This is a genomic window from Microbacterium kyungheense (genome assembly GCF_006783905.1).
GTDB lineage: Bacteria > Actinomycetota > Actinomycetes > Actinomycetales > Microbacteriaceae > Microbacterium > Microbacterium kyungheense.
Genome location: NZ_VFPE01000001.1, coordinates 515066 through 745751, shown reverse-complemented (window position 1 = coordinate 745751; position 230686 = coordinate 515066). Strand labels below are relative to the sequence as shown.

The window sequence follows — 230686 nt, the reverse complement described above, 5'->3', positions numbered from 1 at the left end:
CGAGCGTCGCGCACCGTGGCACCCGCGTCTGCGCCAGGCGCTGTGGGTACTTCGGGCGCGGCGGGGACGGACGCGCCCGGACCGGACGCGCCCGGACCGGGCGCGGTGGCGCGGGACGCCGCGACGCCGGAGGATGCGGCATCCCCCGGCGTCGGCGTCTCTGACGGCTGTGTCATGCCGTCAGCATAGGACTCAGATCCCCTGCCAGTCAGGCTTGTTCGCGTAGGCGTAGCGGTAGTAGTCCGCGCGCGCGAGCTGCGACGCGGCCGCCTCGTCGACCACCACGGTGGCGCGCTCGTGCAGCTGGATCGCAGAGCCGGGAAGGGACGCGGTCACCGGCCCTTCCACCGCTCCTGCGACGGCGGCCGCCTTGCCCTCTCCGAAGGCCAGCAGCACGAGGTGCCGGGCGCGCAGGATCGTGCCGAGCCCCTGCGTGATGCAGTGCATCGGCACATCGTCGATCGAGTCGAAGAAGCGCGCGTTGTCTTTGCGCGTCTGCTCGGTGAGCGTCTTGACCCGCGTGATCGAGGCGAACGACGACCCCGGCTCGTTGAAGCCGATGTGACCGTCGGTGCCGATGCCGAGGATCTGCAGGTCGATGCCGCCCGCCTCGCGGATGGCCTCGTCGTACTCCTCGCCGTGGTGCTCGATGCCCTCAGGCGTGCCGTCCGGCGTGCGGATGAGCGCCGGGTTGAGGCCGAGCGGCTCCACGACCTCACGCGTGATGACCGATCGGTAGCTCTCGGGGTGGGCGGGGTCGATCCCGACGTACTCGTCGAGCGCGAATCCGCGCACGCGCGACACGTCCACGCCCTCCAGGCGCGTGCGCAGGGCCTCGTACACGGGCAGCGGCGTCGAGCCGGTCGCGAGACCGAGCACGGTCTCGGGGTTGTCGCGGATGAGCGACGCGATGTGCTCGGCGACCAGCGCCCCTGCCGCTGCCTTGTCGCGGACGATGACGATCTCAGCCATGGACCAGAGCCTCCTCGGTGTCGTGTGTGGCGTCGCCCTGCGCGCCGACGATCGCGGCCCCGAGCGCCGCAGCCGGCGAACCCGGCGGCAGCAGCTCGACCCGCTCCTGCAGACGCAGCGAGCGCATGAACGGGGACGCTTCGGCACTGGCCGACAGTTCGGCTGCGACATCCGTCATCAGTCGATCGCCCAACGCCGTCACACCCCCTCCGAGCACCACGATATCGACGTCGGCCGTCAGCACCAGTACCCGGATGGCGGCGGCCACGCCGCGGGCGAGACCCGCGCGCAGCTCCCGCGCTTCGGCGTCGCCGGCATCCGCGGCATCGAACACGTCGCGCACGGGCAGCGCAGCACGCCGCCCCCAGCGCTCGGCGACCGCTCCGCCGCCGGCGAACGACTCGATGCACCCGCGCTGGCCGCAGCGGCACAGCGGCCCGTTCGGGTCGACCGAGATGTGGCCGACCTCGCCCGCAGTGCCGCGGGCGCCGCGCCACAGCACGCCGTCCGAGACGATCCCCGCCGCGATGCCGGTGCCGAGGTTGAGGTACGCCATCGATCCGGGGGTCGGCGAGCCGCCGCTGTGCAGCGCGTGCGCGCCGAGGGCGGCCGCCTTCACGTCGTTCTCCACCTGCACCGGCACGCCCAGCTGCGGGGCGACGACGGCCGCGAGGTCCAGCGACTCGACCCCGAGGTTCACCGCGTGCACGACGCGGCCCGTCCCCGGCTCGATCTGACCCGGGATGCCGATGCCCACCGAAAGGACGGCGGCGAGATCGACCCCCGCCTCGGCCCCGAGCGCGCGCACGGCGTCCACGACCGTCTGGCCGACGGCATCCGGACCCCATCCGGTCGGCACGCGAAGCCTGCCGACGATCACGCCGGCGTCGTCCACGGCGACCGCGTCGGTCTTGGTGCCCCCGACGTCGAGTCCGACCCTCATCCGCCGACCTCCGCACGGGAGGCGGCGACTCGGTGCGCGCCCATCAGCCCTTGACCGCGCCCGCGACGAGACCGCTGGTCATGCGGCCCTGGACGATCACGAAGAAGATAATGACGGGGATCGCCACGATGGTCGATGCGGCCATCACCTCGCCCCAGTCGATCGCCCGGCTGGTGCTCTGCTGCACGAACCCGCGCAGCCACAGCGGCAGGGTCTGGTTCTCGGCGTTCATGATCACCAGGGCGACGGTGAACTCGTTCCAGCACTGCAGGAACGCGAAGACACCGGATGCCACGAGCCCCGGCGCCAGCAGCGGCAGCGTGATCCGCATGAAAGCCTGGGTGCGGCTGAGCCCGTCGACCATCGCGGCCTCCTCCAGTTCGGCCGGGACACCGGCGACGAAGCCGCGCAGCATCCACACGGTGAAGGGCACGACCGCGGCGATGTACAGAAGGCTCAGACCCAGCACGTTCGACAGCAGACCGAGCTCGCTCATCATCTTGTACTGCGCGATGAACAGGCCCTCGGCCGGCAGCATCTGCACGATGAGGATCGCGAGGACGAACGTCGTGCGCCCGCGGAAGCGGAAGCGGCTGATCGCCACCGAGGCGAGGAACGCGAACAGAAGACAGCAGAACACCGCGATGATCGTCACCGCGAGGCTGATGCCCAGCGCGCTGAAGAACCTGTCGTTGATGACCGCCCCGAAGTTGTCGAAGTTGCCGCCGAGGGGCAGGAAGGTCGGGGTGAACGACTCGAGCGTCGCCGACGAGAGCATCGACGAGTTGACCATCCAGTAGACCGGGAACACCCAGATGAAGGCCAGCACGATCGCGAGGATGCTCCACCCCCACTTGGCTCCGCGGCCACGGGGGCGGCGCTTGGCGGCCGGCGCGGCCGGCTGGGACGAACGCGGCGCGCGGGTGGGCGTCGGCGCGAGCTGTGCAGAGGCGGACATCAGGCCTGGTCCTCCTTCAGGAGACTGCGGATGTAGAACCAGCTGAGCACGATCGTCAGCGCGAGCACGAAGATCGCCATCGCGGCGCCCTGGCCGAAGTTCAGGCCCGCGACGCCCATCTTGTAGATGTAGGTGCCGAGCAGGTCGTAGCTGGTGGTCTTGGAACCGGCATCCTGCAGCATCGTGATCTGCGTGAAGACGCGCAGGTCCCAGATGAGGTTCAGCAGCAGGACGATCATGATCACCGGACGGATGATCGGCAGCACGATGTAGCGCATCCGCTGCCAGCCGGTCGCGCCGTCGAGCTGGCTCGCCTCGACCATCTCGGTCGAGACCTGCGTGAGACCGGCGTAGGCCGAGAAGGCCACGAAGGGCACGGACATCCACGTGACGATGATCGACGCGACCAGGAAGAAGACGAACGGGTCGCCGCCGATCCAGTTGTACTGGTTCATGTCGACGCCGGGGATGAGGTCGAGCAGGTAGTTGACGACGCCGCGTCGGCGGTCGAACAGCCAGATCCACACCGTCATGGCGGCGACGACGGGCATCGCCCAGGCCAGCAGCAGGGCGATCTGCAGCGTGATGCGCACCCACCCGAAGACGCGGGTCATGAGCAGCGCCAGCGCCATGCCGATGACGACGGTGATGAACGCGGTGACGATGCAGAAGATCACCGAGCGCAGCGCCACTTCCCAGAACGTGGGGCTCGTCGCGACCGCGATGTAGTTGTCGAGTCCGACGAAGTCGGGGGCCTTGCCGCCGAGCTGCTGCAGGGCGCCGTACTTCTGGAAAGACGTGATGACCTGCCACACGACGGGATAGCCCATGCCGAACAGCAGGATGGCGATCGCGGGGATCAGCAGGAGGTAGGGAACGGGCGAGCGGCGACGGGTGCCGACGGACTCGTCGGCACGCTGGTCGTGCTCAATGGTGGTGGGGGCAGGAACAGCCATGCCCGCCTCCTTCGGGGGGTCTCGCAGGGGACCGGGGTCGCGGGCGCTGCCCGCGACCCCGGCAGGTCAAGAAGGGTCTCAGCCGTTGATGATGGCGTCGATCTTCTCGTCGTACTCCTTGGCCAGCGCCTCGATGTCGCCACCGGCGGCCACCTTGCCGAAGAACTCCTCGAGGATCTTCTGACCCTCGACGGCGGCCCAGCCCGGCGCGGCCGGGGTGAGCTTCGAGTTCAGCGCCGACTCGATGAGAGCCGAGGCGAAGATGTCGTCACCCAGCGAGTCGACGAACTGCGTGTTCGCCGGGCCGAGGCCGTTCTTGCCGAGCATCTGCTGGTACTCGTCCGAGAAGATGATGCGCAGCAGCTCCTTGGCGCCGGCCTGGTTCTTGCTCTTGGCCGAGATGCCGATGTTCGAGCCGCCGGCGAAGACCGGAGCGGCCTCGCCCGCGGTGGTGCCGGGCAGCGGGAAGACGCCGAACGTGTCGTCGTTCCATTCGCGGACCTCGGTCACCTTGCCGTCGTCGCCGGTCTTCTCCTCGACGAAGTCACCGATCGACCAGTGCGCCCAGCCGGGTGCGATGATCGTGGCGGCGGTCGGCGGGTTGCCGTTCTTGTCGTTGTTGATGTTGACCCACGGGGTGCTGTCGTCCTCGGTGGCCGGAGCGTTCGAGGCGTTCTGGAACAGGTCCTGGAACTGCTCGAGGCCCGTGATCGTCTTGGCGTCGCTGAGGGTCGAGACCCACTTGTCGCCGTCCTTCTTGGCCAGATCGCCGCCGTTCGCGAAGATCCACGAGACGCCGTTGCGCCAGTCCTCGCCGCCGATGTAGAAGCCCGACTGGCTGTCGGTGCGGAGCGTCTTGACGTCCTCGTTGAACTCCTCGAGCGTCTTGGGCACCTCGAGGCCCGCGGCGTCCCAGATGTCCTTGCGGTACGTGATGTAGCGCGAGCCGAAGTAGTACGGCAGCGCGTACTGCTTGCCGTCGACCGTGCCCACGTCCACGAACGACTGCAGCAGGTCGTCGCCGCCGAGCTCGTCGTAGATGCCGCTCAGGTCGCTGAACGAGCCCGCCGTCGTGAAGGTCGGCGACCAGGTGTTGCCGATCTCGGTGACGTCGGGGGTGTTGTTGGCGTCGGGGAGCTGGTTCGCGAGCTTGGTGACCGCGTCGGTCCAGTCCTGCTGCTCGATGGTCAGCGTGCCGCCGGTGGCCGCCTTGTACTCGTCCTTCAGGTACTGGCGCAGCTCGTCCGGGGTGTCGCCACCCATGACCCAGAACGTGATGTTCTGGCCCTTGGCGCCTTCGGGGTCGAACCCGGAAGCGTCGTCGGCCGAACCGCCGCCCGCGTTGCCGCTGCCGGCGCAGCCGGCGAGCACCAGTGCCGAGGCGCCGATGAGCGCCACGGCTCCAAGCGTCTTCTTCATGGTGTGTTCCTTCATGTTCTCTTGGTGTTCGGGTGGGCCGGGTGGCCCATCCAGGGGGATCCGGCGGTTCGGGGGGAAGCCGCCGGAGTGATTGCGGTGTCTAGGCCGAGGTCTAGGACACCCCCAGTTGTCCGGACAGGACCATGACGGCCGCGCCGCGCAGGACGATGTCCTGGCCTTGCTCCGTCATCCGCACCCGCACGCCTTCGTCGTCGTGTGACGGCGCGAGCGTGCGCGCGCGGAGGGCTTCGACGGCCTGATCCGCAAGGGGACCGCCGAGAAGATCAGCAGGGCCTGAGAGTACGATCTCCGAGACATCGAGGGTGCCGACCACGGGTGCGAGGGCGATGCCCAGCCGCTCCCCCGCGTCGCGCAGGATGCCCTCGTGGGCGTCGGGATCGGATGCCTCGGCCAGGCGTGAGGTGAGCGAGGGCACGGACAGCCAGGCCTCGAGGCATCCCACCTTCCCGCAGGCGCACTGGGGGCCGCCGTCGGTGCCGACGGTGACGTGGCCGATCTCACCCGCGGCGAAGCGGCTGCCGCGCATCGGCTGGCCCGCCAGCAGCAGGCCCGAGCCCACGCCTCGCCCGACCTTGACGAGCAGCACGTCGTCGGGCGCACCGCCGAACGTGTACTCGGCGAGGACGGCGGCGTTGGCATCGTTGGCGACGAGCACGGGGAGCCCGAGAGCGCTCCGCAGCGCGCCCTCGAGGTCGAATCCTGCCCAGCCGAAGTTGGGGGCCGTGAGGATGACGCCGCGGTCGTCGATCACACCGGGCGTGCCGACGCCCACGCCGAGGACCGGCGCGTGCGCTTCCGCGACGAGGGCGCGCGCGAGCTCGATCACCGTCGAGACGACGTCCGCGTCCGCGGGGAGCGGCACTTCGCGGCGCGCCACGATGCTGCCGTCGAGCGTGAGCACGGCGCCGATGAACGTGTCGCTGCCCGACAGGTCGAGCCCGACGATCCGGTGGCCCGCGTGATCGAGGTCGACGAGGATGGCCGGCTTCCCAGGACCGGATGCCTCGCGCACGCCGATCTCGGCGACGAACCCGTCGGCGATCAGCTCGGCGACGAGATCCGAGATCGTGACGCGCGTCAGACCCGTCTCTCGCGACAGATCGGCGCGACTCATCGCCCCCTGGTGGAACAGCGTCTGCAGCACGAGCGAGCGGTTGTGGCCGCGGGCGTGCTCGGGCAGGACCTTGGCCCCCTGTCGCAGGGTGCGACCGGGGGCGAATGCGCGGGCATTCGCGGTGGGACTCTGCGGCGTGTCGATAATGGAAGAGCCGCGTCGCGCTTCCGAAGTTGGCATGTTTGTTAGTAGACCTTACGAACAAACTTTTCGCAAGTCCTCCGACCGTTTTGGCCGGATGCTTTACAAAACTGTGATGCGCGGTCCGGTGCCGCACCGCCGCAGGCTCCCGGCTTTCACGGCGTGACCGGCGATTCGTGCGTGATCAGGACGTGACCCACGCGCGCGCGGGCGTCGCTTACCATTGTCGGAAGCGTGGATCACATTCGGGGGGTGAAGGCGTGACGGATCTGGCGACTCAGCCGCAAGCCGACAAGGCGTCCGCAGGCGACGACGTCGAGGTCGAAGAGACGGTCGACGACGCGACGGACGCGGAGCTCGAGGGCTCCCCCGCCGACCGCGAGGCCGACGACTCCGCCGACGACTCTGCCGACGACGAGGCGGATGACGCCTCCGACGAGTCCGAGCCGGTCGAGGATTCCGAGGACACCGGAGAGACCGAGGCCGAGGACGCGGCGGAACCCGCCGACGACAGTGAGCCGGCGGTCGCAGACACCACCGAGGACGGCGAGGCTGCCGTCGAGGACGCCTCCGAGCCTGCCGTCGAGGACGCCTCCGAGCCTGCCGCCGAGGACGCCGTCGAGCCTGCCGACGAGATGGATGCGGCTCCGGACGGCGAAGCGTCCGATGAAGCCGTCGACACAGACGACGCGGTCGAGGCACACGCCGCTGACGAGGCGGTCGTGACCGCCGACACCGTCGAGCCCGAAGACACCGTCGAGCCCGAAGACACCGTCGAACCCGCCGACGCCGCGACCGTCGCTGTCGTGACAGCCGTCCTGGCCCCCACGACGGACGCTCCAGACGCTCCCGACACCGCCGACGCGACCACCGTCCTCCCCGCCGCACCCGCGACGGCCGATGCCGCTGCGGCGCCGCCTGCCGGCACCGACGGCGCCGTCTACGCGTGGGCAGAGCCGAAGCCGAAGAAGAAGCGCACCGGACTGTGGCTGAGCATCGGCGCGGGTGTCGCCGCCGTCGGCCTCGTCGTGACGTCGCTGCTGCTGATCGCCCCCGGCACGACGGTCGCCGGTGTGCCGGTCGGCTGGATGACGCCCGGGGCGGCCGCCGACGCGATCGAACGGCAGCTCGCGGGTACCACGGTGGTCCTCACCGGCGACGGCGGCGACGCCGAAGTGACCGGTGCCGAGCTGGGCGCCTCGGTCGACGCGAAGGCTCTCGCCGACGCAGCCTTCGCAGAGCACCCCATGTGGAACCCGACGGCATGGTTCGCCGAGACCGGTGCCGAGATCGAGCTCGACCCGACCACCGCGATCGCCGCGCTGCGCGAAGCGGCCCCCGAGCTCTTCACCGAACCCGTCGACGCGACCATCGCCTACGACGGCGCGTCGACCGCCTACGTCGCGGCGCCCGCCGTCCCCGGCACCGGGGTCGACGTCGCCACGGTGCAGCAGGCACTCCAGGCGGCGTTCGAGGCGGGCAAGACGCGGGTGGAACTCGACCCGGTCATCGCCGAGGTCCCCGCCGCGATCTCCACCGAGACCGCGACCGACACCGCGACCACGCTCAACGGCATGATCTCGAACGTCGGCTTCTACGTCGGCGACGAGCGCACCGTGCCGGTGGACCGCGCGGTGGCGGCATCCTGGCTCACCGTCACCCCGAAGGACGGCGCGTTCACGATCACCGCGGATCCGGCTGCCATCCAGCCGGTCGTGGACACGCTGGCGGCCGCCGTCGACCGCGCACCTGAGAACGCCGTCGAGATCACGGACCGCGCCGGAAAGGTGCTCCAGACGATCGCCGCCGGACAGTCCGGTCGTCAGCTCGGCGCCACGGCGGGGATCGCTGCCGCGTTCGCCGCACAGCTGGGCACGGGCGACCCCGTCTACAAGCTGCCCGTCGACGAGGTGCCGGTCAGCACGACCACGCTGGCCCGCAACATCGTCGTCGATCTCAGCGACCAGGCCGCGTACTTCTACGAGAACGGCGTCGTCGTCAGTTCGACGCGCATGTCGTCCGGCCTCCCCGGCCACGACACGCACACCGGCAGCTATCGCATCACGGCCAAGCTGCGCTCACAGAACATGGGCAACCCCGACCTCACGAAGGCGCCGTACTACTACACGAAGAACGTCCCGTGGGTCATGTACTTCAACGGCGACCAGGCGCTGCACGGTGCGTACTGGCACAACAACTTCGGCAACCGGATGAGCCACGGCTGCGTCAATCTGCCCGTCGGCGTCGCCGAGTTCCTGTACCAGTGGGCGCCCATGGGCACCGAGGTCACCGTCCAGAACTGACATCACAGACAAGAGAAGAGTGGATGCCTCGCGTCGAGGCATCCACTCTTCTCGTCGTTCTGCAACCGCGCCCTTGGTCGCTCAGCTCTGCGGAGCGACCAAGCCGTCGATCACCGCGTTGAACGTGGCGGACGGGCGCATGACGCCAGACACGAGCTCGGCGTCGGGGCGGTAGTAGCCGCCGATCTCGACCGGTGACCCCTGGACGGCGACGAGCTCGTCCACGATCTGCTCCTCGTTCGCGGCGAGGGTCTCAGCGACCGGCGCGAAGGCCGCCGCCAACGCGGCGTCGTCCGTCTGCTTCGCGAGCTCCTGCGCCCAGTAGAGGGCCAGGTAGAAGTGGCTGCCGCGGTTGTCGATCGTGCCGAGCGCGCGGCCGGGCGACTTGTCGTTCTCGAGGAACGTGCCGGTGGCCGCATCCAGGGTGTCGGCGAGGATCTTGGCCTTGGCGTTGCCCGTGAAGTCCGCGTAGTGCTCGAACGAGGCCGCGAGTGCGAAGAACTCGCCCAGCGAGTCCCAGCGCAGGTAGTCCTCGGCCAGGAGCTGCTGAACGTGCTTCGGAGCCGAGCCGCCGGCGCCCGTCTCGAACAGCCCGCCACCCGCGAGGAGGGGGACGATCGAGAGCATCTTGGCGCTCGTGCCGACCTCGAGGATGGGGAACAGGTCGGTGAGGTAGTCGCGCAGCACGTTGCCGGTGACCGAGATGGTGTCCTCGCCCTTGCGCAGACGGTCCAGGGAGTACTGGGTCGCCGCTGCCGGAGCGAGGATCTCGATCGTGAGCCCCTCGGTGTCGTGCTCGGCCAGGTACGTCTTGACCTTCGCGATGAGCGCCGCGTCGTGCGAGCGGCTCTCGTCGAGCCAGAACACGGCCGGAGCGCCGGTGGCGCGGGCGCGCGTGACGGCCAGCTTCACCCAGTCGCGGACCGCGACGTCCTTGGTCTGCGTCGCGCGCCACACGTCGCCCGGCTGCACGGCGTGCTCGATCAGCACGTCGCCGGCCTGGTTGATGACCTGGACGGTGCCTGCCGCGGCGATCTCGAACGTCTTGTCGTGGCTGCCGTACTCTTCGGCCGCCTGGGCCATGAGGCCGACGTTCGGGACGGTGCCGATCGTGGCGGGGTCGAGCGGACCGTGCGCGATCACGTCGTCGATCACGGTCTGGTAGACGCCCGCGTACGACGAGTCGGGGATGACGGCCAGCGTGTCGTCCTCGCCGCCGTCGGCGCCCCACAGCTTGCCGCCGTTGCGGATGAGGGCCGGCATCGAGGCGTCGACGATGACGTCGGACGGCACGTGCAGGTTGGTGATGCCCTTGTCGGAGTTGACGTACGACAGGCGGGGCGAGTCGGTGGCCGCGGCGATCGCGGCGGCGATCCGGTCGCCGCCGTCGACGCTCGCGAGACCGGCGAGGATCGCACCCAGGCCGTCGTTGGGGGTGAGGCCCGCCTCGGCGATCTTGTCGCCGTAGGTGTCGAACACGTCGGCGTAGTACGCCTTCACGACGTGCCCGAAGATGATCGGGTCGCTGACCTTCATCATCGTGGCCTTGAGGTGCACGGAGTAGAGGAGGTCCTCGGCCTTCGCCGTCGCGAGGGTCTCTGCCAGGAAGGCGTCCAGGGCGGCGGCCGACAGGAACGTCGCGTCGACGATCTCGCCCGGGAGCACCTTGAGGCCGGTCTTGAGGGCCGTCACGGTGCCGTCGGCGCCGACGTGCTGGATGGTGAGCACATCGTCCGAGGCGATGACGGTCGACTTCTCGTTCGACTTGAAGTCGTCGTGGCCGAGAGTCGCGACACGGGTCTTCGAACCCTCGGCGAACGCCTTGTTGCGGTGCGGGTGCTTGCGCGCGTAGCTCTTCACCGACAGCGGCGCGCGGCGGTCGCTGTTGCCCTCGCGCAGCACCGGGTTGACGGCGGAGCCCTTGATGCGGTCGTAACGCGCGCGCACGTCCTTCTGCTCGAGGGTCTCAGCCTCGTCCGGGTAGTCCGGGATGTCGTAGCCCTGCGACTGCAGCTCCGCGATCGCGGCCTTCAGCTGCGGAATCGACGCCGAGATGTTCGGCAGCTTGATGATGTTGGCCTCGGGCAGCGTGGCCAGGCCGCCGAGCTCGGCGAGCGCGTCGCCCACCTGCTGCTCGGGCGTGAGGTTCTGCGGGAAGGCGGCGAGGATGCGGCCGGCCAGCGAGATGTCGCGCGTCTCGATCTCGACCCCGGCCTGGCCGGCGACGGCCTGGACGATCGGGAGGAAAGACGCGGTGGCGAGGGCGGGAGCCTCATCGGTGTAGGTGTAGATGATGGTGGAGTCGGTCACCTGAATGGGTCCTGTCGGTGCATCGGACGGGTCGCGCACAGCCTATCGCAAGCACCTGGGGAGATATCTCGACGTCAAGATATCTCGGCGCGTGAACATTGTGTTTCCGGATGAAATCCGAAGTGCCGGATGCCGCCATCCGGGCTAGCCTGGGGCGCATGGGTGATCTGCGACTCGTGGAACTGTCCGCCTCGACCATCGTGGCGGTCAACAATATGTCGCTCAAGCCCGGCCAGGAGGAGTTCCTGTCGCCGGTCAGCTACGGCATCGCGGCAACGGTCGTGAACCCCCAGACCACGTGGCAGCGCGTCGTCCTCGACGGCGAGCAGGTGGTCGCCTTCATCAGCGGCAACTTCGATCTCGAAGACCCGCAGGAGCACTTCCGCTCGGTGCTGTGGCGCATCAACGTCGACGCCGACGACCAAGGCAAGGGCATCGGCCGGTTCGCCGTGGAGGGCCTCATCGAAGAGGCGCGCAACCGCGGGATGGACCACGTCAACGTCATCTACGAGGCGGGCGAAGGCGGTCCGCAGGCATTCTTCGAGCGTGTGGGCTTCACTCCGGTCGGTGAGACCGAGTACGGTGAAGTCATCGCCGAGATCAGGCTCTGATCCGGCGGACCCGCGTCCGACCTGGGGAACGGACGATCAGCGCCAAGCCGGCGCTCCTGAGACCGGCGGCGGGGCCTCGAATACCCCTCCCCCATCGAGGCCTCGTCGCCTTCTCACGAAGCGCTTTCGAAGCGCTTCCGCGCACGCGCTAGGGTAGGCGCGTGCCGAGATTCGACCTTTCCCCCGCGGAGCTCGAGGCCTACGCGCCCGACGTCCGCGAACCCTCCGATTTCGACGACTTCTGGGCGACGACGCTCACCGAGTCGCGTCGATGGGATGCCGCACCCGACGTCGTGCGCGCCGACACCCCGTTCACCGCGCTCGACGTGTTCGACGTGACGTTCCCCGGGTTCCAGGGCGATCCCGTGAAGGCATGGCTGACGCTGCCCGCCGGCACGGAGGGCCCCCTTCCAGCCGTGGTCGAGTACCAGGGATACGGCGGCGGGCGCGGCCTCGCCGGCGAGCGCCTCGGCTGGGCGGCATCCGGCTACGCGCACCTGCTCATGGACACGCGCGGTCAGGGGTCGATGTGGGGATCCGGCGGCGACACCCCCGACCCGCACGGCACGGGCCCCTCGTCGTCCGGCTTCATGACGCGCGGGATCGAGCACCCGGCCGATTACTACTACCGCCGCGTGTTCACCGACGCGGTGCGCGCGATCGACGCGGTGCGGACGCTCCGCCAGGTAGACGCAAACCGGGTCGCGGTGTGCGGGGCGAGCCAGGGCGGCGGCATCGCGATCGCCGCCGCGGGCCTGTCGGACGGGCTCGTCGCCGTCATGCCCGATGTGCCGTTCCTCTGCCACTTCGAGCGGGCCGTCGGCCTGACGGGCGACGACCCCTACCAGGAGGTCGTGCGCTACCTGTCGGTGCACCGCGGGCTCGACGACCGCGTGTTCGAGACGCTGTCGTACTTCGACGGCGTGAACATGGCCAAGCGCGCGGATGCCGCCGCCCTGTACTCGGTCGCCCTCATGGACACGATCTGCCCGCCCTCCACGGTGTACGCCGCGTTCAACCGGCAACCCTCCTCGAACAAGCACATCGAGGTGTACACGCACAACGGCCACGAGGGCGGCCAGGCCTTCCAGTTCCCGAAGCAGGCCCGCTTCCTCTCGGCCCTCGTCTGACCCCACCCGAATTCGCGAAAGGACACGTTTCCTCGGCGGAAATGCATCCTTTCGCGGTTTCCGCGAGGGCTACACGGCCTCGACGTGCAGCACGAAGGCCTGCACGGGCCACAGGGTCGGCAGCTGCAGGCCGACGTCGGCGAGCAGGGCGCCGGGCAGGTCGAGCCCGCCGGCGGTGAACCACTCAGGAGCGATCCAGCCGTATCTGGCCGCGCCGATCTCGTCGCGCACGCGGACGCGGTAGCGCCTGTCACGGTCGAGCCCGGGCAGGCGCAGCCGCTCGGCACGGGCATCCTCGAGGCTCGCCACCGTCGCCACCACGAAGACAGCCCCGTCGTCGGCGACATAGCCGGTGACGCGCCACGCGGGGTCGCGCAGCTCCGGGTGCACGACGCGTCCGGTGTGGACGAGCGGACGCAGCTCCTTGTACAGCGCGGCGAACCGGGCGATGGTGCGCGTCTCGTCGTCGTCGCACGACATGATGTCCCACTCGAAGCCCGCCGATCCCATGAGGCTAGTCGCCATCCGGTACGACAGGTCGGTCGTGCGCCCCGACGAGTGGGAGGTCGTGGGGCCCACGTGTGCGCCGACGAGCTCGGGCGGAAGCAGCAGACCGGTCCAGCGCTGGATGTCCTGGCGCTCGACGGGGTCGTTCGAGTCGCTCGCCCATACCCGGTCGGCGACCTCGAGGATCCCGAGATCGGTGCGGGCTCCTCCGCTGGAGCACGACTCGATCTCGAGCGCGGGATGCCGGTGCTTGAGCTCGGCCAACAGTGCGTAGACCGCCGCCATCTGCGCGTGACCCCCGGGGCGGCCGGCGTGCATGCTCTCGACGAGGTCGCGATTGTGGTCCCACTTGATGAAGTCGATGCCGAGTCCGCCTACGAGCGCGTCGATCTGCCCGAGCACGTGCGCGTAGGCATCCGGATTCGCGAGGTCCATGACGTACTGGCCGCGCCACGACAGCCCCGCGTCGTGATCGAGGTGTGCGGGATCGTGCAGCAGCCAGTCGGGGTGGGCGCGGGCGACCTCGGAGTCGAGGCTCACCATCTCGGGCTCGAACCACAGGCCGAACTGCATGCCGAGGTCGTGCACCTGCGCCGCCAGCGGGCCGAGGCCGTCCGGCCAGACGGTGCGGTCGACGATCCAGTCGCCGAGGCTCGTGGTGTCGTCCCGGCGTCCTTGGAACCACCCGTCGTCGAGCACGAAGCGCTCGATCCCCACCTCTGCCGCCCGCTCGGCGAGCGTCGCGAGGCGCGCCGGGTCGTGGTCGAAGTAGACGGCCTCCCACGTGTTCAGCACAAGAGGGCGAGGGGATGCCGGGTGCTGCGGCCGCGCGCGCAGCCAGGTGTGCACGCGGTCGGCGAAGCCGTCCAGTCCGGCGGCGGTGTGCACGAAGGCGGCGCGCGGTGCCGCGTACTCGTCCCCGGGCGCCAGGCGGATCTCGCCGGGCCGCAGCAGCTCCCCCGCACCGATCAGCGTCACGGCGTCGGTGACCCGGTCGACGCGGGTCGTGAGGTCGCTCGACCAGGCCAGATGCACGCCCCACAGCTCACCGGCGCCCCAGCGGGGCACGCCGATCCCCGCGATCGCGGCCACGGGGCTGTCGTGTCCGGGCCGGCCGCGACGAGATTGGCGGACCGTCGCTCCGGCGGGCACCGGGGTGACCACCGGCCGCTTCTCGCGGGTCCATCGCCCGTCGAAGGTGAGCAGCGTGTCGGTCGTCGTCGGCACCGGCATCGAAGCCTCGAGCCAGTCGACGTCGATGGGTGCGGCATCCGCTTCGCCGTCGTGGCGCAGCACGTGGCGCACCCACACGACGCCGCCCGCCTCGATCGCCAGTTCGATCGTCAGCAGCAGTCCGGATGCCTCGTCGCGGGCCCGGAAGACGGCCCGATCGCCGGTGGACTCGACCTCGTCGAGCAGCCACCGAGGGTGGTGCACGATGCCCGCCGCGCGCAGCTGCATGCCGGGACGACCGGTCCAGCCGTCGGCCTCCTGCGGCGAGAGCGACACCTGCCAGGCCGCGTCGAGCGTGCCCGGCGGCGTCTGCCGGCTCACCGCCTGCGCCAGTGCGATGGCATCGGCGTCGGCCAGCGGGCCCGTCGCGGCGCCCCAGTGCAGCACGCAGGGCAGGCCGGACCCGCGTGCGTCGATGACGACGCCGACGCCTTCGCGCTCAAGGTGGACGAAGCCGGAGGTCATGCGGTGGTCCTCTCTGCAGGGGGTCGTTCGCCGGTGCCGCGCTCGACGATCCAGGTGGGCATCTCGAGCTGGCGCGTGAAGCCGGCCGGGTCCTGCATCCGCTCGATGGCGAGGGTGGCCGCCGCCTTGCCGAGCGCGAGCGGGTCGTACGACACGACGGACACGCCCAGCACGTCGGCGGTGTCGAAGTCGTCGAACCCGATGAGCGCGGTGCTGTCATCGTCGCGGTCCCGCAGCACGCGCAAGGCTCCGACGGTGACGCGGTTGTTGCCGGTGATGATCGCCGTCGGGGCGTCGGCCCGGTCGAGCAGGTCGGCGATCAGGCCGTCGGCGGGGCGCGTCAGATCATCGGCGAGGCGTTCCCAGCGGGAGGAATCCGCGATGCCGTAGGCGGCCAGCGCATCGCGATACCCGCGCAGCCGCTCGGCCTGCGTGTAGACCGACGCCGGGTTGCAGATGTAGCCGATGCGGCGGTGCCCGCGTTCGAGCAGCCGCGTGGTCGCCTCGAACACACCGCGGTGGTTCTCGAGCACGATCGAGTCGGCGACGAGATTGCGCGCGGGCCGGTCGATCGCGATGATCGGCGTGCCGAGGTGCCGCTCCCCTTCGAGGTACGACTGATCCTCGGCGACGGGGATCAGCAGCAGCGCGCCGAGGCGCTGGCCGAGCAGCGCGTCGGCGACCCGCTCCTCGCCCTCGGGGGTGTCGTCCGTGGTCGCCACGACGAGCGAGAACCCGTGCGCCGAGAGCTCGCGCTCGATGCCGGCGGCGAGCTTGTAGTAGAACGGGTTGTTCAGCTCGCCCATGATGAACCCGATCGTGTCGGTCGGGCCGCCGCGACGCAGATTCCGCGCGAGCGGATTGGGGCGGAATCGCAGCCGCTTGGCCGCTGTGAGCACGCGCTCGACCGTCTCGGGTGCGACCAGATCGCGGTGCGTGAACACGCGCGACACCGTCTTCGAGCTCACCCCGGCGAGCCGGGCCACGTCCTCGAGGGTGGCGCGCTGCTGAACGTTCATGGGTGGCCTCCTTGCCGGGCGGAGTTCACGCTAGCAGGCGTGGTGGCCAAATGTCTACGTAGGACATTGCGCGGACATTGTCTTGGCGGGGGCGTTGTAAATGACAGCTTTTACCCAGGTCAACCCATCTTTTTAGCAGCCGGGTCTGGATCGGACAGGACAAGACAGCGCTGACATCGGGGACTTGCGGAACCGCTTCGAAGCGCTCTACTCTGACGGCGCGACGAACCACGCGACGGTGCGATGATCCGCACCGGCAGTTCAAGGGCGAACCTGACAAGGAGAATCACATGGCGAAGAAGGCAATCGCGTCCCTCGCGGTGCTGGCGACCGCCGCGGTCGCGATGAGCGGCTGCGCGGGCAGCGGCTCCGACGACGCGGGCAACACCATCGACGGCGACATCAAGGGCGACATCAAGGTCATCACGTGGCGGACCGACCTCGTCGAGGACGGCACCTTCGACAAGTACGCCGAGGAGTTCAACAAGAAGTACCCGGACGTCAAGGTCACGTTCGAGGGCATCACGGACTACGCGGGCGAGATGCTCACCCGGATGTCGACGAGCAACTACGGCGACGTGATCGGCATCCCGGCGATCAAGCCGGAGCAGTACGAGCAGTTCCTGGAGCCGCTGGGCAAGACGTCCGATTTCGAGGACACCTACCGGTTCCTCCCGGCCGCGAGCTACGACGGCACCCAGTACGGCATCGCGTGGGGCGGCAACGCCAACGGCGTCGTCTACAACAAGAAGGTCTTCGAAGAGGCCGGCGTCACCGAGCTGCCGACCACCGAGGACGAGTGGCTGGAGGCGCTCCAGAAGGTCAAGGACAACACCGATGCCATCCCGCTGTACACCAACTACAAGGACGGCTGGCCGCTGACGCAGAGCTTCGGCAACCTCGGTGTGGTCACCAAGGACGCGGACGCGCCCATCACCATGGCCGAGGACCCGGCGCCGTGGACGGAGGGCAGCGACGTCTACGCGATCGATTCGCTGCTGTACGACAGCGTCGCCGCCGGCCTCACCGAGGACGACCCGCTGACCACCAACTGGGAGCAGTCGAAGGTCGACCTCGGCACCGGCAAGATCGCCGCGATGACGCTGGGCTCCTGGGCCATCTCGCAGATGCAGGCGGCCGCGGACGACAACGGCGCGTCGGCCGACGACATCGGCTACATGGCGTTCCCCGCGAACGTCGACGGCACGCAGTACGCGGTCATCGGCGGCGACTACAACCTCGCGGTCAGCAAGCACTCCAAGGCGAAGGCCGCTGCGTGGGCCTGGATCCAGTGGGTCGTGGAGGACTCCGGCTACACCGAGGCGCAGGGCATGATCTCGCCGGTCATCGACAAGCCCCTCCCCGACAACCTGAAGGGCTTCGAGGACGCGGGCGTCGAACTCATGGAGATCAACCCCGCCCCCGCCGGCAAGGAGGGCCTCATCAACAACGTCGCGGACGACTCGAAGATCGACCTGTACGGCCCGATCTACCGTCAGAAGCTCGTCGACATCGCCCGCGGCGCGGCCGACGGCGACAAGGAGAGCTACTTCGCCGAGCTGAACGAGCGCTGGGGCGCCTCGGTCGAGAAGCTCGAGAACTGACGAAGGGGGCGACAGAGACATGGCCATCGCGACTCCAGGTGCGGCTCCGGCGGATGCCCCTGCCGCCCTCTCCGCCCCGGCCCGGGGCCGGCTCGTCGGGATCACCCGGCGAGCCGGCCGCCGCGGCCGCCGCGGCGGACCCGCCGGCCGCGGCGTACTGAAGCACCTCACCCCGTGGTTCTTCCTCGCCGCCGCCGTGGGCCTGCTGCTGCTGTTCACCTACTGGCCGGCGCTGAACCTGTTCTACTTCAGCGTCACCGACTGGGACGGCATCGACCTGCAGAAGAACTTCGTGGGCCTCGACAACTACGTCGAGGTGTTCACCGACCCGCGCATCTTCTCGGTGTTCTTCGTCAGCCTGTACTACTTCTTCGCGTCGTTCGCGCAGATGGCGATCGCCCTGTACTTCGCGACGATCCTCAGCTTCTCGACGAGGTTCTCGAACCTCTTCCGCGGGATCCTGTTCTTCCCCTACCTCATCAACGGCGTCGCGATCGGCTTCGTCTTCCTCTACCTCTTCCAGCCGGGCGGCACCCTCGACACGGTTCTCGGCTGGTTCGGGATGTCCGACCCGCCGCAGTGGCTGGGCAACCCCGACGTCGTGAACTGGTCGCTCGCGGGCACCTCCGTCTGGCGCTACACGGGCATGAACTTCGTGCTGTTCCTCGGAGCGATCCAGTCGATCCCCCACGAGCTGTACGAGGCCGCCGACCTCGACGGGGCCAGCCGCTGGCAGCAGTTCTGGGCGATCATCTTCCCCGGCATCCGGCGCGTCGTCGGACTGTCGTTCATCCTCGCGATCTCGGGCAGCCTGAGCGTCTTCGAGATCCCGTTCATCATGACCGGCGGCGCCAACGGCTCGGCGACGTTCGTGATCCAGACCCTGCAGACCGCGTTCACCTTCCGGCAGGTGGGACTCGCGTCGGCGATGGCGGTGGTGCTGCTCGTCATCGTGCTCGTCGTCACCTGGATCCAGCGCAAGGTGTTCCCCGACGAGAAGGTCGACCTGACATGACCACGACCGAACCGCTCCGCACGATGCCGCTGCGGACCACGCCGCCCCGACCGGCGCGCGGCCGCACGCCGCTGCAGAGACTGCGCGGGGTGAGCGCGACGACCGCGAAGTACCTCAGCCTCATCATCGCGTCGGTCGTGACGCTGCTGCCGCTGTCGGTGCTGCTGTTCGCGAGCCTCAAGACCGCTCCCGAGTACGCGCAGACGGGACCCTTCGATCCGCCGTCCAACTGGCTGAACTTCGACAACTTCGTCACGGCGTTCACGAGCGGCAAGATGCTCGAGGGCTTCGTCAACACGGCGATCGTCCTCGTGGTCTCACTCGCCGGCACCATCTTCATCGGCACGATGGCCGCGTACGCCCTGGACCGCTTCGCGTTCCGCGGCAAGAAGCTCGTGTTCGGGCTGTTTCTCGTCGCGACGCTCATCCCGAGCGTGACGAGCCAGGTCGCGACGTTCCAGCTGATCAACGGCCTCGGCCTGTACGACACCAAGGCCGCGCTGATCCTGCTCTTCATGGGCACCGACATCATCGCGATCTATCTGTTCATCCAGTTCATGCAGTCGATCCCGGTCTCGCTCGACGAGGCCGCGATGATCGACGGCGCGAACCGCTGGACGATCTACTGGCGGATCATCCTGCCCCTCCTCAAGCCCGCCATCGCGACGGTCGTCATCATCAAGGGCATCGCGGTGTACAACGAGTTCTACGCACCATTCCTCTATCTGCCGTCCGAGGGACTCATCTCCACGTCGCTGTTCCGGTTCAAGGGACCGTTCGGCGCACAGTGGGAAGTCATCTCGGCAGGCACCGTCCTCGTCATCATCCCGACCCTCATCGCCTTCCTGCTGCTGCAGCGCTGGATCTACAAGGGCCTGACCTCTGGAGCCGTCAAGTGACCACTCCCCTCACCTTCCACCCCCTCGACTCCGGCTGGTCGCTGCGCGCATCCGCCGGACCCGCGCCGGAGGGCTTCGGCGCCGATGTCGCGGCGACCGTCCCCGGCTGCGTGCACACCGATCTGCTCGCGGCGGGACGCATCCCCGATCCGTTCCTCGACGACAACGAGTCGGCGCTGGCCTGGATCGGCCTCGTCGACTGGACGTACTCGACGACGTTCGAGTGGACCCGGGATGCCGCCGACCGCACGGACCTCGTCTTCGAGGGTCTCGACACCGTGACGACGATCCGCCTCAACGGTCGCGAGATCGGTGCGACGGCCAACCAGCACCGCTCGTACCGATTCGACGTCCGCGATCTGCTGATCGAGGGCGAGAACGAGCTCGTCGTCGCATTCCGATCGCCGATCAAGTACGCCAACGAGCAGAGCGTCGCCCTGGGAGTGCGGCCGCGCGCGTACGCCCTCCCGAACGACGCCATCCGCAAGTCGGCGTGCAGCTACGGCTGGGACTGGGGCATCGCGACCTACACCAGCGGCATCGTGAAGCCCGTGGGCCTGGAGTCCTGGTCGGTCGCGCGCCTCGCCGAGACGCGCGTGGTCGCGACGCCCTCGGGCGACGGGGGCACCGTCACGGTCGACGTCGCGCTCGAGCGGGCGGGAGCGGATGCCGTCACCCTGACGATCCGCGCCGCCGGGGTCGAGGCATCCACGGTCATCACGTCGGGCGATCGCGCCCGTCTCGCCGTCGACCTCGACGAGGTCGAGCGGTGGTGGCCGGCCGGATACGGCGCGCAGCCGCGGTACGACGTCGAGGTGGAGCTCGCGGCATCCGACGGATCCGTGCTCGACCGCACCACGCGCCGAGTCGGCTTCCGCGACGTCCGGTGGGACATGACCCCGGACGAGGCGGGCACACCGTTCACGCTCGTCGTGAACGATCAGCCGATCTTCGTGAAGGGCGTCAACTGGATCCCCGACGACGCGCTCACGGTGCGCGTCACGCGCGACCGCGTCCGCCGGCGGTTCGGGCAGGCCCTCGATGCCAACCTCAACCTCATCCGTGTCTGGGGCGGCGGGCTGTACGAGTCCGACGACTTCTACGAGCTGGCCGACGAGCTCGGGCTGCTGGTGTGGCAGGACTTCCTGTTCGCGTGCGCCGCCTACGCCGAGGAGGACCCGCTGCGCTCGGAGGTCGAGGCGGAGGCGCGCGAGAACATCACGCGGCTCGCCCATCACGCCTCGCTCGTGCTGCTGACCGGCAACAACGAGAACCTCTGGGGCTACGAGGACTGGGGCTGGAAGCTGCGCCTGGACGGCAAGACCTGGGGCGCGTACTACTACTACGAGCTCTTCCCGTCGCTGGTCGACGAACTCGCGCCGCACGTGCCCTACGCACCCGGAAGCCCCTTCAGCCCCGGCCTCGGCTGGGACGGCCGGCAGCAGACCGGGCCGCACCCCAATGACGAGCAGCACGGCAGCGTGCACCTGTGGGAGCAGTGGAACCGGCTGGACTGGACCACCTACCGCACGCACACGCCGCGGTTCGTGGCCGAGTTCGGCTGGCAGGGCCCGCCCACATGGTCCACCCTCACCCGATCGATCGGCGACGACCCGCTCACCCCGGAGTCGCCCGGCATGATCGTGCACCAGAAGGCCGGCGAGGGGAACGTCAAGCTGACCAACGGGCTGCTGCCGCACTTCCGCCTGCCGGAGGCCATGGAGGACTGGCACTGGGCGATGCAGCTCAACCAGGCGATCGCCGTGCGCACCGCGCTCGACCACTTCCGCTCCTGGGCTCCGCACACGCAGGGCGCCATCGTGTGGCAGCTCAACGACTGCTGGCCGGTGACCTCGTGGGCGGCGATCGACGGCGACGAGCGGCCGAAGCCCCTGTTCTACGGCCTCAAGAACGCCTTCGCGCCGCGGGTCGTGACGATCCAGCCGCGCGAGGGCGGACTGGCGGCCGTCGTCTCGAACGACACCGCCGCCGCGTGGTCGGGCGAGCTCGTGGTGCGCCGGCTCGGGTTCGACGGCGAGGAGCACGGCCGGTTCGCGACCGCGGTGTCGCTGGAGCCGCGCGAGACGACGACCGTCGCGCTGCCCGCCGACGTCGCCGAGGCCGCGGACGCCGCCGGCGAGCTGATCGTGGCCGCGGTCGACGAGGTGCGCGGTTTCTGGTTCTTCGCGGAGCCGCGGGACTCGTCGCTCGGCGCGGCGGACGTCGAGGTGGCCGCCGAGGCCGCCGAGGGCGGCACGCGCGTCACCGTGACGGCCCGGAGCCTTGTGCGCGATCTGACGCTGCTCGTCGACAAGGTCGACCCGGACGCTGTCGCCTCGGATGCGCTGCTGACGCTGCTCCCCGGCGAGAGCACGACGTTGCTCGTGCGGCACGAGGGGCCGGCGCTGGCGGCATCCACTCTCTCGGATCCGCGGGTGCTGCGCACCGCCAACGAACTGGTCACCCCGTGACCGCGCCGCTCCCCCAGGCGCTCGAGCCCTACGTGGCCGGAATGACCTGGGGGTGGACCGGCGTGCGCGGAACCTGGGCCACCGAGGATGCCGCCGAGTCGATGCGGCTCATGGCAGATCACGGCGTGAACTGGACGGCACTCGCGTACTCGGCGCTGCAGGACACGGCGCAGTCGACCCAGGTCCGGTTCGGTGACGCGCCGACCGTCACCGACGACGAGATCGTGTGGGCGATCCGCGAGGCGAAGGGGCTGGGGCTGAAGGTGTGCCTGAAGCCCGTCGTCAACGTCGCGGACGGCACGTGGCGCGCCCACATCGGGTTCTTCGACCAGGACGTCCCGGGCGAGCCGAACTGGGGCGAGTGGTTCGCGTCGTACCGCGAGTTCATCCTGCATGCGGCGCGGATCGCCGCGGCCGAGGGCTGCGAGATGCTCTGCATCGGATGCGAGATGGTACGCGCCGACGCCCGAGAGGACGAGTGGCGCGCCCTGATCGCCGACGTCCGCGCCGTGTACGACGGCGTGGTGACGTACAACTGCGACAAGTACCAGGAGGACCGCCTCACGTGGTGGGATGCCGTCGACGTCATCACCTCGAGCGGCTACTACCCGATCGATGCGTGGCAGGAGCAGCTCGACCGCATCGAGCGGGTGGTCGAGGCCTCGGGCAAGCCGTTCTTCTTCATGGAGGCGGGATGCCCGTCCCGCGAGGGCTCCCCGGCACGACCGAACGACTGGGCCCTGCCCGGCGGGCCCTCGGGCGCTGAGCAGCTCCGGTACTACGAGACCATGTTCTCGGCGTGCGACGAGCGGTCGTGGATGCTCGGGCTCATGCTGTGGGACTGGCCGGCCCGGTTGTACTCCGCCGCCGACGCCGCCGTGAACAGCGACTACTGCCCCTACGGCAAGCCGGCCGGGGCGTTCCTGCGGGACGCCTACCGGCAGCGGACGGGCGGTGTGCGGTGAGCACCGTCTCGGCCACAATCGACTCAGCGGACAGAAGGGGTGGCAGCCGCATGAGCACAGTTCTCGCGATCGATGCCGGGCAGACCGGGATCAAGGTGCGCGTCGGCGGGCAGGATCTCGTGTTCCCCGGGATCGACACGCACGAGGAGCTGCTGCCGCAGCTGGCCGCCGTGGTCCGTGCAGCCCTTGACCGGACAGGTGCCGAGACGTCCGTCGTGACGGCCGGCGTGTCGGGGCTGACGACGAGGGAGGCGGATGCCGCCGCCCTGCTCGCCCGCATCGATGACCCGCTCGTGAGCGAGGTCACTCTCGCGCACGACTCGACGACCTCTTTCCTCGGGGCACTGGGCGACACCCGCGGCGCGGTCGTCGCCGCCGGCACCGGCGTCGTCACCTTGGCGGTCGGGGCCACCGCCGTCGCGCGCGTCGACGGCTGGGGCTACCTGATGGGCGACGCCGGCAGCGGGTACTGGATCGGGCGCGAGGCGCTCGACGCGGTCATGCGCGAGTTCGACGGCCGCGGACCGGCCACGGCGCTGACCGGCGTCGCGCTGGAGCGCTGGCCGGACCTCACGCAGGCGTACATAGATCTGCAGGGCGACCACGAGCGGGTCCGGGTCGTGGCGTCGTTCGCGGAGCAGGTCGCCCGCCTCGCGGCCGAGGGCGACGCGGTGTCGCAGCACATCACGGTGCGCGCCGGCGGCGAGCTCGCCCACAGCGTCGAGACCGCGCTGCGGCGCGTGCGCACCGACGACGCCGAGCACTTCTCGGTGTGCGCGATCGGCGGCGTGTTCCGCTCGCCGCAGCTGCGCGAGGCGTTCGCCTCGCACATCGCGGCCAGCGAGTTCGACGTGGCACTCGTCGAGCCCCGCGGGCACGGCATCGACGGCGCGGTGGCCCTCGCCGGCCTCGGGCCGCGGCATCCCCTCGCCCCCGCCGTGTGGAGCGCCCGCCGCTGACGCTCCCCGCCGCGCCCGGCGGAAACGACGGATGCCCCGGCCCTGTGTTGTGGACAGGTGGGCCGGGGCATCCGCGGTCAGGGTGCGCTACACGAGGGACTCGCGCCACGCGGCGTGCAGCTGCGCGAACTTGCCCGTGCCGCTGATGAGCGCGGCGGGGGCGTCGTCCTCGATGATGCGGCCGTGCTCCATCACCAGCACGCGGTCGGCGATCGCCACCGTCGACAGGCGGTGGGCGATGATGATCGCGGTGCGGTCGGCCAGCAGCGTCTGCAGGGCGTCCTGGATCTGCCGCTCGGAGGGCATGTCCAGCGAAGCGGTCGCCTCGTCGAGGATCAGCACCGCCGGGTTCGCCAGGAACGCGCGTGCGAACGAGATCAGCTGACGCTGACCTGCCGACACACGGCCGCCGCGCTTGTTCACGTCGGTGTCGTAGCCGTCCGGAAGATCCTCGATGAAGGCATCGGCTCCGACCGCGCGTGCCGCCGCCTTGATCTCGTCGAGCGTCGCGTCGGGCTTGCCCAGCGCGATGTTGTCGGCGACGGTCCCGCTGAACAGGTACGCCTCCTGCGTGACCATGACGATCGCGCGGCGCAGGTCCTTCGGGTGCAGCGAACGCAGGTCCACGCCGTCGAGCGTCACCGCGCCCTTCGTCGGGTCGTAGAACCGCGACACGAGCTTGGCCAGGGTCGACTTGCCGGCACCCGTGGTGCCGACCAGCGCGATCGTCTGCCCCGCAGGGATGTCGAGCGAGAAGTCCGGCAGGATCACCTTGCCGTTGCCGTACCCGAACTGGACCTCGTCGAAGTTCAGATGCCCCTTCGCCTCCCACAGGTCCACCGGCTGCTGGGGGTCGGGAACCGTCGGCTCCTCTTCCAGCACGCCAGAGACCTTCTCCAGCGCGGCCGTGGCCGACTGGTACGAGTTCAGGAACATCGCGACCTCCTCCAGCGGGCTGAAGAAGTTGCGCACGTACAGCACGGCCGACAGCAGGGTTCCGATGAGCAGCGTCCCGTCGACCACGCGGAAGGCTCCCCACAGCAGCACCACCGACATCGTGATGTTGGCGAGGAGGATCAGGCCCGGGTCGAAGATGCCGTACAGCTTCACGAGCTTCAGGTTGACCTGGCGGTAGTCGGCCGACACCTCGCCGAACTCGACGTCGTTGCGCTTCTCTTTGCGGAACGCCTTGACCGCGCGCACGCCGGTCATCGTCTCGACGAACTGCACGATCAGACGCGCGCTCACGACGCGCGACTCGCGGAAGCCCTTCTGCGACTGCAGGTAGAACCAGCGCATCAGCAGCGACAGCGGGATGCCCATGACGAGGATCACGAAGCCGCTCTGCGGGTCGATGATGAACAGCGTCACCAGCGTGAACAGGCCGAACAGGGCGCCCTGCACGAGCTGGTTGAGGCCGCCGTCCAGCAGCTCGCGGATCGACTCCAGGTCGCTCGTCTGGCGCGAGATGATGCGACCCGACGTGTAGGTCTCGTGGAACTCGAGGCTGAGGCGCTGCGTGTGGCGGAAGATCCGCAGCCGCAGGTCCATCAGCACCGCCTGGGTGAGCTTCGCCGACAGCACGACGAACCAGCCGATGAGGGCCGCGCCCGAGACGCCCGACACGATGTAGATCGCCGTGACGCCGATCGCCGGCATCCAGTCCGCCTCGTTCACCGCGTACGGGAGCGCCACGTTGATGCCGTACCCGATGAGGGCGGGGCCCAGCACGCGCAGGCCCGTCGAGGCGATGATCACCACGGCGGTGAGCACCACGAGCGGCCGCTTCGGCTTCAGCAGCGACCCGAGCAGGCGCAGCGAACGCTGACGGATCGCGCGGCTCTCGGCCTTGGTGTAGTCGTTGCGGTCCTCGCCCTGGGTTCCGGTGACGGTGCTCACAGGTTCACCTCCACTTCTTCTGTCGTGACGCGTTCTCGTGCATCGGTCCGGGCGCGGGCGTCTTCGGCGGCGCGCTCGGCCGCACGCTCCTGCTCCTGTTCGGCGACCGCCTGCTCGGCGGCCTGCTCGGCGTCCTCCTCCGCCGCGGCGGCCTCGAGGCTCGAGATGACGTGACGGTAGTGCTCGCTGTCGCGCAGCAGGTCGGAGTGCGTCCCCACCGCCGTGATGCGGCCGCCCTCGAGCACCGCGACGCGGTCGGCGAGCGCCACCGTCGACGGACGGTGCGCGACGATCAGCGCGGTCGTGGTGGCCAGCACGCGCCTCAGCGCGGCCTCGACGAGCGCCTCGGTGTCGACGTCGAGCGCCGACAGCGGGTCGTCGAGCACGAGCACGGCGGGCTTGGCGGCCACCGCGCGCGCGAGGGCGAGGCGCTGACGCTGCCCGCCCGAGAGCGACAGCCCCTCTTCGCCGACCGTGGTGTCGACGCCGTCCGGCAGCTCGTACGCGAAGTGCGCCTGCGCGATCTGGAGCGCCTCGTCGAGGACCGCCTGCGCCTCGGGGCTGTGCAGATCGAGATCGTCACGGCCGAGCAGCACGTTCTCTCGCACGGACGCCGAGAACAGCGTCGCATCCTCGAAGGCCATCGAGATGTGCGTCCGCAGCTCTTCGAGCTGCAGGTCGCGCACGTCGACGCCGTCGAGCTCGACCGTACCGCCGGTGACGTCGTAGAGGCGTCCGGGCAGCGTGGTGAGCGTCGTCTTGCCCGAGCCGGTCAGGCCCACGAGGGCCATCGTCTCGCCCGGCCGCAGCACGAGGTCGACGCCGTCGAGCAGGTCGCGCTCCGAGGCGGCGGCATCCTGGTACCGGAAGTGCACGCCGCGGAACGCGAGCTCGCCCTTCGGGTCGCGGATCGTCTTCGGCGCGGCCGGGTCGACGATCGTGTTCTCTTCATCGAGCACCTCGAACACGCGGTCGGTCGCGGTGCGGGCGTCGACGAGGAACGAGAACAGGAAGCCGAGCGACTCCAGCGGCCAGCGCATCGCGGTGGCCATCGCGAAGAACGCGAACAGCTCGCCCACGGTCAGCTGGTTCTCGCTGGTGAGCCAGATGCCCAGCAGCAGGCACAGCGCGAAGGCGATCATCGGGATCACCTCGAGCCAGAACCACAGCACGCCGACCTCGCGCGCCTTGCGCAGCTCGGTGCCACGCAGGGTCTCGACCTGGCGCTGGAACTTCTGCAGAGCGTGCTTGCCGCGGCCGAAGGCCTTGAGCACGCGGATGCCGTGCACGCTCTCTTCGACCGAGGTCGCGAGGTCGCCGGCCTGGTCCTGGCTCTGGCGCGCGAGGACGCCGTAGTTGCGCTCGAAGCGGTAGCCGAAGAACCACAGCGGGATCGACACGACGAGGAACGTCACGCCGAGCGACCAGTGCCAGCGGAACAGCAGGACGGACCCGACCAGGATCGTCAGCACGTTGACGATCAGCAGGATCAGACCGAAGACCAGCCACCGGCGGATGAGGTTGATGTCCTGCATCATGCGGCTGAGCAGCTGGCCCGACTGCCACTTGTCGTGGAAGGCGACGGGCAGCCGCTGCAGGCGGCGGTAGAACTGCTGCCGGATCTCGTACTCGACGGCGGTGCCGGGAGTGAGCACGAAGGCGCGACGCAGGAAGATGAACAGCGCTTCGAGCGTGCCCAGCACGAGCACGCCGACGGACGCCCACACGATGACGGTGAGGTTGCCCGACTGGATCGGGCCGTCGACGACGGCCTGCAGCACGAGCGGGATGATGAGGGTCATCACCGCGGCGCCGAGCGCGGCGAAGAATCCGCCGATCATCCGCGGCAGTGCGGGTCTGACGAACGGGTAGAGACGGGCGAGTGCCCGCGGGGTGGAGAGTCTCTCAGCGGAAGACGAGGTCATGATCCTTGTGGGGTGGTGGTGCGAAGGTGCGAGCGGATGCCGCGGGAAGGGCGCGCCGAGAACACATCGGTGGGGGCGCTGATGCGTCGTCCTGGAGGGCCAGAACGCGAGGACGGGCGATCGTATGCCGTCTGCTTGTCGCCAAGCAGCGGAGCCGCGGTGGGCGGCCGATCTGCGGAGGTCGGCTCGGGGAGTTACCCGGCGTAGTCGACGCGCGTCGTCCCGGCGATGGCAGGGAGGAAGACAATCGGCTTCGTGGTGACGATGGCCTGAGACATGGCTTCCTCCTCGGATCGTGGGATAAGGGCTGGGTGCCGTCGAAACGACACGCCAGCCCTCCAGGGTATACCTGAGAAAAGGCTGAGCGCAACAAGCGCTTTCCGCACCCCCGGAAAGTCTTTGCGCTCAACCTCCCCCGCGTCAGACCAGCGCCGGCACCCCCGCCTCGCGGTCGAGCAGGCGCTGCTTGACCGGCAGCCCCCAGGCGAACCCGCCGAGCGAGCCGTCGGTGCGCAGCACCCGATGGCATGGCACGAACAGCGCCGGGGCGTTGCGTGCGCAGATGGATGCCGCGGCCCGCACCGCGCTCGGCGAGCCCAGGAGCACCGCGAACTCGGAGTAGGCCAGCGGGCGCCCGGGCGCGATCGTGCGCAGGGCCCGCCATCCGGCCAGCTGCATGGCGGTGCCGTGCTGCGCGACGGGCACCTCGTCGATGGCCGCGAGATCGCCGGCGTAGTACGCGGCGACGGCGGCGGCGGCATCCGTCTCCTTCTCGCGCACGTCGGTCGGACGCGTCGCGCCGCTCAGCCGCGCCAGGATCGCGTCCCGATCCGCGGTCCAGCCCGACGCGAGCACGTGACCGCGCTCGTCGGCGAGGAGCGTGAACGCGCCGTCGGGGGTGTCGATGGTCTGGATGGTCGCGGTGCTCATGAGAGGCCTCCGGTGGTCGTTTCGAGGATTCGGGTCGAGGATTGCGCTGCCCGGCGTCGCGGGGCCGGCTTCGGCGGCACCGCACGCCACAGATGTGCGGTGAGATAGCTGCGCCATGGCGCCGTGCGCGCGGCCCAGTCGGTGAGCGGACGCGGTTCTGAGGGGAGCCCGGCCGCCGCGGCGCCGGCGCGGACGGCGACATCGCCCGGGAGGAAGACGTCCGGGTCGGCCAGTACGCGCATGCGCACGTAGTCAGCCGTCCACGGACCGATGCCCGGCATCGCGAGCAGGGCCGCGCGCTGCTCGATCGCGTCGTCACCGGCGGTGAGCGTGAGCGTGCCGTCGGCGAGGGCTGCGGCCGTCCCCGTGATCGCCCGGATGCGCGCGGCCGGCCCGCGGAGCACTTCGTGCCCGCGCTCGGCGATCGCCGCCATCGTCGGGAACAGTCGCGGCGCCGGCGCATCCGGCGGCATCATCCCGGCGAATGCCGGCACCTCGTCGCCGAGCACGGCGGTGAGCGCCGTCAGGGCGGTGCGCGCGGCGACCACCGTGATCTGCTGCCCGACCATGGCGCGGATGAGCATCTCGTGCGGATCGGCGGCACCCGGTACGCGGATGCCGGGCAGCGCGGCGACGAGCGGTGCGAGCTCGGCGTGCCGCGACAGCGACTCGTCCACGGCGATCGGGTCGGCGTCGAGGTCGAACAGCCGCCGTGCCCGCGTGACCAGCGTCGACAGGTCGGCGAGGCTCGACAGGGCGGCGCGCAGCCGCACGCGGCCCCCGTCGTCGGCACGCAGCTCGAACCACACCGGCCCGTGCGGCAGTCGGAGCGTACGGGCGAACGACGACGCGGTGGCGACCTCGGCCCCCGGCACCGCGCGCGCGGCCATCCAGGCGAACAGCCCGTCCGCATCGAGCGGCCCCCGGTACGGCAGAGCGAGGTCGATCGTCACACCGGGTGCGGGCGCGGCGAGCCGGCGCGACGCCGGGCGGCGGGCGCGCAGCTCGGTCGGCGGCATCCCGAACACCTCGCGGATCGTGTCGTTGAACTGGCGCACACTCGCAAACCCCGACGAGAACGCGACGTCGGCGGCGGAGAGGTCGGTGCCGACGAGCAGCATGCGTGCGGTCTGGGCGCGGTGCGCACGGCTGAGCGCGAGCGGACCGGCCCCCAGCTCGGCGGTGAGCAGCCGCGTGAGGTGGCGCGGCGAGTACCCGAGGCGGCTCGCGAGGCCGGGCACGCCCTCGCGCTCGACGACGCCATCGGCGATGAGGCGCATCGCGCGGCCGGCGGTGTCGCCGCGGAGATTCCACTGCGGCGATCCGGGCGCCGCCTCGGGAAGGCACCGCTTGCAGGCGCGGTAGCCCGCCTCGTGGGCGGCGGCGCTCGTCGGATAGAACGTGACGTTCGACGGCTTGGGCGTGCGCGCGGGGCAGCTCGGCCGGCAGTAGATCCCGGTGGAGCGCACCGCCGTGACGAACTGGCCGTCGAACCGGGCGTCGCGCGAGTCGATCGCGCGATACCTCTCATCGAACGACATGGATGCGTCTCTCGACGCGTCGGGTGCCACAGCCAGGCTCATGCCCCTAGCCTGACACGCTCCCCCGACATCAGCTCGCGGAAATCGGACACGACGGTGGATGCCGGCGACCAGCCATTCGCGCCGTCATCCGCGAGGGGCCATCTGGTCGACGAGAGAGCGGGTGGTCCCCGCATCCTGGTCCGACAGATGACCCCTCGCGGTGAGAAGGCGACGAGCTCAGTGGAAGAAGTGGCGCTCGCCGGTGAAGAACATCGTCACGCCGGCGGCCTTCGCCGCGGCGATGACCTCGTCGTCGCGGACCGACCCGCCGGGCTGGATGATGGCGGTGATGCCGGCGTCGATCAGCACCTGCGGGCCGTCGGCGAAGGGGAAGAAGGCGTCGGATGCCGCGACCGAGCCCGCGGCCCGGTCACCGGCGCGCTCGACGGCGAGCCGGCACGAGTCCACGCGGTTGACCTGGCCCATGCCGATGCCCACCGTCGCCGATCCCTTGGCCAGCACGATCGCGTTCGACTTCACGGCGCGGCACGACTTCCACGCGAAGATGAGGTTCGTCATCTCGTCGTCGGCCGGGCGCTCGCCCGACACCAGCTGCCAGTCCTTCGCGACCGACTCGATGTCGTCGGGGAACCGGTCCGCGTCCTGCAGCAGCAGTCCGCCCGACACCAGGCGCACGTCCATGCGCTCCTGCTGCCAGTCCTCGGGCAGCTGCAGCAGCCGCAGGTTCTTCTTCGCCTTGAAGACCTCCAGCGCCGCGGGCTCGAACGCGGGCGCCACGATCACCTCGGTGAAGATGTCCTTGAGGTTCTCGGCCATCTTGAGCGTGACGGTGCCGTTCGCCGCGATGACGCCGCCGTACGCCGAGACCGGGTCGCACTCGTGGGCGCGCAGGTGGGCGCTCGCGATGGGGTCCAGCGCGTTCGGCGCGGTGACGGCGATGCCGCACGGGTTGGCGTGCTTGATGATCGCGACGGCCGGCTTGACCATGTCGAACGCGGCGCGCAGCGCGGCATCGGCGTCGACGTAGTTGTTGTACGACATCTCCTTGCCCTGCAGCTGCGTGGCCTGCGCGATGCCGTGGCCGCCGTTGCGGGTGTAGATGGCGGCGCGCTGGTGCGAGTTCTCGCCGTAGCGCAGCGTGGCCAGTCGCTCGGCCTTGATCGTGAGGTGCGCGGGCAGGTCCTCTTCGAGGAGCGTGCCCTCGGAGAACCACGTCGCGACGGCACGGTCGTACTCGGCGGTGTGCGCGAACGCGCGCGCGGCGAGCTCGCGGCGCTGCACCAGGGTGGTGCCGCCCGCGCGGACCGCCTCGATGACGGCCGGGTACGACGACGGCGAGGTGACGATCGCGACGTTGGCGAAGTTCTTCGCCGACGCGCGCACCATGGCGGGGCCGCCGATGTCGATCTGCTCGACGACGTCGTCGCCCTGAGCGCCCGAGCGCACGGTCTCGACGAACGGGTACAGGTTCACCACGACGAGCTCGAACGGCGCGATGCCGAGCTCGGCCAGCTGCCGCTCGTGGTCTTCGAGCCGGAGGTCGGCGAGGAGCCCGGCGTGCACGCCGGGGTGGAGCGTCTTGACGCGGCCGTCGAGCGACTCGGGGAAGCCGGTGACGCTCGACACGTCCGTGACCTCGTGACCCGCTTCGCGAAGGAGCGAGGCCGACCCGCCCGTCGACACGATCTCGACGCCGGCGGCGGCGAGGGCCTCACCGAGCTCCAGCAGATCGGTCTTGTCGCTCACCGACACGAGGGCCCGGCGGACCGGGACGACATCGCGGGGACGGTACAGGGCGGGGTCGTGGCTCGGTCCGGCCATGTCGGTTCTCCTTGTGGGGCGTCAGATCGTGGGGTGGGGGTCAGAGCGGGGCGCTCGCGGACACCGCCGCGAGATCGAGGTCGCCCGTCGCGACGCGGCGCACCACGTCGATGAGCAGGCGGCGTTCGACGGGCTTGATTCGCTCGTGCAGGGCGTGCTCGTCGTCACCCGGCAGCACGGGTACGCGCTCCTGGGCGAGGATCGGCCCCGAGTCGACCCCGTTGTCGACGATGATGACGCTGGCGCCGGTCTGCACGACGCCGGCGGAGAGCGCGTCGCGCACGCCGTGGGCGCCGGGGAACTCGGGCAGGTATGCCGGGTGGGTGTTGATGATGCGCGGCGACCAGGCGTCGACGAGATCGGCCGGCAGCAGGCGCATGAGCCCGCTCAGCACGACGAGGTCGGGCTGCCACACGTCCAGCTGCTCGGCGAGCTCCGAACCCCACTCTTCGCGGGTCGCGAAGCGCGCGAACGGCACCATGAAGGTCGGGATGCCGTAGTCCTCGGCGTGCGCGAAGCCCTCGGCCTCTCGATCGGCGCCGACGACGACGATGCGGGCGGGGAACTCGGGGTCGGCCACCGCGTCGAGCAGAGCGCGCAGATTCGACCCTGTGCCCGAGATGAGGACGGCGACCGTGAGCACGTCCCTAGTCTAGCCGGGGCAGATCGATCGGCTCGGTCACCGCCTCGGGCCCGGGGGCGGGCTGCCGGTCCTTCGTGGAGGCGGCGGGACGGCCCGCGGGCGCCGACGGCGTGCGCAGCCCGCTCCATGCCGCGGTGATCGCCGCCAGGTCGGCCGTGTCGTCCAAGTCGGGGATGTGCGGGGCGTCGGCGGCCGGCGTGGGCTCGTCCGGATGCTGGTCGCGCGTCAGGGACGACACCGACGTGGCGGATGCCGCCTCGTCGCCGCCCTCGTCGTGCCGGCCCCCGCGGGCGCCCTGTCGTCCGAGCGGCGCCAGCAGCAGGATGGCGGCGCCGATCATCACCTCGATGCCGACCGCGAGCGCGACCGGCCCGGGCTGGGGACCGAACTCGGCGAGGCGGCCGGGGCCGAGCGACCCCGAGGCGAGGAACGACAGCAGGCCGGCCGCGGCGGCGCTCACGACCGCGATGCCGAGCGCCATGACGAAGCGCGCGGCCGCGCTCGCCTGCTCGCGGGGCTCGTCGTCAGGAGCGGGTTCGGGTTCGATGACGGGCGCCGACGCGAGCAGCCCTGACAGCGCCGCCGTCTTGTCGGCATCGAACCGCGACGACGCGGGCTCGTCGCGGACCACGGGCTGCGGCATCCTGCCGACGGCACGCTCCACCAGGCGGGACCGGACGATCCAGCCTGCGAGCGCGCCCAGCGCGACCGGCACGAGTGCGAGCAGCATGAGCCAGGTCGTCGTGCTCTCGGGAACGACCCCGAGCACCGGGATGCCGGGCACGACGCCGACCTGTGTCCCGGCGGGCGAGACGGCCGTGCCGGAGCCGACCGCGAAGCCCGGACCGGCGACGAACGACATGCCCCACACGACGAGGGTCGGCAGGTAGGCGAGCTGCGCCATCGTGATGACGGCGGACCCGGCCGGGTCGACGCCGGCGGCCTGGAACAGCGCCACGATCTGGCCTGAGCGGACGAACAGCGCCACGGCGAGCACGAGCGCACCGGCGCCGATGATGCCGGCCACGACGACAGTGCCGCCACGCGCGATGAGGGCGGGCGTGCGGCCCCAGCCGTGCGGCCGCGCTTCGACGGCGTCGCGCACGCGTGCCACCGCCCCCGAGCCCGCCTCGCGCCACTCCGTGACGACGGCGGCGACGAGCGCCGGGATCGCGAACACCAGCACCGGGAAGAGCACCGCCTGCCACAGCGTCACGCCGGCCACCTCGTTCGCACCGGTGAGCGCCGCACCCGCGGTCAGCGCCGCGAAGACCGTGGTCGACGTCGCCACGCCGGTGACCCAGGCGTCGGCGTGCGACGCGCGCGCCCCCGAACGGGCGGCGAACACCGCCGTGAACGTCGCGAACGCGAGCGGAGCGAGAGAGAGGACGAAGGATGCCGCATCCGCGTCGATCCCCGTCGCGGCGAGGTACTCGGGCGGGAGCGTGATGTGAAGGGGCACGAGGTTGCCGAGCTGCCACACCGAGACGCCCGCCGGCCAGAGCACTCCCCAGTCGGCGCCTCCGCCGAACCCGAACACCCACAGCAGCGTGAGCGGGGCGAGGGTCGCGGCAAGGCCGACCGCCGCCGCGATGGCGGCGTCGACGGCGGACAGGAGGGCGACGATGAGGCGGTGCATGCGCACTCGACCCTACTTCGGACCGCTGCGAGCCCCGGGGCGCCCGCGCGGCGGGGTGCGGCATCCATTCAGGCAATACCCAGGTTCGCCCGCGAGCGACTAACGTTTCTGCTCGGAGGTCCCCACACATGAGCACAGACTCGCCCGCGCCCCACAGCGGCACCGCAACCGATCCCACTCCCGCGCCCGACACCGCGACCGCGGAGCCGAAGAACGGCTTCGACCGGTTCTTCGAGATCACCAAGCGGGGCTCGACCATCGGCACCGAGGTGCGCGGCGGTGTCGTCACCTTCATCACGATGGCCTACATCGTGGTGCTGAACCCGATCATCCTGTCGGCCGGCACCGACGTCGCGGGGAACAACCTCGCGTTCCCGGCCGTCGCCGCCGTCACCGCGCTGACCGCCGGTGTCATGACGATCCTCTTCGGACTCGTCGCGCGCCTGCCCTTCGCGTTCGCCGCGGGCCTGGGCATCAACTCGTTCCTGGCGTTCAGCGTCGTCGGGCAGGTCACGTGGCCCGAGGCGATGGGCATGGTGGTCATCAACGGTGTCATCATCGTGCTCCTGGCGGCCACCGGCCTGCGGCGGCTGATCTTCGACGCCGTGCCGTACGAGCTGAAGATCGCGATCACGGTCGGCATCGGCCTGTTCATCGCGTTCATCGGATTCGTCGACGCGGGCTTCGTGACCGCGACCGGCCAGAACTCCCCTCCCGTCGGCCTCGGCATCGCCGGCTCCATCGCCACGATCCCGACGGTCGTCTTCGTCGTCACGCTGCTGCTCACGGGCATCCTCGTCGCGCGCAAGGTCAAGGGTGCACTGCTCATCGGCCTCGTCTCGGGCACGGTCCTGGCCGTCATCATCGAGGCGATCTGGCACCTCGGCTCGTCCGTCGACAACCCCGGCGGCTGGGGCCTGTCGGTTCCGGCGCTGAACGGCAGCCTGTTCGCACTCCCCGACCTGAGCCTCGTCGGCGACGTGAGCTTCGACTTCAGCAAGGTCGGCTTCCTCACGGTCATCATGCTCGTCTTCACCCTCGTGTTCACGAACTTCTTCGACGCCATGGGCACCATGACCGGCCTCTCGAAGGAGGCGGGCCTCGCGGACGCGAAGGGCAACTTCCCCCGTCTGAAGAGCGCGCTCGTCGTGGAAGGTGTCGGCGCGATCGCCGGTGGCCTCACCTCCGGCTCGTCGAACACCGTCTTCATCGAATCGGGCTCCGGCATCGGAGAAGGCGCGCGCACCGGGTTCGCGAACGTGATCACCGGCGTGCTGTTCCTGCTCGCGATGTTCCTCACGCCGCTGGCGCAGATCGTGCCCAGCGAGGTCGCCGCCGCCGCTCTGGTGATCGTCGGCGCGATGATGATGGCGCAGATCCGCGACCTCGACCTGAGCGACTTCTCCATCCTGCTGCCGGTGTTCCTCACCGTCGTGGTCATGCCGCTGACCTACTCGATCGCGAACGGCATCGGCGCGGGCTTCGTCGCCTGGGTCGTCATCCGCTCCCTGAGCGGCAAGGCCCGCGGGATCAGCCCCCTGCTGTGGGTGGTCGCCGCAGGCTTCGCGATCTACTTCGCACGCGGGCCGATCGAGCAGCTCCTGGCGGGCTGATCGGACCGAAGACCAGTGGATGCCGGCGGCCCAGGCCGTCGGCATCCACTTCTCTTTGCGGGGGTCAGCGCAGCGGCGTCCAGCCGAGGGGCAGCGGACCGTCGGGATCGGCGCGCTCGGCGTCGACGCGTGCCGACCACCCCTGGGCGGCGCCCTCGCCGTCGAAGCCGCCTCGCGCGACGCGGAAGCCGACGTCGTCATGGTGCGAGCGGGGCGGGCCGCCGCGACGGGTCGAGGCACGGACGCTCCAGGCGTCGTCGGCGAAGCCCCCGCCGCGGAAGACGCGGTAGTCCGCATAGCGTGCCGGGTCCAGGAGGTCCCAGCACCACTCCCACACGTTGCCGAGCGTGTCGAAGAGCCCGTTAAGGTTGGGCAGGCGACCGCCGACCTCGGCAGGTTCGGTGAGGCCGTCGGTGCTCGTCCACGCGACCTCGGCGAGCGGACCGTAGTGCGGACCCGTCGAACCGGCGCGGCACGCGTGCTCCCACTCCGCCTCGGTGGGCAGTCGGTAGCCGTCGGCGTCGACGTGCCACGTGACGTCCTCGCCGTCGAACGCGTACGCCGGGTCGAGCCCCTCCCACTCCGAGGCGGCGTTGCAGAAGCGGATCGCGCGCTGCCAGCTGACGTCGACGGCGGGACGCCGCGGGCGACGCGCGGCCTCGCCCAGCAGCTCGGCGAGCTGCTCCTGCGTCACCGCGTACACGCCGAGTTCGAAGGGCTCCAGCTCCACGTCCCGGCGCACCTTGCGGCGGGCGTCGTGCAGCGTCACCGTGCCGCCCGGGATGCGGGCGAGCTCGATGTCGGTCACGCGTCCCGCGGCTCGAGCACGAACAGCGCGATCAGGCGGTCGGTCTTGGTCTGGTAGTTCGCGTAGTCCGGCCACACCGCCGTGGCGCGCTCCCACCACTCGGCGCGCTCGTCGCCCGAGACCTCACGGGCGTCGTAGTCGCGCTTGACGTCGCCGTCCTGCAGCTCGACGTGCGCGTGCCGGCGCATGTTCTCGGCCCACTTGGGCTCGTCGGGTGCTCCGCCCTTGGACGCGACGACCGCGTACCGGCCGCCGTGCTCCACGCGCATGAGCGCCGTCTTGCGCAGCGCGCCGGACTTCGCCCCCACGGTCGTCAGCACGATGATGGGCACGCCGCGCAACGTGTTCGCCTCTGCGCCGCCGGACGCCTCGTACTTCTCGGCCTGCGTGCGGGCCCATTCGGACGTGGACGGCTGGTACTCCCCGGTCAACGGCATGCCACCAGCGTAAAGCCGGCGCGACGAGGCCAGGCGCTCGCCTATCGTCGAGCTATGCCGAACATGAGAGTCGAACTCCTGCCCGGGCGCACCGTCGATCAGCGCCGCCGCTTCGCCGAACTGGTCACCGATGCCGCAGTCGAGGCGCTCGGCGCCCGCCGCCAGGACGTGCGCATCATGTTCGAAGAGGTCGCCGCCGACTTCGTCGCGAACGGCGGCGTGCTCGCGAGCGAGGACGCCGACCGCGCCGGTCAGGTCTCGCGCTTCGGCGGTGCGTCCGCCGCGGACTGACCTCCGCCGCCTCGGCTCAGGCCTGACGGCGTCGTCTCAGGCCTGACGGCGTCGGCGCACGACGAGGAGCAGCAGGCCCAGGAGCAGGATGCCGAGCCCGGACAGCAGCCAGCCCTCGATGCCCGCGGTGCCTGTCGCGGCCAGGCCGCCCTCGCTGCCGCCCGCCGCCGCTCCCGGCCCGCCGGCACCGCCCGGCTGTGCGGGCTCCTCCGGCTCGCCGGGGTTCCCGGGCTCGTCCGGCACGTCGGCCGGGGCGTTGATGTAGACGTTCCGCGCGGCAGCTGCGTCGTAGACCGGATCGTCGCTGACGACGGTGTGGCTCACGGTCTCGACCACCATGCCCGGCCCGGGTTCGTTGGTGGGCGCGGCGGTCAGGAGCGACGGGAACGGGTGCGGATCGGTGGTCGGCAGCAGCCGCACGATCACCGTCTTGGGCCCGGTCTCGCCGATCTCGAACACGAGCACGACCTGATCGTGGAAGGTCAGTCCGCCGTCGATCGAGACCTGCGCGTACGGGATGCCGCCGCCATAGGCCGCCGAGATCGTGATGTAGACGCGTGCCGTCGGCGGGCTGGACAGCGCGATCGTGTAGCTGTCGGTCTCTTTGACACCGCTCTGCAGCGTCGTGGTGCCGTCGGACTCGACGATGACGACCTCGCCGGCACCCGGGACCTGCGGCGGCACCGGGATGACCAGCGGCACCGGCGGCACGGCGTCCTCTGCCGGCAGCACCACCGGCACCGCCATCACCACGGGCGCGACCACGTGGGTCGGGAGTGCCACGTGGTACAGCTTCGCCAGCAGGCCGGCACCGACGATGGACTTCAGCGCGACGGCGAGGCCCGGCGCCGCCGCCGTCGCGAGCACCTGCACCGTGGCGGTGCCTGCGCCGCCGTCGAGCGACAGGAACCCGTTCTGGCGATAGCCGCCGGCGAGCAGTCGCACCACGAGCAGGTGGAACGCGTCCGCCCCCGTCGTCCCCTCGACCCTCAGCTCGGCACGGTGGCCGTTGATGACGAACCGGTCGGCGCCCTCGCCGCCGTACAGCACGGTCGGGAACGTGACGCCGGCGCTCGCGTTGCCGAACTCGGTCTCGACCGTCTCGAACGCGCTGCCCGGCTGCACGTCGGGCTCGATGCGCGGCGTCGCGAAGAACTGCCCGACCACGAAGGTGTCGTCGCCGTCGCCGCCGTACACGGTCGTGATGGCGCTGTTGTCGTCGAACACGAAGACGTCGTCGCCGTCGTAGCCGTTCACGGTCAGGCGCGCGTTGATCCCCTCGTCGTAGACCACCGTCTCGGCCGTCGCGGCCGTCAGGTTGAGCTGGGCGACGAACGCCGCACGACGGGTGTCGGGATGCTCGGCGACGCCCGCGAGCGCGCGGAACAGGAACAGGTCCGCGGCATCCGTCCCATCGATCGTGAGGGTGTTGAGGCCCGTGCGGGCGCCGCCGCCGCGCACGATGATGCGGTAGTCGTGACCGAGGGCGTCATCGCCGCCCCAGGTCTGGATGCGGAAGTCGTTGTCGCCGCCGTGGCCCCACAGGACCAGCGCATCGCGCACCGGGGTGCCGGCGAAGTCGTCGCCCGCCGCCGCGACGTGCGTGCCGGTCATGGTCCGCAGCCACCACACCTCGAACGTGTCGTCACCCTGCAGCGCGAGCGGGTCGGCGGGATCGTCGCCGAAGACCTCGGTGTGGCCGCCGAGGAGCGTGTCGAGCAGGAAGAAGTGGTCGTCGCCGGCGGCACCGAAGATCTGCACCGGGCCGTTCATCTCGGCCTCGGTGAAGAAGAACCCGTCGTCGCCGGCGGCGCCGAACAGCCGCGCCGGGCCGTTCACCTGCGCGTGGTCGAAGAAGATGCCGTCGTCGCCCTCGTCGCCGAACACGGACAGGGGCCCGTTCACGATCGTCGCGTCGAAGAGGAAGGTGTCGTCGCCGAGGCCGCCGTACATCCGGATCGGGTCTCCGGTGACCGTGCCGCCGAAGTACAGCAGCGAGCCGCCGTCCAGCGCCGAGGTCTTGCCGAACGAGGCGCGGATGGTCACGGTCGATCCCTCGGTGAGGGTGAGCAGCGGCGCGACGACGTCCTGCCCCACGAGGAGGGTGACGTCGCCGCCGGCGACGATGCGTCCCTCGGTCATCGTCACGAGCTCGTCGATGGTGCGGCCCTCGGTGATGACGAAGAGGCTCTCGTCTTCGCCGCCCGCCACGAACGGCACCGTCAGGCGCACGTCCCCGGTGGCCGCCTCTGCGCGCAGCACGATGAGGGACCCGGTCGCCTCCGTGATGAAGATGCCCGTCGGCGGGACGAAGATGACGGCGTCACCGGGCAGCGACAGCGCGTAGAGCCGTGAGCCGGTCCCCGTGTCGACCACGAGGTCGGCGGAGCGGTCGGCGCTGTCGGCGCCGATGGTTCCGCCGACGGCGATGAGGTCGAGGTCGCGCGCCACGACCCGCACGACGCCGGTCGGGGCATCCGCCTGGATCCCCCCGGCTCGCGTGCGCAGCGCCACGTCCGCCGTGAGCGACTGCACGAGGGCGACGAACAGCGTCCCCGCCACCTGGTCGAGCAGGATGTCGCCGGCGGCGAGCGCGATCACCGATCCGCGCGACGACAGCGACGAGCGGATCTCGAGGAAGTCCGGCGCGGTGTCGGTGGGGTCGGTGCCGGTCGGGTCGACATCGGGTCCGCCGATCCGGCCCGACACGAGTCCCGCGATCATCACGATGCTGCGTCCCGCGACGCGCGGCGTGCCGTCGTCGATGGTGCCTTCGTCGAGGATCGACGCGGTGTCCTGCATGGTGCGGAGGAAGACGTCCTCTGCCGTCGAGGTGATCGTGCCCACGCGCAGGTCCGAGATCGTCTCTTCGTCGCGGATGAAGCCGTTGGTGTGGAGCGTGATCTCGCCGTCGCCGTTCTGCGTCGAATACTGCTGCGCCGGGAACCGCAGGCTGAACAGCGTCGCGTCGACGTCCGAGAACACGACGAACGAGATGTTCGCGGCGGTGGACGGATGCCGCACCACGATGTCGTCGCCGGCGCTCAGGTCGCTGAACGTGTAGTCGCTGTCGGCGAGCTGGTTCACGGTCCCCCACGCGACGAGCACGGGATCGTCGAAACCGCCCCACGGACCCGGGTCGGGGTGGAAGTACGTGTGGTACAGCCCGGTCGGCGGGACCGTCGTGTTCGACGGCGGGTGGGTGACGTCGACCTGCACCCAGTACGACGACATCACCGGGGCGTCCGAGCCGGAGAGCGAGTCGTTCACGAGGAGGTCGATGTCGTCGCCGGCGTGGATGGGGCCGAGCACCGGCGCGAAGGCGGTGCCCGCGTACGGCGACCCGAGCGGCATCCGGGCGACATAGGTGAGGTCCAGCACGACGTCGTCGCGCGCGTCGGCGACGAGCGCGACCGGGCGCGTCGGGTCGACATCGTCGACGAGGTAGTCGCTCTGCACCAGCACGACGGGGATCGGCAGGCGGATCGCGACGCCCAGGAAGGTGAAGCTCGCCCCGATGGTGCCCTGGTTCGCGTGCAGCTGGGCGATGTTGGTGCGGATGCTGCCGCTGCCCTCGGCCCAGATGTCGCCGTGCTCGTCGATCACGCGCGTCGTGCCGATCGGGTTGTCGATGTAGCCGTTCAGGATGATGTCGGGTGTGCCGGGGCCCGCCCAGTTCGCGATGTCGACGAACGTCGGGAGGAAGAGCGGACGCCCGATGTGGAACCGGAAGGCGGACGACTCCTCGGCCTGCACCTCGACCGTGGCGCCGACGTCGTCGAGGTTGACGACGCTGATGGCGCCTACGCGGAGCAGTCGGCTGGAGAAGTTGTGCAGCCGCACGAAGTCGAACGTGTTCTGGACCTGCAGCGTGCCCTGGTCGCCGGTGAGGGTGCCGATCTGCGATCCCGCCGGGTTGTTCACGAAGTACGTCGCCGAGCCGCCGCCGTTGTTCTCGATCGGGTCGACGACGATCTCGCGCCCCTCCGGGATGGTCTGGCCCAGGGCGTACACGGCGCCGAGGTCGTCGCGCACGGTGACGGCGTACTTCTTGACGATCCTGCCGCCGCTGTCGACCACGAGGGTCGGGTTCGGCGCGTGCAGCACCACATCGGCGTTCCAGACGATCCAGCGGTGCCGGTTGTCGTCGGCGCTGTTGTCGTCGCCGCCGAAGTCGATGAAGCCGCCGTCGGTCGAGGCCCGGGGATCGACGACCACCTGCAGGTGCAGCGCCTCGACGCGGAGGGTCGCGGTGCGGATCCGGACTCCCGCCTCGCCGGTCACCGACGACGTCGCGTTGTAGCGGACGACCGCGTCGGCGTCGCTGTCGCCGCCGAAGCAGCCGCACGAGGCACGGGCGTCGGCGACGAGGCGCACGTCGAGATGCTGGGCGCGGATCGTCACCGTCTGGTAGCCGATGATCTTCGCGCCGCTGACCAGCTGGACGTGGGCGTTCGAGGTGAGGGTGACTTCGGAGCGGGCGTCCGAGTCCTCGAACGCGCCGTCGCCGTTGGACCGGTTGTGATCGAGCAGGCTCGTCGTGATCATCTGCGCCTGGAGCGTCACATTGTCGGCTTCGAGGTGCGCGGCGCCGCCGACCGTGAGGGTCGCGTCGTTGTTCGCCACGATGTGGCACGGGTCGCCGCCGCAGTCGCCCGACGTCGAGCTTCCCGCGAACGATCCGCCCGAGGCGCCGGCGCGGAGCTCGGACTGCATCGCGGTCGACGACGACGCCGCGATGTCGTTCCACGCGGTGATGCGGCCGTCGAGGGTCACGTGCGACGTGGTGCCGAGATCCGCGCGCGTCTGCGCCTCGGTGCCGTGGCCGAACCCGCCCGCGTCGGAGTACGCGTACGCGTTGCCGCTGGCGAGGGTGAGCGGGTCAATGGTGACGCTGCCGCCCGTGGTCGAGAGCTCGGTTCCCGGCCGGACCGACACCGTCGTCGTCGCCTTCGCGCTCACGACCGCTCGCGCGTGGGTGATGGAGATGAATCCCAGGCCGCCGGACGTGCCGTCGGCCACGGCGGCGGCGGTGTTGAGTGCGTGGACGCCGATCTCGCCGCCGGCGACGATCTTGGCGCCGTCGCCGATCGTGAGGTCCAGCGCGGCATCGACGACGACGCGCGGGCGCGTCGCGCCGACCTGGATGAAGCCGCCGCCGTCGCCCGCGACCTTCGCCTCGGAGTAGGTGCCCGACGGCAGTGACGGCGCCATCGTGGCGACCTGCAGGTGCTGCGTGCCGCTGCCTGCGGCGGTGAGGTCGACGACGAGCTTTCCGCCGCCGAGCGCCGGGCCGAGATCGACGATCGCCGGGACGAACCTGCTGGTGCCGACACTGCCGTTCGCCGTCAGCGGGCGGTTGATGCACACGCCCAGGAACTCGACGAGCTTCAGGCCGAACGAGGTCGGTGTCGCGTTGCACACCTCGTACACGCCGCCGTTCTGGAGGCCTCCGATGGGCTGCTGGCCCGGTGCGAACAGCTGGTGGATGATGCTCCGGCCGGCCTCGGACACGTCGGGAGCGAGCCCGAGCGCGGTGACCGGGATGAAGCCGCCACCGCCGTCGTCGCAGGTGCCCAGTGCGTGGCACTGGCTGTCGGCGAGCTGGATGCGGTTGCCGTCGATGCGGATGACCCAGTACGTCGTGTCCTGGGCGAGGCCGCCCAGCGCGCCGCCGGTCGAGCGGTAGACGACGGCGTCGCCGGTGTTCAGCCCGTGCTCGCGGACGGCGATGACGTTGTTGTCCTCGGTCTGGAACGTCGGCGGGCTGCCGACCTGGATGGGGCTTCCCTGGGCGTCGACGACGATGTCCACACGGGTGCTGTAGAACGAGGCGCGCGCGGCGGCGGCCAGGTACTGCACCATCTGCCCGTCGCTGTACGAGTTGGGGGCGTTGATCAGACCGGTCGCATCGTCGACGTCCCCGCCGTCGAACTCGACCGGTGCGGACGGGGTGTCGGCGTCGATGAGCTGGACGCGGAAGTCGTCGAGCACGCGGACCCGGTACGCGTGACCGTTGATGAGACCGGCGACGCCGAAGCCCGACGCGGTGTAGAAGACGCGCTGCCCGTCGACGAACCCGTGCTGCCGGATGAAGGTGATGACGTCGTTCGCGGGGTCGATCTGCGCCGCCTCGAACGCCGCCCCCAGCTGGATCTGCGTCGGCGAGACCACGATCACGCCGTACTTGGCGCCGTCGGTCAGACCGCCGACCGCCGTCCCGCCGCTCCGGTCGTACCGCACGGTGGCGGAGTCGTCGAGCGTGTGGGCGCCCGAGAGCGTGATCGTGTTCGTGCCGAGGTCGACGCCCGTCACCGCGTCGAACGCGTAGACCGGCAGCGGCGGCGGGGTCGCCGAGTTCTGGTGCGCCGTCAGCGTCACCGCTCCCCCGGCCCACAGCGTCGTGCCGTTCGCGACCGACAGGCGCACGGTGGGGTACGTCTCGGCGAGCGCGCTGTTCGACGACACGGCGAGGGCGGCCGCCGAGAAGTTCTCGGCGAACGAGCGCGACACCGGCTGGGCCGCCGCGCGGACGTCGATGTCGCCCGAGACCACGATGGGCGTGCCGGCGCCGATGACGGCCTCGGCGACCGGACGTACGCGGGCCCACGCCGCGCCGGAGTCGATGGTGATCGCGCCGACGGCGGTGCTGGCGAGCTTGGCGGTCGCCGTGTCGGAGGTCACGGCGTGCACGCCGAGCGAGGCGGCGCTCGCGACGGTGGCGGCGAAGTGGGCCAGAGTGGACGAGTCGACGAACGCCTTCGGCTCGGCGACGCCGACGGTGATGGCTCCGCCGTTGACCCCGCCGCCGGCCGCGGTGGCCGAGTTCGTCGCGGCCGCGTCGACCGAGATCGCCGCGGCCGGGGCGTGCACCGTCGCGCCGTCATGCACCCGCGCCCGCGTGACGGCCGCGTCCGTGATGAGCGCTTCGGCACTGGAGATGCTCACGGCGATCACGCCGAGCGCGAGGCTGCCGGAGGTGGCCGAGACGGCGCGGTTCGCGGTGGCACGGACGGCGAGCGACGTGCCGCCGACCTGACGCGGCGCAGCATCGGCCACGGCGGCGGCGGCGATCCTGGCCGTCGGCACCGAGACGCCGACGACGAGCAGGCCGCCCGAGACGAGGTCGCTCTGAGCGGTCGCCGTCGCGGTGAGCACCGTCTCGACGAGCACGGCGCCGCTGGTGACGAGCATCCCCGCGCCGTACCGGGACGAGACGGCGGCCGAGCCGTACACCTCGGCGTCGACGACGGAGCCGGTGATGCCGACGAGGGCGATCCCCACGGCCTCGATCGTCGCGTCGGCCTTCGCGTTGCCGACGGCGCGGACCGACACGCCCGTCGATCTGATGATCGTGCCGTCGAACGCGGAGGTGACAGGTGCCGCGATGACGGCCTGCGCCACCACGACTCCGGCCTTGACGGCTCCCCCGCCGGCGCTGTCGATGCCGGCCAGCGCGTGCGTGCCGTCGCGGCTCTCGGCGAGCAGCGAGACGGCGCCCGACGCGGCGAGCATGACGCCCGACGAGACGGACGCGGTCGTGGCCGCCGATTCGGCGATCGTGGCGGCGGCCACCGTGCCGCTCACCCCGATGATCGCGATGGAGGTCAGCTCGGCGGTCGCGTCCACGGCGTTGCGCGACGACGCGGCGACCGCGAACGAGGTCGACGTCGCCGGACCGGCCGCGAACAGCGCGCCGGTGGCGGCGGCGACGGTCGCCCGCGGCAGCAGGCCGTTGATGTCGAGGCCCGCGACGGAGACCTTCTTCATGTCGGTCTTCGCGGTGTTCGCCGACCACGCGGTCACCGCCACGGCTCCGTTGCCGCCCCGCACGTCCGCGCTCCCGGCGGCGACCTCTGCGGTGATGCCCGCGGCGTCGGTGACGATCGCGAGGGCCGACCCGAACCCGCCGTTGTAGAGGCCCGCCTCGATGTACGCGGCCGAGGCTGTCGCGAGATTCGTGCCGCGAGCCTCGACGGTCAGGCCGTTGCCGACGAGTCCCGCGCGGAGCTCGGCACGGGTCGCTGCGGCGATCGTGGCGCTGATGACGCGGACATTGGCGTTGATGAAGCCGATGGTCGCGGCATCCGAATCGACGTCCGCCGTGTTGTCGGCGGTCGCGGCCACGGTCGTCGCGCCGCCGGACCACACGGGCGAGAAGATCGATGCGCGGGTGGCCGCCGAGGCGGCGATCTCGGACTCGGCGTAGGCCACGCTCACCTGGAGGATGCCGCCGAAGCCGGCGGTGAACGTCTCGGCCGCCGCACGGTTGGTCGCGGTGCTGCGCACCTCGACCGACCCCGAGCCGCCGATGACGCCGGAGACCTCGGCTGTCGTCGCGCCGCGCAGGAACGCCGTCGCGACGTAGCCGCCGCCCGACACCAGACCGCCGGATCCGGCGGTGATGCCCGCGCTCGCGACGTTGCCCGAGCCGCCGTCGGTGAGGATGCGGGAGCGTGCCGCCACGAGGCCGTTGCTGAAGACCGTTCCGAGCTCGATGACCGCGCGCACCACGGCCGCCGCGGTCACCTCGGCGCTCGCCTCGACGCCCTGCCCGCTGCCGAGGAGTCCGATGCCGATGACGAACGCTGCCGCGAGCGCCTGGTTCTGTCCCTCGGCGTCGACGGTGAGGGATCCGGATGCCGCGACATCGGCCCGGAAGATCGCCTCGGTGCGCCCGGAGATGAGTGCCTCGGGGTTCATGAAGGTGGCCGAGATGGCCGAGAGGCTGCCTCCGGGCGTGTAGGCGTCCGCGCGGTTGCGGGAGGTGGCGCGCATCGCGATGGCGCCCCCCGCCGAGATCCATGAGCCGTCGACGGCTGTCGCCGTCGTCTCGCGCGTGATGGTGGCGTGCGCGAGCGTGACGCCGATCGCGACCGCGCCGACCTGCACGTTGACCGTGTCGGCATCGATGACGTTGCGGGCGTCGGCGGTGATCGTCGCCCCGCCGCTGAGGTGCGCGACGCCGGCGAACTCGGCCGCGGTGCGCCCGGTGATGTCGGCGATCGCACCGGCGCCGATCCCGCTGCCCGCGAGGCCGACCGACACGGAGAAGGCCGTGACCGGCACGGAGATGTCGGAGACGGCGGTGATCCGCAGCCCGCCGGCGGGGGCGGCGGCGCTGCCGATGAAGACGGAGCCGATGCGTCCGACGGTGTCGCCCCGGACGTCGGCGGTGGCCACCGCCGCACCGGCCGCGGCGAGGGCGATCGCGAGCCCCAGCGACAGCGGGCGCACGTCGCGGTCGGCGGCGGCATCCGCCGAGACGATTCCGCCCGCGACGGGGATCACCACGCCGTCGTCGATGTGCGCGGTCTGGCGGGCGTCGGTGTCGAGCACCAGGATCTGTCCGCCGACCGACACGGCCCCGACCTGGCCGGTGGAGGCGATGCCCTCGGTGTCCTCACCGTAGGTCGCCCGCACCGACACGTCGCCGCCGGCGCGGACCGTGGTGCCCGTCGCGATGCCCGCGTCGACGGTGGAGCGCAGCGTCGCGACCAGGATGGATGCCCCGACCGCGACGATGCCTCCGGTCGCCGACCCCGCCAGCCCGAAGTACGTGTCGCGGGCGTCCGCAGTCACCGCGACCGAGCCGCCGGTGACGATGAGCGCGCCGATGCCGATGCGGCTCGTCGTGCCGCGCAGCGGCGGGGGCGACGAGAAGGCGCTGGAGGCGAGCGTCGTTCCCGGCGCGGCGGCGGCGACGCCCGCGGCTGCGGCGTCGATGCCGGCCTGCTTGCGCTGGGCGGTGTTCGTGCCGGACGAGTCGTTCGCTCCGCCGAGGATCGAGAGGTACCCGTTGGGTCCGGTGCCCGAGGCGTGCTGGTCGGCCTGACTCTGGGGTGTGCCGTCGGAGGAGGACAGCGCGTCCTTCGGGCCGCTGCCGTCGTCGTAGCCGCCGGTGGGCTGGCCGCCGGCCGTCCACACCGAGACGGATGCGGTCACGCCGACCGCGCCGCCGCCGGCACTCACCGCGTACGTCTGGATATGACGCACCGACAGCGCCTGCACCCGCAGGTGCGAGCTGGCCTGGATGGTCGCATAGTCGCCGATGACCGCGTTGGCGGCGACATCCACGACGCCGATGTCGATGCCGCCCGCGACGCCCACGAACCCGCCGGCGACGCCGCCGCCGATCGTGAAGGTGTCGGTGAGGTCGGTGGCGGTGACCGAGACGCTCTGCGCCGCGCCGGCCCCGGCGCGATCGCCGTTCACCGACGTGCGGTCGGCCGACGTGCTCTCGATGGCGGCGACCGTGGTGCCGTGGATCAGGGTGACGTTGACCGCGCCAGAGACGCCGACGAAGCCCGCACCGCCCGAGATCGCCATGCCGAAGACGTGCTGCGACGACGACGCGAGCACGGCGAGGCCCGACTGGCCTGCGGCGGGGAAGGTGTCGCCGCTGATGGTGCCCAGCGGGATGCCGCCCAGCGCCCAGCCGCGCGCGGCGCGTGCGTCGACGGTGCTGCCCACGCCGATGGTGGCGGCGGTGTCCTTCACGGCCGACAGCACGGCGACGCCCGCGCCGACGCCGACGAATCCGACGCCGAGCCCGCCCGAGACGACGGTGAAGCCGGTGCGGTCGTCGGCGGCCACGAGGATGTTGTTGCCGGCATCGAGCGTGACGTGCCGCCCCACCCGTCCGTGCGTGTGCGTGTCGAGCACGACGGTCGCCACTGCCGCGGCGACCCCCGCGACGCCGGCGCCGAGGGCCGCGGCGATCGCCGTGATCTCCTGGCTGCCGACGGCCGAGAGCAGGATGTCGCCGGCGGCGCGCACGACGGCGTCGTCGGCGATGGTGGCGTCGACGTCGAGCGTCACGATGTCGACCGTGGCGTTGGTGGCGACGCCCGCCATGCCGCCGCCGACGGCCGCCGAGACCATGAGCTGGCGGAAGGCGCCACCGGCGGCGACGGTGACCGACTGCCACGGCGCGGCGCCCGTGTCGTCGTCGTTCACGCGCGCCAGACGCCCGATGAAGGCGTCGGTGTCGGCGTTGACGACGTTGACGTTGCCCGCCACTCCCACCCCGGCGGTGGCCGCGACGGCGGCGCTGGCGCCGACGGCGAGGATCTCGTCGCTGTTGTTGGCGACGACGGCGACGCCGTACACGGCACCGGTGCGGGGAGTGAGGATGCGGATGCCGGTGACCTTCGCCGGGTCGCCGGGTGACTGCATCCCCTGCCGTACGAAGCTGTGGGCGCGCCCCGTCGCCGCGCCGGGGTCGAGGTCGATGACCGCGAACGGCGTGCCGCTGCAGCCCGAGGCGGACGGATCGGCCTGGCACTTCGTGCGGGCGAGCTGGAAGCTGTGGGCGCCGGTCACGACGACGTAGTACGTCTCGCCGTCGACGAGACCGCCGATCGGCGCTCCCCCGTTGGCCGTATAGGTCACCGCATCGCCGGTGACCAGCGGCGTCGCGGAGTTGTCGGCCTTGTCCTTGGGCATGTCGTACGGCAGGTTCACCGTGTTCGAGCCGCCGTCGACGTCGATCGCCGGCGTCAGGTACGGCGCGCTGCGCTCGGGCACCGTGGCCTGATCCGTCGGGAAGATGCGGTGCGACTGCCCCGGCCGGGCGGGCGATGCCAGCGCGATCGGCGCGCCACCGGATGTCGCCGTCAGGCGGAGCCGCGTCGGGAACGCCGCGTCGACGATGGCGAAGTATGCGGCACCCGGCGTCAGGCCCACGATGGCCTGGCCTCCACCGGTCTCGTACGAGACGCGCTGCCCGTTCTCGATGCCGTGGACGTAGCCGAGCTCGAGCTGGTCGCCGCCGATGATCGCCGTCTGCGGGTTGAACCGCGTGTCGATGTAGTGGACGTCGTAGCCGCCGAGCGTCCCCATCAGTCCCGAGCCGCCGGCGAGCGCGGTCACGCGGGACAGGTCGCCGATGAAGGCGGTGGTGGTCTTCTTGAGCACCGGCACCGCGGCCGTGAGACCCACCGACGCCGTGCCGCTGACGGCGACGGAACCCGCGACGATGTCCATCGACAGCACCTCGTTCGCCGAGATGCGGGCGCTGCCGCCGGCGACGACGACCGAGCGGGATGCCGCGCACGCAGCTTCGCTCGCGACCGAGGCGCCGCACACCTCGCCGACGAACGCCTTCGTCACGATGGTGTAGACCGAGACCGTGGCATTGGCCGACACGGCGGCCGTTCCGCCGACGCTGCCGCCGGCGGCCACGCTCGTGACCTTCTCGCCCGAGGTCGCATCGACGGTGACGTCGCCGCTCACGGTCACGAGGGTCTGCGGGGCGATCCACGCCTGCGTGGACTTGTTCACGACCTGGACGTCGGCGCCGAGACCGACGCCCGCGGTGCCGCCCACGGCGAGCTGACCGGCGATGCCGCGCAGCGTGGTGTCGTCCGTGGCGGCGAGGCGCACGCCCGCGGAGCCGCCCGCCGTGACGCCGTCGACGGTGACGCTGCGGTCGAGGTGTGCGTGGGTCGTGTTGTTCTGCACACCCACGGTCGCCGCTCCCGCGAGGCCGGCGGTGCCGCCGACACCGCCGCCCACGGCGACGAGCCACAGATCCTCGCTCTGCGTCGCGGTCACCGTGAGGCCGATGCCGCCGCGGGCCCACAGTTCGGCCTCGGGCCCCGCGAACGCGTCCACGATGCCCGTCCGGACGAAGACGATCGACGAGAGGCCGAGACCGGCGGTGCCGGCCGCGCCGATCGCACCCGCGAAGAGGGTCATGGCGACCGGGTCGGCGGCCGAGATCGTCATCGAGCCGAGCGCGCGGACCGCGGTCGGCGTCTCGGCGGTGCTGTCGACGTAGGCGCGTGTGCCCGGGGCGCCCGACCCCTGGTTCACGACCAGGACGACGAACGAGCCCGCGATGCCGGCATCCGAGGCGACGCCGCCGCCGGCGACGATCTGCGTGAACTTCTCGCCGGCAGTCGCCAGCAGCCAGACCGAGCCGCCGAGGTCGGCCGTGACGCCGCGACCCACGGAGGCGCGCACATCCTTGTTCTGCACGCTGACGACGAGGGCGAAGCCGACGCCTGCGCTTCCGGCGCTCGCTCCCAGCGCGCCGGCGACGTCGACGAACTCGGTCTGGTCGGAGGCGGTGAACGACAGGTCCTGGGCGGCGCCCGTGGCGATCCCCTGGTTCACCGATGCGGCGTCACCCAGCCACGCGCGCGTCGCCCGGTTCACGACGTTCACCACAAGCGATCCGCCGACGCCCGCGTCGCCGCCGCCCAGCGCCGCGCCGAGCGCGACACCGGTGAAGGCGGGCAGGTCGATGAGCGGCACGTCCGGCGCCGCGAGCGGGACGAGGGATGCCGCCGCCCGGCCGATGATCGCACCGCCGGCCTGGATGGTGGTCGGGCGGGCGAAGGTCGAGTCGATGTGCGCGAGCGTCGTCGACTCGACGAACTGCACCACGATGCCGGCGCCGACGCCGCTGCCGTTCGTGGTGAGCGCGGCCGATGCGGCGAGGCCCTGCAGGCCCATCGGGGCGGAGGCGTCGAGCGAGATGCCGCCTATGACGACGAGCGTGGAGCCGTCGCCGATGACCGCCTCGTTGACGAGGACGAGCACCTGCACCGCCACGGATCCGGCGACAACCGCATCCCCCTGCCCGGCCGCCGCTGCGATCGCCCACGCCTGGAAGTCGTTGCGCGCGTTCACGGGTGTGAGGCCCGTGACGGCGACCGACCCGGCGGTCACGTCCGCGCCCGCGCCGATCGAGCCCCGGTTGGTGACGGTCGCGACGTTGAGGCCGACGGCGGCGCCGACGGTGTTGGTGTCGTTCTCGATGCTCCACGAGGTGCCGAGGGCCTTGGCCGCGGCATCCGTCTCGTTCGAGGCGAGCACCGCGAAGACGCCGTCGACCACGATCGTGAGTGCGGGGGCGACGGTGGCGAGGCTGTCGACGGTGACCCAGTCCACGGCGACGGCGGCCGCGACGCCCACTCCGTCGCTGGACTGGCCGGACTGGCCGCTCGCCTGGCTGTTGCCCTGCGCGACGCTGTCGCTCGACGACGGCAGGGTGCCGCCGAAGCCGCTGGTGGCGGGGGTGCCGTTCACCTGCTGCTGCGCCTGCTGGTCGGCGTTCTCGGCGTCGCCGCCGCTCTCGGATCCGCCGAGCGTGCCACGCGCGCTCGCCTTGGCCGAGGCGCTCGCGTGCAGCTCGGTCGCGGCGATGAGCCACAGGGCCCCCGCGGTGATGTCGCGGACGACCGTCGCGCGCACGTCGATGTCGGCGACGTTCACGACGATGATCGCGCCGATCGCGACGCTCTCGCCCGCCGCATCCGCGTCGCCCTCGACGGTGACCGAACCGGAGTGGGTCGCCCGCACCATGACGGTGCCGGTCGCGAGGAACGGCCGCGGGCCGGGCGTGCCGATGCGCGCGAGCACCACGGGGAGCACCACGTTGATGCCGACCGCCGGGCTGACCGCCGTCCCGCCCTCGGAGCCGGCGGTGACCTCGTTGAGCACGGCGTCGGTGTGGTCGGCGCGCACCGTGACGTTCGCCCCGCCGGTGACGTCGGCCGCGTCCTCGATCTCGGCGCGGGTCACGTCGTCCGAGATGACGTTGATCGCGACGGATGCCCCGACCCCGGTGCTCGAGCCGCCCGCGGTCGCGTCGGCCCTCGCCTTGGCGGTGTCGGTGCGGCGGTTCTCGGCCGCGATCAGCACGTCGCCGGTGCCGAAGTCGACGCGGGCGCTCGACGGGATCCAGGCCTCGGTGCTGTCGAACACGATGTTCAGGGCGACCGCGCCCGCCACCCCGACGTCGTCGGAACCCGCACCGGCGTCGGCGATCGCCGAGAAGTCGTGCGTGGTGTCGGAGCCGACCGTCGTCATGAGCGCGGCGGCGGTGAAGCCGTTCGCCGCGATGACGGCATCGTCGCGGACCCACGCGTTGTTGACGACGAAGGCGAGGTTGAGGGCGACCGCGGCGCCGACGCCGGCGTCGTCCTGCGCGAGCGCCGTGCCGCTGGCCTCGGCCCTGCCGTCGACCTGGGCCGACGAGGTGAGCCACACGTGGCCTCCGGCAGCGAGCACGAGGGCGGCGGGCAGCCACGCCGTGAAGCTCACGTCGGAGATGGTGAGCGCGACGGCACCGGCGACCGACACACCGCCGTCGCTCGTGGAGGCGGACGGGCTGTCGCTGTTCTGCACGCCCGCGCCGCCCTGTCCGAGGCTCGCGGTGTTCGCGTAGTCGCGCTGCTCCTGCACCTGGCCGTCGACGCCGCCCGAGGGCGCGTCGCCGCTCGACTCGCCGGGCGCACCGCTCGCGGAGGCGCTCGCGGTCGCGCCGTTGAGAGAGGAGCCGGTGGCCGAGAACGCCATCCAGCCGCCCGAGGTGACGCTGCGGCGCGTGGTGGCGAAGACGCTGTCGAACGCGAAGTTCAGGGCGATCGCCACGCCGACCGCGGCATCGCCCGCGTCGGTGGCCACCGCCTTCGCCGTCGTGTGCGCGGCGGTGTGCTGCATGGCCGAGACGAGCACGTTGCCCGTCACGACGATCGGGCCGGATGCGAGGGACCCGATGACCGCACTGGTGCTGACGTCGGACACCGTGATCGCGATCGACGGCGTGACGGTGACGTCGCCGCCCTTCGCGCCCATGCTGGCCTCGGTCGTCGTGCGGCTCACCGACGAGGCGGCGACGGTCAGGTCCTTCGCTCCGGTGAGCGACACCTCGTCGTCCAGGCGCGCGTGCGTGTCGCTGGTCACCAGTGCGAGGGCGAAGGATGCCCCGACGCCGGCGTCGCCCGTGGCGACGACCCCCTCGCCCGCGGCGAGCGCCTTGACCGTGGTGTCGATCTTGCTGCCGGCACCGAGCGTCGCGTCGCCGCCGGAGAGGATCACGGTGCCCGAGACGGCGGCCAGCGTGTCGAACCACACCAGGCCGAGCGCCACGGAACCCGCGACCGAGACCTTGCCGCCGCCGGCGCCCGACGAGGCGACCGCGCGGATCGTGGAGGTGTCGTCGGCCCCGTCGAGGGTGATCGTGGCGAGCACCGCGAGGGAGGTCGCGCGGAGGGTGAGCGTGGCCGGAACCGTCGAGCGGTTCACCACGTCGACGTAGGTGATGGCGACCCCGGCGCCGATGGCGGCGTCGCCGCCGCGCGAGGCGGAGCCGTCGCCGCCGGAGGCCGCGTCGGTGTTCTGCGAGGACGAGAGCGTCGCGGTGCCGCCCGCCGTGAGGTCGGTGACCTGCGGTTCGACGATCGAGCGGGCGCGGATCGTCGCGATGACGATGCCGATCGCCGCGGCGACGTTGACGGGTCCGGAACTGGTCTCTGCGCTGGGCGTCTCGGCGTCGCCGGAGCCGTCGACGCCGTAGCCGCCGGCGACCTGGTCGGCGTAGTCGCGCTGACCGCCCACCTGCTCGTCGACGCCCGTGCCGGCGGCGCCGCCCTCGTTGGCCGGGTCGCCGGTGCCGGCGTCCTCATCGTTCTCGGGGGCGCCGGCCGCGGACGCGGCCGCCAGGGCGCTGGAGCGCGACCAGCTGAAGGCCTGCATCGTGAGATCGCCGCCGGCGGTGGTGTTGCGGCCGAGCATCGCCGTCACCGTGTGGTTGGCGATCGTGAGCGCGAGGCCCACGCCCACGGCCGCGTCGTCGGAGGCGATGGCGGCGGCCGAGGCCGCGTTCTCGGCCGACGCGTGCTGGGTGGCGCGGATCAGAACGTCGCCGGTGGTCACCAGCACTCCGGTGCCGATCCGCGCGAGGGTCGTGACGTTCGACAGCGCGATGGCGACAGCCGGCGCGATCGCGACGCCGCCGCCCTTGGCGCCCATGCGGGCCTCGGTCGTCGTCGCGTCGCGGGCTTCGGCCGTGAGGCTCACGTCGCGGGCGCCCGTGATCGACACGTCGTCGGCGATGAGCGCCGAGGTGCGATGCGTGTCGAGCGTGAGGGCGAAGGATGCTCCGACCCCCGCATCGCCCGTGCCCGAGGCGCCGTCGCCCACGGGGAGCGCGGCCACCGTGCCGGCCACGGCGCTGCGACCCAGGAGCGTGACGTCGCCGCCGGTGAGGACCAGCGTGCCCTCGACGGCCGCGACGGTGTCGGTGGTGACGATCGCGATGGCGACGGACCCCGCGACCGACACGTTGCCGCCGGCGGCGCCCGACGAGGCGGCAGCGCCGAACGTGGAGGTGACGTCCGCGCCCTCGGCGGTCACGGTGGCCGTCAGCGTGACGTCGTGCGCCGTCACCGTGAGGAACGCCGGAACGGTCGCACGGTTGGTCGTGCGCGAGAAGGTGAGCGCGACACCGGCACCGATCGTCGCGTCGCCGTCGCCGGCGGCCGATCCGTCGCCGCCCGAGCGGGCGTCGGTGTTGACGCTCGTGGCGAGCACCACGGCACCGGCTGCGGTGATCGCGTTCACCGTCGGCTCGACGATCGTCTCGGAGCGGACCGTCGCCACGACGATGCCCACGGCGGCGGCGACGCTGACCGGCCCGTCGCTCGTCTCGGCGCTCGGGTTGGCGGTGGTGCCGGAGTCCGCGCCGCCGTTCGCGGTCGAGACGCTGTCGGCGTGGTCGCGCTCGTTCTGCGCGAGCTGGTCGACGCCGCTGCCCGATCCGCCGCCCGGGTTGCCCGGGTCGCCGGAGTCCTCGTTCTCGGGCGCGCCCGCCGCAGACGCCGACGCCAGGGCGCTGGAGACGGAGATGCTGGACGCGCGCAGCACGACGTCGGCGCCCGCGGTGACGTTGCGCGCGAGTGCGCTGGTGGCGCCGTGGTTCGCGATCGTCAGCGCGAGTGCGACGCCGATCGCGGCATCCGCGGCATCCAGCACCGCCGACGACGCCGTCGTGGCCGCCGCGGCCTTCTGGGTGGCGGCCATCGTGAGGCTGCCCCCGAGGCTCAGCGCGCCCGTGCCGATCCGCGTCCGAGTCGTGACGTTCGAGAGCGTCACGGCGACGGCGGGGGCGAGAGCGACATCGCCGCCCTTCGCGCCCATGCGCGCCTCGGTCACCGCGGCGTCGGCGGCCGTCGCGGTGAGGGTGAGGTTGCGGGCGCCGGTGAGGCTCACGTCGTCCGAGACCTCGGCGCTCGTGCGGTCGGTGATGAGGTTCAGCGCGACGGATGCCCCGATCCCCGCGTCACCCGTGGCGATCACGCCGTCGTCGTGCGGCAGGGCCTTGACCGTGCTCGCCACGGAGCTCGTCGCGGTGAGAGCGGCGTCGCCGCCGGTGAGGATCACGGTGCCGTCGACGCCCGCGCGCGTGGTGTGGTTGACGACGGCGAGCGCGAACGAGCCTGCGACCGAGATCTTGCCGCCGCCGGCGCCCGAGACGGCCTGCGCACCCATGGTCGCCGTGGTGTCGGCGCCGTCGGCCGTCACGGTCGCGCTGACGATCAGGTCGTGCGCCCGCAGGGTCAGCGTGGCGGGCACATCGGCCGCGTTCGTGACGTTCGCGAGGGTCAGCGCGACGGCCGCGCCGATCGTCGCGTCCCCGTCGCCGGCCGCCGATCCGTCGGCGGACGATGTCGCATCGGTGTTGGCGCTCGTGGTGAGCGCGACCGTCGCGGCGGCGGTGACCGCCGTGACCGCGGGCTCGACGATCGTGCGAGCCGTGACGGTCGCCACGGTGATGGCGATGGCTGCCGCCACGTTGACCGGGCCCTCGCTCGATTCGGCCTGCGGAGCGGCCTGGTCGCCCGAGTCGTCGCCGCCGTTGGCGGTCGCGACGGAGTCGGCATGCGCCCGCTCGCTCGCGGCGAGCTCGTTGACGCCGGTCCCCGATGCGCCGCCGGGGTTCGCGGGATCGTCCGAGTCCTCGTCGTTCTCGGGCGCACCCGCGGCGGAGGCGGCGGCGGTCGCCGACGACACCGAGACGCTCGACGCCCTCAGCGACACGTCGGCCCCGGCGGTGACGTTCCGGCCGAGGGCAGTCGTCACGACGTGGTTCGCGACAGTGAGCGCGAGCGAGACGCCGATGGCGGCATCCGCTGCTCCCAGCACGGCGGAGGATCCCGTGGTGGCCGCCGACGCTTTCTGCGTCGCCGCCATCGTCAGGCTGCCGCCGAGGGTGAGCGAGCCGGCGCCGATGCGTGTGGACGTCGTGACGTTCGACAGGGTGATCGCGACCGCGGGCGCCAGCGCGACATCGCCCCCGGCAGCGCCCATGCGCGCCTCGGTCACCGCGGCGTCGGCGGCCGTCGCCGTCAGCGTGACGTGCCGTGCCCCGGTCAGGCTGACGCCGTCGGCGATGTCGGCCGTCGTCTTGTCGGTGATGAGGTTGAGTGCGACGGATGCCCCGAACCCGAGATCGCCCGCGCCGGTGACGCCTTCGCCCGCCGGGAGGGCGCGGACGGTGCTCGCCACCGAGCTGACCGCGGTGAGAGCCGCATCGCCGCCGGTGAGGACGACGGTGCCGTCCACGCCCGCGCGCGTGCGGTGGTTGACGACGGCGAGGGCGAACGACCCGGCGACCGACACGTCGCCGCCACCGGCACCCGCGACCGACCGCGCCGAGATGGTCGAGACCTGGTCCGCCCCGTTCGGGGTGACCGTCGCCGAGACGAGCAGGTGGTGCGCCGTGACCGTCATCGTCGCGGGCACGGTCGCGCGGTTCACGACGTCGGCGAGGGTGATCGCCACGGCCGCGCCGATGGTCGCGTCGGATCCCTGAGAGGCCGACCCGTCGGCCGACGACGAGGCGTCCGTGTTGGCAGAGCTCGCGAACGCGGCCGTTCCGGCAGCGGTGATCGTCGAGACGCCGGGTTCGACGATCGTCTCGGCACGCACCGTCGCGAGGGTGATGGCCACTCCCGCGGCGGCGTTCACCTCGCCCTGCGACGACTCGGGGGCAGGCGCGGTGGCCGCGCCGGCGCCCTCGCCGCCGTTCGCGGTCGAGGCCGCCCCGGCGTGCGCACGCTCCGTCTCGACGGCATCCGCGACACCCGAGCCCGCGCTGCCGCCGCCTCCGGCCGATTCCGGCGCTCCGGCGGCCGACGCGGTGGCAGACGAGGCCGACGACGAGATGCCGACCGCCCGGAGCGACACGTCCGCCCCGGCGGTGACGTTGCGGCCGAGGGCGCTCGTGACGGTGTGGTTGGCGATCGTGAGGCCGAGGGCGACGCCGATCGCCGCATCCGCTGCGGCGGACACGGCCGAGGTGGCGGTCGAGGACGCCGCCGCCGTCTGCGTCGCGATCATCGTGAGGCTGCCGGCGATCGTGAGCGAGCCGGCGCCGATGCGCGTCCAGGTGGTGACGTTCGAGAGCGTCACGGCGACGGCAGGAGCCAGGGCGACGTCGCCGCCCTTCGCGCCCATGCGCGCCTCGGTGCTGCCGCTGTCGACCGCCGTCGCCGTGAGCGTCAGGTGGCGCGCTCCGGTGAGCACGCCGCCGTCCGCGACCTCGGCGCTCGTCTTGCCGGTGATGAGGTTCAGCGCGACGGATGCCCCGAACCCCAGGTCGCCCGCGCCGGTCACGCCCTCGCCGGCCGGGAGCGCCGTGACGGTGCTCGAGACGGCGCTCGCGGCGGTGATCGCCGCGTCGCCGCCGGTGAGTGCGACGGTGCCGTCGATGGCGGCGCGCGTGAGGTGGTTCACGACGGCGAGGGCGAACGACCCCGCGACCGACACGTCGCCGCCACCCGCGCCGGCGACCGACCGGGCCGAGATCGTCGACGTCTGGTCGGCGCCGTCGACGGCCACGGTGGACGAGAGGATCAGGTCGTGCGCGCCGACGGTCACATCGCCCGGCACGTCCGCGCGGTTGGTCACGTCTGCGAGGGTGATCGCCACCGCGGCGCCGATGGTCGCGTCGGACCCTTGCGAGGCCGAACCGTCCGCCGAGGACGCGGCATCGGTGTTCGCGGCGCTCGCGAACATGACGGTGCCGGTCGCGGTCACGGCGATCGACGGGCCGACGCGGGTCTCGGCGCGCACCGTGGCGAGCGTGATCGCCACGGCCGCCGCGACGTTCACGCCGCCCTGTGACGATTCGGCCTTGGGGGCGGTCGCCGTCCCTGCACCTTCGCCGCCGTTCGCGGTGGCGGTGGAGTCGGCGTGCGCGCGCTCGGCGGCGATCGCCTGGTCGACGCCGGCGCCCTGGCCTCCGCCTCCGGCGCTGTTCTCGGGCGCTCCCGCGGCCGAGGCGGAAGCCGTCGCGGAGGACGACGACACGCTGGACGACTTCAGGGTCACGTCGGCGCCCGCGGTCAGAGAGCGGCGCAGGTCTGCGAACGCGGAGTGGTTCGCGATCGTCAGCGCGAGCCCGACTCCGACGCCCGCATCTCCGGCGCCGAGCACGGCCGCCGACGCCGTGGTGCCGGCTGCGGCCTTCTGCGTGGCGGCCGAGGTGAGCGACCCGCTCAGCGACAACAGTCCGCCGGTGCCGACCCGGGTCGAGGTCGTGACGTTCGAGAGGGTCACGGCCACCGCCGGCGACAGCGCGACATCTCCGCCGGCGGCGCCCATCCGCGCTTCGGTCACGGCGGTGTCGCTCGCAGTGGCGCTGAGCGTCAGGTGACGCGCACCGGTGAGCGTCGCGCCGTCGGCGAGCTCTGCGAGAGTCCTGTCGGTGATCAGGTTCAGCGCGATGGAGGCCCCGAACCCGAGGTCGCCCGCGTCGGTCACGCCGGCGCCTGCGGGCAGGGCCTTCACAGTGCTCGACACGGCGCTCGCGGCGGTGACGGCCGCGTCGCCGCCCGTGAGGATGACGCTGCCGTCGACGGCCGCGCGGGTGAGGTGGTTGACGACGGCCAGGGCGAAGGAGCCTGCGACGGAGACATCGCCGCCACCCGCCCCCGCGACCGACTGCGCCGAGACCGTCGACGTCTGGTCGGCGCCGTCGGCGGTGACGCCGGCCGACACGATGAGGTCGTGCGCGTTCACGCTGACGTCGGCGGGCACGGCGGCGCGGTTGACCACGTTCGCGAGGGTGATCGCGACCGCGGCCCCGATCGTCGCGTCGGCGCCCTGCGAGGCCGAGCCGTCGGCCGAGGACGCGGCATCCGTGTTCGCACTCGAGGCCAGCATCGCCGTTCCTCCGGCGGTCAGCACGACGCCCGAGGCGACCGCCGCCTCGGCGGTGACCGTCGCGAGGGTCACCGCGACCGCCGCGGCGGCGTTCACGCCGCCCTGCGACGACTCCGCCGCCGGCGCCGAGGAGCCCGCGGCGGCCGCGCCGCCGTTGGCGGCGGAGGTGGCAGAGGCGTGCGAGCGCTCGGCTTCCACCGCCTGGTCGACGCCGCCACCGGCCCCTCCCCCGCCGCCCGCGTTCTCCGGCGCGCCCGCCGCCGAGGCAGAAGCGGTCGCCGACGAGGACGAGACGCCGAAAGCACGGAGGCTCGCATCCATGGCGGCGGTGACGTTGCGGGCGAGCCGCGCCGCGACGGTGTGGTCGCTGATCGTCAGAGCCAGGCCGACGCCGATGCCGGCGTCCCCGGCGCCCAGCACCGCGGCCGATGCGGTGGTCGCCGCGCGCGCCTTCTGCGTGGCGGTGGCCGACAGGCTCCGCGCCAGGCCGATCGACGCGCCGGATCCGAGCACCACCGACGTGGCGACGCTCGACAGGGTCACGGCGACGGCCGGCGAGAGCGCGACGTCGCCGCCCGAGGCGCCCATGCGGGCCTCGGTCGCGGACGCCGAGTCCGCCGTCGCTGCGAGGGTGAGGTCTCGGGCACCGCTGATCGTCGCGCCGGTCGACACCTGCGCCGTGGTGCGGTCGGTGACGAGGTTGAGGGCGACGGATGCTCCGACGCCCAGGTCGCCCGCGGCGGTGACCCCCGCACCGGCGGGCAGCGCCGCGACGGTCGACGACACGGCGCTCGCTGCGGTGACCCTGGCATCGCCGCCGGTGAGGGAGGCGCCGCCGTCGAGGGCCGAGAGGGTGGTGTGGGTGACGACGGCGAGGGCGAACGATCCCGCGACCGACACCTTGCCGCCGCCCGCTCCGGCGACCGATCGTGCGCCGAAGGTCGAGACGGTGTCGGTGCCGGAGGGCTGCACGCCCGTCTGCAGCGTCAGGTCGTGCGCCGCGACCGTCGCTCCGGCCGGGACGAGCGACCTGTTGACCACGTCCGCGAGGGTGAGGGCGACCGCGGCGCCGATGGTCGCGTCCGCGCCCTGCGACGCGGAGCCGTCGGCGATCGACGCGGCATCGACGTTGGCGAGCGAGGCCAGCGAGACGAGACCCGCCGAGGTGACGGTCACTCCGGCCGTGAGCTGCGACTCGGCGCGCGCCGTGGTGAGCGTCACCGCGACGGCGGCGGCGGCGTTCACGCCACCCTGAGACGACTCCGCCTTCGGAGTGGCGGCGGCGCCGCTCGCCGACCCGCCGTTCGCGGTCGCCACGCCGTCCGCGTGCGCGCGCTCGGCGGCCACCGCCTGGTCGACGCCGGTCCCGCCCGCGCCGCCGGGGTTGGCGGCGTCGCCCGAGTCCGCCGGATTCTCGGGCGCCCCGCCCGCGGACGCTGTCGCGGTCGACGTGGCCGTCGACGTGAGGAACGTCGCCAGGGTCACGGCGTCGGCGGTGACGCTGCGGGCGAGCTCTGTCAGCGACGAGTCGTTCGCGATCGCGAGCGCCACCCCGAGCCCCACCGCCGCGTCACCGGCCCCCAGCGCCGACGACGAGGCGGTCCCCAGGGTCGAGGACTCCAGCACCGCATCCACGTCGACGGCGCCGGTCACGGTGAGCAGCGCACCCGTGCCGATGCGCGCGGTCGAGGTCACGGTCGAAAGGGCGACGGCCACGGCCGGCGACAGGGCGACGTCCCCGCCCGAGGCGCCCATGCGCGCCTCCGCCGAGGTGGTGCTGCGGCCCGAGGCGAGCAGCGTCACCGAGCCGGCGCCGGTGACGGTCGCACCGTCGGCGATGTGGGCGAGCGTGCGCGCCGTGACGACGGCGAGGGCGACGGATGCCCCGAAGCCCAGGTCGCCGGCATCCGTCACACCGGCGCCTGCCGGAAGCGCCGCCACGGTGGTCGCCGTGCGGGCGACGGCGTTCGAGGTGAGGGCGCCCCCGGTGAGAGTCGCCGTCCCGTCGATCCCGGCGCTCACGGTGTGATTCACGACCGCGAGCGCGAACGAGCCCGCGACCGACACGCTGCCGCCGCCCGCGCCGGCGACCGACCGTGCGCCGAAGGTCGAGACGTCGTCACCGTCGGCGACGACGGTCGCCGTCGTCGTGAGCGCCTGCGCGGCGACCGTGGCACCCACCGGCACTACCGCGCGGTTCACCACGTCGGCCAACGTGAGTGCCACGGCGGCGCCGATCGTGGCGTCGGAGCCCTGCGACGCCGAGCCGTCCGCCGACGAGGACGCATCGGTGTTCGCGCCGGTGACCAGGCTGACCGTTCCCGCGGAGGCCAGGACGACGCCCGCGGCGAGCGAGGATTCCGCGCGCACGTCGGCGAGGGTCACGGCGACCGCCGCCGCGGCGTTGACGCCGCCCTGGGACGACGCCGCGCTGGGAGCGGCCGTGCTGCCCGCGCCCGCTCCGCCGTTCGCGGTCGACGTGCTGGACGCGTGGGCGCGCTGGCTCTCGACCGCCTGATCGACGCCCGTGCCGGCGGTGCCGCCGCCGGAGTTCTCGGGCGCGCCTGCCGCGGACGCGGATGCGGTCGAGGACGACGTCGACACGCTCGTCGCCTGCAGCTGCGCCGCCACGGCGGCCGAGGCGCTGCGCGAGAGCACCGCGGTCACCGCGTGCTGCGCGATCGTCAGCGCGAGAGACAGCCCGATGCCGGCATCACCCGCCGCGAGCACCTGCGACGATCCGATGGTGGTCGCCGTCGCCCGCTGCGTGGCCGTGGCGATGAGCGAGCCGGCCAGCGTCAGCAGCGCACCGGTGCCGACACGCGCGGTCGTCGACACGGTCGACAGGGTCACCGCGACCGCGGGCGCCAGCGCGATGTCGCCGCCGCGCGCACCCATGCGTGCTTCGGCACCGGCCTCGCCGCGGCCGTCGGCCGAGAGCGTGAGATCGCGTGCGCCGGTCAGCGTGCCGCCGTCCGACAGCTCCGCGGCGGTGGACTGCGTCACCAGGGCCAGCGCCACCGAGGCGCCGACGCCCAGGTCGCCTGCGGCGGTGACGCCTGCACCCGCGGGAAGCGCTGTCGCCGTCGTGGCTGTGCGGCTTCCGGCGACCACCGTCGCGTCGCCCGCGGCCAGCGTCACCGCGCCGGCGAGAGCCGCGCGGGTGGTGTGCGTGACGACCGCGAGGGCGAACGAGCCTGCGACCGACACCTTGCCACCGCCGGCACCCGCCACCGAGCGTGAGCCGAAGGTCGAGACGTCGTCTCCCCCCGGGGCGGAGGCGTCGGCGCGCACCTGCAGGCTCGCGGCCCCGATGGCGGCACCCGCTCCGAGCTCGGAGATGTTGCTAACCGTGGCGAGGGTGATCGCGACCGCGGCGCCGATCGTGGCGTCCGCGCCCTGCGACGCCGAGCCGTCCGCCGACGAGGACGCGTCGGTGTCGGCGCGGGCGAGGAGGATCACCGCTCCGGTCGCGGTGAGGCTCACCCCCGGTGTGAGGTGCACGCGGTTGCCGACGGTCGCCAGCGTGACCGCGACCGCCGCCGCGGCGTTCACTCCGCCGGCCGACGACTCGGCCTTCGGCGTCGTGGCGCTTCCGGTGCCCGCCCCGCCGTGCGCGGTGGAGGTGGCGCCGGCATGCGCGCGCTCTGCGGCGACGGCATCGTCCACGCCCGATCCGGCGGCGCCGCCCGGGTTCGCCGGGTCGGACGAGTCCGCACCGTTCTCGGGCGCGCCACTCGTCGAGGCCGAGGACGTCGAGGTCGTCGTCGACAGCATGCGCGTCTCGAGGGTGGCGCTGGCCGCGACGATGCTGCGGGCGAGCTCGACCCCACCGGCGACGTCGGCGATCGTCAGCGCCAGCGAGACCCCGACCCCGGCGGTGCCGGCGCCGACGACGATCGCTCCGGCGGTGGACGCCGCGACGGCGCGCTGCGACGCGAACAGCGACAGCGCCCCGCTGACGGTGGTCGCGGCCGCAGCGGTGCCGATGCGGGCGCTGGTGGTCGGAGTGGCGAGCGTGACCGCCACTGCCGGTGCCACGGCGACCTTGCCGCCCGCGGCTCCCATGCGGGCTTCGCTGCGCACCTCGAGGTCGCCGGCCGCCATCACGGTGAGGTCCGTCGCGCCGCTGAGGACCGAGCCGTCCGCCAGCTCGGCGAGCGTGCCGGCGGTCACCGCGGCGAGCGCGAACGAGGCGCCGACGCCCAGGTCGCCGGCATCCGTCACGCCCTGCCCGGCCGGCAGCGCCTTGACCGACGCGACCACCGCGCTGGCGGCGCTGATCGCCACGGCGCCTGCGACGGTCGCCGTGCCGGTGAGCGCGGCGCGGACATCGTGGGTCGCGACCAGGATCGCCACGGAACCGGCCACCGACACCTTGCCCCCGCCGGCGCCGGCGACCGACTCCACCGAGAGCCGTGACACCGGATCGCCGGGCTCGGCGAGCGCGCGGGCGGCGATCGTCAGCTGTCCGGCGACGATCGTCACGCCGGCCGGTACGACGGCGGCTGTGTCGACGTCCACGAACGCGAGTGCGACCGCGGCGCCGATCGTGGCTTCGGCGCCCTGCGAGGCCGATCCGTCCGCCCGCACGCCCACATCTGTGTCGGTGGCGGTGTCGAGCCGCACGAGGCCGGTGGCGGTCACCGTGATGCCGGGCGCGAGGTCGACGCCCGCGTCGACGGTGGCGATGACGAGTGCGACGGCCGCAGCGGCGTTCACTCCGCCCTGCGACGTCTCGGCGCTCGGGGCTGCCGCGGTGCCGGTTCCCGCGCCGCCGCTCGCGAGCGAGACCGTGTCAGCGTGATCGCGCTCCGCGGCCACCGCCGCGTCCACCCCGTTGCCGGCCGCGCCGCCCGGGTTCGTGGCGTCGCCGGAGTCGGCGCCGTTCTCGGGGGCGCCGGCGGTCGAGGCGGTGCCGTTCGCGGTCGCATCCGAGGTCGAATGCGCCATCAGGTCGACGCTCGCCGCCGTGACGCCGCGGGCGAGGGCGGCGCGCGTCGAGTGGTCGGCGAAGGTGAGCGCGACCGCGGCGCCGACCCCGGCGTCTGCGGCGCCGACGACGATGGCGCCCGCCGTCGAGCCGGCGGTGGCCGTCTGCACGGCGGCGACCTGCACCGCGGCGCTCGCGGTCAGGAGCGCACCGGTGCCGATCCGGGCGAGCGTCGACACGTTCGACAGCGTCACCGCCACGGCCGGCACGATCGCCACGCCGCCGCCCGAGGCGCCCATGCGCGCCTCGGTGATGGAGGTGCTCGTGCCCTTCGCCAGGACGGTGAGCGAGGCGACGCCCGGCAGCGTGCCGCCGTCACCGACACCGGCGCGGACCTCGATCGTCACGAGGGCCAGCGCGACCGCGGCGCCGAGGCCGAGGTCTCCGGCGTTCGTCACGCCCTGCCCCGCCGGGAGGGCGGCGACGGTCGTGGTGGCATCGGCTTCGGCCGAGATCGTCACCGCTCCACCGCCCGCGGAGCCGTCGACCGAGGCCGAGGTCGTGCGATCCACGATGGCCAGGGCGAGGCTGCCTGCGACCGACACCTTGCCTGCGCCCGCCCCGGCGACCGAGCGCGCGCTGGTGGTGGACGTCGTGTCGGCGCCGTCGGCGACCGTCGTCGCGCGCAGCGTCGTGGTCGGGGCGGTCACGCCGGCGCCGGCTGCGATCGCGGCACGGTGGGTGAGGGTCGCGAAGGTCAGAGCCACCGCGGCGCCGATCGTGGCGTCGGTCCCCTGCGAGGCGGACCCGTTCGCATCGGCGGCGGCATCCGTGTTCTCGCCCGCCGTGATCGCGACGGCACCGCCGGCGACGACGGCGCCGGCGAGGATAGATGCCTCCACCGTGGCCGTCACGACGGTGACGGCGATGGCGGCGGCGGCGTTGATCTGGCCCTGGGACGTCGCGGCACCGGGGGTGGCTGCGGTGCCCGACCCGGAGCCGCCGGCTGCTGTCGCGATGCCGTCCGCGTGATCGCGCGCACCCGCGACGGCGGCGTCCACGCCGCCGCCCGCCGCGCCGCCCGGGTTCGAGGCGTCGCCCGAGTCGGCCGGGTTCTCGGGCGCGCCGGCCGCAGATGCCGATGCGGTCGACGTCGAGGTCGACACCGAGCCCGCGCCGAGTGTGACGGCGCCGCCGACGGTGGCGCTGCGGCCGAGCGTCGCACGCACGGTGTGCGTCGACACCGTGATCGCGAGTCCCAGTCCGACGGCCGTGCCGGCCGACGTGCCGGTGGCGGCGCGCGCCTCGGTCGACGCGCTCGCGCGCTGCGCCGCGCTCACGAGCAGCGCCCCCGTGAGTGCGATCGCGGTGCCGGAGCCGACGCCGGCGGTGGTCGACACCGACGACAGGGTCACCGCGACGAACGGCGCGACGGCTGCGTCGCCGCCGCGAGCCGAGCCCTGTGCGACCGCGGTGGCGGCATCCGCGGTGCTCGCCGTGATGTTCACGTCGTCGGCGCCGGTGACGGTCGCCCCGTCGCCGATGGCGGACCGGGTGTGGTGGTCGACGCTGCTGAGGGCGAAGGCGGCGCCGATGCCGGTGGTGGGCGTCCCCGCGCCGCCGTCGGCGAGCAGCGCGCTCGTCGTGGTCTGCTCGGCCGACGACGCCGAGATCGTCAGCGATCGATCGGCGCCCGTGAGGGTCACGCTCGAACCGGTGGCCAGTCCCGCGGCGGACGTGAGGACGACGACCGAGATGGCGACGGACCCGGCGACCCCGAGGTCGCCCCCGGATCCCTGACCGGCGGTGGCGGTGGTGGTGAAGCGGTGCGAGGCGTCGGATGCGCCTGCCGCGTTCAGCGGGGCGATGCCCGCGATGAGCTGGAGCGTGTCAGCGGTGATGCTCGCGGAGGGGCCGACCTCGGCGCGGACGGTGGCATCCGCCAGGGTGATCGCGACGGCCGCTGCGATCGTGGCGCCGCTCGGGGGGCCGCGCGTCGCCGGAGACCCGGTCGCCGTTGACGCGGCCGACAGGTTCCCGAGTGCCTCGAGCCGCACGGTGGGCGCGACGAGGGCGATGCCCGACACCGAGACGTCGGCGTTCAGGTGATGGATCGTGAGCGCGAACGCGGCCGTCACGGTGACCTCGCCCTGCGGCGTGCTCGGAGTCGGGATCGGTGTCGAACCGCTGCCGCCCGTGCCGTCTCCGGCAGCGCCCGCCGCCGGTGCGACGCCGTCGGCCCAGCTCCGCGCGTCGCCGGCCTGCGCGGCCGGAGTCTGCGCGGCGGGCGAGCCGTCCGCCGGTGCGCCGGTGGCCGATGCCGAGGCCGTCGTCGCGGACGAGGCCATGCCGGTCGCCCTGAGCGTGATCGCCGCAGCGGTGAGGTCGCGCGCGAGCTCGGAGCGCACCGCGTGGTCGGCGAAGGTCAGAGCGATGACCGCCGACACCGCCGCACCGTCTTCGGCGCTGACGTTGCCGGTGGCCGTGGTGACGACGGGCGCGGTCTGCGTCGCGGTCGACGTGTAGCCGCCGGTGAGCGTGAGCGGCGAGCCGGCGCCCAGCCGTGCGAGCGTCGTGACGTTCGAGATGTTGACGGCCATCACCGTCGAGATCGCGGCCGCCGATGCGACCCCGCCCTGCGCCTCGGCGGTGGCCGGCGAGGTCGACGTCGCGGCGAGACTCAGGTCAGAGGCACCGGTGAGGATCGCGCCGTCGCCGATCTCGGCGACCGCGCGGTCGTTCGCGATGTTGAGGGCGATGCTCGCGCCGATCCCCGTCGTCGCGCCCGCGAGGCTGCCCGGCAGCGCGCGGGCGATCGTGTCGTTGTCGCCCGTCGCGGCGAATGTCAGATCGGTGCCCGGTGCGTTCACGGTGACCCCGGCGAGGATCGCCGCCCGGGTGAGGAAGCTCGCGATGTTGACGGCGAGGGCGCCCGCTCCCCCGACCATCGACGCCCCGCCCGCGCCCGACACCGACTGGGCGCGGTACTCGTTCACCTCGGCCGGGGTGCGCGGCGCGGCGGTGGCGGATGCCGTCACGCCCGCGGCGGTGAAGGCGGCGTTGCCGATGCGCGCCTCGGTGCGCGCGTTCGCGAGGTTGACCGAGACGGCGACGCCGACGCCGGCGGCGGATCCGCCGACGGCCGATCCGTCCGCTTCGGTCGCCGCCGAGCCTGACGAGATTGCGGAGACCGTGACACCCGCGCCGCCCGCGGTCACCGCGAGAGGTGAAGCGCCGCCGACGGAGGCGACGGTCTCGTGGTCGAGATCCGAGAAGGCGAGGGCTCCGGCGACCCCGATCGCACCGCCGGGAGCCGAGGCGAACCCACCGGGCTGGGAAGCCGTGGCCGTGGTCGCGCTGGGCGACGTGCCGTTCGCCGTCCCACCGCCGGGGCTCGCGGTCGCCTTCGTGAGCAGGGTGTGGGTCGAGTCGGCGACGACGGTGAGCGGACCGCCCGACACGATGCCGGCCGGGGCGGCGCTGTCGATGACCGCGGTCGTGCGGATCGTGGCATCGGTCGTAGCGATCGCGGCGCCTGCCGTCGCGGCGGTCGCGTCGGCGGTCGTCGTCGCGGTGGTGATGGTGGTGGCCGACAGGCTCACTGCTCCGCCCGCGAGCACCGACGCCGTGTCGGTGATGCGGGTCACTGCCGCGTTGTCGATGGTGGCGTGTGCGACGGCCGCGTCCACCGCGGCATCCGCTCCGGTCCCCGTCGACGTCGTCACGAGAGTGGCGGTCGACGAACTGGCGAGCGTCACCGCACCCTGGGCCTCGATGCGCGAGGTGCCGGCGAGCTGGACGAGCGCGGACGCGACGCTCTCGCCGATGGCGAGCCCGACCGTGGCTCCGGGGTCGGCGGTGTTGACCGCGGTGGCCGTCGCCGTGACATTCCCGCCTCGGATGACGGCGTCGGTGACGATCACCTCGGCGACCGCCGGCGTGTCGTCCGTCGTGGTCGCCGTCGCGATCAGGGTGATGTCCGCGGCGCCGGTGTCGAGCACGGTTCCCGCGCCGACCACCACCCGGGTCGCCTCGAAGCGGAACGTCACGCCGTGGAAGGTGAGGAGGCCGACGATCCGGATCGTCGCGCCCTTGCCCGTGGTCTTCACGAGGAACGAGCCGAGCGGGCGGACCGAGTGGGACTCGAACGCGTTGGCGAGGCTGCGGATCAGGATGTAGCCGATGTTGACGGCGTCAGGCGTCACCTCGATCGTGTCGTCGTCCGTCGCGTCGGCGAAGTCGAAATCGGTGACGTCGGCGGGGCCGACCGGCTCAAGGCCGTCGTAGGCGATGGTGCTGCCGCCGACGACCAGCGTGCCCGACTGCGATCCGGTCGGGCGGGACGTCATGGCACCGTGCGCCCCGGTGAAGCGCAGCACGTCGTAGCCGCCGGCGCCGCCGTCGATCCGGCCGATGCGTCCGGAGGGGGCGATGACGAAGTCGTCGCTGTTGCCCGCGGCGCCCTGGAGCACGTCGAAGCCCGAGAAGCGCTGGCCGGCGACGGTGCCCGTGCGTGCGCCGTCGATCTGCCAGGTCGTGTCGGCCGCGGGGCCGCGCAGCACGTGCCCGCCGCCGACGGCGACCAGCTGGCCGACGCCCGAGAACGCGATCCCTCCGACGGACCCGCCGCCGGCGCCGTCGGAGTTCCACGCGACGCCGGAGCCGCTGACGGCCAGCGCCGATGCCGCGGTGATCGTGACGGCGATGCTCAACGAGGCGGGCAGGCTGACCCGACCGCCGGACGAGATCGTGAGAGCGGTGAGGGATGCCGCAGCCCGACGGGTGGTGACACCGTCGGCGACCACCACGACGTCGTCGCCGTCGATCGTGACCGACACGTCGCCCGTCGCCGACACCTGCCACGGACCCGCCTGCTCAGCCGCGGGCTCCTCCGCTTCGGCGGGGACGGCCGGGTCTGTCGCGGCGGGCGCCGGGTCGGTCGTCGGCTCGTCGCCGGTGGGTGCCGATCCGGGATCCTCGGCCGGCGGAGCGGACTCGTCCTCCGGCGCCACCGGCTCTTCGACCGACTGCGGGTCGGCCGCCTGCGGCGCTGCGGGCTGCGGCTCGACAGGCGCCGGGTGCGGCGCGTCCGCGGCCGGAGCGGCATGGTCGGCGGCGTGCTCGGCGCCGGAGCCGGCGGCGTGCTCGGCGCCCGAGCCCGCGTCGTCGGGCGCCGCCTCGGCGCCCGCACCCGGGTTCGCGTCGAACGGCCGCACGTCCAGCATCGCGGGGGCGCCGTACATCGCACCGCCGGACGCCTCCGGCGCCGGGGTCGGGTCGGGCGTCGGCTCAGGTTCCGGCGTGGGCGTCGGCGTGGGCGTGGGGATCGGCGGGACGGGCGGGTCCGGCGGGTCCGGCGGCTCGGGCGGCGTCGGGAGCCCCGGGATCGTCGGGGTGGGCGGAGTCGCCGGCCCGCTGCCGATCGAGCCGGGGTTCACGGTGCCCGGACCGCAGGTCAGGCTCGTGCTGCTGGTGCTCGTGGTCGACGAGTTCGTCGTGCCGCCACCGGCCGCGGGCGTCGACCCGGTCGACACCTGCTGACAGTTGGGTCCGAACGGCGATACCGGCGCGGGCGGCGCAGCCGGCGGCACGACGACGACGGTGACCGTCGTCCGTGTGCGCGGCGGCGTCACCGTGACCGGCGTGGTGGGCGCCGGCTGCTCGACCGGGACGATCTCGGGCACGGGCGCGGGCGCCTCGCCGAGATCGGCCGGGCTGAACACGAGCGGCGCCGGAGCCGGTGCGACCGGCGGAAGCGCGGGGGCGACTGGGGCGGCAGCCGCCGGAAAAGCCCAGGTCAGCTGCGAGACGACGAGCGAGGTCGCGACAAGGGCCACGACGGCGGTCCTCCGCCGGCCGTGCACCCCGGTCACCGCCGCGTCAACGCCGCGACGGTGCTCCCGCGATACCCCGATAACGGGGGATCTCCGACTCATGGGACCCCTTCTGCCCATTCGTCCTACAGAAATCCCCACCCCCACGCGCACCACCAGACACTCTGGTGCGCATCCGTTTGGGAATGTAACCGCTCAGACGAACATCCACAAGAGAAGAGTCAGATGCTGCATCTGGAATACAGGTGTCGCGAAACAGAGAAGGCCCCGCCGAAGCGGGGCCTTCTCACGTGCGATGCTGCGGGATTCAGAGGCCCGCGATGATCTCGCGCATGAGCGCGGCGGTCTCGGACGGCGTCTTGCCGACCTTGACACCGGCGGCCTCGAGGGCCTCCTTCTTCGCCTGCGCGGTGCCCGCCGAGCCCGAGACGATCGCGCCGGCGTGGCCCATCGTCTTGCCCTCGGGAGCGGTGAAGCCGGCGACGTAGCCGACGACCGGCTTGGTCACGTTCGCCTTGATGAAGTCGGCCGCGCGCTCTTCGGCGTCGCCGCCGATCTCGCCGATCATGACGATCGCCTTGGTCTCGGGGTCGGCCTCGAACGCGGCGAGCGCGTCGATGTGGGTGGTCCCGATGACGGGGTCGCCGCCGATGCCGATCGCCGTCGAGAAGCCGATCTCGCGCAGCTCGTACATCATCTGGTAGGTCAGGGTGCCCGACTTCGACACGAGGCCGATCGGTCCCTTGCCGGTGATGTTGGCGGGCGTGATGCCGACCAGCGACTCGCCGGGCGTGATGATGCCGGGGCAGTTCGGGCCGATGATGCGCGTCTTGTCACCCTTAGCCTGCGCGTACGCCCACGCCTCGGCGGTGTCGCCGACGGGCACGCCCTCGGTGATCACGACGAGCAGCGGGATCTCGGCGTCGATGGCCTCGACCATCGCGTCCTTCGTGAACGCCGGCGGCACGAACGCGATGGAGACGTCCGCGCCGGTCTTCTCGATCGCCTCGGCGACCGATGCGAAGACGGGCAGCTCGACGGGGTTGCCGTCGGCGTCGGTGTGCAGCACGGTGGTGCCGGCCTTGCGGGCGTTCACGCCGCCGACGACCTGCGTGCCGGCCTTGAGCATGAGCGCGGTGTGCTTGGTGCCCTCGCCGCCGGTGATGCCCTGGACGATGACCTTGGAGTCCTTGTTGAGGAAGATCGACATGTCTGTTCTTTCCTAGTTCCGGATGCTGACGGGTCAGGCGTTGGCGAGCTCGGCGGCCTTGTCGGCGCCCTCGTCCATCGTCTCGGCCAGGGTCACGAGCGGGTGGTTCGCGTCGCGGAGGATCGCACGGCCCTCTTCGACCTTGTTGCCGTCGAGGCGCACGACCAGCGGCTTCGAGGCGCTCGAGCCCAGCTCGGCCAGCGCGCCGACGATGCCCTTGGCGACCGCGTCGCACGCGGTGATGCCGCCGAACACGTTGACGAACACGCTCTTGACCTGTGGGTCGCCCAGGATGACGTCCAGGCCGGCGGCCATGACCTCGGCAGACGCGCCGCCGCCGATGTCGAGGAAGTTGGCGGGCTTCACGCCGCCGTGGTTCTCGCCGGCGTACGCGACGACGTCGAGCGTCGACATCACGAGGCCCGCGCCGTTGCCGATGACACCGACCTCGCCGTCGAGCTTGACGTAGTTGAGGTCGTTCGCCTTGGCCTTCGCCTCGAGCGGGTCGGCTGCGGCCTTGTCTTCGAGCAGCTCGTGGCCGGGGTGGCGGAAGTCGGCGTTCTCATCGAGCGACACCTTGCCGTCGAGGGCGATGACGTCGCCCTCTTCGGTCAGCACGAGGGGATTCACCTCGACGAGCGTGGCGTCCTCGCCCTTGTACACGTTGAAGAGCTTGACGAAGACGTCGCTCACCTTGTCGACGAGGTCCTCGCCGAAGCCCGCGGCCTGAGCGATCTCGACAGCCTTCTGCTTGTCGATGCCCTGCAGGGGGTCGACGGCGACCCGGGCGAGCGCCTCGGGGCGCTCGACGGCGAGCTCTTCGATCTCCATGCCGCCCTCGACGCTGCACAGCGACAGGTAGGAGCGGTTGGCGCGGTCCAGCAGCACCGAGAAGTAGTACTCCTTGTCGATGCGGGCGCCCTGGGCGACCATCACGCGCTTGACGACGTGGCCCTTGATGTCGAGGCCGAGGATCGCCTGCGCGGCCTCGTAGGCCTCGTCGGGCGTCTTGGCGACCTTCACGCCGCCGGCCTTGCCACGGCCGCCGGTCTTGACCTGGGCCTTGACGACGACGACACCGCCGATCTTCTCGGCTGCGGCACGCACCTCCTCCGGCGTGTCCGCGACGATGCCGGCGAGCACCGGCACCTCGTACTTCTCGAAAAGGTCTCGTGCCTGGTACTCGTACAGATCCACAGTTGTTTCCTTCGCAGGTGGCGAATGGGGTGGGGATGACGCTCAAAAGCGTCTCGACGTCGAGATATCGACCAGTCCCCCAGCCTACTACCGCTTGCTGTCCGGTTCTGACGGCAGCGACGCGCCAGGGTCGGTCACGCGTCGACGGCGGGTTCGTCGATCTCTTCTCCGGGCACCCGGGGAAGGCGCGTCAGATCGCACAGTGCGGGCCCCTCGATGCGGCATCCTTCCGCGGTGAACCGCGACGCGTGCAACGGGCAGTCCCACGACAGGTCCGCGTCGTTCCACCTCAGCACGCCGCCGAGGTGCGGGCAGATGGCGCTCACCGCGCGCGTGCGCCCGTCGACCGTCGAGATGCCGACCGGGTGACCGCCGCGACTGGCGACGACGCCCTCACCGTCCGCCGGCCGCCGGATGGGCGTGGGCATCGTCTGCGCGCCGATCCATCCGTATGCCGCCTCCCATCCCACGCGCAGGTTCTCCACGCCGCCGCGCGCGAGGTCGGCGGGCACCGTGAAGCGCGTCGCGATGATGTTCATCCAGTCCGGCCGCTCCTTGTGCGGCACCTTGCCGATCTCGGCGGTGATCCGCTGCGCTGCGGCGGGAGCGTTGGACAGCCCCCACTTGGCGTAGCCGGTGGCGAAGCGGATGCGTCCGAGGCCGCGTGGCATCGCGCCCACGAACGGCACGAGGTCGTGCGACTGGTAGTCCTGCGCCGACCACGACGCGACGGGCGTCGCATCCGGGAAGTGCTCCTCGGCCCACGAGATCAGGCCGTCGATCTCGGCGCGGACGGACGACGTCCGGCCCACCGCGAACCCGTCTCCGCCGACGATCAGCTGCGCGATCCCGGCGGGGCCGTCCGCCTCCGTCACCGACCGCACCGACTTCGTCCGTCCGTCGACCGAGATGAACAGCCCCGACGGCACCGGCGCGCTCGTCGCGAACGCCACGCACGACGAGCGCAGCCCCCGCACCTTCGCGAAGTAGAGTCCGCGGTCGACGATCGGCGTCGCCGTCGCGAGGACCACCTGTCCCGCGGCTGCGTAGCCGGCGGTGGTCTCGACGCCCGCCCTCGGCACCGCGTGCACCCGCGTCACCCGCACCCCGGTGTGCAGCACACCGCCGGCGCGCACGAACTCCCGCGCCAGCGCGACCAGCAGCCGCTGCGGGTCGATGGCGACCTGGTCGTCCAGGGCGACGGCATCCACCACCGGGAACGGCACCTGCGTCAGCTCGTCCGCCGAGGCGCGTCGCACCGCAAGGCCGGCCTCCGCCGCTGCCCGCAGCTCGGCCTCGACGCACTCGGCCCCCTCCGGCGTCTGCGCGTAGGAGTACGCGGTGCGCCGCGAATACGGCACCGTCAGCTCGTCCGCGATCTCGGTCACCCAGCGTGCCCCGTCGAGGTTCGCCTCGACGTAGGCGCGGACGAGCCGGGCGGGATGGTGCCGGCGCAGGGCCGACAGGACCGACCCCTGCAGCACCGTCAGCTTGCCCGTGTTCGCCCCGGATGCGAGCTCCCCGACCTCGCCGGCTTCGATGACGGCGACATCCTTGCCCTCACGCAGGAGCATGAGCGCCGTCGCGAGGCCGGTGAGCCCCGCGCCGACGACCAGCACATCGCGGCGGCGGCCGGGCTGGAACGGCGTGCCGGTCACAGGGTCGGTGGTGCGCTTCCAGATCGGCGTCATCACCCAACCTCAGCCGACGGCACGCGCGACGTCGACCCCGTTGACAGCGCGGCCCCACCGGTGGAATGCCGCAGATGCGCATCCCGAGCCCGCGCCCGCGCGGACTAGGCTCTCTTCAAGATGTCCGACACCACTGCCGCCCAGGGCCTCAGCGCCGCACAGGCCGCCTCGCGCGCCGCCGTGGTGGCCGCCGCGCTGGAGCTGTTCGCCGAGCAGGGCTTCGATCAGACCTCGGTCGAGCAGATCGCCCAGGCCGCCGGTGTCTCGCGGTCCACGTTCTTCCGCCAGTTCGGCGGGAAGGACGACGTCGTCTTCACCGACCACGAAGAGCTGCTCGACATGCTGCGCGACTTCCTCGCGCAGCAGCACCGCGACCCGTGGGCAGCCGTGTGCGAGGCATCCGTCCTCGTCTATGCGCACTTCGCCGCCGACCCCGAACTCGCGCGCCGGCGCTACCAGGTGGTGCGGCAGGTCCCCGCGCTGCGCGACCGCGAGATCGTCACGGTGTTCCGCTACGAACGCCTGTTCGACGAGTACCTGCGGGCGTCGCTGCCGGGCCTCGACCCGGTCGACGCGGTCGGCTTCTCGGCGCTCGTGACGGCGATCCACAACCACGTGCTGCGCCGTCTCATCCGCAGCGCGAAGAAGGTGCCGGCATCGGTGCTGCGCACGGCGCTCGACGACGCGCGCCGACGCTTCGGCGTGCTGCCCGGCGACGACGCGGCGCCCACCGCGGACGACGTGGTGGTCGCGGTGTTCCCGCGCGCGACGCCGACGGCCGAGATCGTGCGCCGCCTGCGGGAGCAGCTCGACTCCTGACAGGCGGCGGGTCCGCCGACGGCGTCAGAGGGCGTCGTAGACCGCGCGCAGGTAGGTGCGGCCGCGGTCGGACGCGAGGATGCCGTCGGACATGCGGTTCATCACGTACGCGAAGGTGATGCCACGGTCGGCGTCCGCGGTGACGAGCGAACCGCCCCACCCGCCCCAGAACGCCACGCGCCCCTCGGGGATGTACGCGGTCGAGAGCGGGTGCCGCAGCCCCCACCCGAGGCCCCATCGCAGCGGCAGGCCGAGCACGAGGTCGGTGCCCTCGACGGGCGCGGCGAAGACGCGGTCCACGGTCTCGGCCGCCAGCATCCGCGTGCCGTCGACGACGCCGCGGCCGGCGATCAGCGCGTTCAGCCGCGCGGCCGAGCGCGCGTTCCCCTGTCCGCCCGCACCGCCCACGCCGGCGGCGCGCCACGCGCGCGTCCACGTGATCTCGGCGCCGAGCACGGGCCCCGCGAACGTGCGCGCCGCGGGCGAATCGGGCGGCAGCGCCGACAGGTCGAGCTGCGACGGCGGCGGCGGAACGACAGGCGACACCCGCGCGTCCTCGGATGCGGGCAGACCGAGCCAGAAGTCGGCGCCGAGCGGCCCGGCGAGCTCCTCGGCGACGAACGCGCCGAGCCCCCGCCCGGTCACGGCACGGACGATGCCGTGGACGAGGTGCCCGTAGTCCAGCAGGTGGTACCCCGATGCCGCGCCGGCAGGCCACCACGGCGCCTGGGCAGCCAGCCGGTCGGTCGCGGCATCCACGTCGAGGATGTCGTCCGGCGTGACGGGCTGATCCCAGCCCGAGACCCCCGACGAGTGCGTCATCACGTGCCGCACGAGGACGGATTCCTTGCCGGCCGCGGCGAACTCCGGCCAGTGCGCGGCGACGGGCGCATCGGGGTCGACCGCCCCGCGGTCGATCAGCAGCAGCAGCGCGAGCGACGACACGGTCTTCGAGATCGACCACACGTTCGTCAGGGTGTCACGGCTCCAGGGGATGCTGCGCTGCACGTCGCCCCAGCCGCCCCACACGTCCACGACGGGACGGCCGTCGACGAGCACGCAGAGCGAGCCGCCCAGCTCCTGTCCGTCTGCGAGGTTCGCGCGGAAGGCCTCCCGCAGTCCGGCGAAGCGCTCGTCCGCCTGCCCCTCCACGACCGTCGTCCCTGCGACCTCGATCGACATGCCGTCTCCTTCGACGCTCGGCGGGCCTTCCGTCGCGGGTGCCCGTTTGCAGAAACATACCGCGTGGTCGGTATGCTTGTCACCACCTCGCGCTCCCCGGTCCTCGGACCGCGGAATCGCGAGAGGATGTGTCTCCGCCGCCGTTGCGGTGCATCACGACGAGGAGGTCGGATGAAGATCACCGGAGCCGTGCTCGAGGTCTCGGGTGCGCAGCCGCCGTTCGCAGCCTCGCACCCGTTCACCATCGGCGAGGTCGAGCTCGACCCGCCCGGCCCGGGCGAGATCCTCGTGCGCATCGAGGCCGCCGGCGTGTGCCACTCCGACCTCAGCGTCGTCGACGGCAACCGCGTGCGCCCGGTTCCGATGCTCCTCGGTCACGAGGCCGCCGGCATCGTGGAGCAGCTCGGCGACGGGGTGCCCGACCTGGCCCCCGGCGATCGCGTGGTGATGACGTTCCTCCCCCGCTGCGGAGAGTGCGAGGGATGCCGGTCCCACGGCCGGCTGCCGTGCCTGACGGGCTCTGCGGCCAACAACGCGGGCACGCTGCTGGGCGGCGCCGGACGCCTGCATCGGACCACGCCGGACGGACGCCAGAGCGTTCACCACCACCTCGGCGTCTCGGCGTTCGCGACGCACGCCGTCGTCAGCCGCGCCTCCGTGGCCCGTGTCGACCCGGACGTTCCTGCCGACGTCGCCGCGCTGCTCGGATGCGCCGTCCTCACCGGGGGCGGAGCCGTCGTCAACGCCGGGCGTCCGGAGCCGGGAACGCGGGTCATCGTCGTCGGTCTCGGCGGCGTCGGCATGGCGGCGCTCCTGGTCGCCGTCGCCCTGGGGCACGAGGTCGTCGGGATCGACACCGTCGCCGAAAAGCTCGACTTCGCGCGCGAATGCGGGGCAGCCGCGGCCCTGTCGCCCGCGGAGGCGCTGGACGACGGCATCCGCGCTCCGCTCGTCGTCGAAGCGGCCGGCGCGGCACGCGCGTTCGAGACCGCTGTCGCGCTCACCTCCCCCGGTGGCACGACCGTGACCGTGGGGCTGCCGGCGCCTGACGCGCGCGCGAGCGTGTCGCCGCTGCAGCTGACCGCCGAGGCCCGGACGATCGTCGGCAGCTACCTCGGCTCGGCCGTGCCGAGCCGCGACATCCCCCGCTACGTCGAGCTGTGGCGCGCCGGACGCCTGCCGCTGGAGCGGCTGGTGTCGTCGCGCATCCGGCTCGACGAACTCGACGCCGCCATGGACCGCCTCGCCGCCGGCGGCGAGCTGCGGCAGCTCATCGTCTTCGACCACCCCACCCCCGAGAGGAACCTCGCATGACCAGAACCGCCATCGTCACCGGCGCCGCACGCGGCATCGGCGCCGCCACCGCTCAGCGCCTCGCCGCCGACGGGTTCGCCGTCGCGGTGCTCGACCTCGACGAAGCCGCCTGCGCGGGCACCGTCGGGTCGATCGTGGATGCCGGCGGCCGGGCGATCGCCGTCGGCGCGAACGTCGCCGACGCGGCGTCGGTCGAACGCGCCGTCGCGCGTGTCGTCGACGAGCTCGGCGCGCCCACCGTGCTGGTGAACAACGCCGGGATCATCCGCGACAACCTGCTGTTCAAGATGACGGAGGACGACTGGGATGCCGTGCTCGCGGTGCACCTGCGCGGGGCGTTCCTCATGTCGCGCGCGGTCCAGGAGCACCAGGTCGCCGCGCGCTGGGGGCGGATCGTGAACCTGTCGAGCACCTCCGCGCTCGGCAACCGCGGGCAGGCGAACTACGCCGCCGCCAAGGCGGGCATGCAGGGCTTCACCAAGACGCTCGCCATCGAGCTCGGCCGCTACGGGGTCACCGCGAACGCGATCGCGCCGGGGTTCATCGTCACCGACATGACGCGGTCCACCGCCGAGCGCATGGGCGTGCCCTTCGAGGACTTCGTCGCGCACGCGGCCACCGAGATCCCGGTGCAGCGCGCCGGCACCCCCGACGACATCGCGGCGGCGGCCTCGTTCTTCTGCTCCGACGAGGCGGGGTTCGTGTCGGGCCAGGTGCTGTACGTGGCGGGCGGACCCCGGGCATGAGCATCGCCGTCGCCTCCCCCGACGCGCTGCCGGACGCCGTCGGCGCGTCCGCGACCGGCGACTGGTTCACCATCGACCAGGACCGCATCGCCGCGTTCGCCGACGCCACCGAGGACTGGCAGTGGATCCACCTCGACGCCGAGCGCGCCGCCGCCGGCCCGTTCGGCGCCACGATCGCCCACGGCTATCTGACGCTCTCGCTGCTGCCCCGCCTGACCCAGGGGCTGCTCGAGGTCGGCGGCACCGGGATGGTCGTCAACTACGGTCTCGACAAGGTCCGCTTCCTGCAGCCGGTGACGGCCGGCTCTCGCGTGCGCGCCGTCACCGAGGTCGCCGGGGTCGAGCCGACGCCCCAGGGCTGGCGTGCGGACCTGCGCACGACCGTCGAGCTCGACGGGGCCTCACGGCCGGCGCTCGTCGCCGAGACGGTCGCGCTCTTCGTGCCCACGACGTGAACCCCGGGGATGCCGGCGGCCCGTGCCGCCGGCATCCCCGGTCATCTCACGCGTCGTCGGCCAGCGTGTCCCGGATCGTCGTCGTGAGCTCACGGGCGAGATCGCTGGCGAGGAAGCCGATGCCGACCCGATCGGTCAGGCGGTCGCCCGCCCGCGCGTGCGACCAGGCTCCCCACACCGCGGCGCGCTCGGTGCCCGCTCCCCGTGCGGCGAAGCCGGCGATGGCGCCGGCCAGCACGTCGCCGCTTCCCGAGGTGCCGAGCCCTCCGCCGCCCTCGTCCACCCGCCAGGCGGCGCCGCCGGGGGCGGCCACGACGCCGTAGCAGTTGACGACGGCCGTGAAGCGCTCGGCGATCTCGCGCACGGCGGACTCGTCGCCGGCCTCGACGTCTCGCTCGAGGAGGATCCCCGCCTCGTCCTTGTTGGGGCTCAGGACGACGGCATCCGGCAGCACCCCGCGGTCGATCCGCGGCAGGACCCCCAGCGCGTAGGCATCGAGCACCACGCACTGCGGACGGGCCGCCGCCACGGCGAGCAGGGTGGCGCGCGTCTCGTCGGGATCGTCGAACCCGGGGCCGACGAGCACCGCGTCCGCCCTCGACACACGCTCGGCCAGGCGCACGTCGAAGGGCTGGTCGGCGTCGTCCGGCAACGGGAAGACCCCTGCCTCCGGAAGGGCGACGCCCACCTGCGCGTCGATCGAGCGCGGGACGGCCAGCGCCACCCTGCCGGCGCCGACGCGCAGCGCCGCCTCACCGGCGAGGAGCGCCGCGCCGGGCGAGCTGCGTGATCCGCCGACGACGATGACGTCGCCGCGCGTCTTCTTGGACTCGCCGGGGCTCGGCAGCCCCCATGTCCGCAGCAGCGCGGCCGAGACCGGCTCAGCGGGGCTCGACATCGGGGCTCCCCGGGTGGGCGGTGACATCGGCGCCCTCGCGTCGCAGGTGCTCGACGTCCGAGAAGGCGGTGATCTGCCAGCCGCCTTCGCCGCGGGTGAGATGGGTCACCGAGGCGTTGAGCACCACGTGGTCCTTCGCGAAGTCGAGCAGCTCCTCCTCGCCCATCGGCAGCAGCACGTACAGCACGAGCATCACCACGGCATCGTGGACCACGAGCATCGCCCGCTCCTCGGGCCCGTTCAGCGCGTCGCGCAGGAACGACCTCAGCCGCAGCGCGACGTCCGCCCACGACTCCCCGCCCGGCGGCCGGTGGTAGAACTTGCCGAGGTGCTGCCGGCGCGCGGTCTCTTCGGGGTGCAGACGGGCGACGCCCCGCCGCGTGAGAAGGTCGAGCACGCCGAGCTCGCGATCGCGGATGCGCTCGTCGACGACGATCGTGGCATCCGGGCCGTCGCTGCCGAGGGCGATCGCCAGCGTCTCGCGCGCCCGCACGTACGGCGAGACCCAGTACGCGTCGATCGCCTCGCGGTGCGCCGACACCCATTCGCCGAGCGCCAGCGCCTGCTCCCGTCCCGTGCCCGACAGCGGCACGTCGGCGTCGCGCACGTCGAGCGGGATGACGTCGAGCCCGTCGACCTCCGCCTGCGATGCAGCAACATTCCCGACGCTCTCGCCGTGCCGGGCCAGCCAAAGCTCCTTCACTGCCATGGCGCCAGGCTAGTGACGGAGCCGCTGCGTCCGGGGGCCGTTGACAACGGCCCCCGGACGCCTCCGGCCCTCGCCGGGGCGAGCTACACGCGCTCGAGCACCATCGCCATGCCCTGGCCGCCGCCCACGCACATCGTCTCCAGCCCGTACCGGCCGCCGGTCGTGGCCAGGCCGTTGATCAGCGTCGAGGTGATGCGGGCGCCGGTCATGCCGAAGGGGTGGCCGACCGCGATCGCTCCGCCGTGCACGTTGAGCCGGTCGGGGTCGACGCCGAGCTCGCGGGCGGACGGGACCACCTGCGCGGCGAACGCCTCGTTGATCTCGACGAGGTCCATGTCGTCGATCGACAGTCCGGCGAGCGCGAGCGCGCGACGCGACGCCTCGACGGGCCCGAGGCCCATGATCTCGGGCGACAGTCCCGAGACCCCGGTCGACACGATGCGGGCGAGCGGCTGCAGGCCGAGTTCGTCGACGACGCGGTCCGACACCACGACGACCGCGGCGGCGCCGTCGTTGAGCGGGCAGCAGTTGCCGGCAGTGACCGTGCCGTCCGGCCGGAACACCGGGTCCAGCCCCGCGAGCGCCTCCACCGTCACGCCCGGCCGCGGGCCGTCGTCGGTGGCGACCACCGTCCCGTCGGCGAGGGTCACGGGGGTGATGTCGCGCGCCCAGAACCCCGACGCGATCGCCGCCTCGGCGCGCTGCTGCGAGCGCGCGGCGAACGCGTCCTGCTCGTCGCGTGTGATGCCACGCAGCTGCGCGACGTTCTCGGCCGTCTGCCCCATCGCGATGTACGCGTCGGGCAGTGCGCCGCCCTCACGCGGATCGCTCCACGGCCCCGTGCCCTCGCCGGCACGTGCCGCGGTGCGCCGCAGCGCACCGGCGAAGGCCGGGTTGACGGCATCCGGCAGATCCGACGCGCCCGCGCCGTACCGCGACACGGACTCGACACCGGCCGAGACGAACACGTCGCCCTCGCCGGACTTGATCGCGTGGAAGGCCATGCGCGTCGTCTGCAGCGACGACGAGCAGTACCGGTTGACGGTGGTCCCGGGAACGGCGTCCCAGCCGAGCAGCACCGCGACGATGCGCGCGAGGTTGAAGCCCTGCTCGCCGGCGGGCTGACCGCAGCCGACGAGCAGGTCGTCGATGCGCGCGGGATCCAGCCCGGGCACGCGGTCGAGGGCCGCATGCACCATTCTGGCGGCCAGGTCGTCGGGTCGCACGTCGGCGAGCGATCCCTTGCGCGCGCGCCCGATCGGCGAGCGCGCGGTGGCCACGATGTAGGCCTCGGTCATGGGGTTCCTTTCGTCGGTGCGTCGAGGACGTATGCTCTCGCCGAAACCACACGCCGTCGGCGGCGACGACATGCGTTCTCGGCGAGATCATGTGCTCTCGACGCGGGAGTGGTGGATGCCGCGGCTCAGACGAAGGCGGGGATCCCGGTGATGGCGCGGCCCACGATGAGCGAGTTCATGTCGTACGTGCCCTCGAACGTGTAGACCGCCTCGGCGTCGGCGAAGTAGCGGGCGATCCCGTACCCGGCGGGGATGCCGAGCTGCTCCTGGCCTCCCAGCTGCACGCCGTTGCCACCGCAGATCTCGCGGCACAGCGCCACCGTCTCGCGCACGCGTGCGCTCACGAACGCCTTGGCCATCGCGGAGTGGTGGTCCTGCTGCTCCCCCGCGTCCTGCAGCTGCGACACCCTGACGCACATGCCGATGCACGCGGTGATGTTCGACAGCGCCTCGGCGAGCTTCTGCTGCACGAGCTGGAACGACGCGATCGGCTTGCCGAACTGCACGCGCGCCTTCGCGTAGGCGATCGCGCACTCGTACGCCCCGACGGCGACGCCGAGCGCCTGCCAGGCGACCTGGGCCCGCGTCAGGCGCAGCACCACGGCGAGGTCGCGGAAGCCCTCGATCCGCTGCAGCCGGTCGGCCTCGGGCACGACGACGTCCTGCAGCACGATGTCGGCGTTCTCGACGGTGCGCAGCGACTGCTTGCGCTCGATCTTGGTCGCGGTGAAGCCGGGCGTGGGCGTGCGCACGAGGAAGCCCTTGACCTGCTCGTCGGCGACATCACGCGCCCAGATGACGACGAGGTCGGCGAACGCGCCGTTGCCGATCCAGCGCTTGGCGCCGTTCAGCACCCACTCGTCGGTGCCGTCGGCGCGCGTGCGGCGCTCGGCCGTGGTCTCCAGTCCCTTCGCCGTGTCGGAGCCGTGGCCGGGCTCGGTGAGACCGAAGCACGCGATCTGCTCGCCGCGGGCCAGCACAGGCAGCCATTCGGCGCGCTGCTCGTTCGACCCGCCGACGGCGATCGAGGTCATCGCGAGCCCGGAGTGGACGCCGATGAAGGTCGCGGTGGACGGGTCGGCGCGCGAGATCTCCATCGCCACCCAGCCGCGGAACACGTTGCTGTTCTCGAACGTGCGCGTCTCGTCGAAGGCGTTGCCGTACAGCCCGAGCTCGGCGATGCGGGGCACGAGGTGGCGCGGGCTCTCGGCGCGGTCCCAGTGGTCGTCGGCGAACGGGCGCACCTCGGTCTCGAGGAACTCGCGGATCTCGCTCAGCGCCCGCTGCTCGGCATCCGTCAGCAGCGTCTGGAATCCGTAGAAGTCCGCGTCGAGCACGTCGGCGGGCGGTGCGGGCGTCTCGGTGGCGGCGGTCTGGGTCAAGGTGAACGTCATCGTGTCTCCTCGGTGTCTGCAGGTCGTGCACACGAGTATGCAACACTTTCGAATATGTTGCACGTCGGATGATGATCGCGGGTAGAGTTCTGGCATGACCCGGACGGCGACCTCGACGACCCCCGCCACGATCGCGACGGTGGGGACGGATGCCGCCCCCTCGTGGCTCTCGGAGCGCCTGGCCGACGGCATCCACTCCGACGCGGGGCGCGCGTTCGACGCGGCGCGCGAGACGTTCATCGCCGGCCGCCGCATCGACATGACGGCACTCGCGTCGACGCTCGGCGTGGACCGCACGTCGCTGTTCCGGTGGGTGGGCAACCGCGACGCGCTCCTCGGCGAGGTGCTGTGGTCGCTCGCGATCCCGACGCTCGTGCAGGCCGAGCATGCGGCCGCCGAGGCCAGCGGCGCCGACCGGATCGCCGCGATCCTCACGCACTTCGTCGACGACCTCATCACGGCCGAGTACTTCCGCTCGTTCCTGCGGCGGGAGCCCGCCCGCGCGCTGCGGCTGCTCACCACGAAAGAGAGCCCGATCCAGCGCCGCTACGTGGCGACCGCCGACTGGCTGGTGCGCCGCGACCTCGGCGCCGAGCCGCTCGGCGGCGCGATCGCCCCCGCCGACCTCGGGTACATCCTGGTGCGGCTGTCGGAGTCGTTCACGTACGCCGACCTGATCTCGGGCGACGTGCCCAGCGCCGAGCGCGCCCGGGTCGCGTTCCGCCTGCTGCTGCGGGCGGACGCCTGATGCCGGGCTTCGCCGTGCGCGAGCCGTTCGCGACGCGCTGGAACGACAACGACCAGTACGGCCACCTCAACAACACCGTGTACTACGCCGCGATGGACACCGCCGTGAACGCGTTCATGATCCGGGAGGGCGGCCTGGAGCCCGTGGGGGGTGCCGCCATCGCCCTGTGCGCCGCGTCATCGTGCGAGTTCCGCGCGTCGGCCGGGTTCCCCGAGCCGCTCGAGGTCGGCATCGGCGTCGAACGCCTCGGGACGACGAGCATCACGTGGGCCCTTGCGATCCTGCGCGCCGGCACCGACGACGAGATCGCGACGGGACGGTTCGTGCACGTGTTCGTGGATGCCGCGACCCGCCGCCCGACGCCGGTGCCGGCATCCATCCGCGCGGCGCTCGCAACGCGCGGCATGAGCGCCTGACGCGGCCCCGCCTCTCGATTCCCGGTCGCTGAGCGAGCGCCAGCGAGACGAAGCGCACGCGCGCAGGCGCCGATGTCCGCGACAAACCGACCATCCGGTATGCTGATCCTGCGGCCCACCGATGGGGCGTGGAAAGAGTCGACGATGACCGCAGTTCCGGGAATGGATGCCGGCGGCCTGAGCGCCTGGCTGGCCGAGGCCCACCCCGATCTGGCGCGCGGCGAGCTCACCGCGACCGTCATCGCCGGTGGCCGCAGCAACCTCACCTACGCCGTGGACGGCGCGGCCGTCCCGCTGATCGTGCGACGCCCGCCGCTCGGCCACGTGCTGTCGAGCGCGCACGACATGCGGCGCGAGCATCGCGTCATCTCGGCGCTCGCCGGCACGGCGGTCCCCGTCCCCCGGGCGATCGACGTCGTCGACGACACCGCACAGGGCAGCGTGACGGGCACCGTGTTCTTCGTGATGGAGCGAGCCCCGGGCCGGGTGCTGGCCCACCGTGCGCAGAACGCCGCCTACGGGCCCGAGGCACTCCGGGGGCTGAGCCTCGACCTCGCCCGGCACCTCGCCGATCTGCATGCGGTCGATCCGGCAGCCGCGGGCCTCGGCGACTTCGGCCGACCCGACGGCTACCTGCTGCGCCAGCTCGCCACCTGGCGGCGGCAGCTCGACGCGTCGCGGTCGCGCGAGACGCTGAACCTGGATCGGCTGCAGGAGGGTCTGGCCGCCGGCATCCCGGACTCCGCTCGGTCAGGGATCGTGCACGGCGACTATCGCCTCGACAACGCACTTGTGGTCGACGACGGCGGGGCGCCCCGCGTCTCGGCGATCCTCGACTGGGAGATGGCCACACTCGGCGACCCGCTCGTCGACCTCGGCATCCTGGCGCTGTACTGGAACATCGCCGATCTGCCGGGCGGCGACGGGGCGGTGCCGAGCGCCGTCGACCCCGACGCCGGCTACGCGACCTTCGACGAGGTCGTCGACGCGTATGCCGAGCACGCCGGCATCGCCGTGCCCGACCTGCGGTGGTACCGCGCGTTCGCCGCGTACAAGCTCGCGGTGATCCTCGAGGGCATCCACTACCGGTACCAGGCCGGCGCGACCGTCGGCGAGGGCTTCGAGCGCATGGGCGCGCTCGTGGAGCCGCTCGCCGTGCTCGGCCGCCGCACGCTCGACGCACGCACACGCGACACACCGACTGCCGAGCCCCGCAGAGAGGTGCACTGATGGACTTCGCTCCGGACGCCACGGCCCACGAGTACTCGGAGCGCGCCCGCGCCTTCCTCGACGAGTTCGTCCTGCCCGCCGAGCCCGTGCTCGACGCGCAGCTCGCCGCGACCCCAGATGAGTGGGGCGTGCGCCCGATCGTGCGCGACCTGCAGCGCGAGGCGCGCGCACGGGGCCTGTGGAACCTGTTCCTGCCCGGCGAACGCGGCGCCGGACTGAACAACCTGCAGTACGCACCCGTGGCCGAGGTGACCGGCTGGAGCCCGCGGCTCGCGCCGGCCGCGTTCAACTGCGCCGCGCCCGACACCGGCAACATGGAGGTGCTGAACGAGTTCGGCACGCCCGCCCAGCAGGAGCAGTGGCTCGAGCCGCTGCTGGAGGCGCGCATCCGCTCGGCGTTCTGCATGACCGAGCCCGACGTCGCCTCGTCGGACGCCACGAACATCGGCACGCGCATCCGGCGCGACGGCGACCACTACGTCATCACCGGCCGCAAGTGGTGGTCGACCGGCGCGATGAATCCCGACGCGGCGATCTTCATCGTCATGGGCAAGACCGATCCGGATGCGGCCCGCCACCGCCAGCAGTCGATGATCCTCGTTCCGCGAGACACTCCCGGCGTACGGATCGTCCGACCGCTCACGGTGTTCGGCTACGACGACCGCGACCACGGCGGACACGCCGAGGTCGCGTTCGACGACGTCCGCGTGCCGGCGGCGAACCTCATCGCCGGCGAGGGCGAGGGCTTCGCGATCGCCCAGGCGCGCCTCGGCCCGGGCCGCATCCACCACTGCATGCGCGCGCTCGGCATGGGCGAGCGGGCTCTCGCGCTCATGATCGCGCGCGCCGCGGAACGCCACGCGTTCGGCGGCGCGCTCGCCGAGCAGGGGGTCGTCCGCGAGTGGATCGCCGAGGCGCGCATCCAGCTGGAGTCGCTGCGCCTGCTCGTGCTCAAGACCGCGTGGCTCATGGACACCGTCGGCAACCGCCACGCGATGACCGAGATCCAGGCGATCAAGATCGCCGTGCCGCGCGCCGTGCAGCAGATCATCGACCGGGCGATCCAGCTGCACGGCGGCGCCGGGGTCTCGTCCGACACCCCGCTCGCCGAGCTGTACGCCGGCATCCGGTCGCTGCGCATCGCGGACGGTCCAGACGAAGTGCATCTGGCGAGCCTCGGGCGCGCCCAGCTGCGCTCATGAAGAAGGATGCCGCCGCCCCTGCCCGACGCGCGGCCCGGGGCCGCGGCATCCACCCCCCACGAAGGTCGAAGGAGACCGTGATGAACCACCCCACCGACCCCGCGATCGACGGGCAGGGCTTCGCGACGCTGTCGGTCGCGAGCATCCTGGCCGAGTCGGCCGTCCGCCACGCGGACCGCCCGGCGCTGCACTTCGCCGGCACGACCACGACCTATCGCGAGCTGTGGGACCAGACGCGCGCGTACGCCGGCGCCCTGCGTGCACGGGGTGTCGGACGCGGCGACCGCGTGGCGATGATCGTGCCGAACGTGCCCGATTTCGCTCGCGTGTACTACGCCGTGCTGTCGCTCGGCGCGATCGTGGTGCCGGTGCACCTGCTGCTGAAGGCCGACGAGATCGCGTACGTGCTGCGGGACTCCGGGGCCGACCTGGTCGTGGCCGCCGCGCCGCTGCTCGGTGAGGCGGCACCGGCCGCCGCCACGGCCGGTGTGCCCCTGGTCACGGTGCTGCTGCCCGCTTCGGCGGACCCGGCGCTGCCACGGCTGGAGGCCGAGGCCGCCGCAGCGACGCCGATCGCCCGCCACGAGCCGGCGAACCCGCTCGACGCCGCGACCATCCTCTACACGAGCGGCACGACCGGAACCCCCAAGGGCGCGGTGGGGTCGCACCTGTCCATCGTCGAGCAGGTGCACACCACCCTCATCGACGCGTTCGACCTGCGCGCCGATGACATCGTGTTCGGCGGGCTGCCGCTCTTCCACACCTTCGGCCAGACGGCCGTGATGAACATCGCGCTGCGGGTGGGGGCATCCGTCATCCTGCTCCCCCGCTTCGACCCCGACGAGGCCCTCGCCCTCACCGCGGCGCTCGGCGCGACGGTGTTCACCGCCGTGCCCACGATGTACGTCGGCATGCTCGAGGCCGCGCGCCGCTCCGCGTCCCGCCCGCCGCTGCGGTACGCCGTCTCGGGCGGTGCGGCCCTGCCGGTCGCCGTGCTCGAGGCCTTCCGCGACGCGTTCGGCGCCGACGTCCACGAGGGGTACGGGCTCACCGAGACCGCGCCGACGGTGTCGTCCAATCCGCTCCGGCAGCCGATCCGGCCCGGGACCGTCGGCCGGGCGCTCTGGGGCGTCGACGTCGCGATCGCCGACCCCGACGTGGACCAGGCCGTCGTGCTCCTCGAGCGCCCCGAAGCGCTCGGCGAGATCGTGGTGCGCGGGCACAACCTCTTCAAGGGATACCTCGGGCGAGCGGATGCCTCCGCCGACGCCGTCGTCGACGGCTGGTTCCGCACCGGGGACCTCGGGACGTACGTCGACGGCGTGCTCACGATCGTCGACCGCAAGAAGGACATGATCGTCCGCTCCGGGTACAACGTGTACCCCACCGAGGTCGAGGCCGTGCTCGCGCGGCACCCCGGGATCGCGGTCGCCGCGGTGTTCGGCGTCGCCGACGACGTGCGCGGCCAGGAGGTGCACGCCGCGGTGGTCGCCCACGACGGCGTCGCCCTCGAGCCCGAGGATGTCGTGGCCTTCGCGCGCGAGCGCATCGCCGCGTACAAGTACCCTCGCGTGGTGCACGTCGTGTCGTCGCTGCCCCTCGGCGCCAGCGGCAAGGTGCTCAAGCGCGACCTCGTGGCGCAGTTCACGCCGGTGAGCTAACACCGCGGCGCTGCGGCGCGCTCGGCGCGCAGCATCCACCCTTGTTCAACAGGTCAACCGGGCCTGTGCAGGAGGAATCGGTCGATTTCGTCCTGATGAAGCCCGGTTGACCTGTTGAGCGACGGGTGCGGTTCGGGCATGGTGCAGTGGATGCCGGCAGCCGCGCCCGACCGCGAAGACCCCGCGCCGGGCGACTCGCCTGTCCACCAGGGTCCGCACCGAACGCCGAGTCACGGCATCCACCCCTCCTCAACAGGTCAACCGGGCTTCTACAGGATGAACCAGCCCAATCCGTCCTGATGAGGCCCGGTTGACCTGTTGAGGGATGGGGCGGGAGTGGGACGGAGCGACGAAACGGCCCGGACCCCACGAAGGGGTCCGGGCCGCGTCGCCGGGGGGATCAGCTGCCGGGCACACCCTCGGCCGAGAGTGCGACCGGCGCGGGGTCGACCGAGGTCACGGAGCCGCCGTCGACCGCGTAGGTGGCGCCGACGTAGTCCTGCACGCCCTGGTCGACGGCGGTGATGCCGACGCCGAGGTAGGCCGCGTGGCTGTCTTCGCCGAACGAGAGCGGAAGGATGCCGTTGCCGGCGAGGTCGCCGGACGCGACGGCCTCGACGAGCGACTCGCGGGTCGGGTTCTCACCGGCGGCTTCGAGCGCCTCGGCGAACAGGTAGGCGACGCTCATGCCGTAGATGGTGTTGCCGTCGAACGGGGCACCGTCGTTGTAGTCGTCGTTGATCTGACGGAACAGCGACACCCAGTCCGAGTCGCCGCCGAGCGAGGGCAGGTAGTTCGTGCCGACGAGCCCCTGCAGCAGCTTCGGGCCGACCTCCTCGCCGAGGTAGCCGACCAGCGTGGGGTAGTCCGCGCCGGACGACGACGAGAACCACATCGGGAACCACCCGAGCTGCGCGGCCGTGCCGAGCGCGAGCGCGGTGAAGCCGTTGATCGTGCCGAGGATGTTGATCTCGCACCCGGCGGCCTTGAGGGCGCCGATCTGCGCCGCGACGTCCTGGTTCGACACCGAGTAGCGCTCGACGTGCGCGAGGCCGTCGGCGCCGAGGGCGAGCTCCGCACCCTCGATCATCTCGTCGCCGAAGTCGTCGTCCTGGCCGAGCAGGCACACGACCTTGTCGGGGTACTCGTCGGCCGCGTACTGCGCGAGCGCGGCACCCTCGACGACGTAGTCGGCGTTGAACCCGAACGTGTACGGATACTTCTCGGGCTGGTTCCAGCTCGTCGACCCCGACGCGACGAACAGGTCGGGCACCTCGTTCTGGGTGAGGTAGTCGAGCACAGCCGTGTGCGTCGGGGTTCCGAGGCCGTTGACGATGGCGAACACCTCGTCCTCCTGTACGAGCTCGCGCACCACGGTCTGCGTGGTCGCCGGGTTGTAGCCGTCGTCCTTCACGATGTAGTCGATCGTGCGGCCGTGCACGCCGCCCTTGTCGTTCAGGTACGCGAAGTACGCGGTCGCGGCGGCCGAGATCGACGAGTACCCCGCGGCGGCGGGGCCCGTGAGCGGCGTGTGCGTGCCGATCGTCACGGTGTCGTCGCTGACGCCGGGCACGTCCTCGTCGCCCGCGCTCGGGGCGGCCGGGGTGCTGCACCCCGCGAGCGCGACGACGACGACGGCGGCGCCGACCGTCGCGGCGACGCGGCGGGTGAAGGTGTGCTGTGACATGGTCACCTCTTTCTGTGTGGTGTGGGTGGTGCGGATCGTGCGGGTTCGAGAGCGGGTTCCGGATGCTGCGCCCCGCCACCGCCCGGCTCTCCCCGCTCCCCGGTCTTTCCCGGCTCCGTCGGCTGCGCGACCGGCTCGACGGCCGGTCCCTGGCTCGACCGCGGGGTGCGCGCGCGGGCGGATCCGTGCGGATCCGGCGGGTCGTCGACGCGGCGGGCGTCCGTCGCTGCGCTGTTCCGGCGGGCGCGGTGGGGGCGCAGGCTCGCGAGGCCGCCGGGCCGCAGCAGCGTCACGACGATGAGCAGCAGGCCGAAGACGAGGATCGAGAGGTTGCCCGACAGCCGCTGCTGCACGTCGGCGGGCAGCGGCAGCGCGTCGGCGGCGACGCCGAGCACCCACGGCAGCAGCACGATGAGCGCCGACCCGATCGCGGCGCCGCCGATGCTGCCGAGGCCACCGAGCACGACCGCCACGACGAGCAGCAGCGAGAACGCGAGGGTGTACGCGCCGGGGCTGACGGACTGGCTCACGAAGCACAGCACGGCGCCGCCGGCGCCCGCGGCGACGGAGCTGACGGTGAACGCGCCCACCTTCACGCGTCCGGGCCGCACGCCGTTCAGGCGCGCGGCGGTCTCGTCGTCGCGCACGGCGCGCACGCGCAGGCCGGTGCGCCCGCTCGCGTAGACGGCGAGACCGGTCACGACCACGCCGGCGACGAGGATCGCGACCCACGCCTGCCACTGCTCCACGGCGATGAGCCGTTCGAGCAGGGGCGGCATCCCGTCGTAGGCGATCTGCACGCCCTGGTCGCCGCGGAGCACTCCCGAGAACACGGCGGCGACCGCGGGCACCGCGATGACGAGGGCCAGCGTGACCCCGGCGAGATAGGGTCCGCGCAGCCGGGCGGCGGCGAGGCCCAGCAGCCAGCCGAGCACGCCGGCGGTCGCCATGGCCGCCAGCAGCGACACCAGGAATCGCGGGATGCCGGTCGCCCCGGCATCCGTCATCGCATTCGCCGTCAGCGCGTAGCCGTAGCCGCCGGCGGCCATGAGCGCCGCCTGCCCGAGTGAGAGCTGACCCGAACGGCCGATGAGCACCGTGAGACCGGCCGTGGCGCAGAAGTACGCCGCCACGGTCGCGAGCTGGAAGTTGCGGTACGGGTCGAGCAGGAATGTGCCGCCGATCGCGAGCAGGGTGAGCAGCGCCCCGAGGGCGAGGGTGCGAGGGATGCCACGCCGCAGCGTGGTGCGCGCGGTCATGCGCTGCGCGCCTCTCGCAGCGAGAACATCCCGCCCGGCCGCAGCAGCAGCACCGCGACCAGCAGGACGAGGACGCCGATCGGGGCGACGGTCGCACCGAGGTATCCGGTGACCAGCGTCATCGCGACTCCGACGACCAGGCCGCCCACGAGCGCTCCGACCGGGGAGTCGAGCCCGCCGACGACGGCTACCGCGAACGCGTAGACGAAGAGCATGTCGGTCGCGTGCGGGTTGAGGCCGAGCTCGGTGGGGACGAGCAGCAGCGCTGCGAGCGCGGCGACCGCGGCCGACAGCATCCATCCGATCGTCACCATGCGGTTGACCCGCACGCCGAGCACGCGCGACACCTCCGGCGCGAACGCGGACGCACGCAGCTGCAGGCCGAGCGAGGTGCGCGTGAACAGCAGCGCGAGCCCCGCCATGACGACCAGTGCGACGACGAGCACGAACACGTCGTACGGCGAGAGCAGCGGCACGCCGCCGACGATGATGGGGCTGTCGTCGAACGGCGGGCGCATGGGCCGGTACTGCGCGCCGAAGAGGATGCCGAGCAGCGACTGCAGCACCATGACGAGCCCGATCGCCACGATCACCCCCGCGAGCGGGCTGCTGTGCGGGGCGAAGCGCATGAGGCCGCGCTCGACGCCGAACCCGATCGCGGCGCCGGCGATGAGCCCGGCCGCCAGGCCCGCCCAGTACGAACCGGTGAACCCGGTGACGGCGAAGGCGATGTACGCGGCGACGAGCGCCATGGCGCCCTGCGCGAAGTTGACGATGCGCGCCGCGCGCCAGATGAGCACGAGCGACAGCGCGAACAGCGCGAAGATCGCACCGCGCGCGAGGCCGGTCGCGAAGAGGAACAGCAGTCGGTCCATCAGAATCCCAGGTAGGCGTGTCGGAGGGTCTCATCGGCGGCGAGGGCCGCCGCGGGCGCGTCGGCGACGACGCGGCCGAGGTCGAGCACGACACCCCGGTCGGCGATCGACAGGGCGCTCGTGACGTTCTGCTCGGCGAGCAGCACGGTCAGGCCGCGCTCGGCAGCGGCGGTCCGCAGCGTCGACATCAGGTGGGCGACGACGAGCGGCGCGAGGCCGAGCGAGGGCTCGTCGAGAGCGAGCAGCACCGGGTCGGCGACGAGCGCGCGACCCAGGGCGAGCATCTGCCGTTCGCCGCCCGACAGCTGGTGGCCGGCGCTGGTGCGGCGGCGGGCGAGCGGCTCGAACATCTCGTAGACGCCGGCGACCGCGCGCTCGCGGGCGGCGCCGCGATGGCGCCACAGCGCTCCCAGTCGCAGGTTCTCGTCGACCGTGAGCTCGGCGACGACGCTCTGCCCGTCCGGCACGAGCGCGAGACCGCGCCGGGCGCGGTCCTCGGTGCGGAGCGTCGTGAGATCACGGTCGTCGAGCGCCACGGTCCCCGAGGCGGCGGGCACGAGTCCGGCCAGCGTCCGCAGCAGCGTGGTCTTGCCCGCGCCGTTCGCGCCGAGCAGCGCCACGACCTCGCCCGGCGCGAGGTCGAATCCGACGCGGTGGAGCACGGGGGCGCCGCCGTACCCGACGGTGAGCTCCCGGATCGTGAGGGCGCCGCCGCGCGTGAGGGCGTGTGCCGGGGCGGTCATGCGGTCGCCTTCACGCCGAGGTACGCCTCTTCGACGCGCGGATCGTCGCGCACCTCGTCGGGCGTGCCGCGGGCGATCACGCGACCGAAGTCGAGCACGACGATGCGGTCGGCCAGTCCCATCACGAAGTCGACGTGGTGCTCGACGAGCAGCACGGCGCAGCCGGCGGCGGCCACGTCGCGCACGACGTCGCCGAGGCCCGAGATGTCGTCGGCACCGAGTCCGCCCGCGGGCTCGTCCAGCAGCAGCAGGCGCGGGTCGGTGACGAGGGCGCGGGCGAGCGCGACGCGCTTGCGGTCGGGGTATGAGAGGGCGGCGACCGGTCGCTCGGCCAGCGGCTCGAGGTCGCGCGCCCGCAGCTGCGCGGCGACGCGTTCGCCGGCGTCGCGATGCGCGGCGACCGGGAGCAGGACGTTCTCGCGCACCGTGAGCCCGGCGAACAAGCCGAGGCCCTGGAGCGTGCGCGACACGCCTCGCCCGGTCAGCTCCGACGTGCGCCGCGGCGCGGAGGCTCCGTCGATGCGCACCTCGCCACGGTGGCGCACCAGGCCGCAGACCGTGTTGAAGACGGTCGTCTTGCCTGCGCCGTTCGGCCCGATGAGGGCGACGATCTCGCCCGGGCGGACATCGAACGACACGTCATCGAGCGCGGTCAGGCCGCCGAACGCGACCGTGAGGTCGACGACCTCGAGGCGCGGGACGGCGGAGTCGACCGGGATGGGGTCGGGGAGGGGGTTCATCGGCACCTCTTCGTGTCGGATGCCTCACTGTAGCGCAGAAACCGACCGGGCGGTATGTCCTTGTTGCATAATCGTGACATGCCGCGCTGGGGGCGCCGCTGACACGCTCATCGCGATTCGTCAACCCCCGCCCCGGGGCCCGACGGGCGACATAGCGTCCACGTCATGACTGACCGCGACCAGCACAACACCCAGGGTGTGCCTGACGAGGACGCCGACGCCGACACCGCGTCGGGCGGCGCACCCGAGCCGCCTGACACGACCGACGAGAACGACATGCCCGTCGAAAACCCCTCTGGAGGATGACCATGCCCAAGCCCCTCATCTGGACCGCGCTGCTCGCCGTGGCCGCGGCCGCCGCCGCCTATCTGATCGGAGCGAAGACCGGTGGGAGCCGGTTCCGTGAGCTGAGCGGCATCGCCAAGGGCGTCTGGAACGACCCCGCAGTGGCGAAGGTGCGGGACCGCGCGTTCCGCAAGATCGAGTCGACGGCGACCCGCGTCGCCGCCAAGAGCTGAAACGTCCGAGCGCCGACGGCTACTTGTGCGGGATGCCGGCGATCATGCCGCCGTCGACGACGAACTCAGCGCCGCTGGTGAACGACGAGGCATCCGACGCGAGGAAGACGATGGTGCCGGCGAGGTCGGAGGGCTCTCCGGGACGCCCGAGGGGGATGTCGAGGTGCGCGGGGTCGATGCGCGTCGTCATCGACGTGCGGATGAACCCCGGGTGCACCGAGTTCACGCGGATGCCCGCCGGGCCGAGTTCGACGGCAAGGGACTGCGACAGCCCGCGCACGCCGAACTTGGCCGCGGTGTAGCCGTGCAGACCGGCGCTGCCCCGCATGCCCTCGACCGACGAGATGTTGATGATCGAGCCCCGCCCCTGTTCCTTCATGACCGGCACGACGGCGCGGCACCCGAAGAAGACGCCGGTGAGGTTCACGGCGATGACGGCGTTCCACTTCTCGGTCGTGAGGTGCTCGATCGGGGCGGCGTTGGCGATGCCGGCGTTGTTCACCAGGACGTCGAGCGAGCCGAAGGCGTCGAGGGATGCCTGGACCGCGGCATCCCATTCGCCCTCATCGGTCACATCGAGGTGGACGAACCGGGCGCGGTCACCCAGCGATGCCGAGAGCGCCGCCCCGTCCTCGTCGAGGATGTCGGCGATCACGACGCGGGCGCCGGCGTCGTGCAGCGCCCGCGCGTACGCCTCGCCGATCCCGCGCGCGCCGCCGGTGACGAGGGCGACGCGTCCTTCGAGATCGAACGGGTTCACCCGACGACCTCGATCACGACGCGGCCGACGGTCGCACCCGACGCGAGCGCGGTGAGCGCCTCGGGTGCGCGCTCGAACGGCACGACCCGGTCGACGACCGGACGGATGCCGCCGGCCTCGGCCGACCGGGTCAGCTCGCTGCGGGCGTCGTCGATGAGGTCGGGACGCACTCGCGGGTACAGGCCCCAGTGCAGCCCGAGCACCGAGTAGTTCTTGACGAGCACGTGCCCGGCCGGAAGTGCCTGGATGACGCCGCCGGCGAAGCCGACGACGACGATCCGGCCCTCGAACGCGATGCACTTGGTCGATGCGTCGAACGCCGCGCCGCCCACCGGGTCGAACACGACGTCGGCGCCGTGGCCGCCGGTCGCGGCCTTGACGCCCGCCACGAGGTCGTCGGTCCCGCGGATCAGCACCACCTCGGCACCGGAGGCCCGCGCGACGGCCGCCTTGGCCTCGGAGCCGACGACGCCGATGACGCGCGCTCCGGCGGCGACGCCGAGCTGCACGGCCGCGAGTCCGACTCCTCCTGCAGCGGCGTGCACGAGCAGCCACTCCCCCGCCTGCAGCGCCGCGCGGCGGTGCAGACCGAACCAGGCGGTCTGGTACGCGACGGTGAGGCCCGCGGCCTCGGCGTCGGTCAGCGCGTCGGGTGCCCGCCACACGTCGGAGGCGGGGAGCACCGCGTACTCCGACAGCACGCCGATCTTCGAGCCGACCACGCGATCACCCACGCGAAGCTCAGACGAGCCTGACACTCCGGCGCCCAGCGCCGCGACCGTGCCGACGAGCTCGATGCCGGGCGAGAAGGGCAGCTCGGGCTTGACCTGGTACTCGCCGCGGCACAGCAGGACGTCCGGGAAGTTGGCGGCGACCGCGCTCACGCGCACGAGCACCTCTCCGTCGCCGGGCTGCGGCGTGGCCACGGTGTCGAGCGTCAGCGCCTCGGCGGGCTCACCGAGCGCCGAGACCCGCCAGGCGCGCATCGCTTCGGGCGCGTCGCCCTCGGGGCTCACGACCGCGGGCCGGACGGCCTCGGCGTTCGCGGGGGCGTCAGGGTGCGGCATCCACTCTCCTCAGGCTGGTCAGGAACAGGTCGGTGAGCTGCTCGGCGACGAGCGTCTTGTCTTCGGGACCCTCGGGCGAGTACCAGTGCGACAGGTAGTGGACGTCGCTGAAGAAGTGGGCCACGAGCATCGCGAGCGGGATGTCGTCGCGGTAGATCCCCTCGGCCTGCCCGCGCGAGATGAGCTCGGCGAACTCGTCGTGGTACGCGCGGCGGCGGCGGGTGACCTCCTGCGCGCGCGGCGCCGACAGCATGTTGAGGCTGCGGAAGAACACCGCCCCCTCCTCCATGGAGTCGATGGAGGTCTCCAGCACGTCCACGCACACCGCGCGCAGCACCTCATCGGTCGTGCCGCCGCGGGCGATGATGTCGTCCAGGTGGGCCTTCTGCAGCGTCAGCAGGCGCTCGTAGATGCCGAAGAGCAGGTCGTCCTTCGACTCGAAGTAGTGGTACATCGCGCCCTTGGTGACGCCCGCGGCATCGACGATCTGCTGCACGCTGGTGTTGGCGTACCCCTGCCGGGCGAACAGCTCGACGGCGGCGCGGGTGACGTCGTCTGCGACGTGGGAATCCTTCATACCCTCATCCTGTCGTGAACCGGCATGCTTTCGTGCTCCTGTTCAGACGAGGGGACGGATGCCGGCACCGCCGTCGATCGGCAGCGTCTGGCCGGTGATCCAGCCGGCGTCCTGCGAGAGGAGGAAGGCGACGGGTCCGGCGACATCGTCGGTCTCGCCGAGGCGGTGGAGCGGGTAGGCCGCAGATGCCTCGTCCTCGTGGCCTTCGTAGAGCGCCCGTGCGAAGGCGGTCTTGATGACGGCGGGGGCCACGGCGTTGACGCGGATGCGCGGAGCGAGCTCGTAGGCCAGCTGCGCGGTGAGGTTGATGAGCGCGGCCTTCGAGATGCCGTAGAAGGCGATGCCAGGGCTCGCGCCGAGCCCCGCGACGGAGGCGATGTTCACGACCGACCGCGACAGGCCGGCGGCCACGGCGGCCCGGGTCCAGTCGAGGGTCGCGACGACGTTGACCTCGAGGATCTTGCGCGCGGCCTCGGCGTCGATGTCGACGAGCGGACCGTAGACGGGGTTGATACCGGTGTTGTTGACCAGGTGATCGAGGCGCCCGTGCCGGTCGGCGATGTGCGCGAACACCGCGGCCCGGTGGTCCGGATCGTCGGAGCGGCCGGCGACGGCACTCGCGGCGGAGCCCAGCTCGGCGACGGCGGCGTCGAGTGCGTCCTGCTTGCGCCCGGTGATCACGACCGACCCGCCCTCGTCGACGATGCGCCGGGCGATCGCGAAGCCGATGCCGCGGCTGGCGCCGGTGACGAGCGTTGCGGTGCCCTCGAAGCGGTCGATGGTCATGGCGCCTCCTTGCGACATACCGGCTGGTCGGTTTCATCACCGTACCACGGATCCGGGGTCCTTCCGGTGCCGCTGCACGGGTGCAGCAGCACCCCGTTGGACGCATCCGCCTGAGGCGACGGCATCCGGATCTGAGGCATGCCTGAGGCGGATATAGGGCATCCGCCCGATGGGGAGCACCCCCCTTAGAGACGAGAGTCGTTCCTGTAAGACGGACCGGCCGAAAGGCGGGTCATCCGACAGGAGACGCACATGAACGACATGACCTTCTTCGCTTCGACGCTCCACACCCACCGCACCGCCGAACTGCGCCGCGAGGCCCGGATCCGCGAGCAGCGCGCCGCGCAGGCCGACGACACGGCCCCCGCGACCGCACCCGCGGCCCACGGCTTCGCGCCCCGCCACCACCGCACCCGCCGCTCCGCCGTCGCCGCCGCGCGATGACACGGGCCCGCGGGCACGGCGGCGCCGGCCTGCCGCCGACGGACCGCGCGCACACGGAAGGTGCCACGATATGACCATGCCCGCACTCTCCTCCAGCCCACGGATGGTCGGGCGGCAATCCGAGCTCGCCGCACTGATCGAGGCCTTCGACGACGGCGCGAGCGGAATGCCGCGCACGGTCGTCGTGCGCGGCGAGGCGGGAGTGGGCAAGACGCGCCTCGTGCAGGAGTTCCTCTCGCTGGTCGCCCGCGATCCGCTCGGAGCTGCACCGTCCGACGGCCCCGTGGTCGCGTTCGGGCAGTGCGTCGACCTCGGCCCCATCGGCGCCCCGTTCGGCCCCATCCGCCGCGTCCTGCGCGACCTGCACGCCGTCGTCGGCACCGACGCGCTGCGCGAGGCGGCGGGATCGGCCGCGGCCATCGCGAGCCTCGCCGCCCTCGTCCCGGGGATCTCGGCCGAGCACCCCGACGCCGAGGAGCCCGCCGGCGAATTCGCCGAGGCGATCGAGGTGCTCCTGGAGCAGCTCTCGCAGCGGCGGCACCTCGTCGTCGTGCTCGAAGACCTGCAATGGGCGGATGCCGCCACCATGGCCCTCTTGAAGACCCTCGCCAGCACTCTCCGCGGTCGACGGCTCACGATCGTCGCGACGTACCGCTCCGACGACATCGACCGCTTCCACCCGCTGCGGCCGGTGCTGGCGGAGCTCGACCGCACCCGGTCGGTCGTGCGCGTGGAGGTGCGCCCGCTGACCGGCGACGAGGTCGCCGAACAGGTGGCCCAGCTCGCCGCCGGCCTCGACCCGCGGATGATCGAGTCGCTCACCGAGCGCAGCGGCGGCATCCCGTTCCTCGTCGAGGAGCTCGTCGATGTCGGTGACCGCGCGCTCCCCGACACGCTGCGCGACCTGGTCCTCGCACGGTATGCGCGCCTGGGCGACGACGCGCAGCACGTCGTGCGCACCATGGCGGCCGGCGGCATGCACGTCGAGCACGACGTGCTGGCCGCCGTGGCGCCGCTCGACGACGCCGGGCTCGACTCCGCCGTGCGCGAGGCGATCGACACGCGCGTGATCCTCGCCGACGGCGCCGGCTACACGTTCCGGCACGCGCTCACGCGCGAGGCCGTCGAAGGCGAGATGCTGCCGAGCGAGCGGGTGCGCGTCCACCGCCACTACGCCGAGCACCTGGCCGCCCACCGCGGCGACTCCCCCGAGGACGGGTCGGCGGTCGCCGAGCACTGGCTCGCGGCACGCGATCTGCCGGCCGCGTTCGATGCGACCGTCGAGGCGCTGCGACACTCTCGCACCCGGTTCTCCCCCGCGACGAGGGCGAAGCTGGCCGAGCGGCTGACCGAGCTCTGGGATCAGGTGCCGGATGCCTCGGCCCGCGCCGGCGTGACGCTTCCGGCCCTGCATCTGGACGCCGCGCAGGCCTGGCACGATCTGGGCGATGCCGAGCGCGCGCTGCGCTCGGCCAACGAAGGGCTCGCGGTCTGCCCTGACGACGCTGTCGTCCGCGCCGCGCTCCTCAGGCAGCGGTACGTGGAGTCGTTCAACCTGGAGAACCGCGATCGCACCGAAGACATCGAGCAGGCGGTCGCTCTGCTCGAGGGCGTCGACGAAGTGCCCGCGCGCATCCTGCTCTCGCGGACGCTGACCAATCTTGCGCACGGCGAGCATGGTGAGGCGGCGGCCGCCTATGCGGCGCGCGCCATCGCGCTGGCCGAAGAGGTGGGCGACGCCGAGGCCCTCGCGGTCGCCCTCACGGTCGAGGCGTGGCGCATCGCCGGCGACGAGGACGACGAGCCCGGCGCCGTCGCACCGCTGAAACGCGCGGTGACCCTCCCGGTCGACCCGCCGCTGCGCGCCTACGCGGGCGGTGCGCTGACCGACATGCTCCTGCGCATCGGGCGGTTCCACGAGGCGAGCGTGGTCGGCACCCAGCACTACGACGACGTCGCGCGCGCAGGGATCGAACGCGGATCCGGCGCCTCCATCGCGCATCCGCTGTCGTTCGCGCTGTTCGCCGCAGGCAGGCCGGCCGAAGCCCTGGCCGCGTCGCAGCGCGCCCTGCGGCTGTTCGGCCCTCATGGCAAGGCATCCGTCTATCGCCTGCTCGCCTCGCACTACGACTGGGATGATCGCGCGGACGAGCGCGCCGAGATGCTCGCCGCCGAACGGGCCACCATCGACGAGGCGATGCGCGAGAACCCGGGCAAGTCGCGCTGGTGGACGATCGAACGGGCCGAGGCCCTGCTCGGTCCGCGAGGCCCTCACGATCGGGCGGCGGCGCGCGAGCTGCTGCCCGAGGTCGTCGCCGCAGCCGAGGACGAGGACCGATCGCCCGCCGTGCGCCGCTACGGCATGGCGACGGCGGCGCTGCTCGCGCTCGGAGTGGATGCGGATGCCGCTGTGCACACGCGGATCCGCGCCGCGATCGCGGCCGCGCCCGAGCATGACGCGGCGCAGGCGTACGCGGCGTTCGCCGCGGCAGCCCTGGCCGACGCGGAAGAGGCTCCGGCTGCCGAGCGGGTGGCGCGCTGGCGTGCGGTCGCCGCGGCGATCGAGCACGACCTCATGCCGGTGTGGCACTTCCACCAGGCGCGGTGCCGGCTCGCGACGGCGCTGATCGCCGCCGGCGACCGGGATGAGGCGCTCGAGCTGCTGGCGCGCGTCGCGGCGGAAGCGCCCGGGCAGGGCGCCGCCCGCGTCGGCCGCTGGGCATCGGAGCTCGCCGCGCAGGCCGGCGGTGGAACGGCCGCGGCCGGCGCCGGACCTGCCGCGGCCGGCTCGGGCACCGTGGGCGCTCTCACCCCGCGCGAGCTGCAGGTGCTCGAGCTCATCGCCGAGGGACTCACGAATCCGCAGATCGGGCAGCGCCTGTTCATCAGCCCGAAGACGGCCTCTGTGCACGTCTCCGCGATCCTCGCGAAGATCGGCGCCACGAACCGCGCCGAGGCCGCGGCCTGGTACACGTCCGCCGTCGCGGCCTCGCGCTCCTGAGCGCCCGGCCGCCGGCATCCACTCCCGCCCCCTCGCCTGCGCGGCCGCCTGCCCGCCGGCGCGTGCCCGCGCCTGCTCGCTTGCGCGTGTGCGCGCGTGCGCGCCTGCGCGCCTGCGCACTTGCGCGTCGGGGATGCCGCGATCATGCGCTCTCGCCGAACGCACACGTTGCGCGCACCCACGACGTGTGGTCTCGGCGAGAGCACATGATCGGGAGGGAGGGGTGTGCGGTGTCGGCGGGGCGCGGCAGGATGGGCGCATGCCGTACGAGATCCCTGCGCCGATGCTCGCGAAGTCCGTGCCCGACGTGCCCGACCCCGCGAAGGTGCCGGGCGGGCTGAGCTACGAGCCGAAGTGGGACGGGTTCCGCGCCCTGGTGTCATGGGACGGGTCCGAGGTCGTCATCGGATCTCGCGGCGCCAAGCCGCTGACCCGGTACTTCCCCGAGCTGGTCGAGGCGTTCGGTCGCCTGCTTCCCGGCCCGTGCCTGCTCGACGGCGAGATCGTCGTGCCCGTCGACCGCGATGGCCGACGCCGGCTCGACTGGGAGTCGCTTTCGCAGCGCATCCACCCGGCCGCGTCTCGCGTGAACATGCTGTCGGAGCAGACCCCGGCGATGTTCATCGCGTTCGACGTGCTGGCGGTCGGCGACCGCGACCTGCAGGACGAGCCCTTCTCGACGCGGCGCGAGACTCTGGTCGAACTGCTGCGCGACGTGCCCGACCCGGTGCACGTCACGCGCGCCACCGATGACGCCGACCTCGCGCGTCGCTGGCTCGCCGAGTTCGAGGGCGCGGGGCTCGACGGGGTCGTGGCCAAGCCGCTCGATCAGCCGTACGCGCCGGGCAAGCGCACCATGTTCAAGATCAAGCACGCACGCACCGCCGATGTCGTGGCGCTCGGGTACCGCATCCACAAGTCCGGCGAGGGGGTCGGATCGCTGCTGGTCGGGCTGTACGGCGAGGACGGCACGCTCTACCCCGTCGGGGGCGTCGCCGCATGGAGCAACGAGCGTCGCCTCGAGCTCATCGACGAGCTCGCGCCGCTCGTCGTGCGCGACGCCGACGGCGAGGCGGTGCGGGGTGAGGGCGAGAAGTCGCGGTTCCAGGCGGGGCGCGCCGATTCGTCGTTCGTGAAGCTCCGGCCCGAGCGCGTCCTCGAGGTGCGCTACGACCAGCTCGAAGGGTGGCGATTCCGCCACACGGTGCAGTTCGAGCGGTGGCGCCCCGACCGCGACCCCACGTCGTGCACCTATGAGCAGCTCGAGGTCGTCGCGGCCTACGACCTGGCCGACGTCCTGGTCTGACGCGCGCGTCACGTCGGTCGCGCGTCGACCCACTCCTGAGCATCGTGGATGTCGGAGGCTCGGACTAACGTGACGTACCCGCCCGGCGCGGATCTGTCATGACTCAGACAGGACTCCGCGTGGACGCGTCATCCGACAGGAGTGATCATGTCCTTCTCCATGGCTCAAGTCATCGCCGACGAGCGTGCGGCGACCATCGCTAGAGAGAACGCGCTGTTCCTCGCTCAGAGGGCGCACAGCGGGGACGAGATCTCGCAGGCGCGGCCGCGCTTCTCGCTCGCGCGGCTGTTCCGGCGCGCGGGTCTCGAGCGCGGGGGAATGCCGCGCACGAGCGCCGAGCGCGCGAGCGCCCCGCACGCGAGCGCCGAGCGCACGAGCGCCCGCCCGGCGACCTCGTCGGGCGTCGCCCCGTGTCCGCCTGCGCGTGGCGTGGCGGCATCCGGCTGCTGACGACGAACCGCTCCGCGCTCGACTTCGATGCGGATCAGCGGCCCGAGCGCGGCGGCGGCACGAACTCCACGATGGGGATGTACGCGTCGCCGCCGGCCGCGTCGTCCATCGCAGCCTTCAGGTGCCGCCACGCGCGAGGGTGCCTCGCGGCGTATGCGGCCAGGCGCGCCTCGGACTCGTCACGGTCGAGCAGTCGCACCGCAGCGCGCACGTGACGCGCCCCTCCCGTGCTGAGGTAGGCGACGCCGTTGGCCTGCAGGTTGCGATACCACTGCGCGCGGGTCCCGAACCCGGACGCTACGCGGATCGCGTTGGGCTCCCGGTCCACGACCTCGACGACCACGAACCGTCGGTCGTGCGACACCCGGCCGAGGTGCTCGATCATCACGAGACGATCGCCGAAGATCCATCCGAGCCCGGCACGGTAGAGCGGGATCGGGGCGCGGACCACCCATCGCGTGCGCAGGACCGCCTCGATGAGTCGATCGATGAGCGCGGTCGGCCGGGCCGGCCGCCGGGACGTCGGCGAAACCCGGCGAGGATCCGTCGCCGACTCGGTCATCGCCGCTGCCTCACTCCTCGGCTTTCGGCCAGTTCTCGGGATTGATGCGACTGGGCTGCACGCGGGGCGGCTCGCCGGGCATCTTGGGGAAGTCGGGCGGGAAGTTCAGCTCCCCGAGCCCCGCATCGAGGTCCCGCTGCCACCACTCCAGCAGCGTGTCGATGCGCCCGGGCTGCGCGAGCAGGTCTGCCCACGGATCTCCCACGTCGGCGAGGCGCGCTGGCACGCTCCGCACAGTGAACGCGGCGGGATCGACTCCGGCAGCGAGCTCGTCCCAGGTGACCGGCGTCGAGACGGTCGCGGTGGGCAGCGCGCGCGGGCTGTAGGCGCCGGCCATCGTGCGGTCGCGATTGGCCTGGTTGAAGTCGATGAAGATGCGCTCGCCCCGCTCCTCCTTCCACCAGTTCATCGTCACCTTGTCGGGCAGGCGGCGCTCGAGCTCACGGCCCGCGGCGATGACCGCGTGCCGCACGTCCAGGAACTCCCACTCCGGCTCGATCGGGCAGAAGACGTGGATGCCGCGGTTGCCGCTCGTCTTGAGGAAGGCCGTCAGCCCCGCCTCTGCCAGGACCTCGCGCATCGCGGGGGCGACGGCTGCGGCATCCGCGAAATCCGTCCCCGGCTGCGGATCGAGGTCGATCCGCAGCTCGACCGGGTTGTCGGTCTTCGCGGCGAGCGATGCCCACGGGTGGAAGACGATCGTGTTCATCTGCACGGCCCAGACCGCGGTCGCGATCTCGGTGAGGATGATCTGCGGATGCCGCCGGCCGCTGTTGTACGTGACGGTCTGCGCCTCAACGAACGAGGGCGCGCCCTTCGGCGGGTTCTTGGAATAGAAGCGCTCGCCCTCGACGCCGTCGGGGAAGCGCTCGAGCGACACCGGCCGGTCGCCGTTGGCGGTGATGAACGGCTCCTGCACGGCGATGAAGTACTCGGCGAGCTCGTGCTTGGTGATGCCGAGTTGCGGCCAGAGCACGCGGTTGGGGTTCGACAGGCCGACCTCGCGGTCGCCGTCCGGACCGGGAACGGTGAGGGTGATGCGCTCGGACGCCATGCTCCGACGCTAGCGGGGAGGCGCGACATCCGTCACCCCGCCTCACCGCGCGTGGCCGGCGGTCGCGGGGTCGCCGGTTCTGGCGAGTCGCCAAGACTCGGCACCCGCGGCCGCAGTTCCTGGCGACGCGTCCGGCGGAGGCCCACCGCCCTTGTTGGCGAGTCGCCAGAACGGGCGACGCACCGCCGCGCTTCTTGGCGACTCGCCAGAAGCGCCGGCCCGTCGGAAGAGCCGGCTCGCCAGAAGCGCCGGCCCGTCGGAAGCGCCGGCTCGCCAGAAGCGCCGGCCGTCGGAAGCGCCGGCCCGTCGGGAACGCCGACGGAGCCTACTCGGCGAGGGCGAGCACCGGCGCGAGTTCGTCGCGGGTGAGGCGGATCCAGGGACCGGCCGGGTCGACGACGACCCCGTTGATCTCTTCGTCCGACCGCAGGGCGCGGGCGAGCTGGGCGGCCGTGATGGGCACAGCGTTGTCGCCACGTCCCATGACCGCGACCTCCAGGGGGTGCGAGTACACCTCGAGGAACCGCTCGCCGTCCGCCGTGCGGCCCTCGGCGAGACCGGGGGCCCCGCCCTCGGCGAGCCCGGCGGCCACCCACAGCGGCACGTGCGTGAGTGCCTCCGCGATCTGGCCTGACACCTCAGGGGTGCGCTCGGCGGCGAGCAGCGTCTTGACGGTCAGCTCCGGGTCGGCCTGCTCGACGGCGCGCTTGAGCAGTTCCGCCGGCAGGACGGCGCGCGAGGGCGTCGAGGCCGGGTCGAGCACGATGCCGTCGTGGTTGCTCGCGAAGACGTGCTGCAGCACGGTGAGCACCGGCTGCCCCATCGCCGACGTGTCGGAATCGCCGTCGGCCTTGAGGCTCGCCTGCAGCGCCGCACCGCTCGAGTACGCGAGCGCGAACGTGCGGTCACCGAGGTTGGCGACCCCCAGCGGCAGCGGCTTGCCCTCGGCGAGCAGCGTGCGGGCATCGCCCTTCACGCGAAGGAACACGTGACCCTGCATCAGCTGCCGCGCGACGTCGAGCAGCGCCTGCGAAGCGGGTGCGTCGCCGACACGGCCGAGCGCGTCGCGCAGCAGCACGTTGTCGCGCAGGCCGGGGACCGTCTCGGTCTGCGCCGGTGCTGTGCGCATCCACTCGCGTCCGCCCATCCGCGGAAGCCGGGTCGGCGCCTCGGCCACCGGATCCTCGGCTGCGGCGGGCCGCGGCGCGGCCGGGGCGGAGCCGAGGCCGCCGTACGACGACACCGAGATCGAGACCGCGGGCGAGGCGTCGGCATCCTCCGCGGTCTCTGCGGCCGCCCCGGCGCTCGAAGCGTCGTCGGCCGCATCCTCCACCGCATCCGTCGCAGCGGCGTCGTCGACCACCGACTCGGGAGATGACTCGGCGGGCTTCTTCGATCGGCGCGAGAACAATGCCATTGCTCGAGCCTAACTCCCGCGTCCTGTCGCGCGACCCCGACCGCAGCGCCGCAGACGTTCCGGCTGCAGGCAGAGCGCGCTCCGCTCAACGACAGCCGGCGACCCGGCAGGACTCACAGCGCCGAGACGCCCGCCACGATTACCCCGATCCCGACGGCGAGGAGGGATGCCGCCAGCACGACGACGCCCGTCCACAGCAGCGCGATCGCCCTGCCGGGCCGCTGGGGGTCGCGTCCCAGCACCGACAGGAAGAAGCCGCCGGGGATGAGGAGCGCGCTGGCCAGCACGCCGACCGCCGCCCATTGCCAGGGCGCCGGCACCCCCACGGCCGACACCAGCAGGAGGCTGACGAGCCCCAGCAGCACCAAAACCCCGGCATGCGCGTGCCCGGCGCGGAAGAAGGTCTTCTGCAGTCCGTTGAACGGCAGGCCTCGCGAGGCGATGCGCAGCAGGAACGTGCCGCCCGACATGATGCCGATGACGGTGAGGATCGTCGCTCCGGCGACGATCGTGAGGATGGGGTCCATGGCGCCTCCCGGCTGATCGAGCATTGGATAGTTACGCTCTCCAATATTAGATAGCTATAGTATCCAACACAAGAGCCGGGAGGCGCACATGAAGATGTCCGAGCTGTCCGAGCGCAGCGGCGTGCCCGTGGCGACCGTGAAGTTCTACATCCGCGAGGGCATGCTGCCCCGCGGCGAAGCAGTCTCGGCAACCCGCTCCGAGTACGGGGAGGACCACCTCGCGCGCCTGCGCGTCATCGCGGCTCTCACCGACGTCCGCGGGCTGCCGCTGGCACGGGTGCGCGACATCCTCGCGCTCATCGACGCGCCGGCCGGCGACCCGATCGAGATCCTCGGCCGCGCCGTGGGCGCACTGCCGCCGTATGTCGCGGGCGACCGCGACGACTACCCCCTCGCGCGCGCGGCGATCGCCGAGCTCGGCCTCACCTACGACCCCGACTTCACCGCCGTCGCGCAGCTCGACGAGGCGCTGCGCGCCCTCGAGGCGGCGGGATTGGATGCCACACCGCCCGTGCTCCGTCGCTACGGCGACGCGATGCGACGGGTCGCCGGCGAAGAGCTCGCACCGATGGCGGGCATGCGCCAGGACGAGGCGGTGACGTATGCGGTGCTCGGAACCGCTCTGTACGAACCCGTGATGCTCGCGCTGCGACGTCTCGCCCACCACCACCTGCTCGTCGACAGCACCACCGACCGGTGATCGCACGCCGCTCGGCGGTGCCGCCGGCCGGAGCAGCACGCGCCTGACGCACGGTTGGCCGCAGGACCGGCATCCCTCGCGCTCTCGAAGAAAATCTCCTGGACATGTCCCAAATCCGGGCGTGCCGGACATATCTCTTATGTGAGCATTCCTCCGACCGCATCCGACCGGCGTCGCGCCCACGCCGTTCCAGAGCAGCGGACGGAGCCGCTTATGATGCCCTGGTGCCCGCCCCCTCGGACGGCGACCCCCCGGTCGCCGCGGCTTTCGAGCCGAGCGTCTCGGACGAGATGCTGCTTCGGCGCGCGTCCGAGGGCGACGAGGGCTCGATGCGCGCCCTCCTGCGGCGGCACGAGAAGAAGATGTACGCGCTTGCGCTGTCGATGACGCGCAACACCGCGGATGCCGAGGACGCGGTCGGCATCGCCCAGCTGGCGCTGTGGCGCAAACGCGATGAGGTGCGGGGCGTCGACGGTTCGCTGCTCCCCTGGCTGCTCAAGACCGTCGCCCTCGCGGCGAAGAACCAGTTGCGCGGCCAGCGCCGCTACGAGCGACTGATCGCGAGCGTCCCGGCCGCCGACGAGGTGCCCGACCACGCCGAAGAGGTCGGTCGCCACGTCGACCGCGCATCTCTCTCGCACGATGTCGAGGCGGCGCTGCGCGCAGCGAGCGCCGCTGACGCCCAGGTCATCGTGCTGTGCCTGCTCGAGGGGATGCCGCCCCGCGACGCCGCCGTCGTCATCGGCGCGACCGAGTCCACGGTGCGCAAGCGCCTCACCCGCGCGAAGGAGCGACTGCGCAGGTCGCTCGCCCACCACGCCCCTCACGCCGCGGAGGGGGAATCATGAGCGATCAGCGCCCGATGCCCCGCGGCGACGCGATGGAGAACCTGGTCATCGCGCAGATGCGCGACGATCTGCGGGCCGCGCGCAGACGCCGTCGGCTCGGTGTGCCCGGGTGGTCCATCATCACGACGGCGACGGCCGCGATCGTCGCGGTGGTGGCGATCATGGTGTCGATGCTCGCGGCGCCGACGCCGTCGTATGCCGCGACGCCGCCCATGCTCCAGATCGAGGCCGCGCAGGCGGGCCGCGAAGACGCCGCGCAGCTGCTCGACGACCTCGCCGGACAGCTGCGGGCGTCGAACGAGCCGGATCCCGCGCCGCCCGGGCAGCCGCAGCAGATCGACCTCCAGACCTGGAGCCTCGTGACCACCGTCGGCGCCGAGGGCGAGCACGTTCAGCCCCCGTACGTCGCGCCCGAGAACATGACGCTGACGCGCTATCCCGACGGCGCCTGGTCGCAGGTCGTCGTGGCGGGCAGGCCCTACGACGCCGAAGGCAAGCCGGCCGACGATCCGCACGCGCCGGAGCCCGGCAGCGAGTTGTGGCGCATCGACGAGGCGGCGGGCGAGCACACCTTCCTCTTCCCCGACCCGCTGCCCGACGATCCTTCCGAGCTGCGGCAGCTGATGCTGGATGTCGGCTTCGCGGATGAGTCCTCGCCGAACGAGTGGCTGTCGCTGACCACGGCTCTGCTCATGGAGCGGGTCCTGCGCCCTTCCGAAGAGGCCGCTGTCCTCCAGGTCCTCGCCGACCTCGACCTCGAGCTCGCGGGGACCACGACCGATCGCCTCGGCCGCGAAGCGTACGTCTTCGAGACGCCCCCGAGCGATGTGGATCTGGTCGACCGTCTGCTCGTCAGCCCGAGCGGCCACATCCTCGCGACCGAGACCGTGTGGGTCGGCCATGACCGCACGGACATCCCCTCGCCCTCCGTGGTGTCTTACTACGCGTGGGAAGGTAGAGCATGATCTCCCGAAAGTTCATGTCTCTGCTCGCGCTGCCCCTGGTGGTCGGCGCCGTGGCGCTCAGCGCCTCCCCCGCTGCGGCCTCGACCGATCCGACGCAGGATCAGGTGGATGCCGTCATCGCCGAGTTCGGCGGCACCCAGACCGCCTCGAACGAGGTCACGTGGGACGACGGCGCCGTCGTCCTGACCATCGCCCCCGAGTCCACCGCATCGCGCTTCAGCAGCCCGAGCGGCATCACCGCGTTCTCGGTCGGCTCATGCCCGAGCGGCTACTTCTGCGCCTACTCCGGCACGTCGTACACGGGCAGCCGGCTGACGTTCTCGTCCTGCACGACCGGCAACTCCGTCGCCGCACTGGGCACCGTGCGCTCCCTGGCCAACTCGCGCGGCTACGGCACCGTCCGCGCGTACGCCGGCTGGTCGACCGTCGCGACGCTGGGTCCGAACACCGGCGCCGCCTCCGTCTCCGCCGGGATCGACAAGCTCAACTGCTCCTGATCGGTCGGGTGGATGCCCGCCGCCTGACGGCGCGTCAGAGCTTCTCGATCGGGGCGATCTTGATCAGGAGCTTCTTCGGGCCGGCGGAGTCGAAGCGGACGTGGGCGACGCGCTTGGCTCCCTCGCCGGTGACGGCATCCACCTGACCCTCGCCGAAGTCGTCGTGACGGATGCGGTCGCCCGGGGCCAGGACGAGGTCGCCGTTGTCGCGCACCTTCGCGGGGATCTTGTTCGCGAAGCGCTCGAGGTTGCCGGAGGGCTCGCGACGGGCGAGGGGAACCAGGTCGTCGCCGTAGCGCTTGCCCGAGCCGCCGAAGCCGGAACCGCCCGAACCCGAACCGCGGCGCGCGTTGAGCGCACGCGACTGCGTGCCGCCGCGCGAGTTGACGTCGCCCGGCGACTGGCGCCAGTGCAGCAGCTCGACAGGGATCTCTTGCAGGAAGCGGCTGGGCATCGCCACCGTGACCTCGCCGAACTGGGCGCGGGTCATCGCGAGCGACAGGTACAGCCGCTTGCGAGCGCGGGTGATGCCGACGTAGAACAGGCGCCGCTCCTCTTGCGGGCCGCCGGGCTCCCCCGCCGAGATGCGGTGCGGGATGAGATCCTCTTCGACACCGGTGAGGAACACCGCGTCGTACTCGAGACCCTTGGCGGTGTGCAGCGTCATGAGCGACACCGAGCCCGACGCGTCCTCGAGGTCGTCGGCGTCGGAGACCAGCGCCACCTCGGTGAGGAAGTCGAGGATCGTGCCCTCGGGGTTGTTGCGCGCGAACTCGCGGGCGACCGCCACCATCTCGTCGAGGTTCTCGATGCGCGCCTCGTCCTGCGCATCCTTGCTCGCGCGCAGCGCGTCGTAGTACCCGGACTTGTTCAGCAGCAGGGTGAGGCCCTCGGCGACCGCCGTCGGCGGCGCGAGCTCGCCCGACGACGGCAGCATGAGCTCGGACGCCTCGGCCAGCACCGCGTCGAGGTGCGCGATGGCCGCCTGGATCTTGGGCCCGACGCCGAGCGCCGACGAGTTGGCCAGCGCGTCGCGGAACGTGATCTGCTGGTCGGCGGCGTATCGCGAGATCGTCTCGATCGTGACGTCGCCGATGCCGCGGCGCGGCCGGTTGATGATGCGGCGCATCGCCATCTCGTCGGCCGGGTTGGCGACGGCCACGAGGTAGGCCAGAGCGTCCTTGATCTCGGCGCGCTCGTAGAACTTCGTGCCGCCCATGATCTTGTACGGCAGGGCGGCCCGGATGAAGATCTCTTCCAGCGCACGGGACTGCGAGTTGGTGCGGTAGAACACCGCCATCTGCGAGTAGTCGACGCCGCCGCGGCGCAGCGCCTCGATCTCGTCGGCGACGAACTGGGCCTCGTCGTGCTGCGAGTAGCCGGTGAAGCCGATGATCTTCTCACCGTCGCCGACATCGGTCCACAGCTTCTTGTCTTTGCGGTCGAAGTTGTGGCCGATGACCGCGTTCGCGGCAGAGAGGATGTTCTGCGTCGAGCGGTAGTTCTGCTCGAGGAGCACGACCTTGGCGCCCGGGAAGTCCTTCTCGAACTCGCTGATGTTGCGGATGTCGGCGCCGCGGAACGCGTAGATCGACTGGTCGGAGTCACCCACGACGGTGAGCGACGCCCCCTCTTCGGCGGCCGGCTCGGGCTCGAAGATCATCATGCCGCCGGAGCTCGCCAGGGGTGCGGCATCCGATCCCGGCGGCCTCGTCAGCTCGTGGATCAGCGCGTACTGCGCGTGGTTGGTGTCCTGGTACTCGTCGACCAGGATGTGACGGAACCGGCGCCGGTACACGTCGGCCACCTGCGGGAACGCGCGGAAGAGGTAGACCGTCTGCGCGATGAGGTCGTCGAAGTCGAACGCGTTGGCCCGCTGCAGCTCACGCTGGTACGCGCCGAACACCTCGACGAACACCCGCTCGGCGGGGTCGTTCAGATTGGCCGAACGGGCGTAGGACTCGGCATCCGCCAGCTCGTTCTTCAGCTTCGAGATCTTCGACTGCGTCGCCGCCGGAGTCAGCCCGAACGCGTCGGCCTCGTGCTCTTTGACCAGTCGCTTGATGAGTGCTCGCGAGTCGCCCGAGTCGTAGATGGTGAACGACTTCGTGAAGCCGAACTGCTCGGCCTCGCGCCGAAGGATCCGCACGCACGCCGAGTGGAACGTCGAGATCCACATGCCGCGCGCGGTGTCGCCGACCAGCTGCTCGACGCGCTCGCGCATCTCGCCCGCGGCCTTGTTGGTGAAGGTGATCGCCAGGATCTGGCTCGGCCACGCCTCACGACCCCGCAGCAGCGATGCGATCCGCCGCGTCAGCACGCTCGTCTTGCCCGACCCCGCGCCGGCGACGATCAGCAGCGCCTGCCCTCGGTAGGTGACGGCCTCGCGCTGCTGCGGGTTGAGCCCCTGCAGCAGGTCCTCGTCGGGGCGCGGCCCGGTGTCGCCCGTCACGTGGGCAGCGTCGAGCACGACAGGACGGAGGGATGCCGCGCCCGGCGCGGCCGCATGGGCATCGGTCATAACCCACCCAGTTTAGGTCGCCCCGCCGACACCGGCCCGGGCCTCCGTCGCCGCGTGCTCACAGACTTCGCAGAATCGCTCCGATCTCGCGGTTTCCTGCGCAGCGCGTGCGAGATCCGTGAGGTTCTGCGAAGTCTGGGACAGCGACCCGACGTCAGAGCAGGCGCCGCTCCGACGCCCACGCGGTCAGCTCGTACCGCGACGACAGCTGCAGCTTGCGCAGCACCGCCGACACGTGGGACTCCACCGTCTTCATCGAGATGAACAGCTCGGCCGCGACCTCTTTGTACGCGTAGCCGCGGGCGATGAGCCGCATCACCTCCTGCTCGCGCGCCGACAGGCGGTCGAGCTCGTCGCTGGTCGCTGCGGTCTCGCCGACGGCGGCGCCGAACGCGTCGAGCACGAAGCCCGCGAGCCGCGGTGAGAACACCGCGTCGCCCTCGGCGACGGCGTGCACGGCGCGGCTCACCTCGGCGCCCGAGGACCCTTTCGTGATGTAGCCGCGCGCGCCTGCCCGGATGACCCGCACGACGTCCTCGGCGGCGTCGGACACGCTCAGCGCGAGGAAGCGGGTGGTCGGCACGACGGGCGCCGCACCGCGGATCACGGCCTCGCCGCCTGCCGCGTCGGGAGCGCTGGATGCCGCACCCCGGCCCGCCGGCAGGTGGACGTCCAGCAGCACGACGTCGGGGCGCGTCGCCTCGATGACCTCCACGGCCGAGGCCGCGTCGGCCGCCTCGCCGACGACGTCGATCGAGGCGTCGAGGTCCGCCCGCAGGCCGGACCGGAAGATGGAGTGGTCGTCGACGATCACGACGCGTACGGGGGCATCAGCCACGGCGGACCTCCGTCGAAGGGGATGCCGGGCCGCCTGCATCCACGAATCTCAAATGGACCTCGGTGCCGCCGCCCGCACCGCGGCGCACGGTCGCCGACCCCCCGGCGCGGCGCATGCGGCCGATGATCGACTGGCGGATGCCGAGCCTGTCGTCGGGCACGTCGGCCAGGTCGAACCCGGGGCCGCGGTCGCGCACGTACACGTCGACGGCGTTCGCGTTGCCCTCGATGTACACCGACACGTCTCCGCCGGCGTGACGGGCGGCGTTGAGCATCGCCTCGCGCGACGCCGCCGCGACCTCCCCGCTCGCCCGCTCGGCGGGCAGCCCCGCCGAGACCACGTCGATGCGCACCGGATAGTCGAGCTCGAGTGCGGCGGCGTAGTCGCGCAGGTCGGTGGGCAGATCGCTGTCGGCGGGGGCGTCGCCGTCGTACAGCCACGCGCGCAGCTCGCGCTCCTGTGCGCGGGCCAGGCGCGCGACCTCGGTCGAGGCGCCCGCGCGGTTCTGGATCAGCGCGAGCGTCTGCAGCACGGAGTCGTGCAGGTGAGCGGCCATCTCGGCGCGCTGCTCCTCGCGGATGCGGCGGACCCGCTCGCCCGACAGCTCGCGCCACTTGCCGACCAGGATCGACGAGTACACGAGCACGATGCCGGCGATCGGAACGAGTGCGAACACGAACCCCGCGACGCCGGTCTGGCGCAGCATCGACAACTGACCGATCAGCAGCACGGCGAGCGTCACGGTCAGGACGACGCGCACGATGTTCTCGTGACGCGGGCCGCGGGCGGGGTCGTCGCGGTCGACGAGCGTCGCCCACATCCCGGCCGACACCGCGAGCGCCGTCGCGAGGAACACGCCGCCCACCCATCCGGGCATCGACGTCCAGACCACGCCGTTCGCGCCGAACATCGCGATCGCGATCATCGTGATGAGCGTCACGACGACGGCCGCGCCGGTCAGGATCCACGCCACCGGCACCCGCCGGGTCGGCTCGTCGCGCACGCGGGCGACCTCCGCGGGGTCGATCGGCTCGTCCGCCTCCCCCGACGCCGCGGTGTCCGCCGGCGCTGCCGCCTGCGCCGGCCGTGCCTCGTCCCACGGCACGAACACCCACAGCCACGCGTACAGCAGGACGCCCGCGCCCCACAGCGGCGTCAGCGCGATGAAGAGTGCGCGCACGATCCACAGCGGCCAGCCCAGGTGTCGCGCGAGGCCCACCGAGACTCCCGACACGGCGCAGTCACGCGGTCGCCGCAGCGGCGGGCGGACGGGACCAGAGGATGCCGCATCCGTCCTCCGCCCGCCTGCAGCCGGTCGCCGGCCACGTCGAGGGCGCGCGCGGACCGGGGCCGCGACGGCGGCGGGGACCGTCGCAAGACGCGGATCCTCAGCCGAGGATGCGTCCGTCGACGCAGAAGTGGGCATACCGGCATCCAATCACCCGATCGCGCCCCCGACCCACCCCGGGTGCCGAGGATCAGGGACCAGTCAGGGGATCACCCCATAGCGGCGCTCTCGCCGGGACCGCCAGGGTGGAACCATGACCGACACGACCTCCGCTCCCCCCACAGATCCGGGTCCGCCGCCCCCCGCTCCCCCGGGTACGCCGACGGGCTCGGACCGGTTCTTCTCGTGGGTGCAGGGACTCGGCATCGTGCGCGGCGACGCGTGGCTCGGCGGTGTCTGCGGCGGCATCGCCGCCCGCCTGCGGATCGACCCGCTCATCGTGCGCGGCATCTTCGTGGTCGTGGCGCTGCTGGGCTTTCCGGCGCTCCTCGTCTACGCCATCGGCTGGGCGCTGCTGCCCGACACCGACGGCCGCATCCACTTCCGCGAGCTGATGCACGGTCGTTACGACGCCGCCATGACGGGGGTGTTCATCCTCGCGGTCGTCGGGTTCGTGCCGGTCGTGCCGTGGCTGCGCAACGTCCTGCTGTGGCCGCTGTGGGCGCTCACCGGCTTCGCTCCGTGGGCGTGGAACGACGGCTGGTCGATCTGGGACACCGCCTCGCCCAGCGGCGGCATCGGCGTGATCCTCGTCCTCGCTGTCATCGGCACCGCCACCTACTTCATCGTCCGGTCGGCTCGTTCCGACCGGCCATCGCGGGCGGATGCGCAGACGGCTTCCGCGCAGCCCGCCCCCACGGTCGCGTCCGATTCTCCTGACGACGCGACCGCTCCCCTCGCGGCATCCGCGAGCACCGTGGACTCGGCCGGTCGGGCTCCGGCCGAGTCCACGACGGGAGCTGCGGATGCCGTCCCGCCGACCGCGCCGCCGGCGCCGTCCGCCCCCGGCGCCGGTGCCTCGCCGTACGGCGAGGCACCGGCGCCGTACGGCGATGACGAGCAGGTCGCGGACTGGCGCGCCCGCCAGGAGGCGTGGCGCGTGCAGAACGACGCGTGGCGTCGCAGCCAGCACGATGCCGCACGCACGGCCCGTGACCAGGCGCGGCGCGAGCGCCACGCCCACGGTGCCGCCTTCGCCCTCGAAGCCGAGGAGCGCCGCCGCGTGCGCCGCGCCACCCGTCCCCGCACGAGCTTCGTGTTCGTGCTCACCGCGCTCGGTGCCGCGATCGTCCTCGGCGCCGTCTCGGTGCTGGCCTCGCTCCGGGATGCCGCGACCGCCCCCTTCGCCGGCGCCATCGGCATCTTCACCGCCGCTCTCGTCACGGCGCTCGCCATGGTCGTCGCCGGCGCGATCCGGCGGCGCAGCGGGTTCCTCACGGCAGTGACGATCGTGCTGCTGGTGGTCGGCTGCTCGGTGGCTGTGGCCTCCGGCCCGGACCGATTCGCCGTCGGTGGCACGTACCTCGGGACCTCGACCGACGAGCAGCGGCTCGTGCAGCCCTTCGGCGCCGTCTCGATCTCGGTGTCGTCGCTCTCGGACAGCGAGGATGTGACCGCCGGCGACATCGTCGTGACCAAGGGTGTCGGAGGCTGGACGCAGATCGAGGTCTACCCCGGCGCCGCCCTGGACCTGGACGCGACGCTGGGCGACGGCGAGGTGACGTACACGACCCTGCCGTGGCGTGGCGGCGACCTCATCGAGTCGGGCACCATCAGGCCGGACTCCGACGGTTCGGTGTCCTGGCAGGTCAGCAGTCCCAACACCGGCACCGACGCGATCACCACGCAGCACGTCACGCTGGACCAGACCGCCGGCTCCGTCCAGATCACGATCTACGAGAAATGAGCGCCGACATGAGCACCTTCGAGCATCCGGATGCCGCACCCGGCGCCGACGCGTCGGCTGAGGAACCCACCACGACCGACACGCAGGCAGTCCCGCTCCCGCCGCTTCCCGAGGTGTCCGCGGCCGAAGCCGCCGAGACAGCCGTGATCGCGCCCGCGGACCTCACGCCGCCCGCAGCGGCGGCAGCGCCCTCGAACGATACCGTCACCCCCTCCGACCTCGAGCCGCCCGCACCGGAGGCACCCCCGGCGCCGGCAGCACTGCCGCCGGCGTTCACCGAGTTCGCCTCGGATGCCGCCGCCACGAGCGCGCCGGCCGCGACCGCCGCGGTTCCCGCGGGGGCGGCATCCCCCGCTCCCGCGGCTCCGCGCACCCGCTGGGCGGGCATCGTGTGGGGGCTCGCGTTGGCGGGGATCGCCGCGTTCGCGATGTGGCTCCTCACCGACGCCGACCGGCAGGCCGCGGCGACCGACTGGATCCTGAACCTCAGCCCGGCCGCGGCTGTCGCGTACGCCGTGCTCGTGCTGGGCGGGTTCGCGCTGGTCGCCGGCGTCGTCGGCCTCGTGCGCCGCGCCCAGCGCGCCGGGGAGCGCCGGCGCGCGGCATCCACTCTCTCCGTCTGAGGCGGGAGGGGAGGTGAGGGGCGGAGGACCAGATCCCGCGGCAGCCGTCCTCCGCCCGCCACCTCCCCTTCCGCCCTTCTTTCCGCGTCGCAACAGGTCAACCGGGCTTCCGCAGGAGGTTCCCGCGCGAGATCTCCTGCACAGGGCCGGTTGACCTGTCGACCGAGGCAGGACGCGGTCACAGCACCCTCGCGGCATCCCGCTGAAAGGATCGGAACATGCGCACCGTCCTCAACATCATCTGGCTCGTGCTGTCGGGCTTCTGGATGTTCCTCGGCTACATGCTCGCCGGGGTGCTGCTGTGCATCCCGATCATCACCATCCCGTGGGCGATCGCGTCATTCCGCGTCGGCGTCTACGCCCTGTGGCCGTTCGGGCGCACGATCGTCGACAAGCCGTCGTCCGGCGTCGGCTCGTTCCTCGGCAACGTCATCTGGGTGATCCTCGCCGGCTGGTGGCTCGCGATCGGCCACATCGTCACGGGCGTCGCGATGTGCATCACGATCATCGGCATCCCGCTGGGCATCGCGAGCTTCAGGCTCGTGCCGATCTCGCTCATGCCCCTCGGCAAGGACATCGTCCGCACCGACGCCGTGCGCGCGGCAGTCTGACGCCCGCGCCGCCGAGATCAGGAGATCTGGCGAGCACAGGACGATCCGCGCGACATCGTCCTGCCTTCGCCAGATCTCCTGATCCGGCGCGGGGCACGAGTGCGAAAAGCCGTCGCGCCGGGCACCAGGGGTGCGCGGCGCGACGGCTGTGAACAGTGGATGCCGGCGGCCTCGGCCGCCGGCATCCCTCCCTCTTACTTGGTGAGGGTGCTGCAGCCCTCGTCGCCGTCGCCGACGCAGATCACGAGGGTCGACGGGTCGACGAGCGCCTCGGGGACGGCGTAGCTCCAGACGTAGGTGTACGACGTGTCGGGCTTCATCTCGACGTCCACGTTCTGCTGCGGCACCGCGACGCCCTCGAAGCTGTCGTCGGCGGTCGACCGCAGCACGGGGGCGACATCGGCGCCGGTGAGGCCCTTGTCGCTCACCCACTGCGCGACGTTCGCGGTCACCCACTGGGTGCCCTCGTCCGGGTCGCCGAGCGCGCCGGCGGCCGCCTCGTCGGGGACGATGCCGCTCCACACCTCGAGCTGCAGGCCGTCTGCGCCCACGCGCTCGCCCACGGCCGCCGGGTCGGTGATCGACGAGTCGACGACACTCACAGCGGGGGTGGTCTTCTCGGGCGTCGCGTCGGACGACGGGGTCGACGCGCACCCGGCGAGGAGCAGGCCGGAAACAGCGAGAAGGGACAGGACAGCGGTACTGCGGGAACGCATGGCAAACACCTTTTCGAATCGATTCGGGGGGATGCTTCTACGTTACGCCTCCCATCGGCCTGGTCCGACCAATCCCCCCTCCTTCCGGAGGGACCGGTTCGCCGAGACCGGGGACCGCCGCGTCGAGACCGGGGATTCCCGTCGAGACCTGGGGCAACACCCTGGGTTTCGACGGGTATCCCCGGTCTCGGCGAGCGCCGTGAAGCGACGCCCCGAAGAGGGGATGCCGCGGCTCAGCCGGTCTCGACGGCTCCGGTGTCGGGGCGCCGGGACTGCACGGCGTCGTAGGTGCGGCGCAAACTCTCGGTCATCTGCGGGAAGTCCTGGCGCAGCGCGAGCACGAACAGCATGTCGATGAGCGCGAGCTGCGCGATGCGGCTGGCCATGGCGCCGCTGCGGAAGCGGCTCTCGCGCACGCTCGTGCGCAGCACGATGTCGCAGACGTCGTCGAGCGACGACTCCGCGGCGTTGGTGATGCCGATCGTGAGCGCGCCCGTACGGCCGGCCGTGGTGAGGAAGTCGAGGGTCTCGCGGGTCTCGCCGCGGAACGAGACGCCGATCGCGACCGACGCGTCGTCGAGGAGCGCCGCCTGCACGAGGGCGAGGTGGATGTCGACCGAGACGCCGGCGGGGCGGCCGATGCGGCTGAGCTTCTGGAAGAGGTCCTGCGCGCTCAGCGAGGACGCCCCCGCTCCGTACAGCTCGATGCGCCGCGCCCCGCGGATGGCGGTGACCGCCTGCGCGACGGCCTCGGTGTCGAGCGACTGCGCGGTGTCCTGGATCGCCTGCATCTCTTGGAACGCGATCTTGGCGACCGTGTCGGCGATCGAGTCGTCGGGGCCGATCTCGCCCTCGCCGATGTCGAAGCTGATGCGCTGCGCCTGGTCGCGGCTGAGCGCGCCGATGACGTCGAGGCGGAACTCGCGGTAGCCGGGGTAGCCGAGGCTCTGGCAGAACCGCGCGACGGTGGACTGCGAGGCGCCGCTCACCTCGGCGAGCCGCATGATCGTCGACGTGCGGACGAGCTCCGGATCCGCCAGCACGGCGTCGGCGACGCGACGCTCCGAGGCGCTCAGCCGGTCGAGCGACTGGCGCGCGCGGATCAGGACGTCCATCACACCGCCTCGCGCGTGCGGTCCAGTGCTTCGCGCAGCCGGCCCTGCGCATCGGCGAGCGCACGAGCCGCGGCATCCGCGGTCAGTCCCCTCATGCACATCAGTATCGCGGGCTTCACCTCCCAACCGGTGTCGGCGAGCGCGCGACGCGCCACGGCAGGCTCGACATCGGCGACGCTCATCACCATGCGCACCCCGCGAGCGCGCAGCTTCTCGTTCGTGGCGCGCACGTCGACCATGCGGTTGCCGTACGTCTTGCCGATGCGCACCATCGCGAGGGTCGAGATCGTGTTGAGCACGATCTTCTGCGCCGTGCCGGCCTTCAGCCGCGTGGAGCCGGCGACGAGCTCGGGCCCGACGATGACCTCGACGCCGACGTCGGCGGCGGCGGTGAGCTCGGACCGCGGGTTGCAGCTGACCCCGATGGTCGTCGCTCCCCGCGCACGGGCCTCGGCGATCGCGCCCAGCACGTAGGGCGTGCGGCCCGAGGCGGTGAGCCCCACGACGCAGTCGTCGGGACCGATGCCGGCGCCCGCGATGTCGGCGCGGCCGGCGGCGACGTCGTCCTCGGCGTTCTCGACGGCCGAGCGGATCGCCGTCTCGCCGCCGGCGATGATCCCCACCACACGCTCGGGCGGTTCGCCGAAGGTCGGCGGGATCTCGCTGGCGTCGAGGATGCCGAGCCGCCCGGGAGTTCCTGCGCCCACGTAGAGGAGTCGTCCGCCCCGCTGCATGCGCTCGGCCGCCGCGTCGACGGCGCGCGCGAGATCCGTGGATGCCGCCACCAGCGCCTCGGTGACCTGACGGTTGCTGTCGATCATGGCCGCCACGAGCTGTGGCGTGGTCATCAGGTCGAGCTCGCCGAACTCGGGATCGACGGCCTCGGTCGTGAGCTCGGCCAGCTGACGGCGCAGATCGTCGAGGTCAACCACGGCGCACCACACTTCCTTCGTAGGCGCTGGCCGGGGTGCGGGCGATGTACTCCGCCCCGTCGAGCGCGTCCCCCCGGGGCTCGACGACCGCAAGCCCCCGTTCCCGCAGGCGTGCGCGCAGCGCGTCGCCGAACACGGCCGATCCGGCGACGCCGCCCAGCAGGCAGTACGGTCCGGCGGTCGCCGCGCACGCCTGCACGACCGCGTCGACGGCGCGCTCGACGATGTCGCGTGCGACGGCGTCGCCCGCGGCTGCGGCCGCCAGCACCCGGGGCGCGAAGCGGGCGAGCTGCCGTGCGGGCGCTGCGGTGTCCGCGACCCAGCGCGGCAGCGTGCTGAGCGGTGCGTGCAGCTCGAGCGCCGCCGCCGTCAGGGTCGTCGCGGGGCCTCGCCCGTCGTGCGCGGCGAGGACGGCTCGCAGGCCCTCCTGGCCGATCGCGCGGCCGCTGCCCTCGTCGCCGAGCCACGGACCCCAGCCGTCCACCTGGCTGAGCGTGCCGGCCTCGTCGAGGGTCAGCAGCACGGTGCCGGTGCCGACGATGACCATCGTGCCCGGCATCCCCTCGAACGCCCCCGCGTGCGCGGTGACGGCGTCGGTGGTGACGGCGGTCGGCGCGTCGAGGTGCGCGGCGACGCGTTCGGCCAGAGCGCGTGCGGCCGCCGGCGCCGCCTCGGCGCCGGCCGCGCCGACGCCGATCGAGGCGACCGGCGTCGGCAGGTCGAGCTCGCCGAGCGTCGCCACGATCGCATCGAACGCGCGGACGTCGCCCTCGCTGTCGGCGAGCCCCGGCACCCCGGCGCCGTGTGCCGAGACGGTCTCGGCTCCGGACGTGGCGCGGATGCGGCATCCGGTCTTTCCCAGGTCGACGGCGACGATGCTCACGGCCGTTCCTCTCTCGTGCGCACGCGGAGTCGCTGCGATGCGCCTCCGGTGACGGCGGGCAGGGTGGGCAGCGGCGCGACCGAGAGGTCCCACTGGCCGGCGACGGCGGCACGCCCTTCCGGCGTGCCGGGCAGCTCCAGCGGCACCCGCAGCACCGACAGGTATGCGAGCGCCGCGAACATGACCGCCTCACGCGCGTCGGCGGGGATCCCCCACGCGTCGCTCGCCTCGACGGGCACGCCGGCGAGGGCCGTCAGGCGGTCGAGCAGCACGGGGTTGCGCGCTCCCCCACCCGACACGACGATGCGAGCGGCGTCCGGCGCGGTGCGGTGCAGCGCCTCCGCGACGGACGCCGCCGTCAGTTCGACGAGCGTCGCGCAGACGTCGTCGAGACTCAAGGATGCCGGCGGCAGGGGTCGCTCGTGCGCCTCCGCGAGGGCCGCGTCGACCGTCGCGAGGGTGAAGGTCTCGCGACCCGTCGTCTTGGGTGCGGCGAGGGCGAAGTACGGATGCCCGAGCAGCCGCTGCAGCAGCGCGGCGTCGACGCGTCCGGCCGCGGCGTGACGTCCGTCGCGGTCGAAGGTCTCAGCGCCGTCCGTCGCGCGGGTCACGTACGCGTCGAGCAGCGCGTTCGCGGGACCGGTGTCGAACCCCGCCACGGCGCCGTCGGGCCGCACGACCTGCAGGTTCGCGATGCCGCCGAGGTTGAGCGAGGCGATGGGTGCTCCGGCCTCCTCCGCCGCCGATCGCAGCCAGCGGGCGTCGAACGCGGCGATGAGCGGCGCGCCCTGGCCGCCGGCGGCGACGTCGGCGACGCGGACGTTGAAGAGCACGGGGCAGCCGGTGGCGCGGCCGATCCACGCGGGCTCGCCGATCTGCAGCGTCCCCCACACCGCGCCGGCCTCGACACCGTGGAACACGGTCTGCCCGTGCGCGCACACGAGGTCCGGGCGGGGCCCGCCGTCGATGACCGTCACCGCTGCCCGCGCGAACGCCTGGCCCACGGTGGTCTCGAGCCGGCACCACTCCGGAGGATCCAGCGGCCAGCCGTCCACCGCGCGCATGACGAGCGCGCGCTCCTCGGGCAGCCACGGCTCGGTGCCCCACCGCTCGACGACGAGCTCCAGCGCGTCATCGCCGGCCGTCACCGACACGAGCGCGGCGTCGATGCCGTCCGCGCTCGTGCCGGACTGCAGTGCGAGGATCCTCATCTGCCACCCTTCGCAGCCCACGCCCGCACGATGCCCGCCGAGAACACCGAGTCCGCGCCGAGCTGGACGACGGCCGCGTCGAAGCCTCCGGGGATCGCACCGACGTTCACGACGATGCACTCGCCGGCGGCCTGCACGTCGGCGAGCACGCCGAGCTGCACGGCGCTGGGACGGTCGGCGACGACCGCAGTGACGCCCGAAGCCCCGGCATCCGCTCCCGCCGAGGTCAGCGCGCGCAGGGTGTCGGCCACCGGCACCGCCCGCGTCGCGGCGGCCTGCGTCGCCCCGCCCCGCGCGTCGACGACCCGGGCGATACGCGCGAGGCCGGCCAGAGCGGAGGGATCGGATGCCGCCGCCAGCGCCGCCTCGATCGTCTCGGCATCGCCGTGGTCGAGGTCTACGGGGCTCGTGCGCGTCGCCGTGCCCCGCGCCGAGCTCAGCTCGGACGCCAGGCGCGCGACCCGGCCGTGCGCCTCGCGCAGCCGCTCGGGTGCGAGCTGTCCGTCGTGCACGGCGGCCACGATCGCGTCGACGACCTCAGCGTACTGTGCGGCGGCGTCGAGGCCGCCGAGCTCGGGGTTGCCGAGGCACACCAGGTCCACCCCCGCGGCGAGCGCCCGGGCGGCACCGCCGCCGATGCCGTACGTCGAGGCGATGGCGGCCATGTCGACGGCATCCGTCACCACGACGCCGTCGAAGCCCGCGGCACGCAGCCGGGCGATCGCGTCCGGATTCACGGTCACCGGCTCCGGCCCCCACTCGGACACCACGATGTGCGCCGTCATGACGGCGGGCACGCCGGCCTCGATCGCGGCCTCGAACGGCGCAGCGTGCCGCGCGGCGGTGGCGGCCGGGATCGTCGGGAGCCCCCGGTGGGAGTCGACGTTCGTGTCACCGTGCCCGGGCCAGTGCTTGACGCACGCGGCGACGCCTGGCCGGGTCCGGATGCCGCGCACCGTCGCTGCGACGCGCGACGCGACCTCGTGGGCGTCGGCCCCGAACGAGCGGGCGCCGATCACCGGGTTGTCGGGGTTGTCGTTGACGTCGGCGCTCGGGGCGAGCACGACGTCGATGCCGGCACGGCGCACCCGCTCGGCCAGCACCGCGCCGACCCGCTCGGCGACGTCGGGGGCGACCAGGCCGAGCTGTGCGGGCGAGGGCAGCGTCGATCCGTGCCGACCTTCGAGGCGCGTGACGACGCCGCCCTCCTCGTCGGCGGCCACGAGCGTTCCGGGGCGGACGGCGCGGATCGCCGCGGCCAGCCGCGCTGTTCCGTCCGGATCGTCCGCCGCGACGTTGCCGGCGAACAGGCACACGCCGCCGAGGCCGCGCTCCAGCTCGCCGTGCAGCCACTCCGGCACGACGGTGCCCGCGAACCCGGGCAGCAGCACACCGGGAACGAGCTGTTCGAGATCCATGTCAGCCCTTCACCGCCCCGGCGACGATGCCGCTCGACAGGCGCCGCTGCACGACGATGAAGAAGATCATGACGGGGATCGTGATGATGGTCGAGGCCGCCATCACCGAGCCCCAGTCGTTCGAGTGCAGGCCGAAGAACTGGCGCAGGCCGATCGACACCGTGTAGTTCTCGGTCGCGCCGCCCAGCAGCGTCATCGCGAAGATGAACTCGTTCCATGCCGTGATGAAGGCGAACACGCTCGTCGCGACGAGCCCGGGCGCCACCAGCGGCAGCAGCACAGAGCGGAACATGCGCCACCACGAGGCGCCGTCGATGTAGGCGGCCTCTTCGAGTTCGACGGGCACGGCGGCGACGAATCCGCGCAGCATCCAGATCCCGAACGGCAGCGCGAGCGCCGTGTAGACGATCATGAGGCCGAGGAGGGTCCCGAGCAGCTGCAGGTCGCGCACCTGCACGAAGAGGGGGATGACGAGAGCCTCCAGCGGCACCATCTGCACGACGAGGATCATCATGACGATCTGCGTGCGCAGGGTGAACCTGAAGCGCGCGACCGCCACCGAGGCCAGCAGGCCCAGAAGGCCCGAGGCGACCACGACCACCAGCGCCACGACGAGCGAGTTGCGCAGGTAGGTCGCGAAGCCGCCGTCGGTCAGCACGAACACGAAGTGGTCGAGCGTGAACTGCCGGGGCACGAGCTCCGCGCCGCCCGACGGGTTCTCGTCGAACGCGCTCACGAGCATCCAGTAGGTCGGGAAGAGCGTGAAGACGAGCAGCAGGAAGACGAGGACGCCCTTGACGATGCGTCGTCCGATCGAGGGCCGGGTCACAGCTGGTCCTCCTTGAGCAGGCGTCGCACGTAGACGACGGTGATGGCGAGCAGCAGCAGGGTCAGCAGCACGGCGATCGCCGAGCCGAAGCCGTACCGGTTCTGCCCGAACGATTCGACGTACGACCACACGCCGAGGTTCAGCACGTCACGGTTCGAGCCCGAGCCGCCGGGCATGAGGTACACCTGCGCGAAGACCTTGAAGTCCCAGATGGTCGACAGGATGATGACGACCGCGAACACCTGGTTCAGCTGCGGGAAGGTGATGCTCCAGAAACGCCGCCACCCGCCGGCGCCGTCGAGGGATGCCGCCTCCAGCGTCTCTTTCGGAACGCCGAGCAGCCCCGCGAGGATCGTGACCGCGACGAACGGGAAGCCGTGGTGGATGACGTTCAGCAGCACGATCGCGTAGAACGACCAGCGGTTGGTGAACCAGTTGTAGGGCTCGTCCATGAGCCCGAGCTGCATCATCAGCTGGTTGAAGATGCCGCGGTCGGCGTCGAAGATCCACACCCACACGTACGTGCCGGTGACGGCGGGCATCGCCCAGGCCGCCATGATGGCGCTCGCCACGACGGTGCGCCAGAAGGTGCCGAGCGACTGCAGCAGCAGCGCGACCAGCGTGCCGAACGCCACGGTGCCGACCACCGAGAGGATCGCGAAGCCGACGGTGTTGGGCAGCACGACCGTCCACAACGTGGGGCTCGTGAGGATCTCGACGAAGTTGTCGAAGCCGATGAAGTTCGGCTCCCCCGAGACGATCTCGCGCAGGCCGTAGTCCTGGAACGAGAACAGCACCACCCGGATCAGCGGCCACAGCAGCAGACCCGCGAGCACGACGAGCGCGGGCGCGAGCAGCATCCACGGCCGCAGCCTGTCGATCGGGCGGCGGCGGGATCCGGGGGCGACCGCCGCGCCGGCGGCGGAAGAGACGTGCTCCTCCGCCACCGGCGCCTGGGGCATGAATGCCATGCGGTGCCGCTCAGTTCCCGTTGAGCGTCGCGGTCATCTCGGCCGCGGCATCCTTCGCGGCCGTCTCGACGTCCTTCGTGCCCGACAGGATCGCCTGCATCATGGCACTCGTCGTCTTCTTGGCCTGGACGGCACCGAAGGTGGGGGTCACCGGCACGGACGCGCCGCCGTCGACCATCTGCGTCGCGAACGGCTGCACCAGCGGGTCGGCGTTCTCGATCGACTTCTCCAGCAGCGACTTCTGGCCCGGGAAGTACCCGCTCTGCTCGCCCCACTTCTCGGCGAACTCGCCCGTGGTCATCATCTTGATGAACGCGAACGCGAGGTCCTTGTCCTTGGCCGTCTCGAACATGCTCAGGTGCGAGCCGCCGAGCACCGACGGCGAGATGCCGTCCTCTTCACCGGGGATCGGCACGGCGGCGAACTTGCCCTCCATGTCGGGACCCTTCTCGACGATCGCGGACGGCGTCCACGAGCCCATGATCGCCATGCCGACGGTGCCGGCGGCGAACGCGTCGAGCACGTCCGTCTCCTTCCACGTCGTGGCGCCGGCCGACGACAGGTCGTCCTGCGTGGCGAGACCGGTCCAGAACTCCAGACCCTTCACCGACTCGGGCGAGTCGAGCTCGCTCGTCCAGGTGCCGTCCTTCTCGGTGGCGACCTCGCCGCCGGCGCCCCACACCCACGGGTAGACCGTGAACTCGGCGTCACCGGGAACGGCGACCGCGGTCATGTCGGGGTGAGCGGCCTTGATCGCCAGCGCGGCCTCGCGCAGCTCGTCCCAGTTGGTCGGGGCGTCCAGGCCCAGCTCCTCGAAGATGTCGGAGCGGTAGACGAGCGATCGCACGCCGGCGTACCAGGGCATGCCGTAGAGCTCGTCGTCGTAGGTGCCCGACTTCACGAGGCCTTCCACGAGGTCGTCTTCGAGGCCGTCGTCCTTGACGTAGTCGGTGATGGGCGCGAGCGCGCCGGCGTCGGCGAACTCGGGCGTCCACGTGGTGCCGGTCTCGGCGACGTCGGGGGTCGTGCCGCCGGCGATCGAGGTGACGAACCGGTCGTGGGCGTCGGCCCACTGCACGAACTCGACGTTCAGCTCGGCGCCGGTCTCTTCCTTGAACGCGTCGGCGACCTCGTCGAAGAACGGCTCGGCGTCGGGGTTCGTGCCCTGCATGATCCAGACGTCGAGCGTCTTGCCGTCGCCCGAGGCCGAGTCGTCTCCGCTGTTGCCGCCACCGCCGCCGCTGCAGGCGGTGATGCCGAGAACTGCCACACCCAACACGGCGATGGGCAGGATGCGCTTCCTCATGTGATCTCCCTTGTGCGTCAAACTCTTGAGTCGGCCTTCCGGCCGCGACTCACACTATGGAAGAAACCACCATGTGTCACGCGTGTTTTGGAATTTTCTCCCAACCGTTATCGAGCGGAAACACGCGTTCGCCGGATCCGCCTTCTCCAGAACAGGTGTTTCGGCGGAGACAGGCCGGTTCCCGTCCAAATCCGCCTGCGCTCGCCAGAACACCTGTTTTCAGGAGCGGGAGGCCGACCGGCGCCCGACCGGACTCACGAGCGAGTGGATGCCGCGGCCCGCTGCCGTCCCCACGGCAGCGCCAGCAGCACCCCGGCGATGAGCAGCACGAGCGCGAACGACGCCGCGAACCAGGGCGTCTCGGCCGGGATGTCGAGGTACGTGGTGATGCCCAGGATGCGGGCGAGGCCCCAGGGCAGCAGCCCCATCTCGTCGTTCCAGACGGTGAGGGCGGCCTCCAGGCCGATGGCGCCGACGATCGCCGACGGAACGAGCAGCCCGGCGCCGACGGCTGCGAGCACGTAGCCGGTCGCCCGACGGGCGCCGACCTGGGCCGACAGCGCCCACCCGGCGGCGACGAACACCCACACGAACAGCGCGAAGGCGACCGCGATGTACGCCGTGCGCAGCGCGGGCTCGGTCCAGAACGCGTACCAGTACCCGCCGGGTCCCGTGAACGACAGGGCGAAGAGGGTCAGGATGCAGCGCAGCACGACGACCCCGCCGACCGCGGCGATCACGGGCCACGGCGAGCGGCGCCGCACGAACAGCCGCAGCACGAGGGCGAACACCACCCACGTGCCGATGACGACGGCCACGTGCGTCCACGAGAGGAACGAGGTCTGCACGGCGCGCGTCGCGACCAGCAGGGCTGCGGGGATGATGAGCAGCAGCCATCGGTCGAGCTCGAGCATGCCGAGCGTGGATTCGCGCGCGCGCCACGGCCGGGTCGAGGCGATCCAGGTGGCACGGGCCGCGGCTGCGCCCGGTCGTCGCACGAGGCGCGTGCGCGCGGCGAGCATGCCGATCACGACCCAGGCGAGCGCCAGCACGAGCAGCACGCGCGCGAGCCATGCCATCGTGTCGTCGCGCTCCGACCGCTGGATGCCCAGCTGCGCAGCGGTGAGGTTGAGTGCCGGGTGGTCGATGTCGCCGTCGTAGGCCTCGAGGTGCGCGGCGGCGAGCTTCTCGAAGGTCGCGCGGTCGGCATCCCACTCGGCGCGCGCGTCGGGCGAGAGCGTGTCGTGCCACTCCCCCTGGTGCAGGATCAGCGACCGGTACGACGACAGCAGACGCAGCGTGTCGACCTCGTAGTCGAGAGCCCCGACGAACGCGTCGCGGATCTCGGGAGTGCGCCAGGTGGCGGCATCCGTCCCCGCGACCTCGTCACGCATGGCCTGGGCCGTCCGGACGGCGTCCTCGCCGTCGGCGATCGCCGCGTCGATGCCGCCGTCTGCGTCGCGCACGATCGAGTACATGACGTCGAGCACGGCGGAATCGCCGGTCAGGATGTCCCACTCGAAGATCCACATCATGGGCGGCGGCTCGAGGCCGATGGCGAACACCCGCTGCTGCGCGAACGGCGCGATGTACAGGCCGTGCGCGATCGCGTCGCGGGACCGGCCCATCGCCGAGACGATGGCATCCACCGTCGCCGGGTCGTCCGAGAACCACTCGCGCGCCCAGTCCTCCGTCACCACCGAGACGTCCGCAGCAGGGTCGCGGGCGAGGGATGCCGCGACCTGCGTGTTGAGTTCGTACAGCTGCCAGAACCCGGCCTTGAGGTACAGCGTCATGGGCCCGGCGCGCCACGGCCCGCCGTCCTGGGTCCACACCCAGACGCCCTCGATCCTGTCGTTCGCGGCGAGCAGCTGCTGCAGCGCCCACTGGTACTCGGCGCCGAGGTCGTTCGCGAAGGCGCCGAAGTTCTCGAACTCGCGGCGGCTCTGGAACTCCACGATCCGCCGCTGCGAACCCTGTTCGAGCGTGTCGTTGAGCGGCAGCCACGTGTAGAAGTCGCCGAGCGTGTACTTCGTCGAGACGATGAGCGCGGGCGAATCGATGCCGTTCAGCACCTCGTCGTACGAGTCGGAGCTGGTGTGCATGTCGCCGACGGCGCCGACGCCGACCGACCAGGTGCGGAAGATCACTTCGCGATCGGATGCCTCGGCCTGCGCCGTGAAGGCGTCGAGCATCGCGCGCACGGCGTCGACCGTGGTGACCTTGAGCGCGGAGTAATAGTCCCAGCCGTCGACGTCGTACACCGTCCCGGCTTCGCCGATGCGGATGAGCACGCCGTCGAGCGCCGGCACCGCGTCGTAGAGCTCGTCGAGCCCGGCGGTGTAGACGTCCCACAGTCCGGGGTTCTCAGCGTCGAGCGATCCGAACGTGTCCTGCAGGTGCTGCTCGAGCGGGCCGGTGAGCGCCAGCATGTCGGTGCGCAGGAAGACCTTGACGCCCAGCTCGTCGGCGCGCTCCCAGAACGGCGCGAACGCCTCGCGCAGCGCGAGCGCTTTGGCGCGGTGCGCGTCGCCCTCGGCGTAGACCGGGCCGCCCGGCGCGTCGTCGAACGTCACGAACTCGACAAAGCCCGGGAAGGCGATGGCGTTGAACCCGTTCGCGAGCGAATGGCGCAGGAACACGTCGTAGTCGTCGTAGGCGTCGGCGAGCGCGTCCTCGTCGATGTACGGCGCATCCGCCAGGAACACGTCGGCGAACGCCTTCGACGCATGCGAGTAGTCGGTGCCCGACTCCCACTCGGCCGGGTCGGGCGCGACGCCGACGGCGCCGAGGTCGGTCATCCGCAGCGGGAGCCGGGATGCCTCGTGCGCGCCGAGCAGGTCGGTAAGCGGCTTCGCAGCCCGCACCTGCGCGGCGAGGTCGTAGATCGCCCGGGTCGTGCCGGCTTCGGCGGTCGCCGTGACGGTCAGCGCTTCGGCATCGCCGTCCAGCACGTACGCGTCGTCGTCGCCTTCGGGGGCGTCGACGACGGTGAGGGACAGGCTGGGTCGCGGAGCCTGTCGAAGCTCCTCGGGAGCGCCCGCGATCGCGTCGCGCAGCTCGTCCATCGCCACCCCGGCCCGCTCGGTGTCGGGCACGTCGACCGCGGCGAGCTCGGGCGGGGCGACCGCCGGCGTCGCGATGACCGCGGCGGCGGGTGCGGGCTGCATCTGCTCGGCGGACTCGGTGCGGATGCCGAGCGCGTCGCCGACGGCGAACGCGACCCCGGCGCCGAGCGCGAGCAGGACGATCGCGGTGACGACAGCGAGGATGCCTCGCCCTCGCGCCGTCGTCATCCTCCGATCCTAAGTCGGGCGTTCCCGCACGCCAGACCGTTCCCCCAACCCGTTGCACACCTGTTGTGCAGCACCTGGCTCCGGTCGTTGAGCGAGGGGGACCACCGGCGTCTACGGAAACACGATCTCGGCGTCCGGCTCGCGGATGAGGAACCCCTGGGCCCGGTCGCAGCCCAGCTGCACGGCGATGTCGAGGTGGGTGAGCGTCTCGATCCCCTCGGCCACCACCCGCAGTCCGTCGGCGTGTGCGCGCTCAACCTCGTCGTGCAGCGATGAGCGTGTTCCGGACTCCACCGCGCGTACCCGGTATCCCGGGATCTTCACCTCGGTGAGCGGCAGACGCCCCAGCCGTTCGCGCGTCGGCGCCTCCGCGCCGTAGTCGCCCAGTGAGATCTCGACCCCGCGGTCACGGAGCATGCGCAGCTGCGGCAGCACCGAGCGGTCGTCGATCGAGGGGCTGTCGTGCGAGAGCTCGAACACGAGCGACCCCGGGGGGCACGCGCGCCGCGCGAACTCCGCGGCGACGTGGGCGCAGAAGGAATCGTCCTCGAACTGCACCGGCGAGACGTTGACGGTCACCGCCCAGGTCCGGCCCATCGCGCGCCACTCGTCAAGCGTGTCGAGGCACTCGTCCAGCATCCTCCGCCCCAACTCGTGGATCGTGCCGGTGCGCTCGGCGACGTCGATCATCGTCACGGGATCGATGTCGCCGAGGCGCGGGTGCCGCCATCGACAGAGCGCCTCGGCCGCCACGATCGACCCGCTCTCCAGCGACACCTGCGGCTGGTAGACGGCGAAGATCTCGGGACTGCGGACCGCTGCGGCCAGGTCGTCCGCGAGGTCTTCGGTGAGGGGCATCCCTCAAGTCAGCCTCGCGGGATGCCGCCACGCAAGTCCCGACGTGAGAGGCGACGATCGGCTACAGTCCGCTCCCGGAGAGCGTGGGCGAGGCCCCGAGAACCTCCCCCGAGGCCGCTCTCGAGGATCGGGGAGGCGTCTCCCTATACTTTTGCCATCGCAGAGCTAGCAGGAGGGTGGCGATGGCGTTTCGAAGTCTGGAGACGTTGGAGTCTTGGCTCGCCGAGTACCGCGCGCAGGGAAGCGCGGGAGCCGAGGCCGCACGTGTCATGGTGCAGGACGGCGACGACGGTGCGAACACCGGTCTGGTGACCTTCCGGCTGGATCACGCCTCGACGGTGGTCTTCATCCAGCCCGCCACCCAGGACGCGGGCGGGTGGGTCGCGACGATGGAGCCCCGCGAAGAGAGCGTCGTCCTCGACGCCCCCGGCCTGCTCGAGCTGTCTGCAGAGCTGGCCGCCGTCTCGGAGCTGTGCGCGTTCCTCGAAGAGAAGTCCCGGACTTATGAGGGCACCGACGTCGCCTGAACGACTGTCAGGGCCGCGCGCCCACCGTCGCCGCCGTCAGTGACGCCAGCAGCGCGACCGAGTCGCCGACCCGCGCCTGATCGGCAGCGCCGACCGCGACGTCGAAGTCGTCGTCGAACCGGTTGAGCGCCGACCACGGATCGTCGGCGATGTCGATCGTCGCGGTGATGCGGTTGACCCGCCGGTCGGTGGGATCCACGTCGCGTCGCACGAGCGAGCGACCGACCAGCCGGTCGATGAGGGTGGTCACGCCGGCGGAGGTGATCCCGAGATACTCCCGCAGGGCGGTGGGTCGCGTTCCGGGATTGCCGACGACGAACAGGAGCGCCCGGGCATCGATGTCGCTGATGCCGAGGCTGGCGCGCGCGGTCACCATCGCGGCATTGCGCGCGTCGAGGTACTGGCGCAGCGCCTGCCCGAGTGTCAGCGCCGGTGAGTCGTTCGCCATCCCGTCATTCTTTCCTAGTAGCCCGCCGCCAGAATATCTCAGACTGCGAGTATTTAGTAGATTTATCTAATATTTCTAAATAGTCGGGTAGAGTGGGATCCACTCGCCGACGCGGCACGGTTCGCCGCTCGCCAACCCCCGGGCGTCGGCGAAGAAGCCGGGAGGCAATCGTGACCAACGGAAAGGCTCCGATCGGATGCCGCTTCCTGTCGACCCCGCACACCGCGAGCACCCCATGCTAGGCCTCGCGACCTGCGGGCTGATCAGCATCGACCGCGCGTCGATGATCGTCGACGCCAACGCCCAGGTGCTCACGTGGCTCAACTGCGACCGTGACGAGGTCGTCGGGCGACCGCTGGAGACGTTGCTGACGCTGCGCATGCCGCTCGCTGACAGCGCCGGAGACCGCCCCACCGATGCCACGCTGCACGGCACGTCGGGAGTGGTCCGGCCCGTGGTCGTCGGCTCCTTCGGCGTGGACGACTGCGGAGTGGAGCGCATCGCCGTCTACGACGTGTCGGCGCGGTCCGCCTTCAACCTCGGGTTCCAGGGCGCCGAGGCGAAGACCGAGCGCGGCCGGCAGCGACTGCAGATCCTGCTGAACGCCGCCGTCGGCTTCGGCAACGTCCGATCCGAGCTCGACGCGGCGGAGCTGCTCGTGGATGTCGCCCAGCGGGCGTTCGCCGCCAGCGCGGTGAGCGTGCACCTCGGCGGGCCCGACGGGCTCTCCCAGAGCGCGGGGGTGAACCCGCTCGCCGCGCACTGGCCTGCCACGCTGCCTGCCACCGGCACGGCGACGATGCTCGGCGGCCAGGTCGTGATCATCCGCTCGCCCGACGACGCGGAGTCGTATGTGCCCGGTGTCGGCATGCGCGAGGCCTACCGGGCCGGGGGCGTGCACGCGGCGATCGCCTCGCCGATGAGATCGCACGGCGATGCGGTCGGCTCGATGGTCTGCTACTTCGACCACCCGCGCGAGTTCGACGAAGAGGCCGTCCCGCTCGCCGAAGCCCTGTCCAACCAGGCCGCACAGGCGATCGCGCGCATCAGGCTCGAAGACACGCTGCGCCGCGCGGCCATGCACGACGAGGTGACCGGGCTGCCGAACCGGCGCCTGATCGAAGAGGACGTCACGCGCACCCTGCTGCAGGGGTTCACGGCGCTGAGCGTCATCTTCATCGACCTCGACGGGTTCAAGGCCGTCAACGACCTGCTGGGCCACGCGGCCGGCGACGCGCTGCTGCGCGAGATCGGGCTGCGCCTGCGTCGCACCATCCGCGAGAGCGACGTCCTCGGGCGCTTCGGCGGCGACGAGTTCATCGCGGTCGCCGCTGTCGACAGCATCGATGGCGCCGCGCTGGCGGACCGCATCCGCGCCGCCGTCGCCGAGCCGTACGACGAGCTGCCGCCAGACCTGTCGATCACGGCGAGCGTCGGTCTCATCACCGTCGGCAACGACGGCGCCCCGGTCATGGACCAGCTCATCCGCGCCGCCGATCACGCCATGTACGCGGCGAAGATGGCCGGCGGCGACCGGGTTGTCGCCGTCGCCGGCATGGAGCCGGCCGCCGCCTGAGCCTCAGCTGCTCTTGCGCATCGCGCGGATGCCGACGGCCAGACCCAGCGCCGCCAGCACGACCGCGGCGATCCAGCCCCACAGCACCGTGATGTCGCCGAGGTCACCGGCGAAGAGGGCGCGCTCGGCCTGCACGACCCAGTTCACGGGGTTGACCGTCGAGACCGCGCGCATCCACGCCGGCCCCCCGTCGAGAGGCAGCAGCATGCCCGACAGGATCAGCAGGGGAAAGATCAGCGTCTGCTGCACACCCCAGAACAGCCACTCGCGGTCCTTGGTCTTGAGCGCGAGCGTGTACGACAGCGCGCCGAGCCCGATGCCGAAGACCGCCAGCAGCGCGAGCCCGATGACGAGCCCCGGCACGTTGATCGTGAAGCCGAACGGCCAGGCGATCAGCACGATGACGAGCGCCTGCACCACGATCGGCGCGATCTCTTTCAGCGCGCGGCCGACGAGCAGCGACGAGCGCCCGAGCGGCGCGACGAGCGTGCGCTCGTGCGAGCCGGTCATCATCTCGTACTGCAGGTTCGAGCCGGTCGCACCGGTGCCGAACAGCACGATCATCACGAGCACGCCCGGCACGAACCACTGCAGCGTCTCGCCCACCGGCGCCCCCGACGAGCCGACGAGCAGCGGCGCGAACAGCCCCAGGAAGACGAGCGGCTGCACCAGGCTGAAGATCAGCGTGAAGGGATCGCGCACGACCGGCTTCAGCTCGCGGGTGAGGACGTTCCAGGTGTCGCGCGCGGCGTTGGGGCGCACGGCGGTGTCGGTCTGCACGGTCATCGTTCCACTCCTGTCGTGAGCACTGCTTCGTCGGCGGATGCCGGGCGCCCGGCATCCTCATCTCCTTCTGACTGCCCCTCGCCCGCCTCGCGCAGCGTGCGCCCGGTGAGCGCGAGGAACACATCGTCGAGCGTCGGGGGCACGCCCGTCGCGGTGCGCACCGTGAGCCCTTCGGCGTCGAGCGCGCGCACGGCCGCGGGCAGCAGGGCGTCTCCCTCCGAAGCAGTGACCGCGATGGATGCCGCATCCCGGGCGACCTCGCGCGCCGCCAGCCGCTGCACCACGGGGACGGCGGCGGCGGCCTCCGCCTCGCTCTCGAAGCCGAAGGTCAGGACGTCGCCCGCGAGCTCCGCCTTCAGCCTTGCGGCGGTGTCGTCGGCGATGACCCGGCCGCGGTCCATGACCATGACCCGCTCGGCGTAGCGGTCCGCCTCTTCGAGGTAATGCGTCGTGAGGAACACCGTCGTGCCGTGGCTGCGGCGGAGTTCGAGGATGTGCTGCCACAGATTGGCGCGGCTCTGGGGGTCCAGGCCCGTCGACGGCTCGTCGAGGAACAGCAGCGGCGGCGCATGCATGAGGCCGAGCGCGATGTCGAGCCGCCGCTTCTGCCCGCCCGACAGCTGCTGTACGGAGCGCGTCGCGAAGCCCGACAGATCGAGCGACTCAATGAGCTCGTCCGCCCTCTTCTTCGCGGCGGACTTCGACATGCCGTAGAACGCGCCCTGACTGAGCAGCTCGTCGCGGGCACGCTGCGAGAAGCTGCCGCTCGTGAGCTGCCCGACGTAGCCGATGCGGGCGCGCACGTCGGCGGGTCGGTCCAGGATGTCGAAGCCGACCACGTTCGCGGTGCCCGAGGTCGGCGGGATGAGGGTGGTGAGCATGCGCAGGCTGGTGGATTTGCCCGCACCGTTGGGTCCCAGGAACGCGACGAGCTCGCCGCGCGCCACCTGGAATCTGAGATCGGTGACCGCCTCGACGGTCTTGCCCTTGACGGTGAAGCGCTTGGTGAGCTCCCGCGCCTCGATGATCGGTTGGTTCGCCATGTCGCCACGCTAGGAACCAATGCGGACGGATCCTGTCCTGGATGCATGAGATTCTTTTCGCATGTCCGACACGACGACCCGCGCCCTCTCGCTGCTGAACCTGCTGCAGACCCATCGGCATTGGCCGGGCACCGAGCTCGCCGGGCGGCTGGGAGTGACCGAGCGGACGGTGCGCCGCGACGTCGAGCGGCTGCGCGAACTGGGCTACCGCATCGAGTCGACACCGGGCGCCGCGGGCGGGTACCGGCTGGAGGCCGGGAGCGCCGTGCCGCCCCTGCTGCTCACCGACGACGAGGCGGTCGCGATGGCGATCGGGCTGCGGGTGGCGGCATCCGGGCGACTCCTGAGCGGCGCCGAGACGACGGTGACCGCGCTCGCGAAGCTCGAGCAGGTGCTGCCCGCGGCGCTGCGGCGGCGCGTCAACGCCCTGGCCGAGACGGTGCAGCCGACGGGCATCCGGTCGGGCGCGGCCGTGTCGAGCGAGATGCTCGGCGAGCTCGCGCTCGCGACCCGCGACCACGAGCGCGTGCGCCTCACCTATACGACCGCGTCGGGCGAGGTCATGAAGCGCCGCGTCGAGCCGCACGCACTCGCACCCGCCGAGCGCCACTGGTACCTGCTGTGCTGGGACATCGAGCGCGACGACTGGCGCACCTTCCGTGTCGACCGTCTGTCGGACCTCGAGCACACGCGCGTCCTGTTCACGCCGCGGGACGTGACGCCCGAACAGGTCGACGAGTTCATCGCGGTCGCCCGGTCATGGAGCCCGCAGGCGGTCGCCGGCGCAGCGGTCATGGACCTCGGCCTCGACGACATGCGGGCGTACTTCGGCCCGTGGGGGCAGGGCGCGCAGTCCGTGGAGCCGGGCCGCACCAGCTGGCCGGTGGGCGGCAGCGACTTCCGCGAGGTCATGTACGCCCTCGCGTGGATCCCGGCGGGCGTGCCGTACACGGTGGACCTGCCGGACGAGGCGCGGTCCACCATGCGCGAGGCGCTGGTGAGGATGCTGGCGGCCCTGGAGTAGGCCTGGCCGGCGGCATCCAATCCGATCTCCCGGCCGCGTCGAAGACCTGTCACAGCCGCAGATCGCGGACTGTCGAAAGAGAGGTCTGCCATGCGCTCTTCACCGAACCGCCTCGTCGCCACGATCTTCGGCGCGGTGTATCTGCTCGTCGGCCTGCTGGGCTTCGCGGTGACCGGCGGGGTGGGATTCCTCGCGACCGAGGGCGGTCTACTGCTGGGAGTGTTCGCCGTCAACCCGCTGCACAACATCGCGCACCTGCTGATCGGCGGCGCACTGCTGGCGGCCGGACTGGTCAGCGCCCGGGCGGCCAAGACGGTCAACATCGTCGTGGGTGCGGCCTATCTGCTGCTCGGTATCGTCGGATTCTTCCTGGTGGGAACACCGGCCAACATCCTGGCGCTCAATGTGCCGGACCACTTCCTGCACCTGGCGAGCGCGATCGTGCTGCTGGGCGTGGGACTGGCCGCCGAGCGGTCGCCGCAGACGGCGACCGCGTGACGACGGCCACGGGGGCATCCATGCCGGGGCGCGCGGTTCACCGCACCCCGGCATGGGTGGCGGTCGGCGCGTGGGGAGCCGGCCTCGTGGGTGCGGCGGTCGGCGCGGGGGCGATCGTGGGGGTGCAGGCCGATACGGTCTCGCGCTCGCTCGGCGCCGCCGCCGTGACCCACGGACTGCTCGCCCTCGCGTGGGGCGCCGTGTGCCTCGCGCGAGGGCGCACGGTCGCTCCGCGTGCTGCGGTCGTGGGCGTGTTCGCCGGCATCGCGTCGGTCGTGACGCTGCTGGCGACCACCCCCACGGGCACGAGTGTCGTGGCCGTGGGCGTCTTCATCGGCCTGAGCGCGGCAACGGGCGCGGGCGTCGGCTGGAGTCTGCGGCATCCCTCCCGCCGCGGTGGCGGCGTGACCGGCCTGATCGCGGCCGCGGCGGTGGTCGCGTTGCTGGTGACTCCCGCTCTCGGGTCGGCGCAGGATGCCGCCACCACCGAGCCCGACGGCAGCTTCGTGCCGGTGGTCGGGCACGAAGGACACTGAGCCGCCGGCAGCGCCATCTCTCCTCCGAAATGGTTGATCTCGGTCCACAGTTGACCAAGGTCAACTATCTGGTATATAGTTGACCGTCATCAACTTTCTACTCGGAGGAAAACCATGTCGACACTCTCCGACACGCATCCGCCGGCGACCGCCGAGCGCACCCCGCGCGAGGTGTTCGTCGCGCTCTCGGGACTCATCGTCACGATGTTCGTCGCCGTGCTCTCGGGCACCGTGATCTCGACCTCGATGCCGCTCATCGTCGCCGACCTCGGCGGCGACCAGTCGGCGTACACGTGGGTCATCACGTCGAGCCTGCTGGCCACGGCCGTCACCACCCCCATCTGGGGCAAGCTCGCAGACCTCGTCAACCGCAAGGTGCTGCTGCAGATCTCGATCGTGCTGTTCGTGCTGGGCAGCGCCATCTCAGGCTTCGCGCAGGACGCCGGCACGCTGATCGCCGTCCGCGTCATCCAGGGCATCGGCACGGGCGGCCTGATGTCGCTCGTCATGATCGTCGTCGCCCTCATCATCTCGCCGCGTGAGCGCGGCAAGTACATGGGCGTCGTCGGCGGCATCATGGCGGTCGCCACGATCGGCGGCCCGCTGCTCGGCGGTGTCATCACCGACGCGTGGGGCTGGCGCGCCAACTTCTTCCTGCCGGTGCCGCTCGCCGTCATCGCTCTGGTGCTGCTGCAGTTCACGCTGCACCTGCCCAAGACACCCAAGCGTCCGGTGAAGATCGACTACATCGGTGCCGTGCTCATGGCGCTCGGCGTCGCGCTCACCCTCGTGTGGATCACGCTGGGCGGCAAGCCCGACGCGGGCGGCTTCGAGTGGGACTCCGTCACCAGCTTCGTCATGATCGGCGTGGCCGCGGCATCCCTCATCGCCTTCATCGTCGTCGAGTTCTTCGTGGCCGAGCCCATCGTCCCGATGACGCTGTTCAAGAACCGCACGTTCGCGCTGTCGGTGATCGCATCGCTCGCGATCGGTGTCGCGATGTTCGCGACGAGTGTGTTCCTGGCGCAGTACTTCCAGCTGGCGCGTGGCGCCACACCGACCGAGTCGGGTCTCATGACGATCCCGATGATCATCGGCCAGATGGGCGCCTCGATCACGATCGGCGCGCTGATCAGCAAGTTCGGTCGCTGGAAGGGCTTCATGCTCGTCGGCTCGGTGCTCACCATCGCGGGCACGTACCTGCTCACGACGCTGCACTACGACACCCCGTTCGTCTGGGTGGCGGTGTTCATCTTCGTGCTCGGCGCGGGCCTCGGTATGGTCATGCAGAACCTGACGCTCATCGTGCAGAACGACACCCCCGCTTCGCAGCTGGGCGCCGCGTCGTCGAACGTGAACTTCTTCCGTTCGATCGCCGGCACCATCGGCGTGACGGTCATGGGTTCGCTGCTGGCCACGCAGGTCGCCACGAACATCACCGACGGCTTCAAGGGCTTCGTGCCCACCACGCCCGAAGAGGTCACCGCCCTGCAGGGTCTGTCCGGCGGCACGGTGCCCAAGGTCGACGAGCTGCCCGAGACGATCCGCGTGATCATCGAGGCCTCGTACGCCGACGGCATCGCGCACGTGTTCTGGATCGCCGTGCCGCTCGCGGTGGTCGCGCTCATCGCGATCGCGTTCCTGCCGAACAAGCGGCTGTCGACCAAGTCGGCGTCGCAGGAGCTGCAGGAAGAGGCCGAGAACGTCGCCATCGAGCTCGCCGAGGCCGAGGTCGGCGCCCCGATGCCGACGATGGCCGAGCAGGTCGAAGAGGCCGATCGCGTGCTCACCGGCGCGGTGCCGGTCACACGCGCCGAAGCCCGCCGGAATCGCTCGTAGCATGGCCGTCATGAGCCCGGACTCCGCCGTCGACGAAGCGATCCTCGACGTGGAACAGCAGCTGTCCGTCCTCTTCAACCGGTCGCGTGCCGTCTGGAAGGAGGCGGCCGAGCAGGTCCACCCCGAACTGCAGCCCGCCGGCTACAAGCTCTTCGGCACGATCGTGCGTCTCGGCGAGACGAACGCCCATGTGCTGGCCGAACTGTTCGAGATGGACAAGAGCGCGGTCAGCCGTCAGGTGCGCATGCTCGAGGAGTTCGGGCTCGTCGAGAGCCTTCCGGATGCCACGGACGGCCGGGCCCGCGTGCTCGTGCCGACCGCGGCCGGACTCGAGAAGGCCATGGCCGTGCGAGAGAGCAACAAGTCGCGCTTGCGAGGCGCTCTCTCGACCCGGTCGCCGGAGGATCTGCGGCTGTTCGCCGAGATCCTTTCCGAGATCTCCGCCGCGTAGAGAAGTGGATGCCGAAAGGGCCGCCCGATGCGGCCCTTTCGCGTTGCTGGCCCACCCTCCTACGACGCCCCGGTGGCGGTGCCCACGTGGATGCCGGGCCCCAGTCGCGGCATCCACTCCGATCCGTTCAGGTGACACGAAACGCTGGCTCCCCGGCCGGGATGCCGCGTGTCGCGCCACGTGAACCTCGACCGTCGCAAGCTCGGGTGGCGCCGTCTTAGGGTTACCCGCGCGGGATGCGGCGTGTCGCGCCACCTGAAGGCCGCGGGCCGCGCGACCCCAGGTGATACTTTCGCGGCATGCCACGTGAGAACGCGCTGCCGGGCGACGACCCGGGCCTGGGGCTCACGCTGAGCGGCGGCGGGGCGTTCGGGGCCGCGCACGTGGGAGTGCTGCAGGTGCTCGAAGAGCGCGGCATCCGGCCCGGCATCGTGACGGGCACGAGCTCGGGGGCGCTCGTCGGCAGCGCGTACGCGGCGGGACTCGACGGCGAGGCGATCGAGCAGTTGGCACGGCGGTTCCGATGGACGCGGATCGGCGCCTGGAGCTGGAAGCCGCGCTGGGGGCTGCTCGACACGAACGTGGTGACCGACTCGATCCACCGGCTGCTGGGTGAAGACCCGCGCATCGAGGATCTGCCCCGCCACTTCGGCGCCGTCGCGACCGACCTGCGCACACGCCAGGCCGTGACGATCGACAAGGGTCCGCTGAGCGCGGCCCTGCGGGCGAGCATCGCGGTGCCCGGCATCCTTCCGCCCGTGCGTCTCGGTGGCCGCGTGCTCGCCGACGGCGGGATGGTCGACAACGTCCCGCATGCCGCGGCGCGCGAACTCGGCGCCGAGCGCGTCATCGTCGTGCACCTGCACGCCAAGTGGGAGAACGTGCGGATGATGCGCACGACCACGAAGATCTCGGCGCTGCTGGCCGACCCGAGCGTCGTGCTGATCCAGCCCGAGATGGAGCGCATGGCGCAGTGGACGATGCGCGATGTTCCGCGGCTCATCGCCGAGGGTCGCCGCGCCGCCGAGGCGGCTCTCGACGCGACCCCCGCCCGTTGAGCGAGGTCGTCGATCCCGGCCGCCGTCGACCGTTGAGCGAGCGAGGACGCTTCGTCTCGGTCGCTGCGCTCCCTCGCTCAGTGACCGACTCGGGAGACGGAACGCACCGGCCGACGGTCGGCCCCGGCCGCCGGCATCCACTCTCCGCCACGCGAATCGCCCCCGCGGCGGTTCGGATATCGTGAAGCGTCTGCTGTGGGAGCAGGCACGGGACGCACCCTCCGCGCGCGATGCGGGAGCGAGCACGGAATCATCTGGGGAGATCAATGAGTGAGTCGTCCGTGTGGCGCACGTGGAAGCCGTACGCGGTCATCGCCGCCCTCGCCGTCGGGGGCATCTGGTGGTGGAACAGTCAGTCGTCGCTCGCCGCGCTGAAGGACGGGCCGTACAGCTGCACCGCCGTGTTCGTGAACGCGGACGGAAAGTACTCCGCGCTCACCGATGACGCCGGAAACCGCATGTACGCGGATGCCGTCGTGGACGGCGGCGAGGTCGTCTCGCTCTCGGCGGGCCAGACGATCACGTCGGTGGATCTCGCGTCTCTCATCGTGCGGAGCAAGGGCGATTCGCACTTCCACGTGACAGACGACCCGGCGATGCACTCGTACGACGCGATCGCGTGCGACTATGCGGGGTGAGTTCGGGATGCGGCGGCTCCGCGTCGGAGCGGCGGTCGCGGCCGCCGTACTCGTGGTCCTCGCGCTCACCGGCTGCACTCGGGGCTCTGGTTACGGGTACGGCGACCGAGCCACTCAGCCCGAGGTGAGCTGCGACGACGTCGCCGCATCCGTCGTGCAGCGCGAGCGCACCGGCGACACCGCGGGCGAGATCAACGATGAGCTCCAGTACCTCAGCGACAACTGCGGCGACGCATACGACATCGTCGCCGGCTACCTGTCTGCGCGAGCCACTCCTGCGGAGTTCCGCCTGGAATCGTGTGCCGAATGGGACCAGCGCATCCGCCCCGAGGCCATCGAGCTGCTGCGCCAGGACCAGCTGTGCAGCGACGCCGCGGCGCCAGCCGGCGGTGCGACCGCGGCCCAGCCGGGCAGCATCCCGTGGGACCAGGCGGTGAACCACACCGGCTCGACGCAGTACGTGTGCGGTCCGCTGGTCAACTCCGGGACCGATCAGGACGACGTGTTCCTCAACCTCGGTCGTGGCTACCCCGACGCCGGCCGGTTCACCATCGTGCTGTGGGACGTCGGCGGCATCGAGCCGCTGTCGCCGGGAACGACCCTCTGCGCGACGGGGCCTGTCACGCTGTACGAGGGCGTCGCTGAGATCGAGCTCTACGACGTCGGTCAGGTGGAGGTGTGGGAGTAACCCCTCTCCCCGGCACTCGGTCGTTGAGCGAGCGAGGACGCTTCGTCTCGGTCGCTGCGCTCCCTCGCTCAGCGACCGACTCGCGAGACGAAACGCCCGGGCCGACGGTCGGCCCGGGCGACAGGCACTCAGCCGTTCGCCGCGCCCACCGCCGCCACGGCGCGCCGTTCCAGGTCGTCGGCGGTGTAGCCGGGCCAGCCGTGGATGCGCAGACGCCAGTCGTCCGGGATCCCCGACGCGCCGAACAGCGCACCGGCGAGAGAACCGGCGATGGCCGCGACGGTGTCGGTGTCACCGCCGCCGCGGATCGCGCGGTACATGGCGTCGCGAAAGTCGGTGGCGCCGGCGACCGCGGCGAGCGCCGCCTGCAGGGCGCGCACGACCCACCCGTTCTGCTCCTGGTAGTCGCGCGGGTGTCGGGTGGCGGCCTCGTCGACGATCGCCGCCCACCGCGCGAACCGGGGTGTGGCGTCGCCGAACTCGCCGCGGAACACCCGCAGATCGAGCTGCCCGGTGCGCACCGCGTGCCGGATCATCAGCGTCCAGATGACGACGGCGTCGACGTTGTCCTGCTCCCAGTGGGTCAGCTGCGCGATGCGCCCGGCGGCATCGGCGAGCGCGTGCTCGCGTCCGTCGGCGAGATAGCCGAGCGCGACGGGCCCGGTGCGCATGAGCGATCCGTTGCCGCCGCTGCGGCCGGTGCTCCGATGGTGGGACTCGGATGCCGCCCGCGCCGCTTCCTCCGTGAACACCCCGCGCATCGCGCCCAGCACTGCGCGCGTCTGGGCTCCGACGTCGCGCGAGGTCTGGGCCCAGGCATCCCACTCCCCTGCGATCGTGCCGAGTACGGCCGGGTCGCCGAGCGAGTCGCCGCGCGCGAGCGCATCGAGGATGGGCATGGCCATCGAGGTGTCGTCGGTCCACTCGCCGACGTCGTGACCGAAGTAGCCGACCCCGAACTGTGGAACGAAATCGTCAGGATGCTGCGGCCCGAACTCGTACTGCGACCCGAGTGCGTCGCCGACCGCCATGCCGATGACCGACCCCGCGGAACGGTCGAGTTGTTGCGCGGTCAGCGGCATCGCACCTCCTGGAATTCGGGTCGTCCCAGTATGCCCGGGAGGCGCGACACCGAACTCCGCGGTCTGACCGACGAGACGGCGCCGGTTCCCACGCGCGAGAACCGGCACCGTCCGCCGGTGGGGTCAGGAAGCCGGGACGAGGACCCGGTCGATGGTGTGGATGACGCCGTTGGTGGCCTGGATGTTGATCGCCCAGAGCACGAGCCGCGGATCGCTGAGCGCGGGCGTCTCGTCACGCAGGGTAATGCCGCGCGGTTGAACCGTGCCGCCGTTGGCCATGGTCAGCGAACGCGACGTGAGGACCTTGATCGGGCCGAGCTTCTGGCCTGCGACCACGTGGTACAGCAGGATGTTCGAGATCTGCGCGGCCGTGAACGTCGACGTGATCGCCGCCAGCGCGTCGGCCTCGCTGGCGGGAGCGGTTCCCGTGAGGTCGGTCACGAGCCGCAGGAACGCGCGGTCGTTCGGCGCGAAGACGGTGTACGTCTGGCTCGTGTCGGCGAGCGCGCCGTTCAGCCCGGTGGCGAGCACCGCCTGCACGAGGATGTCGTAGTCCCACGGGTTGCTGTCAGGCGTGCCTCCGCCGGAGGCCGCGACGGCGACGTCCACGATCGTCCCCGCGGGTGCGCTGCCGCCGTGCGCCTGCGCACCGCCGAGGGCCTGCGCGGGTGTGGCGGCGAACACGAGGGCCAGGGCGGCGACCGCCGCGACGGCCAGACGAGACTTCTTCATGATTCCGATCTCCTTCGATGCGATACCCGGCACCTTCCGGACGGAGGTGTCACAGAGGTATTCGCCCGAGGCTCCGCGATCGGATGCAGCGGCGAGAAAGTCCCGTCAGCCGAACGAGAGCTCCCCGCGCACGATCGAGTCGCCGGAGTGGCCGGGATCGCCGTCGAGCGGCTCCTGCGAGATGTCGACCAGCACGTAGTCGCGCAGGTCGATGTCGTCGGGCACGGCGAACGTGCCCTTCCTGCCGTCGAGTTCGCCGAGGCTCACGAGCGCCGAGGCGTCCGCGGTGATGAGCCAGACCTCGCGGAACCCGTCGCCGGCTTCGGAGTCGTCGAGCTTCACCGTGAGCGTGCGCTCCCCGTCCGCGAGCTCGGTCACCCTCGCCGTCCCGGCAGCCCCCGGGTGGTCGGGGAACGCATCCAGCGTCGCTGAGGCGATCTCAACGGGCTGCGACGGTCGCACGATGTTCCAGACCCCCACGACCAGCAGTACCGCGGCGATGCTCGCGGCCAGGGCGAACAGCATCCATCCTCGCCGCTGTGTGCGTGGCGCACCCGGCTGAGCCGCGGCGAGCGGCGCCGATGCCTCCACAGCCGTGGGACTGTCGAGACGGACCTCGGGGGCCGCGGCCTGCTGCGACCGGATCTCGTCGAGGATCCCGTTCCAGACGCGTTCGGGCGGCGTCTCGAGCTCGCCGAGCGTCACGGTGGAGCGGCCGACGGCGACAGCGTGCTCGAGCTCGGCCAGCTCGAGCGAGCAGGCGTCGCAGGTCCGGAGGTGCGCGTGCTCGGCATCCGTCGGCGTCTCTCCGACAGCGATCAGCGCGAGGCGATCGGGGTCAAGATGCGACATCGGGCACCTCCAATCGATCGCGCAGCCGGGTGAGACTTCGGCGGATGTGGCTCTTCACGGTACCGAGCGGCATGTCGAGGCGCGTGGCGATCTGCTGGTGCGTGAGGTCGTCGTAGAACGCCAGGCGCAGCACGCGCTGCGCGTCGGGTTCGAGCCGGTCGATCTCGTCGGCGAGCAGCAGCCGGTCTCCGAGGTCGGCGCCGGACGAGATCGGTTCGTCGGTCGCGGCGAACTGCTGCAGCTTCTCGTGCATCTCGCGCACGCGCCGCCGCGCGTCGAGGGTGTCGGCGATGCGGCGTCGGGCGATCGCCACGAGCCACGTCGAGATCCGCCCTTTGCCCGGATCGTACGAGGCTCGCGAGGTCCACGCCGAGACGAACGTCTTCTGCGTCGCATCCTCGGCGTCCGCCCGGTCGCCGAGCACGCGCAGCGCGAGGGTGAACACGATCGGCGACCACCGGCGGTAGAGCTGTTCGAGGGCACGCTCGTCGCCGGCGGCGAAACGGCCGCACAGCTCGCGCTCGTCCTCGTCGTCCACCTGGGTCCTCGCCCTTCTCCGTCGAAGAGTTCTTCCCGTCGGCAGGCTCGTTTGGATGCAGCCGACTGAATCGTGGTGCGCTCGCTCCCGCGTGGCGGGTCAGTCGTCGAAGATCCCCACCGACTCCGTGAGCCGGGTCACCTCGTCTGCGGTGAGCTCGAGGTCCGCCGCCTGCGCCGAGTCGGTGATGGATGCCGCACGCCGAGCACCCGGGATCGGGATGACGTGCGGGCTCAGCGCCAGCTCCCACGCGAGCACCGCCTGCTGCGGGCTGACGCCGTGCGCCTCGCCGACCTGGCGGAACGCCGAGAACCGGTCACCGACCCGTCGCGCTCCCCCGCCGGTGCCGCCGAGGGGGCTCCACGGCAGGAACGCGATGCCGTGCGCGTCGCAGAACCGCAGTTCGTCGATGCTGCCGGGATGCTTCGGCGAGAACTCGTTCTGCACGCTGGCGAGGTTGCCCTCGCCGAGCACGTCGATGGCGATCTGGATCTCTTCGACGCTCGCGTTCGAGATCCCGATGGCACGGACGAGGCCGTCGTCCTGCAGCGCCTTGAGGCCGGCCATGATGTCACCGTAGACCAGCCAGCGGTCGGGGCGGTGGTACTGGTAGAGCTCGATCTGGTCGATGCCCAGGGCGTCGAGCGACTTCTCGACCGCCGAACGCAGATACGCCTCCGAGCCGTCGCGCCCCTTGGAGCCGTCGGGGAGCTGCTTGATGCCGCCCTTCGTCGCGACGAAGATGCTCGCCGCGTCGCCGTCCCACGTGCGCAGCGCCTCGGCGACGATGCGCTCGTTGTGCCCCATCTCCTCCCCGTCGGGCGCGTAGATGTCGGCGGTGTCGATCAGGGTGACTCCGGCATCGAGTGCCGCGTGCACCGTGGCCACCGCGTCGTCGAGCGACGGATACACCTTGTCGTTGTTCATCGAGAACGGCATCGCGCCGAGCCCGATCGCCGAAACCTGTCGTCCTGCCAGCGTGCGCTGCTTCATCGCATCTCCTTCTCGTCTGGGTGTCAGCCTGCCAGGGATGTGCGCCGTCGGATCAGGCCTGGACAACCGGGGCGTGTGCGCGTAGGCACCCAGCCCGGGTCGCCGCCGGTCGTGCGCGTCCCGGCCGCCGCCGGTCGTTGAGCGAGCGAAGCGAGACGAAACGCCTCGGGCCGCCGTCAGCCTCACCCGAGGGCCGCCATGGCGTCCCGCCACAGCTCCCGCAGCCGCCGGTTCGGTTCGGGTCCGATGCGGTTGCCCGAGCGGAACTGGAACCGCCACGCCACCTCGGGCACGACGACCTCGAGCACGTCCCTCGGCACCCGGTCGGTCTCGACCACGAGCTCGTCGAACGCGACGTCGACGAAGCTCGCCGTGCGCCGGGGATCGGCGAAGTGCACATCCTCATACGGATGCGTCAGCACCGTGCCGTGCCCGATGAGCCCGTACGAGCCGCCCTGCCGCAGCAGCCACGCGTCGGTCCCGGGTTCCACCTCTTTGCGGGAGCCCACCGACCACTGCGTCACATACGGAGTGCCGGCCGCGACGTCCTCTACGACCCCCGCGTAGGTGCCGGGCCATTCGTCCCACAGGCTCGGATTCCAGCCCATGATGATGCCGGCGTCGCGCCAGTGATCGGATGCCTCGGCCATGGTCCCGACCTTAACCCGCTGCCACACCACTCTGGCCGGGCTTGCGTTTCATCTCGTGGCCGCACTCCTCGCACAGAGACCAGGCTCAGAGACCCCAGGAATCGCGCCAGCCGCTCGGGGTGTCGAACCCGGCCAGGGCGGCGTAGACGCTCCATTGCCCGTGGTGGAGCGCTTCGTGCTGCGCGAACTCGCCGCCGAAGAGCCCGAAGGTGAAGGGGTGGCCGTCCCAGTCGAGCACGACGTCGGGATGGATGCCGTCGAGCAGTTCGATCAGGCGCCGTTGCTGCTCGGCGAGCGCGGTGGTGAGCGCATCGCGAGCGAGCGGCCCGTTGTAGTGCTCGTGCTTGCGCGACCAGTCGACGGCACCGGTGCCAAGGGCGGCGTTGTAGACGCCGCGCACGCACACGACATGGCGGAGCTGCTTCGAGAACGGGGCGAAGCTCGCGGCGGGGCGGTGCTCTGTTTGTCGACCGGCGGAGGTTCCGGGCCGGACCGATGTGAAGTCCCACGCGTGGTCAGGCACCGCGCGGGCGATCTCCTGCGTCATCTCGTGCAGCACTTCGCTGTACCGCGCGAAGTCTTCGACAGACATGTCGCCACGGTACGCGGGTCGGTCCAGTGTCACATCGGGACGCATAGCGAAACCACCGTTCACGCTCGGCGTGTGATGGCGCAGGTCGGGTTAGCGTGGGGTCATCGCGGCGATCCGGGCGGTCCCGGGCACCGGTTCATACCCGGATGCGTTGCGGGTTCAACTCCCGCCGTCGCGTCCACCATTCGGACCCAGCGCGCCGGCGCTCGCACTTTCCGTCGCACCTGGGAACGGGTTGGTCAGCGCGCGGCAGTTGGCGATCCCCGTCCGTGCATGGCAGCCCGCGGGCTTTACGGGCGCACTGCGGCTAGGGAGTAACGGCAGGGGCGTGGCGGTCGCCACGTTGACCGCTCAGCCACCGACATACGCGCTTCGACGGCGCTCGCAGCCCGGTCAACATCTCTGCCCGCGGCGACGAGTCCGAGGCCAATGGCGGTGATATCCGCGAACGGGGCAGCCAAGATCGTTCGCTCGCCGGAGCTCCTGGATCGCCTATCGATACGATCTGTGGCATGGACCAGGCGGTGCTGATCGTGTCGATCGGTTCGTTTCTCGCGACGGCAGTTGCGGCAGCGGTCGCGTGGTGGCAGGCGATCGCTTCAGGTCGGCTTCGATCGGAGGCCGAAGCAGCGAGTGCGAGGGCATCTACAGCCCGCGACGAAGCGGTGAGGGCACAACAGGGCGCCGCGATCTCTCTAGCCGAGGCGAACCTGATCGCGCAGGAGGCCCTCGACGCCCAGCGCCTCTCACAGCGTCCACCCTGGGGCAATGTCGAGCGGATCGATGACAGTCGCTACCGGATCCCGAACACGTCCGGTCGGACGCTGGCCGTGACAGAAGTCAACGCCGACACCGGCGGAAACATCCATGTGTTCGAAGCGGTCGGAGTCCCCGCATCCATTCGTCACGGCGACAGCGTTGTCTTCTTTGCGTTGACGGGTGGCCCGACCGTCACCACCGGCAACGCCGTAACGATCGAGTGGCATCCGGAGGGTGAGCCGGAGGTCAGCACGATCGACACACGCCGGTTCTAAGGCCGATGTGGTACCCTAAATCTTCGAGGGCTAGCCCTCTTCTTCGGTGCATAGGTCGACCCGAACACCATTTCCTAGAGCCGCCCTCGTGGCGGCTCTAGTGTTTTCCCTATGAAGTTCTGCTTTGTGGATGAGTCTGGCGGCGGCGAAGCCCCCGATCTCTCCCCATCCTCGACTCCGGTCATGGCGATCGCGGGCCTGATCGTAGACGCCAATGAAGTCAGGTCGCTCACGCGGGACTTCGTGGCGCTGAAGATCCGCCACTTCTCCCCAAAGATGGCTGGCGTTTCTTCGCTCGATTTCATCACTGCCGAAGTGAAGGGAACGCAACTCCTCAGTTTGCACAGGGCCAGCAGCCGAAACCACCGCCGGCAGGCGCGGCGTTTCCTGGATGAGCTGATGACGATCTTGGAGGATCACAGCGTTCAGGTGATCGGGCGCGTCTGGATCAAGCAGGCGGGTACTCCAATCGACGTGCGTACGCGGTACGGGTACGCCGTTCAAGACTTCGCGAAGCAGTTCCAACTGGACCTCGAGCAGTCGGATGCCGAGGGAATCATCGTCGCGGACTCTCGCGAGCACAAACTAAACGTGCAGGTCGCGCACTCGGTCTTCACTCAGAAATGGCGGTCGGGAGGCGACCCCTATCCACGTGTTGGCGAGGTCCCTCTCTTCGCAGCTTCAGACAATCACGCAGGCCTACAGCTCGCAGATCATGTAGTGACAACGTTGCTCTTCACGATCGCCACCGCGGCATACGGGCTCAACTTTCCGAACGCGGTGCACACGCCTGAGGCCTACGCACAGATCCGCGAGAGGTATGCGCCACGGTTGAAGCCACTAGTTCGGTGGGTGAAGGCGACGGACATGATCGCATCTCGACCGAGCTCGCTGCTGCTTGCAACGTAACTGCTCGCACGCTCCGCGAGGCTTGGGCGTCCACACGACGTTCCCAAGCCAGCACGGACCCAGTGTTCGACCTAGAGCGGATGGAGCCTGACCCGGTTCCCAGGCGGTTCTTGTGTGTTGATCATGCCGCGATCTCGGTGGCGGTGTGAAGGGCTTCGTAGTCAGCGGGGCTGAGGTCGCCGAGGCTGGGCTGAACCAAACGGTCCTGCTACCGAGCAGCCGGCATAAGGATCGCGACCGCACGCGTCGGTGCCCGTTGCGCGCAGTGCCCGCTTCGGGATCGAGTTCGTGCTCGCCGGCGCGCGTGCCGCGCTCATCGTTTTGGGCTTCTCGCACTATCTCGTCGGACTCGACACCGCCTCGCCGATGATGTGTCCGCCAACGTCATCGGGCTCACCTCGGCGTAGTCGGACGGCAACAAGTCGGTGATTGCTTCAGCACGCCGCACAGCTCGGACGTCGCCGGCACTGAGAAATCCTTTGCACTTGTGACGACCGTCGCCCCGGGTGTATGAATCTCCCCAACTGCACGAAAGGTCTGGGGGCCATCATGCATATCTCACCGAGTACGTTCCGTTGCGAACGGCACGAGAACGTCGACTATCTCACCAAGGCCGTCAAGGAGGAGGTCGGATCCGGGGAAGTCATCCTCACCGACGGGTTTCATAAGCCCGAGAAGATGAACCTCCTCGGCCGCACAAGCGGAGGTCACTTCACCGTGCTTGTGGACTGCCCAGGCAACGGGGACGACGGCCCGCACCCGCTCGCGTTCACCGGGACGTGGAGTCCGTGAGCGCCCCCGCCTCAGCAACACCCCCGACCGTCGGGACAGGGGCGACGCCCACTGCGAGCCAGCTCGCTCTCCGCGAACTTCAGAAGCGGTTCACGCCTGAGAAGCAGGTCGAGTTCCTTCAGACGACCGCGTCGAGGATCCTTACGCAGACGGGTCTCATAGGGACGGTCCTTGCCGCCGGCGGCCTGGTCGCTGTTTCAACCGTCCTGACGAACCCGGTCTCATTCGGGTGGATGGTCGCGGCCGTCGGGCTGTCGACGCTCGCGGTGCTCCTCGCGCTGCTCACTCAGGTGACCTGGCTGCGAAAGATCCGCATCGGTGACATCACGGAAGTCCAGAAGTGGTTCGAGCGGTACAAGAGTTGGCGAGGCTACTTCCTCGCCGCAGCAACGTGGATCTTGGTCGCCGCGTTCGTCGCCGCCGTCGTCGCTGTCGGCACAGCGCTGTGGGGCAGGACGGTCCAGCCGACGTTCGATGCGACCGTCTCCATCACTCCTGGTGAGGTGCCCTCACCAGACACTTACACGGTCAAGGCCAACTTCACCGTCCCGCCCGCGGGTGGCGGCGACGACCAGTTCACGCTCACCATCGAAACAGGGACGAAAACAGTCGCGTCGACACAGAAGCACGCCGTGGCCGATGCGGCTATCACTGTGACGCTCGAGGCGGCCGGGCTCCCCACCACGACACAGGTCATCGTCACTGGAAAGAGCGACGGCTGGACATGCACCGCAACGATCGGTAGCGCGGAAGTGGACGGCACCAGCTGCGTCCAAGACTGAATGGGGCGTTGTACACAGGACCGATGTATATGCCTGGGCCACACCGATCTCACACTTCGGTGTTCAGGCCACGAGTGCGAACCCTCAGTCGAGGTACCCCGAAGCGGACGAGCTTAATCTGACAGGAAGCGATGCCCTCATCGGTCGGACGGTCGCGCCCACGAGCGCGTACTGCCGAAACTCGTCCGGCGAGTACGTGTCGATTCCTCGTGCGCGCATCGCCCGCACGGGGATCCCCCAAGCGGCCACGCACGATGGAGGGATTGTGGCGTCCCACCAGCGACTGGTAGGACGTCGCAGTGGGCAGAATGTCAGGGTAGAGCGCGAGCATCTGTGGTCGTGCCTCCATCGCAGCTCGGACTCGTCCGGGCCACGGGCCGCCGTGAAGCGCGGCCGAGGCGGCCGTGGAAACGTGCGTTCAGAAGATGTGAGCTTCGCAGGTAGCGAGGAATGCGATACGGCGTCGCCGGAGTTCGCGGTAAACGGTGGCCCGGGAGACGTTGAACAGCTCTGCGATCTCGGTCTGGGTGTACTCGCCACGGTCCTGCACGTCAAACAGAAGCTTCCGCTGCGTGAGAGAAAGCTTCGGTTGCTTGCCCTTCAAGTGACCCTTCGCCCGGGCAACTGCCATGCCTTCCTTCGTGCGCATGCTGATCAGGTCGCGCTCGAACTCGGCGACCAATGCGAGCACGTTGAACAGCAGCCGGCCTACGGGGTCTGTGGGGTCGTATCTGCTGCCGCCAAGACTGAGCGCGACGCCTTTCGTCGTCAACTCGTCGGCGACGTCGCGCGCGCCCCGCACCGACCGGGCAAGCCGGTAGAGCTTGGTCACGACGAGTCGCAGCAGCGCATCGCGCTGCGAGGTGAGGTCTTGATCCGCGGTGGAGACTCGGGCAACCGATCTGTACTCCGTTCATGCGCCGAGCGTCCCACCGACCACCGGCACCCACTGGGGTCGATGCTCTATCGGGGTTGATGAGCTCACCTGATAGCTAGCGACTGTTGCGGAGCATGCAACCGTGCTGCGCTGTCAGCTCTAATCCCTGATGGCGGTGGCTGCGTGCCCTCGCCGAGTCGGGTCAGGCCATGTCCATGACGATGCGGCCGTCGATCGCTCCGTGTTGCATCTCGTCGAAGATCTCGTTGATGTCGCTCATCGGACGCACCGTGTACGTCGGGCCCACCTTGCCACGGGCGAAGAAGTCGATGGCCTCCTGCATGTCTCTGCGCGTGCCGACGATCGAGCCGCGGATGGTGAGGCCGAAGAGGACGGTCGTGAAGATGTCCAAGGGGAATTGATCCGGCGGCAGGCCGACGAGCGAGACCGTGCCGCCGCGCCGCAGCGCACCGACGGCCTGCGGGAACGCGTGCGCGTTGACCGCTGTGACCAGCGCTCCGTGCACGCCACCCCCGGTCTGCGATTGCAGCTCCGCTGCTGGATCGTCCGATGTCACGGCGTTGACGGTGACCTCGGCGCCGTGGCGGCGCGCAAGGTCGAGTTTCGCGTCGTCCACGTCGATGGCCGCGACCCGGCGGCCCATCGCGACGGCATACTGCACGGCGAGGTGGCCCAGACCGCCGATGCCTGAGACCAGCACCCACTCGCCGGGGTCGGTGTCGGTGACTTTCAGTCCCTTGTACACGGTGACCCCGGCGCACAGGATGGGGGCGACGGCCGCCATCTCCACGCCGCTCGGGATGATCGGCGCGTAGCGGGCGTCGACCAGCATGTATTGGCCGAACGAACCATCGACCGAGTATCCGCCGTTCTTCTGGTTCGGGCAGAGCGTCTCCCAGCCCGTCTCGCAGTACTCGCATTCACCGCACGCGCTCCATAGCCACGCGTTGCCGACTCGATCGCCCACCTTGACCCGGGTCACACTGTCGCCGACCGCGACGACCGTGCCCGCACCCTCGTGCCCGGGAATGAAGGGCGGCTGGGGTTTCACGGGCCAGTCGCCGTGCCATGCATGGAAGTCGGTGTGACAGACACCGGAGTACTCGACTTTGACGAGTGCTTCATTCACACCGGGAGTGGGGATCGCGACTTCATCGATAGAGAGCGGCTCGGCGAATGAGTGAACGACGGCGGCCTTCATCGTGGTCATGGTGACTCAGTCCTTTCAGGCGCTTCAGCCTCAGCGGAGACCACCTGCTTGCACGCTACTCCGGCCTCGAGATCGGCGCGACGGTGGAATCAGGATGCCGCGGCGCGAGTCTCTCGCGCCACGTACCGCTTTGCGCGCGTCGCCCGGATCAGGATCGTGATCGGGCCAGCGCTTTGATTGGGTTGGCTCGCCCGACAGCATCTGGACCGCATTGTCTGGGCGTACGGTGACTCCCCCTCTAAGCGACTCTTTCCTCCTCGCGCGTCCGTCCTTCGGTGAGGGAGCCTCGCGGAAGCCCCGCGCCTAATCAAGACGTCGGACGCGTCCGCTACGGTGCTGAGGTGCTTCCCTCAGACACTCCAAGGCTTCGCTTTCGCCAGATGCTGCCGACGGACCTCGACGACATGGCTGCGCTCCTGGGCGATCCTGACGTGATGCGGTTCTACCCCGCACCGAAGACCCACGAGCAAGCCGCGGCGTGGATCGAGTGGAACCAGCGCAACTACGCAGAGCACGGCTACGGGCTCTGGATCATCGAGACGCATGAGGGTGACTTCGTCGGAGACTGCGGACTCACCTGGCAGGCGGTCAACGGAGTCAAGAAGGTCGAGGTGGGCTACCACGTCGCGCCACGGTGGCAGGGTCAGGGCATGGCGTCCGAAGCTGCTGCTGCATGCCGCGACTTCGCACGCGCGCACGTCGAGACACCGGAGCTGGTCGCGATCATCCATCCAGACAATCGCGCCTCCGAGCGAGTGGCAGAGAAGATCGGGATGCAACGCGTTGAAGACGATCAGCGTGCGGACGGTTCGCGGCGGATCGTTCTGAGCATGCAGCTCTAAACCACTCGACGAGCCCGCTGCGTTCGTCAGGTACCTTGTATCCAAATAACTTGTATACAAGAATGATCCGCATGAACTCCACCGCGATGCCCGAGGCCGATCTCGAAGCATCCGTCTGCTTCGCGCTCTACACCTCCATGCAGGCAACGCTCCAGCTCTACCGCGACCTGCTCGCACCGTGGGGGCTCACCTTCCAGCAGGCGCTCGTGCTCGCGGTGCTCTGGGAGCGGGGCGACGTGTCCCCGACCGAGCTCGCAACCGCACTCCAACTCGACTCGAGCAGCATCTCGGGACTCCTCAACCGCATGGAAGCCGCCGGCCTCGTCCGCCGCGAACCGTCGCCGACCGACCGCCGCGCGGTGCGCATCACCCCGACCGAACGCAGCCTCGAGATCCGGTCTGAGCTTGCTCCGGTCGGGCAGTGCATCGTCGAGGCGCTCGATCTGGACCGCGACGACGCGGTCAAGCTCGTCGGCTCGCTGCACGCCCTGCGCGACCGCATCACCGACTACGACACCGCGGCCGCGCTGGCCGCACACCGCTGATCCCCACAAGCGGATCCCCCACCCAAGGAGTGAGCATGACCCTGCAAGACATCCCCGTCACCACCATCCGCGGCGAAGAGACGACGTTCGGCGAACTCGCCGATGGACGCGTCACGCTCGTGGTGAACGTCGCCTCGCGGTGCGGACTCGCCCCGCAGTACGAGCAGCTTGAGGAGCTGCAGCGCGCGTACGGCGAGCGCGGGTTCACCGTCATCGGGTTCCCGAGCAACCAGTTCCTGCAGGAGCTCTCGACCGAAGAGGCCGTGGCCGAGTACTGCTCGACGACGTGGGGCGTGACCTTCCCGATGTCACAGAAGGTGCGCGTGAACGGGCGCCACGCCCATCCGCTCTACAAGGAGCTGACCGGCAACGCCGACGTCGACGGCAAGGCCGGGCGCATCACCTGGAACTTCGAGAAGTTCGTGATCAGCCCCACCGGCGAGGTCAAGCGGTTCGCCCCCAAGGTGCTGCCCACCGATCCCGAGGTCGTGGCATCCATCGAGGAATGGCTGCCCAGCAACTGACACCAGACAGACCCACCAGCCTCACCGGGCGTCGGGCCGCACCAGCGGCAGGAACACCTCGTCCACGATCGCCTCGATCGCCTCGTCCGGCAACGGCGCCGCCGTCATCAGCAGGTCGTGCCGGTACAGGTCCACGGCCACCGACCGCACCCGCGGCGTGAGCTTCGCGGGGTCGGCCTCACCGCGCGCGATCGCGCGCTCCAGGATCACGTCGAGTGACCCCGCCGCCCGCTGCCCCAGTGCCCGCTCGCGCACGTCGGCGAAGGTGCGGCCCGAGTCGGCGTAGTACGCACCCATGAACACGCTCATGAGCGGCGCGATCCCCGCGCGTGAGAGGTTCGAGCGCTTCAGCGACTCGATGATGTCGCCGCGCAGGCTGCCCGTGTCGGGCGGTTCGACGCGGTCCTTGTTCAGGCCGTACGCGAGCGTCGCATCCATCAGCGCGTCCCGGTCCGGCCAGCGCCGGTAGATCACCGACCGGCTCGTCTCTGCCTTCTCGGCGACCGCGTCGATCGTGAACGCGTGGTAGCCGCCCTCCATCAGCTGCGCCCAGCCGGCGGCGAGGATCGCCTCTTCGAGCTCCTGTCCGCGACGTCGCTTGGCCGGCTGCTCAAGATCCATTTGTGTATCTTATCCGACCGGCGTACACTCCACGGCAGAGATACACATCTGTATCTTATTTGGAGGAGCCCGCATGTCCACCAGCACCACCCCCACCGCGCCGGCCGTGCCACGCAGCGCCGTCATCTCGGCACTCGTGCTCGTCGCGGGCGGCCTCGCCGTCATCTTCGACAGCACGATCATGAGCATCGCGCTGGCGACGCTCGCCACCGATCTCGACGTTCCCGTCAGCACGATCCAGTGGGTCACCACGGCGTACCTGCTCGCCCTCGGCGTCGCCATCCCGATCGTCGGCTGGGCGCAGGCGCGCCTGGGCGGCAAGCGGCTCTGGATGATCGCGCTCACGATCTTCCTGCTCGCCTCGATCGCGTGCAGCCTCGCGTGGGACGCGCCGAGCCTCATCACCTTCCGCGTGATCCAGGGCCTCGGCGGCGGCCTCATGATGCCGCTCATGGCGACCCTTGCGATCCAGCAGGTCCCCGCCGGCGCCGGTCTCGGACGCCTCATGGCGATGGTCAGCCTCCCGGCCGCGCTCGGTCCCATCCTCGGCCCGGTCCTCGGCGGCCTCATCCTCAACTGGCTCGACTGGCACTGGATCTTCTGGATCAACGTCCCGTTCTGCCTCGTCGGCCTCGCGCTGGCCTGGCGCTTGCTCCCCAACGACCCGCCGCGCGGCCGCCCCATGCTCGACTGGGTCGGCCTGGTGCTGGTCTCGCCCGCTCTCGTCGGCATCCTCTACGGCCTCTCGAACGTCAGCCAGGACGGCGGCTTCGCCCGCACCGACGTGTGGCTCCCCCTCGTCGCCGGCCTCGTCCTGATGGCGGCGTTCGTCTACTCGCAGGTGCGGCGACCGAAGGCTGCCCTGGTCGACGTCGGACTGCTGCGGCGGCGGCCGGTGGCGGCATCCAGCGCGGTCCTCTTCCTCTCGGGCGCCTCGCTGTACGGATCCATGCTGCTGCTGCCGCTGTACTTCCAGATCGTCCGCGGCACCGACGTGCTCACCGCCGCACTGCTGCTGATCCCCCAGGGCGTGGGCGCGCTGCTCAGCCGCACCCTCGCCGGCCGCCTCACCGACTCGCTCGGCGCGCGCACGGTGGCGATCGCAGGGTTCATCGTCATGGGTCTCGCGACGATCCCCTTCGCACTCTCGGACGGCACCACCAACGAGCTCTGGCTCGCGCTGGTGCTCGTCGTGCGCGGCTTCGGCATGGGCGCCGTCATGATCCCGGTGATGTCGGTAGCTTTCGTGGGCCTCGAACGCGACGAGGTGCCGCACGCCAGCATCATCACGCGCCTTGCTCAGCAGATCGGCGGCGCGTTCGGCACCGCGATCCTCGCGGTCATCCTCGAGGCGACCACGAGCGGCGCGAGCAGCATCAGCGACGTCGCGTCCGGCTTCGACGTGGCGTTCTGGTGGGCCATCGGGTTCACGGTGGTCGCCGTCGGTGTCTGCTTTGCACTGCCCGCGCCGGCGAAGAAGCCCGAGGTGGCGGCATCCATCCCTTCCGGGTCGGACGCCGCCACCGAATAGACGGAAGACTCGTGGATGCCGTCAGCTGTTGACGCCGCTGACGTCGATGAGCACCTTGCCCACGGCGCCCTGCTCGACGGCGTCGTGGGCGGCGGCGGTCGCTTCGAGCGGGAACCAGGTGAGCGGCAGTCCGGCGGCCTCGCCGACGGGGAGCGCGCCGTCGCGGAGTGCCGCCGTGATGTCGTCGACGGCGGCGGACAGCGCGGCCTCGCCCACCGTGTACAGCAGCAGCCCCTGGATGCGGACGTTCTTCGCGAAGGTCGGCCGCACCGGGATGGTCGCCTGGTCGCCGCCGTTGTCGGCGTAGTAGGCGATCGAGCCGTGGTTGGCGATCACCTGGGCGTCCAGCGCAGCGTTCTGCGTGATGGACACCTCGACGATGTGGTCGACCCCGTCGGGGGCGAGCGCCGAGATCTGGTCGGCGGCGTCGCCGTCGCGGTAGTTCACGACGTGGTGCGCGCCGGCGGCTGTCGCGAGTGCGGCCTTCTCGTCACTGGAGATCGTCGCGATGACGGTGGCGCCCGCCCAGACGGCGAGCTGGATGGCGGCGTGCCCGACGGCGCCTGCTCCCCCGGCCACCAGCACGACGCGTCCGCCGAGTGATCCGGGCGAGAGCCGCGCGGGCCCGGACTCGTGCACGGTGAGCGCGCGATGCGCCGTCATCGCCGGCACCCCGAGGCTTGCGGCGACATCGAAGCCGATGCCGTCCGGCAGCTTGACCGCGCGCTCCGCCGGGACGACCGTGTACTCCTGCGCCGTGCCCGTGGGCCGCTGATGCTGCGCGAGGTACAGCCACACGCGGTCGCCGACCGAGAGCTGCTCCACTCCGTCACCCACGGCGTCGATGACGCCGGCGCCGTCCTGGTTGGGCACGATCTCGTCGAACGCCGACCGCGCTCCGCTGCCCGCACGGGACTTCCAGTCGGTCGGGTTCACGCCCGACACGGCGACGCGTACCCGCACCTCCCCCGGACCGGGGGCTGCGGGCTCACGATCCGCAAGCGAGAGGACGGACGACGTACCGGTGCGGGAGTAGACGATCGATCGCATGTGAAGGGGCAACGCCGTGTGCACGCGGAGGCTTCCCTGCCGCGGGATGATGTTGCGGGATGTGCGTGCGGCATCCATCCCTCCTGCGACCTGACCACAACCCCCGAGGAGACCTTCGATGTCGACAACCTTCGCCGTTCCGGGCATCCCTTTCGGCCTGACGCCTTCGCCGGGCTCGGACTGGGTGGTCGCCGGCGACCGCGTGGAAGTGGTCGCGCCGGCACACACGGACCTGTTCATCGACCCGAGCGGCGAGAGCGGAACCGCCGCCGAGTCGATGCTCAACGCGGTCACGCTGCTCGGCGCACCCGGCGCGGGCGACTTCGTGTTCTCGGCTCGCGTCCACGCGGGCTTCGGGGCGATGTTCGACGCGGCCGTCCTGCTCGTGTGGGCCGACGAGCGGCACTGGGCGAAGCTGTGCTTCGAGCAGTCGCCCGCCGGAACGCCGATGGTGGTGTCGGTCGTCACCCGCGGAGTCTCGGACGACGCGAACTCGTTCACCGTCGACGGCGACGCGGTGTGGCTCCGCATCTCGCGGGTCGGGCGGCTGTTCGCGCTGCACGCCTCGACCGACGGAGACTGGTGGCACTTCGTACGCGCGTTCGCGCTGGGCGACGGGATCGACGAGGTGCGGCTCGGGTTCGAAGGGCAGAGCCCGACAGGTGAGGGATGCCGGGTGTCGTTCGAGCGGGTCAGCTTCGCCCGCGAGACCCTCGGCGACCTGCGCGACGGCCGGTAGGCCGGCCCGACCCGGGAACCCGAACGACCGCGTCACCCGAAGGCGACGAAGCGGGCAGTCGCCCCGCGGAAGGTGCTCCACGGCACCTCCGCCTCCTCACCGGGGCCCGCGTTCCAGGCAGGTGACGCCTCCAGCGCGTGATCGACGAGCCGGCGATGCTGGATGCCTCGGTCCCCGCGCGGATGGAAGAGCCGGCCGGCTCGCGCCACCACCACCGACGCCATGGGCGTCCGCCGGCGACGGCCGCGCTCATCGTCGTGAGGTACGGGCGGCACCGAGGGGATCTCGACCGGCTTGCGGCTACGCGGCTTCAGCATGACTGCTCCTTGGATACGAGAAACGCGCCGCAGAGGTGCGACGCGCGAGATGTGTCCGGTTCGACCGGGTCGGGAGGACGACGGTTCACGGGGGCTCGGCGCGGCGGGGAGGCTGAGGGACCAGTCCCGCGGCGAAGATCTGCCGGGGCGGGAGCACCTCGTGGCGCGCGCCGGCGATCTCGACGACGGCCGTCACCACGGAGGCGCCGGACGGACGCTCTGTGCGATGGTGACGGGTGCTCGTGATCATGGCCCTCACCATAGCCGGGTTCCAGAAAAAGGCAAGTCAGCGGGATTTCTGCTCGCATCACAGGCGGAATTGACTTCGCCGGGGAACCGGCTATGGTCGGGGGTTCACCCGCCAGCCGACCAGGGGAAGCGAGTCCTCCATGTCAGACAGATCACCGCGAGCGAAGGGCGCCAAGAAGGTCGCCAAGTCGTCCCTGAAGGAGAAGCGCGCCGAGAAGCGCGCGAGCCAGGAATCCCGAGCGTTCATCAAACCACGCAAGGGTGCGTCCGGTTGACGAACGTCGCCGAAGAGCGCGCTCGGACTGCCCGGGCGCGCTCTTCGCGCGGAGGCGCGTGACCCGCCGGCGCGGGGCAGAACCCGTGCCGCCGGGCGGCGCCGGGTGCGGCATCCACCCGACGCCTCAAGTGCCGAACCACTCGCCCGAGTTCACGCCGGGCCGGTGGTGCGCCCGCCCTCCGTCGATCGGGGCGACCTCGTGGCCGGCGAGCTCCTGCACCCACAGCGGCTGATGCTCGATCGACACCGACCCCACGCCTCTCGCGAAGTAGGCGGCGATCGGCGCGCTCGCGACGAACTCCGCCGCGAGCGCGGTCGCTGCGCCGATGCCGACGAGGGCGGCGCGCGCCCGCAGATCGCGCATGAGCCGGGCGAATACCTCGGGCACCTCCGCCGTGTTCGACGGGACATCCGGCAGCTGTGAGCGCAGCTGATCGACGATCACCTCGCGGTGTGCCAGCGGCAGCCGGGCGAACCCCGCGGCGAACGCCTTGTCGGCGACGCTCGCCGGAACGTTGCCCAGCACGAATGCGTAGCGCGCCCACTGCTCTTCGTCAGTGATGGCGTGCTGAGTCTGTCGTCTCTTCACGATCACCTCCAGGCTGGTGGCGTCAATGTACTCCCCCACGATGCGCGGCGTCGACTGGTGCCGGCCGTCGGTGCGGTGAACAGGAAGCCGTCAGGTCACCGGAGGAGCCCACGCTGGAAGCCGACGGCGACCGCGGCAGCACGGTCCGTCGCACCCAGCTTCGCGTAGATGTGCAGCAGGTGCGTCTTCACCGTGGCTTCGCTGAGGAACAGCGACGACGCGATGTCACGGTTGGTCGTTCCTTCGGCGACGAGCCGGAGGACTTCGAGCTCGCGCTCCGTGAGCACGGGCTCGGGCTCGCGCAGGCGCCCCATGAGCCGGCTGGTCACCGCGGGCGCGAGCACGGCTTCACCGCGAGCGGCGGCCTCGACGGCACCCAGAAGCTGGTCGGTCGCCGCGTCCTTGAGCAGATACCCCGTCGCTCCGGCCTCGATCGCCGGCAGCACCTCGGCCTCGGTGTCGTAGGTCGTCAACACCACGACGCGAGCCCCCACGCCGAGCTCGGTCAGGCGGCGAATCGCCGCGACGCCGTCGAGACGCGGCATCCGCAGATCCATCAGGATGACATCCGGATCCAGCACCAGCGCCAGATCCACGGCGCGGGCTCCGTCGCCCGCATCGCCGACGACCTCGATGCCGTCGGCGCCCTCGAACATCCCGCGAAGACCATCCCGCACGATCGGGTGGTCATCTACGATCATGACGCGGATCGGTGCGCCGCTCATGCGCTGTCTCGCGACAGCGCGGGCAGCGTGGCCGACACCGCCGTGCCGGCGCCCGGAGCGGATTCGATCGCGAGCGACCCGTCGACGCGAGCCGCGCGCTCACGCATGGAGATGAGGCCGAACCCGCCCTGCGTCCTGCCCTCGGCCATGTCGAAGCCCTTTCCGTCGTCGCGGATGTCGATCGAGACGATATCGCCCATGTACGAGAGCGTGACCCCTGCGCGCGTGGCTGCGGCGTGCTTCGCCGCATTGGCGAGCGCCTCCTGCGCCACGCGGAGGAGCGTCGTCTCGACCTCGGGGTGGAGCGGCTCGGGGGTTCCCGTCGTCTGGACGACCGCGCGCACGCCGCTGCGCTCGCTCCATTCGGCCGCCAGCGCGGTGATCGCCTGCGGCAGGACGGCGGCGTCGAGCATCCGCGGGCCGATCGCCCGCACGGAGCGGCGCGCCTCATCGAGTCCGACGCGCGCCAGCGACACGGCGAGCCCGAGGTGGTGTCGCGTGTCGGGATCGTCGGCTCGGTCGGCGGCCGTCTGGGCGGCCTGCACCTGAGTGATGATGCCGGCGAATCCCTGCGCCAGCGTGTCGTGGATGTCCATCGCGATCCGTTCACGCTCCGCTCGCGCACCGCCCTCTCGCGCCTGATCGATGAGTCGTCGGTGCAGCTGCTCGTTCTCGCGCAGCGTGTCTTCGAGCTGCGCGATCATGCTCGTGCGCTCGCGCGTCCGTTCGGATGTGACGTCGCCCAGCAGGCTGAAGAGCACGACCATCATGACGAGAACGGCGAGCACGATCGCCGACACGAGCACGCCGAGGGGAGTGGGCGGGATCACATCGCCGAACAGCGGCGTCAGGGTGACGACGGCGGTGGCCGCGACTCCCGCGATCCGCCAGGCGCCACGAAGATGGTGCCACGACTGAAGGTAGCCGACGAAGCCGAAGAACCCGGCGAACCACGGGTCGCGCACCGAGAGCACCGCGATCAGCGCGATCAGACCCCAGACATAAAGCGGCCCGGGCGGGCGGATGCTCGACATCAGCCACATCCACAGACCCGTGAGGAGCGCGAGCCCCAGAGTGACGAGCCGCTCGTGCCACGACGGCGACCCCGCGATCAGCGACAACGCCGTCGACAGCAGCAGCAGCGCGTACGGCACCACGGCGATCGCCCGCTCGAGCTGCTGCTCGACGACCACGAGTCTCGCGTCCTGCCGGTCCATCCTCACTCCCAGCGGAAGAGCTTGACGGCGACCAGGGTGAGCACCACCGCGTACGCGGCCATGAGCACCAGAGGAGCCGGCTCAAGCGGTTGCGTTGTCCACACGTCGTGCAGAACCGAGCGGAACGCACCCAGCGGGGTGAACTCCCCGATGCGCACCATGGTAGCGGGCATGAGCGGCGTGGGCTGAAGCAGGCCAGCGAGGTACGCGAGGGGGAAGTAGAGCAGCACCCCGATGCCGTTCGCGGCCCTGCCGCTGGGAGCGACCGCGGCGATGACGAGCCCGAGCGAGAACACCGCCAGGGTTCCCAGCGCGTAGACCCCGAGCAACGCCGGCGCATCGGCGGGGATCTGCGCCCCGTACAGCACCATCGCACCCAGGATGAGAAGGATGCCGGCGCCCCATGCCATCGCGACCTGGAGCGCGAGCTGCACGACGAGGATGATCCCCGGCCGGACGGGAGTCGTGGACAGCCGTCTCAGGATCCCCTTCTCCCGGTACGTGGCCAGTGCGGTGGGCATGAGATAGAGCGCGACGAGGGCGACCGAGATCGCCAGCGTCATCGGGAGCAGCGTCACATCGCCGGCGCTGACGGAACTGCCGAACGCGATCAGGATGAAGACGGGGATCACGAGCGTGAAGAACGCACCCGGATCCCGCGAGAGCAGCTTCGTCTCGGTGATGGTGAGCTGCGCCGCGGCGCTGCGCCGCGCGGGCGCCCGATTCATCCGGACCTCAGCCGAGCCCATCATTCCCCGCCACCCCCGGTGAGCTTGTCGAACGCCGTGTCGAGCGTGCGCTCCTCGACGCGCTCGGCGAGCGCCGCAGGCGTGTCGACAGCGAGGACGCGGCCGCGGCTCAACACGGCGACGCGGTCGCACAACGCCTCGATCTCGTCCATGAAGTGACTGATGAGAAGCACGGTCACCCCGTTGTCCCGCACCCGGCGCACGAGCGAGAGCGTCTCTCTGCGCGCGCTCGGATCCAACCCGGTCGTGAGTTCGTCCAGCACCACGAGCAAAGGGTCCCCCACCAGGGCCAGGGCGATGACCAAGCGCTGCTTCTGCCCGCCGGAGAGTCTGCCGACGCGCGCGTCGGAGAATTCCGTCAGCCCCCACGTCGCCATGACCGCCGGCCAGTCCGCAGGAGACCTGTAGAACGACGCGTACAGCTGCAGCGCTTCTCTGACCTTGAGGTTGTCGGGCAGCTCGGTGTTCTGCAGCTGTACGCCCAGGGATTCGTTCAGACGCCGGCGCTCGGTGCGCGGGTCCATCCCGAGCACCCGCACGCGTCCGGAGTCAGCCGCTCGCAGCCCTTCGATGATCTCGACGAGCGTGGTCTTGCCGGCTCCGTTCGGGCCCATGATGCCGAAGATCTCGTCCGCATGCACCGTCAGCGCGACGTCGCTCAGTGCGGCCCTGCCCGCATAGGACTTGCTGACTCCTGAGACCTCGATGATCGCCATGACGTCAGCCTGGCGGCGTCCTCGCGGACACGGATCGACGGAAGGGCTGGACTCGGCCGTTCGAGGATGAGCCGCCGATCCACCGATCGGTTGATTCACAACTCGGACGCGACCGACCGAGATCTGTCGGGTCGAGCGATGCCTCAGGGCCCGGCTGTCGCGAGTCTTGCCGCATGTCCATCCACGAAGCCCTCCGACAGCTGCGCGCGGGCATCCACACCGCCCCGCTGACTCCCGACGAGCACCATCACCGTCGCCTGCTGGAGCTCGCACGCCGCGAGCGCGAGGCCGACCTGCTGAGGCAGGCCGCCGTGAATCCAGGCTTCCCGGCGATCCACTGACCCCGTTGTCGTACATCGGTGTTCATGTTAGCGTGCGAACTCGAACACCACAATCCGACTTAGGAGGATCAATGTCGCAGTACACAGACAGTTCCGCGGATGCCGCAACGGCCGTCTCGCGCCGGTGGCTGCTGCTGGCCCTGCTGGCGACAGCGCAGCTGATGCTGGTCATCGACGTGACCGTGGTGGCGCTCGCCCTCCCCCAGATGCAGGCCGAGCTGGACCTCAGCCGGAGCGCCCTGACCTGGGTCGTCAGCATCTACGCGCTCATGTTCGGCGGCTTCATGCTGCTGGGGGGCAAGGCGGCAGACGTCTTCGGCAGTCGCACCGTCGTCCTGCTCGGGCTGGGAGTCTTCACGGTCGCGTCGGTGGTCACCGGCTTCGCGGCGGATCCGGTCGCCCTGCTGGCGGGGCGGGCGATTCAGGGGCTCGGAGCTGCAGTACTGTCTCCGGCCGCCCTGTCGGTGGTCGCCCGGACGTTCCAGGGCGCCGAACTGGCCAAGGCGCTCGGGGTCTGGTCGGCCGTGGGCGGCATGGGCGCCGCCGTCGGCGTGCTCCTGGGCGGCGCGCTGACCGCCGGACCCGGGTGGTCGTGGGTCTTCTGGATCAACGCCCCGGTCGGCGCGGTCCTGTTCGTGGCGCTGGTGCGCACCCTGCCGGCGCTGCCCGGATGGGGCGGGCGGCTCGACTGGATCGGAGCGGTCGTCGTCACGGCCTCCACGGCAGCGCTGATCCTGGGCTTGGTCAACGCCGGCGACGCGGGATGGACCAGCGCCGCGACGCTCATCCCGGTCGCTGCGGCAGCGCTCGGGTACGCGGCCTTCGTCTGGCGCCAGCGCACGGCGAAGCATCCACTGATCGACCTGAGGATGCTGACGCGGCGTCCCGTGGTCACCGGGTTCGGACTGATCTTCGTCGCCACGGCGCTCATGATCGGCGTGTTCTTCCTGGGGTCGTTCATCTTCCAGCGGGTGCACGGATTCACAGCCCTCGACACGGGACTGGTGTTCCTCCCTGTCGCCCTCGGAGCCATCGCCGGGGCGCAGCTCGGCGGCCGCGCGGTGACTCGACTCGGGGTCCGGGTCGTCGGCACGTCAGGTCTCGCCATCACGGCAGCGGCGTCGGTCCTCGCCGCCACCACCGCCAGCATGACCGTTCTCGTCATCGGGATGAGCGTGGCCGCACTCGGCATCGGGCTGGCATTCGTCGCCTCCGCGACGAGCGTCTTCTCGGCGGTCGCCCCGCAGGAGGCGGGCGTCGGCTCGGGGGCGCTCAGCACCTTCCACGAGTTCGGCGCGGCGACGGGAGTCTCGGCCGTCTCGAGCATCGTGGCCGCCGGAGTCGCGGGCGAGAGCTCCAGCGCCTACGAGGACGGGTTCTGGCTGCTCGCGGCCTTCGCCGCGGTCGCGACGGTCCTGGCTGTCGCGCTGCTTCCCGGCCGGACGCGCTCAGCCGCTGAATCGGAGTGACGTTCTCAGCCCGGAGGCGTGAGCGCGGCGATAACGGTGGCGGATACCAGCGAGGGCGCCTGCTCCGCGGTGATCTCGCCTCGGTGAACGGCGGCGGATGCTGCGTGCAGCACCGCCTGGATGGTGGTGAGCTGCCACTCCACCGGCATCGACGCGGTGAACTCGCCCTGCTCACGGCCGCGTTCGAGCAGCATCCGCACGCGCCGGGCCGGTTCTTCGTGTGCCTGGCGCACGGCGTCCGGCGCCAATGCCTGGTTCGCGGCGACGACGATCCCACCGAACCGGTGCGTCAGCCCCCACGTCGCCACGAGGAGTCGCTCCATCGCCTCTCGCGGATCACCGTCGGTGTCGACGGCGTTCAGCGCGTGGTCGGTGTGGGCGATGGCGCGGGCCGCGACCTCCGCGATCAGGACAGGGCGCGAGGGGAAGTGGCCGTACAGGGTGACCCGGCCCACTCCCGCTTCTTTGGCGATGGCGAGCATGCTCGCGTCGGGGTCGGCGGCGAGCAGTGTCGTCGCGGCCTCCACGATGGCCTCGATGTTGCGTCTCGCGTCAGCGCGCTTGGGCGTGGTGGTGGCGGTGGACATCGGCGCTCTCCTCGAACGAGCTCGTCCTTCACCCTACGACGTCGAGCACCCCGTAGACGATGTCGCCGCCCCGGGGCTACTGTCGCGGTGTCGTCGACATCCCACGGGAAGAGGCGGTGCCGCCATGTCGAGAACCAACGCCGTGCGCTCGTTGCCGACGCCGCGGCGCGTGCAGGGCACCTATTACACGCTCATGCTCGGCAACACGATCGCGGCGTCGTTCATCTGGGGCATCAACACGCTGTTCCTGCTCGACGCCGGGCTGACGAACCTCGAAGCGTTCTCGGCGAACGCGTTCTTCACCGCCGGCATGCTGATCTTCGAGATCCCCACGGGCGTCGTCGCCGACACCGTCGGGCGCCGCGCGTCGTACCTGCTCGGCACCGTCACGCTCGCCACGACGACGGTGCTCTATTGGATGCTGTGGGTCTGGCACTCCCCGTTCTGGGCGTGGGCGGTGGTCTCGGTGCTGCTCGGGCTGGGGTTCACCTTCTTCTCGGGCGCGGTGGACGCGTGGCTCGTCGACGCTCTCAAGGCGACCGGCTACGAGGGCAGCCTCGAGACGGTGTTCGGGCGGGCGCAGATCGTCGGCGGCATCGCGATGCTCTCGGGCTCGGTGCTCGGCGGCATCGTCGCTCAGGCGACGAACCTGGGCGTGCCGTTCCTCATCCGGGGCGGCATCCTCGTCATCATGCTGCTCGTCGCGGCGCTGCTGATGCACGACCTCGGCTTCACACCCGACCGCAGTGAGGGACCGCTGCGGGCGACGCGCACGGTGCTGCGAGCATCCATCCGGTACGGTCTCGGCGATCCGCCCGTCCGGTGGTTCATGCTGACGAGCCCGTTCACCGCGGGCGTCGGCATCTACGTGTTCTACGCGCTGCAGCCGTACCTGCTCGAGCTGTGGGGCGACGAGACGGCGTACACGATCGCCGGGCTCGCCGCCGCGCTGCTCTCGGGCGCCGCCATCGTCGGCGGCGCGCTGGCGCCGAAGGTGCGGGCGCTGTTCCGCCGGCGCACATCGGTCATCCTGCTCGCCACCATCGCGAGCGCCCTCGTGCTGATCGGGCTCGGACTCGTGCGCAACTTCTGGGTCGCCGTGGCGCTGGTGGCGCTCTGGGGCATCGCCTCGGCGCTCGACGACCCGGTGCATCGCGCCTACCTCAACGACATGATCCCGTCCAAGCAGCGGGCGACCGTGCTCTCGTTCGACTCGCTCATGGGCTCGGCCGGCGGCGTCGTGTTCCAGCCGGCGCTCGGCCGCGCCGCCGACGTCGGCGGCTACGGCACGTCGATGATCTGGAGCGGGGTGATCTCGGCCGTCGCGGTGCCGTTCGTGCTCCTGAGCCGGGCGCAGCGGCCGCCGGCCGACACGGCACGGCAAGTCACGGGCGAGGAGGAGTCCGAGCCTCGTTAGGGGTCGGCCGCGCGCGGGCGCCGCCGCGCCGCGGACCCAGCCGATAGCCTGGGAGCACAGACCTCAGGAGGCTCGAGCGATGACGCTACGACCCAGCCCGTTGGTGGCATCCGTCCGCGATCTGGGCGTGCAGTTCGGCGACAACGACGTGGACATCACGGGACAGGATGCCGTCACGTCGGTGCTGCTGCCCGGCGATGAGACCTTCTGGATCTTCGGCGACACCGTCGAGGGCCCGTTCGACACCATCCGCGGGTTCGAGCTGACCGAGGTGCTCTCGAACACGGGCGCGATCGTGCCGCTGCAGGACCTGTCGGACGGGGTCAAGACGTTCCACTACCTGACCGAGCCGAGCGGCGCACGGGCACGGCAGCTGATCGGCTTCGTCGCGCCCGAGCACAAGTCGACGCAGCGGCTGTGGGCGATCCACGGCGTCCACACCGGCGGCAGCCTCTACCTGTACTACCACCGCATCACGATGGACCCGACGCTCGACGTCTTCGAGACGTTCACCCTCGACGGCATGGGCGTCGCCCGCGCGACCGGTCCCGCGTACGAGTTCGAGCGCCTGCCCGCGCCGGACGGCAGCTTCGAATGGTTCAAGGGGAACGAGCCCGGATTCGGCGTGTGGGTGCAGCCGCACGGCGAGTACCTGTACCTGTGGGGATCGATCCAGCCCGAGTCGAAGTCGGCCGGCGACATGTACCTGGCGCGCGTGCGGCCGGGGCAGATCGAAGACCTCTCGGCCTACGAGTACCTCGTGCAGGCGCCGACGCTCGCCGACCCCGACGCACCGGTGCGCTGGTCCGACACCTTCGCCCCGACCGCCTGCCTGTTCTCGGACGTGCCCAACGAGATGTCGTCCTCGTGGAACCCGTACCTCGGCTGCTTCATCTCGCTGACCACATACCAGCGCGACAACATCCTGGTGATCCGGACCGCGCCCGAGCTGACCGGCCCGTGGAGCGAGCCCCAGGTCGTCTTCCGCCCCGAGCGCACCTCTGCCGAGGCGCTCTTCAACGCCGGCAAGGAGCATCCCGAGTTCGCCCGCGACGGCGGCAGGGTGACGTACATGACCTTCATCGACTCCACGGTCTACAAGCCGCACCTCATCGAGATCACCTTCGCGTGACCGGGCTGCGGCCGAGTCAGTCCGGCGGCAGCGGCAGTCGCGTGAGCGACGTCGTCAGGGTGAGCGTCTCGCCCGCCGCGATGAGCGTGCCGTTGCCGCCCCGCAGGTACGGCGGCGCATCGCCGTCGCCGGGCAGCACATTGGCGGGCTCCACCGCGATCGCGTAGAGCCTCCGGAACCACGGCCACCCACTCCCGGCGTGCGCCTCGATCCAGAACCAGGCGTGCGGCAGCGCCTCACCGTCCCAGGCGAGCCGCACCGCGATCCCCGCCGTCGGGCTGCAGAACGTCGCCTCGGGCGTCGCGAACCCGGTGAGCGCGGCGAACAGCGACGCCGTCGACCCGGGCCCGGGAAGGTGGATGCTGTCACGCACGGGCCCCGCCGGCAGCACGTCGCCCGGCCTGCCGACGACATCCCGGGCGGCCAGCGTGCCCGGGGCGGCGGCATCCGTCACGATCGTCTCGGCCGCCGTGACGAGGTAGCTCCGGTCGTCGAGGAACGGCGCTCCGAACGCGGGATGCTGCACGATGCGGGTCTCGACGGGATCGGGTGACAGGTTCTCGATCTCGTCGGTGACGGTCAGCACCTCGCCCTCGACGGACACGCGGCGGCGCAGCCGGAGCGGGGCGGTGAGAAGGTCCGTCTCGAGCGTGCACGAGCTCTCGTCGCGCGTCACGAGGTCCCACGCCGCGAGCGACGCCTCGCCGTGATAGCCCTGCCGCACGCCGTCGTGGTCGCGCTCGGGGCCGGCGTTGGGCACGAGCAGCTGCCACCCGCCGGGGTAGCCGCGCAGCCATGCGGCGGTCGAGTCGGTCGCGGACCCCTCGCTCGTGCCGACGCCTCGCGTGGGAGACTCCGCGAGGAGCGGGGTCGCGGTGGCGCGGTCGATGATCTGGACGATGTCTGCGCCGCGCTCGGGCGTGATGATCGCGGTGAGCGCTGCAGAGGCGATCGAGATCGGCACGTCAGCCTCGGAACGCGGGGGTGGCGAGGCCGACGACGCCGAGCCCCTCGACGCGGAACACCGATCCCGCATCGGGATCGACCGCGGGATCCAGCTGCGCGGCGGCGGAGGTGACCCACAGTTCGTCGAGCCCCGGGCCGACGAAGTTGCACGACGTCGTCTGCCGCGTCGGCACGGGAACCGTCCGCACGAGCATCCCCTCCGGCGAGAACTCGTGGACGGCCGATCCCCCGTACGAGGCGAGCCAGAGGTGCCCGCGCGCGTCCACGGCCAGGCCGTCAGGAAGCCCCTCGGGAAGGTCGGCGGAGTCGACGAGCACGGATGCCGCGGAGATGATCGTGCTCGACTGTGGGTCGAAGCCGAAGCGCAGGATCCGACGGCCCTGCGTCTCAACCAGGTAGAAGACGCTGCCGTCGGGACTCCAGCCCAGGCCGTTCGGCAGCGTCAGGTCCGTCAGCACGAGCCTCGGCTGCCAGTCCTCGTCGAGTCGCCAGAGGCCGCCGCGCCCCGGCGCGAAGCCCAGCTCGCAGCTGCCGGCCCAGTACCGCCCGGCGGGGTCGGTCTTCGCATCGTTCATGCGGATGCCCTCGGGCAGGATGTCGACCCTGCGGTCGACCCGGCCGTCGGCGTCGAACCCGACGAACCCGCTCGCCACCGCAGCGACCATGCCGCCATCGGCCCGAGGCGCCGCCGCCCCCACCATCTCGGCGTAGTCGACGACGTCGGTCGCGCCCGTGGCGACGTCCGTGACGAGCATCTGCTTGCCGACGATGTCGACCCAGTGCACCGCGTTCGTGCGGGGATTCCAGATCGGCCCCTCACCGCACTCCGCGCGCCGCGACACCGCGACGCTCACCTGCACGGTCATCAGTTCTCCTCTCGCACGCAGGACGTCGGCATCCGCTCATCGCCTCGATGCGGGGTGGCCGTACACCGACTGCTCCAGACCGCGGATATAGCCGATCGCGAAGAGCCGGCCGAGCGTCTCGTAACCGGGGCGGGTGTTCGGCTCGCCGGCCAGCGTCGGCACATGGTCGGGACGCATGGGGCCCTCGAACCCGATCTCGTGGTACGCCTCCATGCACGCCGGCATGTCGGTCTGCCCGGCGTCGTGGAACGTCTCGCGGAAGGAATCCGGCGTCCCCTTCACGTCACGGAAGTGCACGAACGGGATGCCGGCGGTGCCGAACTCGCGGATCAGCTCGGGGATCGACGTCGCGCCGTCAAGCACCTCGGGCATCAGCGCGAAGTTGCCCTGGCAGAACGTCATGCCGTTGTTCGGTGAGGGGTGCAGCGACAGCAGCCGCCGGAAGGCGCCCGCCGAACTCATGATGCGGGGCAAGTTGCGATCGATCTGCTGCGGCGGGTCGTCGGGATGCATCGCCAGCCGCACCCCCGCCTCTTCGGCCACCGGCACCACGGCTGCCAGGAAGTACTCCAGCGCCGCCCACATCTGCTCGGGCGTGACCTCGCCCGGCTGGACCAGCGGCGCACGCGACTGCGCGACGGCACGGTCGTAGGCGGTGACGTAGGCGCCGCCGCGATCGGCCACGGCGACGTCGGTGCGTCCCCAGCTCGACAGCGCCATCCAGTTGTAGGCGAGCGTGGGCACCCCGAGCCGGCCCATCGCCCGGATCTGGGTGATCACGTGGTCGATCTGCTCGTCGCGCCCGTCGAGGCCCAGGCGCGCCTTGTCGATCGGAGCGGTGTCTTCGAGCGCGACGAGGGTGAAGCCGTGGTCGTCGTACGTCTCGATGTTGTGCTTCAACGCCGCCTCGCTCCACGGCACCTCGTCGCGATCGTCGGCCCTCCAGCCGCCGGCGCCGACCGAGGCGAACATGCGCTGGTCCTGCTCTGCCCCGTTGAGCACGCCGACGACGTCGTCGACGCCGACCTGGCGGATGAGCTTCCAGGATGCCTCGGGCCGAGGCGGCAGGAACTCGCTGAGCCCGATCATCGAGCTGCGCTCCGTTCTGCCTGGCCGGCCGTGGCCGGGAGCGTGGCGGCGAGCCGCGCCAGCAACCCGCCGTCGACCCGCAGCTCGGATCCGGTGATGAAGCTCGCGGCCTCGCTCGCGAGGAACGACGCCGCCTCGCCGACCTCGTCGGGACGCGCGACCCGGCCGAGCGCGTGCATCGTGCCCCACTCGGCGATCGTCTGCTCGACGCCCTCGTCCGTGCCGTCCGACCACTGCGCGGCCGAGGTGCGCAGCATCGGCGTATCGACCGAGCCCGGCGCGATCGAATTGACCCGCACGCCATGCGCGGCCTCGTCGACGGCCATCGCGCGGCACAGCGCGTTGAGCGCCCCCTTGCTCGCGGTGTACGCCACGACGTTGGTCTGGGTCGCCGTCGCCTGCACCGACGAGATCACCGTCACGGTCCCGCGCGCCCGGCGGATGGGCGGGAGCGCCGCCCGCGCGGCGAGGAACACCCCGCGCACGTTCACGTCGAAGACCTCGTCCCACGTCGCGATGGGCGTGTCGACGGCGTCGCCGTAGCGCTGGATGCCCGCGGCGGTGACCAGGTGGTCGAGGCGTCCGTACTCCGCGATCGCCAGGGCGACGGCATCCACGCTCGTCTGCTCGTGATCGATCGGCCCGTGCGTCCCTGTCGCCGTGCCGCTCGCCTCACGGATCATGGCCACCGTCTCTTCGACGTAGTCCTCGGTGAGTCCGTGCACCACGACCGCGGCGCCGCGCCGGGCCATGGTCAGCGCGACGCCGCGGCCGATGCCCTGCGACCCGCCCGTGACGAGGGCGACCTTGCCCTCGTGCACGCGTTCCGAACCGTCCATCGCTGTCCCTTCCTCGTGAAGCCCCGCGCCGTCACGGCTGTCCGGCATGCCCGTTCCGCATCGGCCGCAGCACCTGCGCGGCGAAGCGATCGCCGATGAGCCGCTGCACGTCGGGTCCCGGGTGCAGATTGTCAGGCAGCGGCATCCGCGCGGCGTCGGCCGCGCCGTACAGGGTCAGACCGTCGAGGTAGCGCAGGTGCGGATCGGCCGCCGAACGGCGCTCGACGATCTCGGCGAGCGCGGCGCGGATCGAGCTCAGCGACAGCTTGCCGAGGGCGACGTCCGCCTCGGTTCCGCCGGCGATCGACCACTCGTACGACCGCGCCGGATCCTGCACGGTCGGACCTGCGGCGGTCTCGACCGGTTCGCAGTGGATCGGCGAGACCAGGACGATCGGGGTCGTCGGATGCCCCTCGCGGATCGTGTCGAGGAAGCCGTCGACCGCCGGACGGAACGCGCGCATGCGCATCGCATCGCCGTTGACGAGATTGATGCCGATCTTGAGGCTGATGAGGTCGGCCGCGGGCTCGTCGCGGATGGTCCGCGCGGTGAAGGGGTCGAGCATCGCGCTGCCCGAGAACGCGAGATTCGTCAGCGCGACGTCGGTGGCCAGCGCCGCGACGACCGGCCACGTCCCCGTGGTCTCGTCGGCGCGATAGCCGTGACTGATCGAGCTGCCGTGGTGGATCCAGCGGAACGCAGCCCGTTCAGCCGGGCGCTGGAGGGGAGCGTCGGCGCGGGCAGCGAGGAGCTCGACGGCGTTGGTGAACGGCATCCACAGTTCGTACTCGGTCTCGACGGCGGGCAGGCCCTCGAAGCGCACCAGCGACGGCGGCCCTTCGACGATGCGGCCGGACGGGTCGTCGAACGAGAAGACGTAGCGCGTGCCCGCCACAGCCTGCGCCTCGGCGACAACTCGGCCGGCCGTCGTGAGCGCGTAGCGGCTCGGCGGGAGGACGGATGCCTCGTCCGGCGCCATCTGTCGCGCCGAGACGTCGAGCTCGATCGTCGTCGCCGCGGTGCGGAACGCGAGCCGCACCCCCGCGCTCTCGGCCGACGTCTGCGCCATGAACGCATCGGGCACCTGGGCTCGAGCCCACGCCGGCAGCCGGTGCGGCCTCAGGCCCCGCGGCGTCCGCTCGACCTCGACGGCGCCCCGCACCACGAGATCGTCGAGATCGATGTCGTGAAGGGGCGTGCCGGTCATGCGCGGTCGACCACCCGGCCGTCGGCGTGCACGTCGACGAGCCGCTCCCCCACGCGCAGTCCGCGCAGCACGGCCGTCGGGTCGAGCTCTGCCACACAGCCCTCGACCGCGCCGAGCCCGTCGAGACCGGGGACGGCGCCGAACAGCGACTCGATGACGAGGGCCACGTACGCCCCCGCCGACGAGCACGCCCAGTCGTTGATGTACGGCAGCTGCGGGGGCGCCTTGCGGGCTCCGCCGTTGACGAGCGGCTGCGCCTCTTCGACGAAGTGCGCCTGCGCGGGCGGACCCTGGTTGGCCGAGCGCGAGAGCCCCGGCAGCCATTCCAGTGCGACTCCCGGTTCGCCCAGCGCCACGAGCGAGCGCGCGGCGTCGGCGGGCCACGCGGTGTAGGCGCCGTTCCACTGGTGGTCAGGCCGCACGCTGTACGAGGCATCCGGATCCCACGGCGAGAGCGCCCGCAGCCATTCGGGCGTCTGCAGCTCGCGCCGGAAGAACGCCACCATCTCGGCGCGCGTGGTGTCGTCGAGATCGCCGGCGATGGTGGTGCCCACGATGTTGAAGTCGTAGCAATGGCGCACCGGCAAACGGGATCCGTCGGGCTGGCGCGCGGCGAAGAAGCCCTCGCCGGGCAGGTAGAGCTTCCGCACCTCGGCGACGAGCTCGTCCGCCTCGGCGCGCAGCTCGGCGGCGCCCACCGCGTCACCGCGGGCATCCAGCACGTCCGCCGTGACCCGCAGGTTCCACACGTTCGCGGCGTTGAAGCTCGCGACCTCGTGCGTGTAGGTGCTGACGCACTCCAGCAGGTTCTCGATCTCGCCGTAGTCCGCGAGGGTCGACGAGCGGCGGAGCCCCTGCCATGCGCGCGCCCAGAAGCGCAGATGGTCCAGCACGCTGCGGCCGTCGGTCTGCTGCTCGTCGAAGAAGCCGGCGTCGCCCGTGAAGCGGACGTAGTCACGCACGAGGCGCGTCATGGCGTAGTCGTTCACCGAATACCACTGGCCCACCGGTCCACCGGTCAGCGACGACGTGCCGAACAGGGTGTGCGTGTCGCTCGCGATCCAATGCGAGAGCTGACGCTTCATCGCCGCCGGGTCCAGCAGCGCGTGCGTCACGGAGCTCAGGCTGAAGTCCCAGATGAACGTCGTCGTGGCCCAGTAGTTCGGCATCAAGGTGTCGTAGCTGCGCCTGAGAACGTTGCCGGCGTAGTCGCGTCGCATGTAGATGACGCCGAGGATGCCCCACCAGTAGAGGCGGTGCAGCGCCTCTGACTCGGTCTCGAGCACCGGCAGATGCCCCGAGAACTCGGTGTTCCCAGGCGTCACGGCGGCTTCCAGCTGCGCATTCCAGTACTGCTCGGATGCCGCGACCGCCCCTTCCACGTCGCCCGCGACCGCCTCGAACACGGCGAGCGCCTGCTCACGGCTCGTGCCGACGGCGTTCACGTAGCCGAAGCGCGCTTCCGCGCCGGCGGCGACCTCGAGCACGACCGTCACATCGCCGCCGCGCCCCATGCCGCCGACCCCGACCGAGAACTGCTCCGAGGTCGGGGCGACGCCGCTGAGTCGCGCGGTGGCGGGCACGTCGACGCCCTGCACGCTCCACGCCGTCGCGGCGGCGTCGACGAACACCAGCCGCTCGCCGTCGACGGATGCCTCGTTCCGGGCATCCGGTGACTCCGCGGCGTTCCACGCCTGGTCGCCGGCGACGACCCGCGCGGCCAGCGAGAGCATGAACTCGACAGAGCGTGCCGTGCCACCGGTGTTGCGCACACGCACATCGATCGCGACGGCCGTCGTGCCCGGCACCGCCACCGTCGTCGTCACCAGCTCGAGACCCGGCAGGACCGCACGGCGCACCACGCGGTCCGGACGCCACTCGTGCGTGACCGCGGCGCCGTAGGACGTGAAGATCCGGCCGTCGACGAACGCCACCGCCGTCGTGGCGAGCGCCTGCGACACCGGCGGGAACTGCACAGCGCTCACCGACGTGAGGTCGTGATCGACCCGGACGGTGCCGAGGTGATTGGTCAGCCCCGACGGCGCGATCATGTCGTCATAGTGGTGGGTGACCGGGTCGGCCGCGAGGTCGGCCACGGTCGGGATGGGGGACGTGCGCGTCAGCAATCGGACTCCTAGTACTGACCGAGGGCCAGGCCGCGGGCGAAGAACTTCTGGGTGAACAGGAACAGGATCACCGTCGGCAACGACACCAGCACGGCCGCCGCGAGGACGGTCGAGATCTGGGCGCCGCCGTACGTGCTCTGCATCCCGGCGAGGGTGGTCACGATCGGCCGCACGTTGTCGGACTGCGACAGGGTGAGACCGAGCAGCAGGTCGTTCCAGATGAACGTCGCCTGCAGGATGAAGATCGCGACGAGCGCGCTGGAGGCGATCGGCAGGTAGACGCGCGCGAAGATCCGCCATGTGGTCGCCCCGTCGAGCACGGCGGCCTCGAAGACGCTGTGCGCGACGCCGGTGAAGAAGTTGCGCATCACGAACGCCGAGAACGGGATCGAGATCGCGGTGTAGACGATGATCATGCCGACGTGGGTGTCGTACAGCCCGACGCGCGAGTACGCGTCGAACAGCGGGAGCAGGATCATCTGCAGCGGGAACACCGTGCCGCCGAAGATCACGACGAACCACAGGAACCCGCGCTTGAGCCGGAGCGCCACGATCGCGTAGCCCGCGGCCGCGCCGACGAGCACCGCGATGATCGGCGAGACGAGCGCGTAGATGAGCGTGGCGACGATGCTGTCGCTGAGCCCCGAGAGCTGCATGGCCTCGGCGATGTTCGAGAACAGCGCGAACTCCCCGGACGGGATCCACGCCTCCTTCGACGTGAACGTCAGCGGCGACTTGCTCGCGTTGATCAGCAGCAGGTAGACCGGCAGCAGCCAGAAGACGCCCAGGATCACGAGCGCGGTGGTGCGGAGGATTCTCGACATGTCACATCTCGTGCTTCTGGGAGAGCTGCTGGCGCAGGTACAGGATCGACGCGATCAGCGTGACGACGGAGAGGAAGACCGCGATCGCCGAGCCGAGCCCGTAGTCGCTGTTGACGAAGGTCTCGCGGTACATGGTGAGCGCGAGCGTCTCGGACGCGCGGCCCGGACCGCCCTTCGTCATCGACAGCACGATGTCGAAGGTCTTCAGGCTGGCGACGATCGAGAGGCCGACGACGACCGCCGTGAGCGGACGCAGCATGGGCCACAGGATGCTGCCGAACAGGCGCAGGCCGGTGGCGCCGTCGACGCGGGCCGCCTCCAGCGGCTCCTTGGGGATCGACTGGAGGCCGATCGTGAACAGCAGCGCGTTCACGCCCACGCCCTGCCACGACGCCGCGAAGATCATCACGACCGTGTTCAGGGGCGCGTCCACCAGCCATCGTGGCGGATCGGTGATGCCGAACACCGCGAGCGCCTGATCCAGCGCGCCGCCCGCCGACAGGATGAACGACCAGATGACGCCGACACCGATGCCCGAGATCGCGTACGGGATGAGGAACGGCAGGCGCAGCCAGATGCCTCCGGGCAGGTTCCAGGTGAGCAGCGCGATCCCGAGGCCGACGCCGACGGGGACCAGCAGGGTGCCGGCCACCCACAGCAGGGTGTTCAGCAGCGACCCGACGAACGCCGGGTCCTCGAACATCTCGACGTAGTTGTCGAAGCCGACCCAGTCCGGGTCGCCCAGGCCGTTGTACTCGGTGAAGCTGAGGAACGTGGTCCACAGCAGGGGGAGGTAGAGGAGGACGGCCACCAGGAACACGCCCGGGGCGATGAAGCCCCGGGCGGAACCCTGGTACGCCGTCTTCCGGCCCCGGCGGGGCGGGCGACGGGAGGTCTCGTCGAGACCGTCCGCCGCCCGCTCCCGTGCGGGCGTCTGAGCGAGCGCCATTCGATCTACTCCTGGTCGGCCCAGTACTTGTCCGCTTCGGCCTGGATGGCCTCGAGGAACGGCATCGGGTCGCCGGGGTTGGCGTTGAAGGCACCGAACTGCTCGAGCGCGACGGTGAGGATCGGCGTGGGCGTCGCCTCGAAGTAGCGGGTGAACAGGGTGTGGCTGTCGTCGGCCACCGTGGTGCCGAGCTCCGAGAGCATCGGGTCGTTGACGGTCGCCTTCGGGTTGAAGGCCACGTCGCCGCGCGCAGCGTTCCACGCGGTCTGCGCGTCAGGCGACATCCACCACTCGGAGTACGCCATGCCCAGGTCCTTCTGCTTCGAGTTCTCGGCGACGCAGATGGGACCCGACTCGACCGCCACCGGCGTGGTGCCGAGGTCGGCGTTGACGGCCGGGATGACGAACATGTCGTAATCCTCGCCCGAGACCATGCCGGCGCCGTCGAGCGAGCCGTTGAAGAACGACCCGAAGTTGATCATCGCGAAGTCGCCCTGCTTCAGGCCGACCGCGGGGTCGACCGTGCTGCCGGCGTCGCTGAACCAGCCCTTCTCCTGCTCGTCGAGCCAGATGTTCATGATGTCGACGATCTCGGGGTCGGTGTACTTGACGTCGCCGGTGGACAGGCCCTTGTAGAGCTCCGGGTCCGTGCCGGCGACCAGCTGCTGGAACCACTGGAAGGTGAACAGCGTGCTGGTCTGGTAGTACGGCGTGATGCCGGCGGCCTTGAGCTTGGTGGCCGCCGCGTCGAGCTCGTCCCAGGTGGTGGGCTCTTCGATGCCCTGCTCTTCGAAGATGTTCTTGTTGTAGTACATGACCCAGTAGGCGATGTTCATGGGCACGCAGTACTGCTTGTCGTCGAAGGTGTACTCGCTGCGGAGGTCCTCCGTCGCCCAGCCCTCGTCGATCGCCTTGGTCCACAGGTCGGTCGTCTCGGCGACCAGGCCCTCGTCGACGAGCTGCTTGAGCGAGTCGCCGGTGTGCCAGGTGAACAGACCCGGGCTCTTCTGCGTGCGGAACGACTGCTTGATGAACGCGTCGTACTGTGCGGCATCCGAGTAACCGGTCGTATTGAGGGTGATGTCGACCGCCTCTTTGCTCGTCTCGTTCAGCTCGTCGAAGTCCGGCTCCCAGGCCGCCTTGTCGGTGTAGAAATCGAGCGTGCCCGTGGTGGCGGCGGCGTCATCGCTGTCGCCTCCGCCTCCCGAGCAGCCGGTCAGCAGCAGCGTGGCGGTGGTAAGTGCGGCGATGCCGGCTCCGACCATGCGTCGTGACTTCACTGGAACTCCTTTGTCCATGGTTTGGTATCGTTACCAACCGCTCCGCCAAAATATCAACTCTGATGGGCCGATGCAAGGCTTCGACGGTCGGATGCGGCGAGGTGCAGCGGGATGATGCTGTTCAGTTGTCGCGCCCGGAGGGCTGCCGCCGGGCGGCGTCGGGACGCCGCCCGGCGTGCTCAGCTGTCGGTGGAGCGCGTTCCCCGCACGTAGGCCTTCACTGTCGCGAAGCGCTCGCTCCGGGAATTCGGCGACCGGCGGACGACGTACGGACCCACGGCCGCCGGGACGATGAACGTCTCGGCGTAGTGGATCGCGTACGGGGCGAAAGCGCCGGTGGGGCTCACGATCTCGACCTCGTCGCCCTCGACCAGGTTGAGCACGTTGACCGTCCCCTCCGTGTCGTGGGCGGCCTCGTCCTCGAACCAGTGACGGCGGACCTCGATGAACTCCAGCTCGTGAAGCCCGGTCCGCTCCTCGACGAGACCGGGCTCGCGACGGAGCTCCTCGACCTGGCCGACGAGGTTGCGCTCCACCCACTCGGTGTCGCGCTCCCACTGGATGTTCTGCTCGCCGTGATCGATGTGAACCGGGCGCGGCACACCGTCCAGGCCCACCCTCCCCCAGTCCCAGAGCTTGAAGGTGAAGATGAACGGCGTCGCCGAGATCTCCAGGACCATGGAGTTCTCACCGGAGCAGTGCACCGTGCCCGCCGGGATCAGGAAGTGGTCGTGCTTCTTGGCGGGGAACACGTTGACGTACTTCTCGGCGTCGAAGGGATGCTCGCCGTCGGTCGCCGCGCGCAGGTCTGCGATCATCTGATCGGGATCGACCCCGGTCTTCACCCCGAGGTAGACGACGGCGTCGTCGGCGGCGTCGAGCATGTAGTAGCTCTCGTCCTGCGTGTACGCCATGCCGAAGGTGTCGCGGATGTACTCCGTGAGCGGATGCACCTGCAGCGAGAGGTTGCCGCCGCCCATCGTGTCGAGGAAGTCGAAGCGGATCGGGAACTCCGCACCGAAGCGGGCGAACGTGCGGGCGCCGAGGAGCTCGCGGGGGCGGCTGAGCACGAGGTCCATCGCGGGGATCTCGACGACGCGTCCATCGGCCTCGAGCAGGAGCGAGTTCTCCTCGGGCACGCAGTCGAAGCACCAGGCGTAGTTGTGCTCGGCCGGATCGAGGTCGAGCGTGTTCTTCATCCACTGCCCGCCCCAGACCCCGGGGTCGAAGAACGGGACCACCCGGAACGGCGTGGCGGTCGCGGCGGCGAGTGCGGCTCGGAGGTCCTCACCGCGCACGGCGCCCGCCTCGTCCTGTGCCGCGTTGCCGTCGACGAGCAGGTCCAGCCGGTCGAGCAGCGTCCGCTTGTGACGGTCGGCCGTGCGCCACTCGACGAAGAAGCCGCGCTTGTACTTGCGCAGCACGTCGAGGTCGCCGTTGTGCGCTCGCCAGTTCGAGGCGCCCGCGCGCATGCGCTGCTGGATCTCCCACCGCGCCATGTCGACGAGCACCAGGGCGTCGGCGCGACGGCGGGCCGCCAGATCGGCGCCCCAGCCGACGAGGACCGTCGCCCGGCTCCGCTCGTCCACGCGCTCCTGCAGGCTGGACAGGCGGGCGGCGTCGTAGAACTCGTCGACCGTGAAGTGGCTCATGACACCGAAGACCCGGTCGTCGGTGAGGTTCCGGGCGATGAGCGCCTCGATGGCCTCAGGGTCGGCCGCCGCCGCCTCTTCGACGTCGATGACCTCCGCCTCGGGCAGCACCTCGCCGATGCGCGCGACGATCGCCGCGACATCCGCGCCCGGGTAGACGTCCACCGCGATGAGCGGGTGACCGGTCGCCGCCGAGGCGATGTCCATCGCAGCCCGCCACGCATCGTCGCCGACGATCACCCGGCTGCCCTGCGGGAGCGGGATCGTCGGCAGCTTCACGTAGCTGCTCCGGTCGTCGAGCATGTAGTCCTCGAGCGGGACACCGCGGGAGTCAACGGTCATGGCCGTCCTTTGCTTGGGGGTCGGAGGCGAGGGCTGCGAGTCCGCGGAGGACCGACGTCGAGGGGTCGTCCGGGATGACGAACCGGGGACGGAAGGACGACGACCACAGGTCGGCGTGCACGCGGTCCCGCAGCGCGGGAAGGATGATCTCGCCGGCGCGCATGACGCCCCCGGTGACGATCACGACGTCAGGGTCGAAGGCGTGGCACTGGGTCACCACGACGGCGGCCCACGTGCGGATGTAATGGTCGAGGACGGCGGCCGACTGCGGCTCGTCGCGCGTCTCGATGAGGTCCCGGATGCCGATGCCGCCGTGTGCGGACCGCCGGGCGGCCAGGCGCGGGCCGAGCGCGAGCTCCCCCGCGGCCGCTGCCGCATCCAAGGCCCACGTGCTGGCCAGCGCCTCGGCGCAGCCGACGTTGCCGCACGGGCACCGGGGGCCGTCGAGGTCGACGGTGACGTGGCCGCCGAGGATGGCGCCGTGACCGTGGCGGCCCCTCACGATGCAGCCGTCCATCACCGCGGCCGTGCCGATCCCCGTGCCGAGCACGATGAGGACGGCATCCCGTTCGCCGCGCGCACTGCCGTCGGAGAGCTCGCCGATCAGCGCGGCCCGCGCGTCGTTCTCGACGACGGCGCGATGGCCGAACCGGGCCGAGGACCACTCCGCCAGGTCGAGGTCGTGCAGCTCGGCGTACTTGCCGTGCGCCGACAGCAGGCTCGACGTGCGCGGATCCACGACGCCGGGGACGGCGATGCCGATCGCCTCGGCGGGCTCGCCCTCGAGCAGCGTCTCGACGCGATCCGCGACCTCGTCGAGGCCGATCTGCCCGTCGACGGTCGCGAGCTCGTCGCCCGCCACGAGGTCGCCGGAGGCGAAGACGCCGAGTTTGACGGCTGTCCCGCCGAGGTCGATGGCCACCGTGCGCACTGCGGTCCTCCTCGACGTTGTGGGATCAGCGGTTGGTATCGTTACCATAACCGGTCGCGCACACTGCTGCAATTCCCCGTCGGGAGAGCGCGCAGTCGGGTCAGGCGGAGGGCACCGCCGGCGCCACGCGCACCGGCATCTCGACCATCCGCGCCGGTCCGCGCTGACGCGCGTCGGCGCCCAGTCGCGACAGCAGCAGACGCGCCGCCTCCCGCCCGAGCTGCCGAGGGTCGTGATCGACGATGGTCACCGGCACCGGCATCAGCTCGGCCAGCTCGAAGTCGTCGAAGCTCACGAGGGCGGGCATCTCCTGCGGGGTCGCGCCGGAACGCAGACGCCGGCCGATCTCTCGGAGCGCGTCGATGCTGTTGCGGTTGTTCGCGCTGAAGATCGCCGTCGGCGGCTCGTCGAGATCGAGTAGCCGCCGGATCGCACCGCCCGCGGCATCCTCCTGCTCGCGGAAGACGAGCGCGGGGTCGGGGTGGAGGCCGCGCTCCTCGAGGGCGCGGACGTACCCCTCGTAGCGGCGGGCCCCCGTGAAGGCGGAGCTGACGTAGCCCAGGTAGCCGATCCGCGTGTGCCCGGCGTCGAGCAGTGCGAGGGTCCCCCGGTACGCGCCGCCGACGTCGTCAAGCAGCACGACGTCGACATCGAGCCCGTAGATCCGGCGGGATGCCAGGACGAGCGGCACGTCTCCGAGCCGGCCGGGCTGCAGGTGATCGGACGGACCGCCGGCGGGCACCAGCACCAGCCCCTCGACCTGGCGGCCGAGGAAGTCCGCGACGAGCTGTCGTTCGCGAGCGGGGTCGCCGCCGGTGTTGCCGAGCACGATCCGTCGCCCGGTCTCGGCAGCCACCTCTTCGACACCGAGCGCGAAGTTGCCGTAGTACGGGTTGCCGAGGTTGGTGATGGCGACGCCGATGAGGCCGCTCGCCTGGCCCGGCCGCAGGATCCGCGCGTTCTCGTTCCGGCGGTAGCCGAGCTCGTGCACGGCCGCGAGCACCCGCTCCTGCAGATCGGGCCGGACGTTGGCCCCGCCCGCGAGCGTGCGCGAGACCGTCATCGGGCTCACACCGGCATGCCGCGCGACCTCTTTGACGGTCGGCGGCTTGCCCTGTGAGCCGACACCGACCATGTGCGTTCCTCTCGCCTTGACGCCGGATTCAACGTATACCGCGCGCTGCGAACCGCGGCGCAGGTATCCGACGGAGGGGCTGGTCCGCAGCGCCGAGCCTTGCTACGCTCCCCTTTGGTAACGTTAACAGGATCGGGATGCCGTCGCATCCCGTTCCTTGACCGGCAGTGCTGCCGGGAAAGGCAGAGCGACATGCTCCAACGAACACACGGCCGATCCGGCCGGATCGCGGTCACGGCCGCACTCGGCGCCGCGGCGCTGCTGGTCGCCTCCGCTCCCCTGTCGGCGGGAGCCGCGCCCACGTGCGTGGATGTCTCGGCCGAGGTCGACACCCAGCTGACGGACCTCTTCGGCGACTACGGCGACACCGCCGGACGGTGGACCGGTGCCGACTCGGCCTACAGCGTCACGTTGCCGGACGGCCGGACCGCGTGGATCTACTCCGACACCTTCCTGGGCGAGGTGGACGACACGCACGGGCGCCCGCTGGACTCGCCGTTCATCCACAACTCGATCAACGTCGACGACGCCGGTGAGATCACCACCTTCACCGGCGGCACGGCGGACGCGCCGGAGTCGCTCGTCAAGGTCGCGGGCGGCGACGAGGCGCGCGACTGGTACTGGTTCGGCGATGCGACCGTCCACGGCGACGAGCTGCAGGTGCTGCTCGTCGAGTTCATCAAGACGGGCGACACCATGTGGGACTTCGCCTTCAAGGGCAACGGCGTGGCGACGTTCGAGGCCTCGACGCTGGAGCTCCTCTCGGTGGACGAGGTGCAGACGGACGGGATCAATTGGGGCTCGGCGATCTACGAGAACCCCGACGACGGCTACACGTACGTATACGGCGTCGAGGATCTCGGCGCCCAGAAGTTCGCGCATCTCGCCCGCGTGGCAGGGGGCGACCTCGCCGATGGGCAGTGGGAGTACCTCGGCGACGGCGGCTGGTCGACGGATCACACCGACACCAAGCGGATCCTCGAGGGCGTCTCGAACGAGTTCAGCGTCAGCAGGTACCAGGGCCGGTACACGCTCGTCACCGGAGACGCCACCGAGATCCTGAGCTCGAAGGTCGTCATGTACCGCAGCAACAGCCTCGAGGGACCCTGGACCGGCAAGACGGTCCTCTACTCGACGCCTGAGACGGGCGGCAACATCTTCACCTACAACGCGAAGGCCCACCCCGAGCTCGGCGACGGTCACACCCTGCTGATCACGTACAACGTGAACAGCTTCGACACCAACGATCTCTACGCCGACGTCGACCACTACCGGCCGCGGTACGTGGCGGTCGACGCGAAGATCAGCAACAGCAGCCAATGTCGCTGATCCGCTGACAGACGGAGCCCCTGCCGCGTGCGGCAGGGGCTCCGTCGCGCGGGCCTCAGCTGTTCACCGCCCCCAGCGCTTCCTCGGTCGCCACCTCGTGCTCGTCCACGGTGCGGGCGTTGGTGAGCGTGAGCGCGCCGGTGCCCGAGATGAGCCCGACGGCCACAGCCAGGACGATGAACACGACCTGCTCGCCGTGGAAGAAGGATGCCGTCAGCGCGGGGCTCCACGCACCCGCCGGCAGCACCGTCGTGACGAGCACGGCGATGAGCGTGCCGACAACGGCGGTGCCGATGCTGGTGCCGACCTCTTGCGCGGTGTCGTTCATCGCGGCGCCCATCGAGGTGCGGTTCTCGGGCATCGCCCCGACGAGCGCGACGGCGCAGATGGTCATGACGGTGCGCAGCCCGGCGGTCATCACGACCATGGCGACGGCGATCGCCAGATAGTGCTGCTCGACGGCCCACGCCATGAGACCGAGTCCCGCGGTCAGCAGGCCCGCGCCGACGAGGCACGCGATCCGGTGGCCGAAGCGCCGCACGAGCCACTCGGTGAGCGGGGTGGCGAGGAGCATCGTGGCGATGAGCGGGAGGTTGGCCAGGCCCGCCTGCAGCGGCGACCAGCCCCACGCGTACTGGAAGTGCAGGATCAGCGCGAACATCACGCCCGCCATCGCGACCGACGTGCCGATCTGCGCGATCGACGCTCCGCGCACGGTGCCCCGGCGGAACAGCGACAGATCGAGCATCGGCGACGCGGCGCGGCGTTCGCGGATGATGAAGAGGACGAGGGATGCCACGGCCCCGACGGCGACGGCGACCGTGGCCGGCGACATCCATCCGTTCTCGATGCCGCTGGTGAGCGTGTAGCAGGCGAGGCCGATGGTGAGGATGCTGAGGGCCGCGCCGGGCAGGTCGAGCCGGTCCTTCGTGAGGCCGTCGGCGGTATCGGGCTGCACGCCGAAGTGGACGCCGAGCGAGGCGATCAGGGCGATCGGGGCGTTCACGAGCAGCAGCCACTGCCACGGCAGGTGCGTGAGGATCGTGCCGCCGAGGAGCGGTCCGAGGACGAACCCCGACATGCCGACGACCATCATGAGGGTGATCGCGCGCATGCGCAGCTTGTCGTCGTCGAACAGCCGGAAGACGAGGGAGTTGGTGATCGGGGCCATCGCGGCCGCGGCGATGCCGAGGGCGGCACGCAGCGCGATGAGCTCCCCGGTGGAGCTCACCAGCAGCACGGCGAGGCTCATGAGGCCGAACAGGCCGAGGCCGATCTGCAGCACGCGGCGCCGGCCGAACCGGTCGGCGATCGAGCCCGCGGTGAGCAGCAGCCCGCCGAACGTGAGCGAGTAGGCGCCGGTGATCCACTGCAGCGACGTCGTGTCGCCGCCGAGTTCGCGGCCGATGGTCGGCAGGGCGATCGAGAGCAGCGTGTTGTCGACCATCTCGACGAAGAACGCGAGGCAGAGCGCGGCGAGCGGGATCCACGCGGCCTTCAGCGATGTGTAGGTGCGGGAGGGAACGGTGACGGATGCGGTGCTCATGGGGCCTCCTCGGGTCGAGCAGTGAATCGAACAGTGTTCGTTGTTCGAACATTGTTCGATAGAATAGAACGATGTTCGATAACGCGCAAGCCGCTCCCGGCACGGCGCGCACGGTGTGGTGGGATGGAGCCATGGCATCGCCCCCGCAGCCGGGTGAGGCGTCGTCGCGGACGCGTGCTCCGCGCACGCGCTCCCGCGCCTCCCACTCCCTCGAGTCCGTCCTGGCCGGCGCTGTCGAGATCCTCGACGAGTCCGGCGCGCAGGGGCTGACCATCCGCGCACTGGCCGCGCGCCTGGGCGGCGGCGTTGCCAGCGTCTACTGGTACGTGTCGGGGCGCGACGAGCTGCTCGATCTCGCCGCGGACTCGGTGCTCGGCGGCGTGCTGGAAGCCACCGCCGACGTCGGCGGCGGCGACCCGATCGAGGACCTGCGCGTCATCGCCCTCGCGATGTTCGACGCGATCGTGGACCGTCCCTGGCTCGGCGCGTACGTGCTGCGCGACACAGCCACGCAGATCCACTCGCTGCAGCTGTACGAGCGGATCGGCGAGCAGGTGATGCGCCTGGAGCTGACGCCGCGCCAGTCCTTCCACGCGACCTCGGCCGTCGTCGGCTATGTGATCGGCACCGCCGCCGACATGGGGCAGCAGCCGCCCGAGGCCGTCGTCTCGGGCGAGCTGAGCAAGGACGAGTACATGGCCGGCGCCGCCGCGCAGTGGCGGGCGCTCGACCCCGCGCAGTTCCCGTACATCCACCACATCATCGACGAGTTCGACGGCCACGACGACCGCGACCAGTTCGTCGGCGGCCTCGACCTGCTGCTGGCGGGCCTGCGGCTGCAGGCCGGCCGCTGACGCGTCGGAGGGAGGCGGTCGCTCAGGAGCGACGGCATCCCCTACTCCTCCCCCGTCCGCTTCTGGCGAGTCGCCAGGTTCTGCGCGCTGCGGCCGTCGTTCGTGGCGACGCGTGGGCTGCGGGGCCAGGGCGCGACCGGCATTCGATGCGAACACATATGGATGCCGTCACGCCGGCGTGACGGCATCCACTATGTCGTTCTGATCTGCGATTCAGCGCGTGCGGATCGACTCCGTCAGCACGCGTCCGTCCGCGCCCGCGGGCCCCTCGAAACCGAGCAGCGCGGCGATGGTCGGCGCGATGTCGATGTGACGCGGGTCGTGCGGCGCGGCGTGCGGACGCACTCCCGCCCCCGCCAGCACGAGCGGCACCTGCATGACCCGCGTCATGCCGTGCACGCCCGCGGGATCGGCCGGCGTCGCGCCGAGGCTCCAGCCCTCGGCCGGCTCGATGATGAGCTCGCCGTAGTTCGGCGACATGTGCATGGCCCGCTGCTCGTCCTTGTCGTAGACCGCCGCCACGTGGGGCAGCGCGGCGACGGCAGCCTCGATCGCCGCCGCGGCCGCGGGATCGCCCGCCGCGTCGCCGACGAGGTGCAGCGAGCCGACGCCGCCGACCACGATCACCGCGTCCGTCCCGGGCTGCGGCGACTGCCCTGCCGAGAGCATCTCGGCGTCATACCCCGCGGCCGAGATCGCCGCGAGGAGGTCGTCCCGCATGCCCTGCGTGAACGTCTCCATGCCGTGGTCACCGGTCACGACGAACGCCGTGCGGCCGTAGATCCCGGCATCCTTCGTCGCCTGCACGATGCGGCCGATCTGCACGTCGATGTCGGCCAGGGCCGCCGGCATCCCCTCCGCCTGATCGCCCTCGGCATGGCCGAGGGCATCGAGGCGGTCGCAGTACACCGCGATCAGGTCGGGCACGCCCGACATCTGCACCGAGGTGCCGGCGCTCAGCACGGGCTGCCCGTTGATGACGGCGACCGCGTCGTCGGTCCGGCGGGCGCAGTCGCCGCCCGGCTGCGTGTACAGGCCCTCGGGATCGCCGAAGGTGACGCCGTAGTTCTGCACGATGAACCACTGGGACGACATCACGGTGCCGCCCTGGTCCCGGATCGCCTGCGCGATCGTGGGCACCGCGAGGTCACGCTGCTGACCGCGCGCCGTACCGGTCGACGCGTCGAACCAGTACGCGGTGTTGCGGTGCGTCTCGGGCCAGGCGCCCGTCGCCACCGACGACCACGACGGGTTCGTGATGGACGACATGACCCCGGTCGACACGCTGAGGCTCCCCCGCTTGGCGAGCGCGGACAGGTTCGGCAGGGCGACGTCGTCGAGGTAGTCGATGTCGAATCCGTCCAGCGCGATGAGCACCACGTGCTCGGCGGGAGTGGATGCCCCGGGCCCACCGCTCATGTCGGTCGTCGCCGACGGCGTCCCGGCAGCGACGGCATCGGCGGCCGCGGGTGCGGCGATGCCGAGGGTCGCGGCGACGAGGCCGGCGGCGGCGAGGGTGGACAGGCGGCGGATTCGCTTCGATGAACGCATCGCTCAGACTCTCTCTCACACGGTTCACACGGATGCCGGATCGGGTCCGGCCCTCCCGACGCTGGCCGTGGCGCCGTCACGTCGGCAACCGTCCGACGAGGTCGTGCAAGGAATCGGCGATCACGGCACGGACGCTGCGCGATTCCGTCAGGCCGGGCTCGCGCCGACCCGGGCACCCGGCGCCCGGCCCGCGGATCGGCGGATTCTTGCGCGACCCCGGCCAGGGATGTCAGAACCTCGCAATTGCGCCGCCTGGACTCGGCGGCGGCTGCCCGCAGCCGGTTGGGTACCGGTCAGGACGACGACGACCGGAGGAACGAGGATGAGCGAAGACAGCAGCACCGAGGCACGCCACAGGACGCCCCTCAGCCGGCGCGGATTCCTCGGGCTGTCGGCACTCGGACTCGGCGTCGGCCTGGGCGGCGCCGCCTGGGGTCCGTGGCCGGGCGCTGCCGTGGGCGCAACGACCGAGACGGACGCAGGAGGACTGCGCTTCGTCGTCGTCACCGACACCCACGCCAACGAAGAGGAAGCGGCGCGGCTCGAGAACCTGCGCCGCGTGTTCGCGGCCGTCGACGCCGAGCAGCCCCAGTTCGTGCTGCACTGCGGCGACATCACGGACTACGGCAGCGACGCCGGGTTCGCGGCTTACCGCGACACCATCCCGCCCGGGCTGTGGGACCGGGTGCGCCACGTGCCGGGCAACCACGAGATCCGCTGGGACACGAGTGCCCGCGAACGCTTCCAGCGCTGGTTCGGCCCGACCAGCTACAGCTTCGATGCCGGCGGCGTGCACTTCATGGCCCTCGACCCGACACAGGCGCTGCAGGAGCCCGGGCTGTTCGGCGACGATCTTGCGACCCTGCGCGACGACCTGGCCGAGGCCGCCGGCATCCCGTCGATCATGTTCCTGCACTACCCGCTGGCCGGCCGCAACTACTTCGTCAACGACACCGACGAGCTGCTGCGCACCATCGAGCCGTTCCCGGTGCGCGGCATCTTCGCCGGGCACATCCACCGGCACGAGGTCGACCGCTTCAACGGGCTCACCCAGGTGGCCTCGACCGCGACCCGCGGCGGCCCGTTCTACCTGCGGGTCACCGAGCGCCGCGGCGACCAGGGCCGGGTGCTCGTCGTCGAGAACGTGACCCTGGGGGCGACGGATGCCGAGGCCGCGACGGCCGTGCTGCTGACAGAGATCCCGCTCGAGGTTCCGCCCGGGGGCACGGTCCCCATCCGCGGCGCGGTGCGGGCACACCCCGGTCGCATCGACCTCACCGCCGTCGCCGGAGCCGCGGCCGTCGCCGTCGAGGCGCGCGTGTACCCGCAGTCCGTCTTCGGCACGATCGACGACGGGACGTGGACGCCGCTGGAACCCCGGGGCTCGTCGTGGCACGGCTCGCTCGACGCGGCGGCGCTCGCACCGGGCGCGCACCGCGTGCAGCTGCGGGCGACCGACGCCCAGGGCGTGCGCCGGCACGAGACCGTGCCGGTCGCGGTCGACGGCTCCCCGCGCACGCGAACCGCCTGGGAGCTCCGTGTCGGCGGCCAGCTGCAGGGCGCGCTGGCGGCGTCCGGCTCGACCGTCGTCGCCGGCTCGACGTCGGGCAGGGTGGTCGCCGTCGACATCACCGGCGCCTCCTCTTACCGGCCGCGCTGGACGGTCGACCTGGGTCCAGTCCACCGCGGTGCCGCGTTCACGACCGACGGCGACCTCGTGGTCGTGCCGAGTGCCGACCACCGCCTCACCGCCCTCGACGCTCGGACCGGCGTGGCGGCGTGGACGAGCGACCTCGGCAAGCCTGTGATGTCGACGCCCCTCGTGGTTCCTGCGGCCGACGGCGACCGCATCCTCGTGGCGGCCGAGGACCGGCTGCGCTGCCTCGACGCGCGCGGGAAGACCCTGTGGGAGGCGGACGTCCCGGTGCGCACGGCAGGTCGCGCCGCCTCGGACGGCGCGCGCGTGTACGTCGGCGCCGGCGACGGCCGCGGGTACGCCTACGACCTGAGCTCTGGCGCGCAGCTGTGGTCGTTCCTCACCAACACACGGCCCGACAAGTACCGCCAGCTCATCTACGGCCCGTGGGACGACTGGGTCGAGGTGCTCTCGTCCGGAGCGGTGCTGTTCAGCACGGTCACCGACGCGATCGCGGTCGACCCCGTGACAGGCGACGAGCTGTGGCGCGTACCGGGCAGCCACATGTTCGCCCCCGCCGTCGCACTCCCGGACGGCGGCCTGCTGCTGACCACGGAGTGGGGCGTCGTGTCGGTGGTCGATCCCGCGACAGGCGCCGTGCGGTGGAGCACCACCGCAGTGCCGCGTGTGGTCAACGCCGGGCCCGTCCTCGATCCCGGCACGGGCGCAGTCTGGCTCGTGTCGGTCGGCGGCCTGCTGGCCGCCATCGATCCCACGGCGGGAACCGTCGCGACGGACAGGCAGCTGTTCACCGCCAACACCTTCTCGACCCCGGTCGTCGTCGGGCGGCAGCTCGTCGTGGCGGCGCAGGACGGCGTGCTGCGCGGCCTGTCGATCTGACCTCGGTCCGCCCGGGCGGGCGGGCCGGCGGCTCACCGCACGGCGGTGAGGTGCCGCGTGCGTCCCGCGCGCTTCAGCGAGTGCAGGGCCACGGCGACGTCGGCGTGCTGCAGCCCCGGCAGCCCGCCGATCGTCTCGGAGATGAACGCGTACAGGGCGGCATCCGAGGCGAGGGCGACCTCGCCGCACAGATTGCGGTCGCCGGTGGTCGCCGAGATCATCAGGACCGACGGATGCCCCGCCAGCAGTTCGCCGGCACGGCTGAGCTGCGTCGGGTTCACGCTCAGGGCGACGAAGGCGTTTACCGGCAGGCCGATGCGCTCGGGCTCGATGACCGTGCGCATGCGCAGCGCGCCCGACGCCATCATCGCCTCGGCCCGGCGCCGGACCGTGACCGGGCTGACGTCGCACAGCTCGCCCAGCCGCTGCCACCCGAGCCGTCCGTCCTCTGCCAGCGCGGCGGCGATGCGCTCGTCGAGCGCATCGGTCCTGACCCGCCGGTCCGGCAGCGGGTCGGCCCACGGGTCGAGGCGCTGTGCGCGCAGCTGCTCGACGATCTCGTCCGGCAGCAGGTCGGGCAGCCAGCTGTGCGGCGTCGCGAAGCGCCGGATCACCTGATTGCTCCACACCGCCAGCACCCCGTCGAGGGCCGGCAGCTGCTCGAGCGTGAGGGCCAGCAGATGGTCGTTCGAGGTGTATCCGATCTCGGCGATGCAGTCGACGCTCCCGGTGACGAGCTTGACCGAGCCGCACGCCGACCACGCCGCGATGCGCTGCGCGGAGCGGTGCGCCTCGCCCGGCCGGCAGCGCAGCCGGACGAACAGCGACCGCGATCGTCCCGTCGCCTCGCCGTCGAGCACCCCGATGACACGCACGTCACCATCACGCACGAGCCGCGCGACGCGCCGCGACGCCGTGGCCTCCGAGGTGAAGACGGCGTCGCTGATCTGCGCATTGCTGGCGCGGGGGTTGGCCAGCAGCGCACCGGTGATCCGGCGGTCGAGATCGTCCACGTGAGGCACCTTACATTCAGGAGTAGCGTCGACAGAGGTGCTTTCTTGCATTCTGTCGCTCGATCTCTACGAGATTGCTCGCCTGGCGGAATGATCGCACCGTCGGCCCAGCATGGACGCTGCGCCGCTTCGCCCCGTTCCCCCGGCGCTCGCGCCACGACAAGAGGAGTGATGCAATGACCCGGACCCCCACACAGCGTCTCGTGGCTCCACTCGCGATGGCGGCGGTGATCGGCCTGCTGGCCGGCTGCTCCGCCGGCACCCCCGACACCGACGACACCGGCACAGGAGAGGCGAGCGGCAGCGTCGTCTTCTGGACGCCGCAGACCACACCCGATCGCCTCGCCGCCCAGGAGGCGGTCGCCGCCGCGTTCACCGAAGAGACCGGCATCGAGGTCGAGGTGGTGCCCATGGCAGGCGCCGATCAGGACCAGGCCCTGGTCACCGGCTCTGCCACCGGCGACGTGCCGGACGTCATCCTGCACTCGTCGAGCCAGACCGGCGCCTGGACGTCGCAGGGCCTCCTCGACGCCGATGCCGCCACCGCGACGGTCGAGACCCTCGGGCTCGACACGTTCAACGAGCACGCCATCGACGCCGTGACGATCGACGATCAGATCTCGGCCGTCCCCAGCGACGGCTGGACGCACCTCATCGCGTATCGCGCCGACCTGCTGGAGCAGGCCGGCGTCGACGTCCCCACCAGCGTCGAAGAGCTCGCCGACGCCGCCACCGAGGTGAAGGAGAAGCTCGGGATCACCGGCCTCGCCTTCGGGACCCAGGCCGGCACCGCGTCCGCGACCGAAGGCATCCAGTCGATCTTCCAGAGCGCCGGGTGCGACCTGGTCGAGGACGGCGAGGTCACGATCGACTCGGACGCCTGCACCGAGGCTGCCGAGCAGTTCCTCCGGCTGCGCGACTCGTCGGTCGCCGGCGACTTCGACGTCACGAGCGCCCGCGCCGCGTATCTGAACGGCGACGCCGCCATGCTGCTGTTCTCGACGCACATCCTGGACGAGCTGGCGGGCCTGGACCCCGCGACGCCGGCCACGTGCCCCGAGTGCGCCGCACAGCCGACCTTCCTGGCCGACAACACCGAGTTCATCACCGTGCTCGACGAGGACGACCCCGCCCAGTACGGCGCCATCCTGAGCTACGGCATCCCCACCGGCGCCAACACGGCAGCCGCACAGAAGTACATCGAGTACGTCATGAGCACGGGCTACGTCGACACTCTCGCGGTGGCGACCGAGGGCCGCATCCCGCTGCGCAACGGCTCGGCCGACAACCCGACCGAGTTCATCGAGGCGTGGGGCGGGCTCGGCATCGGCCCCGACCAGCAGAAGACGTCGGTCGACCTCTACGGCGAGGACTTCGTCGACGGGATGCGCGACGGCATCAACTCGGTCTACCTGTGGGGCATGGGGACGCCTGACGCGACCCTCGCCGGCCTGGTCTCCAGCCAGGGCGTGCTCTCGGGTCAGATCGAGCAGCTCTACAACGGAGTTCCTGCCGACGAGGTGACAGCCGCCATGAAGGCGGCCGTCGAGGAGGTTCAGGCCGGCCTGTGACCACGGGAGTCCTCCGTCACCGCTGGGGGCGGCCGCGCAGCCGCTCCCAGCGGGACAACCGCAACGGTCTGCTGCTGACCGCCCCGACCTTCCTGGTCATCGTCTTCGCCTCTCTCCTCCCGCTGGTGCTGGTGGTGATCTTCGCGTTCAGCGAGATCCGGCTCGTCGACATCCCGAAGCTCGGCACCCAGCCGATCGACTGGTCGCTGGACAACTTCCGGCGCGCGCTCGGCAACCCCGCCTTCTGGCGGGCGTTGGGCACGACGCTCCTCTACGCCACGCTCACGATGGTCGGCTCGGTCGGCCTCGGGCTCGTGCTGGCGCTGGCGCTGCGGCGGCCGTTCCGCGGCCGCGGGATGGTGCGTGCCCTGCTGCTCGTCCCCTACGTGCTGCCGGTCATCGCCGCCGTCACGATCTGGCAGACCATGCTCAACCCGCAGTACGGCGTGATCAACGCGTTCGGCCGCGAGGTGCTGGGGTGGGAGCAGTCGATCGGATTCCTCAACACCACCACGGCGCAGGTGTGGGGCATCCCGATCCCGCTGTCTCTGCTGGTGGTCGTGGCGTTCGAGATCTGGACCTCGGCGCCGCTGTCGTTCCTGTTCATCACGGCACGGCTGCAGGGCGTCTCGCCCAGCATCGAAGAGGCGGCCGCGCTGGACGGCGCGAACGGGATGCAGATCACCGGCCGCATCGTCCTGCCGCAGCTGAAGGGCGTGATCCTCCTGCTGTGCCTGCTGCGGTTCATCTGGACGTTCCAGAGCTTCAGCGAGATCTACCTGCTGACCGAAGGGGCCGGCGGCACCCAGGTCATGGCACTGAAGGTGTACACCGAGCTCGTCACCCGCGCCGACATCGGCAGCGCGGCGGCCTACGGGCTGCTCATGTCGGTCGTGCTCATCTCGCTGCTGGCCGTCTACGTCATCCTCTCGCGTAGAAAGGTGGACCTCGAATGACCCGCCGCCGGTCTCCGCTGCGCCCGCACCCCGCGGCCACCGCAGGGCGCGTGGCGGTCATCGCCCTGGCGCTGATCTTCGCGCTCGGCCCCGTCCTCTACGGCTTCGTGCTCTCGCTGCGCCCGTACACGTCGATCGTGCAGGCGCCGCTCGACCTCATCCCCGCATGGGACGAACTCGACTTCTCGGGCTACACGACGGCGATGCTCGACCCCGCACAGGGCGGCTTCGGCCTGGGGCGGTTCGTCCTCAACTCGCTGCTGGTCGCCGCGTGCACCGTCGTGCTGTCGATCGTGGTCTCGATCCTCGGCGCCTACGCCGCGGCGCGGCTCCGCTACCGCGGGCGCGGCTTCGTGAACGGGATCATCCTCGGCGTCTACCTCTTCCCCGGCATCGTGCTGTCGGTGCCGCTGTTCGTCCTCCTCGCGAAGGCCGGGCTGACGGGGTCGCTCGTCGGACTGTTCCTCGTCTACGTCGCGACCACTGTGCCCGTCGCGATCTACATGCTGCGCAACTACTTCCAGGCGCTGCCCGAGAGCGTCGAGGAGGCGGCGATCGTCGACGGCGCGTCGCTGCCGCAGATGCTGCGCAGCGTGGTGCTGCCCATCGCACTCCCGGGCGTCGTCGCGACTGCCATCTACGTCTTCATGATCGCGTGGAACGAGTACTTCTACGCGCTGCTGTTCCTGGTGCAGGACCGCGAACTGTGGACCGCCCCGCTCGGCATCTCGCAGCTCGCCGACTTCAATGTGCCGGTGACGGTGCTGCTGGCCGGTTCGCTGGCCGTCACGGCGCCGGTCATCGTGCTGTTCTTCATCGCGCAGCGATACCTCGTGGAAGGCCTCACGGCAGGAGCGGAGAAATGACCCGACAGCAGCGTCTCGTCGTGATCGGCGCAGGCGGGCGCGGACGCGACGCCTACGGCCGCTGGGCGATCGAGCACCCCGATCGCGCGCGCATCGTGGCGGTGGCCGACGTCTCGCCGGAGCGGCGCGCGGCGCTGGCCGCCGAAGCCGGGGGCGCCGCGCAGTACGGCGACTGGTGCGACGTCGTGGCCGACCTCGCCGCGCTGCGGGTGGACGGTGTGGTGATCGCCGTGCCCGATGCCCTCCACGTCGACGTCGCGATCGCGGTCGCCGAGGCCGGCGTGCCGTTCCTGCTCGAGAAGCCCGCCGCACCGACCCTCGATGAGCTCACCCGCCTCGCACGGCATGCGGCAACAGGCTCGTCACGACTGGCGGTGGGTCACGTGCTGAGATTCACGCCGTTCTGGCGCTCGGTCAAGCGGATCCTCGAGTCGGGGGCGATCGGACGCCCGATGACCCTGGAGGTGCGGGAGAACATCGGCTTCTGGCACTTCGCGCACTCGTACGTGCGCGGCAACTGGCGCAGCACCGCGCAGGCCGGGCCGATGGTGCTCACCAAGACGTCGCACGACCTCGACCTCATCCGGTGGATCGCCGGTGCCGCACCGGAGTCCGTCTACAGCATCGGCGAGCTGACGTGGTTCCGCCCCGAGAACGCCCCCCCGGGCGCTCCCGACTTCTGCCTCGACGGCTGCCCCGTGGCCGCGAGCTGCCCGTTCTACGCGCCGCGCTATTACATCGACGCGCTGGCGGGGGTGTCGGGCCACCCGGTGCACCTGCTCGGCGCCGACACGTCGCCGGCGGGCCGGCTCGCCGCACTGCGCACGGGCGACTACGGGCGCTGCGTGTACCGCAGCGACAACGACGTGGCCGATCACCAGCAGACCACGATGATGTTCCCGGGCGGGCTGACGGCGACCCTCACCGCCTCGGCGTTCACCGCCGAGAACACCCGCAACGTCGCGATCACCGGCTCGGCCGGGCAGCTCACCGGCCACATGGAGAGCGGCGAGATCGTGGTCGATCTGTTCTCGCCGACGGCGACCCTTCCCGACGATCTGCCGCTGGCCTCGCACACGATGCATGCGAAGCCGCCGATGGGACACGAGCGGCACACCCTTCGGGTCACCATGCCCAACGCGGACCTGGGCGACCACGCAGGGCACGCCGGCGGCGACGCAGCGCTCATGGCCGAGTTCGTCGACGCGCTCGTCGCGGGCACCGTCGGCGAGGGCGAGCTCTCGTTCGCCACCGCGCTCGACAGCCACCTCATCGCCTTCGCGGCCGAGGAGTCGCGACTGTCGGGTGCCCCGGTCGATTTCGCGGCGTGGTCGTCCGGACTCGACATCGCCCGCGAGGCGGAAGGCGCTGTGGAAGCATGAGCGAGCCGCACTTCGCGGGTCCGCTGCGAGCGCTGGTCGAGCGTGTCGGCGGCGACTCGTCGCGCGTGCGGATCGAACGGCAGGAGCCGGATCGGGATGCCGCGGCCTCCGGCTCGTTCCACGCCCGCGGCGGCACGCTCACGCTGCGCGGCACGGACCTTCCCGCGGCCTCGAGCGCGTTCGCCCGATACCTGCAGTCCCACGGCGAGCGCATCACGTGGGAGTCGCCGCGCATCGGGTCGGGCTGGACCTCCTGGCCGGACGCGCCGCAGACGGCGCAGGCGACGCCGTTCGGCATCCGCTACCACCTCAACGTGGTGACGCACGGCTACTCGACGGCGTTCTGGGACTGGCCGCGCTGGGAGCGGGAGCTCGACTGGATGTCGCTGCACGGGGTGACGCATCCGCTCGTGCTCACCGCGTACGAGGTCGTGCTGTCCGAAGCACTGCGGCGATCGGGTGTCGGAGTCGACGAGGCGCACGCCTGGATCGGCGGGGCCGCGACGATCCCGTGGATGTCGATGGGCGGCCTGCACGACTTCGGAGGGCCGCTGCCCGCGACCTGGGCGCAGCGGCGCGTGGAACTGGCCCGACGGATCCTCGCTCGCGCCCGCGAGCTCGGGATGACACCGGTGCTGCCGGTCACAGGCGGGCATGTGCCGGCCTCGCTCGCCGGCGAGGACGCCGCCGAGATCGAATGGCAGGGATGGCGCACGCCCCTGCTCGCCCCCGCCTCCCCCGCGTACGCCCGGTTCGTCCGCAGGTTCCTCGACGCGCAGCGCGAGCTGCTGGGCGACCCCGGCGCGGAGCCCTGGTTCGCCGTGGATCCGTACATCGAGTCGCTGCCGCCCACCGGCGAGCCGGAGGAGCTCGCCCGCGCCGGCGTCGGCGTGCATCGGGCGCTGGCCGCGGTGCACCCGCGCGCGACGTGGCTGCTGCAGGGATGGCCGTTCCACTACCACCGGGACTTCTGGTCGACGGAGCGGATCGCGGCGTACCTGTCGGGCGTCCCCCACGATCGTCTCGTGCTCATCGACCTGTGGGGCGAGCACGCCCCGATGTGGCGCGGCGGCATGCACGGGCGGCGCTGGATCTGGACCGCCGTCCACAACTTCGGCGGGCGGTTCGCGCTGTTCGGCGATCTGCGCGGGCTGGCCGCGGATGTCGCGGAGCTGTCGGCGCTCCGGCCTGAAGGCCTCGAAGGCGTGGGGCTCGCCCCCGAGGCCATCGAGAACAACACCGTGTTCTACGAGGCGGCCGCCGACGCGGTGTGGCGCGACGTCGACGTCGACGCGTGGCTCGACGAGTTCGCAGTGCAGCGCTACGGGGTCGAGGACCCGGCCGCACGCGAGGCGTGGCGACTGCTCGGCGCGACGCTGTACGGGCCGGGCCGCACCCGGTCGATCCCCTCCCCGGTCATCGCGCGCCCGTGGACGGCGTCGGCGCCGTTCGCGACGCAGCGCCTGGCCGGTGAGGCGCTGCCCACTGCGCCCACGCGGATGTCTGCGAACATCGACGCCGAGAACGACCCCGCCGTGCTCGGCGACCTGCCGGTCATCGCGCACGCGGCGCGCCTGCTGATCGGCCTGGGCGATCGTGCCCGGCACCGCGAGGCGCTCGAACACGATGTCGTCGAGCTGACCGGACACGTCATCGCCCAGCGGCTGCGGCCGCACATCCGCGGCGTCCTCGCCGCCGCGGCCGCACACGACGGCGCCGAGCTGCGCGCGCACGCCGCACGGCTGCACGAGGATCTGCGGACCCTCGACGAGCTCGCGGCCACGCGCCCCGAGTCCCGGGTGTCGACGTGGATCGCCGCCGCCCGCTCGTGGGGCGGCGACGTCGCCGAGGCGGACGCCATGGAACGCGACGCCCGCAGTCTGGTGTCGGTCTGGGGTCATCAGACGAGCGGCCTCCACGACTACTCGGGCCGGCACTGGTCGGGCCTCGTCCGCGACCTCTACATCCCGCGCTGGGACGCATGGGCCGCCTGGCTCGCGGACGCCGCCGACGACGTCACCGCACCCGACGAGGCCGTGCTGCAGGCGCGGATCGTGCAGCTGGAGGAGTCGTGGCGCGGCGCGATCGGCAGCGACGACACGTCGTCGGCCCCGCCGCTCGCCGTCGCGGCGGCGGCGCTGGACCGGCTCGGACTCTGAGCGCGGCAAGCGAGGGGATGCATCGTGACCACACCGCCGAACGTGCTGCTGATCGTCACCGACCAGCAGCGCTGGGACTCGCTCTCGTGCGAGGGCGGCTTCGCGCCGACGGCGCACCTCGATCACCTCGCCGCTGCAGGCACCCGCTTCCGCAGCGCGTACTCGTGCACCCCGTCGTGCACAGCCGCCCGGGCGTCGCTGCTCACGGGCCGCGATCCGTGGGGCACCGGCATCCTCGGCATGGGACTCGGTCAGCCGCCGCTGGCGGGACTGACGGGCACCCTTCCCGAGGTGCTCGGAGCGGCCGGCTACCAGACGCACGGCGTGGGCAAGATGCACTTCACGCCGCAGCGGGCGCGCTACGGGTTCGACGAGACGGTGCTCGACGAGTCGCTGCGGGTGCAGGACGAGCGCTTCGTGTCGGACTACACGGCGTGGTTCGAACGCAACGCCCCCGCTGACGTCCGCCAGGGCGACCACGGGGTCGACGTCAACTCGTGGATGGCGCGGCCGTCCCACGTGCCCGAGCACCTGCATCCCTCGACGTGGACCGCGACCGAATCGATCCGGTTCCTCGAGCGCCGCGACCCGACGAGGCCGTTCTTCCTGATGACGTCGTTCGCACGGCCGCATTCGCCGTACGACCCGCCGGCGTTCCACTACGACCACAATCTGGAGCGCGCGCGGGCCGGGATGATCCCCGACGCCGCCGTCGGCGACTGGGCGCGCCTCCACGATGTCGACGGCGTCGAACGGGCCGACGTCAACGCGTGGCGGGGCCGGCGCAGCGACGACGAGATCCGGCGCGCCCGGGCCGGATACGCCGGGCTGATCCACCACATCGACGACCAGATCGGCCGGCTGATGCGGGTGCTGCGCGACCGCCGGCTGGACGACGACACTTTGATCGTCTTCGTCTCGGATCACGGCGACATGCTGGGCGACCACCATCTGTGGCGCAAGACCTATGCCTACGAGGGGTCGGCGCACGTGCCGCTGCTCGTGCGCCTTCCTGCCGCACTGCGCACGCCGGCGGACGCCCGCACCGCGGACGAGCCGGTGTGCCTCCAGGACGTGATGCCGACGGTGCTGGACGTGTGCGGCGTCGACGCTCCGGCAGGCATCGACGGGCGGAGCGTGCTGCCCCTCATCCGCGGCGAGGACATCGCGTGGCGCGAGGTCGTGCACGGCGAGCACGCGACGTGCTACGACCCGTCGCAAGAGATGCAGTACCTCACCGACGGGCGCTGGAAGTTCGTGTGGTTCCCCCGCAATGCGCCCGGCGCGCCGCAGGAGCAGCTGTTCGATCTCGCCGCCGACCCCTACGAGCGGCACGATCTCGCGGTCCGCGCGGAGTACGCGGCCGACGTCCGGCAGTGGCGCGGCCGCCTGGCCGAGATCCTGGCTCCGCGGCAGTCCGGCCTGGTCGAGCGGGGGCGGCTCGTCCCTCAGCACGACCGTCCTCCCCTGGTGTCGCCCGCGGCCGCCCATCGACGCGCGCCCGTCTGACGCGGCCCGTCGCGTCGGGGGGATGCCGTCGCGCCGGGCGACGGCATCCACTCCGTCGTTCGGTCGAGAGCACCGTCCGAGGCGTCAGCCCTCGGGGTTCGCGCCGTACTCGCGGATCTTGTACTCGGTCGTCTCCAGCGCCAGCGTGAGCTCGCGCAGCTGCCGCAGCACGCGCTCCCGCTGCGCGAACATCATGCCCCGACGCTCGGGGATGGTCTCGTCCCCCTGCTCGACGAGCGCCACGTAGCGTGTCAGGTCGCGCATGCTCATGCCCGACACGCGCATGCGCGTCACGAACACCAGCCGGCGCAGATGCTCGGCGGAGTACTCGCGGTATCCGGAGTCGTTGCGCGCAGGATGCACGAGCCCCTGGTCCTCGTAGTAGCGGAGCGTGTGCGTCGACAGGCCGAGCAGGCGCGCGGTGTCGGCGATGCTCGGCGGCGCCAGGTCCGGGTCGAGCACGAGGTCGCTGTGCAGGGCGAGCAGTGCTTGGACGCCGGCGTCCGGCGATCCCGGGTCGGCGTCGAGGATGCGTCCGAGCAGCGCGTCGGTGGCCATGCGTCGATGCTAGAACGCCCGCACAGCGGCTGGCACGCCGGGGAAGTCGGCCGACTCGCTGAGCGGCGCCCACGCCTCGACGTCGTCGAGCGCGCGACGGTAGACCCGCGTGAGATTGCGCACCGCCTCGGCCCCGAGCGGCAGCCGCAGCGGGGCGTCGTCGCGCTCGAGGACGTCGCGGATCACTGCGGCCGCCCGCACCGGATCGCCCTCTTGGATGCCGTCGGCCTCGGCCATGTTGGCCCTCACCGCGCCGGTCACGCCGCCGTAGGATGCGTCCGGTCGGGCCGTCTTCAGTACGTCGGCGGCGTTGAACCCGGTGCGGAACCGGCTGGGCTCGACGATCAGCACGCGCACGCCGAACGGCGCCACCTCGCCCGCGAGCGCCTCGGACCACCCCTCCAGCGCGAACTTCCCGGCGGAGTAGCTGCCGACCGCCGGGAACGACATCCGTCCGCCCTGACTGCTCATCTGCACGATGGCCCCCGTGCCCCGTGCCCGCAGATGCGGCATGACCGCGCGCACGAACGCCGCAGGGCCGAACAGATGCTGGTCGAGCATGTCGCGCAGCGCGGCATCCGCCACCTCCTCTGCCGCGCCGACCTGACCGACGCCGGCGTTGTTGACGAGCACGTCGACACGGCCGAAGACCTCGAGGGCCCGCTGCACCACGGCTGCGGCGCCGTCGGTGTCGCGCACGTCGTGCTCCACCCCCACGAAGCGGTCGCCGTACTGAGCGGCGAGCGCGTCGAACCGTGCCGCGCGCCGCGCCGTGCCGAGCACGCGCTCCCCCGCGTCGAGCGCGGCCCGCGCAAGCGCGAGCCCCAGCCCCGAGCTCGCGCCCGTGATGATCCAGACCTTGGTGCCGGTGTTCGTCGTCATGCACGCGACGCTACGGCTTCGAGTGCGCTCGAAGGCAAGCCGGCGACGGGATCGCGAGCCCGGGGTCCGCTCGGGGTGTCAGCCGATCGAGGCCGCCGCCGCGCGGATGGCCGCGAGGGTCGGCTCCGGCTGCGACACCATCGACACGTGCGACGCGTCGACCTCGGTGACGGTCGCGCCGGCGCGCTCGGCCATGCGGCGCTGCACGTCGATCGGGATCACGAGGTCGTCGGTGCCGAGCACGGCCCAGCTCGGGATCGTCTTCCAGGCCGGCGGGCCGGACGGCGTCACGTTCGCGACGAAGGATGCCGGGCGCTGGGTCGCGACGATCGTCCAGCGGTCGGCCTCGGGCAGGTCCTGCGCGAAGGCGGTGTGCACCGTCTCGGGCTTGAGGAACGCCTCGGCGGCTCCCTCCGGGGCACCCGGGTATCCGGCGACGTCGAGCACCGTCGTCGGGTCGGCGACCGCGAGCGCCGAGCTGGATCCCTCGAGGATGCCGACGACCGTCTCGCCCTCGTCGGGGATGAACGCGTCGACGTAGACGAGCGCCCGCACATCGCCGCCCTGCGCACCGGCGTTCGTGATGACCGCGCCGCCGTACGAATGCCCGACGAGCACGACCGGGCCACTCGTGCGCTGCGCCAGGAACGACGCGATGTACGCCGCGTCGGACTGCAGCCCGCGCAGCTCGTTCGGCGGTGCGAGGACGGTGTAGCCCTCGGCCTGCAGCGGCACGCTCACGGCGTTCCAGCTGGAGGCGTCCGCCCACGCGCCGTGCACGAGGACGATGGTGGGTGTGGTTTCAGACATATGACTTCCCATCGGTGATGTCGCCTTCCGGCGACGGTTGATGAATCAGTCACGTCACGTGCTGCCCCAGACGCGCTAGCCACAACATAGGGGTCGGGCTCGGGCGGGCACCAGTGCCGATATCGAAACGCTTGCCGAACTCGCGCCCGGACCTGCCAGGCTGGCGTGGATGGACATCGATGCCGGCCTCGTCTCCGCGCTCCTCGCAGAGCAGTTCCCCGACCTCGCCGACCTCCCGGTGCGCCCGGTGGCGCGCCAGGGGTGGGACAACCGCACGTTCCGTCTCGGAGACGACCTCTCGGTGCGCCTGCCGAGCGCCGAGGAGTACGCGGCCGCGGTCGAGAAGGAGGAGCGGGCACTCCGCTTCCTCGACGGCCGCCTCCCCGTGGCCGTGCCGGGCGTCGTGGCGATCGGCGCACCGGGGCACGGCTATCCGTTCCCGTGGTCAGTCCGGCGCTGGCTGCCGGGCGACACCGTGGAGGCGGCATCCCCTCTCGACCGGGTCGCCCTCGCGAAGGACGTCGGAGGGATGCTGGCGGCACTGCGCGCCCTGCCCACCGGCGCCGGGACGGCCGCGGGCCGGCACTCGTTCTATCGCGGCAGCCACCCCAGCGCCTACAGCGACGAGGTGCAGACCGCGCTGGAGCGGCTCGATGTCGACGCCCAAGCGTGCGCCGATATCTGGCTGACCGCGACCACGACCGTGTGGACCTCGGCGCCGGTATGGTTCCACGGCGACATCGCGGTCGGCAATCTGCTGGTGCGGGGCGGACGGCTCAGCGCGGTCATCGACTTCGGCACGTGCGGCGTCGGCGACCCCGCGTGCGACCTCGTCCTGGCGTGGACGCACTTCGAAGGCGAGGCGCGCGGGGCGTTCCGCGAGTCCGCGGGCCTCGACGACGCGACGTGGCGGCGGGCGCGCGGGTGGGCGCTGTGGAAGTCGCTGGTCGTGCTGTCGGGGCAGTCGAGCCCCGACGAGGGCGGCGAGCACCGGCGGATCCTCGCCGAGGTGCTCGCCGACCCCCTGGTCTAGCTGGGCAGCACATCTAGCGCAGATCCCTGCGCAGCGGCACGAGCACCGCGACGGCCGCAGCCGCCAGCGCGTAGGCGACGAGCACGGCCGCGCCGGCCGGCGGAGACAGCAGCGGCGCCGAGGCCAGGGACGTCTCGGCGGCGATCGCGTCGGTGAGGAACGTGAACCGCGTGAGCGACGCCGTGGCACCGCCCGGCAGGTACGGGTAGAGCGCGTTGACGCCGGGGATCAGCATGAGCACGTACTCGAGGAAGTAGAAGTACCCGAGCACGATGCCCATCGCGACGATCGTGTTCCGGGCGATCGCCCCGATCGCCGCGCCGATCAGCATGTAGGCCGCGGCGGCGAGCGCGAGCTGTGCGAGGACGGTGACGAGCGCATCCGCGGGGATGCCGAGCCGCACGCCGCGCACGCCGGCGGCGCCGACGAGCACGAGTCCTGCGGTCAGCGACGAGACGATCCCGTACGCCAGGCCGAGGACCGCGTAGGCCACCAGCTTCGCGCCCAGCACGACCCCGCGCCGCGGGACCGCGAGGAGGGTCGTGCCGATCGTGCGGTGCCGGTACTCGCCGGTGACCGCCAGCGTTCCGATCAGCGCGGGTACGAACAGGAGCACGCCGCCCAGTCCGAGCAGCAGGGCCGCACCCTCCGGCGTTTCCAGACCCGGCATCGGCGGGTTGGCGTTCTCAGGCCCGACGATCGCGAGCGCCCCGGGCAGCAGGCCACCGCAGCACACGGCGGCCAGCAGGGTCCAGAGCGGGAGCCGGGTCGCCCGCATCCGGGCGAACTCGCCCCGTACGGCGTTCACGCGGCGACCTCCGAACCCGTCAGGCGCAGGAAGGCGTCCTCGAGCGAGCCGCCGGATGGCACGAGGTTCTCGATGGGCCCGGACCACGCGACCGCCCCGCGATCGATGAGCAAGACGTCGTCCGCACCCTGCTGGACCTCGCCGAGCAGGTGGCTGGACACGAGCACGGTCCCGCCCCGGGCGGCGAAGTGACGGAGGAACCCGCGCATCCATGAGATGCCGGCGGGGTCGAGCCCGTTGGCGGGTTCATCCAGCACCAGCACCTCGGGCTCGCCGAGCAGCGCCGACGCCAGTGCCAGCCGCTGGCGCATGCCCGTCGAGAAGGCGCCGACGCGGCGGTCGGCGTAGTCCTCAGCACCCACCTCTGCCAGCACGACGTCGACGCGATGCCGATCGAGCCCGCTCAGCGCGGCGAGGGTCCGCAGGTGCGCACGAGCCGTCATGCGCGGGTGCGCGCCGGCGAGGTCGAGGACCGCACCGACCGTGCGTGCCGGCGCGGCGAGGTCCCGATAACGGCGACCGCCGATCGTCGCCGACCCGGCGTCGGGGCGCACCAGGCCGAGCAGCATCCGCAGCGTCGTCGACTTCCCTGCGCCGTTCGGGCCGAGGAAGCCGGTGACGCGGCCGGGATGGGCGACGAATCCCACGTCCGACACAGCGACGACCGGACCGTACGCCTTCCGGAGACCGGTGACCTGGATCGCGGCGCTCATCGCAGCACCCCCGCACCCGCGACGGGCCGCGTGCCCGTCACCGAGGAAGCCCCCGCGGTCGAGCGGAGCGGCCCGCCCTCTCCCGTGCACTCCAGCTGAGTCATCGTCCTGTCCTCCTGCGTAGAATCGTTACGACGTCGAGAACATTATCACGTTGATAATAATGAAGGAGCACGGATGGCCGACGAGCCCTCGATCGCGGATGTCGTGCTGCATCCGGTGCGACTGCGGATCGTGCAGCAGCTGGGTGGGCGCAGCCTCACGACGGCGCAGCTGCGCGCCGCGCTGCCGGATGTGACGCAGGCGACGCTGTACCGCCACGTGGCGACGCTCGTGGACGCGGGCATCCTCACCGTCGTCGAGGAGCGCCGCGTCCGCGGCGCGGTCGAGCGCACGCTCGCGCTCGGCGACCGAATGGCCCACGTCGACCGCGAGGAACTGCGGCGCGTCGACGCCTCCCAGCTGCGGACCGCGTTCCTGACGTTCCTCGGCGAGGTGGCGGCCGACTTCGACCGCTTCGTCGCCGGCGACCCCGGCCTGCGGGACTACTCCGGATTCGCCCGGACGGCGCTGTACGTCGACGCGGAAGACCTGGCACGGATCCAGGCCGGGCTCGCCGAGCTGCTGTCGCCGTTCTTCGCGCCCAGGGGCGAACGGCGCCGGGTGATGCTCGCGACTGTGCTCACGCCGGACACCGATCCCGCGGCCGACACCGACCCCGCCGTCGACACGGCAGACCGGCGGACCCCGGACCCCGAGGTCTGACGCCCGCTCCTCCGCTGCTCAGCCGGCGGAGGCCCCGACGACACAGCCGGCGAGCTCGCGTGCCTCGGAGACGGCACCCACGGCGCCGGCCCACTTGCCGAGGATCGCGGGCACGATGGCGGGAACACGGTGGAACGTGGCCCGCTCGGCCACCAGGGCGGCGGCGCGCTCGACGATGCGGTGCGGCGCGCTGGCGAGCCCGCCGCCGATCACGATGACGCCGGGATCGACCAGCGCCAGCAGCGTGAGGATGGCATCGGCAAGGGCGGCGGCGCCCCGCTCGATGATGCGGGCCGCGCGCGCGTCGCCCGCCTCGTACGCGGAGAGGAGGTCCTTGGGTGAGCCGTGGCCGCCGGCCCGGTTCCAGGCCCGGCGCAGCGCCGGAGCGCCGATGACCGTCTCGAGGCAGCCCCGCTGCCCGCACGCGCACCGCGCCCCGGAGGGCTCGACGACCACGTGCCCGAGCTCGCCGGCGATCCCGTGCGCACCGTCCACGACGCGGCCGTCGACGATGTGGGATCCCGCGATGCCGGTGCCGAGGGCCAGCGTGAAGACGTCGCGCTCGCGCGACCCCGCACCCCACCGCGCCTCGGCGACCGCCGCCGCGCGGCCGTCGTTGATGACGCCCACCGGGACCTCCAGCTCGGCCGACAGGGCAGGGCCAAGGGCGAGCCCGTCGAGGGCAGGCAGGTTGGCCGAGCGCAGGACGGTTCCGGATGCCTCGTCGACGAGCCCCGGTATCCCCACCACCACGGCGACCAGCCGGTGCAGTGCGGTGACGTCCCGCGCGATCGCCGCGAGGCCCGCGACGGGATCGTGCTTCGGCGTGCTCACCGTTCCCTGCGCGAGCGCCTCGGGGATCCCCTCGGAAGGGGTCGCCGAGGCAAGCCGGTACTTCACGCTCGAGCCTCCGACATCCAGGCCGAGCACCACAGCGTCAGACATCAGTCGGCACCGCCCCCGAAGGAACGGACCGCCGCGGCGATGCTGTGCGCGAGTACGGCGTCGACGGCGTCGTACGAGCCGACGCCGCCGGTCTCGGCGGAGCCCATGCTCACGCCGGAGTCGTCGCGCACGGTGCGCTTGGCCGAGAAGTGGATCGCGGGCACACCCGTGCACAGGATGGCATCGACAGAATCGGCGGTGACGCCTCCGCCGGCCATCACGTCGATGCGCCCGTCGGCGCGCGCCACCATCGCCGCGAGCGTCGCGGCGCCGGCGAGTGCGGTGGATGCCCCACCCGACGTCAGCACTCGGCCGACGCCCAGCGAGACGAGGTCCTCGATCGCCGCGAGCGGATCCTGCGCCACGTCGACGGCCCGGTGGGCGGCGAACCCGGCCGAGCCGGCGGCATCCTTCAATCGACTCATCTGATCGTGGGCGAACCGGCCGTCCGCGTCGAGGCAGCCGACGACGACGCCCGACGCCCCCGCCGCGACGGCCGCGCGCACGTCGTCGGCCATGACCGAGACCTCGTCATCGTCAAAGCGGAAGCCGCCGGGACGCACGCGGATCAGGGCGTGCACCTCGACGGCACCCCCGGCCGCGGCCACCGCGTGCTCGATCGTCGCGATCGACGGCGTCAGACCGCCCAGCGCGAGCGCCTGGCACAGCTCGACGCGCGCCGCGCCGATCTCGACGGCGACACGCACCGCCGCGGCATCCTGCGCGATCAGCTCCATCGCGGGCACTGCCCTCACGCGGCACTCCGCGTCGTCAGGCGAGCCAGCCGGCGGTCGGCCTGCACCACCGGGTCGGGCACCGGCACGGATGCCAGCAGCCGCTTGCTGTACGGGTGCTGCGGGCGCAGCAGCACGTCGTCCGTGCGCCCCAGCTCGACGATCTGCCCGGCGTACATGACGGCGACGCGATCCGAGAACTCGTGCACGACCGCGAGGTCGTGGCTGATGAACAGGCACGCGAAGCGCATGCGCTCCTGCAGTTCGCGCAGCACCTTGAGCACGGCGGCCTGCACCGACACGTCGAGCGCGCTGGTGGGCTCGTCGGCGATGATCAGCTCGGGCTCGAGGGCGATGGCGCGGGCGAGGCCGATGCGCTGACGCTGACCGCCCGACAGCTCGTGCGGGTAGCGGCTCGCATACGACGCCGGAAGCTCGACGGCCTCAAGCAGCTCACGCACCCGGGCCGCGCGGTCGCGCCCCGAGAGCGGGTGCGACGCGCGGTGCACGATGAGGGGCTCGGCGATGGCGTCGGCCACGGTGGCGCGAGGATCGAGGCTCGAACCCGGGTCCTGGAACACGGTGCCCACGCGGCCGCGCAGGCGTCGCTCGGCACGACCGCGCACGCCGCCGTGGCCGACCTTCTCGCCGAAGAGCCGCAGCTCGCCGCCCGACATCGGGACGAGGCCCAGGGCCACCTTGCCGAGCGTCGACTTGCCCGAACCCGACTCGCCCACCAGGCCCAGGATCTCGCCGGGAGCGATGTCGACCGACACCGCATCCAGCGCCGTGAAGTTCTGGCCGGCTTTGCGGTAGGTGACACTCGCCTCGGTCAGCGACAGCACGGGCGCGGCACCGGCAGCGGTCGGCTCAGCGGCCGGCTGGACCTCGTCGGCCTCGGGCAGGCGCGGTACGGCCGCGAGCAGCCGCTGCGTGTACGCCGCTTCGGGATGCCGCAGCACCTGCGTCGTCGAGCCCACCTCGACCATGTCGCCGCGGTACATCACCGCGACCCGGTCGGCGATGTCGGCGACCACGCCCATGTTGTGCGTCACGAGCAGGAATGCCGTTCCCCGCTCGGTCGCGAGGTCGCGGATGAGGTCGAGGATCTCGGCCTGCACCGTCACGTCGAGGGCCGTCGTCGGCTCGTCGGCGATGATGAGCTTCGGGCCGCACGCGAGCGCGATGGCGATGACGACGCGCTGCCGCTGGCCGCCCGACATCTCGTGCGCGTACCCGGCGGCCCGGCGCTCGGGCTCGGGGATGCCGACGCGGCGCAGCAGCTCGACCGCCTGCGCGTGCGCCTCGGCCCTGGTCATGCTGGCGTGGTTGCGCAGCGCCTCGGCGATCTGATCGCCGATCCGCATCGACGGGTTGAGCGCGGTCATCGGCTCCTGGAAGATCATCGAGATCTCGCGGCCGCGCACGTCGTTCATCTGCGCCTCACTGAGCGCGGTGAGCTCCCGCCCGTCCAGCGAGATCGACCCCGTGCGCGTCGCCGTGGACGGCAGCAGCTGCAGGATCGACATGGCGGTGACCGACTTGCCCGACCCCGATTCGCCCACGAGCGCCAGCACCTCGCCGGCGCGGATGTCGAGGTCGATGCCCTTCACGGCCTCGACCGGGCCGTCGTCGGTGCGGAACGTGACCTGAAGGTCACGGATGCTCAGCAGCGGTGCGTTCGCGCTCAACGGTCGCGTCCCTTCACATCGAAGAAGTCGCGCAGGCCGTCGCCGATCGCGTTGAACGCGACGACGACCAGCACGATGCACAGACCGGCGGGGAAGATCAGCCACCAGGCTCCGGCGTAGGTGTACTGCATGCCGCCGGTGAGCATGGCGCCCCAGTCGGTCGCGGGCTTCTGCAGGCCCATGCCGAGGAACGAGACGTACGCGACCAGCAGGATCGCGTCGGCCACCTGGAACGTCGCGTTCACGACGATGGTGCCCACGGTGTTCGGCACGATGTGCTTCATGACGGCACGACCGTGGGTGCCTCCCATGGCGCGCAGGGCGAGGACGTACTCGCGCGACTTCAGCGAGATCGACTCGGCGCGCACGAGACGCGCGGGCACGAGCCACGACACGAGCCCGATCACCACGATCATCAGCGGCACGGACGGCTTCATGATGGCCGAGAGGATCAGCAGCAGGAAGGTCGCGGGGATCGCGATGCCGGCATCCACGATCCGCATCATCACGGCGTCGACGGCGCCGCCGACGTACCCCGAGATCGCGCCCCACAGCGTGCCGATGACGGTGGCCAGCACCCCGGCCGCGAGGCCGATGATGATCGACACCTGGCCGGCGATCATGAGGCGGCCGAGCACGTCGTAGCCGACGTCGTCGGTGCCCAGCGGGTGTCCGTCGGTGCCCGGCGGGAGCATCGTGCTCGAGAGGTCGGTGTGCACCTGGTCCGTCGGGTAGACGAGCGGTCCGATGAAGCAGAACACCAGGAAGAAGCCGAGAATGATGAGGCCGAAGACGGCCAGGCGGTTGTGCGTGAAGCGGCGCAGTCCGCGGCGGAACGGCGAACCCGAGCCCTTGGCGGTCCTGGCTGCCTTCGCGGCTCCGGCCGGGGTCGTGGCGGCGGTGTCGGCGGCAGGAGTGGTGACGGTCGTCATGACAGCTCCCCTCGGGTACGGGGGTCCAGCAGGGCCTGCACCAGGTCGGCGAGGAGCGAGCCGACGACGGTGGCGATCGCGATGACCATGACGCAGCCGAGCAGGACCGGGTAGTCACCGGTCTGGGCGCTCGTCCAGAAGAGCAGGCCCATGCCGGGGTAGTTGAAGAGCGACTCGACGACGATCATGCCGCCGAACATGACGGGCAGGTAGTAGCCCAGCATGGCGATCACGGGGGTGAGCGAGTTGCGCACGACGTGGCGGCGCACGACGACGGCCTTCGGCGTGCCCTTGGCGCGCGCCGTGCGCACGTAGTCCTCCGACAGGTTGTCGATCGTCGCCGAGCGCATGTAGCGCGAGATGGTGGCGATGATGCCGAGCGCCGCCGTGGCGACGGGCAGCACGAGCCCCGCGGGGTTCGCCAGCACGTCCGCGACGGTGTCGCCCTGCGGCGCGAGGGCCGGGAACCAGCCCAGCCACTGCGAGAAGACGATCACGAGGATCAGCCCGAGGAAGAACGACGGCGTCGAGTAGATGACGAAGTTCCACGTCGTGAAGGCGTAGTCGCCGGCCTTGCCGCGACGCACCGCCTGGTAGATGCCCATCGGGATCGCGACGATCAGCGCCACGATCATCGACAGGGATGCCAGCAGCAGCGTCTTGGGCAGACGCTGGCCGATCGCGTCGGCGACCGGGCGATTCAGTGTGAACGAATCGCCCAGGTCGCCGACGGCGAGGTGCGACAAGAAGGTGAGGTACTGCTGCCACAGCGGCTGGTCATAGCCGTTGGCCGCGTTGAACGCATCGATCTGCTCCTGCGTCGCCTGCATCCCCAGGATGCCGAGGGCCGGGCCCTCGGGCATCGCCAGGTTGAGCAGCGCGAAGACGATGAGCGTCACGATCAGGATGACGATGAGTCCCTGGACGGCGCGCCGCCCCAAGAACATCCAGATGCCGAACCTGTTGCCCGCAGCCTTGGCTGGGGGCCGCACGCTCTGCGCGGTCGCCGTGGTCATGCTTGTTCCTCTGCTTCGTGTCGCCGGTGGTGCTCAGGTCACTCGGACCACGACCACCGCTGCGGGTAGAACGACGCACCCGGGTCCTGGTGCGCGACGTCGAGGCCCTTCTTGATGACCGACACCTGGTACACCGGGTTCGGCATCCACATGACCGGAAGGTCCTCGGCCAGCAGCGCCGAGTAGTCCTGTGAGATCTGCGGATCGGTCGAGGCCGTCATCTGGTTGATGAGCGTCTCGGCCTCAGGGTTGTCGTACTGTCCGGCGTTCCACTTGGTGTCCTTGGCGAACACGCGCTCACCCGTGGGGTAGGCCGGGAAGTACCACGAACCGGCGGTGCCGAAGAAGACGAGCTCCCAGCTGCAGGTGGTCGAGCCCTCGACCTTGCAGGACTGCGCCTCGGTGAGCACCGAGTCCAGCGGCTTGGCGTCGATCGTCATCTTGACGCCGACCTTGGCCAGCGAGGACTGGATCTCGGCCATCATGTTGTCGGTCTCCTGCGAGCCGTTCTGCGTCGTCACGACGATCTCGGCCTTCGTGCCCGCGGCGATGCCCTCACCGCACTGGTCGTCGGCCGTGCCGGGCGCCGTGCACTCGAACACGTCGTCGGAGTTCTTGGTCCAGCCGTGGCTGGTGAAGAGCTCGGCTGAGGCGTCGAGGTCGAACGGGTACGGGTTGTCCTTCTGGACGTCCGAGAGGTAGTCCGAGTCCTGCGTCTGCGGCACCGGGCCGTAGTCCGGGGTCGCGGCGCCGTGCCAGACGACGTCCGAGATCGTCTCCTGGTCGACGGCGTGCTGCAGGGCCTGACGCACGTACAGCTGGTTGTAGAAGGCGCCCTTCTCGGGGTTGGCGAAGTTGTACGGCATGTACGTGATCGACCAGCCGGCCCACGGCTCGACGGTGTAGCCGAGGTCGGTGAACTGCTTCTCGTTGGTCAGCTGCGCACTCGTGACGTAGCCGTAGTCGACGTCGCCCGAGCGCACCGCGTTCATCTCGGCGTCGGCCGAGGTGAAGGGCACGAAGGTGACGTCCTTGATGGCGGGCTTGTCGTCACCGGTGTACTTCTCGTTCGCGGTGAGGACGACCTCGCCCGAGTCCGACCAGCTCTTGACCGTGTAGGGGCCCGAGACGGTCTTCCACAGGTCGTTGGTGGCGTACGTCTTCATGTCCTCGGCCTGCGAGAACAGGAAGTCGAAGACCTGCACGGCGGTCTCGGCGTCCTGGTCGTAGTCGCCGATCTCGCCGTCCGCGCTCGTCTTGTCCCAGGCGTGCTGGGGCATCGGGTAGACGAGGCTCAGCTGGTTGGCGAGCAGGAACTCCTCGTTGTAGACGGCGTCGAACGTCAGCGTGAAGTTCTTGTCGTCGACGATCTCGAAGTTCGTGATGTTGTCGGGGATGCGGCCGGCCGAGTAGCCGCCCGTCTTCTCGGCGTTGTAGCGCACGAGGTTGTACCAGAACTCCACGTCACGCGACGTGACGGGCTCGCCATCGGACCAGTCGAGGTCGTTCAGCGTGATGGTGACCGACAGGTGGTCGTCGCTGAACTCGTACGACTTCGCGGCCGAGCCCTTCTGGTCCCACTCCATCTTTCCGCTGGTGCCGTTGTACTCGAACAGTCGCGGCCACATCGTGGCCTTGATGGCGCTGTTGTGCGTGGCCATCGTGTCCGGGCTCGAGATGGGCAGGATCCAGTTCGGGCCGGTCCCTGCCGGGAGTGCGTAGCTGACCGAGTCGTTGGTGTCGCCCGCCGACTCCGTCCCGGATGTCGCGCACCCGGTCATGATGAGGGCCCCGGCCGCCACGACGCTCAGGGTCGCGACGAGACGTCGCATCACTGGCTTGCGCATCAAACCTCCTTGTTCACGCGGTCGAGATCGGTGGATGTTCGTTGGTTTCTCGACGCACTTTTCATCATTCACGCAGAAAGTACCTGCGCAGTGCCATCCTTATTACGTTCTTGTAACTAACTTGCTCCAGTTTCGGAGCAAGTTAGTTACAAGTGGCCGTTCAGCCGAACAGGCGGGCGGTGAGATCGGGGGCGCCCTCGAAGCGGTCGAAGGGGAACATCGGGCGCTGGATGCGGTGATGTCCGAGCCGCTGCAGGTCCTGGTCGACGCCGCCGGGCGTCAGCGCCAGGGTCCACCCGCGCTGGATCTCGTACAGCGTCGGCTCGAGATAGCCGATCTTCGTCACCACGATCTGCGCGGCGAGCGGGTCGAGCCCGATCGCGGTGAAGTCCTCCACCGCGTGGTACGCCTTGCGGAACTCCGTCACGATGACCCGCAGACCGCCGACGCGGATGACCGCGATGCCGCCGGCGTCCGGATCCCCCTCGTACAGCCCCTCGAGCACGCCGCTGATCGTGACCGGGCCGTGGGGGCCGTGATCGATCCGCGCACCCGCCGTCACGGTGACGGGATCGCCGACGCCGTAGCGGCGCAGCTGGGCGAGGGCGCCGGCGTCGAAGATCGACCCGACGAGGACGGTGGGCGCGTCGGGCGCCGTGAGCCGCTCGTCCGCCAGCAGCTGCGCCAGCGTCCAGGTGACGTCGCCGGTGCCGCCCGCGCCGGGGTTGTCTCCCGAGTCGCTGATGAAGTAGGGGGTGTCGGTCGCGGCGAGGCCGGCGTCCACGCCCTCGGCGAGCGTCCCGGGAGGGCCGACGAACTCGAACTCGTCGCGCACGTCCCAGAAGGCCTGCCCGAGCTCCTCGGCGGCCGCCGAGATCGCGGCGTCGTCGGTGCCCGTCACGACCACGACGCCGTGGCACCGCGGCTCGTCGGCCCACGCGTAGCCGATCCAGACGGCGGCATCGATGATCCCGGGACGCCGCTCGATCTCGTCGATCCGCGCGTACAGGCTCTTCGCCGGCTCCACCCGCGTGGAGGTCTTCTCGCCGGGGAGCAGGATCGGCACCGTCACGTGCGCACGGCGCGGCCTGATGCCCGCCTGCAGCGCGTCCACGAGGTTGCCGATCGCCCGATCACGCGTCTCCCACGTGTCTTCGTGGGGTGCCAGGCGGTAGCACGTGATGATGTCGACCTGCGAGACGAGGGGGTCCGAGACGTTGCCGTGCAGATCCATGGATGCCGACACCAGGACGTCGGCGCCGATCACTTCGCGGATCGCCATGATCAGGTCACCCTCGGCGTCATCGAGGCCGTCGACGCTCATGGCGCCGTGGATGTCGAAGAAGAGGCCGTCCAGCGGCGCCTCGGCCACGAGCGCGCGGAGGCCGTCGAGGATCCGGCCCTTGATCTCGTCGTACACCTCCCGCAGCACCGCGCCGCCGGGGATCGAGCGCGCGTAGTAGACCGGCAGCCACTCGGCGGCGCCGAGGTGCGAGCCGTCGCGCAGAGACGGGTAGCGCTGGATCAGCTCGTCGCCTTCGACGCGCTGGAAGTCGCGCGCGCCGGCGCGGTGGGGAGAGAACGTGCTCGATTCGATCGCCATGCCGGCGATCGCGATACGCGGGAGAGGTCGTTGGGTCACTCCGCCAGTTTAGGCAGACGTCGGAGGATCAACCTTTCCCGAAGGATCAAGTGCGCGATCTTCAATCGATATTGGAGGAAGCAAGACGCAGATCGCGATCGATGCGCTCCGGCTCGAGCAGTTCCGCCAGCAGCGCGTCGCCCACGCCGCGGGCGCCGCCGAGCGGACCGGCCGCCGAGACGCTGATCTCCAGCAGGTCCGTCGACATGGGGAGGCACAGCGTGTAGATCGCCTGTCGCACGCCCGCGATGAACGCGTCCGCCGTCGCGAGGCGACCGCCGATCGCGAGCACCCTCGGGTTGAAGAAGTTGATGATCGTCGCGAGCACCTCGCCCGTGCGCTGACCGGCTTCGCGGAGCAGGCCGGTCGCCCGGGGGTGCGCGTCGGCGGCCAGAGCGAGCACGTCTTCGAGATGATCGACGGCGATCCCCGACTCACGGAGCGCATCCACGATCGCCGCGCCGCTGGCCACGACGTCGAGGCAGCCGACGCGGCCGCACGAGCAGATGACGGGCGGCGCTCCGGCGAGCGCGACATGGCTGATGTCGCCGGCCACACCGCGGTAGCCCCGGTACAGCTCCCCGCCGACGATGACGCCGCAGCCGATGCCGGAGCCGGCTTTCACGAAGACGAGCTCGTTGACGCTCTGCCCGCGCTCGACGAACTCTCCCATGGCCATCGCATTGGCGTCGTTGTCGACGTGGGCGGGCAGGCCGGTGATCTCGCGGAGCAGATCGGCGACGACGACGCCGTTCCAGCCGGGCATCCGCATCGGCGCCAGCAGTCGTCCGTCGCGGGAGTCGACCGGGCCGGGAAGGCTCATCGCGATCCCCTCGATGCGCGTGCCGGGCAGGTCACGGGCGAGCTCCTGCACCTTCTCCCACACATCGGCGAGCACGCGCTGCGGACCGTCGAGCAGCGACAGCGGCTCGTTCGTGTCGGCGAGCACCTCGCCGCGACGGTTCATCAGCACGATGGTCATGTGCCGCTCGCCCAGATCCACCGCGGCGACGATGGTCTCGCCGGCGCTCACCGCCAGCATCCGGGGGCGTCGTCCGCCCTTCGAGACGCCGCGGCCGGTCTCTTCGAGGTAGCCGTGCGCGATGAGCTCCTCCACGCGCAGCGCGACCGTCGAGGCGCTCAGCCCGGTGAGGCGGCTGAGGTCGGCGCGGGATTCCGCGCGACCGCTCTGCACCAGGCGGAACAGCTCCCCTGCGCTCGGCGTGCTGGTGGCGGTCATCGTCAGCCTCCCTCTCGGTCACCTCACGATACGGGCAGAGGAGACGACTTGCGTCGATTTCGCATGAACTTTTTCAAAGCTCGTAAGAATGACGCGATCGCCGCCCTGCCAGACTCGAGGCGAACGACCGTCGACGACGAACCGGAGCCTTCGCATGCCCTCCCCCTACGTGATCAACGACAACGGCGCCTGGTGCTGGTTCCAGGATGAGCGGGCGCTCGTCGACCCCGACGCCGGCGTCCTGGTCGTCGGCTCGATCGCCGCCCCCGAAGGACCCGGCGGCGACGCGCGCGCGGGGAACGTGGAGCTCACCGTCGTCGACCTCGCGACCCGCGAGAGCCGGGTCGTCGTGCTCCACGAGAACCTCGAGGCCGACGACCACGACGTGCCCGCGCTGTGGCGGCGCCGCGACGGCCGCTGGCTCGCGGTGTACGCCAAGCACAAGACCGACGACATGCTGCGCCGGCGCATCAGCGAGCCCGGCGACCCCACCCGCTGGGGCCCCGAGTCCACGTTCGACTGGTCGGAGCTGACCGAGGGGCGCGGCGTGACGTACGCCAACCTCCACGAGCTGGACGGCCGGCTCTACTGCTTCACACGGGCGATCAACGACGATCAGTGCGCGCTGGTCTCGGACGACGACGGCGACACCTGGACCTTCGCCGGCAAGCTGTTCACGCGCCCCAAGGTCGGGTACGTCAACGGATACACGCGCTACGCCTCCACGCGCGACCGCATCGACCTCGTGACGACCGATCACCACCCTCGCGACTACGACAACGCGATCTACCACGGCTACCTCGAGCGCGGGATGCTGCACCGCAGCGACGGCTCCGTGCTGGATCCGCGTGCCCTGGACGGCGGCGCGCCGTCGCAGGAGGGCCTGACCCGCATCCTCGCCGCGGGCACGGTCCTCGGCGGCGCGACCTTGACCCACGCGTGGACCTCCGACATCCGCGTGGCGCCCGACGGCTCGATCGCCGCGACCCTGACCGCGCGCGGCGACGACCGGCCGGCATCCGTCGACGAGGAGTACGAGCGCATGCGCGAGATCCGCGACCTGCGCTTCGTGTACGCGAGGTTCCATCCCGACCGCGGCTGGGCGGTGCACCCGCTGGCGCCCGCCGGACCCGGGCTGCTGCCGCACGAGCAGGACTACACCGGCCTCGCCGCGATCGACCCGGACGATCTCGACACGGTGTACGTCTCGACCCCGATCGATCCGCGCGACGGCAGCGTCACCGCGCACCGCGAGATCTACCGCGGGCGCACGCCTGATTCCGGCGCGAGCTGGCGGTGGACGGCCATCACGTCGGGATCGGATGCCGACAACCTGCGGCCGATCGTCGCCCCGGGCGACCCGACGCGCACGGCGCTGCTGTGGTTCCGCGGCGACATGACGGCCTCGCAGCACTACCGGTGCGAGATCGTGCTGCTCGACGAGCCGCGCTGACGGCCGGCGTCGAGCGAACCGGCCGGCACGCAGCACGGTTGCTCGTCGGCCGAGGCGTTTCGTCTCGCTCGTCCCTCGCTCGCTCAACGGCCGGTGGTCGTTGAGCGGAGCGCGCTCTGGCGCGCGCAGACGAAACGCGGTCTGGCACGAGGCCCACCGTTGCGCCAGGAGCGAATCGGCCTCGGCGCCGCCGGCGCGGCGGCGATCATTGACGCATGCCCGTGAATGGTGTGGGAGTGACCGCGGTCGCCGTGGCGGCGGCGCGCGCACTCGAATCCGATCGCCCCGGTCCGCTCGTCGTCGACCCGTGGGCGTCGGCGCTCGTGCGGGCGTCCGAGGTCGCGGTGCCGTTCCCAGAGCGGTGGCCCGACGACCTCGACGAGGTGCCCGCGATCGACCGGTCGCTGCTGCTCGGGGCGACCTACATCGGCCTGCGCACCCGGTTCATCGACGACGAGCTGCGCGCGGGCGGCCTGCGGCAGGTCGCGATCCTCGGCAGCGGTCTCGACACGCGCTCGTGGCGTCTGGACTGGCCCGCCGGCACGCGGGTCTTCGAGCTCGACTCCCCCGACGTCGTCGCGTTCCTCACGGGGACGATGGATGCCGTCGGCGCGGCGCCGACCGCCGACCGCCGCGTCGTGGCGGCCGATGTGACCGCGCCGTGGGCGTCGGCGATCGTGCGCGGCGGCCTGAGCCCCGCGGAGCCCACGCACTGGGTGCTCGAAGGACTCCTCCCCTACCTGAGCGCCCATGACCAGGCCGCGCTGCTGGACGACATCGTCGATCTGTCGGGGCCGGGTTCGCGGGCGGTGATCGAGCGGGCGCCGGCTCTCACCGACACCCCCGAGACACGCGAGCGGCTTCGGACGTTCGCCGCGGCCACCGGCATCCCGTTCGACGAGCTGCTCGCGCGCACCGACCCGCCCGACCCGGCGATCGTGCTCGCCGCCGCGGGCTGGACGGTGGACGAGGTGTCGGTCGCCGATCTCGAGCGCCGCTACGACCGGCCCCTGGTCGCGGACCGCACCGATTCGGCGCCTGACCAGCGCGGAGGGTTCGTCGCGGCCGTCCGCCGCTAGCGCCCTTCCGCGTGTCGGTGGCCCGTGGTTGGCTGACGGCATGCACACCACGAACTCCGCAGACGGCACGCCCATCGCGTACGAGGTGTTCGGCGACGGCCCCGCCGTCGTCGTCGTGAACGGCGCACTCTCGCAGGCCTCCGACGCGACGGGCCTCGCTCAGGCGCTGGCGGATGCCGGCTTCCGCGGCGTCGCCTACGACCGCCGCGCCCGCGGGTCGAGCGGCGATGCGCGCGGCTCCACGCCGGAACGCGAGGCCGAAGACCTCGCGGCGGTGATCGAGGCCGTCGGCGGCGCGACGGCGGTGCTGGGCCACTCGTCGGGCGCCGTCCTCGCACTGTATGCGGCAGCGAGCGGCGTCGACACCGGCGCCCTGTTCCTGTCGGAGCCGCCGCTGCGGTTCGGCGTCGATGAGCCGGCGGCCGATCTCGCCGAGCGGCTGCAGCGCTTCGTGGACGAGGGCCGGCCCGACGACGCGATCGTCACGTTCCAGCTCGAGGGCGTCGGACTCCCCGAGCAGATGGTCGAGCAGTTCCGCCAGAGCAACCAGTTCGCCGCGGTCCTGCCGCTGGCACAGTCGACCGTGTACGACACGAACCTCGTCAACGCCTCGTCGGTGCCGAGCGCCGAGATGCTGTCGGTGCGCGTCCCTGTCACGATCCTCCGCGGCGAGCAGACCTTCCCGATGCTCCTCACCGCCGCCGATCGCCTGGCAGAAGAGATCGCCGGCGCCGAGCTGGTGATCGTTCCGGAATCGGTCATGCACCGGCCCGACCCGGTGGCGACGGTCCGCGTCGTCACCGAGCGGCTCGCCTGACGAGATCAGTCGTTCAGGCGGTCGAGCAGATCGACGGCCGCCCGCGCGTATTCGCCGATCCAGCGGTCATGGATGCGCTTGATCGGGAGGGGTGCGAGCGCCAGGTGGCGTTCGCGCCCCTTCTTGCGTCCGGTCACGAGCTCCGCTCGTTCCAGCACGCGCAGGTGCTGCAGCACGGTCGTGCGGTCGACCTCCGGAAACAGCGCGCACAGGGCGCCGGTGGTGAGCGGCTCGTCCTTCAGGGCGTCGAGCATGCGGCGACGCAGCGGCGCGGCGAGCGCTTTGAACACCAGGTCGTCGTCGACGTCGGTGCCGGCAGAGGGGTTGTGCGCGGCATCCATCATGTTATAAAACTACAACATGTCTGAGCAACTGACCGCACTGTCCTTCACCGTGTCGGGGCGCGTCGCACGACCGGTCGCCGAGGTCTACGAAGCCGTGGCCGACCCCGAGCAGCTGTCGCACTACTTCACGACCGGCGGCGCCCGCGGCCGCCTCGAGGAGGGCGCCGATGTCACGTGGGATTTCGCCGACTTCCCCGGCAGGTTCCCGGTGACCGTCGTCGAGTCCGACCCGCCGCGACGCCTCGTGATCCGGTGGGAGGCCCGCGAGGGCGTCGAGACCGAGACCACCACGACCTTCGAGTTCGAGCCCGTCGACGACGGCGCCCGCACGCTCGTGACGATCACCGAGTCCGCCTGGAAGGCCTCGCCCGCCGGAGCCGAGAGCGCGTTCGGCAACTGCGCGGGCTGGACGGGCATGCTCGCCGCGCTCAAGGCGTGGGTCGAGCACGGCATCAACCTGCGCGACGGCTTCTACGCCTGACGCGCACACGGCAGAGGACCGCCCGGGCGTGCCCGGACGGTCCTCCTGAAGGCCTGCGGCGCACTCCCCCCGGGTGCGCGGCGCGCTCCGCTAGTGCTGCGTGGCTCCCTCCGCCCCGATGCCGGTGAGGGCGCGCACCTCCATCTCGGCCTCCTTCGCCGGGTCCTCGGTGCCCTTGTCGAGCATGGTCCCGAGCCAGCCGAGGAAGAACGCGAGCGGGATCGACACGATGCCAGGGTTCGACAGCGGGAACCACGCGAAGTCGATCGCGTCGGTCTTGAGCATCGACGTCTCGGACCCCGACACGACCGGCGAGAACACGATGAGGATGATGGCGGATGCGAGGCCGCCGTACATGCTCCACAGTGCACCCTTGGTCGTGAAGCGCTTCCAGTACAGCGAGTACACGATCGTCGGCAGGTTCGCGGACGCGGCCACCGCGAACGCGAGCGCGACGAGGAACGCGACGTTCTGGCCGTTGGCGCCGATGCCGCCGATGATCGCGATGACGCCGATCACGACGACCGTGCGACGTGCGACCTTGACCTCGGCGCCGGGAGCCGGCTTGCCCTTCTTGACGACCGAGGCGTAGATGTCGTGCGCGAACGAGGCGGCCGCGGTGATCGTGAGTCCCGCCACCACCGCGAGGATCGTCGCGAACGCGATCGCCGAGATGAGGCCGAGCAGCAGCGGTCCGCCGAGCGCGTTCGCCAGCAGCGGCGCCGCCGAGTTCGCTCCGCCGGGCGCGGCCGCGATGACCGCCGGGCCGACGAGGGCGGCGGCGCCGTAGCCGAGCACCAACGTGAACACGTAGAAGATGCCGATCAGCCAGATCGCCCACACGACGGACTTGCGCGCCTCTTTGGCGGTGGGCACCGTGTAGAAGCGCATCAGCACGTGCGGCAGGGCCGCGGTGCCGAGCACGAGCGCCAGGCCCAGCGAGATGAAGTCCACCTTCGTGATGTCGCTCACGCCGTACTTCAGCCCCGGGTCGAGGATCGCCGGGTTCTCGGCGACCTCGGCCGCCTTCTCGAGCAGCGCCGAGAAGTCGAAGCCGTGCATCGCCAGCACCCAGACGGTCATGACCGCCGCGCCGGCGATCAGCAGCACGGCCTTGATGATCTGCACCCACGTGGTGCCCTTCATGCCGCCGATCAGCACGTAGAGGATCATGAGCGCGCCGACCACCGTGATGACGAGCGACTGGCCGAGCGTGTCGCCGATGCCGAGCAGCAGCGACACCAGGCCGCCGGCGCCCGCCATCTGCGCGAGCAGGTAGAAGAAGCACACGACGAGGGTGGTGATGGCGGCCGCCACGCGCACCGGCGTCTGCTTCAGCCGGAACGAGAGCACGTCGGCCATGGTGAAGCGGCCGGTGTTGCGCAGCAGCTCGGCGACGAGCAGCAGGGCGACGAGCCACGCCACGAGGAAGCCGATCGAGTACATGAAGCCGTCGTACCCGGTGATCGCGATCGCGCCGACGATGCCGAGGAACGACGCGGCCGACAGGTAGTCACCGGCGATGGCGGAGCCGTTCTGGCCTCCGGTGAACGAGCGACCCGCGGCGTAGTAGTCCGACGCGGTCTTGTTGTTGCGGCTGGCGCGGAAGACGATCACCATCGTGATCGCCACGAACACGGCGAAGATGCCGATGTTGAGCCAGGGGTTGCCCGGCGAGGTGGGCGCGGCGTCGGCCGCGAGGACGATGCTCATCGCGAGGCCTCCTCAGAGGTGGAAGCGGGCTGCGGGGCGACCGACTCGCGGATCTCGCTCGCGATCGGGTCGAGGCGACGGTTCGCGAAGCTCACGTACCACGTGGTGACGGCGAATGTCGTGATGATCTGGGCGATGCCCAGCAGCATCGCCACGTTGACGTGCCCGAAGACGGGCGTCGACATGAAGTCGTGGGCGTACATGGCCAGCAGCACATACGCGAAATACCAGACCAGGCATGCCAGCAGCACGGGGAAGACGAAGCCGCGGTGGCGCTTCTTCAACTGCCGGAACTGATCGGATTGCTGAACCGCGCGATAGTCGACGTCAGGTGCCGTCGTCGTCGCGCCCGGGGCGTCGTTGCCCATGGCTTCTCCTTCGAAGGGGGATGGAACACGCAGCGCGTGCTGCGCGTGACGATGTTGCCGCGTGGAGCGCCTCGCGAACGGGCGTTGCCGTTCGTCGTCGACGAGCGGCGTCGATCGTGCGACGAACGGACTCCGGCGACGCCGGACGACGGATTACGCTGGCCTGAGAATGCCCGACTCGCTGCTGCTGTTCGCGGGCGCCGGCGCTGTCGCCGGGGCCGCCGCCGTGGGTCTCGTCGTGCTTCTGCGGCGGGTGCTGGTGTCGTCGCGCGAGCTCGGAACGGATGCCGAGCAGGCGACGTACCAGACGCTCCATCTCGCCGCCCGTGCGGCGAAGCATCTGCGCGGCGGTGTGAGTCAGCAGGATGCGGTGAAGGCGGGCCGGCATCTGAAGTCGCTGCTCGGCTGCGACACCTTCGCGATCGTCGATCCCCACGGGGTCGTCGCCCTGGACGGCGACGACCGGCTCGGCCCGAGCGCCGCGCAGCTGGCCGCCGCGGTGCAGGCCGGCGGCAAGGCGCAGGTGCGCCGCGGCGTCGGCGACGGTGCCGACGTCGACGCGGTGGCAGCGCCCATCCTGATCGGCAAACGCCCGGCGGGCGCGATCGTGGCCTTCGCGAGCCCGGTGCGCGCGGGCATGGTGCGCGCGACCGCCGAGGTCGCCGACTGGGTGGCCTCTCAGATCGAGCTCGGCGAATTGGATGCCTCCCGCACGGCCCTCGCCGAGGCCGAGGTTCGGGCGCTGCGCGCCCAGATCAGCCCGCATTTCATCTACAACGCACTGAACGCCATCGCGTCGTTCATCCTGACGGATCCGCAGCGCGCGCGGGAGCTCGTCCTGGAGTTCGCCGACTTCACGCGCTACTCGTTCCGCCGCCACGGCGAGTTCACGACCATCGCCGAAGAGCTGCATTCGATCGACAGCTATCTGCGGCTGGAACGGGCACGCTTCGGCGACCGCCTGCAGGTGACGCTGCAGATCGCACCGGAGGTGCTGAGCACGGTCATCCCGTTCCTGTCGATCCAGCCGCTCGTCGAGAACGCCGTCCGCCACGGGCTGGAGGCCAAGGAGGGCGGCGGGCGCATCACGATCGAGGCGTCCGACTCCGGCGCGTTCGCCGAGATCACGGTCGAGGACGACGGGGTGGGATTCGACCCAGAGCAGATCCGCGAGGTGCTCGCCGCGCCCGTCCTGCCCGGAGCCGCCGGCGCGGGCTCCGCCGCCACGGCGCGTTCGCGCGACAACGTGGGGCTGCGCAACGTCGATGCCCGCCTGCGCCAGGTGTACGGCGAAGAGAACGGACTCGTCGTCGAGACGCAGATCGGCGCCGGCACGCTCGTGCGGATGCGCGTGCCCAAAGCCCTTCCGAAGGCCGCGTCCGCGACCGGTCCGATCCCTGCGAGCGCCGACTCATGATCGATGTCCTCATCGCCGACGACGAAGAGCCCGCCCTCGCGGCGCTCGCGTACCTGCTCGACCAGGACCCCCGCGTGGGGCGGGTGCACCAGGTCTCGACGGGCGCCGACGCCATCCGCCTGCTCACGCGGGAGCGCGTGGACGCCGTCTTCCTCGACATCCACATGCCCGGACTGTCGGGGTTCGACCTCGCCCGGGCGCTGCAGCGGTTCGAGCACAAGCCGGCGCTGGTCTTCGTCACCGCCGACGAGGAGGGCGCGCTGGAGGCGTTCGACCTCGCCGCGGTCGACTACCTGCTCAAACCCGTCCGCGCCTCGCGCCTCGAGCGCTCCCTCACGCGTGTGGCCGACGCGCTGCGTCAGACGCCCGAGGCGCCCGCACAGCCCGCGGCCGAGCTCATCGCGGTGACCCTCGGCAGCACGACCCGGATGATCCGCCGCGACGACGTGCGCTACGTACAGGCGCAGGGCGACTACACCCGCCTCTGCACCGCCGAGGGAGGATTCCTCGTGCGCGTGCCGATCTCGGACCTCGAGCGGCAGTGGGCCGACGCCGGCTTCGTCCGCGTGCACCGCTCGTACCTCGTCGCGCTCGCACACGTCGCCCAGATCCGGCTCGGCTCCGATCACCCCACCGTCGTCGTCGGCGACGCCGCGCTCCCGGTGAGCCGGCGGATGCTGCCCGGCCTGCGCGACCGGCTCGCGCAGTCGACCGTCCGGGCGGACACATGAGCGACACACCGGGCGAGGGACCCGAGGCCGCGCGCCCCGCGCGCGTGCGGGTGACGGCGGCCGGCCTGGGCGCACCCGCACGGCCGGCGTTCGACCTGCGCCCCTCGGCGCCGGGCGAGCGCGCCACCGATCCCGCGGCCGTCTACGTGCGCTCCCTCATCCGTTCGCAGCTGCGTCTCGGCGTCGTCGCGGCGACCGGATTCGTGGTCGCGACGGTGGCGTTCGTGCTCGTCCTCGCCCTGGTGCCCGACCTCAGCGCGGCGGTCGTGTTCGGCGTGCCGGCATCCTGGCTCCTCCTCGGGTTCGGGCTCTACCCGCTCGCCATCACCGTGGCCGTCCTCTACGTGCGCGCCGCCGCCCGCAACGAGGCCCGATACCGCGCCCTCACGGTGGACGAATGAACCCCTGGGTCGGCTACGTCAGCATCGCCGCGGTGGCCGCGGCGTCGACGCTCATCGGGTTCTACGGGCTGCGGGTCTCGCGCACCACGGGCGACTTCTACGTCGCGAGCCGGACGGTGCGGCCGTGGTGGAACGCCTCGGCGATCGGCGGCGAGTACCTGTCGGCGGCATCGTTCCTCGGCGTCGCCGGGCTGGTGCTGCTCACCGGGTCGCAGGGCATGTGGTTCCCGATCGGGTACACCGCCGGCTACCTCATGCTGCTGCTGTTCGTCGCGGCCCCGCTGCGCCGCTCGGGCGCGTACACGATCCCCGATTTCACCCAGGCACGCCTCGAGTCCCACGGCGTGCGCCGCGTGACGAGCGTCCTGGTCATCGTGATCGGCTGGTTCTACATCGTGCCGCAGCTGCAGGGCGCGGCGCTCACGGTGCGCATCACGACGGGGATGCCGGCGTGGGCGGGCTCGGTCGCCGTCGCCGTCATCGTGGCCGTCGTGGTGGTCGCCGGCGGCATGCGGTCGATCACCTTCGTGCAGGCGTTCCAGTTCTGGCTGAAGCTCACCGCGCTCGCCGTGCCGGCCGTCGTCATCCTCATCGTCGCCGGGGGCGGGGTGCCGGGGATCGTCGCGCACGCGGTATCCATCGATCCCTTCCCGCCGTCGGCGGGGCCGTCCGGACTCGACGCCTACCGCACGGTGTCGCTGATGGTCGCCCTGCTGCTCGGAACCCTCGGCCTGCCGCACGTGCTCGTGCGCTTCTACACGAGCCCCGACGGCGTCGCCGCGCGCCGGACGACGGTCATTGTGTTGGCTCTGCTGTCGGCGTTCTACTGCTTCCCGACCGTGTTCGGGCTGCTCGGACGCGTGTTCGCGCCGGACCTCGCCGAGGCCGGCCAGGCCGATGCGCTCGTGCTCATGCTCCCCGGCCGGCTCGTCCCGGGGCCGGCGGGCGTGCTGCTGACGGCGCTGGTGATCGCCGGCGCCTTCGCGGCGTTCCTGTCGACCACGTCCGGTCTCGTCGTGTCGCTCGCGGGCGTCATCAGCCAGGACATGCTCGGCGGCAGCGTGCGCGGCTTCCGCATCGCGGCCGTGCTCGCCACGATCGTGCCGCTGGTCGTGGCCCTCGCGACCGAGTCCTCCGGACTCGCCGGGAGCGTCGGCCTCGTCTTCGCGTTCACCGCGTCGACGCTCTGCCCCGTGCTGCTCCTCGGCATCTGGTGGCGCGGCCTCACCGCACGGGGCGCGATCGCCGGCATGCTCGTCGGCGGCATCCTGTCGGCGCTCGCGATCTTCGGCGGAGGGATGCCGGCGGCCTGGGCTCCCGGCATCCGTCCGTTCCTCGAGCAGCCCGCCGCCTGGACCGTGCCGGTCGCGGTCGCGGTGATCGTCGTCGTGTCGCGGACCGACCGCCGCGGCGCGCCGCGGGGCACGGAATCGTTCCTCACCCGGCTGCACACGCCCGAGGCCTGACCGCGGGATCGAGGTCGGACGAGCGCCCTGGCGGGTGGGTGGACGGACGGGGCGGTCAGGCGAAGATGTCGAGCAGGCGCCGGCACCGCATCGGGTCCTCGGTCATCCCGTGCGAGAGCCCCCACAGCAGGTACGAGAACGAGCGCACCACGACCCACGCGCGCGCACGGTCCTCCGGCACGTCCACCGTGGCGACGAATGCCCGGAAGGCCGCGGTCACGTCGTCATCGCCGGGCATCTCGTCGAGCCTCGTCCACAGCACCCTCGCCAGGTCGTACTCCGGGTCGCCTCGCAGCAGCACCGGATCGACCATGATCCAGGGCGCGCGCGTGCCCGCGAGGACCTGGCCATGGTGCAGGTCGGCGTCCACCGCGGTGTCGGCCACCGGCGCGGCGGCGAGCGCGAGTGCATGGTCCACGGCCGCGCGCAGCTGCTGCGGCACGACAGGCTCGGCCAGCGCGATCCAATCGCGCTCGAAGCTCTCGGCATGCTGCCGCGCGACCTCTGCGGTGGTCGGCGCGTCTGGGGGTGCCGGCACGGCCAGCGTGCGCACCAGTCCGGCGATCACCTGGTGCGCCTCGTCGAGCGGCACCGACAGCAGCGTCCGCGCTCCGTCCAGCCGCTCCAGGAGCATCGCGCGATGTGCGGGATCGGCCTCGATCAGCTCGACGACACCCCGGCCGTCCCAGAACCGGAGCGCCTCCACCTGTCGCGTCACATCGTCGCCCGGCGGGGCCAGGCGCAGCGCGAAGACCGCGCCGCCGCGGGCGACGGGGACGACGATGGCGTTGCTGCCGTGCAGGGGGGCGCCGTCGACCTCGACGTCCCAGGTGCGGCACTGCTCCGCGACGAGCTGCGGCAGCTCGTCGAGCCACGCTCGGCCGGCCTCGTCCCTCGTCCATCGGGGCATGGCTCGCATCGACTGCGGCACGGTGATCATCGTGCCGCCCCCCGCGCATCGCGGAAGAACGCGACGCCGAGATCGGGGTGGTCGACGAAGACGCCGTCGATGCCGGCATCCCGGATCACCGACCACTCTGCCTCCCAGTCGCCGAACTCCGACGGACCCCCGCGCGTGCGGAACTGCCCGATCAGGAAGCGGTTCTCGGGACGGCACGTCCACGTGAACACCCGCAGGCCGCGCTCGTGCGCGTCGGCCACGATCGGCGACGGCCCGCTCGAGCGCCCCAGCCGGTCCGGCGCCAGGATCATGCGCTTGTCGATGCTGATGCCGTCCACCCGTCCGACGAGGGCGTCCAGCCCTGCGGGCGAGGCGGTGTGCGCGTACGTCGGCGCGGCCTTGCCCTGCGCGGCCACGAGGTCGAACGGACGCCCCGCGGCCTCCAGCAGATAGACGTACGCGGCGGGGATGCCTCGATCCTTGAGCGTGAGCAGCACGGTCGACTCGAACGACTCGACCGTGAGCGGCCATTGCCCCGCGTCCCAGCCGGCCTCGCGCAGCTCCGCCTCGACCAGAGCGGCGACGTCCCAGCCGAGCGAGGCGAAGTAGGTGGCGTGCTTGATCTCGAGCACGACGCCGATCTCGCGGCCCTGCTCCAGCGACGCCGTGCGCGCCGCATCGAGGACGTCGAGCAGACGCAGGACCGTCTGCTCGCCGTCGAAACTCGCACTGGACGGCCGCACATCGGCGATCCGCTCGCGGCAGTGCAGCGTCGACAGCTCGTCCCACGTGAAGTCCTCGGTGAACCACCCGGTGAGCGCATCGCCGTCGACCGTCTTGGTCGTGCGGCGGTCGGCGAACTCGGCACGCTCGGCCACGTCGGTCGTGCCCGAGATCTCGTTCTCGTGCCGCACGACGAGCACCCCGTCGCGCGACACGACCACATCCGGCTCGACGGCGTCCACCCCCAGCTCGAACGCGAGGGCGTAGGACGAGCGGGAATGCTCGGGTCGATACCCGGGCGCCCCACGATGACCGATGACGAGCGGAGTCCGGCGCGGCATCGACCCAGGCTAACCCCGGCACGCCCTGCGGCGCGTTTCGTCTCGCTTCGCTCGCTCAACGACCGGGGACCCGGATGGCGGCATCCGTTCATAGTCGTCTCACAGGACGCACCTGACCGCGCGGGCCGCCGGTCGGTTAGTGTGGATCAACAGCACCGTGCTGGGATTCCTTGACATTGGAGTGTGAGAGCAGTGGCCCTCAACAACCCCGCGTTCAACAACCCGGCCTTCCAGGACCCGAAGGCCGTCAAGACCTATCCGGGGGGTGCGCAGGCAGCGAACCTGGGTGCGCAGACCCAGTACGCCACCGCGCAGCAGACGGCCACGGATGCCGCCGCGCAGGCGCAGCTCGAGGGCATGTACGCGGCTCCGGCCGCCGGCGCCGTCGAGACCGGCCGGATGTCGTACGAAGACACCATCTGGAAGACCGTCGGCCTGTTCGCGATCCTCCTCATCGGCGCCGTCGCCGGCTGGATCTGGACGATGGCGGGCGTCACCACCCTGAACCCCAACCCGAACATCCTGCCGTGGATGATCGGCGCCCTCGGCGGCTTCGTGCTGTCGATGGTCGTGATCTTCACGTCGCGCAAGAAGATCCGTCCGGGCCTCATCTTCGCGTACGCCGCGCTGGAGGGCCTGTTCATCGGCGGCATCTCGGCGTTCTTCGAGTTCATCTGGCCCGGCATCGTCGTCCAGGCGACGCTCGGCACGCTCGCGGTCGTCGGCGTCACGCTGGCGCTGTTCGCCAGCGGCAAGGTGCGCGCCTCGAAGCGCGCCACCAAGGTCTTCCTGATCGCGATGCTCGGCTACCTGGTGTTCTCGCTCGTGAACATCGGCCTCATGATCTTCAACGTGCCGATCGCCGGCGGCCCCTTCGGCATGCTGAGCAACGAGGGCCCGTTCGGCATCCCGTGGGGCGTCCTCATCGGCGTCTTCGTGGTCATCATGGCCGCGTACTCGCTGGTGCTCGACTTCGACAACATCCAGCAGGGCGTGCGCAACGGCGCCCCGCGCCAGTTCGGCTGGCTCGCCGGCTTCGGCCTCATGGTCACGGTCGTCTGGCTGTACATCGAGATCCTCCGCATCCTCGCGATCGCCCGCGGCAACAACTGACGCACATCGCAGCAAGAGGCCGCCCGGTTCGACGGGCGGCCTCTTCGCGTTCCGAGCGGAAGTCCGGGTAGCCTGCGCAGAGAGACGGCTGCGCAGGCTGACGGCTGTATGGAGGGGACCATGAAGCGCGGATCGAACATGCCCGCGGTCGGCACGTACAACCAGACCCTGGTGCTCGACATGATCCGTCGCTCACCGGCGGGGCTCAGCCGCACGGAGCTGGCGGAGCGCACCGGACTGTCGGCACAGACGCTCGGCAACGTGGCCCGGCGTCTCGCCGCCGAAGGGTTCGTGGTCGAGGGCCATCGCGTCGTCGCCGGGCCGGGCAAGCCCCGCACGCCGCTGCAGCTCAACCGCACGGCGCGGTATGCCGTCGGCATCCATCTGGATCCCGCCGTCGACACCTTCGTCGTCGTCGACCTGTCGGGCGGCGTCATCGCGCACACGGAACGCCCGCCCGCCGAAGGCGCGGACGCCCCCGAGCTCATCGCCGCGCTCGCTCGCGACGCCGACGCCCTGCTGCGGTCTGCCGATGTGCCGCTGGCCCGGGTGCTCGGCATCGGGGTGGCGGCCCCCGGCCCGATCGACGACGCCACCGGAACCGTGCTGACGCCGCCGCTGCTGCCGAGCTGGCACCACACGCGACTGCGCGAGCAGCTCGCACGGGCCACGGGCCATCCCGTCGTGCTCGAGAAGGACGTCGTGGCCGCGATGGTCGGCGAGCTGTGGGCAGAGGCCGATCACGCGCTCGACGACGCCGCGCTGGTGTACTACGGAGCCGGCATCGGCCTGGGCATGGCCGTCGACGGCGAGGCGGTGCGCGGCCGCACCGGCAACGCCGGCGACATCGGGCATCTGCTCGTCGACCCGGGCGGGCAGGAGTGCTCGTGCGGGTCGCGCGGATGCCTCGGCGTCACGGTCGCACCGGAGCGCCTGCTGTTCGACGCCGGCATCACGCCGTCGCCCGTGATCGCGCCGACGGCCGTGTGGGGCGCGATCGACGAGCTGCGCGTCCGCATCGCAGCACGAGAGGCTCGCGCCGTCGAGGTGCGCGACCGGGCGGCCGCGACCTTCGCCCTGGCGATCGTGCTGCTGAACAATCTGCTGGACGCCGAGACCTTCGTCATCGGCGGCCCGGTGTGGAACCGGCTGGGCCGTGAACTGAAGCCGGCGCTGGACGCCGCGCTCCCGACGGTGCGTCAGAGCACGGCGACGCGGCCGCTCGTGCTGCGCGAGGCGCGGCTCGGAACGGACCTGGCCGCCGCGGGCGCGGCATCCCTCGTCCTCGACGAGGCGTTCACGGCGCGGGCCTCGGATCTCATGATCGGCCTCTCCTGACGGTGGACGCCGCTGTTCGGAATCGACCCTTGACAGAATTACTCAATATGTTTGAATAACACCTGGCGCGAGGTCTGCGCATCCCCCAAGAGTGAGCAAAGGAGCTTTCATGAAGAGATCGGTCATCGGGCTCGGCGTCCTTGCCGTCGGCGGCCTGGCCATCGGGCTGACCGGCTGTGCGGGCGGCGGTTCGGGCGCGGACGACGACACCCTGCGCATCGCCTACCAGAAGACGGCCTCGTTCACCGCGATGGACGAACTGATGAAGAAGGTCAAGGGCGAGTACGAGAAGGAATACCCCGACCGCAAGGTCGAGCTCGTGCCGATCGAGGCCGAGCAGGACCAGTACTTCACCAAGCTCGCGCTGATGAACGGCTCGGCAGACACCGCCCCGGACGTCATCTACGAAGACACTTTCCAGATCCGCTCGGACGCGGCGGCAGGCTACCTGCAGCCCATCGACGACTACCTCGCCGACTGGGACGACTGGAGCCTGTACGACGACGGCGCCAAGCAGGCGGGG

189 protein-coding genes and 1 tRNA gene (2 of these 190 cut by a window edge) are annotated in these 230686 nt (G+C 71.3%); 80 read left to right on the top strand and 110 right to left on the bottom strand.

What is annotated here, in order from left to right; all coding sequences use genetic code 11:
• The 7 genes from FB391_RS03230 to FB391_RS03200 form a co-directional block, all read right to left on the bottom strand.
• A protein-coding gene (locus FB391_RS03230; protein WP_141892836.1) for a hypothetical protein crosses the window boundary here: on the bottom strand, positions 1–176 show its 5' portion. 616 nt of this gene lie to the left of the window's left edge; the window shows 176 of its 792 coding nt (coding positions 1–176); its start codon is at positions 174–176; its stop codon lies off the left edge, out of view.
• Between the two features lie 16 nt (positions 177–192).
• On the bottom strand, positions 193–972 hold the full coding sequence (locus FB391_RS03225; RefSeq protein WP_141892835.1) for a glucosamine-6-phosphate deaminase: 780 nt from the start codon (positions 970–972) through the stop codon (positions 193–195).
• Positions 965–1915 (bottom strand): ROK family protein, encoded by a 951-nt coding sequence (locus FB391_RS03220; RefSeq protein ID WP_141892834.1) that lies wholly within the window; start codon positions 1913–1915, stop codon positions 965–967. The genes FB391_RS03225 and FB391_RS03220 overlap by 8 nt, the downstream gene beginning before the upstream one ends.
• Positions 1916–1958: 43 nt before the next feature.
• Positions 1959–2873, bottom strand: a complete 915-nt coding sequence (locus FB391_RS03215; protein WP_141892833.1) for a carbohydrate ABC transporter permease — start codon at positions 2871–2873, stop codon at positions 1959–1961.
• Positions 2873–3829 carry a carbohydrate ABC transporter permease gene (locus FB391_RS03210; RefSeq protein WP_141892832.1) on the bottom strand — a complete coding sequence of 319 codons (957 nt, stop codon included), beginning with the start codon at positions 3827–3829 and terminating at the stop codon, positions 2873–2875. The genes FB391_RS03215 and FB391_RS03210 overlap by 1 nt, the downstream gene beginning before the upstream one ends.
• Positions 3830–3907: 78 nt before the next feature.
• Positions 3908–5248 carry an extracellular solute-binding protein gene (locus FB391_RS03205; protein ID WP_246093334.1) on the bottom strand — a complete coding sequence of 447 codons (1341 nt, stop codon included), beginning with the start codon at positions 5246–5248 and terminating at the stop codon, positions 3908–3910.
• 112 nt (positions 5249–5360) lie between these two features.
• Positions 5361–6563, bottom strand: a complete 1203-nt coding sequence (locus FB391_RS03200; protein WP_246093333.1) for an ROK family transcriptional regulator — start codon at positions 6561–6563, stop codon at positions 5361–5363.
• 221 nt (positions 6564–6784) lie between these two features.
• On the opposite strand from FB391_RS03200, the gene FB391_RS03195 reads away from it, so the two are divergent.
• Positions 6785–8827 (top strand): L,D-transpeptidase family protein, encoded by a 2043-nt coding sequence (locus FB391_RS03195; protein WP_141892830.1) that lies wholly within the window; start codon positions 6785–6787, stop codon positions 8825–8827.
• Positions 8828–8908: 81 nt separating this feature from the next.
• Here the strand turns inward: FB391_RS03195 and FB391_RS03190 are convergent, their stop codons facing one another.
• Positions 8909–11137 carry an NADP-dependent isocitrate dehydrogenase gene (locus tag FB391_RS03190; protein ID WP_141892829.1) on the bottom strand — a complete coding sequence of 743 codons (2229 nt, stop codon included), beginning with the start codon at positions 11135–11137 and terminating at the stop codon, positions 8909–8911.
• Positions 11138–11295: 158 nt separating this feature from the next.
• On the opposite strand from FB391_RS03190, the gene FB391_RS03185 reads away from it, so the two are divergent.
• Both FB391_RS03185 and FB391_RS03180 read left to right on the top strand, forming a co-directional pair.
• Entirely contained in the window at positions 11296–11748 is a 453-nt protein-coding gene (locus FB391_RS03185) for a GNAT family N-acetyltransferase (protein ID WP_141892828.1), read from the top strand.
• Between the two features lie 161 nt (positions 11749–11909).
• Positions 11910–12878 carry an acetylxylan esterase gene (locus tag FB391_RS03180; protein ID WP_141892827.1) on the top strand — a complete coding sequence of 323 codons (969 nt, stop codon included), beginning with the start codon at positions 11910–11912 and terminating at the stop codon, positions 12876–12878.
• Between the two features lie 69 nt (positions 12879–12947).
• Here the strand turns inward: FB391_RS03180 and FB391_RS03175 are convergent, their stop codons facing one another.
• Entirely contained in the window at positions 12948–15083 is a 2136-nt protein-coding gene (locus FB391_RS03175; RefSeq protein WP_141892826.1) for an alpha-galactosidase, read from the bottom strand.
• On the bottom strand, positions 15080–16102 hold the full coding sequence (locus FB391_RS03170) for a LacI family DNA-binding transcriptional regulator (RefSeq protein ID WP_141892825.1): 1023 nt from the start codon (positions 16100–16102) through the stop codon (positions 15080–15082). Before FB391_RS03170 ends, FB391_RS03175 begins: the two co-directional genes overlap by 4 nt.
• 290 nt (positions 16103–16392) lie before the next feature.
• Here FB391_RS03170 and FB391_RS03165 point away from each other — a divergent pair, with 290 nt between their 5' ends.
• From FB391_RS03165 to FB391_RS03140, 6 genes are read left to right on the top strand one after another with little or no spacing between them, the layout of a single operon-like run.
• Entirely contained in the window at positions 16393–17706 is a 1314-nt protein-coding gene (locus tag FB391_RS03165) for an ABC transporter substrate-binding protein (protein WP_141892824.1), read from the top strand.
• A 19-nt stretch (positions 17707–17725) separates the two neighbouring features.
• Positions 17726–18721, top strand: coding sequence for a carbohydrate ABC transporter permease (locus FB391_RS03160; RefSeq protein WP_141892823.1), 996 nt, complete (start codon positions 17726–17728; stop codon positions 18719–18721).
• On the top strand, positions 18718–19620 hold the full coding sequence (locus FB391_RS03155; protein ID WP_185842914.1) for a carbohydrate ABC transporter permease: 903 nt from the start codon (positions 18718–18720) through the stop codon (positions 19618–19620). The genes FB391_RS03160 and FB391_RS03155 overlap by 4 nt, the downstream gene beginning before the upstream one ends.
• Positions 19617–22091 (top strand): glycoside hydrolase family 2 protein, encoded by a 2475-nt coding sequence (locus tag FB391_RS03150; protein WP_141892822.1) that lies wholly within the window; start codon positions 19617–19619, stop codon positions 22089–22091. Before FB391_RS03155 ends, FB391_RS03150 begins: the two co-directional genes overlap by 4 nt.
• Positions 22088–23056: a glycoside hydrolase family 113 gene (locus tag FB391_RS03145; protein WP_425462930.1), complete on the top strand. Its 969-nt coding sequence runs from the start codon at positions 22088–22090 to the stop codon at positions 23054–23056. The genes FB391_RS03150 and FB391_RS03145 overlap by 4 nt, the downstream gene beginning before the upstream one ends.
• A 50-nt stretch (positions 23057–23106) precedes the next feature.
• Entirely contained in the window at positions 23107–24015 is a 909-nt protein-coding gene (locus tag FB391_RS03140; protein ID WP_141892821.1) for an N-acetylglucosamine kinase, read from the top strand.
• An 87-nt stretch (positions 24016–24102) separates the two neighbouring features.
• On the opposite strand, the gene FB391_RS03135 is transcribed toward FB391_RS03140, so the two are convergent.
• From FB391_RS03135 to FB391_RS03105, 7 genes are all read right to left on the bottom strand, one after another.
• Positions 24103–25914: an ABC transporter ATP-binding protein gene (locus tag FB391_RS03135; RefSeq protein WP_141892820.1), complete on the bottom strand. Its 1812-nt coding sequence runs from the start codon at positions 25912–25914 to the stop codon at positions 24103–24105.
• On the bottom strand, positions 25911–27839 hold the full coding sequence (locus FB391_RS03130; RefSeq protein WP_141892819.1) for an ABC transporter ATP-binding protein: 1929 nt from the start codon (positions 27837–27839) through the stop codon (positions 25911–25913). Before FB391_RS03130 ends, FB391_RS03135 begins: the two co-directional genes overlap by 4 nt.
• Positions 27840–28259: 420 nt before the next feature.
• The gene (locus FB391_RS03125; protein ID WP_141892818.1) at positions 28260–28769 is read right to left on the bottom strand and encodes a methylated-DNA--[protein]-cysteine S-methyltransferase; all 510 of its coding nucleotides are present in this window, start codon (positions 28767–28769) and stop codon (positions 28260–28262) included.
• Entirely contained in the window at positions 28766–30352 is a 1587-nt protein-coding gene (locus tag FB391_RS03120; RefSeq protein WP_141892817.1) for a DNA-3-methyladenine glycosylase 2 family protein, read from the bottom strand. Before FB391_RS03120 ends, FB391_RS03125 begins: the two co-directional genes overlap by 4 nt.
• Before the next feature lie 177 nt (positions 30353–30529).
• Positions 30530–32134: a bifunctional phosphoribosylaminoimidazolecarboxamide formyltransferase/IMP cyclohydrolase gene (gene purH, locus FB391_RS03115; RefSeq protein ID WP_141892816.1), complete on the bottom strand. Its 1605-nt coding sequence runs from the start codon at positions 32132–32134 to the stop codon at positions 30530–30532.
• 40 nt (positions 32135–32174) lie between these two features.
• Positions 32175–32777: a phosphoribosylglycinamide formyltransferase gene (purN, locus tag FB391_RS03110; protein WP_141892815.1), complete on the bottom strand. Its 603-nt coding sequence runs from the start codon at positions 32775–32777 to the stop codon at positions 32175–32177.
• Between the two features lie 4 nt (positions 32778–32781).
• Entirely contained in the window at positions 32782–34416 is a 1635-nt protein-coding gene (locus FB391_RS03105) for a cell division protein PerM (RefSeq protein WP_141892814.1), read from the bottom strand.
• 128 nt (positions 34417–34544) lie between these two features.
• Here FB391_RS03105 and FB391_RS03100 point away from each other — a divergent pair, with 128 nt between their 5' ends.
• Positions 34545–36029, top strand: coding sequence for an NCS2 family permease (locus tag FB391_RS03100; RefSeq protein WP_141892813.1), 1485 nt, complete (start codon positions 34545–34547; stop codon positions 36027–36029).
• Positions 36030–36093: 64 nt separating this feature from the next.
• On the opposite strand, the gene FB391_RS03095 is transcribed toward FB391_RS03100, so the two are convergent.
• The gene (locus FB391_RS03095; protein WP_141892812.1) at positions 36094–36837 is read right to left on the bottom strand and encodes a formylglycine-generating enzyme family protein; all 744 of its coding nucleotides are present in this window, start codon (positions 36835–36837) and stop codon (positions 36094–36096) included.
• On the bottom strand, positions 36834–37274 hold the full coding sequence (locus FB391_RS03090; RefSeq protein WP_141892811.1) for a nitroreductase family deazaflavin-dependent oxidoreductase: 441 nt from the start codon (positions 37272–37274) through the stop codon (positions 36834–36836). Before FB391_RS03090 ends, FB391_RS03095 begins: the two co-directional genes overlap by 4 nt.
• A 54-nt stretch (positions 37275–37328) precedes the next feature.
• Here FB391_RS03090 and FB391_RS03085 point away from each other — a divergent pair, with 54 nt between their 5' ends.
• A complete protein-coding gene (locus FB391_RS03085) occupies positions 37329–37565 on the top strand; it encodes a tautomerase family protein (RefSeq protein WP_141892810.1) in 237 nt (78 codons plus the stop codon).
• Positions 37566–37601: 36 nt separating this feature from the next.
• On the opposite strand, the gene FB391_RS03080 is transcribed toward FB391_RS03085, so the two are convergent.
• From FB391_RS03080 to FB391_RS03065, 4 genes are all read right to left on the bottom strand, one after another.
• The gene (locus tag FB391_RS03080) at positions 37602–70298 is read right to left on the bottom strand and encodes an ICP22 family protein (protein ID WP_141892809.1); all 32697 of its coding nucleotides are present in this window, start codon (positions 70296–70298) and stop codon (positions 37602–37604) included.
• Positions 70299–70602: 304 nt separating this feature from the next.
• The gene (gene sucD / locus FB391_RS03075) at positions 70603–71505 is read right to left on the bottom strand and encodes a succinate--CoA ligase subunit alpha (protein WP_141892808.1); all 903 of its coding nucleotides are present in this window, start codon (positions 71503–71505) and stop codon (positions 70603–70605) included.
• A 33-nt stretch (positions 71506–71538) separates the two neighbouring features.
• Complete coding sequence (gene sucC / locus FB391_RS03070) at positions 71539–72702, bottom strand: ADP-forming succinate--CoA ligase subunit beta (protein WP_141892807.1); 1164 nt, start codon at positions 72700–72702, stop codon at positions 71539–71541.
• A gap of 134 nt (positions 72703–72836) precedes the next feature.
• Positions 72837–74393, bottom strand: a complete 1557-nt coding sequence (locus tag FB391_RS03065; RefSeq protein WP_141892806.1) for an FAD-dependent oxidoreductase — start codon at positions 74391–74393, stop codon at positions 72837–72839.
• Between the two features lie 120 nt (positions 74394–74513).
• On the opposite strand from FB391_RS03065, the gene FB391_RS03060 reads away from it, so the two are divergent.
• A complete protein-coding gene (locus tag FB391_RS03060; protein ID WP_141892805.1) occupies positions 74514–75212 on the top strand; it encodes a TetR family transcriptional regulator in 699 nt (232 codons plus the stop codon).
• Positions 75213–75236: 24 nt separating this feature from the next.
• Here FB391_RS03060 and FB391_RS03055 read toward each other — a convergent pair whose 3' ends face one another.
• Positions 75237–76394: a serine hydrolase domain-containing protein gene (locus tag FB391_RS03055; protein ID WP_141892804.1), complete on the bottom strand. Its 1158-nt coding sequence runs from the start codon at positions 76392–76394 to the stop codon at positions 75237–75239.
• A 171-nt stretch (positions 76395–76565) separates the two neighbouring features.
• Here FB391_RS03055 and FB391_RS03050 point away from each other — a divergent pair, with 171 nt between their 5' ends.
• Genes FB391_RS03050 through FB391_RS03040 form a run of 3 tightly spaced genes read left to right on the top strand, consistent with a single transcriptional unit; the run spans position 76566 to position 78909 of the window.
• Positions 76566–77708 carry an alcohol dehydrogenase catalytic domain-containing protein gene (locus FB391_RS03050; protein ID WP_141892803.1) on the top strand — a complete coding sequence of 381 codons (1143 nt, stop codon included), beginning with the start codon at positions 76566–76568 and terminating at the stop codon, positions 77706–77708.
• Entirely contained in the window at positions 77705–78454 is a 750-nt protein-coding gene (locus FB391_RS03045) for an SDR family oxidoreductase (RefSeq protein WP_141892802.1), read from the top strand. The genes FB391_RS03050 and FB391_RS03045 overlap by 4 nt, the downstream gene beginning before the upstream one ends.
• A complete protein-coding gene (locus FB391_RS03040; protein ID WP_141892801.1) occupies positions 78451–78909 on the top strand; it encodes a MaoC family dehydratase in 459 nt (152 codons plus the stop codon). The genes FB391_RS03045 and FB391_RS03040 overlap by 4 nt, the downstream gene beginning before the upstream one ends.
• A gap of 46 nt (positions 78910–78955) precedes the next feature.
• On the opposite strand, the gene FB391_RS03035 is transcribed toward FB391_RS03040, so the two are convergent.
• The 4 genes from FB391_RS03035 to FB391_RS03020 form a co-directional block, all read right to left on the bottom strand.
• Positions 78956–79807 (bottom strand): NAD(P)H-hydrate dehydratase, encoded by an 852-nt coding sequence (locus FB391_RS03035; protein WP_141892800.1) that lies wholly within the window; start codon positions 79805–79807, stop codon positions 78956–78958.
• On the bottom strand, positions 79791–80516 hold the full coding sequence (locus FB391_RS03030) for a histidine phosphatase family protein (RefSeq protein ID WP_141892799.1): 726 nt from the start codon (positions 80514–80516) through the stop codon (positions 79791–79793). Before FB391_RS03030 ends, FB391_RS03035 begins: the two co-directional genes overlap by 17 nt.
• A gap of 83 nt (positions 80517–80599) precedes the next feature.
• Positions 80600–81814: an acetyl-CoA C-acetyltransferase gene (locus FB391_RS03025; protein ID WP_141892798.1), complete on the bottom strand. Its 1215-nt coding sequence runs from the start codon at positions 81812–81814 to the stop codon at positions 80600–80602.
• A gap of 125 nt (positions 81815–81939) precedes the next feature.
• Positions 81940–83208, bottom strand: coding sequence for an acyl-CoA dehydrogenase family protein (locus tag FB391_RS03020; protein WP_141892797.1), 1269 nt, complete (start codon positions 83206–83208; stop codon positions 81940–81942).
• A gap of 94 nt (positions 83209–83302) precedes the next feature.
• On the opposite strand from FB391_RS03020, the gene FB391_RS03015 reads away from it, so the two are divergent.
• The 5 genes from FB391_RS03015 to FB391_RS02995 all read left to right on the top strand — a co-directional run bounded on the left by FB391_RS03015 (position 83303) and on the right by FB391_RS02995 (position 88465).
• Positions 83303–83956, top strand: a complete 654-nt coding sequence (locus FB391_RS03015; protein WP_141892796.1) for a QsdR family transcriptional regulator — start codon at positions 83303–83305, stop codon at positions 83954–83956.
• On the top strand, positions 83956–84372 hold the full coding sequence (locus tag FB391_RS03010) for an acyl-CoA thioesterase (RefSeq protein ID WP_141892795.1): 417 nt from the start codon (positions 83956–83958) through the stop codon (positions 84370–84372). Before FB391_RS03015 ends, FB391_RS03010 begins: the two co-directional genes overlap by 1 nt.
• A 144-nt stretch (positions 84373–84516) precedes the next feature.
• The gene (locus FB391_RS03005; RefSeq protein WP_141892794.1) at positions 84517–85602 is read left to right on the top strand and encodes a phosphotransferase family protein; all 1086 of its coding nucleotides are present in this window, start codon (positions 84517–84519) and stop codon (positions 85600–85602) included.
• Positions 85602–86804, top strand: coding sequence for an acyl-CoA dehydrogenase family protein (locus FB391_RS03000; RefSeq protein ID WP_141892793.1), 1203 nt, complete (start codon positions 85602–85604; stop codon positions 86802–86804). The genes FB391_RS03005 and FB391_RS03000 overlap by 1 nt, the downstream gene beginning before the upstream one ends.
• A gap of 80 nt (positions 86805–86884) precedes the next feature.
• Positions 86885–88465 carry an AMP-binding protein gene (locus tag FB391_RS02995; protein WP_141892792.1) on the top strand — a complete coding sequence of 527 codons (1581 nt, stop codon included), beginning with the start codon at positions 86885–86887 and terminating at the stop codon, positions 88463–88465.
• 400 nt (positions 88466–88865) lie between these two features.
• Here the strand turns inward: FB391_RS02995 and FB391_RS02990 are convergent, their stop codons facing one another.
• From FB391_RS02990 to FB391_RS02970, 5 genes are read right to left on the bottom strand one after another with little or no spacing between them, the layout of a single operon-like run.
• Complete coding sequence (locus FB391_RS02990; protein ID WP_141892791.1) at positions 88866–90152, bottom strand: ABC transporter substrate-binding protein; 1287 nt, start codon at positions 90150–90152, stop codon at positions 88866–88868.
• A 2-nt stretch (positions 90153–90154) separates the two neighbouring features.
• Positions 90155–91411, bottom strand: a complete 1257-nt coding sequence (locus FB391_RS02985; protein WP_141892790.1) for a branched-chain amino acid ABC transporter permease — start codon at positions 91409–91411, stop codon at positions 90155–90157.
• The gene (locus FB391_RS02980; protein WP_141892789.1) at positions 91408–92286 is read right to left on the bottom strand and encodes a branched-chain amino acid ABC transporter permease; all 879 of its coding nucleotides are present in this window, start codon (positions 92284–92286) and stop codon (positions 91408–91410) included. Before FB391_RS02980 ends, FB391_RS02985 begins: the two co-directional genes overlap by 4 nt.
• Entirely contained in the window at positions 92286–93029 is a 744-nt protein-coding gene (locus FB391_RS02975; protein ID WP_141892788.1) for an ABC transporter ATP-binding protein, read from the bottom strand. The genes FB391_RS02980 and FB391_RS02975 overlap by 1 nt, the downstream gene beginning before the upstream one ends.
• Positions 93026–93769, bottom strand: a complete 744-nt coding sequence (locus FB391_RS02970; protein ID WP_141892787.1) for an ABC transporter ATP-binding protein — start codon at positions 93767–93769, stop codon at positions 93026–93028. The genes FB391_RS02975 and FB391_RS02970 overlap by 4 nt, the downstream gene beginning before the upstream one ends.
• A 165-nt stretch (positions 93770–93934) precedes the next feature.
• On the opposite strand from FB391_RS02970, the gene FB391_RS19605 reads away from it, so the two are divergent.
• Together FB391_RS19605 and FB391_RS02965 are read left to right on the top strand one after the other, a co-directional pair.
• On the top strand, positions 93935–94075 hold the full coding sequence (locus FB391_RS19605) for a hypothetical protein (RefSeq protein ID WP_185842913.1): 141 nt from the start codon (positions 93935–93937) through the stop codon (positions 94073–94075).
• Positions 94076–94077: 2 nt separating this feature from the next.
• On the top strand, positions 94078–94287 hold the full coding sequence (locus FB391_RS02965; RefSeq protein ID WP_141892786.1) for a hypothetical protein: 210 nt from the start codon (positions 94078–94080) through the stop codon (positions 94285–94287).
• 19 nt (positions 94288–94306) lie between these two features.
• Here FB391_RS02965 and FB391_RS02960 read toward each other — a convergent pair whose 3' ends face one another.
• From FB391_RS02960 to FB391_RS02945, 4 genes are read right to left on the bottom strand one after another with little or no spacing between them, the layout of a single operon-like run.
• Complete coding sequence (locus FB391_RS02960) at positions 94307–95047, bottom strand: glucose 1-dehydrogenase (protein WP_141892785.1); 741 nt, start codon at positions 95045–95047, stop codon at positions 94307–94309.
• The gene (locus tag FB391_RS02955; protein ID WP_141892784.1) at positions 95044–96114 is read right to left on the bottom strand and encodes an NADPH:quinone oxidoreductase family protein; all 1071 of its coding nucleotides are present in this window, start codon (positions 96112–96114) and stop codon (positions 95044–95046) included. Before FB391_RS02955 ends, FB391_RS02960 begins: the two co-directional genes overlap by 4 nt.
• Positions 96101–96691, bottom strand: a complete 591-nt coding sequence (locus tag FB391_RS02950) for a TetR/AcrR family transcriptional regulator (RefSeq protein ID WP_141892783.1) — start codon at positions 96689–96691, stop codon at positions 96101–96103. The genes FB391_RS02955 and FB391_RS02950 overlap by 14 nt, the downstream gene beginning before the upstream one ends.
• Before the next feature lie 42 nt (positions 96692–96733).
• A complete protein-coding gene (locus tag FB391_RS02945) occupies positions 96734–97477 on the bottom strand; it encodes an SDR family oxidoreductase (RefSeq protein ID WP_141892782.1) in 744 nt (247 codons plus the stop codon).
• Between the two features lie 252 nt (positions 97478–97729).
• Here FB391_RS02945 and FB391_RS02940 point away from each other — a divergent pair, with 252 nt between their 5' ends.
• The 4 genes from FB391_RS02940 to FB391_RS02925 all read left to right on the top strand — a co-directional run bounded on the left by FB391_RS02940 (position 97730) and on the right by FB391_RS02925 (position 102678).
• Complete coding sequence (locus FB391_RS02940; RefSeq protein ID WP_141892781.1) at positions 97730–97921, top strand: hypothetical protein; 192 nt, start codon at positions 97730–97732, stop codon at positions 97919–97921.
• A gap of 76 nt (positions 97922–97997) precedes the next feature.
• The gene (locus tag FB391_RS20070) at positions 97998–100922 is read left to right on the top strand and encodes a helix-turn-helix transcriptional regulator (RefSeq protein WP_141892780.1); all 2925 of its coding nucleotides are present in this window, start codon (positions 97998–98000) and stop codon (positions 100920–100922) included.
• 259 nt (positions 100923–101181) lie between these two features.
• A complete protein-coding gene (locus FB391_RS02930; protein WP_141892779.1) occupies positions 101182–102228 on the top strand; it encodes an ATP-dependent DNA ligase in 1047 nt (348 codons plus the stop codon).
• A 159-nt stretch (positions 102229–102387) separates the two neighbouring features.
• A complete protein-coding gene (locus tag FB391_RS02925) occupies positions 102388–102678 on the top strand; it encodes a hypothetical protein (RefSeq protein ID WP_141892778.1) in 291 nt (96 codons plus the stop codon).
• A 34-nt stretch (positions 102679–102712) separates the two neighbouring features.
• Here FB391_RS02925 and FB391_RS02920 read toward each other — a convergent pair whose 3' ends face one another.
• The 4 genes from FB391_RS02920 to FB391_RS02905 all read right to left on the bottom strand — a co-directional run bounded on the left by FB391_RS02920 (position 102713) and on the right by FB391_RS02905 (position 106238).
• Complete coding sequence (locus FB391_RS02920; RefSeq protein ID WP_141892777.1) at positions 102713–103240, bottom strand: nitroreductase family deazaflavin-dependent oxidoreductase; 528 nt, start codon at positions 103238–103240, stop codon at positions 102713–102715.
• A 10-nt stretch (positions 103241–103250) separates the two neighbouring features.
• Positions 103251–104294, bottom strand: coding sequence for a non-homologous end-joining DNA ligase (gene ligD / locus FB391_RS02915; RefSeq protein WP_141892776.1), 1044 nt, complete (start codon positions 104292–104294; stop codon positions 103251–103253).
• A gap of 325 nt (positions 104295–104619) precedes the next feature.
• Positions 104620–105711, bottom strand: a complete 1092-nt coding sequence (locus tag FB391_RS02910) for an SseB family protein (RefSeq protein ID WP_141892775.1) — start codon at positions 105709–105711, stop codon at positions 104620–104622.
• A gap of 113 nt (positions 105712–105824) precedes the next feature.
• Positions 105825–106238 (bottom strand): hypothetical protein, encoded by a 414-nt coding sequence (locus tag FB391_RS02905; protein ID WP_141892774.1) that lies wholly within the window; start codon positions 106236–106238, stop codon positions 105825–105827.
• An 88-nt stretch (positions 106239–106326) separates the two neighbouring features.
• Here FB391_RS02905 and FB391_RS02900 point away from each other — a divergent pair, with 88 nt between their 5' ends.
• From FB391_RS02900 to FB391_RS02885, 4 genes are all read left to right on the top strand, one after another.
• Complete coding sequence (locus FB391_RS02900) at positions 106327–106938, top strand: MerR family transcriptional regulator (RefSeq protein WP_141892773.1); 612 nt, start codon at positions 106327–106329, stop codon at positions 106936–106938.
• A 224-nt stretch (positions 106939–107162) separates the two neighbouring features.
• Positions 107163–107786, top strand: coding sequence for an RNA polymerase sigma factor (locus tag FB391_RS02895; RefSeq protein WP_185842912.1), 624 nt, complete (start codon positions 107163–107165; stop codon positions 107784–107786).
• On the top strand, positions 107783–108751 hold the full coding sequence (locus FB391_RS02890) for a hypothetical protein (RefSeq protein ID WP_141892771.1): 969 nt from the start codon (positions 107783–107785) through the stop codon (positions 108749–108751). Before FB391_RS02895 ends, FB391_RS02890 begins: the two co-directional genes overlap by 4 nt.
• Positions 108748–109248, top strand: a complete 501-nt coding sequence (locus FB391_RS02885) for a peptidase inhibitor family I36 protein (protein ID WP_141892770.1) — start codon at positions 108748–108750, stop codon at positions 109246–109248. Before FB391_RS02890 ends, FB391_RS02885 begins: the two co-directional genes overlap by 4 nt.
• 34 nt (positions 109249–109282) lie before the next feature.
• Here FB391_RS02885 and FB391_RS02880 read toward each other — a convergent pair whose 3' ends face one another.
• The 3 genes from FB391_RS02880 to FB391_RS02870 all read right to left on the bottom strand — a co-directional run bounded on the left by FB391_RS02880 (position 109283) and on the right by FB391_RS02870 (position 114033).
• Entirely contained in the window at positions 109283–111769 is a 2487-nt protein-coding gene (locus FB391_RS02880) for an ATP-dependent helicase (protein WP_141892769.1), read from the bottom strand.
• A 154-nt stretch (positions 111770–111923) separates the two neighbouring features.
• Positions 111924–112607 carry a LuxR C-terminal-related transcriptional regulator gene (locus FB391_RS02875; protein ID WP_141892768.1) on the bottom strand — a complete coding sequence of 228 codons (684 nt, stop codon included), beginning with the start codon at positions 112605–112607 and terminating at the stop codon, positions 111924–111926.
• Positions 112600–114033, bottom strand: a complete 1434-nt coding sequence (locus FB391_RS02870; protein ID WP_141892767.1) for an ATP-binding protein — start codon at positions 114031–114033, stop codon at positions 112600–112602. The genes FB391_RS02875 and FB391_RS02870 overlap by 8 nt, the downstream gene beginning before the upstream one ends.
• Before the next feature lie 115 nt (positions 114034–114148).
• Here FB391_RS02870 and FB391_RS02865 point away from each other — a divergent pair, with 115 nt between their 5' ends.
• From FB391_RS02865 to FB391_RS02855, 3 genes are all read left to right on the top strand, one after another.
• Positions 114149–115801, top strand: a complete 1653-nt coding sequence (locus tag FB391_RS02865; protein ID WP_141892766.1) for a PspC domain-containing protein — start codon at positions 114149–114151, stop codon at positions 115799–115801.
• 8 nt (positions 115802–115809) lie between these two features.
• Positions 115810–116424: a hypothetical protein gene (locus tag FB391_RS19860; RefSeq protein WP_246093331.1), complete on the top strand. Its 615-nt coding sequence runs from the start codon at positions 115810–115812 to the stop codon at positions 116422–116424.
• Between the two features lie 218 nt (positions 116425–116642).
• A complete protein-coding gene (locus FB391_RS02855) occupies positions 116643–117035 on the top strand; it encodes a YccF domain-containing protein (RefSeq protein WP_141892765.1) in 393 nt (130 codons plus the stop codon).
• A gap of 194 nt (positions 117036–117229) precedes the next feature.
• Here the strand turns inward: FB391_RS02855 and FB391_RS02850 are convergent, their stop codons facing one another.
• The 11 genes from FB391_RS02850 to FB391_RS02800 all read right to left on the bottom strand — a co-directional run bounded on the left by FB391_RS02850 (position 117230) and on the right by FB391_RS02800 (position 130570).
• On the bottom strand, positions 117230–117751 hold the full coding sequence (locus FB391_RS02850; protein WP_141892764.1) for a hypothetical protein: 522 nt from the start codon (positions 117749–117751) through the stop codon (positions 117230–117232).
• A gap of 233 nt (positions 117752–117984) precedes the next feature.
• Positions 117985–118866 carry a MurR/RpiR family transcriptional regulator gene (locus FB391_RS02845; protein WP_141892763.1) on the bottom strand — a complete coding sequence of 294 codons (882 nt, stop codon included), beginning with the start codon at positions 118864–118866 and terminating at the stop codon, positions 117985–117987.
• Complete coding sequence (gene murQ, locus FB391_RS02840; protein ID WP_246093330.1) at positions 118866–119798, bottom strand: N-acetylmuramic acid 6-phosphate etherase; 933 nt, start codon at positions 119796–119798, stop codon at positions 118866–118868. The genes FB391_RS02845 and murQ overlap by 1 nt, the downstream gene beginning before the upstream one ends.
• The gene (locus FB391_RS02835) at positions 119791–120681 is read right to left on the bottom strand and encodes an N-acetylglucosamine kinase (protein ID WP_185842910.1); all 891 of its coding nucleotides are present in this window, start codon (positions 120679–120681) and stop codon (positions 119791–119793) included. The genes murQ and FB391_RS02835 overlap by 8 nt, the downstream gene beginning before the upstream one ends.
• Positions 120678–121892 (bottom strand): anhydro-N-acetylmuramic acid kinase, encoded by a 1215-nt coding sequence (locus tag FB391_RS02830; protein WP_141892760.1) that lies wholly within the window; start codon positions 121890–121892, stop codon positions 120678–120680. The genes FB391_RS02835 and FB391_RS02830 overlap by 4 nt, the downstream gene beginning before the upstream one ends.
• Positions 121889–123310 (bottom strand): glycoside hydrolase family 3 N-terminal domain-containing protein, encoded by a 1422-nt coding sequence (locus FB391_RS02825; RefSeq protein WP_141892759.1) that lies wholly within the window; start codon positions 123308–123310, stop codon positions 121889–121891. The genes FB391_RS02830 and FB391_RS02825 overlap by 4 nt, the downstream gene beginning before the upstream one ends.
• 1 nt (position 123311) lies before the next feature.
• Complete coding sequence (locus FB391_RS02820; RefSeq protein WP_141892758.1) at positions 123312–124139, bottom strand: carbohydrate ABC transporter permease; 828 nt, start codon at positions 124137–124139, stop codon at positions 123312–123314.
• Positions 124136–125110, bottom strand: a complete 975-nt coding sequence (locus FB391_RS02815; RefSeq protein WP_185842909.1) for a carbohydrate ABC transporter permease — start codon at positions 125108–125110, stop codon at positions 124136–124138. The genes FB391_RS02820 and FB391_RS02815 overlap by 4 nt, the downstream gene beginning before the upstream one ends.
• A gap of 10 nt (positions 125111–125120) precedes the next feature.
• A complete protein-coding gene (locus FB391_RS02810) occupies positions 125121–126416 on the bottom strand; it encodes a sugar ABC transporter substrate-binding protein (protein WP_141892757.1) in 1296 nt (431 codons plus the stop codon).
• Between the two features lie 254 nt (positions 126417–126670).
• Positions 126671–129712, bottom strand: a complete 3042-nt coding sequence (locus FB391_RS02805; protein WP_141892756.1) for a hypothetical protein — start codon at positions 129710–129712, stop codon at positions 126671–126673.
• A 111-nt stretch (positions 129713–129823) separates the two neighbouring features.
• Entirely contained in the window at positions 129824–130570 is a 747-nt protein-coding gene (locus tag FB391_RS02800) for an EAL domain-containing protein (protein WP_141892755.1), read from the bottom strand.
• A 182-nt stretch (positions 130571–130752) separates the two neighbouring features.
• Between FB391_RS02800 and FB391_RS02795 the strand changes: the two genes are divergently transcribed.
• Complete coding sequence (locus tag FB391_RS02795; protein WP_141892754.1) at positions 130753–131097, top strand: hypothetical protein; 345 nt, start codon at positions 130753–130755, stop codon at positions 131095–131097.
• A gap of 7 nt (positions 131098–131104) precedes the next feature.
• On the opposite strand, the gene FB391_RS02790 is transcribed toward FB391_RS02795, so the two are convergent.
• A complete protein-coding gene (locus FB391_RS02790) occupies positions 131105–131545 on the bottom strand; it encodes a MarR family winged helix-turn-helix transcriptional regulator (RefSeq protein ID WP_141892753.1) in 441 nt (146 codons plus the stop codon).
• 196 nt (positions 131546–131741) lie between these two features.
• On the opposite strand from FB391_RS02790, the gene FB391_RS02785 reads away from it, so the two are divergent.
• Positions 131742–133121 carry a GGDEF domain-containing protein gene (locus tag FB391_RS02785; RefSeq protein ID WP_141892752.1) on the top strand — a complete coding sequence of 460 codons (1380 nt, stop codon included), beginning with the start codon at positions 131742–131744 and terminating at the stop codon, positions 133119–133121.
• A gap of 3 nt (positions 133122–133124) precedes the next feature.
• Here the strand turns inward: FB391_RS02785 and FB391_RS02780 are convergent, their stop codons facing one another.
• Together FB391_RS02780 and FB391_RS02775 are read right to left on the bottom strand one after the other, a co-directional pair.
• Positions 133125–133907, bottom strand: a complete 783-nt coding sequence (locus FB391_RS02780; RefSeq protein WP_141892751.1) for an ABC transporter permease — start codon at positions 133905–133907, stop codon at positions 133125–133127.
• Positions 133904–134950 carry an ATP-binding cassette domain-containing protein gene (locus FB391_RS02775; RefSeq protein ID WP_141892750.1) on the bottom strand — a complete coding sequence of 349 codons (1047 nt, stop codon included), beginning with the start codon at positions 134948–134950 and terminating at the stop codon, positions 133904–133906. The genes FB391_RS02780 and FB391_RS02775 overlap by 4 nt, the downstream gene beginning before the upstream one ends.
• A gap of 61 nt (positions 134951–135011) precedes the next feature.
• Here FB391_RS02775 and FB391_RS02770 point away from each other — a divergent pair, with 61 nt between their 5' ends.
• From FB391_RS02770 to FB391_RS02730, 8 genes are all read left to right on the top strand, one after another.
• Positions 135012–135974 carry a helix-turn-helix transcriptional regulator gene (locus tag FB391_RS02770; RefSeq protein ID WP_141892749.1) on the top strand — a complete coding sequence of 321 codons (963 nt, stop codon included), beginning with the start codon at positions 135012–135014 and terminating at the stop codon, positions 135972–135974.
• Positions 135975–136064: 90 nt separating this feature from the next.
• Positions 136065–136472 carry a DUF4383 domain-containing protein gene (locus FB391_RS02765; protein WP_141892748.1) on the top strand — a complete coding sequence of 136 codons (408 nt, stop codon included), beginning with the start codon at positions 136065–136067 and terminating at the stop codon, positions 136470–136472.
• On the top strand, positions 136469–137008 hold the full coding sequence (locus FB391_RS19600; protein ID WP_185842908.1) for a hypothetical protein: 540 nt from the start codon (positions 136469–136471) through the stop codon (positions 137006–137008). Before FB391_RS02765 ends, FB391_RS19600 begins: the two co-directional genes overlap by 4 nt.
• Positions 137009–137122: 114 nt before the next feature.
• Positions 137123–138847 (top strand): MDR family MFS transporter, encoded by a 1725-nt coding sequence (locus FB391_RS02750; RefSeq protein ID WP_141892745.1) that lies wholly within the window; start codon positions 137123–137125, stop codon positions 138845–138847.
• A gap of 10 nt (positions 138848–138857) precedes the next feature.
• Positions 138858–139298: a MarR family winged helix-turn-helix transcriptional regulator gene (locus tag FB391_RS02745; RefSeq protein ID WP_185842907.1), complete on the top strand. Its 441-nt coding sequence runs from the start codon at positions 138858–138860 to the stop codon at positions 139296–139298.
• A gap of 299 nt (positions 139299–139597) precedes the next feature.
• A complete protein-coding gene (locus FB391_RS02740; protein WP_141892743.1) occupies positions 139598–140356 on the top strand; it encodes a patatin-like phospholipase family protein in 759 nt (252 codons plus the stop codon).
• Between the two features lie 266 nt (positions 140357–140622).
• Positions 140623–140994: a hypothetical protein gene (locus FB391_RS02735; protein WP_141892742.1), complete on the top strand. Its 372-nt coding sequence runs from the start codon at positions 140623–140625 to the stop codon at positions 140992–140994.
• Positions 140984–141682 carry a hypothetical protein gene (locus tag FB391_RS02730; protein WP_141892741.1) on the top strand — a complete coding sequence of 233 codons (699 nt, stop codon included), beginning with the start codon at positions 140984–140986 and terminating at the stop codon, positions 141680–141682. Before FB391_RS02735 ends, FB391_RS02730 begins: the two co-directional genes overlap by 11 nt.
• Positions 141683–141810: 128 nt before the next feature.
• On the opposite strand, the gene FB391_RS02725 is transcribed toward FB391_RS02730, so the two are convergent.
• The 7 genes from FB391_RS02725 to FB391_RS02695 form a co-directional block, all read right to left on the bottom strand.
• Positions 141811–142764 (bottom strand): ADP-ribosylglycohydrolase family protein, encoded by a 954-nt coding sequence (locus tag FB391_RS02725; protein ID WP_141892740.1) that lies wholly within the window; start codon positions 142762–142764, stop codon positions 141811–141813.
• Between the two features lie 123 nt (positions 142765–142887).
• The gene (locus FB391_RS02720; protein WP_141892739.1) at positions 142888–143496 is read right to left on the bottom strand and encodes a fasciclin domain-containing protein; all 609 of its coding nucleotides are present in this window, start codon (positions 143494–143496) and stop codon (positions 142888–142890) included.
• 105 nt (positions 143497–143601) lie between these two features.
• Entirely contained in the window at positions 143602–144348 is a 747-nt protein-coding gene (locus FB391_RS02715) for an anti-sigma factor (RefSeq protein ID WP_141892738.1), read from the bottom strand.
• Positions 144335–144886, bottom strand: coding sequence for an RNA polymerase sigma factor (locus FB391_RS02710; RefSeq protein WP_141892737.1), 552 nt, complete (start codon positions 144884–144886; stop codon positions 144335–144337). Before FB391_RS02710 ends, FB391_RS02715 begins: the two co-directional genes overlap by 14 nt.
• A 99-nt stretch (positions 144887–144985) precedes the next feature.
• Entirely contained in the window at positions 144986–145879 is an 894-nt protein-coding gene (locus FB391_RS02705) for an aldo/keto reductase (protein ID WP_141892736.1), read from the bottom strand.
• A 182-nt stretch (positions 145880–146061) separates the two neighbouring features.
• Positions 146062–146529 carry a hypothetical protein gene (locus tag FB391_RS02700; RefSeq protein ID WP_141892735.1) on the bottom strand — a complete coding sequence of 156 codons (468 nt, stop codon included), beginning with the start codon at positions 146527–146529 and terminating at the stop codon, positions 146062–146064.
• A gap of 85 nt (positions 146530–146614) precedes the next feature.
• Complete coding sequence (locus FB391_RS02695) at positions 146615–147121, bottom strand: DinB family protein (protein WP_141892734.1); 507 nt, start codon at positions 147119–147121, stop codon at positions 146615–146617.
• A 105-nt stretch (positions 147122–147226) separates the two neighbouring features.
• On the opposite strand from FB391_RS02695, the gene FB391_RS19595 reads away from it, so the two are divergent.
• From FB391_RS19595 to FB391_RS02675, 5 genes are all read left to right on the top strand, one after another.
• Positions 147227–147302: transfer RNA gene (locus FB391_RS19595), tRNA-Met, on the top strand.
• Between the two features lie 331 nt (positions 147303–147633).
• The gene (locus FB391_RS02690; protein WP_141892733.1) at positions 147634–148155 is read left to right on the top strand and encodes a hypothetical protein; all 522 of its coding nucleotides are present in this window, start codon (positions 147634–147636) and stop codon (positions 148153–148155) included.
• A gap of 111 nt (positions 148156–148266) precedes the next feature.
• The gene (locus tag FB391_RS02685) at positions 148267–149064 is read left to right on the top strand and encodes a DUF3800 domain-containing protein (RefSeq protein WP_141892732.1); all 798 of its coding nucleotides are present in this window, start codon (positions 148267–148269) and stop codon (positions 149062–149064) included.
• Between the two features lie 510 nt (positions 149065–149574).
• Positions 149575–149856: a hypothetical protein gene (locus FB391_RS02680; RefSeq protein WP_141892731.1), complete on the top strand. Its 282-nt coding sequence runs from the start codon at positions 149575–149577 to the stop codon at positions 149854–149856.
• Positions 149853–150638 carry a hypothetical protein gene (locus FB391_RS02675; protein ID WP_141892730.1) on the top strand — a complete coding sequence of 262 codons (786 nt, stop codon included), beginning with the start codon at positions 149853–149855 and terminating at the stop codon, positions 150636–150638. Before FB391_RS02680 ends, FB391_RS02675 begins: the two co-directional genes overlap by 4 nt.
• A 418-nt stretch (positions 150639–151056) precedes the next feature.
• On the opposite strand, the gene FB391_RS02670 is transcribed toward FB391_RS02675, so the two are convergent.
• The gene (locus tag FB391_RS02670; RefSeq protein WP_342778172.1) at positions 151057–151470 is read right to left on the bottom strand and encodes a recombinase family protein; all 414 of its coding nucleotides are present in this window, start codon (positions 151468–151470) and stop codon (positions 151057–151059) included.
• A 247-nt stretch (positions 151471–151717) separates the two neighbouring features.
• Complete coding sequence (adhP, locus tag FB391_RS02665; RefSeq protein WP_185842906.1) at positions 151718–152746, bottom strand: alcohol dehydrogenase AdhP; 1029 nt, start codon at positions 152744–152746, stop codon at positions 151718–151720.
• A gap of 341 nt (positions 152747–153087) precedes the next feature.
• Between adhP and FB391_RS02660 the strand changes: the two genes are divergently transcribed.
• The 3 genes from FB391_RS02660 to FB391_RS02650 all read left to right on the top strand — a co-directional run bounded on the left by FB391_RS02660 (position 153088) and on the right by FB391_RS02650 (position 154657).
• Positions 153088–153588 (top strand): GNAT family N-acetyltransferase, encoded by a 501-nt coding sequence (locus FB391_RS02660; protein WP_141892728.1) that lies wholly within the window; start codon positions 153088–153090, stop codon positions 153586–153588.
• A 71-nt stretch (positions 153589–153659) separates the two neighbouring features.
• Positions 153660–154133 carry a MarR family winged helix-turn-helix transcriptional regulator gene (locus tag FB391_RS02655; protein WP_141892727.1) on the top strand — a complete coding sequence of 158 codons (474 nt, stop codon included), beginning with the start codon at positions 153660–153662 and terminating at the stop codon, positions 154131–154133.
• A gap of 35 nt (positions 154134–154168) precedes the next feature.
• The gene (locus tag FB391_RS02650) at positions 154169–154657 is read left to right on the top strand and encodes a glutathione peroxidase (RefSeq protein ID WP_141892726.1); all 489 of its coding nucleotides are present in this window, start codon (positions 154169–154171) and stop codon (positions 154655–154657) included.
• Positions 154658–154678: 21 nt separating this feature from the next.
• Here FB391_RS02650 and FB391_RS02645 read toward each other — a convergent pair whose 3' ends face one another.
• Complete coding sequence (locus FB391_RS02645; RefSeq protein ID WP_141892725.1) at positions 154679–155278, bottom strand: TetR/AcrR family transcriptional regulator; 600 nt, start codon at positions 155276–155278, stop codon at positions 154679–154681.
• Between the two features lie 73 nt (positions 155279–155351).
• Here FB391_RS02645 and FB391_RS02640 point away from each other — a divergent pair, with 73 nt between their 5' ends.
• The gene (locus tag FB391_RS02640) at positions 155352–156809 is read left to right on the top strand and encodes an MDR family MFS transporter (protein WP_141892724.1); all 1458 of its coding nucleotides are present in this window, start codon (positions 155352–155354) and stop codon (positions 156807–156809) included.
• A gap of 21 nt (positions 156810–156830) precedes the next feature.
• On the opposite strand, the gene FB391_RS02635 is transcribed toward FB391_RS02640, so the two are convergent.
• Positions 156831–157859 (bottom strand): NADPH:quinone reductase, encoded by a 1029-nt coding sequence (locus FB391_RS02635; protein WP_141892723.1) that lies wholly within the window; start codon positions 157857–157859, stop codon positions 156831–156833.
• A gap of 118 nt (positions 157860–157977) precedes the next feature.
• Here FB391_RS02635 and FB391_RS02630 point away from each other — a divergent pair, with 118 nt between their 5' ends.
• Positions 157978–158598, top strand: coding sequence for a DUF1349 domain-containing protein (locus tag FB391_RS02630; protein WP_141892722.1), 621 nt, complete (start codon positions 157978–157980; stop codon positions 158596–158598).
• A gap of 32 nt (positions 158599–158630) precedes the next feature.
• Here the strand turns inward: FB391_RS02630 and FB391_RS02625 are convergent, their stop codons facing one another.
• Both FB391_RS02625 and FB391_RS19590 read right to left on the bottom strand, forming a co-directional pair.
• Positions 158631–158915, bottom strand: coding sequence for a hypothetical protein (locus FB391_RS02625; RefSeq protein WP_141892721.1), 285 nt, complete (start codon positions 158913–158915; stop codon positions 158631–158633).
• Positions 158916–159000: 85 nt separating this feature from the next.
• Complete coding sequence (locus tag FB391_RS19590; protein WP_185842991.1) at positions 159001–159165, bottom strand: hypothetical protein; 165 nt, start codon at positions 159163–159165, stop codon at positions 159001–159003.
• Between the two features lie 139 nt (positions 159166–159304).
• Between FB391_RS19590 and FB391_RS20065 the strand changes: the two genes are divergently transcribed.
• Complete coding sequence (locus tag FB391_RS20065) at positions 159305–159439, top strand: hypothetical protein (RefSeq protein WP_281286391.1); 135 nt, start codon at positions 159305–159307, stop codon at positions 159437–159439.
• A 126-nt stretch (positions 159440–159565) separates the two neighbouring features.
• Here the strand turns inward: FB391_RS20065 and FB391_RS02620 are convergent, their stop codons facing one another.
• Genes FB391_RS02620 through FB391_RS02600 form a run of 5 tightly spaced genes read right to left on the bottom strand, consistent with a single transcriptional unit; the run spans position 159566 to position 163437 of the window.
• A complete protein-coding gene (locus tag FB391_RS02620) occupies positions 159566–160069 on the bottom strand; it encodes a hypothetical protein (RefSeq protein WP_185842905.1) in 504 nt (167 codons plus the stop codon).
• Between the two features lie 56 nt (positions 160070–160125).
• Complete coding sequence (locus FB391_RS02615) at positions 160126–160755, bottom strand: response regulator (RefSeq protein ID WP_141892719.1); 630 nt, start codon at positions 160753–160755, stop codon at positions 160126–160128.
• Positions 160752–161972, bottom strand: coding sequence for a sensor histidine kinase (locus FB391_RS02610; protein WP_141892718.1), 1221 nt, complete (start codon positions 161970–161972; stop codon positions 160752–160754). Before FB391_RS02610 ends, FB391_RS02615 begins: the two co-directional genes overlap by 4 nt.
• Before the next feature lie 2 nt (positions 161973–161974).
• On the bottom strand, positions 161975–162700 hold the full coding sequence (locus FB391_RS02605) for an ABC transporter permease (RefSeq protein WP_141892717.1): 726 nt from the start codon (positions 162698–162700) through the stop codon (positions 161975–161977).
• 20 nt (positions 162701–162720) lie between these two features.
• Positions 162721–163437: an ABC transporter ATP-binding protein gene (locus tag FB391_RS02600; protein WP_141892716.1), complete on the bottom strand. Its 717-nt coding sequence runs from the start codon at positions 163435–163437 to the stop codon at positions 162721–162723.
• Between the two features lie 173 nt (positions 163438–163610).
• On the opposite strand from FB391_RS02600, the gene FB391_RS19585 reads away from it, so the two are divergent.
• Both FB391_RS19585 and FB391_RS02595 read left to right on the top strand, forming a co-directional pair.
• Positions 163611–163778, top strand: coding sequence for a hypothetical protein (locus FB391_RS19585; protein WP_185842904.1), 168 nt, complete (start codon positions 163611–163613; stop codon positions 163776–163778).
• Positions 163779–163849: 71 nt separating this feature from the next.
• Positions 163850–165247 carry an MFS transporter gene (locus FB391_RS02595; protein ID WP_141892715.1) on the top strand — a complete coding sequence of 466 codons (1398 nt, stop codon included), beginning with the start codon at positions 163850–163852 and terminating at the stop codon, positions 165245–165247.
• Between the two features lie 5 nt (positions 165248–165252).
• Here FB391_RS02595 and FB391_RS02590 read toward each other — a convergent pair whose 3' ends face one another.
• Complete coding sequence (locus FB391_RS02590) at positions 165253–165834, bottom strand: TetR/AcrR family transcriptional regulator (protein WP_141892714.1); 582 nt, start codon at positions 165832–165834, stop codon at positions 165253–165255.
• A 124-nt stretch (positions 165835–165958) separates the two neighbouring features.
• Between FB391_RS02590 and FB391_RS02585 the strand changes: the two genes are divergently transcribed.
• Positions 165959–167251, top strand: a complete 1293-nt coding sequence (locus FB391_RS02585) for an MFS transporter (protein WP_141892713.1) — start codon at positions 165959–165961, stop codon at positions 167249–167251.
• A gap of 79 nt (positions 167252–167330) precedes the next feature.
• Positions 167331–168383: a DUF4185 domain-containing protein gene (locus FB391_RS02580; protein WP_141892712.1), complete on the top strand. Its 1053-nt coding sequence runs from the start codon at positions 167331–167333 to the stop codon at positions 168381–168383.
• Between the two features lie 16 nt (positions 168384–168399).
• On the opposite strand, the gene FB391_RS02575 is transcribed toward FB391_RS02580, so the two are convergent.
• From FB391_RS02575 to FB391_RS02520, 12 genes are all read right to left on the bottom strand, one after another.
• Complete coding sequence (locus FB391_RS02575; RefSeq protein WP_185842903.1) at positions 168400–169347, bottom strand: DUF4432 family protein; 948 nt, start codon at positions 169345–169347, stop codon at positions 168400–168402.
• A gap of 1 nt (position 169348) precedes the next feature.
• Entirely contained in the window at positions 169349–170215 is an 867-nt protein-coding gene (locus FB391_RS02570; RefSeq protein ID WP_141892710.1) for an SMP-30/gluconolactonase/LRE family protein, read from the bottom strand.
• A gap of 36 nt (positions 170216–170251) precedes the next feature.
• Positions 170252–171304: a mannonate dehydratase gene (locus FB391_RS02565; RefSeq protein ID WP_141892709.1), complete on the bottom strand. Its 1053-nt coding sequence runs from the start codon at positions 171302–171304 to the stop codon at positions 170252–170254.
• Positions 171301–172143, bottom strand: coding sequence for an SDR family NAD(P)-dependent oxidoreductase (locus tag FB391_RS02560; RefSeq protein ID WP_141892708.1), 843 nt, complete (start codon positions 172141–172143; stop codon positions 171301–171303). Before FB391_RS02560 ends, FB391_RS02565 begins: the two co-directional genes overlap by 4 nt.
• 31 nt (positions 172144–172174) lie before the next feature.
• Positions 172175–173350, bottom strand: coding sequence for a GDSL-type esterase/lipase family protein (locus FB391_RS02555; RefSeq protein ID WP_141892707.1), 1176 nt, complete (start codon positions 173348–173350; stop codon positions 172175–172177).
• Positions 173347–175476, bottom strand: a complete 2130-nt coding sequence (locus FB391_RS02550) for a hypothetical protein (protein ID WP_141892706.1) — start codon at positions 175474–175476, stop codon at positions 173347–173349. The genes FB391_RS02555 and FB391_RS02550 overlap by 4 nt, the downstream gene beginning before the upstream one ends.
• 8 nt (positions 175477–175484) lie before the next feature.
• Positions 175485–176300 carry a carbohydrate ABC transporter permease gene (locus tag FB391_RS02545; RefSeq protein WP_141892705.1) on the bottom strand — a complete coding sequence of 272 codons (816 nt, stop codon included), beginning with the start codon at positions 176298–176300 and terminating at the stop codon, positions 175485–175487.
• Between the two features lies 1 nt (position 176301).
• A complete protein-coding gene (locus FB391_RS02540; protein ID WP_141892704.1) occupies positions 176302–177249 on the bottom strand; it encodes a carbohydrate ABC transporter permease in 948 nt (315 codons plus the stop codon).
• Positions 177250–177254: 5 nt separating this feature from the next.
• Positions 177255–178529, bottom strand: a complete 1275-nt coding sequence (locus FB391_RS02535) for an ABC transporter substrate-binding protein (protein ID WP_246093328.1) — start codon at positions 178527–178529, stop codon at positions 177255–177257.
• Between the two features lie 179 nt (positions 178530–178708).
• Positions 178709–180523, bottom strand: a complete 1815-nt coding sequence (locus FB391_RS02530) for a class I mannose-6-phosphate isomerase (RefSeq protein WP_221886273.1) — start codon at positions 180521–180523, stop codon at positions 178709–178711.
• The gene (locus FB391_RS02525; protein WP_185842902.1) at positions 180513–181454 is read right to left on the bottom strand and encodes an ROK family protein; all 942 of its coding nucleotides are present in this window, start codon (positions 181452–181454) and stop codon (positions 180513–180515) included. Before FB391_RS02525 ends, FB391_RS02530 begins: the two co-directional genes overlap by 11 nt.
• Positions 181455–181554: 100 nt before the next feature.
• Positions 181555–182589: a LacI family DNA-binding transcriptional regulator gene (locus FB391_RS02520; protein ID WP_141892701.1), complete on the bottom strand. Its 1035-nt coding sequence runs from the start codon at positions 182587–182589 to the stop codon at positions 181555–181557.
• Positions 182590–182781: 192 nt separating this feature from the next.
• Between FB391_RS02520 and FB391_RS02515 the strand changes: the two genes are divergently transcribed.
• The gene (locus FB391_RS02515) at positions 182782–183918 is read left to right on the top strand and encodes a DUF4185 domain-containing protein (protein WP_141892700.1); all 1137 of its coding nucleotides are present in this window, start codon (positions 182782–182784) and stop codon (positions 183916–183918) included.
• Positions 183919–183973: 55 nt separating this feature from the next.
• Here FB391_RS02515 and FB391_RS02510 read toward each other — a convergent pair whose 3' ends face one another.
• Positions 183974–185464 carry an MFS transporter gene (locus FB391_RS02510; protein ID WP_141892699.1) on the bottom strand — a complete coding sequence of 497 codons (1491 nt, stop codon included), beginning with the start codon at positions 185462–185464 and terminating at the stop codon, positions 183974–183976.
• A gap of 131 nt (positions 185465–185595) precedes the next feature.
• Between FB391_RS02510 and FB391_RS02505 the strand changes: the two genes are divergently transcribed.
• On the top strand, positions 185596–186318 hold the full coding sequence (locus tag FB391_RS02505; RefSeq protein ID WP_141893617.1) for a TetR/AcrR family transcriptional regulator: 723 nt from the start codon (positions 185596–185598) through the stop codon (positions 186316–186318).
• A gap of 213 nt (positions 186319–186531) precedes the next feature.
• Here the strand turns inward: FB391_RS02505 and FB391_RS02500 are convergent, their stop codons facing one another.
• A complete protein-coding gene (locus FB391_RS02500; protein ID WP_141892698.1) occupies positions 186532–187869 on the bottom strand; it encodes an alkaline phosphatase family protein in 1338 nt (445 codons plus the stop codon).
• Positions 187870–188191: 322 nt separating this feature from the next.
• On the opposite strand from FB391_RS02500, the gene FB391_RS02495 reads away from it, so the two are divergent.
• Entirely contained in the window at positions 188192–190405 is a 2214-nt protein-coding gene (locus FB391_RS02495; RefSeq protein ID WP_185842901.1) for an outer membrane protein assembly factor BamB family protein, read from the top strand.
• Between the two features lie 32 nt (positions 190406–190437).
• Here FB391_RS02495 and FB391_RS02490 read toward each other — a convergent pair whose 3' ends face one another.
• Complete coding sequence (locus FB391_RS02490) at positions 190438–191418, bottom strand: Lrp/AsnC family transcriptional regulator (RefSeq protein ID WP_185842900.1); 981 nt, start codon at positions 191416–191418, stop codon at positions 190438–190440.
• A gap of 176 nt (positions 191419–191594) precedes the next feature.
• Between FB391_RS02490 and FB391_RS02485 the strand changes: the two genes are divergently transcribed.
• Genes FB391_RS02485 through FB391_RS02460 form a run of 6 tightly spaced genes read left to right on the top strand, consistent with a single transcriptional unit; the run spans position 191595 to position 199861 of the window.
• On the top strand, positions 191595–192989 hold the full coding sequence (locus FB391_RS02485; RefSeq protein ID WP_141892695.1) for an ABC transporter substrate-binding protein: 1395 nt from the start codon (positions 191595–191597) through the stop codon (positions 192987–192989).
• Positions 192986–193945: a carbohydrate ABC transporter permease gene (locus FB391_RS02480; RefSeq protein WP_141892694.1), complete on the top strand. Its 960-nt coding sequence runs from the start codon at positions 192986–192988 to the stop codon at positions 193943–193945. Before FB391_RS02485 ends, FB391_RS02480 begins: the two co-directional genes overlap by 4 nt.
• Entirely contained in the window at positions 193942–194811 is an 870-nt protein-coding gene (locus FB391_RS02475) for a carbohydrate ABC transporter permease (RefSeq protein WP_141892693.1), read from the top strand. The genes FB391_RS02480 and FB391_RS02475 overlap by 4 nt, the downstream gene beginning before the upstream one ends.
• Positions 194808–196193: a Gfo/Idh/MocA family protein gene (locus FB391_RS02470; protein WP_141892692.1), complete on the top strand. Its 1386-nt coding sequence runs from the start codon at positions 194808–194810 to the stop codon at positions 196191–196193. The genes FB391_RS02475 and FB391_RS02470 overlap by 4 nt, the downstream gene beginning before the upstream one ends.
• Positions 196190–198352 (top strand): alpha-N-acetylglucosaminidase, encoded by a 2163-nt coding sequence (locus FB391_RS02465; protein ID WP_141892691.1) that lies wholly within the window; start codon positions 196190–196192, stop codon positions 198350–198352. Before FB391_RS02470 ends, FB391_RS02465 begins: the two co-directional genes overlap by 4 nt.
• 24 nt (positions 198353–198376) lie before the next feature.
• On the top strand, positions 198377–199861 hold the full coding sequence (locus FB391_RS02460; protein ID WP_141892690.1) for an arylsulfatase: 1485 nt from the start codon (positions 198377–198379) through the stop codon (positions 199859–199861).
• An 84-nt stretch (positions 199862–199945) separates the two neighbouring features.
• On the opposite strand, the gene FB391_RS02455 is transcribed toward FB391_RS02460, so the two are convergent.
• The 3 genes from FB391_RS02455 to FB391_RS02445 all read right to left on the bottom strand — a co-directional run bounded on the left by FB391_RS02455 (position 199946) and on the right by FB391_RS02445 (position 202111).
• Positions 199946–200419: a MerR family transcriptional regulator gene (locus FB391_RS02455; protein ID WP_141892689.1), complete on the bottom strand. Its 474-nt coding sequence runs from the start codon at positions 200417–200419 to the stop codon at positions 199946–199948.
• A 9-nt stretch (positions 200420–200428) separates the two neighbouring features.
• Positions 200429–201301 (bottom strand): SDR family NAD(P)-dependent oxidoreductase, encoded by an 873-nt coding sequence (locus tag FB391_RS02450; protein WP_141892688.1) that lies wholly within the window; start codon positions 201299–201301, stop codon positions 200429–200431.
• 78 nt (positions 201302–201379) lie between these two features.
• On the bottom strand, positions 201380–202111 hold the full coding sequence (locus tag FB391_RS02445) for an alpha/beta fold hydrolase (protein ID WP_141892687.1): 732 nt from the start codon (positions 202109–202111) through the stop codon (positions 201380–201382).
• A 169-nt stretch (positions 202112–202280) separates the two neighbouring features.
• On the opposite strand from FB391_RS02445, the gene FB391_RS02440 reads away from it, so the two are divergent.
• Positions 202281–203144, top strand: a complete 864-nt coding sequence (locus FB391_RS02440; protein WP_141892686.1) for an aminoglycoside phosphotransferase family protein — start codon at positions 202281–202283, stop codon at positions 203142–203144.
• 13 nt (positions 203145–203157) lie between these two features.
• Here FB391_RS02440 and FB391_RS02435 read toward each other — a convergent pair whose 3' ends face one another.
• On the bottom strand, positions 203158–203952 hold the full coding sequence (locus FB391_RS02435) for an ABC-2 transporter permease (RefSeq protein WP_141892685.1): 795 nt from the start codon (positions 203950–203952) through the stop codon (positions 203158–203160).
• Positions 203949–204665 carry an ABC transporter ATP-binding protein gene (locus tag FB391_RS02430; RefSeq protein ID WP_141892684.1) on the bottom strand — a complete coding sequence of 239 codons (717 nt, stop codon included), beginning with the start codon at positions 204663–204665 and terminating at the stop codon, positions 203949–203951. The genes FB391_RS02435 and FB391_RS02430 overlap by 4 nt, the downstream gene beginning before the upstream one ends.
• Before the next feature lie 177 nt (positions 204666–204842).
• Between FB391_RS02430 and FB391_RS02425 the strand changes: the two genes are divergently transcribed.
• The gene (locus tag FB391_RS02425; RefSeq protein ID WP_141892683.1) at positions 204843–205430 is read left to right on the top strand and encodes a helix-turn-helix domain-containing protein; all 588 of its coding nucleotides are present in this window, start codon (positions 204843–204845) and stop codon (positions 205428–205430) included.
• An 18-nt stretch (positions 205431–205448) separates the two neighbouring features.
• On the opposite strand, the gene FB391_RS02420 is transcribed toward FB391_RS02425, so the two are convergent.
• From FB391_RS02420 to FB391_RS02385, 8 genes are all read right to left on the bottom strand, one after another.
• Positions 205449–206375, bottom strand: coding sequence for an ROK family protein (locus FB391_RS02420; RefSeq protein WP_141892682.1), 927 nt, complete (start codon positions 206373–206375; stop codon positions 205449–205451).
• Entirely contained in the window at positions 206375–207130 is a 756-nt protein-coding gene (locus tag FB391_RS02415) for a copper homeostasis protein CutC (RefSeq protein ID WP_221886272.1), read from the bottom strand. Before FB391_RS02415 ends, FB391_RS02420 begins: the two co-directional genes overlap by 1 nt.
• Positions 207127–208800, bottom strand: a complete 1674-nt coding sequence (locus tag FB391_RS02410; RefSeq protein WP_141892681.1) for an ABC transporter ATP-binding protein — start codon at positions 208798–208800, stop codon at positions 207127–207129. The genes FB391_RS02415 and FB391_RS02410 overlap by 4 nt, the downstream gene beginning before the upstream one ends.
• Positions 208797–209732, bottom strand: a complete 936-nt coding sequence (locus FB391_RS02405) for an ABC transporter permease (RefSeq protein WP_141892680.1) — start codon at positions 209730–209732, stop codon at positions 208797–208799. The genes FB391_RS02410 and FB391_RS02405 overlap by 4 nt, the downstream gene beginning before the upstream one ends.
• Positions 209729–210748 carry an ABC transporter permease gene (locus tag FB391_RS02400; RefSeq protein WP_141892679.1) on the bottom strand — a complete coding sequence of 340 codons (1020 nt, stop codon included), beginning with the start codon at positions 210746–210748 and terminating at the stop codon, positions 209729–209731. Before FB391_RS02400 ends, FB391_RS02405 begins: the two co-directional genes overlap by 4 nt.
• A 38-nt stretch (positions 210749–210786) precedes the next feature.
• Complete coding sequence (locus FB391_RS02395; RefSeq protein WP_246093327.1) at positions 210787–212595, bottom strand: peptide ABC transporter substrate-binding protein; 1809 nt, start codon at positions 212593–212595, stop codon at positions 210787–210789.
• 160 nt (positions 212596–212755) lie between these two features.
• On the bottom strand, positions 212756–214237 hold the full coding sequence (locus tag FB391_RS02390; protein WP_141892678.1) for a M81 family metallopeptidase: 1482 nt from the start codon (positions 214235–214237) through the stop codon (positions 212756–212758).
• 61 nt (positions 214238–214298) lie between these two features.
• Positions 214299–215477, bottom strand: coding sequence for an ROK family protein (locus FB391_RS02385; protein ID WP_141892677.1), 1179 nt, complete (start codon positions 215475–215477; stop codon positions 214299–214301).
• 154 nt (positions 215478–215631) lie between these two features.
• Between FB391_RS02385 and FB391_RS02380 the strand changes: the two genes are divergently transcribed.
• From FB391_RS02380 to FB391_RS02370, 3 genes are all read left to right on the top strand, one after another.
• Positions 215632–216930 (top strand): BNR-4 repeat-containing protein, encoded by a 1299-nt coding sequence (locus tag FB391_RS02380; RefSeq protein ID WP_141892676.1) that lies wholly within the window; start codon positions 215632–215634, stop codon positions 216928–216930.
• Positions 216931–217145: 215 nt separating this feature from the next.
• Positions 217146–218009, top strand: coding sequence for an SAM-dependent methyltransferase (locus FB391_RS02375; protein ID WP_141892675.1), 864 nt, complete (start codon positions 217146–217148; stop codon positions 218007–218009).
• A gap of 40 nt (positions 218010–218049) precedes the next feature.
• Positions 218050–218826 (top strand): alpha/beta fold hydrolase, encoded by a 777-nt coding sequence (locus tag FB391_RS02370; RefSeq protein ID WP_141892674.1) that lies wholly within the window; start codon positions 218050–218052, stop codon positions 218824–218826.
• A 5-nt stretch (positions 218827–218831) separates the two neighbouring features.
• Here the strand turns inward: FB391_RS02370 and FB391_RS02365 are convergent, their stop codons facing one another.
• Positions 218832–219170, bottom strand: coding sequence for an ArsR/SmtB family transcription factor (locus FB391_RS02365; RefSeq protein ID WP_141892673.1), 339 nt, complete (start codon positions 219168–219170; stop codon positions 218832–218834).
• A 16-nt stretch (positions 219171–219186) separates the two neighbouring features.
• Between FB391_RS02365 and FB391_RS02360 the strand changes: the two genes are divergently transcribed.
• Positions 219187–219651 (top strand): SRPBCC domain-containing protein, encoded by a 465-nt coding sequence (locus FB391_RS02360; protein ID WP_141892672.1) that lies wholly within the window; start codon positions 219187–219189, stop codon positions 219649–219651.
• 90 nt (positions 219652–219741) lie between these two features.
• Here FB391_RS02360 and FB391_RS02355 read toward each other — a convergent pair whose 3' ends face one another.
• Positions 219742–221364 (bottom strand): solute symporter family protein, encoded by a 1623-nt coding sequence (locus tag FB391_RS02355; RefSeq protein ID WP_141892671.1) that lies wholly within the window; start codon positions 221362–221364, stop codon positions 219742–219744.
• Positions 221361–221732 carry a DUF485 domain-containing protein gene (locus tag FB391_RS02350; RefSeq protein ID WP_141892670.1) on the bottom strand — a complete coding sequence of 124 codons (372 nt, stop codon included), beginning with the start codon at positions 221730–221732 and terminating at the stop codon, positions 221361–221363. Before FB391_RS02350 ends, FB391_RS02355 begins: the two co-directional genes overlap by 4 nt.
• A 169-nt stretch (positions 221733–221901) precedes the next feature.
• Between FB391_RS02350 and FB391_RS02345 the strand changes: the two genes are divergently transcribed.
• Genes FB391_RS02345 through FB391_RS02330 form a run of 4 tightly spaced genes read left to right on the top strand, consistent with a single transcriptional unit; the run spans position 221902 to position 225747 of the window.
• Positions 221902–223149 carry a sensor histidine kinase gene (locus tag FB391_RS02345; protein ID WP_141892669.1) on the top strand — a complete coding sequence of 416 codons (1248 nt, stop codon included), beginning with the start codon at positions 221902–221904 and terminating at the stop codon, positions 223147–223149.
• Positions 223146–223880, top strand: coding sequence for a LytR/AlgR family response regulator transcription factor (locus tag FB391_RS02340; RefSeq protein ID WP_141892668.1), 735 nt, complete (start codon positions 223146–223148; stop codon positions 223878–223880). Before FB391_RS02345 ends, FB391_RS02340 begins: the two co-directional genes overlap by 4 nt.
• On the top strand, positions 223877–224281 hold the full coding sequence (locus FB391_RS02335; RefSeq protein ID WP_141892667.1) for a DUF485 domain-containing protein: 405 nt from the start codon (positions 223877–223879) through the stop codon (positions 224279–224281). The genes FB391_RS02340 and FB391_RS02335 overlap by 4 nt, the downstream gene beginning before the upstream one ends.
• On the top strand, positions 224278–225747 hold the full coding sequence (locus tag FB391_RS02330) for a sodium/solute symporter (protein WP_141892666.1): 1470 nt from the start codon (positions 224278–224280) through the stop codon (positions 225745–225747). Before FB391_RS02335 ends, FB391_RS02330 begins: the two co-directional genes overlap by 4 nt.
• A 55-nt stretch (positions 225748–225802) precedes the next feature.
• Here FB391_RS02330 and FB391_RS02325 read toward each other — a convergent pair whose 3' ends face one another.
• Both FB391_RS02325 and FB391_RS02320 read right to left on the bottom strand, forming a co-directional pair.
• Positions 225803–226657, bottom strand: coding sequence for an aminoglycoside phosphotransferase family protein (locus tag FB391_RS02325; protein ID WP_246093326.1), 855 nt, complete (start codon positions 226655–226657; stop codon positions 225803–225805).
• Between the two features lie 26 nt (positions 226658–226683).
• The gene (locus tag FB391_RS02320; protein ID WP_141892664.1) at positions 226684–227712 is read right to left on the bottom strand and encodes a glycerophosphodiester phosphodiesterase family protein; all 1029 of its coding nucleotides are present in this window, start codon (positions 227710–227712) and stop codon (positions 226684–226686) included.
• Positions 227713–227904: 192 nt separating this feature from the next.
• Between FB391_RS02320 and FB391_RS02315 the strand changes: the two genes are divergently transcribed.
• The 3 genes from FB391_RS02315 to FB391_RS02305 form a co-directional block, all read left to right on the top strand.
• Positions 227905–228825 (top strand): Bax inhibitor-1/YccA family protein, encoded by a 921-nt coding sequence (locus tag FB391_RS02315; RefSeq protein WP_141893614.1) that lies wholly within the window; start codon positions 227905–227907, stop codon positions 228823–228825.
• Positions 228826–228945: 120 nt separating this feature from the next.
• Entirely contained in the window at positions 228946–230163 is a 1218-nt protein-coding gene (locus FB391_RS02310) for an ROK family transcriptional regulator (RefSeq protein WP_246093325.1), read from the top strand.
• Positions 230164–230272: 109 nt separating this feature from the next.
• Positions 230273–230686, top strand: the start of a protein-coding gene (locus FB391_RS02305; RefSeq protein ID WP_141892662.1) for an extracellular solute-binding protein. 939 nt of this gene lie beyond the right edge of the window; only the first 414 of its 1353 coding nucleotides appear in the window; it begins with the start codon at positions 230273–230275; its stop codon lies beyond the right edge, outside the window.

What these genes read in the sequence shown, in the direction of transcription:
- FB391_RS03225 (WP_141892835.1), bottom strand. Translation starts at nt 972, where the DNA reads ATGGCTGAGATCGTCATCGTCCGCGACAAGGCAGCGGCAGGGGCGCTG.
- FB391_RS03220 (WP_141892834.1), bottom strand. Translation starts at nt 1,915, where the DNA reads ATGAGGGTCGGACTCGACGTCGGGGGCACCAAGACCGACGCGGTCGCC.
- FB391_RS03215 (WP_141892833.1), bottom strand. Translation starts at nt 2,873, where the DNA reads ATGTCCGCCTCTGCACAGCTCGCGCCGACGCCCACCCGCGCGCCGCGT.
- FB391_RS03210 (WP_141892832.1), bottom strand. Translation starts at nt 3,829, where the DNA reads ATGGCTGTTCCTGCCCCCACCACCATTGAGCACGACCAGCGTGCCGAC.
- FB391_RS03205 (WP_246093334.1), bottom strand. Translation starts at nt 5,248, where the DNA reads ATGAAGAAGACGCTTGGAGCCGTGGCGCTCATCGGCGCCTCGGCACTG.
- FB391_RS03200 (WP_246093333.1), bottom strand. Translation starts at nt 6,563, where the DNA reads ATGCCAACTTCGGAAGCGCGACGCGGCTCTTCCATTATCGACACGCCG.
- FB391_RS03185 (WP_141892828.1), top strand. Translation starts at nt 11,296, where the DNA reads ATGGGTGATCTGCGACTCGTGGAACTGTCCGCCTCGACCATCGTGGCG.
- FB391_RS03175 (WP_141892826.1), bottom strand. Translation starts at nt 15,083, where the DNA reads ATGACCTCCGGCTTCGTCCACCTTGAGCGCGAAGGCGTCGGCGTCGTC.
- FB391_RS03170 (WP_141892825.1), bottom strand. Translation starts at nt 16,102, where the DNA reads ATGAACGTTCAGCAGCGCGCCACCCTCGAGGACGTGGCCCGGCTCGCC.
- FB391_RS03165 (WP_141892824.1), top strand. Translation starts at nt 16,393, where the DNA reads ATGGCGAAGAAGGCAATCGCGTCCCTCGCGGTGCTGGCGACCGCCGCG.
- FB391_RS03160 (WP_141892823.1), top strand. Translation starts at nt 17,726, where the DNA reads ATGGCCATCGCGACTCCAGGTGCGGCTCCGGCGGATGCCCCTGCCGCC.
- FB391_RS03155 (WP_185842914.1), top strand. Translation starts at nt 18,718, where the DNA reads ATGACCACGACCGAACCGCTCCGCACGATGCCGCTGCGGACCACGCCG.
- FB391_RS03140 (WP_141892821.1), top strand. Translation starts at nt 23,107, where the DNA reads ATGAGCACAGTTCTCGCGATCGATGCCGGGCAGACCGGGATCAAGGTG.
- FB391_RS03130 (WP_141892819.1), bottom strand. Translation starts at nt 27,839, where the DNA reads ATGACCTCGTCTTCCGCTGAGAGACTCTCCACCCCGCGGGCACTCGCC.
- FB391_RS03125 (WP_141892818.1), bottom strand. Translation starts at nt 28,769, where the DNA reads ATGAGCACCGCGACCATCCAGACCATCGACACCCCCGACGGCGCGTTC.
- FB391_RS03120 (WP_141892817.1), bottom strand. Translation starts at nt 30,352, where the DNA reads ATGAGCCTGGCTGTGGCACCCGACGCGTCGAGAGACGCATCCATGTCG.
- purH (WP_141892816.1), bottom strand. Translation starts at nt 32,134, where the DNA reads ATGGCCGGACCGAGCCACGACCCCGCCCTGTACCGTCCCCGCGATGTC.
- FB391_RS03105 (WP_141892814.1), bottom strand. Translation starts at nt 34,416, where the DNA reads ATGCACCGCCTCATCGTCGCCCTCCTGTCCGCCGTCGACGCCGCCATC.
- FB391_RS03100 (WP_141892813.1), top strand. Translation starts at nt 34,545, where the DNA reads ATGAGCACAGACTCGCCCGCGCCCCACAGCGGCACCGCAACCGATCCC.
- FB391_RS03090 (WP_141892811.1), bottom strand. Translation starts at nt 37,274, where the DNA reads ATGCCGTTGACCGGGGAGTACCAGCCGTCCACGTCCGAATGGGCCCGC.
- FB391_RS03085 (WP_141892810.1), top strand. Translation starts at nt 37,329, where the DNA reads ATGCCGAACATGAGAGTCGAACTCCTGCCCGGGCGCACCGTCGATCAG.
- sucD (WP_141892808.1), bottom strand. Translation starts at nt 71,505, where the DNA reads ATGTCGATCTTCCTCAACAAGGACTCCAAGGTCATCGTCCAGGGCATC.
- FB391_RS03065 (WP_141892806.1), bottom strand. Translation starts at nt 74,393, where the DNA reads ATGACGCCGATCTGGAAGCGCACCACCGACCCTGTGACCGGCACGCCG.
- FB391_RS03060 (WP_141892805.1), top strand. Translation starts at nt 74,514, where the DNA reads ATGTCCGACACCACTGCCGCCCAGGGCCTCAGCGCCGCACAGGCCGCC.
- FB391_RS03055 (WP_141892804.1), bottom strand. Translation starts at nt 76,394, where the DNA reads ATGTCGATCGAGGTCGCAGGGACGACGGTCGTGGAGGGGCAGGCGGAC.
- FB391_RS03050 (WP_141892803.1), top strand. Translation starts at nt 76,566, where the DNA reads ATGAAGATCACCGGAGCCGTGCTCGAGGTCTCGGGTGCGCAGCCGCCG.
- FB391_RS03045 (WP_141892802.1), top strand. Translation starts at nt 77,705, where the DNA reads ATGACCAGAACCGCCATCGTCACCGGCGCCGCACGCGGCATCGGCGCC.
- FB391_RS03040 (WP_141892801.1), top strand. Translation starts at nt 78,451, where the DNA reads ATGAGCATCGCCGTCGCCTCCCCCGACGCGCTGCCGGACGCCGTCGGC.
- FB391_RS03035 (WP_141892800.1), bottom strand. Translation starts at nt 79,807, where the DNA reads ATGTCGAGCCCCGCTGAGCCGGTCTCGGCCGCGCTGCTGCGGACATGG.
- FB391_RS03030 (WP_141892799.1), bottom strand. Translation starts at nt 80,516, where the DNA reads ATGGCAGTGAAGGAGCTTTGGCTGGCCCGGCACGGCGAGAGCGTCGGG.
- FB391_RS03025 (WP_141892798.1), bottom strand. Translation starts at nt 81,814, where the DNA reads ATGACCGAGGCCTACATCGTGGCCACCGCGCGCTCGCCGATCGGGCGC.
- FB391_RS03020 (WP_141892797.1), bottom strand. Translation starts at nt 83,208, where the DNA reads ATGACGTTCACCTTGACCCAGACCGCCGCCACCGAGACGCCCGCACCG.
- FB391_RS03015 (WP_141892796.1), top strand. Translation starts at nt 83,303, where the DNA reads ATGACCCGGACGGCGACCTCGACGACCCCCGCCACGATCGCGACGGTG.
- FB391_RS03010 (WP_141892795.1), top strand. Translation starts at nt 83,956, where the DNA reads ATGCCGGGCTTCGCCGTGCGCGAGCCGTTCGCGACGCGCTGGAACGAC.
- FB391_RS03005 (WP_141892794.1), top strand. Translation starts at nt 84,517, where the DNA reads ATGACCGCAGTTCCGGGAATGGATGCCGGCGGCCTGAGCGCCTGGCTG.
- FB391_RS03000 (WP_141892793.1), top strand. Translation starts at nt 85,602, where the DNA reads ATGGACTTCGCTCCGGACGCCACGGCCCACGAGTACTCGGAGCGCGCC.
- FB391_RS02995 (WP_141892792.1), top strand. Translation starts at nt 86,885, where the DNA reads ATGAACCACCCCACCGACCCCGCGATCGACGGGCAGGGCTTCGCGACG.
- FB391_RS02990 (WP_141892791.1), bottom strand. Translation starts at nt 90,152, where the DNA reads ATGTCACAGCACACCTTCACCCGCCGCGTCGCCGCGACGGTCGGCGCC.
- FB391_RS02985 (WP_141892790.1), bottom strand. Translation starts at nt 91,411, where the DNA reads ATGACCGCGCGCACCACGCTGCGGCGTGGCATCCCTCGCACCCTCGCC.
- FB391_RS02980 (WP_141892789.1), bottom strand. Translation starts at nt 92,286, where the DNA reads ATGGACCGACTGCTGTTCCTCTTCGCGACCGGCCTCGCGCGCGGTGCG.
- FB391_RS02975 (WP_141892788.1), bottom strand. Translation starts at nt 93,029, where the DNA reads ATGACCGCCCCGGCACACGCCCTCACGCGCGGCGGCGCCCTCACGATC.
- FB391_RS02970 (WP_141892787.1), bottom strand. Translation starts at nt 93,769, where the DNA reads ATGAACCCCCTCCCCGACCCCATCCCGGTCGACTCCGCCGTCCCGCGC.
- FB391_RS19605 (WP_185842913.1), top strand. Translation starts at nt 93,935, where the DNA reads ATGACTGACCGCGACCAGCACAACACCCAGGGTGTGCCTGACGAGGAC.
- FB391_RS02965 (WP_141892786.1), top strand. Translation starts at nt 94,078, where the DNA reads ATGCCCAAGCCCCTCATCTGGACCGCGCTGCTCGCCGTGGCCGCGGCC.
- FB391_RS02955 (WP_141892784.1), bottom strand. Translation starts at nt 96,114, where the DNA reads ATGCCGCACCCTGACGCCCCCGCGAACGCCGAGGCCGTCCGGCCCGCG.
- FB391_RS02950 (WP_141892783.1), bottom strand. Translation starts at nt 96,691, where the DNA reads ATGAAGGATTCCCACGTCGCAGACGACGTCACCCGCGCCGCCGTCGAG.
- FB391_RS02945 (WP_141892782.1), bottom strand. Translation starts at nt 97,477, where the DNA reads ATGACCATCGACCGCTTCGAGGGCACCGCAACGCTCGTCACCGGCGCC.
- FB391_RS02940 (WP_141892781.1), top strand. Translation starts at nt 97,730, where the DNA reads ATGAACGACATGACCTTCTTCGCTTCGACGCTCCACACCCACCGCACC.
- FB391_RS20070 (WP_141892780.1), top strand. Translation starts at nt 97,998, where the DNA reads ATGCCCGCACTCTCCTCCAGCCCACGGATGGTCGGGCGGCAATCCGAG.
- FB391_RS02930 (WP_141892779.1), top strand. Translation starts at nt 101,182, where the DNA reads ATGCCGTACGAGATCCCTGCGCCGATGCTCGCGAAGTCCGTGCCCGAC.
- FB391_RS02925 (WP_141892778.1), top strand. Translation starts at nt 102,388, where the DNA reads ATGGCTCAAGTCATCGCCGACGAGCGTGCGGCGACCATCGCTAGAGAG.
- FB391_RS02920 (WP_141892777.1), bottom strand. Translation starts at nt 103,240, where the DNA reads ATGACCGAGTCGGCGACGGATCCTCGCCGGGTTTCGCCGACGTCCCGG.
- ligD (WP_141892776.1), bottom strand. Translation starts at nt 104,294, where the DNA reads ATGGCGTCCGAGCGCATCACCCTCACCGTTCCCGGTCCGGACGGCGAC.
- FB391_RS02910 (WP_141892775.1), bottom strand. Translation starts at nt 105,711, where the DNA reads ATGGCATTGTTCTCGCGCCGATCGAAGAAGCCCGCCGAGTCATCTCCC.
- FB391_RS02905 (WP_141892774.1), bottom strand. Translation starts at nt 106,238, where the DNA reads ATGGACCCCATCCTCACGATCGTCGCCGGAGCGACGATCCTCACCGTC.
- FB391_RS02900 (WP_141892773.1), top strand. Translation starts at nt 106,327, where the DNA reads ATGAAGATGTCCGAGCTGTCCGAGCGCAGCGGCGTGCCCGTGGCGACC.
- FB391_RS02890 (WP_141892771.1), top strand. Translation starts at nt 107,783, where the DNA reads ATGAGCGATCAGCGCCCGATGCCCCGCGGCGACGCGATGGAGAACCTG.
- FB391_RS02885 (WP_141892770.1), top strand. Translation starts at nt 108,748, where the DNA reads ATGATCTCCCGAAAGTTCATGTCTCTGCTCGCGCTGCCCCTGGTGGTC.
- FB391_RS02880 (WP_141892769.1), bottom strand. Translation starts at nt 111,769, where the DNA reads ATGACCGATGCCCATGCGGCCGCGCCGGGCGCGGCATCCCTCCGTCCT.
- FB391_RS02870 (WP_141892767.1), bottom strand. Translation starts at nt 114,033, where the DNA reads ATGCCCACTTCTGCGTCGACGGACGCATCCTCGGCTGAGGATCCGCGT.
- FB391_RS02865 (WP_141892766.1), top strand. Translation starts at nt 114,149, where the DNA reads ATGACCGACACGACCTCCGCTCCCCCCACAGATCCGGGTCCGCCGCCC.
- FB391_RS19860 (WP_246093331.1), top strand. Translation starts at nt 115,810, where the DNA reads ATGAGCACCTTCGAGCATCCGGATGCCGCACCCGGCGCCGACGCGTCG.
- FB391_RS02855 (WP_141892765.1), top strand. Translation starts at nt 116,643, where the DNA reads ATGCGCACCGTCCTCAACATCATCTGGCTCGTGCTGTCGGGCTTCTGG.
- FB391_RS02850 (WP_141892764.1), bottom strand. Translation starts at nt 117,751, where the DNA reads ATGCGTTCCCGCAGTACCGCTGTCCTGTCCCTTCTCGCTGTTTCCGGC.
- FB391_RS02845 (WP_141892763.1), bottom strand. Translation starts at nt 118,866, where the DNA reads ATGGACGTCCTGATCCGCGCGCGCCAGTCGCTCGACCGGCTGAGCGCC.
- FB391_RS02830 (WP_141892760.1), bottom strand. Translation starts at nt 121,892, where the DNA reads ATGAGGATCCTCGCACTGCAGTCCGGCACGAGCGCGGACGGCATCGAC.
- FB391_RS02825 (WP_141892759.1), bottom strand. Translation starts at nt 123,310, where the DNA reads ATGGATCTCGAACAGCTCGTTCCCGGTGTGCTGCTGCCCGGGTTCGCG.
- FB391_RS02815 (WP_185842909.1), bottom strand. Translation starts at nt 125,110, where the DNA reads ATGGCATTCATGCCCCAGGCGCCGGTGGCGGAGGAGCACGTCTCTTCC.
- FB391_RS02810 (WP_141892757.1), bottom strand. Translation starts at nt 126,416, where the DNA reads ATGAGGAAGCGCATCCTGCCCATCGCCGTGTTGGGTGTGGCAGTTCTC.
- FB391_RS02805 (WP_141892756.1), bottom strand. Translation starts at nt 129,712, where the DNA reads ATGACGACGGCGCGAGGGCGAGGCATCCTCGCTGTCGTCACCGCGATC.
- FB391_RS02800 (WP_141892755.1), bottom strand. Translation starts at nt 130,570, where the DNA reads ATGCCCCTCACCGAAGACCTCGCGGACGACCTGGCCGCAGCGGTCCGC.
- FB391_RS02795 (WP_141892754.1), top strand. Translation starts at nt 130,753, where the DNA reads ATGGCGTTTCGAAGTCTGGAGACGTTGGAGTCTTGGCTCGCCGAGTAC.
- FB391_RS02790 (WP_141892753.1), bottom strand. Translation starts at nt 131,545, where the DNA reads ATGGCGAACGACTCACCGGCGCTGACACTCGGGCAGGCGCTGCGCCAG.
- FB391_RS02785 (WP_141892752.1), top strand. Translation starts at nt 131,742, where the DNA reads ATGCCGCTTCCTGTCGACCCCGCACACCGCGAGCACCCCATGCTAGGC.
- FB391_RS02780 (WP_141892751.1), bottom strand. Translation starts at nt 133,907, where the DNA reads ATGACCGTGCAGACCGACACCGCCGTGCGCCCCAACGCCGCGCGCGAC.
- FB391_RS02775 (WP_141892750.1), bottom strand. Translation starts at nt 134,950, where the DNA reads ATGGCGAACCAACCGATCATCGAGGCGCGGGAGCTCACCAAGCGCTTC.
- FB391_RS02770 (WP_141892749.1), top strand. Translation starts at nt 135,012, where the DNA reads ATGTCCGACACGACGACCCGCGCCCTCTCGCTGCTGAACCTGCTGCAG.
- FB391_RS02765 (WP_141892748.1), top strand. Translation starts at nt 136,065, where the DNA reads ATGCGCTCTTCACCGAACCGCCTCGTCGCCACGATCTTCGGCGCGGTG.
- FB391_RS02750 (WP_141892745.1), top strand. Translation starts at nt 137,123, where the DNA reads ATGTCGACACTCTCCGACACGCATCCGCCGGCGACCGCCGAGCGCACC.
- FB391_RS02745 (WP_185842907.1), top strand. Translation starts at nt 138,858, where the DNA reads ATGAGCCCGGACTCCGCCGTCGACGAAGCGATCCTCGACGTGGAACAG.
- FB391_RS02740 (WP_141892743.1), top strand. Translation starts at nt 139,598, where the DNA reads ATGCCACGTGAGAACGCGCTGCCGGGCGACGACCCGGGCCTGGGGCTC.
- FB391_RS02735 (WP_141892742.1), top strand. Translation starts at nt 140,623, where the DNA reads ATGAGTGAGTCGTCCGTGTGGCGCACGTGGAAGCCGTACGCGGTCATC.
- FB391_RS02730 (WP_141892741.1), top strand. Translation starts at nt 140,984, where the DNA reads ATGCGGGGTGAGTTCGGGATGCGGCGGCTCCGCGTCGGAGCGGCGGTC.
- FB391_RS02725 (WP_141892740.1), bottom strand. Translation starts at nt 142,764, where the DNA reads ATGCCGCTGACCGCGCAACAACTCGACCGTTCCGCGGGGTCGGTCATC.
- FB391_RS02720 (WP_141892739.1), bottom strand. Translation starts at nt 143,496, where the DNA reads ATGAAGAAGTCTCGTCTGGCCGTCGCGGCGGTCGCCGCCCTGGCCCTC.
- FB391_RS02715 (WP_141892738.1), bottom strand. Translation starts at nt 144,348, where the DNA reads ATGTCGCATCTTGACCCCGATCGCCTCGCGCTGATCGCTGTCGGAGAG.
- FB391_RS02705 (WP_141892736.1), bottom strand. Translation starts at nt 145,879, where the DNA reads ATGAAGCAGCGCACGCTGGCAGGACGACAGGTTTCGGCGATCGGGCTC.
- FB391_RS02700 (WP_141892735.1), bottom strand. Translation starts at nt 146,529, where the DNA reads ATGGCCGAGGCATCCGATCACTGGCGCGACGCCGGCATCATCATGGGC.
- FB391_RS02695 (WP_141892734.1), bottom strand. Translation starts at nt 147,121, where the DNA reads ATGTCTGTCGAAGACTTCGCGCGGTACAGCGAAGTGCTGCACGAGATG.
- FB391_RS02690 (WP_141892733.1), top strand. Translation starts at nt 147,634, where the DNA reads ATGGACCAGGCGGTGCTGATCGTGTCGATCGGTTCGTTTCTCGCGACG.
- FB391_RS02685 (WP_141892732.1), top strand. Translation starts at nt 148,267, where the DNA reads ATGAAGTTCTGCTTTGTGGATGAGTCTGGCGGCGGCGAAGCCCCCGAT.
- FB391_RS02680 (WP_141892731.1), top strand. Translation starts at nt 149,575, where the DNA reads ATGAATCTCCCCAACTGCACGAAAGGTCTGGGGGCCATCATGCATATC.
- adhP (WP_185842906.1), bottom strand. Translation starts at nt 152,746, where the DNA reads ATGACCACGATGAAGGCCGCCGTCGTTCACTCATTCGCCGAGCCGCTC.
- FB391_RS02655 (WP_141892727.1), top strand. Translation starts at nt 153,660, where the DNA reads ATGAACTCCACCGCGATGCCCGAGGCCGATCTCGAAGCATCCGTCTGC.
- FB391_RS02650 (WP_141892726.1), top strand. Translation starts at nt 154,169, where the DNA reads ATGACCCTGCAAGACATCCCCGTCACCACCATCCGCGGCGAAGAGACG.
- FB391_RS02645 (WP_141892725.1), bottom strand. Translation starts at nt 155,278, where the DNA reads ATGGATCTTGAGCAGCCGGCCAAGCGACGTCGCGGACAGGAGCTCGAA.
- FB391_RS02640 (WP_141892724.1), top strand. Translation starts at nt 155,352, where the DNA reads ATGTCCACCAGCACCACCCCCACCGCGCCGGCCGTGCCACGCAGCGCC.
- FB391_RS02635 (WP_141892723.1), bottom strand. Translation starts at nt 157,859, where the DNA reads ATGCGATCGATCGTCTACTCCCGCACCGGTACGTCGTCCGTCCTCTCG.
- FB391_RS02630 (WP_141892722.1), top strand. Translation starts at nt 157,978, where the DNA reads ATGTCGACAACCTTCGCCGTTCCGGGCATCCCTTTCGGCCTGACGCCT.
- FB391_RS02625 (WP_141892721.1), bottom strand. Translation starts at nt 158,915, where the DNA reads ATGCTGAAGCCGCGTAGCCGCAAGCCGGTCGAGATCCCCTCGGTGCCG.
- FB391_RS19590 (WP_185842991.1), bottom strand. Translation starts at nt 159,165, where the DNA reads ATGATCACGAGCACCCGTCACCATCGCACAGAGCGTCCGTCCGGCGCC.
- FB391_RS20065 (WP_281286391.1), top strand. Translation starts at nt 159,305, where the DNA reads ATGTCAGACAGATCACCGCGAGCGAAGGGCGCCAAGAAGGTCGCCAAG.
- FB391_RS02615 (WP_141892719.1), bottom strand. Translation starts at nt 160,755, where the DNA reads ATGAGCGGCGCACCGATCCGCGTCATGATCGTAGATGACCACCCGATC.
- FB391_RS02610 (WP_141892718.1), bottom strand. Translation starts at nt 161,972, where the DNA reads ATGGACCGGCAGGACGCGAGACTCGTGGTCGTCGAGCAGCAGCTCGAG.
- FB391_RS02605 (WP_141892717.1), bottom strand. Translation starts at nt 162,700, where the DNA reads ATGAATCGGGCGCCCGCGCGGCGCAGCGCCGCGGCGCAGCTCACCATC.
- FB391_RS02600 (WP_141892716.1), bottom strand. Translation starts at nt 163,437, where the DNA reads ATGGCGATCATCGAGGTCTCAGGAGTCAGCAAGTCCTATGCGGGCAGG.
- FB391_RS19585 (WP_185842904.1), top strand. Translation starts at nt 163,611, where the DNA reads ATGTCCATCCACGAAGCCCTCCGACAGCTGCGCGCGGGCATCCACACC.
- FB391_RS02595 (WP_141892715.1), top strand. Translation starts at nt 163,850, where the DNA reads ATGTCGCAGTACACAGACAGTTCCGCGGATGCCGCAACGGCCGTCTCG.
- FB391_RS02590 (WP_141892714.1), bottom strand. Translation starts at nt 165,834, where the DNA reads ATGTCCACCGCCACCACCACGCCCAAGCGCGCTGACGCGAGACGCAAC.
- FB391_RS02585 (WP_141892713.1), top strand. Translation starts at nt 165,959, where the DNA reads ATGTCGAGAACCAACGCCGTGCGCTCGTTGCCGACGCCGCGGCGCGTG.
- FB391_RS02580 (WP_141892712.1), top strand. Translation starts at nt 167,331, where the DNA reads ATGACGCTACGACCCAGCCCGTTGGTGGCATCCGTCCGCGATCTGGGC.
- FB391_RS02570 (WP_141892710.1), bottom strand. Translation starts at nt 170,215, where the DNA reads ATGACCGTGCAGGTGAGCGTCGCGGTGTCGCGGCGCGCGGAGTGCGGT.
- FB391_RS02565 (WP_141892709.1), bottom strand. Translation starts at nt 171,304, where the DNA reads ATGATCGGGCTCAGCGAGTTCCTGCCGCCTCGGCCCGAGGCATCCTGG.
- FB391_RS02560 (WP_141892708.1), bottom strand. Translation starts at nt 172,143, where the DNA reads ATGGACGGTTCGGAACGCGTGCACGAGGGCAAGGTCGCCCTCGTCACG.
- FB391_RS02555 (WP_141892707.1), bottom strand. Translation starts at nt 173,350, where the DNA reads ATGACCGGCACGCCCCTTCACGACATCGATCTCGACGATCTCGTGGTG.
- FB391_RS02545 (WP_141892705.1), bottom strand. Translation starts at nt 176,300, where the DNA reads ATGTCGAGAATCCTCCGCACCACCGCGCTCGTGATCCTGGGCGTCTTC.
- FB391_RS02540 (WP_141892704.1), bottom strand. Translation starts at nt 177,249, where the DNA reads ATGGCGCTCGCTCAGACGCCCGCACGGGAGCGGGCGGCGGACGGTCTC.
- FB391_RS02530 (WP_221886273.1), bottom strand. Translation starts at nt 180,523, where the DNA reads ATGACCGTTGACTCCCGCGGTGTCCCGCTCGAGGACTACATGCTCGAC.
- FB391_RS02520 (WP_141892701.1), bottom strand. Translation starts at nt 182,589, where the DNA reads ATGGTCGGTGTCGGCTCACAGGGCAAGCCGCCGACCGTCAAAGAGGTC.
- FB391_RS02515 (WP_141892700.1), top strand. Translation starts at nt 182,782, where the DNA reads ATGCTCCAACGAACACACGGCCGATCCGGCCGGATCGCGGTCACGGCC.
- FB391_RS02510 (WP_141892699.1), bottom strand. Translation starts at nt 185,464, where the DNA reads ATGAGCACCGCATCCGTCACCGTTCCCTCCCGCACCTACACATCGCTG.
- FB391_RS02505 (WP_141893617.1), top strand. Translation starts at nt 185,596, where the DNA reads ATGGCATCGCCCCCGCAGCCGGGTGAGGCGTCGTCGCGGACGCGTGCT.
- FB391_RS02500 (WP_141892698.1), bottom strand. Translation starts at nt 187,869, where the DNA reads ATGCGTTCATCGAAGCGAATCCGCCGCCTGTCCACCCTCGCCGCCGCC.
- FB391_RS02495 (WP_185842901.1), top strand. Translation starts at nt 188,192, where the DNA reads ATGAGCGAAGACAGCAGCACCGAGGCACGCCACAGGACGCCCCTCAGC.
- FB391_RS02485 (WP_141892695.1), top strand. Translation starts at nt 191,595, where the DNA reads ATGACCCGGACCCCCACACAGCGTCTCGTGGCTCCACTCGCGATGGCG.
- FB391_RS02475 (WP_141892693.1), top strand. Translation starts at nt 193,942, where the DNA reads ATGACCCGCCGCCGGTCTCCGCTGCGCCCGCACCCCGCGGCCACCGCA.
- FB391_RS02470 (WP_141892692.1), top strand. Translation starts at nt 194,808, where the DNA reads ATGACCCGACAGCAGCGTCTCGTCGTGATCGGCGCAGGCGGGCGCGGA.
- FB391_RS02465 (WP_141892691.1), top strand. Translation starts at nt 196,190, where the DNA reads ATGAGCGAGCCGCACTTCGCGGGTCCGCTGCGAGCGCTGGTCGAGCGT.
- FB391_RS02455 (WP_141892689.1), bottom strand. Translation starts at nt 200,419, where the DNA reads ATGGCCACCGACGCGCTGCTCGGACGCATCCTCGACGCCGACCCGGGA.
- FB391_RS02450 (WP_141892688.1), bottom strand. Translation starts at nt 201,301, where the DNA reads ATGACGACGAACACCGGCACCAAGGTCTGGATCATCACGGGCGCGAGC.
- FB391_RS02445 (WP_141892687.1), bottom strand. Translation starts at nt 202,111, where the DNA reads ATGTCTGAAACCACACCCACCATCGTCCTCGTGCACGGCGCGTGGGCG.
- FB391_RS02440 (WP_141892686.1), top strand. Translation starts at nt 202,281, where the DNA reads ATGGACATCGATGCCGGCCTCGTCTCCGCGCTCCTCGCAGAGCAGTTC.
- FB391_RS02430 (WP_141892684.1), bottom strand. Translation starts at nt 204,665, where the DNA reads ATGAGCGCCGCGATCCAGGTCACCGGTCTCCGGAAGGCGTACGGTCCG.
- FB391_RS02425 (WP_141892683.1), top strand. Translation starts at nt 204,843, where the DNA reads ATGGCCGACGAGCCCTCGATCGCGGATGTCGTGCTGCATCCGGTGCGA.
- FB391_RS02420 (WP_141892682.1), bottom strand. Translation starts at nt 206,375, where the DNA reads ATGTCTGACGCTGTGGTGCTCGGCCTGGATGTCGGAGGCTCGAGCGTG.
- FB391_RS02405 (WP_141892680.1), bottom strand. Translation starts at nt 209,732, where the DNA reads ATGACGACCGTCACCACTCCTGCCGCCGACACCGCCGCCACGACCCCG.
- FB391_RS02400 (WP_141892679.1), bottom strand. Translation starts at nt 210,748, where the DNA reads ATGACCACGGCGACCGCGCAGAGCGTGCGGCCCCCAGCCAAGGCTGCG.
- FB391_RS02395 (WP_246093327.1), bottom strand. Translation starts at nt 212,595, where the DNA reads ATGCGCAAGCCAGTGATGCGACGTCTCGTCGCGACCCTGAGCGTCGTG.
- FB391_RS02385 (WP_141892677.1), bottom strand. Translation starts at nt 215,477, where the DNA reads ATGACCGCCACCAGCACGCCGAGCGCAGGGGAGCTGTTCCGCCTGGTG.
- FB391_RS02380 (WP_141892676.1), top strand. Translation starts at nt 215,632, where the DNA reads ATGCCCTCCCCCTACGTGATCAACGACAACGGCGCCTGGTGCTGGTTC.
- FB391_RS02375 (WP_141892675.1), top strand. Translation starts at nt 217,146, where the DNA reads ATGCCCGTGAATGGTGTGGGAGTGACCGCGGTCGCCGTGGCGGCGGCG.
- FB391_RS02370 (WP_141892674.1), top strand. Translation starts at nt 218,050, where the DNA reads ATGCACACCACGAACTCCGCAGACGGCACGCCCATCGCGTACGAGGTG.
- FB391_RS02365 (WP_141892673.1), bottom strand. Translation starts at nt 219,170, where the DNA reads ATGATGGATGCCGCGCACAACCCCTCTGCCGGCACCGACGTCGACGAC.
- FB391_RS02360 (WP_141892672.1), top strand. Translation starts at nt 219,187, where the DNA reads ATGTCTGAGCAACTGACCGCACTGTCCTTCACCGTGTCGGGGCGCGTC.
- FB391_RS02355 (WP_141892671.1), bottom strand. Translation starts at nt 221,364, where the DNA reads ATGAGCATCGTCCTCGCGGCCGACGCCGCGCCCACCTCGCCGGGCAAC.
- FB391_RS02350 (WP_141892670.1), bottom strand. Translation starts at nt 221,732, where the DNA reads ATGGGCAACGACGCCCCGGGCGCGACGACGACGGCACCTGACGTCGAC.
- FB391_RS02345 (WP_141892669.1), top strand. Translation starts at nt 221,902, where the DNA reads ATGCCCGACTCGCTGCTGCTGTTCGCGGGCGCCGGCGCTGTCGCCGGG.
- FB391_RS02340 (WP_141892668.1), top strand. Translation starts at nt 223,146, where the DNA reads ATGATCGATGTCCTCATCGCCGACGACGAAGAGCCCGCCCTCGCGGCG.
- FB391_RS02335 (WP_141892667.1), top strand. Translation starts at nt 223,877, where the DNA reads ATGAGCGACACACCGGGCGAGGGACCCGAGGCCGCGCGCCCCGCGCGC.
- FB391_RS02330 (WP_141892666.1), top strand. Translation starts at nt 224,278, where the DNA reads ATGAACCCCTGGGTCGGCTACGTCAGCATCGCCGCGGTGGCCGCGGCG.
- FB391_RS02325 (WP_246093326.1), bottom strand. Translation starts at nt 226,657, where the DNA reads ATGCCCCGATGGACGAGGGACGAGGCCGGCCGAGCGTGGCTCGACGAG.
- FB391_RS02320 (WP_141892664.1), bottom strand. Translation starts at nt 227,712, where the DNA reads ATGCCGCGCCGGACTCCGCTCGTCATCGGTCATCGTGGGGCGCCCGGG.
- FB391_RS02310 (WP_246093325.1), top strand. Translation starts at nt 228,946, where the DNA reads ATGAAGCGCGGATCGAACATGCCCGCGGTCGGCACGTACAACCAGACC.